178 protein-coding genes and 1 tRNA gene (1 of these 179 cut by a window edge) are annotated in these 214,238 nt (G+C 65.0%); 72 read left to right on the top strand and 107 right to left on the bottom strand.

Annotation, left to right across the window (positions count from 1 at the left end):
• Positions 1 to 721 precede the first annotated feature (721 nt).
• The 5 genes from F2P44_RS36325 to F2P44_RS05310 all read left to right on the top strand — a co-directional run bounded on the left by F2P44_RS36325 (position 722) and on the right by F2P44_RS05310 (position 8,527).
• On the top strand, positions 722 to 2,128 hold the full coding sequence (locus tag F2P44_RS36325; protein WP_167085672.1) for a M4 family metallopeptidase: 1,407 nt from the start codon (positions 722 to 724) through the stop codon (positions 2,126 to 2,128).
• Between the two features lie 388 nt (positions 2,129 to 2,516).
• Positions 2,517 to 3,293 (top strand): alpha/beta hydrolase family protein, encoded by a 777-nt coding sequence (locus F2P44_RS05325; protein WP_167085671.1) that lies wholly within the window; start codon positions 2,517 to 2,519, stop codon positions 3,291 to 3,293.
• A gap of 527 nt (positions 3,294 to 3,820) precedes the next feature.
• A complete protein-coding gene (locus tag F2P44_RS05320) occupies positions 3,821 to 5,842 on the top strand; it encodes a TonB-dependent receptor plug domain-containing protein (RefSeq protein ID WP_167085670.1) in 2,022 nt (673 codons plus the stop codon).
• Between the two features lies 1 nt (position 5,843).
• Positions 5,844 to 6,410 (top strand): YfiR family protein, encoded by a 567-nt coding sequence (locus tag F2P44_RS05315; protein ID WP_167085669.1) that lies wholly within the window; start codon positions 5,844 to 5,846, stop codon positions 6,408 to 6,410.
• A 20-nt stretch (positions 6,411 to 6,430) separates the two neighbouring features.
• Positions 6,431 to 8,527, top strand: a complete 2,097-nt coding sequence (locus F2P44_RS05310) for a putative bifunctional diguanylate cyclase/phosphodiesterase (RefSeq protein ID WP_167085668.1) — start codon at positions 6,431 to 6,433, stop codon at positions 8,525 to 8,527.
• 43 nt (positions 8,528 to 8,570) lie between these two features.
• Here the strand turns inward: F2P44_RS05310 and F2P44_RS05305 are convergent, their stop codons facing one another.
• The gene (locus F2P44_RS05305; RefSeq protein WP_167085667.1) at positions 8,571 to 9,086 is read right to left on the bottom strand and encodes a hypothetical protein; all 516 of its coding nucleotides are present in this window, start codon (positions 9,084 to 9,086) and stop codon (positions 8,571 to 8,573) included.
• A gap of 155 nt (positions 9,087 to 9,241) precedes the next feature.
• On the opposite strand from F2P44_RS05305, the gene F2P44_RS05300 reads away from it, so the two are divergent.
• From F2P44_RS05300 to F2P44_RS05290, 3 genes are all read left to right on the top strand, one after another.
• A complete protein-coding gene (locus tag F2P44_RS05300) occupies positions 9,242 to 10,855 on the top strand; it encodes an RICIN domain-containing protein (RefSeq protein WP_223164998.1) in 1,614 nt (537 codons plus the stop codon).
• Between the two features lie 81 nt (positions 10,856 to 10,936).
• Positions 10,937 to 11,320: a DUF5071 domain-containing protein gene (locus tag F2P44_RS05295; RefSeq protein WP_167085666.1), complete on the top strand. Its 384-nt coding sequence runs from the start codon at positions 10,937 to 10,939 to the stop codon at positions 11,318 to 11,320.
• A gap of 187 nt (positions 11,321 to 11,507) precedes the next feature.
• Positions 11,508 to 12,260, top strand: coding sequence for a DUF4303 domain-containing protein (locus F2P44_RS05290; protein WP_167085665.1), 753 nt, complete (start codon positions 11,508 to 11,510; stop codon positions 12,258 to 12,260).
• 7 nt (positions 12,261 to 12,267) lie between these two features.
• On the opposite strand, the gene F2P44_RS05285 is transcribed toward F2P44_RS05290, so the two are convergent.
• Entirely contained in the window at positions 12,268 to 13,086 is an 819-nt protein-coding gene (locus F2P44_RS05285) for an ATP-grasp domain-containing protein (RefSeq protein ID WP_167085664.1), read from the bottom strand.
• Positions 13,087 to 13,106: 20 nt separating this feature from the next.
• Positions 13,107 to 13,775 (bottom strand): energy transducer TonB, encoded by a 669-nt coding sequence (locus F2P44_RS05280; protein ID WP_167085663.1) that lies wholly within the window; start codon positions 13,773 to 13,775, stop codon positions 13,107 to 13,109.
• Between the two features lie 301 nt (positions 13,776 to 14,076).
• Between F2P44_RS05280 and F2P44_RS05275 the strand changes: the two genes are divergently transcribed.
• From F2P44_RS05275 to F2P44_RS35360, 6 genes are read left to right on the top strand one after another with little or no spacing between them, the layout of a single operon-like run.
• The gene (locus F2P44_RS05275; protein ID WP_167085662.1) at positions 14,077 to 14,748 is read left to right on the top strand and encodes an RDD family protein; all 672 of its coding nucleotides are present in this window, start codon (positions 14,077 to 14,079) and stop codon (positions 14,746 to 14,748) included.
• Positions 14,745 to 15,692: a stage II sporulation protein M gene (locus F2P44_RS05270; RefSeq protein ID WP_167085661.1), complete on the top strand. Its 948-nt coding sequence runs from the start codon at positions 14,745 to 14,747 to the stop codon at positions 15,690 to 15,692. Before F2P44_RS05275 ends, F2P44_RS05270 begins: the two co-directional genes overlap by 4 nt.
• An 8-nt stretch (positions 15,693 to 15,700) precedes the next feature.
• The gene (locus tag F2P44_RS05265) at positions 15,701 to 17,299 is read left to right on the top strand and encodes a hypothetical protein (RefSeq protein WP_167085660.1); all 1,599 of its coding nucleotides are present in this window, start codon (positions 15,701 to 15,703) and stop codon (positions 17,297 to 17,299) included.
• A complete protein-coding gene (locus tag F2P44_RS05260; RefSeq protein ID WP_167085659.1) occupies positions 17,296 to 18,723 on the top strand; it encodes a DUF4350 domain-containing protein in 1,428 nt (475 codons plus the stop codon). The genes F2P44_RS05265 and F2P44_RS05260 overlap by 4 nt, the downstream gene beginning before the upstream one ends.
• Entirely contained in the window at positions 18,713 to 19,717 is a 1,005-nt protein-coding gene (locus F2P44_RS05255; RefSeq protein WP_167085657.1) for an AAA family ATPase, read from the top strand. The genes F2P44_RS05260 and F2P44_RS05255 overlap by 11 nt, the downstream gene beginning before the upstream one ends.
• A complete protein-coding gene (locus tag F2P44_RS35360; RefSeq protein ID WP_167085655.1) occupies positions 19,710 to 21,026 on the top strand; it encodes a DUF58 domain-containing protein in 1,317 nt (438 codons plus the stop codon). The genes F2P44_RS05255 and F2P44_RS35360 overlap by 8 nt, the downstream gene beginning before the upstream one ends.
• Positions 21,027 to 21,058: 32 nt before the next feature.
• Here the strand turns inward: F2P44_RS35360 and F2P44_RS05245 are convergent, their stop codons facing one another.
• Positions 21,059 to 21,727, bottom strand: a complete 669-nt coding sequence (locus F2P44_RS05245) for a DUF805 domain-containing protein (RefSeq protein WP_167085653.1) — start codon at positions 21,725 to 21,727, stop codon at positions 21,059 to 21,061.
• A 104-nt stretch (positions 21,728 to 21,831) separates the two neighbouring features.
• Between F2P44_RS05245 and F2P44_RS05240 the strand changes: the two genes are divergently transcribed.
• The gene (locus F2P44_RS05240; protein ID WP_167085651.1) at positions 21,832 to 22,224 is read left to right on the top strand and encodes a VOC family protein; all 393 of its coding nucleotides are present in this window, start codon (positions 21,832 to 21,834) and stop codon (positions 22,222 to 22,224) included.
• A gap of 23 nt (positions 22,225 to 22,247) precedes the next feature.
• Here F2P44_RS05240 and F2P44_RS05235 read toward each other — a convergent pair whose 3' ends face one another.
• The 10 genes from F2P44_RS05235 to F2P44_RS05190 all read right to left on the bottom strand — a co-directional run bounded on the left by F2P44_RS05235 (position 22,248) and on the right by F2P44_RS05190 (position 39,562).
• Positions 22,248 to 22,739, bottom strand: a complete 492-nt coding sequence (locus F2P44_RS05235) for a DUF805 domain-containing protein (RefSeq protein WP_167085649.1) — start codon at positions 22,737 to 22,739, stop codon at positions 22,248 to 22,250.
• A 46-nt stretch (positions 22,740 to 22,785) separates the two neighbouring features.
• Complete coding sequence (locus F2P44_RS05230; protein WP_167085646.1) at positions 22,786 to 23,370, bottom strand: DUF805 domain-containing protein; 585 nt, start codon at positions 23,368 to 23,370, stop codon at positions 22,786 to 22,788.
• 58 nt (positions 23,371 to 23,428) lie between these two features.
• The gene (locus F2P44_RS05225) at positions 23,429 to 23,926 is read right to left on the bottom strand and encodes a DUF805 domain-containing protein (RefSeq protein ID WP_167085644.1); all 498 of its coding nucleotides are present in this window, start codon (positions 23,924 to 23,926) and stop codon (positions 23,429 to 23,431) included.
• A gap of 20 nt (positions 23,927 to 23,946) precedes the next feature.
• Positions 23,947 to 26,607, bottom strand: coding sequence for a bpX6 domain-containing protein (locus F2P44_RS05220; protein WP_167085642.1), 2,661 nt, complete (start codon positions 26,605 to 26,607; stop codon positions 23,947 to 23,949).
• On the bottom strand, positions 26,597 to 28,381 hold the full coding sequence (locus F2P44_RS05215) for a hypothetical protein (RefSeq protein ID WP_167085640.1): 1,785 nt from the start codon (positions 28,379 to 28,381) through the stop codon (positions 26,597 to 26,599). Before F2P44_RS05215 ends, F2P44_RS05220 begins: the two co-directional genes overlap by 11 nt.
• Positions 28,378 to 30,183: a hypothetical protein gene (locus F2P44_RS05210; RefSeq protein ID WP_167085638.1), complete on the bottom strand. Its 1,806-nt coding sequence runs from the start codon at positions 30,181 to 30,183 to the stop codon at positions 28,378 to 28,380. Before F2P44_RS05210 ends, F2P44_RS05215 begins: the two co-directional genes overlap by 4 nt.
• Positions 30,183 to 30,602, bottom strand: a complete 420-nt coding sequence (locus tag F2P44_RS05205; RefSeq protein ID WP_167085636.1) for a bpX5 domain-containing protein — start codon at positions 30,600 to 30,602, stop codon at positions 30,183 to 30,185. The genes F2P44_RS05210 and F2P44_RS05205 overlap by 1 nt, the downstream gene beginning before the upstream one ends.
• A complete protein-coding gene (locus F2P44_RS05200) occupies positions 30,602 to 31,723 on the bottom strand; it encodes an AAA family ATPase (RefSeq protein WP_167085634.1) in 1,122 nt (373 codons plus the stop codon). Before F2P44_RS05200 ends, F2P44_RS05205 begins: the two co-directional genes overlap by 1 nt.
• Before the next feature lie 115 nt (positions 31,724 to 31,838).
• On the bottom strand, positions 31,839 to 33,923 hold the full coding sequence (gene pbpC, locus F2P44_RS05195; RefSeq protein WP_167085632.1) for a penicillin-binding protein 1C: 2,085 nt from the start codon (positions 33,921 to 33,923) through the stop codon (positions 31,839 to 31,841).
• Positions 33,923 to 39,562: an alpha-2-macroglobulin family protein gene (locus F2P44_RS05190; RefSeq protein WP_167085631.1), complete on the bottom strand. Its 5,640-nt coding sequence runs from the start codon at positions 39,560 to 39,562 to the stop codon at positions 33,923 to 33,925. Before F2P44_RS05190 ends, pbpC begins: the two co-directional genes overlap by 1 nt.
• A 794-nt stretch (positions 39,563 to 40,356) precedes the next feature.
• Between F2P44_RS05190 and F2P44_RS05185 the strand changes: the two genes are divergently transcribed.
• The gene (locus F2P44_RS05185) at positions 40,357 to 40,548 is read left to right on the top strand and encodes a hypothetical protein (protein ID WP_167085229.1); all 192 of its coding nucleotides are present in this window, start codon (positions 40,357 to 40,359) and stop codon (positions 40,546 to 40,548) included.
• Between the two features lie 329 nt (positions 40,549 to 40,877).
• On the top strand, positions 40,878 to 41,429 hold the full coding sequence (locus F2P44_RS35045; protein WP_223164997.1) for a TfoX/Sxy family protein: 552 nt from the start codon (positions 40,878 to 40,880) through the stop codon (positions 41,427 to 41,429).
• A gap of 117 nt (positions 41,430 to 41,546) precedes the next feature.
• On the opposite strand, the gene F2P44_RS05170 is transcribed toward F2P44_RS35045, so the two are convergent.
• The gene (locus tag F2P44_RS05170) at positions 41,547 to 42,314 is read right to left on the bottom strand and encodes a YdhR family protein (RefSeq protein WP_223164996.1); all 768 of its coding nucleotides are present in this window, start codon (positions 42,312 to 42,314) and stop codon (positions 41,547 to 41,549) included.
• 164 nt (positions 42,315 to 42,478) lie between these two features.
• Here F2P44_RS05170 and F2P44_RS05165 point away from each other — a divergent pair, with 164 nt between their 5' ends.
• Positions 42,479 to 43,081, top strand: coding sequence for a TetR/AcrR family transcriptional regulator (locus F2P44_RS05165; protein ID WP_223164995.1), 603 nt, complete (start codon positions 42,479 to 42,481; stop codon positions 43,079 to 43,081).
• 207 nt (positions 43,082 to 43,288) lie between these two features.
• On the opposite strand, the gene F2P44_RS05160 is transcribed toward F2P44_RS05165, so the two are convergent.
• The 3 genes from F2P44_RS05160 to F2P44_RS05150 are packed head-to-tail and all read right to left on the bottom strand — an operon-like array spanning position 43,289 to position 44,477.
• Positions 43,289 to 43,744, bottom strand: coding sequence for an RES family NAD+ phosphorylase (locus F2P44_RS05160; protein ID WP_167085627.1), 456 nt, complete (start codon positions 43,742 to 43,744; stop codon positions 43,289 to 43,291).
• Between the two features lie 2 nt (positions 43,745 to 43,746).
• Positions 43,747 to 44,031 (bottom strand): hypothetical protein, encoded by a 285-nt coding sequence (locus tag F2P44_RS05155; RefSeq protein ID WP_167085625.1) that lies wholly within the window; start codon positions 44,029 to 44,031, stop codon positions 43,747 to 43,749.
• A complete protein-coding gene (locus tag F2P44_RS05150) occupies positions 44,028 to 44,477 on the bottom strand; it encodes a hypothetical protein (protein ID WP_167085623.1) in 450 nt (149 codons plus the stop codon). The genes F2P44_RS05155 and F2P44_RS05150 overlap by 4 nt, the downstream gene beginning before the upstream one ends.
• A gap of 631 nt (positions 44,478 to 45,108) precedes the next feature.
• Between F2P44_RS05150 and F2P44_RS05145 the strand changes: the two genes are divergently transcribed.
• The 4 genes from F2P44_RS05145 (at position 45,109) to F2P44_RS05130 (ending at position 49,041) form a co-directional block, all read left to right on the top strand.
• Positions 45,109 to 46,515, top strand: a complete 1,407-nt coding sequence (locus F2P44_RS05145) for an L-cystine transporter (RefSeq protein ID WP_167085621.1) — start codon at positions 45,109 to 45,111, stop codon at positions 46,513 to 46,515.
• 93 nt (positions 46,516 to 46,608) lie between these two features.
• Positions 46,609 to 47,373 carry a histidine phosphatase family protein gene (locus F2P44_RS05140; RefSeq protein ID WP_167085619.1) on the top strand — a complete coding sequence of 255 codons (765 nt, stop codon included), beginning with the start codon at positions 46,609 to 46,611 and terminating at the stop codon, positions 47,371 to 47,373.
• Between the two features lie 13 nt (positions 47,374 to 47,386).
• Positions 47,387 to 48,307 (top strand): NAD(P)H-hydrate dehydratase, encoded by a 921-nt coding sequence (locus F2P44_RS05135; RefSeq protein WP_229423386.1) that lies wholly within the window; start codon positions 47,387 to 47,389, stop codon positions 48,305 to 48,307.
• 296 nt (positions 48,308 to 48,603) lie between these two features.
• Positions 48,604 to 49,041 carry a hypothetical protein gene (locus F2P44_RS05130; RefSeq protein WP_187363238.1) on the top strand — a complete coding sequence of 146 codons (438 nt, stop codon included), beginning with the start codon at positions 48,604 to 48,606 and terminating at the stop codon, positions 49,039 to 49,041.
• A gap of 118 nt (positions 49,042 to 49,159) precedes the next feature.
• Here F2P44_RS05130 and F2P44_RS05125 read toward each other — a convergent pair whose 3' ends face one another.
• The 3 genes from F2P44_RS05125 to F2P44_RS05115 form a co-directional block, all read right to left on the bottom strand.
• Complete coding sequence (locus tag F2P44_RS05125) at positions 49,160 to 52,384, bottom strand: efflux RND transporter permease subunit (RefSeq protein ID WP_167085617.1); 3,225 nt, start codon at positions 52,382 to 52,384, stop codon at positions 49,160 to 49,162.
• Positions 52,385 to 52,387: 3 nt separating this feature from the next.
• Positions 52,388 to 53,524, bottom strand: coding sequence for an efflux RND transporter periplasmic adaptor subunit (locus tag F2P44_RS05120; RefSeq protein WP_167085615.1), 1,137 nt, complete (start codon positions 53,522 to 53,524; stop codon positions 52,388 to 52,390).
• 262 nt (positions 53,525 to 53,786) lie between these two features.
• Positions 53,787 to 54,209, bottom strand: a complete 423-nt coding sequence (locus F2P44_RS05115; protein WP_167085613.1) for a divergent PAP2 family protein — start codon at positions 54,207 to 54,209, stop codon at positions 53,787 to 53,789.
• A 306-nt stretch (positions 54,210 to 54,515) separates the two neighbouring features.
• Between F2P44_RS05115 and F2P44_RS05110 the strand changes: the two genes are divergently transcribed.
• Positions 54,516 to 55,556: a DUF475 domain-containing protein gene (locus F2P44_RS05110; protein ID WP_167085611.1), complete on the top strand. Its 1,041-nt coding sequence runs from the start codon at positions 54,516 to 54,518 to the stop codon at positions 55,554 to 55,556.
• 229 nt (positions 55,557 to 55,785) lie between these two features.
• Here the strand turns inward: F2P44_RS05110 and F2P44_RS05105 are convergent, their stop codons facing one another.
• The 4 genes from F2P44_RS05105 to F2P44_RS05090 form a co-directional block, all read right to left on the bottom strand.
• Positions 55,786 to 58,512 carry a polysaccharide deacetylase family protein gene (locus tag F2P44_RS05105; RefSeq protein ID WP_370662635.1) on the bottom strand — a complete coding sequence of 909 codons (2,727 nt, stop codon included), beginning with the start codon at positions 58,510 to 58,512 and terminating at the stop codon, positions 55,786 to 55,788.
• A 365-nt stretch (positions 58,513 to 58,877) separates the two neighbouring features.
• On the bottom strand, positions 58,878 to 59,597 hold the full coding sequence (locus F2P44_RS05100) for a substrate-binding periplasmic protein (protein ID WP_167085609.1): 720 nt from the start codon (positions 59,595 to 59,597) through the stop codon (positions 58,878 to 58,880).
• A gap of 70 nt (positions 59,598 to 59,667) precedes the next feature.
• The gene (locus F2P44_RS05095; protein ID WP_187363237.1) at positions 59,668 to 62,895 is read right to left on the bottom strand and encodes a coiled-coil domain-containing protein; all 3,228 of its coding nucleotides are present in this window, start codon (positions 62,893 to 62,895) and stop codon (positions 59,668 to 59,670) included.
• Between the two features lie 132 nt (positions 62,896 to 63,027).
• Positions 63,028 to 64,032, bottom strand: a complete 1,005-nt coding sequence (locus F2P44_RS05090; protein ID WP_167085607.1) for a serine/threonine protein kinase — start codon at positions 64,030 to 64,032, stop codon at positions 63,028 to 63,030.
• Positions 64,033 to 64,124: 92 nt separating this feature from the next.
• Between F2P44_RS05090 and F2P44_RS05085 the strand changes: the two genes are divergently transcribed.
• Positions 64,125 to 64,823 carry a UPF0149 family protein gene (locus F2P44_RS05085; RefSeq protein WP_099881410.1) on the top strand — a complete coding sequence of 233 codons (699 nt, stop codon included), beginning with the start codon at positions 64,125 to 64,127 and terminating at the stop codon, positions 64,821 to 64,823.
• On the opposite strand, the gene F2P44_RS36530 is transcribed toward F2P44_RS05085, so the two are convergent.
• Positions 64,824 to 65,300, bottom strand: a complete 477-nt coding sequence (locus tag F2P44_RS36530) for a CBS domain-containing protein (RefSeq protein ID WP_370662634.1) — start codon at positions 65,298 to 65,300, stop codon at positions 64,824 to 64,826.
• A 295-nt stretch (positions 65,301 to 65,595) separates the two neighbouring features.
• Between F2P44_RS36530 and F2P44_RS05075 the strand changes: the two genes are divergently transcribed.
• Together F2P44_RS05075 and F2P44_RS05070 are read left to right on the top strand one after the other, a co-directional pair.
• Entirely contained in the window at positions 65,596 to 66,147 is a 552-nt protein-coding gene (locus F2P44_RS05075) for a DUF3592 domain-containing protein (protein ID WP_167085605.1), read from the top strand.
• On the top strand, positions 66,144 to 66,380 hold the full coding sequence (locus tag F2P44_RS05070) for a hypothetical protein (protein WP_167085603.1): 237 nt from the start codon (positions 66,144 to 66,146) through the stop codon (positions 66,378 to 66,380). The genes F2P44_RS05075 and F2P44_RS05070 overlap by 4 nt, the downstream gene beginning before the upstream one ends.
• Before the next feature lie 2 nt (positions 66,381 to 66,382).
• On the opposite strand, the gene F2P44_RS05065 is transcribed toward F2P44_RS05070, so the two are convergent.
• From F2P44_RS05065 to orn, 4 genes are all read right to left on the bottom strand, one after another.
• Positions 66,383 to 66,556, bottom strand: coding sequence for a hypothetical protein (locus tag F2P44_RS05065; protein WP_167085601.1), 174 nt, complete (start codon positions 66,554 to 66,556; stop codon positions 66,383 to 66,385).
• A 99-nt stretch (positions 66,557 to 66,655) separates the two neighbouring features.
• Positions 66,656 to 68,737 carry a hypothetical protein gene (locus F2P44_RS05060; protein ID WP_167085600.1) on the bottom strand — a complete coding sequence of 694 codons (2,082 nt, stop codon included), beginning with the start codon at positions 68,735 to 68,737 and terminating at the stop codon, positions 66,656 to 66,658.
• Between the two features lie 243 nt (positions 68,738 to 68,980).
• Positions 68,981 to 69,829 carry an aldo/keto reductase gene (locus F2P44_RS05055; protein ID WP_187363236.1) on the bottom strand — a complete coding sequence of 283 codons (849 nt, stop codon included), beginning with the start codon at positions 69,827 to 69,829 and terminating at the stop codon, positions 68,981 to 68,983.
• A 157-nt stretch (positions 69,830 to 69,986) separates the two neighbouring features.
• Positions 69,987 to 70,571: an oligoribonuclease gene (gene orn, locus F2P44_RS05050; protein ID WP_167085596.1), complete on the bottom strand. Its 585-nt coding sequence runs from the start codon at positions 70,569 to 70,571 to the stop codon at positions 69,987 to 69,989.
• A 47-nt stretch (positions 70,572 to 70,618) separates the two neighbouring features.
• Here orn and F2P44_RS05045 point away from each other — a divergent pair, with 47 nt between their 5' ends.
• The 4 genes from F2P44_RS05045 (at position 70,619) to F2P44_RS05030 (ending at position 76,155) form a co-directional block, all read left to right on the top strand.
• On the top strand, positions 70,619 to 71,881 hold the full coding sequence (locus F2P44_RS05045; RefSeq protein ID WP_167085594.1) for a M48 family metallopeptidase: 1,263 nt from the start codon (positions 70,619 to 70,621) through the stop codon (positions 71,879 to 71,881).
• A complete protein-coding gene (locus F2P44_RS05040; protein WP_167085593.1) occupies positions 71,878 to 72,210 on the top strand; it encodes a 4a-hydroxytetrahydrobiopterin dehydratase in 333 nt (110 codons plus the stop codon). Before F2P44_RS05045 ends, F2P44_RS05040 begins: the two co-directional genes overlap by 4 nt.
• Entirely contained in the window at positions 72,207 to 73,121 is a 915-nt protein-coding gene (gene rsgA / locus F2P44_RS05035; protein ID WP_167085591.1) for a ribosome small subunit-dependent GTPase A, read from the top strand. Before F2P44_RS05040 ends, rsgA begins: the two co-directional genes overlap by 4 nt.
• Positions 73,122 to 73,317: 196 nt before the next feature.
• The gene (locus F2P44_RS05030) at positions 73,318 to 76,155 is read left to right on the top strand and encodes an ATP-binding protein (RefSeq protein WP_167085589.1); all 2,838 of its coding nucleotides are present in this window, start codon (positions 73,318 to 73,320) and stop codon (positions 76,153 to 76,155) included.
• Position 76,156: 1 nt separating this feature from the next.
• On the opposite strand, the gene F2P44_RS05025 is transcribed toward F2P44_RS05030, so the two are convergent.
• Entirely contained in the window at positions 76,157 to 76,843 is a 687-nt protein-coding gene (locus F2P44_RS05025) for a GNAT family N-acetyltransferase (protein ID WP_167085587.1), read from the bottom strand.
• Between the two features lie 200 nt (positions 76,844 to 77,043).
• On the opposite strand from F2P44_RS05025, the gene argF reads away from it, so the two are divergent.
• The 10 genes from argF to ppnP all read left to right on the top strand — a co-directional run bounded on the left by argF (position 77,044) and on the right by ppnP (position 88,346).
• The gene (argF, locus tag F2P44_RS05020; RefSeq protein WP_167085585.1) at positions 77,044 to 77,988 is read left to right on the top strand and encodes an ornithine carbamoyltransferase; all 945 of its coding nucleotides are present in this window, start codon (positions 77,044 to 77,046) and stop codon (positions 77,986 to 77,988) included.
• Positions 77,989 to 78,024: 36 nt separating this feature from the next.
• Positions 78,025 to 79,257: an argininosuccinate synthase gene (locus F2P44_RS05015; RefSeq protein ID WP_167085583.1), complete on the top strand. Its 1,233-nt coding sequence runs from the start codon at positions 78,025 to 78,027 to the stop codon at positions 79,255 to 79,257.
• A gap of 178 nt (positions 79,258 to 79,435) precedes the next feature.
• Positions 79,436 to 81,250: a methyl-accepting chemotaxis protein gene (locus tag F2P44_RS05010; RefSeq protein WP_167085581.1), complete on the top strand. Its 1,815-nt coding sequence runs from the start codon at positions 79,436 to 79,438 to the stop codon at positions 81,248 to 81,250.
• A gap of 10 nt (positions 81,251 to 81,260) precedes the next feature.
• Positions 81,261 to 81,731, top strand: coding sequence for a chemotaxis protein CheW (locus tag F2P44_RS05005; protein ID WP_167085579.1), 471 nt, complete (start codon positions 81,261 to 81,263; stop codon positions 81,729 to 81,731).
• Complete coding sequence (locus F2P44_RS05000) at positions 81,728 to 82,993, top strand: CheR family methyltransferase (protein ID WP_167085577.1); 1,266 nt, start codon at positions 81,728 to 81,730, stop codon at positions 82,991 to 82,993. The genes F2P44_RS05005 and F2P44_RS05000 overlap by 4 nt, the downstream gene beginning before the upstream one ends.
• Positions 82,990 to 83,676: a chemotaxis protein CheW gene (locus tag F2P44_RS04995; RefSeq protein ID WP_167085575.1), complete on the top strand. Its 687-nt coding sequence runs from the start codon at positions 82,990 to 82,992 to the stop codon at positions 83,674 to 83,676. Before F2P44_RS05000 ends, F2P44_RS04995 begins: the two co-directional genes overlap by 4 nt.
• Positions 83,673 to 85,940 carry a hybrid sensor histidine kinase/response regulator gene (locus F2P44_RS04990; RefSeq protein WP_167085573.1) on the top strand — a complete coding sequence of 756 codons (2,268 nt, stop codon included), beginning with the start codon at positions 83,673 to 83,675 and terminating at the stop codon, positions 85,938 to 85,940. The genes F2P44_RS04995 and F2P44_RS04990 overlap by 4 nt, the downstream gene beginning before the upstream one ends.
• A complete protein-coding gene (gene cheB, locus F2P44_RS04985) occupies positions 85,937 to 86,956 on the top strand; it encodes a chemotaxis-specific protein-glutamate methyltransferase CheB (protein ID WP_167085571.1) in 1,020 nt (339 codons plus the stop codon). The genes F2P44_RS04990 and cheB overlap by 4 nt, the downstream gene beginning before the upstream one ends.
• A 31-nt stretch (positions 86,957 to 86,987) precedes the next feature.
• Positions 86,988 to 88,022: a diguanylate cyclase gene (locus F2P44_RS04980; protein ID WP_167085569.1), complete on the top strand. Its 1,035-nt coding sequence runs from the start codon at positions 86,988 to 86,990 to the stop codon at positions 88,020 to 88,022.
• Between the two features lie 12 nt (positions 88,023 to 88,034).
• Positions 88,035 to 88,346 (top strand): pyrimidine/purine nucleoside phosphorylase, encoded by a 312-nt coding sequence (gene ppnP, locus F2P44_RS04975; protein ID WP_167085567.1) that lies wholly within the window; start codon positions 88,035 to 88,037, stop codon positions 88,344 to 88,346.
• Positions 88,347 to 88,483: 137 nt separating this feature from the next.
• Here ppnP and F2P44_RS04970 read toward each other — a convergent pair whose 3' ends face one another.
• Together F2P44_RS04970 and murB are read right to left on the bottom strand one after the other, a co-directional pair.
• Complete coding sequence (locus tag F2P44_RS04970) at positions 88,484 to 91,600, bottom strand: glycoside hydrolase family 3 protein (protein ID WP_229423384.1); 3,117 nt, start codon at positions 91,598 to 91,600, stop codon at positions 88,484 to 88,486.
• Positions 91,601 to 91,908: 308 nt separating this feature from the next.
• Positions 91,909 to 92,937: a UDP-N-acetylmuramate dehydrogenase gene (murB, locus tag F2P44_RS04965; RefSeq protein WP_167085565.1), complete on the bottom strand. Its 1,029-nt coding sequence runs from the start codon at positions 92,935 to 92,937 to the stop codon at positions 91,909 to 91,911.
• Positions 92,938 to 93,062: 125 nt separating this feature from the next.
• Here murB and F2P44_RS04960 point away from each other — a divergent pair, with 125 nt between their 5' ends.
• From F2P44_RS04960 to F2P44_RS04950, 3 genes are all read left to right on the top strand, one after another.
• Positions 93,063 to 93,548: a YajQ family cyclic di-GMP-binding protein gene (locus F2P44_RS04960; RefSeq protein ID WP_099881460.1), complete on the top strand. Its 486-nt coding sequence runs from the start codon at positions 93,063 to 93,065 to the stop codon at positions 93,546 to 93,548.
• 204 nt (positions 93,549 to 93,752) lie between these two features.
• Positions 93,753 to 95,018 carry a nitronate monooxygenase gene (locus F2P44_RS04955; RefSeq protein WP_167085563.1) on the top strand — a complete coding sequence of 422 codons (1,266 nt, stop codon included), beginning with the start codon at positions 93,753 to 93,755 and terminating at the stop codon, positions 95,016 to 95,018.
• A 124-nt stretch (positions 95,019 to 95,142) separates the two neighbouring features.
• Positions 95,143 to 97,542 carry a sensor domain-containing protein gene (locus tag F2P44_RS04950; protein WP_267877579.1) on the top strand — a complete coding sequence of 800 codons (2,400 nt, stop codon included), beginning with the start codon at positions 95,143 to 95,145 and terminating at the stop codon, positions 97,540 to 97,542.
• A 41-nt stretch (positions 97,543 to 97,583) separates the two neighbouring features.
• Here F2P44_RS04950 and F2P44_RS04945 read toward each other — a convergent pair whose 3' ends face one another.
• Positions 97,584 to 98,522 (bottom strand): exopolyphosphatase, encoded by a 939-nt coding sequence (locus F2P44_RS04945; protein WP_167085559.1) that lies wholly within the window; start codon positions 98,520 to 98,522, stop codon positions 97,584 to 97,586.
• A gap of 337 nt (positions 98,523 to 98,859) precedes the next feature.
• Between F2P44_RS04945 and F2P44_RS04940 the strand changes: the two genes are divergently transcribed.
• From F2P44_RS04940 to F2P44_RS04915, 6 genes are all read left to right on the top strand, one after another.
• Complete coding sequence (locus F2P44_RS04940) at positions 98,860 to 100,152, top strand: sensor histidine kinase (protein WP_167085558.1); 1,293 nt, start codon at positions 98,860 to 98,862, stop codon at positions 100,150 to 100,152.
• 90 nt (positions 100,153 to 100,242) lie between these two features.
• Positions 100,243 to 101,004: a LytR/AlgR family response regulator transcription factor gene (locus tag F2P44_RS04935; RefSeq protein ID WP_167085557.1), complete on the top strand. Its 762-nt coding sequence runs from the start codon at positions 100,243 to 100,245 to the stop codon at positions 101,002 to 101,004.
• A gap of 239 nt (positions 101,005 to 101,243) precedes the next feature.
• On the top strand, positions 101,244 to 102,491 hold the full coding sequence (locus F2P44_RS04930) for a PAS domain-containing sensor histidine kinase (protein ID WP_229423383.1): 1,248 nt from the start codon (positions 101,244 to 101,246) through the stop codon (positions 102,489 to 102,491).
• A 250-nt stretch (positions 102,492 to 102,741) separates the two neighbouring features.
• Positions 102,742 to 103,755: a porin gene (locus F2P44_RS04925; RefSeq protein WP_167085556.1), complete on the top strand. Its 1,014-nt coding sequence runs from the start codon at positions 102,742 to 102,744 to the stop codon at positions 103,753 to 103,755.
• Between the two features lie 145 nt (positions 103,756 to 103,900).
• Positions 103,901 to 104,686: a DeoR/GlpR family DNA-binding transcription regulator gene (locus F2P44_RS04920; protein ID WP_167085555.1), complete on the top strand. Its 786-nt coding sequence runs from the start codon at positions 103,901 to 103,903 to the stop codon at positions 104,684 to 104,686.
• Between the two features lie 25 nt (positions 104,687 to 104,711).
• Positions 104,712 to 105,875, top strand: coding sequence for an MFS transporter (locus F2P44_RS04915; RefSeq protein ID WP_167085554.1), 1,164 nt, complete (start codon positions 104,712 to 104,714; stop codon positions 105,873 to 105,875).
• A 1-nt stretch (position 105,876) separates the two neighbouring features.
• Here the strand turns inward: F2P44_RS04915 and F2P44_RS04910 are convergent, their stop codons facing one another.
• Both F2P44_RS04910 and F2P44_RS04905 read right to left on the bottom strand, forming a co-directional pair.
• Positions 105,877 to 106,527 (bottom strand): class I SAM-dependent methyltransferase, encoded by a 651-nt coding sequence (locus tag F2P44_RS04910; RefSeq protein WP_167085553.1) that lies wholly within the window; start codon positions 106,525 to 106,527, stop codon positions 105,877 to 105,879.
• A gap of 34 nt (positions 106,528 to 106,561) precedes the next feature.
• Positions 106,562 to 107,503 carry a CysB family HTH-type transcriptional regulator gene (locus F2P44_RS04905; RefSeq protein WP_054267074.1) on the bottom strand — a complete coding sequence of 314 codons (942 nt, stop codon included), beginning with the start codon at positions 107,501 to 107,503 and terminating at the stop codon, positions 106,562 to 106,564.
• Positions 107,504 to 107,833: 330 nt separating this feature from the next.
• Between F2P44_RS04905 and F2P44_RS04900 the strand changes: the two genes are divergently transcribed.
• The 6 genes from F2P44_RS04900 to cobA are packed head-to-tail and all read left to right on the top strand — an operon-like array spanning position 107,834 to position 113,942.
• The gene (locus F2P44_RS04900) at positions 107,834 to 109,522 is read left to right on the top strand and encodes a nitrite/sulfite reductase (RefSeq protein ID WP_167085552.1); all 1,689 of its coding nucleotides are present in this window, start codon (positions 107,834 to 107,836) and stop codon (positions 109,520 to 109,522) included.
• Positions 109,515 to 110,096, top strand: coding sequence for a DUF934 domain-containing protein (locus F2P44_RS04895; RefSeq protein WP_167085551.1), 582 nt, complete (start codon positions 109,515 to 109,517; stop codon positions 110,094 to 110,096). The genes F2P44_RS04900 and F2P44_RS04895 overlap by 8 nt, the downstream gene beginning before the upstream one ends.
• A gap of 7 nt (positions 110,097 to 110,103) precedes the next feature.
• The gene (locus F2P44_RS04890; RefSeq protein ID WP_229423382.1) at positions 110,104 to 110,820 is read left to right on the top strand and encodes a phosphoadenylyl-sulfate reductase; all 717 of its coding nucleotides are present in this window, start codon (positions 110,104 to 110,106) and stop codon (positions 110,818 to 110,820) included.
• Between the two features lie 46 nt (positions 110,821 to 110,866).
• Positions 110,867 to 111,805: a sulfate adenylyltransferase subunit CysD gene (cysD, locus tag F2P44_RS04885; RefSeq protein WP_167085547.1), complete on the top strand. Its 939-nt coding sequence runs from the start codon at positions 110,867 to 110,869 to the stop codon at positions 111,803 to 111,805.
• Positions 111,805 to 113,142: a sulfate adenylyltransferase subunit 1 gene (locus tag F2P44_RS04880; RefSeq protein WP_229423381.1), complete on the top strand. Its 1,338-nt coding sequence runs from the start codon at positions 111,805 to 111,807 to the stop codon at positions 113,140 to 113,142. The genes cysD and F2P44_RS04880 overlap by 1 nt, the downstream gene beginning before the upstream one ends.
• 29 nt (positions 113,143 to 113,171) lie before the next feature.
• Positions 113,172 to 113,942: a uroporphyrinogen-III C-methyltransferase gene (gene cobA / locus F2P44_RS04875; RefSeq protein WP_167085545.1), complete on the top strand. Its 771-nt coding sequence runs from the start codon at positions 113,172 to 113,174 to the stop codon at positions 113,940 to 113,942.
• On the opposite strand, the gene F2P44_RS04870 is transcribed toward cobA, so the two are convergent.
• The 3 genes from F2P44_RS04870 to F2P44_RS04860 form a co-directional block, all read right to left on the bottom strand.
• Complete coding sequence (locus F2P44_RS04870) at positions 113,931 to 114,377, bottom strand: hypothetical protein (RefSeq protein WP_167085543.1); 447 nt, start codon at positions 114,375 to 114,377, stop codon at positions 113,931 to 113,933. The genes cobA and F2P44_RS04870 overlap by 12 nt on opposite strands.
• Before the next feature lie 217 nt (positions 114,378 to 114,594).
• Positions 114,595 to 116,166 (bottom strand): phytase, encoded by a 1,572-nt coding sequence (locus F2P44_RS04865; protein ID WP_229423380.1) that lies wholly within the window; start codon positions 116,164 to 116,166, stop codon positions 114,595 to 114,597.
• Positions 116,167 to 116,173: 7 nt separating this feature from the next.
• A complete protein-coding gene (locus F2P44_RS04860; RefSeq protein WP_167085539.1) occupies positions 116,174 to 118,750 on the bottom strand; it encodes a TonB-dependent receptor in 2,577 nt (858 codons plus the stop codon).
• 283 nt (positions 118,751 to 119,033) lie between these two features.
• On the opposite strand from F2P44_RS04860, the gene F2P44_RS04855 reads away from it, so the two are divergent.
• The 5 genes from F2P44_RS04855 to F2P44_RS04835 all read left to right on the top strand — a co-directional run bounded on the left by F2P44_RS04855 (position 119,034) and on the right by F2P44_RS04835 (position 122,948).
• A complete protein-coding gene (locus F2P44_RS04855) occupies positions 119,034 to 119,960 on the top strand; it encodes a GGDEF domain-containing protein (protein ID WP_167085537.1) in 927 nt (308 codons plus the stop codon).
• Positions 119,957 to 121,015 carry an AraC family transcriptional regulator gene (locus tag F2P44_RS04850; RefSeq protein WP_167085535.1) on the top strand — a complete coding sequence of 353 codons (1,059 nt, stop codon included), beginning with the start codon at positions 119,957 to 119,959 and terminating at the stop codon, positions 121,013 to 121,015. The genes F2P44_RS04855 and F2P44_RS04850 overlap by 4 nt, the downstream gene beginning before the upstream one ends.
• A 33-nt stretch (positions 121,016 to 121,048) precedes the next feature.
• Positions 121,049 to 121,225, top strand: a complete 177-nt coding sequence (gene hemP / locus F2P44_RS04845; protein WP_099881501.1) for a hemin uptake protein HemP — start codon at positions 121,049 to 121,051, stop codon at positions 121,223 to 121,225.
• A gap of 68 nt (positions 121,226 to 121,293) precedes the next feature.
• Positions 121,294 to 121,611, top strand: coding sequence for a hypothetical protein (locus tag F2P44_RS04840; protein ID WP_167085534.1), 318 nt, complete (start codon positions 121,294 to 121,296; stop codon positions 121,609 to 121,611).
• Positions 121,612 to 121,928: 317 nt separating this feature from the next.
• The gene (locus F2P44_RS04835; protein WP_229423379.1) at positions 121,929 to 122,948 is read left to right on the top strand and encodes a LacI family DNA-binding transcriptional regulator; all 1,020 of its coding nucleotides are present in this window, start codon (positions 121,929 to 121,931) and stop codon (positions 122,946 to 122,948) included.
• Between the two features lie 14 nt (positions 122,949 to 122,962).
• Here the strand turns inward: F2P44_RS04835 and F2P44_RS04830 are convergent, their stop codons facing one another.
• The 3 genes from F2P44_RS04830 to lptF are packed head-to-tail and all read right to left on the bottom strand — an operon-like array spanning position 122,963 to position 125,651.
• Positions 122,963 to 123,328, bottom strand: a complete 366-nt coding sequence (locus F2P44_RS04830) for a sirohydrochlorin chelatase (RefSeq protein ID WP_167085530.1) — start codon at positions 123,326 to 123,328, stop codon at positions 122,963 to 122,965.
• Entirely contained in the window at positions 123,328 to 124,512 is a 1,185-nt protein-coding gene (gene lptG / locus F2P44_RS04825; RefSeq protein ID WP_167085528.1) for an LPS export ABC transporter permease LptG, read from the bottom strand. The genes F2P44_RS04830 and lptG overlap by 1 nt, the downstream gene beginning before the upstream one ends.
• On the bottom strand, positions 124,509 to 125,651 hold the full coding sequence (lptF, locus tag F2P44_RS04820) for an LPS export ABC transporter permease LptF (protein ID WP_167085526.1): 1,143 nt from the start codon (positions 125,649 to 125,651) through the stop codon (positions 124,509 to 124,511). The genes lptG and lptF overlap by 4 nt, the downstream gene beginning before the upstream one ends.
• A 59-nt stretch (positions 125,652 to 125,710) precedes the next feature.
• Between lptF and F2P44_RS04815 the strand changes: the two genes are divergently transcribed.
• The gene (locus F2P44_RS04815) at positions 125,711 to 127,204 is read left to right on the top strand and encodes a leucyl aminopeptidase (protein WP_167085525.1); all 1,494 of its coding nucleotides are present in this window, start codon (positions 125,711 to 125,713) and stop codon (positions 127,202 to 127,204) included.
• A gap of 71 nt (positions 127,205 to 127,275) precedes the next feature.
• Here F2P44_RS04815 and F2P44_RS04810 read toward each other — a convergent pair whose 3' ends face one another.
• From F2P44_RS04810 to F2P44_RS04795, 4 genes are all read right to left on the bottom strand, one after another.
• Positions 127,276 to 127,728 carry a hypothetical protein gene (locus F2P44_RS04810; RefSeq protein ID WP_167085523.1) on the bottom strand — a complete coding sequence of 151 codons (453 nt, stop codon included), beginning with the start codon at positions 127,726 to 127,728 and terminating at the stop codon, positions 127,276 to 127,278.
• A gap of 86 nt (positions 127,729 to 127,814) precedes the next feature.
• A complete protein-coding gene (locus F2P44_RS04805; protein WP_370662636.1) occupies positions 127,815 to 128,282 on the bottom strand; it encodes a CreA family protein in 468 nt (155 codons plus the stop codon).
• 60 nt (positions 128,283 to 128,342) lie between these two features.
• Positions 128,343 to 128,531: a DUF1653 domain-containing protein gene (locus F2P44_RS04800; RefSeq protein WP_167085519.1), complete on the bottom strand. Its 189-nt coding sequence runs from the start codon at positions 128,529 to 128,531 to the stop codon at positions 128,343 to 128,345.
• Entirely contained in the window at positions 128,531 to 128,908 is a 378-nt protein-coding gene (locus tag F2P44_RS04795) for a phiTE_015 family protein (RefSeq protein ID WP_054267055.1), read from the bottom strand. The genes F2P44_RS04800 and F2P44_RS04795 overlap by 1 nt, the downstream gene beginning before the upstream one ends.
• Positions 128,909 to 129,383: 475 nt before the next feature.
• On the opposite strand from F2P44_RS04795, the gene xth reads away from it, so the two are divergent.
• Positions 129,384 to 130,154: an exodeoxyribonuclease III gene (gene xth / locus F2P44_RS04790; RefSeq protein ID WP_167085518.1), complete on the top strand. Its 771-nt coding sequence runs from the start codon at positions 129,384 to 129,386 to the stop codon at positions 130,152 to 130,154.
• Between the two features lie 309 nt (positions 130,155 to 130,463).
• Here xth and F2P44_RS04785 read toward each other — a convergent pair whose 3' ends face one another.
• The 5 genes from F2P44_RS04785 to prpB all read right to left on the bottom strand — a co-directional run bounded on the left by F2P44_RS04785 (position 130,464) and on the right by prpB (position 140,149).
• Entirely contained in the window at positions 130,464 to 134,078 is a 3,615-nt protein-coding gene (locus tag F2P44_RS04785) for a bifunctional diguanylate cyclase/phosphodiesterase (protein ID WP_167085516.1), read from the bottom strand.
• A 177-nt stretch (positions 134,079 to 134,255) separates the two neighbouring features.
• Entirely contained in the window at positions 134,256 to 135,446 is a 1,191-nt protein-coding gene (prpF, locus tag F2P44_RS04780) for a 2-methylaconitate cis-trans isomerase PrpF (protein ID WP_167085514.1), read from the bottom strand.
• The gene (gene acnD / locus F2P44_RS04775; RefSeq protein ID WP_167085512.1) at positions 135,446 to 138,043 is read right to left on the bottom strand and encodes a Fe/S-dependent 2-methylisocitrate dehydratase AcnD; all 2,598 of its coding nucleotides are present in this window, start codon (positions 138,041 to 138,043) and stop codon (positions 135,446 to 135,448) included. Before acnD ends, prpF begins: the two co-directional genes overlap by 1 nt.
• A gap of 22 nt (positions 138,044 to 138,065) precedes the next feature.
• Positions 138,066 to 139,232, bottom strand: a complete 1,167-nt coding sequence (prpC, locus tag F2P44_RS04770) for a bifunctional 2-methylcitrate synthase/citrate synthase (RefSeq protein ID WP_054267050.1) — start codon at positions 139,230 to 139,232, stop codon at positions 138,066 to 138,068.
• A gap of 32 nt (positions 139,233 to 139,264) precedes the next feature.
• Positions 139,265 to 140,149 carry a methylisocitrate lyase gene (gene prpB / locus F2P44_RS04765; protein ID WP_167085510.1) on the bottom strand — a complete coding sequence of 295 codons (885 nt, stop codon included), beginning with the start codon at positions 140,147 to 140,149 and terminating at the stop codon, positions 139,265 to 139,267.
• A 207-nt stretch (positions 140,150 to 140,356) separates the two neighbouring features.
• Between prpB and prpR the strand changes: the two genes are divergently transcribed.
• The 3 genes from prpR to F2P44_RS04750 all read left to right on the top strand — a co-directional run bounded on the left by prpR (position 140,357) and on the right by F2P44_RS04750 (position 144,681).
• Positions 140,357 to 141,961 (top strand): propionate catabolism operon regulatory protein PrpR, encoded by a 1,605-nt coding sequence (gene prpR, locus F2P44_RS04760; protein WP_167085508.1) that lies wholly within the window; start codon positions 140,357 to 140,359, stop codon positions 141,959 to 141,961.
• A gap of 156 nt (positions 141,962 to 142,117) precedes the next feature.
• Positions 142,118 to 143,494 (top strand): pyridoxal-phosphate dependent enzyme, encoded by a 1,377-nt coding sequence (locus tag F2P44_RS04755; RefSeq protein ID WP_167085507.1) that lies wholly within the window; start codon positions 142,118 to 142,120, stop codon positions 143,492 to 143,494.
• The gene (locus tag F2P44_RS04750) at positions 143,491 to 144,681 is read left to right on the top strand and encodes a trans-sulfuration enzyme family protein (protein ID WP_370662633.1); all 1,191 of its coding nucleotides are present in this window, start codon (positions 143,491 to 143,493) and stop codon (positions 144,679 to 144,681) included. Before F2P44_RS04755 ends, F2P44_RS04750 begins: the two co-directional genes overlap by 4 nt.
• 38 nt (positions 144,682 to 144,719) lie before the next feature.
• Here F2P44_RS04750 and F2P44_RS04745 read toward each other — a convergent pair whose 3' ends face one another.
• Positions 144,720 to 146,312: a phage tail sheath family protein gene (locus F2P44_RS04745; protein WP_167085505.1), complete on the bottom strand. Its 1,593-nt coding sequence runs from the start codon at positions 146,310 to 146,312 to the stop codon at positions 144,720 to 144,722.
• 360 nt (positions 146,313 to 146,672) lie between these two features.
• On the opposite strand from F2P44_RS04745, the gene F2P44_RS04740 reads away from it, so the two are divergent.
• A complete protein-coding gene (locus F2P44_RS04740) occupies positions 146,673 to 147,062 on the top strand; it encodes a hypothetical protein (protein WP_167085503.1) in 390 nt (129 codons plus the stop codon).
• A 67-nt stretch (positions 147,063 to 147,129) separates the two neighbouring features.
• Here the strand turns inward: F2P44_RS04740 and clpA are convergent, their stop codons facing one another.
• Positions 147,130 to 149,430 (bottom strand): ATP-dependent Clp protease ATP-binding subunit ClpA, encoded by a 2,301-nt coding sequence (clpA, locus tag F2P44_RS04735; protein ID WP_167085502.1) that lies wholly within the window; start codon positions 149,428 to 149,430, stop codon positions 147,130 to 147,132.
• Entirely contained in the window at positions 149,427 to 149,729 is a 303-nt protein-coding gene (gene clpS / locus F2P44_RS04730) for an ATP-dependent Clp protease adapter ClpS (RefSeq protein ID WP_099881541.1), read from the bottom strand. Before clpS ends, clpA begins: the two co-directional genes overlap by 4 nt.
• Before the next feature lie 320 nt (positions 149,730 to 150,049).
• On the opposite strand from clpS, the gene cspE reads away from it, so the two are divergent.
• Together cspE and F2P44_RS04720 are read left to right on the top strand one after the other, a co-directional pair.
• A complete protein-coding gene (gene cspE / locus F2P44_RS04725) occupies positions 150,050 to 150,253 on the top strand; it encodes a transcription antiterminator/RNA stability regulator CspE (protein WP_010395943.1) in 204 nt (67 codons plus the stop codon).
• A 62-nt stretch (positions 150,254 to 150,315) separates the two neighbouring features.
• On the top strand, positions 150,316 to 150,807 hold the full coding sequence (locus tag F2P44_RS04720) for a GNAT family N-acetyltransferase (protein ID WP_167085500.1): 492 nt from the start codon (positions 150,316 to 150,318) through the stop codon (positions 150,805 to 150,807).
• On the opposite strand, the gene F2P44_RS04715 is transcribed toward F2P44_RS04720, so the two are convergent.
• Together F2P44_RS04715 and F2P44_RS04710 are read right to left on the bottom strand one after the other, a co-directional pair.
• Positions 150,808 to 151,446 (bottom strand): glutathione S-transferase family protein, encoded by a 639-nt coding sequence (locus F2P44_RS04715; protein ID WP_167085498.1) that lies wholly within the window; start codon positions 151,444 to 151,446, stop codon positions 150,808 to 150,810. It abuts the gene before it with no gap.
• Between the two features lie 133 nt (positions 151,447 to 151,579).
• A complete protein-coding gene (locus F2P44_RS04710) occupies positions 151,580 to 153,646 on the bottom strand; it encodes a S8 family serine peptidase (protein ID WP_167085496.1) in 2,067 nt (688 codons plus the stop codon).
• A gap of 268 nt (positions 153,647 to 153,914) precedes the next feature.
• Here F2P44_RS04710 and F2P44_RS04705 point away from each other — a divergent pair, with 268 nt between their 5' ends.
• Positions 153,915 to 154,640 carry a sterol desaturase family protein gene (locus F2P44_RS04705; protein WP_167085494.1) on the top strand — a complete coding sequence of 242 codons (726 nt, stop codon included), beginning with the start codon at positions 153,915 to 153,917 and terminating at the stop codon, positions 154,638 to 154,640.
• Positions 154,641 to 154,767: 127 nt separating this feature from the next.
• On the opposite strand, the gene icd is transcribed toward F2P44_RS04705, so the two are convergent.
• Positions 154,768 to 156,021, bottom strand: a complete 1,254-nt coding sequence (icd, locus tag F2P44_RS04700) for an NADP-dependent isocitrate dehydrogenase (RefSeq protein ID WP_167085492.1) — start codon at positions 156,019 to 156,021, stop codon at positions 154,768 to 154,770.
• A gap of 233 nt (positions 156,022 to 156,254) precedes the next feature.
• Between icd and F2P44_RS04695 the strand changes: the two genes are divergently transcribed.
• Complete coding sequence (locus F2P44_RS04695) at positions 156,255 to 156,818, top strand: pseudouridine synthase (protein WP_167085490.1); 564 nt, start codon at positions 156,255 to 156,257, stop codon at positions 156,816 to 156,818.
• A gap of 225 nt (positions 156,819 to 157,043) precedes the next feature.
• Here F2P44_RS04695 and rpsT read toward each other — a convergent pair whose 3' ends face one another.
• Positions 157,044 to 157,307 (bottom strand): 30S ribosomal protein S20, encoded by a 264-nt coding sequence (gene rpsT / locus F2P44_RS04690; RefSeq protein ID WP_054267030.1) that lies wholly within the window; start codon positions 157,305 to 157,307, stop codon positions 157,044 to 157,046.
• A gap of 233 nt (positions 157,308 to 157,540) precedes the next feature.
• Between rpsT and murJ the strand changes: the two genes are divergently transcribed.
• On the top strand, positions 157,541 to 159,094 hold the full coding sequence (gene murJ / locus F2P44_RS04685; RefSeq protein ID WP_167085488.1) for a murein biosynthesis integral membrane protein MurJ: 1,554 nt from the start codon (positions 157,541 to 157,543) through the stop codon (positions 159,092 to 159,094).
• Position 159,095: 1 nt separating this feature from the next.
• Here murJ and F2P44_RS35355 read toward each other — a convergent pair whose 3' ends face one another.
• From F2P44_RS35355 to F2P44_RS04480, 41 genes are all read right to left on the bottom strand, one after another.
• Complete coding sequence (locus tag F2P44_RS35355) at positions 159,096 to 159,941, bottom strand: type II secretion system protein (protein WP_229423378.1); 846 nt, start codon at positions 159,939 to 159,941, stop codon at positions 159,096 to 159,098.
• On the bottom strand, positions 159,907 to 160,296 hold the full coding sequence (locus F2P44_RS04675) for a type II secretion system protein (protein ID WP_229423377.1): 390 nt from the start codon (positions 160,294 to 160,296) through the stop codon (positions 159,907 to 159,909). Before F2P44_RS04675 ends, F2P44_RS35355 begins: the two co-directional genes overlap by 35 nt.
• A 5-nt stretch (positions 160,297 to 160,301) precedes the next feature.
• Positions 160,302 to 160,781, bottom strand: coding sequence for a type II secretion system protein (locus tag F2P44_RS04670; protein WP_229423376.1), 480 nt, complete (start codon positions 160,779 to 160,781; stop codon positions 160,302 to 160,304).
• Positions 160,781 to 162,694: a secretin GspD/PilQ domain-containing protein gene (locus tag F2P44_RS04665; RefSeq protein ID WP_370662632.1), complete on the bottom strand. Its 1,914-nt coding sequence runs from the start codon at positions 162,692 to 162,694 to the stop codon at positions 160,781 to 160,783. The genes F2P44_RS04670 and F2P44_RS04665 overlap by 1 nt, the downstream gene beginning before the upstream one ends.
• A 56-nt stretch (positions 162,695 to 162,750) precedes the next feature.
• Complete coding sequence (locus F2P44_RS04660) at positions 162,751 to 163,296, bottom strand: hypothetical protein (protein ID WP_167085481.1); 546 nt, start codon at positions 163,294 to 163,296, stop codon at positions 162,751 to 162,753.
• Positions 163,293 to 163,859 (bottom strand): hypothetical protein, encoded by a 567-nt coding sequence (locus tag F2P44_RS04655; RefSeq protein ID WP_167085479.1) that lies wholly within the window; start codon positions 163,857 to 163,859, stop codon positions 163,293 to 163,295. The genes F2P44_RS04660 and F2P44_RS04655 overlap by 4 nt, the downstream gene beginning before the upstream one ends.
• Positions 163,856 to 164,401 carry a hypothetical protein gene (locus F2P44_RS04650; RefSeq protein WP_167085477.1) on the bottom strand — a complete coding sequence of 182 codons (546 nt, stop codon included), beginning with the start codon at positions 164,399 to 164,401 and terminating at the stop codon, positions 163,856 to 163,858. The genes F2P44_RS04655 and F2P44_RS04650 overlap by 4 nt, the downstream gene beginning before the upstream one ends.
• Entirely contained in the window at positions 164,398 to 165,222 is an 825-nt protein-coding gene (locus F2P44_RS04645) for a hypothetical protein (protein WP_167085476.1), read from the bottom strand. The genes F2P44_RS04650 and F2P44_RS04645 overlap by 4 nt, the downstream gene beginning before the upstream one ends.
• Positions 165,215 to 166,888 carry a GspE/PulE family protein gene (locus F2P44_RS04640; protein ID WP_167085683.1) on the bottom strand — a complete coding sequence of 558 codons (1,674 nt, stop codon included), beginning with the start codon at positions 166,886 to 166,888 and terminating at the stop codon, positions 165,215 to 165,217. The genes F2P44_RS04645 and F2P44_RS04640 overlap by 8 nt, the downstream gene beginning before the upstream one ends.
• A 20-nt stretch (positions 166,889 to 166,908) precedes the next feature.
• A complete protein-coding gene (locus tag F2P44_RS04635) occupies positions 166,909 to 168,096 on the bottom strand; it encodes a type II secretion system F family protein (RefSeq protein ID WP_167085474.1) in 1,188 nt (395 codons plus the stop codon).
• A gap of 29 nt (positions 168,097 to 168,125) precedes the next feature.
• Positions 168,126 to 168,569: a type II secretion system major pseudopilin GspG gene (gene gspG / locus F2P44_RS04630; RefSeq protein ID WP_167085472.1), complete on the bottom strand. Its 444-nt coding sequence runs from the start codon at positions 168,567 to 168,569 to the stop codon at positions 168,126 to 168,128.
• A 238-nt stretch (positions 168,570 to 168,807) separates the two neighbouring features.
• Positions 168,808 to 169,416, bottom strand: coding sequence for an NF038129 family PEP-CTERM protein (locus F2P44_RS04625; RefSeq protein ID WP_167085470.1), 609 nt, complete (start codon positions 169,414 to 169,416; stop codon positions 168,808 to 168,810).
• A 9-nt stretch (positions 169,417 to 169,425) separates the two neighbouring features.
• The gene (locus F2P44_RS04620) at positions 169,426 to 172,473 is read right to left on the bottom strand and encodes an ExeM/NucH family extracellular endonuclease (protein ID WP_167085468.1); all 3,048 of its coding nucleotides are present in this window, start codon (positions 172,471 to 172,473) and stop codon (positions 169,426 to 169,428) included.
• A 224-nt stretch (positions 172,474 to 172,697) separates the two neighbouring features.
• On the bottom strand, positions 172,698 to 173,720 hold the full coding sequence (locus F2P44_RS04615) for a TIGR03790 family protein (RefSeq protein ID WP_167085466.1): 1,023 nt from the start codon (positions 173,718 to 173,720) through the stop codon (positions 172,698 to 172,700).
• A gap of 49 nt (positions 173,721 to 173,769) precedes the next feature.
• On the bottom strand, positions 173,770 to 174,195 hold the full coding sequence (locus F2P44_RS04610) for a hypothetical protein (RefSeq protein ID WP_167085464.1): 426 nt from the start codon (positions 174,193 to 174,195) through the stop codon (positions 173,770 to 173,772).
• 397 nt (positions 174,196 to 174,592) lie between these two features.
• A complete protein-coding gene (locus F2P44_RS04605) occupies positions 174,593 to 176,011 on the bottom strand; it encodes a mannose-1-phosphate guanylyltransferase/mannose-6-phosphate isomerase (protein WP_167085462.1) in 1,419 nt (472 codons plus the stop codon).
• Positions 176,012 to 176,079: 68 nt separating this feature from the next.
• On the bottom strand, positions 176,080 to 177,225 hold the full coding sequence (locus F2P44_RS04600) for a nucleotidyltransferase family protein (RefSeq protein ID WP_167085460.1): 1,146 nt from the start codon (positions 177,223 to 177,225) through the stop codon (positions 176,080 to 176,082).
• Positions 177,226 to 177,258: 33 nt separating this feature from the next.
• Entirely contained in the window at positions 177,259 to 178,257 is a 999-nt protein-coding gene (galE, locus tag F2P44_RS04595) for a UDP-glucose 4-epimerase GalE (protein ID WP_167085458.1), read from the bottom strand.
• Positions 178,258 to 178,303: 46 nt separating this feature from the next.
• On the bottom strand, positions 178,304 to 179,023 hold the full coding sequence (locus tag F2P44_RS04590) for a hypothetical protein (RefSeq protein ID WP_229423375.1): 720 nt from the start codon (positions 179,021 to 179,023) through the stop codon (positions 178,304 to 178,306).
• 8 nt (positions 179,024 to 179,031) lie between these two features.
• A complete protein-coding gene (locus F2P44_RS04585) occupies positions 179,032 to 180,312 on the bottom strand; it encodes a nucleotide sugar dehydrogenase (protein WP_167085455.1) in 1,281 nt (426 codons plus the stop codon).
• Positions 180,313 to 180,361: 49 nt separating this feature from the next.
• Positions 180,362 to 181,099, bottom strand: a complete 738-nt coding sequence (locus F2P44_RS04580; protein WP_370662631.1) for a WecB/TagA/CpsF family glycosyltransferase — start codon at positions 181,097 to 181,099, stop codon at positions 180,362 to 180,364.
• Entirely contained in the window at positions 181,096 to 182,220 is a 1,125-nt protein-coding gene (gene wecB, locus F2P44_RS04575) for a non-hydrolyzing UDP-N-acetylglucosamine 2-epimerase (protein ID WP_167085681.1), read from the bottom strand. The genes F2P44_RS04580 and wecB (F2P44_RS04575) overlap by 4 nt, the downstream gene beginning before the upstream one ends.
• An 82-nt stretch (positions 182,221 to 182,302) precedes the next feature.
• Positions 182,303 to 183,565: a phenylacetate--CoA ligase family protein gene (locus F2P44_RS04570; protein WP_167085453.1), complete on the bottom strand. Its 1,263-nt coding sequence runs from the start codon at positions 183,563 to 183,565 to the stop codon at positions 182,303 to 182,305.
• Positions 183,566 to 183,626: 61 nt separating this feature from the next.
• Entirely contained in the window at positions 183,627 to 185,621 is a 1,995-nt protein-coding gene (locus F2P44_RS04565; RefSeq protein ID WP_167085451.1) for a heparinase II/III domain-containing protein, read from the bottom strand.
• A complete protein-coding gene (locus F2P44_RS04560) occupies positions 185,618 to 186,670 on the bottom strand; it encodes a glycosyltransferase family 4 protein (RefSeq protein ID WP_167085449.1) in 1,053 nt (350 codons plus the stop codon). The genes F2P44_RS04565 and F2P44_RS04560 overlap by 4 nt, the downstream gene beginning before the upstream one ends.
• Positions 186,670 to 188,151, bottom strand: a complete 1,482-nt coding sequence (locus F2P44_RS04555; RefSeq protein ID WP_167085447.1) for a phenylacetate--CoA ligase family protein — start codon at positions 188,149 to 188,151, stop codon at positions 186,670 to 186,672. The genes F2P44_RS04560 and F2P44_RS04555 overlap by 1 nt, the downstream gene beginning before the upstream one ends.
• Positions 188,141 to 189,334, bottom strand: a complete 1,194-nt coding sequence (locus F2P44_RS04550) for a glycosyltransferase (RefSeq protein WP_167085445.1) — start codon at positions 189,332 to 189,334, stop codon at positions 188,141 to 188,143. Before F2P44_RS04550 ends, F2P44_RS04555 begins: the two co-directional genes overlap by 11 nt.
• 174 nt (positions 189,335 to 189,508) lie before the next feature.
• Positions 189,509 to 190,777 (bottom strand): glycosyltransferase, encoded by a 1,269-nt coding sequence (locus F2P44_RS04545; protein ID WP_167085443.1) that lies wholly within the window; start codon positions 190,775 to 190,777, stop codon positions 189,509 to 189,511.
• Positions 190,774 to 191,931 (bottom strand): non-hydrolyzing UDP-N-acetylglucosamine 2-epimerase, encoded by a 1,158-nt coding sequence (gene wecB / locus F2P44_RS04540; protein ID WP_167085441.1) that lies wholly within the window; start codon positions 191,929 to 191,931, stop codon positions 190,774 to 190,776. The genes F2P44_RS04545 and wecB (F2P44_RS04540) overlap by 4 nt, the downstream gene beginning before the upstream one ends.
• Positions 191,932 to 191,947: 16 nt before the next feature.
• Positions 191,948 to 193,432: a lipopolysaccharide biosynthesis protein gene (locus F2P44_RS04535; RefSeq protein WP_167085439.1), complete on the bottom strand. Its 1,485-nt coding sequence runs from the start codon at positions 193,430 to 193,432 to the stop codon at positions 191,948 to 191,950.
• Between the two features lie 97 nt (positions 193,433 to 193,529).
• On the bottom strand, positions 193,530 to 194,666 hold the full coding sequence (locus tag F2P44_RS04530) for a glycosyltransferase family 4 protein (RefSeq protein ID WP_167085437.1): 1,137 nt from the start codon (positions 194,664 to 194,666) through the stop codon (positions 193,530 to 193,532).
• A gap of 14 nt (positions 194,667 to 194,680) precedes the next feature.
• Positions 194,681 to 196,198, bottom strand: coding sequence for an O-antigen ligase family protein (locus tag F2P44_RS04525; protein ID WP_167085435.1), 1,518 nt, complete (start codon positions 196,196 to 196,198; stop codon positions 194,681 to 194,683).
• A 31-nt stretch (positions 196,199 to 196,229) separates the two neighbouring features.
• The gene (gene xrtB / locus F2P44_RS04520) at positions 196,230 to 197,837 is read right to left on the bottom strand and encodes an exosortase B (RefSeq protein ID WP_167085433.1); all 1,608 of its coding nucleotides are present in this window, start codon (positions 197,835 to 197,837) and stop codon (positions 196,230 to 196,232) included.
• On the bottom strand, positions 197,834 to 198,712 hold the full coding sequence (epsG, locus tag F2P44_RS04515) for a chain length determinant protein tyrosine kinase EpsG (protein ID WP_167085432.1): 879 nt from the start codon (positions 198,710 to 198,712) through the stop codon (positions 197,834 to 197,836). The genes xrtB and epsG overlap by 4 nt, the downstream gene beginning before the upstream one ends.
• Before the next feature lie 34 nt (positions 198,713 to 198,746).
• Positions 198,747 to 200,156 (bottom strand): chain length determinant protein EpsF, encoded by a 1,410-nt coding sequence (epsF, locus tag F2P44_RS04510; RefSeq protein ID WP_167085430.1) that lies wholly within the window; start codon positions 200,154 to 200,156, stop codon positions 198,747 to 198,749.
• A 74-nt stretch (positions 200,157 to 200,230) separates the two neighbouring features.
• Positions 200,231 to 201,019, bottom strand: coding sequence for a polysaccharide export protein EpsE (epsE, locus tag F2P44_RS04505; protein ID WP_167085428.1), 789 nt, complete (start codon positions 201,017 to 201,019; stop codon positions 200,231 to 200,233).
• Positions 201,020 to 201,068: 49 nt separating this feature from the next.
• Positions 201,069 to 202,073, bottom strand: coding sequence for an EpsD family peptidyl-prolyl cis-trans isomerase (locus tag F2P44_RS04500; protein WP_308609954.1), 1,005 nt, complete (start codon positions 202,071 to 202,073; stop codon positions 201,069 to 201,071).
• 239 nt (positions 202,074 to 202,312) lie between these two features.
• A complete protein-coding gene (locus tag F2P44_RS04495; protein WP_167085426.1) occupies positions 202,313 to 203,695 on the bottom strand; it encodes an undecaprenyl-phosphate glucose phosphotransferase in 1,383 nt (460 codons plus the stop codon).
• An 8-nt stretch (positions 203,696 to 203,703) separates the two neighbouring features.
• The gene (gene epsL / locus F2P44_RS04490) at positions 203,704 to 204,948 is read right to left on the bottom strand and encodes an XrtB/PEP-CTERM-associated polysaccharide biosynthesis outer membrane protein EpsL (protein ID WP_167085424.1); all 1,245 of its coding nucleotides are present in this window, start codon (positions 204,946 to 204,948) and stop codon (positions 203,704 to 203,706) included.
• Between the two features lie 40 nt (positions 204,949 to 204,988).
• Positions 204,989 to 205,708 (bottom strand): CAAX prenyl protease-related protein, encoded by a 720-nt coding sequence (locus F2P44_RS04485; protein WP_229423374.1) that lies wholly within the window; start codon positions 205,706 to 205,708, stop codon positions 204,989 to 204,991.
• Positions 205,709 to 205,757: 49 nt separating this feature from the next.
• A complete protein-coding gene (locus tag F2P44_RS04480) occupies positions 205,758 to 207,665 on the bottom strand; it encodes an ATP-binding cassette domain-containing protein (RefSeq protein ID WP_167085422.1) in 1,908 nt (635 codons plus the stop codon).
• A 181-nt stretch (positions 207,666 to 207,846) separates the two neighbouring features.
• On the opposite strand from F2P44_RS04480, the gene F2P44_RS04475 reads away from it, so the two are divergent.
• Positions 207,847 to 207,921: transfer RNA gene (locus F2P44_RS04475), tRNA-Arg, on the top strand.
• Between the two features lie 66 nt (positions 207,922 to 207,987).
• Here F2P44_RS04475 and F2P44_RS04470 read toward each other — a convergent pair.
• The 8 genes from F2P44_RS04470 to F2P44_RS04435 all read right to left on the bottom strand — a co-directional run.
• Positions 207,988 to 208,323: a hypothetical protein gene (locus F2P44_RS04470; RefSeq protein WP_167085420.1), complete on the bottom strand. Its 336-nt coding sequence runs from the start codon at positions 208,321 to 208,323 to the stop codon at positions 207,988 to 207,990.
• Positions 208,324 to 208,448: 125 nt separating this feature from the next.
• Positions 208,449 to 209,384, bottom strand: a complete 936-nt coding sequence (locus F2P44_RS04465) for a CHAD domain-containing protein (RefSeq protein ID WP_167085418.1) — start codon at positions 209,382 to 209,384, stop codon at positions 208,449 to 208,451.
• A 78-nt stretch (positions 209,385 to 209,462) separates the two neighbouring features.
• Positions 209,463 to 210,614 (bottom strand): mechanosensitive ion channel family protein, encoded by a 1,152-nt coding sequence (locus tag F2P44_RS04460; protein ID WP_167085417.1) that lies wholly within the window; start codon positions 210,612 to 210,614, stop codon positions 209,463 to 209,465.
• A 326-nt stretch (positions 210,615 to 210,940) separates the two neighbouring features.
• Positions 210,941 to 211,498, bottom strand: coding sequence for a hypothetical protein (locus tag F2P44_RS04455; protein ID WP_167085415.1), 558 nt, complete (start codon positions 211,496 to 211,498; stop codon positions 210,941 to 210,943).
• Between the two features lie 133 nt (positions 211,499 to 211,631).
• Positions 211,632 to 212,192, bottom strand: coding sequence for a hypothetical protein (locus F2P44_RS04450; RefSeq protein WP_167085413.1), 561 nt, complete (start codon positions 212,190 to 212,192; stop codon positions 211,632 to 211,634).
• A gap of 132 nt (positions 212,193 to 212,324) precedes the next feature.
• A complete protein-coding gene (locus F2P44_RS04445; RefSeq protein WP_167085411.1) occupies positions 212,325 to 212,810 on the bottom strand; it encodes a CCDC90 family protein in 486 nt (161 codons plus the stop codon).
• A gap of 216 nt (positions 212,811 to 213,026) precedes the next feature.
• A complete protein-coding gene (locus tag F2P44_RS04440; RefSeq protein WP_167085409.1) occupies positions 213,027 to 213,419 on the bottom strand; it encodes a RidA family protein in 393 nt (130 codons plus the stop codon).
• A gap of 1 nt (position 213,420) precedes the next feature.
• Positions 213,421 to 214,238: the 3' portion of an acyl-CoA dehydrogenase family protein gene (locus tag F2P44_RS04435; RefSeq protein WP_167085407.1), read on the bottom strand. 340 nt of this gene lie beyond the right edge of the window; only the last 818 of its 1,158 coding nucleotides appear in the window; its start codon lies beyond the right edge, outside the window; its stop codon occupies positions 213,421 to 213,423.

Raw genomic sequence — 214,238 nt, 5'->3', positions numbered from 1 at the left:
TCCGAATTCGCTGTCAAGCACGGCAAATCGGCTCACGTTTGAGCCTGAAATCGGAGACGGCCTCGCGGCTCGCCGCGTCCGCCTCGGTTTCGCGAGGTCAAATTCCGTCTGCCGCGCAGACTCCTAGGACAGTCCTGCCATCTGCGCCAAGCCCTTCGACGGCTCGCCCTGGTATGTTCCGCTGGCGGTGGACGTCAAGCCGGCACCAAGCTGAGCGCCTTGAGCGACGTAGCGCAACTGGGCGACTGGTCTGGGCTGCGCGGCAACGCGGCCCACACCGCCAAGGTCCAGATTGTCGGCCGCGCGTGCATATGCCGGCCACGCCGTCAATATGCATGCTGCTCGTGAATATTGGAGAGAATTTTCCGGCATAGCCGGCGTAGAGTAGCTGGGTCTGGGACATTTTCAACTGACGCAACACATTGGAAAGAATTGCTTTCTACACCCTTGGAGGAAGACGATGAGTACGAACGGCATGAACACCTTTTCCCTGCACAGCGCGGATACCGCCGCGCTGTCCACCATTGCTACGCTGAAAAGTGAAGTCCAGGGCGCGGCCACTCACGCCTTCGCCGGTGCGCCGGGAATCCATGCGCTCGATCCCGAAACGGCGGCGCGCCGTTACCTGAACAGCGCATTGGCTAGTCCCGCGATCCCGTCATTCACCGCCCCCAAGGCCAGCCAGGTGGGTAGCGAATTCAAGAGCATTGGCGCGGAAACGGTGCCGCTCACCGACACCGTCACCGTCAAGTTCCGGCAGAACCTGAACAAGATTCCCGTCTACGGTTCGCTGGTGACTGTGGAGTTGGACGGCCAAAATGAATTGATCGGGATTGACTCGGCGTTGGGCACGCCGCAGGGTGTCGACCCATTGGCCAAACTGGCGCCGGCCGATGCCGCGGCAATCGTGCAGAACCATAGTGGCTATCAAAAAGAGTTGGCCGGGATCGTGCCGCGCCTGAACTATTATTTTGACCAGAATCAGGAAAAATGGCGCCTGGTGTTCATGTTCGAAGATGTGCCGGTGGTTCCCACGACCAAGGTGGCAGGGCAAAAAGCGCCGGTGTTGATGGATTACTTTGTCGATGCCCACGACGGCGACGTCGTGGCAGAGTTCCCCCGCACGCCGACTGCCGGCGCCTCGGTCAGTGCAGTCGATGATTTTGGCGTACAACGCCAGTTCCGCGTGGAGGCGCATGACGGCGTCAAGACCCTGTTCGACGCCGAGCTGAACGTGCAAACCTACGATTTCGAATTCCGCGACCCGGTGCTGGCGTCGGAGCAGTTGCCAGGCGACGCCATCCACGCTGGCGCCAGCGATTTTTCCGGCAGTGCGGTCAGCGCCCACGCCAATGCGTGCGAGGTATCGCGCTACATGCGCGAAGTACTGAAGCGCGCCAATATCGACAACCAAAGCGGTCGCATGACCTCCAGCATCAATTGCGTTGACGGCAGCGACTCTCCGGACGGCAAGCAGTGGTTGAATGCATTCTGGAACGGCAGTCAGATGGTCTACGGACAGCGGATCGATGGTGCCGCCGACATGTTGTCCATGTCAGCGGCACTCGACGTGGTGGCGCACGAAATGTTCCATGGCGTAACGGACAAGACATCCCGCCTGGTGTACGCGCAGCAGTCCGGCGCGCTGAACGAATCCTATTCGGATATTTTCGGCATTATTATCAACAACCAGCAGGAACCGGATGCGCGCCTGTGGAACTGGGCGCTAGGCAGCGGGCTGTTGCCAGGCGGCGATCCGTTCCGGGATCTCAGCAATCCAGGCAAATTTGGCCAGCCCGACCATATGACAAACTATAAGAAATTGCCCAACACGCGCGCCGGCGATTATGAAGGCGTCCACACCAACAGCGGCATCCACAACAAGGCTGCGTACAATATGCTCACTGGCACCGGAAGCGGCGCCAAACCGGTACTCAAGCCCCGTGAAGTGGCGGCAGTGTTCTACCTGGCACTGACGCAACACCTGGCGCCCACGTCGCAATTTCGTGACAGCCGCAACGGTGTGTTGAGCAGCGCACGCAGCCTGTTCCGCAAGGACCCGCCTGCGGAGCGTGAACTGAAACTGAAGGTGATCGGCGACGCATTCTCGCAAGTGGGCGTCGGCTGAACCTCTGCGGCACTGCGCGGCCCGGTTGCTCCACCTGGCAGGATAAGCCAGGCAAACGCCGCGCAGACCGCTTCAATAGCGTGTCTCGTTTTGACATGCGTTGACGGGACAACGCAATTTTCGGCCCCATTATCACGACGGGACCTCGTCACATACCAGATGTTTCCAACCAAGAAATCATCGAATAAGCTCACTACAGGATCCGAACCGATGGCGAAAAACGATCCCCGGCCACACTTGTCTTAACCGGGTGCATGAGGCAAGCTGGCGCAATGAACAATCAGTCAACTCAATACTCGTTGGAAAATCCGAACCGCATGCGCGCCAGCCAGAAAAAAACGGCTTGTCATGCAGCCCCCTTGGCCAGCAAGAATGCCAGGTCGTCGCCATGATGCGAACATTCCGCTACGGCACTTCTGAAAGCCAGGTCGGCGATCTCTACCTCCCCGCACTGGACATGCGGGCAGTCGTCTGTCTCCTGCACGGTGGTTTCTGGCGCATGCCGTATGGGCGCGAAGAGATGGCAGCCATCGCGGCCGATCTTGCTTCGCGCGGCTTTGCCGTGTGGAATATAGAATACCGCCGAGTCGGCAGCCCGGGCGGCGGTTGGCCCGCTACGCTGGAAGACATTGCGGCAGCCATCGATCACCTGGCCGCACTCGCCGCCGGCGCGGCCGGCCTGGATCTGCGCCGCGTTGCCGTCGTCGGGCATTCGGCTGGCGGCCATCTGGCGCTGTGCGCCGCCGCACCCAGAGCGCAGGCCGATGCAAGGTTTGCGCCACGCAAAGTATTTCCCTCGGCAGTTGCCGGGTTGGCAGCCGTGGTTGACCTGCATGCAACGTTCACCCTCAATTCTGGAAACAATGCGGTCAGCGCGCTGCTCGGGGGATCCCCAAGCCAGCACCCTATCCCTTACGCGCAAGCATCGCCACTCGGCCTGGTGCCTCTGCATGTGCGACAGTTGATTCTCCATGGAACGGAAGACGAGGCATTGCCAGTCGAACACTCTCGTGCGTATGTGAAAGCCGCTCGCGACGCGGGTGACAGCGTCGACTATGTCGAACTACCCGGCATGGGCCACTTGGAATACCTCGATCCCGCAAGCGAAGCGCACGATGCGCTATGCAAGTGGCTCGATATCGTGCTCGCTACTCAAGACGCCTGAAGCAGACCTGACCCAGCCGCTCCTTGCGGCGCAAGGCCGCATCCACGGCTGCGGCTTTAACAACGCCAGTATTCCCTTCTCGTCTGCCTGCGACTAGGTCGACAAGAAACTGTTCTGAGCGCCAACGGCGAGCTCAGCGACGCCGTGGCCCTGTCCGGCACCACACGGCATGCGCTCGATGCAAGCAGCCTGGCGGCGCGCACCATGAGCGACGCCGAGGTGGAATGTTTTGCAACGCCCGCCCCTCGCAGGCGCGCGCGGACATCACTCTGTCGAACCGGTCGACATCCCTGGCACTGCCCGAAGAATCGCCCGACAGAAGCGGCTATGTGCCCGCCAGCTCGCCTCGCGAGAAAGTCCTCTGTTGTAAGAAAGCCCCTGCTTGCGCTTGCTTAACCTGAATCAACAGGCCGCGTGTCGGGCAATCTTACACTGGGCTACTAAGTTGACCATTGGAAACACATTCCCGCCGACCCCGCGGGCTTTCCGTCCAGCATCGCCTGGCGGCCATTGCGCAGGACCAGGACATGTATCCGACAACCAGGCATCCCCTTCTCCGCGTGCTCGCCGCCGCACTGACCAGCATGGCCAACTTCGCCGTGGCCGGCGCCGACCAGCCGCAAGACCTGAACGCTTTGCCGATCGAGCAATTGCTCAACCTGGAAATCATCACCGCCTCCAAGTTCGCGCAAAAGATCAGCGAAGCGCCTTCGTCGGTGTCGGTCATCACGGCGGAGGATATCCGCCGCTTCGGCTACCGCTCGCTGGCCGACATCCTGCGCAGCGTGCGCGGCGTCTACGTGACGGACGACCGCAACTACAGCTACGTCGGCACGCGCGGCTCCGGCCGCCCCGGCGACTTCAACACGCGCCTGCTGATCCTGGTCGACGGCCGCCGCCTCAACGACATGGTGTACGACCAGGGCGCCGCCGGCAACGAATTCCCCATCGACATCAGCCTGGTCGAGCGGGTCGAATTCGTCCCCGGTCCAGGTTCGGCCATATATGGCAGCAGCGCATTTTTCGGCGTGATCAACGTCATCACCAAGACCGGTGCCGCGTTCCAGGGCAGCACCGCCAGCGCCAGCGCCGCCAGCAGCGCCACGCGCCAGGCGCGCCTGGCCAGCGGTTTTGCGCGCGCCAGCGGCGTCGACCTGCTGCTGGGCGCGTCCTGGCTGGAGCGCAAGGGCAGCGACCAGTATTTCCCCGAATACGACGATGCCGCCCATAATTTCGGCCTCGCCCGCAACCTCGACCATGACAGCTACAAGCGCGCATTCGCCAAGCTGTCATGGGGAAGCTTCGCCGCCAGCGCCTACTTTGGCCGGCGCACCAGGGGCATCCCAACCGCTTCCTACGGCCAGCAATTCAACGATCCGCGCAGCCGCACCACCGACGAGTACGCCTCCGCCAGCGCCTCCTGGCAGGCGGCGCTGAGCCCGACCCTGGAAGTGCATGCCGGCGTCAACCTGCGCAGCTACCGCTACCAGGGCACCTATATCTACGTGCCCGACAGCGCAACGGTGAATATCGACGCCGCCGAGAGCCGCACCAGCGCCACCGAATTGCGCCTGCTGAGCACGGCATTCCGGCACCACAAGATCATTGCCGGCGCCGAATACGCCAGCGACACCAAACGCATGATGAGCAACTACGACCTGGCGCCGTATGCCTTCAACCTGTTCAGCGACCGCCCGAAAAAACGCGCCGGCGTGTACCTGCAGGACGAGTTGCGGCTGGGCGAACGCGTGATCCTCAATGCCGGGCTGCGCCACGACCACGATGCCGAAGGCGGCGGCGCCAGCAATCCGCGCGTGGCCCTGATCGTCAAGGCGGCCGCGCACAGCACGCTCAAGGCGCTGTACGGCACCGCCTTCCGCTCGCCCAACTCCTACGAGCGCTACTACGCCACCAGCACCGGCTTCAAACTCAATCCCGGCCTCAAGCCCGAGCACATCAAAACCTATGAATTGATCGGGGAATATTTTCCATCTGAAAATTTCAGGGCCAGCGCCTCGGTCTTCCATTACCGCTTCACCGACCTGATTGCCTTGAGCACCGACCCGCTCGACTGCCGGCTGGTGCAGTCGAACATCGATTCGGCCCGTTCCAAGGGCGCCGAGTTCGAGGCGGAATGGCTGCGCGATGACGGCGCTTCGCTGAAAACCAGCGTCAGCCTGCAATACGCGCACAACGGCGCCAGCGGCGAATGGCTGAGCAACTCGCCGCGCCAGTTGTTCAAGCTAAACTATGCCAAGGCGCTCTGGCGCGATACCCTGCACAGCGCGCTCGAATACCAGTTCACCAGCCGCCGCCGCACGGCGGCGGGCGGCCACGTCGGCGGATTCGGCCTGGTCAACGTCACCTTCCTTGGGCACGCCATGGGCAAACGGCTGGAACTGTCCGCCAGCGTCTACAACCTGCTCGACAAGCACTACGCCGATTCCGCCAGCGAAGAGCACTACGATAGCAGCAGCCCGGCGCGCTATCTGAACGCCATCGGCCAGGATGGACGCGCCTGGCGCCTCCAGGCCAGCTACACCTTCTGATATGCGCCTGCGCCCCGCTTCCATGCATGCCGCGTGGCTGGCCGCCAGCGCGCAGCGACGGCGTTGCTGCGCCCTCGCGCTGGCCTTGCTGCTGCCCGCCGCCACCCGCGCCCAGGCCCCGGCGGCGGAGTACGCGGCGAAAGCGGCATTCATCTACAACATCGCCTTGTTCAGCACGTTTCCAAATGCGCAATCCGGCCTGGTCAGGCTATGCATCCTCGGACGCGACCCGTTCGGCAAACTGCTCGCCGGCCTGGAGGGCAAGCCGCTCGGCGAAGCGAAGATGACGATCGCCTACCCGCACTCCGGCCGCGACGCGCTCAAGCAATGCCAGATCGTGTTCATCAGCGCCTCCGAAAGCGACACCGTGGCCCTGCTGGCGCAGTCGGCGCGCCAGGAAGGCGTGCTGACGGTGTCCGATGCGAAAGGCGCGGCGCGCAGCGGGATCATGGTCGAACTGGACGTCGAGGACAAGCGCATCGCCTTCGAGTTCAACGCCGAGGCGGCGCGCGCCGCCAATATCGCGCTCAGTTCCAAAGTGCTGCGCCTCGCGCGCATGGTGTATTGAACCCACGAAACGGACCCATCATGAAACGCCCCTGGCCTCGCCGCCGCAGCCGCAAACAAACCCTGAGCACCAAGCTCAAGTGGGCAAACCTGGTCACCAGCGGGACCGTCATCCTGCTCTCGACCCTGTTCCTGCTCGGGATCCAGACCTATTTTTTCACCTCGGGACTGGTGCGCCAGACCCAGGCCCAAGCGGCCATGGGCAGCGAAAACATGTCGGCCGCCATGCTCTTCGGCGACCAGCACGCCGCCAACGATATCCTGGCCGCCCTGCGCGTGGTATCCGACGTGAAGTCGGCCGTGGTCTACGACAATGCCAACGTCCGCTTCGCCAGCTACCTGCGCGACGCCGGGGCGGCCCCGGTCGCGCTGCGCCACGCCAGCGGCCCCGGCTACGCCCTGTCATACCGCCATGTCACCGTGGTCGAGCCGCTGATCGTCAAGCGCCAGCGCCTGGGCACCCTGATCGTCCAAAGTTCGCTGGACAATGTGTACCGCCAGCTCGCGCTCTACCTGGCGCTGACCATTCCGGTCATGCTCGCGGTGCTGGCCATTGCCCATCTGGTGCTGTCGCGCCTGCAGCGTTTCATTACCAGTCCCCTGCTCGCGCTGTCGGACGCGAGCGCGCAAATCTCGCGCCTGGGCGACTACTCGATCCGGGCCGAGGTCAGCACCCTGGCCGATATCGGCATGCTCTCGACCGCCTTCAACACCATGCTCGACCGCATCCAGAAGCGCGAAAGCGAACTGGAAGCCGAGATTGCCGAGCGCAAGCGGGTCGAGGTCAAGCTCGACCGCCTGGCCCACTTCGACAACGTGACCCAGCTGCACAACCGCCACTTCTTCAACGACCGGCTCGAAGCGGTGATCGCGCGCGCGCAGCGCTGCCAGGAGCGGGCCGTGGTGATGTTCATCGACCTCGACAATTTCAAGGCCGTCAACGATACGCTGGGGCACGACATCGGCGATGAACTGCTGCGCCTGGTCTCGCGCAGCCTGAGCGACACGCTGCGCCCCGGCGACGCCATTGCCCGCATTGGCGGCGACGAATTCGCCATCATCCTGGAGAACGTGCACCAGATCGGCGACGCCGCGATGGTCGCCGAGAAGTGCCTGCTGCGCATTGCCCAGCCAGTCGCCATCGCGGGCCACGAGATCCACATCAGCGCCAGCATCGGCCTGAGCGTGTTTCCGGACCATGCATCGAGCATGCACGAGTTGCTCAAATACGCCGACAGCGCCATGTACTACGCGAAAAACAGCGGCAAGAATGCCTACCGCCTGTTCACGCACAGCATGCAGGAAGATGCACGCAAGCGCTTCACGCTCGACAACAACCTGCGGCGCGCGCTTGAACGCAAGGAATTCGTGCTGCACTACCAGCCCCAGATCGACTTGCGCAGCGGCGCCGTCTGCGGCGCCGAGGCCCTGATCCGCTGGATCCATCCGGAACTTGGCCTGATCAGCCCGGCGGATTTCATTCCCGTGGCCGAAGAGACCGGCATGATCGTGGCAATCGGCGAATGGGTGCTGCGCGAAGCCTGCCACGAACTGCGCAAATGGCATGACGATGGCCACCGGGTACGGATGTCGATCAACCTGTCGGGACGCCAGCTGAGCGAGGAAGGGCTGGTCGCCTCGGTGCTGGCGATCGTCGACGACAGCGGGATTGATGCGCGCTGGCTGGAACTGGAACTGACCGAAAGCATGCTGATGGATGCCTCGGCCAGCGTCATCGACAAACTGCATACGCTCAAGCGCGCCGGCATCGCGCTGGCCATCGACGATTTCGGGACCGGCTACTCCTCCATGAGCTACCTCAAGACGTTTCCGGTGAGCGCGCTGAAGATCGACCGCAGCTTCGTGCGCGACCTGCCGCACAGCACCGAAGACGCCGCCATCACCAAGGCCATCATCGCCATTGCCCGCAGCTTGAAAATGGAAACGGTGGCCGAGGGCATCGAAACGCCGGAGCAAGGCGAGTTCTTGCGCGCAAACGGGTGCGACAAGGCGCAGGGCTATTACTACGGCAAGCCGCTGGCGGCGGCGCAGATGCGCGCCTTGCTCGCGTGCCGCGAGTCGGCGGCGGCCGAGCCGGCCCTGCCGTGCGACGCATGACGACAGGTGGCCGCCCTCGCCTGCGCTGTGGCGGCCATCATCGTCAGCGCGCGGGAATCGGCATCAGTGCGTTGTTGAACATCGATAAGCCTGCGCGCATGGTGGTCCTTAATATAGCCAGTTCCTCCTCAGACCATGCCGGGCGATAGACCGCTTCGTCCTCTGGCCTGCACACGTTGTTGGCCGTGTCGCCACCGTAGAACAGTTTCATGTAGAGGAGCTGCGTAGCGGCCTTGTCGGCATCGTAACTGCCCCCGACCGAGCGTGATACGTCGTCAAACAGATTCCACGCGACGAGCAGGTTGTCGCAATCGACTGTCGTGCTTTCAGTGTCGTCGATCCACGCCAGGGTACGATCGAGTTGGTGTAACGTTGGCGTCTCGTCGACCAGCTCCAAGCCGAGATCGTCCACATGGCGGCGCAGATCGGCCTCGCTCGCAAAAACGGGAACGCGGCCGGCCGAATCGAGCAGCACCCCGTCCTCCTCTCCCGAATACCAGACCAGATAAGCGTCGGCAGCGCTTAGTTTGTACCGAAGCACGAAATAACTCACATCCATAGCCCCACCGCCCCCTTAAAAATGGCATACATCTTTATCAAATGCATATATCCGTATGTACAAATTAGCTGATAGCATCCTTTTCTTTCTATTTCGCCAACACAAGCAAAGCCTTGTCGTGGCCTGCTTGCCAACCATCTGGAGCTTCACCAGCCATGACCGAATTCCCCGTTTCCGACGCGTCGATCCGCCTGTTTCCCGCACGGCGCATGGCCGCCCTGGTCGCCTCGCTTGCCCTTCCCTTGTCCCTGATGGCCAATCCCGCCAGCGCCGCCAATTGCAGCGCCGCCGTGTACAACGGCGGTTTGTATAACGTCGTCAACGCCGCGTCCGGCAAAGTGCTCGACGTCGTCGCCGGCTCGACCCAGGGCGCGGCCGAAGTCCAGCAGTGGGGTTCCGCCAACAGCGCCAACCAGCAATTCTATCTGCGCGACGCCGGCAACGGTTACTGGACCATGCAAGCCAAGCACAGCGGCCTGCTGCTCGACGTGCTGAACCTGTCCGCCAACGACGGTGCCCGCATCATCCAATGGAACGCCACCGGCGCCCAGAACCAGCAATGGCTGCTGAAAAAATCGACCGGCGGCGGCTACAACGTCGTCGCCCGTCATTCGGGCAAGTCGCTCACCGTGGCCGACAACAACAGCGGCTCGCGGGTCTACCAGGCGCTTGATACCGCCGGCGGCCTGCAGCGCTGGTTCTTCAACCCGACCAACGGTGCCTGCGGCGGCCCGGCACCGGACGGCTTCGCGGCCCAGTCCGGCGCTGACGGCTTGAGCACCACCACCGGCGGCGGCAACACCGCGCCCGTCACCGTGACTTCGTGCGGCGCCCTGTCCAGCGCCCTGACCTCGACATCGCCCGCAGTGATCCAGATTCCGGCCGGCACCACCATCGATTGCCGCACCGCCGTGCGTTCGGAAAGCACCTGCGCGGTCGCCTGCCCGACTTACCAGGACCCGGGCAAGAGTACCTACCGCGTTCCGGTCGGCACCCAGACCTGCAAGGAACTCGGCTCGACCAACGAAACGCGCTATATGCGCCCGCGCGATGAAAGCGCTATCTGGGTTGGTTCCAACAAAACCCTGGTCGGCCTGAACAAGGATGCGCGCATCATCGGTGCCTCGCTGATCGTGCGCGACGCCAAGAACGTCATCATCCGCAACCTGTCCATCGAAAACATCAACCCCGGCCTGGTCGAAGCGGGCGACGGCATCACCATCACCAAGTCGAGCCATGTCTGGGTCGACCATGTGCGCTTCAACCTGATCAGCGACGGCCACATCGACATCCAGGACAGCAAGAACGTGACCTTGAGCTGGAACCGCTTTGACGGCACCAACGCGGCCGTCTGCGGCAACCAGCACCACTACACCAACGCCTTGAGCAACTCGCAGGTCAGCTTGCACCATAATTTCTGGAACAAGACCTCCGGCCGCAATCCGAAGCTGCTGGGCGCGGCATCGCGCACTCACCTGTACAACAACTACTGGCTCGACGTGCCCTACTTCGCCATCGGCGCCAGCGACCACGCCCAAGTGAAGGTGGAAGGAAACTTCTTTGCAAACACCGCCAGGCCGCACTGGAACGAAGACAATGCGCTGATCGATGCCAACATTGGCTCGAACCGCTACACCGGCAAGTCGGAAAACGATGTGGAGAAGGATAGCGGCGCCAAGGTGTTTGGCGACACCGTGCTGTTCCCGTACAAGCTGGACAACGTCGACAAGCTGCCGGCCGCACTGAGCAGCGGCAGCGGCGCCCGCTGATCCCCAGCCCGGCTGGCGTGGCCGGGGCGCGCGTGATACCGTTGCCGCTGTTGCCGGCAACGGCGTCCCGAAGGCCCTGACATGCGCCAGCATTCACCGTACGTACCGACCGACAAGCACGACCTGGCGGCCGTGCAAGCCGCCATGGCGGCCGGCTGGCCCGCCATCGCCCCGGTCGTGCCTGATTTGCTGGCCTGGATGCAGGACCCCAACTGGCCGCTGGCGCGCACGCTCGCGCCATTGCTCGCCAGCCTGGGCGCACCGCTCGCGCCCGCCATCAGGCAGATTCTCGATGGCGACGACGCCATCTGGAAACACAACCTGATTTTCCGCGTGGTGGCGCCCTCACCCACCTTGCTGCAAGCGCTGGCCGCCGACCTGCACCGGCTCGCCACCCATCCGAGCGCCTCGGACCGCGCCGAGGAAGTCGACATCGAAGCGCGCGCAGCCCTGCTCCTCCTGTAGCGCCGCCAACGCCGGTGCGCCATGCGCGCGGCCGCCATCCCAGATTGCACGTGACAGGAGCCGCCGCGCCCGTCATACTTCTTTCCGAACCAATCAGATTGCCCGTGCAGCAGCGGTATTTACCGAACAAGACACAAACACTCCTCTGCGCGGGAAGGCATTTTCCCAACATAAAGCAGACGCAACAATGACGACGAACTGGTCACTTTTTCACAAATACGCCGGCACCAAGCCACGACAGTTTGTCGAGGTGCGCGACCTCGGCACGGCGGTCTGGCACGCCACCGGCATGGCCGAAACCTGGGGCACCGACACCCTTGAAGAACTGGCCAGCCCGGCCGCCGCCCAGGCGCGCTACGCGGCCCTGTGCGCCGACGCCGTGGCGGCCGGCTTCACGCTCACGCGCCAGGCCGCTATCGACCTGAACCGGCTCGATGGAGACCTGCTGGCCAGCGAAATCCGCGACGGCGCCCGCAATGCCTTCAACGCCATGCGCGCAGCCCATCCGGACCAGACGCTCAACGCCTTCGCCCTGGTCAGCGACGACAGCGCGATAACCATCATCCCGCTCGCCAACAGTGTGCAGGCGCTGAGCGAGGACGGCGGCGGCGACGATATCGTGTGGAATCCATCGGAGTGGTCGTTCTTCGAGGAAGGCGCCTGGCTGGACATCGCCTACCGCATGATCCTGCCGTATCACCGCGACATCCCCAACGAAGTCGACATCGACGCCCTGCGCGACTGGGTGTTCGGCGCCTGCGCGGCGGCGCTGCGCCAGCTGGCCGACGAGGGCCTGTTCGGCAGCGCCGCCGAGCGCGACGAGGTGGCGCTGCTGTTCCACGTGACCGATGGCGACGGCGACGACGACGTCATCGAAGAACTCAACACGCCGGCATCGTTCAAGCGTTACGCCGCCTGGCGCGCCACCTGGAACCAGTGAAGGCGGTCTAAGCCCTGATACGCGCCAGCACTTGGCGCCACAGCAACTGCGGCGCGATATCGGCATAGCCCGATTCCTGGGCATCGTTGCACTCGATCACGATCCAGCGCCCGTCGGCCGTCCTGGCCACATCCACCACCAGGAATGGCACCCGCACCAGCGCGGCGGCCTGCGCGGCCAGGGCCAGCCCCGCCGCTTGGTCGGCGCAGGCGTATGGTGCCACCTGATGCCAGTAGCGTCCCCAGCCCACGCAGTGCCCGTGCCACCAGAACGAGCGGTACTCGACCGATGGCCGCACTTTGCCGGCCACTTGCCCGCCCACTGGCTGCAACGGGATGAATTCGCGGATCACCGGCTTTTGCCAGTGCAGGATCGGATCGTCCCGGTACAGCCGCGCAGCCTGCTCGTAATGCGCGCGGCTGCGAATCACCGACAGCTCGGGATTGTGCTTGCTGGTCTGGCGCGACCCCTTCATGAACACCGGCCAGCTGAATGCCGCTTCGATCCGGTCGGCCGGCGGCAGGCTGTCGAACACCTCCGTGCGCGGCGTGAGGCCGTCCAGCAAGGGATACCAGGCTTCCAGTTCGCTTGCGCGCGCGTGCTCCTGCGGCGAGTTGACCAGGCGCAGCCCCAACGCCAGCTTGTCCTCGAACTCGGCGTCGTAGTCGGCAATCGGCCCGGTGCGCAGCACGCACGGCTCCTCGGCATCGAAGCGGTAGGGATGCGTACAGTCGAAGTGCAACTCGACATCGAAATCGTAGGCGGCCACGCCCACCGGGTCGCTGACGACCACCAGCTTGTTTTCTAGCCGTGCAATGCTGACCATCCGCTGCCTTGAAAGAGGAATTACCGCACCAGCACCCGGCCGGTCACGCTGGCGCTGCGCGCGCCCGGAACGGCCGGATCGTCGTCGAAGCGGCAGGATTGCACGTAATCGACCGCGTCGGCTACCAGCGCGTCCGGCTCGCTGCCGGCCTCGGCAGCAATGCGCCACGGCACGCCGTCCGCGCCCACCATCAAGCGCAACAGCACCCCGCTGGCGCTGGTCGGCGCCGCATCGAACGGGACAAAGCGCGCAAAGCGCGGCGAGTCCCGGCAACTGCCGGCGCGCAGCAGCGGCGTGACGCCGCCCTCGCCGTCGAGCTTCCAGTTGAACTGCAGCGGATACGGTCCGGTGCGCTGCGCCGCGTCCAGGCCGGGCTTGAAGCGGCAGGCGGCAATTCCGGCCAGCGCGGCATCGTCGAGCATTTTCCAGCCGCTCGTGCGCAGCAGAAGCGGCTGCACCACAGCGCCATCCGGCCCGATCGCAAACGACAGCGTGGTGCTGCCCTGCAAGTCGTACAGCAGCGCCTCGCGCGGCCAGGCTGGTGGCGGGCAGGCACCTGCCCCGGCCAGCAGATGGCTGGGAAACGCCGGCGTGGCCGTGGCGGCCGGCGTGGCGTGCTTGTCCGGCACCTGCGCCACCGACGCCGCCGCTGCGGCGATGCACACGCCGATGACTAATTTTCTGTTCAAATCATTCCACCCGATAAGCTGTGACGGGGCGCTAGCGACCTTGGTACACTTCCAGCGTAAACAACGAGACCGCAACGATGCGCGCATGCGCCGATGGCGCGCACACGGCACCCGGCGGCGTGCCCGCGCCCGGAATACAACGTGGCCGCTCACCAACAAACAGCGCCGCAATTTTCACCTATTTGCCATCGTTGCATCATTTCTTCGGTACAATAAATACATCCCACAGTAAATTTAACACGGCATAACGCATGGCGGTACTAAAATCAGCGGTAACCCGGCAGCGCAAAGAGGCCAGCGCTTGCTAGACGGCCGCCTGTCCCTGACCACGCCCGAGGGCGTGAGCCTGCAATTGACGCCTGCCGGCCCCTACCTGCGCGCGGTCGCCTGGCTGGTCGATTTCCTGCTGTGGGCCGCCGCCTGCTTTCTGCTGCGCCTCGCCATGCCCAGCGGCAAACTCGGCCAGGGCATCTTCCTGTTGCTGCTGTTCGTGACCTACTGGGGCTATCCGATCATCAGCGAAGTCTATTTCAACGGCCGCACGCTGGGCAAGCGCGCCCTCGGCCTGGAAGTGGTGCGCAGCGACGGCCTGCCGGTCGGCTGGCGCGAATCGACCCTGCGCAACCTGATGCTGGTGGCCGACTTCCTGCCGGTCATGTACGCAACCGGGCTGGTGTGCATGATGTTCGACCTGCGCTTTCGCCGCCTGGGCGACATCGTTGCCGGCACCCAGGTCATTTATTACGAAAAAGCCGCGCCGCGCCCCACTCCCTTGCTGGCCCATCCGCTGCCGCTGCCCTTCCCGCTCAGTCCCGACCAGCAGCGCACCCTGGTCGACCTGTTCGAGCGCGAATCGAAGTTGCCGATCGACCGCATGGCCGAACTGGGCAGCATCGCCGAAGCCTTGACCGGCACCCGCGGCATCGAGTCGGTCGAGCGCATGCGCTCTTATGTGGCGGGCCTGACCAAATGAAGCAAATCCAGTTTGAAGCCGACAACGCCGCGCTCTGGACCGAGATCGATGCCATCCTCGACGGTAGCGGCCACGACCAGCGTGCGCTGCCAGCCCTGTACCGGCGCCTGTGCCAGTGCCTGGCGCTGTGCAGCCAGCGCGGCTATTCGCCGGCCCTGACCGACCATCTGCAGAAAATGGTCGGCGCCTGCCACCGCCGCCTGTACGGCACGGTCGTCGAGCGCCCCACCACCCTGATGCGCTGGATGCTGGTCGACTTTCCCTGCCGCGTGCGTGCCGAATGGCGCTTGCTGCTGATCACCTGCCTGGCGTTTTTCGGCGTGGCCCTCGCGGTCGGCCTGCTGGTCTGGTACCAGCCGCAGTGGGCGTACAGCTTCGCCTCGGCCCATCAGCTCCAGGAGTACAGCGACATGTACCAGCCGGGCCGCATCCACGTCGGGCGCGGCGGCAGCCAGGGCGACCTGATGATGTTCGGCTTCTACATCTGGAACAATGTCTCGATCGGCTTTCGCAGCTTTGCCGGCGGCATCTTCGGCGGCATCCCGGCCTTGATCAGCCTGGGCCTGAACGGCATGCACATGGGCGTGATCGGCGCCTGGCTGAGCCGCGACCCGGCCACCGTCCACCAGTTCTGGTCGTTCGTGATCACCCACTCCAGCCTGGAAATTACCGGGCTGCTGCTGTGCTCCATGTCCGGCATCCGGCTCGGCCTGACCCTGATCCACCCGGGCCGGCGCACCCGTGCGCACGCGCTCTTCGCCACCAGCCAGAGCATGTTCCCGGTGATCGTCGGCGGTAGCCTGATGACCATGTTCGCCGCCTTCTTTGAAGCGTTCTGGTCCGGCTCGGGCGCGATTCCGATCCAGGTCAAGTACAGCGTCGGCGGCATCTGCTGGGCGCTGGTGATCGGATTTTTCCTGTTCGCCGGCCGCGGCAAGCAATAAGGGCCGCCATGCAAATCGACAAACTGCAGATCGAACTGCGCCCGCGCACCAATGCCCAGGCGCTCGACCTCGGGTTCAGCCTGCTCCATTCGCACGCCGGCGCCGCCTACATGGCCTTCCTGGCGCTGTGGCTGCCGCTGGTCGCCGTGTGCGCCGCGCTGACCGTGTGGCGGCCCGACCTGGCCTGGGCCTGGCTGATCCTGGCCTGGTGGTTCAAGCCCCTGCTCGAACGCGCGCCCCTGTACGTGCTCTCGCGCCAGGTGTTCGGCACCGCCGTCACCTGGCAGGAAGCGGTACGCGCCTGGCCGGGCCAGCTCGGCGGCGGCTGGTTCCGCCTGATCACCTGGGGCCGCCTGATCAGCGCCGGACGCGGCTTTTGGCAACCGGTCTGGCAGCTGGAAGGCGCCCGCGGCTCGGTCGCCAGTGCGCGCCGCAGCGCGCTCGGCAAGAACGGGGCCGCCTCCTCGGCGGCCTGGTTCGGCGTCGTCTGCGCCCACCTGGAAGTGGTGCTGCAACTGGGCGCCCTGGGCTTCATCGGCATTTTTGCCGCCGACGGCAAGATCGGCAATCCCTTTTTCCTGTTTGCCAGCCTGACCGGCGACGGCGTCAATGTGCTGACGGAGTTGCTCACCCTGGGCGCCTTCGCCCTGTCCACCGCGCTGATGGCGCCGGTCTACACGGCCTGCTGCTTTACCCTGTACCTGAACCGCCGCGCCAGCATGGAAGCCTGGGATCTGGAAATCAAGCTGCGCCAGATCAAGCGCCCGCCAGCGCTGCGCGCGCGCGCCGCCGCGCCCACATCGGTGCTGCTGGCGCTGGCCGGCGCCGGCATGCTGCTGGCGCTGTCCGGCGTGCCCGCCCCGGTCAGTGCGGCACCGGCCGCGCCGGCCCCGGCGCCCGCCAAATGCGAACCGCCCAAGGGCATGGACTTGCCCGAACGCGGTCCGCTGCAAGCGCCCGAACAGGCGCGCATCCGCCAGCAGCTCGACCAGTTATATGCCGAACCCGACCTGCGCGGCTACGAATGCGTGGAAAGCTGGGAGTTCAAGAAGCGCGCCATCAAGGAAAGGAAGAAGGAGGTACGCCCCCGTTCCTCGTTCGACATGAACCTGATCGCCGCCATTCTCAAGGTGCTGTTCATCGCGCTCGCCATCGGCCTGGTGGCCTGGGTGCTGTACCGCTACCGCCACCACTTCCCCTCCTTCGAGCGGGCGGCCAAGGCGCGCGTGGCCACCGAAATAGGCGGCCTGAATATCCGCGCCGAATCGCTGCCGCCCGACGTGACGGCCCAGGTGCGCATCCTGTGGAGCCGCGGCGAGCAGCGCGCCGCCCTGGCCCTGCTGTACCGCGCCACCCTGTCGCGCCTGGTCACCGAAGATGCGCTGGCCCTGCGCCAGGGTGATACCGAAGGCGACTGCCTGCGCCTGGCGCGCCAGGCCGCGCAGCACCAGCAGCTCTCGCCCGGGCGCCTGGAAGTGGCCATCAACGCCACCTCCCTGTGGCTGGGCGGCGCCTACGCCGCGCGCTGGCCCGCCGATGACGCCCTGCTGGCCTGCTGCGCCGCATGGGATACGCAGTTCGGCGCACTGCGGGAGACGGCGGCATGAACGACAACCTGAAAAGCATCCTGTCCGTACTGGCCCTGGTGGCCCTCGGCGCCCTCGGCACCTGGTGCTGGTACGACCTGATGGAACTGCGCTGGGAATCACGTTATTACCGGTCCGAGGCGGCCATGAAAGACCGCATGCTGGCCGCCACGCTCCTGCTGCGCCGCAACGGCCAGGTCGTCAACGGGGTCGGCTCGCTCGGCGAACTGGTGTTACCGAAAGTCGCGGGCGGCACCATGATTCTCAGCGGCGCCTCGGGCACGGCGCTGCCGGGCCAGGCCCAGGAAATACTCGACTGGGTTCGGCGCGGCAATACCCTGATTGCCGAACCGCGCTCGCTGAGCACTGCCGAAGAAGCCGCACTCGCCGCGCTGGAACCGGCCAGCGAAGAAGAAGACGAGGAGGAGGCGGAAGACGAGGCCAAGCCAGCGTCCGCCCCCGCTTCCGCCAGCGCCCAGGACAAGGACGGGAGCAAGGCCAACGAGGATGACGAGGACGAGGACGAGGACGACGAAGACGAAGACGAAGAACCCACGCCGCCCACGCGGGCCGTCCGTTCACCGTTCACCGCCGTGGCCGAAGGCGACCCGCTCACCGACCGCTTCGGCGCGCGCGGGCGGCGCGACGCCAAGGCGTGCAAATGCCGCACCCGGCCGGCCGACGAAGACAAGGACAAGCCGGAAGCGATCGCCGCCGCCCGGCGCGAGCGCGACAAAACCGTCAGCCACCTGGTCCTGCCCGGCAAGACCCATGCGCTCGAACTCGACGGCAGCTCGCGCGAACTGGTCAGCCTGCCCAAGGCCGTCGCCCCGCTCTGGAGCGATGACGATGGCGGCGCCGTGCGCGTCTACCGCGAAGGCAAGGGCCAGGTGGTCTTGCTGGCCACCGATTACTTCGATAACTACAGCCTGGACGAGCGCGACCACGCCGAGCTGCTGCTGGCCCTGGCCGAGCTGGCGCCGGGCCGCCACGTCACCATCGTGCGCAACCTCAACGTGCTGCCCTGGTACAAGGCGCTGTGGCGCAATTACAGCCTGTTCCTGGTCAGCCTGGCGGTCGGCGTGGCACTGATGTTCTGGGCCGCGGTGCGCCGTTTCGGCCCGATCGTGCCCGCGCCCAAGGCTGAACGGCGCTCGCTGATCGAACATATCGACGCCAGCGGGGCCTGGCTGTGGAAGGCCGATGGCGGGCGCCAGCTGCTGCTCGAGGCCGCGCGCGACGATACCCTGGCCCTGATCCGGCGCCGCGCCCCGGCCCTGTTCCGCATGCCGGAAAACCAGCTGTGGGCCACCCTGGCGCGCGACTGCGCACTGCCCGAGGCCGACGTCAGCGAAGCGCTGCAGCAAGACGCCGCCAGCCATGTCACCCGATTCACCCGTCAGATCCGCACTCTTCAAGAACTGAGAAATCACTATGAACGATAACACCGCCACCAGCGCCGCCCCCGCCATCACGGCCGAACGCCTGAGCCAGGCGATCGGCATTGTCCAGCGCATGCGCGAGGAAATCCGCAGCGCCGTGATCGGCCAGCAGGCCGTGGTCGACCAGGTGCTGGCCTGCTGCCTCGCGGGCGGCCACGTGCTGATCGAAGGCGTGCCGGGGCTGGGCAAGACCTTGCTGGTCAAGGCCCTGGCCAAGACCTTCGCCGGCGACTTTTCGCGCATCCAGTTCACGCCCGACCTGATGCCGGCCGACGTCATGGGCCACGCCGTCTACGACATGAAGAGCCAATCGTTCAGCGTGCGCCGCGGTCCCGTGTTCGCGCACCTGCTGCTGGCCGACGAGATCAACCGCGCCCCGGCCAAGACCCAGTCCTCGCTGCTCGAAGTGATGCAGGAGCGCCAGGTCACGATCGAAGGCGAATCGCACCACCTGGCGCCGCCGTTCATGGTGCTGGCCACCCAGAATCCGCTGGAAAACGAAGGCACCTACCCGCTGCCGGAAGCGCAGCTGGACCGCTTCCTGATCAAGGTGCGCATCGATTATCCGAGCGTCGACGAAGAAGAACAGATGCTGCGCATGGTCACCCGCGACCGCGTCGGCGACGGCCTGGAAGTGAGCCAGGTGGCGACCCTGGTCAAGCCCGACACCATCGTCGCGCTGCAACAGCTGGTGGCCCGCATCCGGGTCGACGACGCCGTTGCCGCCTACGCCGTGCGGCTGGTGCGCGCCACGCGCGACTGGCCCGGCATTGCGATCGGCGCCGGGCCGCGCGGCTGCATCGCGCTGGTGCGCATGGCGCGCGCCATGGCCCTCACCTCGGGGCGCGACTACGTGACTCCGGACGACATCAAGGCCGCCGCGCTGCCGGTGCTGCGCCACCGCATCGCCGTCTCTCCCGAAAGCGAACTCGATGGCCTGAGCAGCGACGAACTGCTGCTTGGCCTGATCGAAGAAGTCGCCGCTCCGCGTGGCTGACGTACTGACCCCGTCGCGCACCCTGCTGCTGGTTGCCGGCGGCTGGACCTTGCTTGGCCTGGCGGCCAGCCACGTCGAGGCGCTGCTGCCGCTGTGGCAGGGAGCGGGCCTGGCCGCGCTGGCGCTGGCCTGCGTCGACGCCTGGATTTCGCGCAAGGCGCCGCTGCTGCGCGTCGAGCGCGAACTGGCCGGCGTGTGGCCGGTCGGTACCTGGAACAAGGTCACGCTCAAGCTGCACAACGAGGGCGGCCGCCATGTCGCGCTCGACCTGTACGACGACTACCCCGCCACCTGGGCGATGGAAGGCCTGAGCCACCGCAGCCGGATCGCGCCGGGCGAGTACGCCGCCGTCAGCTATAGCCTGTGCGCCGACCAGCGCGGCCCGGCCAGTTTCGGGCCGGCCCACCTGCGCGTGCGCTCGCCGCTGCGCCTGTGGCAGCGCGTGCACCGCATCGGCGCGCCGAGCAGCATCAAGGTGTTCCCCGATTTCTCCAAGCTGCTCGGGCACACCCTGAGCGCGACCGACCGCCGCGCACCGGCGGCCGGCGCCATCCGCAAGCGGCGCCGCGGCGAAGGCACCGACTTCCGCCAGCTGCGCGAATACCGCGACGGCGACAGCATGCGTTCGATCGACTGGAAAGCCACCGCGCGGCGCCAGAAGCCGATCACCCGCGAGTACCAGGAAGAGCGCGACCAGCAAGTCGTATTCCTGCTCGATACCGGACGCCGCATGCTGGCGCGCGACGACACCACCACCCACTTCGACCACGCGCTCAACGCCGTGCTCACGCTCGGCTTCCTGGCGCAGAAACAGGGTGACGCGGTCGGCCTGATGACCTTCGGCGGCGATACCCGCTGGGTGGCGCCGCTCAAGGGCCGCAACGGGCTCGATCGCCTGCTCGGCGCGGTGTACGACGTGCAGCCGTCCGAAATGGCGCCGGACTATCTTCAGGCGGCCACCAACCTGCTCAACCGCCTGAGCAAGCGCGCTTTTGTCGTCATCATCACCAACCTGCGCGACGAGGACGACACCGCGCTGCGCTCGGCCTGCGAGCTGATGTCGAGCAAGCACCTGGTGATCTGCGCCAGCCTGCGCGAAAAAGTCATGGACGGCGCGCGCAGCAAGGCGGTCGACAGCTTCCCCGGCGCGCTGCGCTACAGCGCCACGGTGCACTACCTGCAACAGCGGCGCGAGGCCATCCGGCGCCTGGGCATCCGCGCCGAGCGCCTGATCGACATCACGCCCGACCAGCTCAGCACGGCGCTGGTGAACCGCTACCTCGACATCAAGGAGAGCGGGCAGCTGTAAGCCCGCTCGTGATGTAGGACCGTCGCGCCCGCTCAGTTGGCCGACGCCGGCGCCGCCGCGGCTGGGGCCTCGGCGGGAGCCCCGCTATCGGCGCTGGCGTCTCCCGACGCCGTTGCGCCATCATCCTCGGCCGGCGCGTTGCGAGCCGAAAAGGGATCCCGGGTCTTCCCGGACCCGGCGGCCTCGCCATAGAAGATCATGTAAATCCACTTTTCTTCCAACGTCATCAGACTCGGCATCGATGCGGCAAAGGCGATCGGGAGTACCCAGGCGGCGATCACCATCACGCGCGTGTTCGGCGCTGGCGGCAAGCCGTACTTGTTCGCCCCCTCGGCGCCGGGCCCGAAGAACATCCACAGGTTAAAAAAGAGGTTCACGAGCGGGACCAGGTGCAGCAGTCCAAACCAGCCGGACAGCTCCATATCGTGCAGGCGGCGGCGCGTGAGGATGAACGTGGCGGCCAGCGCGGGGAGCAGTATCACCAGTCCGAACAAGCCCATCATGGGGCTGAACGTCCTCACGAGCACGACAACCATGGCGGTGATCAAGAGCAAGACCGCGGTCCACAGAAACGTGGAATAGACCAGATAACGCACGCGGCCGATGCGGCCATTCATGGCAAACATGCGCGGCACATAGGTTTCGCCAGTGCCGGCACGGGCCGTCATGTCGGCGGTGGGTGCGGCATACAGATTATTCAATTGGAACTCCCATGAATGGATTGGCGGAAAAATTTCTTGTGTGCCTATTTACATTATCATAAGGTCCAGCCCCGAAATTCTTCAGGGCATAACACGGAGAAAATATGTTCAGCCATATCATGCTCGGTTCAAACGATATCGAACGGTCAAAACGGTTTTACGACGCTGTGCTCGGCACGCTCGGGGCGGGCGAACCGCTGCACAACAAGGCGCATTCCGGCCACGTGCGCCTGTTCTACCGCCACGACGGACAAGTCTTTTGCGTCACCGAGCCGATCAACGGCGAAGAAGCGACCTATGCGAACGGCGGCACCATTGCCTTCAAATGCAACTCGCCCGAGCACGTGCAGCAATTTTACGAATCGGCGCTGGCGCATGGCGGCGATGCCTGTGAAGACCCGCCAGGCAAGCGCGAGACCAGCCTGGGACCGATGCACCTGGCCTATGTGCGTGATCCGGACGGCAATAAGATCTGCGCAATTCACCGCACCGAGTAAGCTGACGCGCCGGGTGCTACGGCTCAACCGATATCGAACAGCGCTGCGAGCCCGGTGACCGCGATCAGCAGCACCATCCACGTCCCGGCCGCCACCAGCGTCGTGTTGTCCGATGGTGGCGGCCCGTAGCGGTTGCGGCTCGCGTCGCCGGGGCGGACCAGCAGAAAGCCGATCAGCAGCAGGTTGATCGGCGGCAGCAGCAAGATCAGCGTCCACCACCCCGGCTGCCCCAGGTCGCGCAGGCGCCGCCGCGTCATCAGCGCCAGCACGGCCGCCACGGCAATCGCCAACACAAGGAGCAGCAGCTGCACCGCGACAGGCCGTTCGGCCAGGCCGAGCCAGTCAATCAATAAGCACACCGGGGCCACCACAAGGGTCGACGGTACTGTTGCATACACCAGGTAACGCAAGCGGCCGATGCGCCCGCGCGCGTCGCACCAGGCCGGCGTGCCCATGTCGCCGTGTTCCTGCACCAGCGTGCTGTCCGATCCCGGCGGCGCGTAAGGATTATCCACTCTCGACTCCTGTCTGTTCATCCGCGCATTATCCCGCACGCCGCCCTCATCGCCAGGTCGGCGTGAGGTGGGGCGGCGCCGGGATCTCTGGCACGCCGGGCATTGGCACATGGAAGTAGGCGGCGGCGACGAGCGTGCTCCACCGGTACTGCATTCTCAGATAGGTCGGCAAGCACAGCAACATGGCAAGCGGAATCACACAGGCGGCCAGCACCAGTTGCCAGCCGTTGGACGGCGCGGGCAAGCCGTAGGCATTTTCACCGGGATTGCCGGCCTCCAGCAGCGGCCACAAGCCCACGACCAGATTGACGAAGGGTACCAAACCCAGCACGCACCACCAGCCGGAATGCCCCATGTCATGCAGGCGCCGGCGCGTCATCACGACCAGCATGCCCAGCAAGGGGATCAGCATCAGCAGCGCCAGCGTGCTCGCCAGTGGGCCGATCGGCAACAGTGCGGCCACCATCAGCACGGCGCCAGCCATCATCACGCTTGTCAACAGCGACACATACACCAGATAGCGCACGCGCCCGATGCGGCCTGACGTGGCCAGCATGCGCGGCACGCCAGTGGGTTGGACTGGCATGGCCGGAGGCATGGCGGTGGCGGGGGCGGCGTACGGATTCGTCATCGGTGGTTCCTGGAAAAAGAGTTGGTGCGGCAGGGTAAACGCTACCCATCGCGGCCTGTCAGTCGCGCGTCAGGAACGTGTACATGATATACCCCGCCCATACGCCCCCCAGCAGCAGCGGTATCACCAACCCCGCCCCCAGCTTGACCAGCAACGTATTCGGCGCAGGTGCCGGCCCACGGTCGTTGGCCGCCGCGTTGCCGCTGACGAACAACAGGTAGCACCAGAAAAAGATATTCGCCATCGGTACCAGCAACAGCAGTCCCCACCAGCGCGAGTGGTCCAGGTCGTCCATGCGCCGCAGCGCCGTCACAACCGCCAGCGCTATCCACAAGAACGCCACCAGCCTCGCCGTCATGATCCCCCCAACCGGGTCCTTGGAGCTCAAGTAGGACGACAAGCTCAGAAGCGCCAGGACGGCGAACATCGGCATGAATGTATACACGAGGAAACGCAAGCGCCCCACGCGGCCGTGAAAGGCAAGCAGGGTTGGCTCATACGGCGCGTCAGTGGCGGCGTTCATGTCCACCGTCGGCGCTGCATAAAGATGATTCATCGTTTTCTCCACCCGGCGTCTTAACTCAGGCACAGGCTGGTCGCCTGCCCGCTGGCGCAATCCACATCGACCAGGCGCCCGGCCTGGTCGAATACCAGCAGGCGCCCATCGTGGAAGCTGAAGCCCGCCGAACTGTGCTGCGGCAGCACGATGCGCGCGCGCACCACGCAGTCCTTCAGGCTGATGATGCGGCAGCACATCGATCTGTTCTCCTCGCCGATCAGGACCAGCCATTGACCGTCGATCAGTACCTTGCGCGGCGCGTTCGGCCCCAGCGCGACCGGCGGCAGCGCCGGCAAGCCGTGCTGCCTCACCTGAATCTGCCCCAGGCCCCAGTCAATACTCACCAGGAATGGCGCCGCCCCCGAGGGGCCGGGAAGCAGGTGCATGCCCTCGGCCCAGCCGATATCGTTCCACCAGTCGCGCTGGCGCAGTTGCCGGCCGGGCTGCTGGTACGACCATTGCTCGAACCCGTCCGCCACGCGCAGCAAAATCGTCAGGGCCCCTGCCCGGTCGGCATAGCCGTCGATCACCCCGGGCAGGTCCGCCACCTGCCACACGATGCTCTGGTGCTGCGCGGTGGTGTCGAGCACCGCCAGGCGCCGCTCCATGGCCACGTTCCAGGATACGCCATCGTACTGGCCCGACCAGTGCTGCAACTCCAGCGTCAGCCAGTCCGACACGCTGCCACTGATCAGGTCGAGCCGGCTGACGCGGTACTTACGGTCGCGCTTGACCAGCGCCAGCGCACGCTTGCCGTTGTGCGAGATCACGAGATGCCCGGCCGGCACCGGATAATGGGCCAACTGGCGGCCATCGCGCCCGATCCGCACCACGCCGCTTTCGCCCAGCGCCAGCAGGTACTGGCCATCTGGCAGGGCGCGCGCGTGCTGGACCGGCATCAGGCCGCGTTCGTCCATGCTCAGGACCAGCGGCTCGCGGCGCGCGTCGAGCGGCGTCACGTCGATGTCCGACTTGGTCGAAAACAGCGGCAGGTCGGCGCTGAGCACCGCGCTGCCGGCCAGCTCGGCCAGCTGGACCAGCGCCTTCTTGTCGAGCCGGCTCAAGCCTTCCATCCGTTCCGGCAGCACCTTGCGCAGGAGCGCAGCGGCGACCCGTTTGGAGGACGCCGACGCCGGCGCGGTGTCCAGCAGCGCCACCGCCAGGCGCGCGCGCAGTTGCACGCCGTCGTCGCCGGGCGCGGTCAGCACCGTGTTGATGGCCGCCGCGCTGCTGCGCAGCGTGCCCGGCATCAGTGCCAGTTTGCGCGCCAGCGCCTGCATGCCCAGGGTGCCGCCGCTGCGTTCGGCCTGCACCAGGCAGGCCAGTGCCAGCGAGTGATGCTGCGGCAAGGGCCAGATGGCGTCGATCGCCTCGGCCAGGTCGCCGCGCGCGGCCAGGTACTCGGCCCAGTGGCGCCGCAGCGGCGCCGCGTGCTCGCTGTTGCGGCTCTCCAGCAGGCGCACGGCGGCGTCGAAGTCGTTGTGCAGGCGCGCCACCTGGACCGCGCGTTCGATGTCGCCGGCCAGCACCCACAGGCGCACCGCCACCGCCGGCGCCAGTTCCACGGTGGCCGCCAGTTGCGCCGCCTGCAAATAGCGCTCCTTCTTTTCCAGGTAGGTCACCGCTTCCAGGCCGCATTGCAGCAGCTCGGCCAGCACATACACGGCTTCGTCGATGCGGCCCTCGCGGTCGAGCTGCTCGAAGCTGCGCCGGTAGGTTGCGCGCAGTTGCGCCGACAGGTCGCTATCCAGGCCGATCGCGGGCGCAGCCGGGCTGGGACCGCTGATGGTCAGGCTGGTGCGCGGACGCGGCGTGCCCAGCGCCGGGCGCGCCGACCCGCCGCCGATGGCGTCGATCGGCACCGCGTGACGCAGTGCTTGCGCCAGGTCGCCGTTGGCGAACATGTCGAGCATGTTTTGCAGATAATCGGCCTGGCGCCTGCCCAGCAGCTTGGACAGGCGGGTCGCCGACGCCAGCCGCAACGCCCAGTCGGACAGCAGACGCGCCAGCGGTCCGGCCGGGGCCGGGGTCGCGCGCCCTGCTTCGCCGCCACCGCCCTCCGCCGGCTTGGGGCCGAACCAGCGTGCCAGCAAGCCGATCACACCAGCGGCGATGGCGACGCCGAGCGGAGCGCTACGCTCACGCCGGGCACCGTGCATCGGGTGTGCGGCCTCGCGCTCGAAAGCGATGCTCTCGGCGCTGCGCTCCGGCATGGCCGCGCCCAGCACTTCGTGTAGCGACATCGGCTGCGCCATGGCCTGCGGGGCCGGCGCGCGCGGCAGCGCCAGCGGCACCCGTAGCGCAACTGATCCCAGCGCCAGCCACGGCGCCGGATCGACGCGCGCGTCCGGCACGGCCGCCTGCGCCACGCCGGCGCGCACCAGCCAGTAAGCGCCGGCCGGCAGCGCGGCCAGTTCGGCCTCGGTCAGGGGCGCGCTGCTGAGCACGTCGCCGACCTGGCACAAGGCCAGCGCGTCGAGTGCGTCCACGTTCTGCCAGCGCGGCGCCGGCCACGCCAGCAGGAAGCCACCGCATGCCTGGAACAGTTGCGAGCCGGCCTGCCAGTGCGCCAGCACGCGCCGGCGCGCCTCGATTTCGCCCAGCAGGGCCAGGTCGAACCATAGCGCGCGCACTTCGCGGCGGCCGCTGAACAGGGGTTGGCGAATTTCAATGTGCATCGGGAACTCCATCGGGTATGACGTGCAGCAGCGCTTGTTCTTCGTGCAGACTACGCACGAACAGCTCGTGCGTGCCGCTCAATATCCAGCACAAGCGGTCGCTGGCCGGGTCCAGCGTGATTTGGGCAATCGGCGCCGTGGTCGTCAGCACCACCCGGCGCTGCGTTTCGCCACGCAGCTCCACGCAACGCCGGCTCGGATCGAGCACCAGCAGCGCCAGTTCCGCCCAATCGGCCGGCTCGCTGCGGGTGACGCCGATCACCGTGGCGCCATCATCGATCTCGACATTGCATTGCTCTTTCCCTTGCCCCAGCAGCCACGATGTGTCTTTGATCGAAGCAGCGATCCGCCACGACCGGGGCTCCGTGCCGGCGCTGGTATCACCGAACAGCACGCGCGTCGACAGCCCTGAAAAAATGAATGCCTCGCGCGGGTTCACAGCGCCGTCGCGATAGCACTCCAACCTCGTACAACTGTCTTCAATGCGTGCCCATACCAGCTTGTCGCGGGTCTGGACAACCCCAACCACGCCAGTGGCAATCACCTCGAAGACGGTATTGGCATCGGCCGTACTGACCGCGCTCCAGCACACCAGCCGGCCCCCCGCATCGAGGACAAAAATCCGCCCGCCAGTGTCGTGCGTGTTGATATGGAACGTCGGCAGCCGCTGCCCCGTTCCACGCGGCGCCGTAAATTGTTCAGGTGGCGGAAGCGGGCATTCGCGCGCGTGAAAAGCACCGTAAAACTGGTTGAACCACACCCTATTTTTAGAGCAAGAAACAGTTCCACCCAAGGCGGTCAGGCCGATCACGGTTCCCTTTTTTGGGGCACGTTGCCGACGTGAAGCGACTAGCCCCTCGCGCGCGGCATCGGGCACCTGAAAATACAGACAGCCGCCATCGGCGCGGGCCGTGACGACGCTGTGAGCGCCCAGCGAAAAAATAGGCGCATGCTTGAGCGAGGGCGTATCGCGTCCGCCCATGCGGTCGCGAACTTTATCGATCCGCGCGCTGGCCGGATGGCGCAGCAGGCGCACCGCGCTGGCCGGATCGGGCAAGTCCAGCATCAGCCGGCGCGCCGTGCCCTGCTGCGTGATGGTCACCTGAAGACGCTCGTCGAGCAGCGGCTGTTCGATGCTGGCGCGCGCCGTCATCCGGTGCAGCAGCCCCGCATCCGGCCCGTCCACCTGCCACACGTCGGCCAGCAAGTCGACCTGGGCCAGGTAGCGATTCCAGCCATCGCGCTCGGCGCTGCCGACCCGCGTCACCGTGCGCGCCTTCATCAAGCGCTCCAGCGCGTGCAGGTCGCAATCGGCATGCAGCGGCCCGGGTGTTTGCAAGATGCCCCACTCGAAGCTGGCGCCGTCGAGCTGCGCGCGCCGCGCCAGCAGGATGAACAGCGCTATCTGCACCAGGCGCGGTTCGCCCAGCTGCTCCGGGCCGGCGTCGAACAGCGCCACGCACACGCGCGCGCGGCGCTGCACCTGCGGCTCGGGCGCCGAAAACAGCAGCTCGTTGGCGGCCGCGCGGCGGATGAATTCGTCCGGCGCGGCGTCGAACACCGCCCATTCGCTCAATAGCAGGCGCTCGTAGGGGCCGCGCCGCGCAATGCTGCCCACGCCCACGGCGATATCGTCGTCGCTGGCTGCCACGCCCGCCATGCGGCCCACCAAAGGCTGGAGGCGCAGCAGCATCTCCCCGAGCGGCGCGACCAGGTCGAACGGCAGCAATGCCAGCCACGCGCTCCACGGTGCCAGTTGCGGCGGCAGCATCATGCGGCACCCCGCTGCGGCACGGATGCCACGTGCAGCAGGAGAGCGCTGCCGTGCAGTGCGCGCACGCTCAATTCGCGGCTGTCGGTCAGCCAGCACAGGCGCTCGCCCGTGGGATCGAGCACCAGTTGGGCGATCGGCTGTGCGGATTGCAGGACCACGCGGTTTTCGGTTGCGCTACGCAGTTCCACCGTGTGGCGGTCGGCGCTGAGGACCAGCAGGGCCGGCGCGCTGCCAGCCTGCGGGGCGATGCGCGCCACGCCCATGACCGTGGCCCCGTCGTTGATCGCGAGCGGAATCGTCACCTTGAAGTTATCGTCAACCAGCAGCCAGTGCTGGTCACCGCACTGCAAGGCACACAGCCAGCGCGCACACTCCCGTTTTGGCGCCGGCCCGCCGAACAGCACCCGCTTGGAATCCATCGGGAACTCGGCCATCTCAATCGCTTCTTTGTCCTCGGCACCGATGACATACATCGTGGTGCAGTTCGCCGCGCTGCTGGCGTACAGCAGCGTGCCCTCAAACTGGACGATGCCTACCACCTTGCGATCCACGAACTGGAAGTGGGGGACGCTGATGTGCTTGTGCTTCTGGCCGTAAACTGCCCAGCACCCCAGCGTTCCTGCGAGATCGAGCATGAACACGCGCGCGCCGGCGCCAGCGGGAGAGTGATCGATCAGGAAAAACGTCGGCATCCAGCTCCCCGCCTCGGTCGGCATCTGGAACTGCTCCGGGGGCGGGCGCTTGACGGTGCACGGCGGACCGAAGGCCTTGCCGGGAAAGCGGGCCAACGTCAGAAAATCGCCCCCGCTGTCGACATAGGCCAGCATTTTGCCGACCACGACAACGCCCAGTGGCGTGTCGTGGTGACGGCGTGGTTTGCTAGGCTGCGCCGCAGCGGAAGCCTGCACATGATGCAGCACGACGCCGCCCTTTTCCCTGGCCGCGGCGAGCCAGTTGCCGGACAGCCCGAACACCGGCGCCTGCGCCAGCGACAAGGTATCGTACGCGCCGGCGCGCGCCGGATTTTTTTCGGCCGGAGCAAGATCGAACGGATGGCGCAGCAGGCGCGCGCCGACATCCGGCGCGGGCAGCTCCAGCAGCAGTTCGCGGGTTGCGCGCCGCTGCGTGATGCTCACCTTCAGGCCCGCATCGAGCAGCGATGCTTCGATGTTCACGCACGCGCCGGTGCGCGCCAGCGCGCCGCAGCCGGATGATCCGATCTGCCACACTTCGTCCGTCTCGTCGAGCGAATCGAGGGCCACGTTCCAGCCATTCAGGTGAGCCGCGTCCACGCGCGTGACCGTGCGCGCATCGAGCCATGGGCGCAGTTTGCGCGGATCGGCATGCAGCGTGACCGGATCTTGCAGTACGCCCCATTGGAAACCTGCGCCGCCCTCCCCGGCGCGGCGTGCCAGCAGGATGAACAGCGCCATCTGCACCAGGCGTGGCTCGCCCAGCTGTTCCGGGCCGGCGTCGAACAGCGCCACGCACAGGCGCGCGCGGCGCTGCACCCGCGGCTCGGGCGCCGAAAACAGCAGTTCGTTGCCCGCCGCGCGGCGGATGAATTCGTCCGGCGCGGCATCACGCACGGCCCACTCGCTCAGAAGCAGGCGCTCGTACGGCCCGCGCCGCGCGATGCCGCCCGCCCCCACCGGCAAGGTGTCCGGGCTCGGGGCCACGCCCGTCATGCGCCCGACCAGGGGTTGCAGGCGCAGCAGCATCTGGCCGAGCGGCTCGGCCATTTCAAGCGGAACCAGCGCCAGCCATTCGCTCCACGGCGCCAGTTGCGGCGGCAGATTCATTATTCGAGTTCCTGGCCGAGCCAAGCCAGGCTGGCGCGGTTGACAGGAATCGGCTGGCCGATGGGCAGCACCTGTTCAGGATCGTTCCACAGCAGGAAAGGCAGGCTGGCGCCGCGCGCCGACAGGTTGGACAGCACCAGGTCGAGCGGCAATTGCGGCACCACGTCGGTGGGCAGCCACAGCATGCGCTGGAGCGGGTCCGGGGCGCAGTAGCGCGCGCCGTCAACCCACGGCAGCGCCGCGCCGCGTCCGAGCAGCACCAGCATGTCGCGTGTGGCGACCGCCGTCAGCGCGTCCAGCTGGGCGTCGCTACACAGGGCCAGGCGCGCCAGTACCTGGCGCATCACGGCCCCTTGCGACACCTGCCCGGCCGGCTCCGGCGCGGCACCGGGCCGCGCGATCCATCCCAGCGCGTTCATCAGGCCGACTGCACGGCCACCACCAGCTGGGCGCGGCGCGCCGACAGTTCCGGCGGCAGGCTGTCCTTGCCGAAGTTGGCGTCGATTTCGCGCAGCAGCGCTTCGGCCTCGCCGCGAAAGGTCTCGCCGCGCGCGGCGCCGAGCAGCCGGTCGGCTGTTTCGGCCAAGCGCGCAATGCGGGCCAGCGGCTGCTGCACGGCCGTTTCCACCACCGCCTGCAAGAGCGGATGGCGCGCCTCGGCGAGCAGCTCGCGCAGGGTTTCGCGCGCGCTTTGCTGGCCGGCGGCGCTGGGCACCACGTACACCAGCGGCCACAGGTCGGCGCGGGTGGCGACATGGCGCCCGGCCAGCACGGCGGCCGCCGCGATCAGTTGCTGGGCCTTGACGATGCGCCGGTCGGACAAAGTGACATGCGCCTTGCGCAACTGGCGGATTGCCTGCGCCAGGTCGGCGCGCACGGCGCTCATGTCCACCTTCGGCACCAATGCGTTCAGCTCGTCCAGGGTAGCCATGTCGGCGCGCACGCCAACCTTGTGCTGGCCGACCGCCCAGCCGCCGGCCAGCAAGTCTTCCAGGCGCGCGTCGGGCACGGCGTCGACGAATACGTGCAGCAAAAAGCGGTCGGCGAAGGCGGCCAGGCTGTCGTCGTCCGGCAGCGCATTGGAAGCGCCCACGCACAGGCGCAGCGGACAGGCGATGTCGGTGTGGCCCCGGCGGAACTGGCGCTCGTTGAGCACCCCCAGCAGCGTGTTCAGGATCGCGGTCGAACCTAAAAAAACTTCGTCGAGAAAGGCGATGTCGGCCTCGGGCAGCATGCCGCTGACGTCGGTCTCGACCAGGCCCTCGCGCAGCTTGCCCAGGTTGACCGCGCCGAACAGTTCGGACGGCTCGGTGAAGCGCCCCAGCAGGTATTCGAAATAGCGTCCGCCCAGGCTCTGGGCCACGCGGCGCACCACGGCGCTCTTGGCGGTGCCCGGCGGGCCGATCACCAGCAAGTGTTCCTGCGCCACGGCGGCCAGGATCATCAGTTCGGCCAGGTGTTCGCGGTTGATCAGGCCATCGGCGGCTTCGCGGATGGCGTCGCGCAGGCTGGCTGCGGCGTGCTTGACTGGGGTGCTCATGGACGTGTGGATGGGCGGCTCGTGCACGCGTGGCTGCTGCAGGAACTTTTATTGCCTAGGTTTAAGAGTTGCAATTATACCAAACGGCCCAGGACAAGTTTGTTGTTTTACGGCATTAATTTGCCCGACTGCCGCGCACGCTGAAGCGGCTTACCGCCACCACCGTGTCGTGCTCGTCCACCAGCGCCAGTTCATGTTCGCCGGCCACCGGCTGCCAGGCGTGGCCCGCGCTGGCCGCGCCCAGCGCCACCCCATCGAGACGCCACGCCAGCCCGGCCGCACCCTGGGCGCGGAACACCACCCGCTCCAGCCCCGCCGGGATATCCGGATCGATGGCGATCACGCTGGCCGGGCCGGGGTACAGGATCGCGGCGCGGCGCTGCTGCGCTCCCAGCAGGGTCACCTGCGCGCTCTCGGTGCCGCGCACAAACCATTCCCTGCGCGGCGCTTCGAACGCCGGCTGGTAGCCGACCACCTGCTGCACCAGCCCTGCTGGCGCGGCCGGGGCGCGGCTTGGCGTTTGCCGGTGCAGGAAGTCCATCACGTCGCGCCACACCGGCGCCGCGCCGGTCACGCCGGACACGTCCCACATCGGGCTGCCGTCGAAATTGCCGACCCAGACCGCCACCGTGTATTTTTCCGAATAGCCCACGCACCAGTTGTCGCGCATATCCTTGCTGGTGCCGGTCTTGACCGCGCTCCAGAACGCGGTGGCCAGTTCATTACGCAGGCCGAAGGTGAGGCTGCGCGCCGCCCGGTCCGACAAGATATCGCCGACGATGAATGCTGAACGCGCATCGAGCACCCGTGTTTTCGCTTGCGGCGCGCGCGCCTGCAAGGTGACGCTGCCATGCAGGCCGCCGTTGGCCAGGGTGCGGTAGGCGTTGGCCAGTTCGAGCAGCGAGACGTCGCCCGACCCCAGCGCCAGCGAATAGCCGTAAAACTCGGCCGGCTCGGAAAGGCTGTCCATGCCGAGCGCGCGCAGGCGGGCGTGGAAGCGCTCCAGCCCAGTAAGCTGGAGCATGCGCACCGCCGGCACGTTGAGCGAACTGGCCAGGCTGGTGCGGGTGCTGACCCAGCCCTTGAACTGGCGATCGTAATTCTGCGGCACGTACGGCCCGGCGGCGGTGGCGATTTCGAGCGGCGAATCGTCTTGCAGCGAGGCGGCGGTGATCCAGCCGCGTTCCATCGCCAGCTGGTACAGGAAGGGTTTGAGGGTGGAGCCGGCCTGGCGCAGGGCCAGCACGCCGTCGACTTCACTGGCGCCGCCGTTGGCGACATAGGCGACGATCTCGCCGCTGGCGTTATCGAGCACCACCAGCGCGCCTTGCGTCACGTTGCGCTCGCGCAGGGCCGCCAGATGCTGGCGCAGGCTGTCCTGGGCCTGGCGCTGCAAGCTGGCGTCGAGCGTGCTGCGCACCTGGCGCGCGGCGCCCTTGAGCAGGCGCTGGGCCACCTGCGGTGCCTGCGCCTGGCCCGCACTGGCGGCAGGACGGGAAAACGCCGCCGCCACATCCCACTCGATGCCGGCGCAACTGGCGGCCGGGTTGATTTCTTTCGCCAGCACGCAGGCGCGCTGCGCCACCACGCGCGGCGGCGCCGACGGCGCGCGCAACAGGCTCGCCAGGATCGCCGACTCGGCCTGGTTCAGCCCCGACGGCACTTTGCCGAACAGCCCGCGCGAGGCCGCGCCGATGCCTTGCAGCTCGCCCCGAAACGGCACCAGGTTCAGATAGGCTTCCATGATCTGGGCCTTGCTCCAGCCGGCTTCCAGCTCGCGCGCGGCGCTGGCCTGGTCCCATTTCTGGCCCCAGCTGCGTCCTCCCGCACTGGCGCGCAGGCGCTCATCGAGCAGCGCCGCCAGTTGCATCGTGATGGTCGAGGCGCCGCGCGCGCGGGTGCGCAGCAGGTTGTCCCAGGCGGCCTTGCCGAGCGCGCCCACGTCCACCCCGTCGTGCTGCATGAAGCGCCGGTCTTCGGCGTGCACCAGCGCCAGGCGCATGGCCGGTGAAATATCGGCCAGGCCCACCCACGGTGCGCGCCGCAGCGTCATGTCGGTGCGCAGCGACTGGATCGGCACGCCGTGGCGGTCGAGCAGCTCGGCGTCGGACGAGCGGTAAGCCGCCCTCACCTGCTCCGGCGTGGGCACGGCCAGCGCGTTGGCGCACGCCAGCAACAGCAGCGCGGCGATGCACCGCATCAGCGCCCCACCTCGATAGGCGCGTTGGGCAATTCGCCCGCCAGCTCGGGGCTGTACAGCGCTTCGACCCGGGTCGGCGGCAGGTTGAAGCGGCCCTGGTTATTCAGGCGCACCGTGTACCCGATGCTCAATTTGCCTTTCGGGACAAAATCGTAATAGGCGCGGAAGGCGTCGAAGCCGCGTTCCTCGAACACCGGTTGCAGCGACAGCTCCTGGCGCTCGGCGCCGGGCAGGGTCTGGGCATCGCGTCCCAGGCCGTTGCCGAGAATGGTGGCGCTGGCCGGAATCGGGTCGTCCAGCGCCACCCAGGTCATGTCGGCCTGCGCTTCGATGTCGAGCCGCACGCGGTAGCTGTCGCCGCGCGACCAGGCGCCCTTGACCTTCTGTTCAAGCGGGGTGATGGTCTTGACGATGCGGTAGCCGTTCGCCAGCGGCGCCTTGAGTTCCACCGCCGCCAGGCTTTGCACGATGGCCCATGGCTTGCCGCCGCCGTTGTGGGTCAGGACCAGATCCTGCTGGCCGGCGCCCCACGGGTGGTTGACCACGGAGACGCCGCGCGCGTTCCAGTTGGCTTCCTTGACGGTGCTGCCGAGGCGCGCGCTGCTGCTGCCGCTGACCGCATCCGGCTCGAACTTGCGCGAGAATTTGTCCAGCGCCAGCACGCCCCAGGCGTTGGCCAGGGTCGAACCCCAGCGCCCTTTCTGCTGGCGTCCCAGGGTCCCGCGCGCGAGGCGCCCCATGTCGCCCTGCCAGGCCGGATCGTCGATCACGGCCAGCAGCAGGCGGTTGGCGTTGATGTCGGGCGAGGCCATGATCCACCACCAGCTGTCATTCTTTTCGGTCGAAAACGCCAGGCTCGCCCCTTGCAGGTTGACGCGCGCGCGCAGCACTTGCTGCAACTGCGCCAGCTTGGCGTCGCGCTGCGCCAGCGCGGGACTGCGCTGAAGGATCAGGTACCAGTCGATGACGGCCGAGGTGGGCCACAGGTTCGGTTCGATGGTGAACGATTCGAGCAACTCGGGCGCCACCGGGCGCGTGCGCGACAGCGCCTCCAGCGCCGCCAGTTTGCGCACCGCCGTATCGACGCGGGCGGTGCGCGCGCTGCGCACCACGCGTCCCTGGACGAACTGGCGCAAGCCCTCTTCCATGCGTTCCCTGAGCGCTGGTGCAAGCGGCAGGCCGGCTTCGGCGCTGACCGACAGCAGGTAGGCGGTCAGGCTGTCGCTGCCCTTGGTCTGGGTTGGGTAGTACTTGGCCAGGCCGTCGGCATCGAGCTGCGACGGCAAGGCCGCCGCCAGCGTATTCCACAGGGCCGGGTCGCGCAGGGCCACCGCGCGCGAGGCATCCTGCTCGACGCCGCGATACTGGTAGGCTGACATGAAATCGCGCACGGCGGGCAGGCTGTCGCCCAGGCGCGCCACGAAGGTTGCGCGCACGCCGCCCTGGCCGGGCAAGGCGTCCGCCGGCGACTGTACTTTGAGCGTTTGCGGCTGGTCCAGGCGCACCAGGGTGGACTGGAGGGTGCGCACCGGTACCGCCGGCAGCACCTTCTGGCTCACGCGCAGCTGGTCGGCGCTGCCGGCGCCACGGGCGTCGATGGTCCATGCGAGCGCGCTGGTGCCGGCCGGCACCTGGACATCCCAGCCGGCTTCCTGCGCCTGGCCGGGTGCCAGGGTCAGGCCCTGGCGCGCCAGCGCTTTGGCGGCGCCACCGTCGGCGGCCACGCTGGCGCCAAAATCGACCTTCAACGCGGCGTCGGTGGTGTTACGCAAGGTGAAGCCGGCACGCAGGCGGTCGCCGGCGCGCACCACCGAGGGCAGGCCCGGCACCACGATCAGATCCTGGCTGCTGCGGATCTCGGTCGATCCGGTGCCGAACAAGCCGCTGCCGCCGCTGGCCACGGCCACGATGCGGAACGTCGTCAGCGTGTCGTTCAGGGTCAGCGGCACGCGCGCCTCGCCTTTGGCGTCGAGGACGACGCGCGGCTTCCACAGCAGCAGCGTGTCGAACAGCTCGCGGCTTCCTTTGCCGCCGCCACCGCCGGTGGGCACCGCCTTGCGTCCGAAGTGGCGCTTGCCGACCACCTGCATCTGCGCGGTCGAGGTTTCCACCTGGAGTACGCGTTCCTGCATCATCGCGTTCAACAGGCGCCAGCTATTGTTGGGCATCAGTTCGAGCAGGCCCGTATCGACCGCCGCCAGCGCCACTTCGGTGCCGGCAGGTAGCGGCGTGCCATCGGCTCGGGTGACTTTCAGGGTCACGCTGGCGTTCTCGCGCACCTTGTAATCCTGCTTGTCGGTCGACACCTGCACCTTCAGTTCATGCGCGCTCCAGCCCACCCGCACCGGCGCGATTCCCAGCTTGTAGGATGGCTTGCCCAGGTCGACCATGGCGGTCGGCTGCACCCCGGCCACACGGCCGCGCACGACCATCGCCGAGACGAACACGTTGGGCGCGTACTTGCCCAGCATGGGAATGGTGAAGGCCGGCTCCTTGCCGTCCAGGCGCCGCACGTAGGTGTCGAGGATGCCTTCGCGTTCGACCGTGATCAGCACGGTGGCGTCGCGGAACGGGCTGCGCACCTGGAAGGTGGCGTCCTGGCCCGGTTCATAGCGCTTGGCCGATGGCAGCAAGTCGATGCGGTCGTTGTCGCCGGCCCGGTACCACCATTCGCCGCCGCCGGCCACCCACACGTCGCGCTGGCTGACGGCGACGCGCTGCTGGCTGTCGACGACGCGCGCGCGCAGCACCAGGTTGCCGTCGTCCGATGCCTTGACGGTGCAACGCAACAGGCCTTTGGCATTGGTGCGGCCCTCGCAGGCCGGCCCGATGCGCGTGATTTCGCTGCTGTTCTCATAGGCGTAAAAACCGCCGATCAGGCGCCGCCGGTGGGAATAGTTCATGCGCTTGAACAGGTCGACATCGACCGCCACATTCGGCGCAGGCTTGCCGCCCACGCCCAGCACCACCACCTCGAAGCTGACGCTGTCCTTGCTGTCAGTCCAGTCGTCCGGCTTGATGCCCACCACGTAGGACGAGGGCCACAACGCGATCCGGGTCGATGTCGACAGGGTCTCGCCGTTGGCGTCCTGGTACGACACTTCGGCCACCAGGTCGCGCGCGCGCTCGCCCACGGGGAGTTTGTCAATCGTGACGCGCGCGCCGCCGGCCTTGTCGAGCACCAGCGCGCGGGTGCGGATGTCGGCGCCTTTGGCCGCGCCTTCGCCCTCGTCGTCGGCGCCATCCTCGTCGTAGCCGGCTTCGTCCTGCACGCCTTCGCGCACGTCGCCGGCATCCAGGTTGTAGTCGTCGTAGCCTTCGAACCAGACCACCTTTTCCTCGGTCAGGGTGCGCAGCTTGACCGGTGCCTTGCCGGCCACGCCGCCGGCCAGGTAACCGACCTGCAAATCGAGATCGAACGAGGTGGCGCCGATCAGCGGCGTGGCCGGGCCGTTCAGCAGCGCCTTCATGGTCGGCACGCGGAACTGCTCGACGCGGAAGGTGCCGGCCAGCTGGCCCGCGATCTTGACCTCGTACACGCCCAGCTTGGCGCCGGCGGGAATGACCCATTCGTTGTCGGCGCTGCCGGTGGCGTTCCAGCGCAGCGGCAGCTCGTAGCTGCCGTCGCCACCCTGGTGCGCGACGGTCACGGTGCTGGCGCGCGCCTCGGGGCCGGTCGTTTCAAACTCGATGCCGCGCGAGGCATGGCGGCGCAGGAAGTGCTTCATGTGGACCGTTTCGCCGGCGCGCAGCAAGGTGCGGTCGAACACGGTGGCGACGATGGTGGTGCTCTGCGAGGGATTGAACGGCAGGTTGAAGCGCCACGATTCGATTCCGTTCTGCCAGCTCGACAAGGTGAAGGTGTAATCGGCGCCGCTGCGGGCACTGATGAACAGGTTGTTGCTGCCTTTGCAGACGCCGCGCGCCAGCGGTTTGTCGATGCGCGCCACGCCGCTGGCGTCGGCCACGCCCTGCCACAGCAATTTCCCGTTACAGTCGCGCACCGCGACGGCCGCCTTGGGCACCGGACGGCCCTTGTCGAGCGAGGTGACCCACACCAGCGACGAGTCGGCGCCGTGCTTGAAGTGGGCCGCCATATTGGTCACCAGGGCTGCCGCGCTGACGTAGGCCTTGGTGTTTTTTGCATCGAACAGGGCCACGCCCAGCTTGGGGCTTTCCAGTTCGACGACGTAAAAGCCCGGCTTGGGCAGCGGGATGCCGATCACTTCGAACGCGCGTCCGCCACCCGGCGCCGGCAAGGAAAATGGCTCCGGCTTGCCGCTTTTCAGGCCGGCGAAGACCGACTTCTTGAGCTCATCGCCAGACAGTTCGCCGACTTGCCAGCCGTTGCCGGCCAGGCGCTTCATCCAGGCCATCACGTCGAGGTCCTGGCGCTCGCCCTGCACGTCGACGCGCAGCATGGCGCCGGCGCTGCGCAGCTTCCCGGTCAGCTTCGCTTCGATGTTGCGCACCGTGACCGGCAGCAGGCGCTCGGTGCGCGCTTCGATGATGCCGAAACGGGCCGGGAACTTGAGCAGCGGCGGCAGCGCATCGATCGCGATCGTCATCGGGAACTGGCCCTGGTTGACCAGCGCGCGGCCGGCATCGTCCTTGATCCCGGGCGGCAGCGCCAGTTTCAGGCTGCTTTTCTCGGCGAAGGGGCCGCGGAAGGACAGGTAGCTGACCGGGGCGCTGGGCGCCGTGCCGCCATCCCAGGTGGGACGATACTGTTTGCCGTCGGCGCCGGTAAGTGTGATTTTGTCGGCGTCGGCGCGCGTGATCGGTGCGCTGAAGGAGAGGCGCAGCGGGGTAAGCGGAATGCAGGGACCGTTGGTGGTCAGGTAGTCGCAGATAAACTGCGCGCTGAAGTCGCGCCGGGTGGTAAAGGCGAGCGCCTGGTCGGCACCGGAGGCGACGCCGCCCATGCCTTCGATGCCGGCGGCCCAGACCAGCGATACGGCGGCGTTGGCCGGCAAGCTGCGCTTGCACTGCACCAGCGCCAGCGGCAAGTCATCCTTGCCCTTGGGCGCCGTGCCGCCGCGCTGCACGTACTCCTTGATGTAGCGGTCGACATAGCTTTTGCGCGCGGCCAGTACCTGGTCGCGTTCGAGCCCGGCGAGCACCCGCACGCCGATCCGTTCGTTGATGCCTTCCACCCCGCAGTAAGCCTTGGCGGCGATGCTGGCCGGGCGCGCCGGGGCGTCGAGCGCCAGCATGAACACCTGCTGCTCGTCGACCGGGTAGCCCTGGCGCGGGCTGCTTTCGCGCACGCCTGGACCGCCGGTATCGAAAGCGAAGCGCGTGGTGCCGGCCAGCGGCTGGGCAGCGAGGTCGCGCGCATCGGGCTTGAGGGTGAAGCTGCAGCGCACGCCGGGCGGCACATCGCGCGCGAAATCGTAGCTCCAGATGCGCGCGTCGATCCAGCGCCCGCTGCCCGGTTCCAGGCAATCGATGGCGAACGGTTCGGCCAGGCGCTGGTCGCCGAAGGCCACCATGGGGGCGGAAAAGCGCGCCGTCACCTGGCGCACGGCTTTCATCGGGCCGGACGGCGTGAACGCCTCGACCGTAGTCTGCGCCTGCGCGGCCAGCGCCAGCAAGGCCAGGGGCAGCAGGGTCAATCGTTTGGACGGGGCGCGCATGGGTTCTCCAGGAAAGACGGTAGCCAAGCTTGCGGCCGCACGGCGCGGGCAGGCTTGGCGGGAATCAAGACAGGCGGCGAGTGTTGCAAACATCCCCGGGGCTGTCAACAATATTAATGTTTTGATACGCGCCGTAACGGATGCCGGGAAAGATCGGGTATCGTCACGCCGCTATCACCCATCTCTCCTCTCGGTCGCGTCGATGCGGGCCTGTCAGGATGCCATGGCTCAGGGCAGATGCAACGCAGGCCACAGCAGGTAAGCGAACGGCGCGCTTGAGGGGCGCCGCAGACCTTACCGCGTCCTGGAAATTGAGCCGCGCGAATGACGTAGCGACTGGAGTGAGCCCGTGGCCGGACTCATTGGCCAAAATCCGATGCGCGCGAAGGTCATACCAGCCCGTCACCAGCCTTGGCCGCCATTCGTAGGACAATTTCCGAGGCGCCACCTCCTGCTGAAGAACGCCGGGCGCCGGCCCATCGACGATCACAACGCAGGATCTTCCGTGGCACCCCGGACCGGCTCTTTGATGAGCACTTGCCCTTGCCTCAGCCATAGCCTTGCAGAAAACTGTCGCGCTGCTGTCGTTTTCAGAAGGCGACTGCGCGAATGTCAGGAGTCGGCTGCATCGACTGAATTGTGCCTTGCGCGTACTCGCATGATGGACTGGCGAGTCGAACCGTAATCACGGGCAACCTTAGCCACTGACTCGCCAGCTATGAGGCGTACCATGGCATCGGCTTGCTGCGCTGTCGTCAACGCTGGCCGCCGTGCGCGGCGTCATCGGCAACCTGATGTCCGACGAAATCAAGTGCCGCGAGCGGCCCTACGACATCCATTCGTTGTCGCGCCTGCTCCCAGGCAGCATCCGGCAGTGTCAAGACCCCTTGCTCGGCTATGCGCTGTATTTCTGTTGCCACGCCCGCACCTCACTTCTGTGCATAGGAGTATTCAGCATAGTTGATGATGGTGAAGGCCACTACTGACAAAAGTAAGTCAGGATTCCTGTGCACAGTCGCCGTCTGGGCCAGCAAAATGGTGCAGTCGCCTTCTGAAAATGACAGCCGGCCCGCGAGCCCGTCCGGCAGCAAGGACTTCCCCGCCCTCGGGGACGGGGCTAGGGGCGGGGGAATCCACGCGGTTTGGCAGCATCACGCATCTGCCGCCGTGTCAAATTCCACTAGAAACGGCATAGAGCCTATTTTTCTGGAGCAACCAACCGTCGTCTTGATTCTCGGTATAATTATCGTCCGTTCCCGCTGGTGGCGTATTGCAGACGTGGACCCAGCTAGCCGTTATAGGATGGATCCCTTCGATGCCGTTTTCTGTAAATGATCGAGAAATACTTCGTGCAGTCAAAGGGGTCGGGCCGATGGTCATCGCTCGACTTGAGCAAATGGGATATTCGGATCTGGAGCAACTGGCTGCCGCAGACGTCCAAGACATTGTAGAAAGAGCCGCCGCGCTTGTTGGCTCATCATGCTGGAAGAATAGTCCTCAGGCGAAGGCGGCGATTCAAGCCGCCATCAACGCCGCTACCCGCGCCAACAAGACAATGGTTGAGTCTGGACCGGTCCAAAAGTCGCCACTGTCCGACGATGCCGGCCGCGAACTCGGGAGCATAGCAAACCTCGGCCCCAAGTCCGCGGCCATCCTCGCGGCAGCGGGAATCCACTCCTTGGAGCACCTTACAATGCTTGGCTCAGTTGCGGCCTTTGCGATGGCCAAGCGCTCGGGAGCACGTGTCAGCCTCAATCTCTTGTGGGCAATAGAAGGGGCTCTCACTGGCGAATCTTGGCAAACAGTAGCGCGCGAGCACAGGGTCAGCCTATTGCTGGCGTTGGACTCCTATGGAACTGGCGGATAACGATGACGACAGTAGCACAGTAGCAGTAGCAGCGGCTCCGGCCTTCGTCCCCACAGCGGTGGTATGTGAAAAGGTGGAGGAAGCCCCGTGCAAAGGGGCAGCTTCCATTGCAGTTGGCTAGCGATAGTACGGCGAGCGCATGTCCCTGCTCGCGGCCTCGGTCACGTTCGCATCAAATACACGGGTGTAGAAAGCGGCGTTCAGCGCAGCGGCCTCCGTCGGGAAGTAGTCCACTGCAAACTTGCGGGCATTTTCGACCGTGTCGAACGCATAGAGCCCGCCTGGAGTTCCGCTATGCAGACCGGACAGCCAGGTTTTCGACAACAGGCCTGGCTGGCGCTTCAGAATCGGATTGAGCTTGCGCCAAGGCACGGCTTGGTCGAAGGGCAAGGCATGCAGCTGCACTTCCGTATAGACGTAGGCACCGGGCTTGACGTCGGACTTGCCATCATAGTGAACCGAGTTCAGCTCCCGGCTTGCCACTTCGGTCGCTGCAGCGTCGAATACGCGTGTCGTTTGTGCGACGCCAAAGCTGCGTGCCTCTTCCGGGAAGTAGCCTGTCACGAACTTCTGCGCGTTTTCGATCGTGTCAAAGGCATACAGCCCCCCTGCGGAATTGTTGCCGACGCCAGCAAGCCAAGTCTTGTTGATGAAGCCCGGCTGCTTCTTGATGCTGTCGTTGATTCGCTTCCACGGTACGATCTCGAACGGGACGGATATTTGTAGTTCAGTATAGACATACGCTTTGTGGGTCATGTTTTTCTCCTTTTGGATGGGGGTAGTTTGGGCGGCGACATTGAACGCGCCGAAAGCCGTTGCAAGGACGGTGACGGCGGCGAGCTTGAACGTGTTGTTTGCGGACACCATGCTGAATTTCATAGTCATGCGGGCTCTCTGTTAAGTTAAAATAACGATCACTACATAAAGATCGTTGATGCGGATATTAAATAACGATCACTACTTTGTCAATCACTAAATAGCGATCGATATATTAATTGAGGGATACAATGCGACATAAAGGTGTAAACAAGGACGAAACTCGGCTCAGAGTGACCGACGCGATCAGTCGCGGTTTCCGAAAGCACGGCTTCGCCGGCGTCGGTGTGGATGCGCTGGCAAAGGGGGCGGGCGTTACATCGGGAGCCTTCTACTCGCACTTCGGCTCGAAGAGCGGCGCCTTCGAGGTCGCGCTCGGTGTTGGGCTTGACGAAGTAATCAGCGGTATTCCGCACTATCAGCGCGAATTTGGCGCCAATTGGGTGAAGGCGTTTGTCGATTACTACCTGGGCAAGGCCCACCGTGAAGACCTCGAATGCGGTTGCGCGATGGCCTCCCTGACGCCAGAAGTTGTCCGTGCGGGAACGGACATGCAGGCCGTGTTCGAAGAAAAGATGAATGTGATTGTAGACATCGTCGCCCGGGGCTTGGAGGCCGAGAACCACGCTGCTGCACGCGCGAGGGCATGGGCGATGCTCGCTGTCCTGATCGGCGGCCTGAACCTTGCCCGTGCCGTGCAATGCCGCACGACCATCGGCGAACTTGCCAATGCCATCGCGGCAGCGGCCGTCGCGGCGGCCGGACCTTCATGCATCGTGAAGGACTTGACGCAATCTGCGCCGCGCGCAGTTCCCGGCCCGTCCAGCCGCGCCTAAGCACTAGGCGTGCTGGCAGAAATAGAGGCCGATACCAAGGCGGTGCTGAACATCTTGGTCAGTTGCAGATAGTGCTGGTTCACGGCGATGGAATGCAGGTCGGCGCGGATAAATGCAGGTTCATTTGCAGCTAATGCTGGTTTGAGAGGGCCGTCAGTTGCAGTTATTCCTGGCCGAGAATCGGGTGGAATGCTGGTCGGGCCGGTTTCAAATGCAGGTCACTACCGCTAGTGCCCAGCGCTGCGTCTGGTCATACCGAGGGTCGTGACCCGCCAGGTCCGCGTTACCGTCGAGCCGTTTGAGAGCAACGCCAGTGAGGTCGGCGAGCACCAAAGGCTCGCCCTTAAAGCGCAGCAAGTAGAAGGCATCCAGACTGGCCGTTGATATTTTAAACGTCCCGTTCATCGGCGACAGGTCATGCAGCATGGTTTCGGCCATTGCCACGTCCAAAGACGATCCGAAGTAGCACGAGTCATACTCGGGCGCAGGCGGCCCCAGCTTGGCGCTAGGTGCGTCAAAGCGACTTGCTCCAGAGTGTTGAAAATACGGCTCACCGGTGTTGTGGGTGCCGATGCGATAGAGCTTTGATGGGTCCAGGCATAGCGCGGTCAATGCGCCCGTACTCAGCATTGCGGGCGGCGCGGACAGCACCTTTGTGCCCAAGGTTAGCGTTCCTGAAAGGCAGCGGCCGCGCGCAGGACTTGGTCGAGCTCACCCCGCACCAACGCCTCGATTGGAGTCAAGCCGTTGAGCGACTCCCTGGGAGAAGTGAAAAATTCCCACTTGCTCGGGCCAGGCCAGTCCCCCAGCGCCTGGCATACGCGTTCAATGTGTTCGCGATTGCAGCGCGGATCGGCAAAAAATGCCGGATACACCTTGCGCCCCGAGGGCCCGTCCAGAGTAAACATGCGCTTGCTCTGAACGGCCTTTCCCAGCGCTTGCGTGGTCATTTGCAGCCGTACGGCCAGCACCGTGGCAGGCCTTCGTCAAAGTCGCGCGTTCTGTTAGCAACTTCCTGCGCTCGCAGGTCGTACATGAATTGATCGTTCTCGCCGGGAGTCCGATTCCCTTTCGGTGCCGGGGGTGATGCGCGCACTACGCCCACCGTTGGCGCAATGCCCAGATCGGCCGAAAAGGATTTGATCAGTTTCTCGAGTTGTCCTGGCGTAAATCGTTTGACGCTCGGCGGCATCGTCGTGGCCGCGCCCGTTTCTGCGAGGGCATGTGGTCCGGAGCTATATGTCGCGCCCTTGCGAGGGGTAGTGAGCTTCAGCAGCATGTAGCCTTTGCCCAGATCACCCACCTGCTCGATCTTGTCGATCCAGTTGCCGCCCAGCCCGGGTCCGCCCGATTCCGTTGCAGAACCGGATGCTTGCTTCTTCGTTGCGATCGCCATGATCGCACCTTTCATTGTCGATGAGGGGATTATACGCCGGCTTTCGCACGGGCGAAACCAATGAAACCAATGAAACCAGCGAATGTGCTATCGGACGGATACGGCAAAAATCCAACAACTGGGCCGGTTCCCGGTGATGCGCGCCGCGTCGGGAATGCCGCCTCTGGTTCCGCCCCCCAGGTTTCTGCCGGCCGATCTTGCGCCGGCACCGACATACTTTCTATCTACGAAGAGTGCGAGTAGCGCCGGATTTCCCGGCTGGAATCTGTGTATTGAAGAAAAGATCACTGTCCCGATCCCGCAATGGCGCCGCCGAGACTTCGCGTGTGATCTCCGCAGAGGCCAACATCAGATTGTGGGCTGGTAGTAGATGGTGCCAGGCGCCGTCAGCGCACGGCAGAACTAAGCGCGTAAGACTTGGTTCCAGCTGGCGTTGATTTCGCCAGTCCTTATCTCCTGCATCCACGTGGTCGACGACGCTTAGAAAATGACGGGGTAAGGGTAGCGGACCGTCGGAAGTCATTCAAACGACGGACGGGCTAGGGTGCAGTGCAGCAGGATTATGGTTAGAATGGTCCGTTATATTGCCGCCGCGAAGCGTCCGCGCGCAGCGCCCACTCAAGAGGCCCGCATGACCCTGAATTTTCCCTTGATCCTGAACCTGTCCACCGCTCTGGGCGTGTGCTTTCTCCTTTATAAGATGCAGGAGGCGCATGCCTCATTCACCAAGCGCGTGTTTACGGGCCTGGGCGTGGGCGTGCTGCTGGGAGCGGCTTTCCAGCTGATCTATGGCGCGGCTTCGCCCGTCATCGCCGACACCACTGCCTACCTCGACATCGTCGGCACCGGCTACGTCAGGCTGCTGCAAATGATTGTGATGCCGCTGATCATGGTGTCGATCATCGCCGCCATCCTCAAGCTGCGCGACGCCTCGTCGCTGGGCAAGATCAGCGCGCTGACCATCGGCATGTTGATGCTCACCACCATGGTGGCGGCAGGTATCGGCATCTTGATGGCCAAGCTGTTCGGCCTGTCCGCCGTGGGCCTGACCGCCAGCGCCGCCGAAGTTGCGCGCGGCGATTATCTGAAGGGGCACCTGAACACGGCCCAGGCGATCTCGCTGCCGAGCATGATCATCAGCTTCATTCCCGCCAATCCCTTCCTCGACATGACCGGCGCGCGCAAGACCTCGACCATCGCGGTGGTGCTGTTTTCAATTTTCGTGGGGATCTCGGCGACCGGCATCGCGGCCAAGCAGCCCGACATCTTCGACGCCTTCGACCGTTTCATCAAGGTCGCGCACGCGATCATCATGCGCATGGTGACCCTGGTGCTGCGCCTGACCCCGTTCGGCGTGTTCGCGCTCATGACCCAGGTGGTGGCGGGGTCGAGCCTGGACAGCATCGTCAAGCTGATCAGTTTTGTCACGGCCTCGTACAGCGCCCTGCTGCTGATGTTCTGCGTGCATTTGCTTCTGATCAGCGCCTCCGGCCTGAACGCGATGCGCTACGTGAAGAAAATCTTTCCGGTGCTCGCCTTTGCGTTCACCTCGCGCACCAGCGCCGGCTCGATCCCGATGTCGGTGCAAACCCAGACCAGCCGCCTCGGCACGCCGGAAGGCATCGCCAACTTCGCCGCCTCGTTCGGCTCGACCATCGGCCAGAATGGCTGCGCCGGCATCTATCCGGCCATGCTGGCGGTGATGATCGCGCCCACGGTCGGCATCGACCCGATGACGCTCGGCTTCATCGTGCCGCTGATCGCCATCATCACGGTCGGCTCGGTCGGCGTGGCCGGCGTGGGCGGGGGCGCCACCTTCGCGGCCCTGATCGTGCTGTCGGCGATGGACTTGCCGGTGGCCCTGGCGGGTTTGCTCATTTCCATCGAGCCATTGATCGACATGGGCCGCACCGCGCTCAACGTCAGCGGCTCGATCACGGCCGGCACGGTCACCAGCCGCGTGCTGGGCCAGACCGACACGGCGGTTTTCAACAGCGACGCCCCGCTCAATCTCGATGCCGACGAGAAAGCGGCGTAAACATGACGCCACAACGGCTTGTATCGTGCGCTGATCCGCCGCCGAATCCGTCTATGATGACGTCGTGTCAACATGTCAAGGGCAGGCGAATCGATGGAACAAAAGTGGCCCCAACAGATCTGGCTGGTCAGGCACGGACAAAGCGCCGGTAACGTGGCCCGCGATGCGGCCGAAGCAGCGGCCGGCTTGCATATCGATATCGCCGAGCGCGATGTCGACGTGCCGCTCTCGGCGCTCGGCGCCGAACAGGCGCGCGCGCTGGCCACCTGGTTCGCGGCCATGGCGGAAGACCAGCGGCCGAATGTGGTGCTGCATTCCCCCTACGTGCGCGCGGCCGAGACCGCCCGTATCATCATGGAGCAGCTCGGACCAGGCAGCCTGATGGCCGTGCACGTGGACGAGCGCCTGCGCGAAAAGGAATTCGGCATTCTCGACCGCCTGACCGTGCTCGGCATCCAGCATCAATATCCGGAGCTGTACGAGCAGCGCCAGCACGTGGGCAAGTTCTACTTCCGCCCGCCCGGCGGCGAAAGCTGGTGCGACGTCATTTTGCGCCTGCGCAGCATCATCGACACCATCACCCGCGAATTCTGCAAGGAACGCGTGCTCATCGTCGGCCACCAGGTCACGGTCAACTGCTTCCGCTACCTGTTCGAGCGGCTCGACGAAGCGGCTATCCTGGCTTTCGACCGGGCCGGCGACGTGCCGAACTGCTCGGTCACCTCCTACAGTTTCGACCCCACCCAGGGCAAGCACGGCAAGCTGGGCTTGCAACTGACTAACTTTGTCGCTCCCCTGGAAGCGGCAGGCACGCCGGTCACGGCTCAAAAAGATGTGCCCGCTGCTCCGAAAGCGTAGGCGCGCCGGTCCCATGGACATGCCGCTCGCCAGCACCCACATGGTCACCATCGACAGTGCCGCCCTGCGCGCCTGGCCGCTGCCCATGCCGCCCGCCGAGGGCGACAAGGAACGGCGCGGCCATGTGCTGGTGCTGGGCGGCTCGTGCGAAATGCCGGGCGCCGTGATTTTGGCGGCCACCGCCGCCCTGCGCGCCGGCGCCGGCAAGCTGACCATCGCCACCGGCGCCAGCGTGGCGCAACTGGTGGCCCTGGCCATGCCGGAAGCGCGCGTGATCGGCTTGCGCGAGACGGCCGACGGCGGCTTCGAGCGCGATGCGCTGGCAGAACTCGATCCGCTGGCCGACAAGATCGATGCGGTGCTGATCGGCCCCGGCATGCAGGATGAGGCGGCCACGGCGGCGCTGGTGCGCGCCCTGCTGCCGCGCCTGGAAGGCGTCAGCGTAGTGCTCGACGCCAACGCGATGGGGATTGTGCTCAATCCCGACCTCGATGGCGAGAATGCACCGTTCCGCTTTGCCCAGCCCGTCATCCTCACCCAGCACGCGGGCGAGATGGCGCACCTGAGCGGCAGCGCGAAAGAAGAGATCCTGGCCGACCCGGACGGCGCCGCCAGGGACGCGGCGCAGGCATGGAACGCGGTGGTGGCCCTGAAGGGCGCACGCACCGTGATCAGCGCGCCGCAAGGCGGCCCCTGGCAGCACGAAGGCGGCAACGTGGGGCTGGCCATTTCCGGTTCCGGCGACACCCTGGCCGGCATCATCGCCGGACTGGCGGCGCGCGGCGCGACCCTGGCCCAGGCTACCTGCTGGGGCGTGGCCCTGCATGCGCAGGCGGGCGAACAGCTGGCCTTGCGCTTTGGCGTGCTGGGCTACCTGGCACGCGAGATTCCGGCCGAAATTCCAGCCCTGATGGAGCAAGCCGCCCGTTCCTGAAGTCGACGGAATGGCCGCGGCCAAGCAAAACGTTTGATCAGTATCAAATTGCGCGGACATGGAGGTAAATCTACGTCAGATACGCAAATTAATATGAACTGGCGCAGATGCTGAAAGTCTAATTGTTACAGTCGAATTCGCGCATCAGCTAACGGGACCGCGTTATCCACGACGCCGGTTCCCTGATGGTCCTCGCCGGCGCATGTATGACCGGCAGGATCGACCTGGCGCCGTTGCCTGCGGCAAGTTGGAAGGACAGGCAGCGGTACTCAATTGACGTGACCGAGGAGTAAACAATGAAACCATTCACCACCGCACCAAAAATCCTGCTGACCGCGGCGCTGCTGGCGTCGATGCTCGTTGCCTGCAAGCGCAATGACACCCCTGCCACCGGCACCGGCACCAGCGACACCACCACGTCGGGTACGACCTCCGGCACCACCTCCGGTACCAGTGGAACCAGCGGTACCAGCGGAACGGGCACGACCGGAACAGGCGATACCGCTACCAGCGGCACAGGGACCAGCGGTACGGGTACCAGCGGCACCGGCGGCACCAGCGGTACGGGTACCAGCGGTACGGGTACCAGCGGTACGGGTACCAGCGGCACCAGTGGCACGACGGGCGATACCGGGACCGGCACCTCCGGTACGGGCACGAGCGGTACCTCGGGCACCAGCGGCACGTCAGGCACCACGGACACGACTCCGCCACCCGACAAGAGCAAGCGCTAACCGATAGTGGATAGCCGCAAATGAAAAGCCGCCGTTTCTGCCAGTTGCAGAAACGGCGGCCTTGGTACTGACGGCATCTCGTTCCCGATGCGCCGTCAGTGCAGCCTTACACCTGTGGCTACTTGAGCGGCAACGCGCCGCGCACAGCCGCACTGCGCTTGTCACCCGTGGCCAGGCGCACCACCCGCATGATCAGGCGATAGACCAGGCGAACAAAGGTGAGGAACAAGATCACCTCGATGAAAGTCGCCAGGAAGGCCAGCAGCGGACCGAAGCGCACTGAACGGCGACGGAACTTGGCGCCCATGCTGTCGGTCTTGATTTCGATGCTGTCGTAGAAGGTTGGCACCACCAGCAAGGTCAAAATGGTCGAGGTGATGGTGCCGCCGATGATCGCGATCGCCAGTGGACGGTAGAACTCGCCGCCCTCGCCCAAGCCCAGCGCCACCGGGAACATGCCGGCGATCAGGGCGAAGGTGGTCATCAGGATCGGACGCAGGCGCGCGCGCCCCGCCTCCATCAGCGAATCTTCGCGGCTGTGGCCTTCCCGTTCGCGCGAACGGGCCGCGTCGAGCAGCAGGATGGCATTCTTCGCCACCAGGCCCATCAGCATGATGATGCCGATGAAGCTCATCAGGTTGAGGGTGTTGCCGGTCACCAGGAGCGCCACCACCACGCCGATCAGGGACAGCGGCAGCGACAGCATCACCGCCAGCGGCGCCGTGAACGAACCGAACTGCATCACCAGGATCAGGTACATCAGGCCGATCCCCGAAATCAGGGCGATGCCCATTTCGGCAAACAGTTCCTGCTGATCCTGGCCGGCGCCGCCCAGTTCACGGCCGTAGCCGGGCGGGTAATCGAAGGTATCGGCCAGTTTCATGGCGTCGTCCGTGACTTCGCCGTTCGAGCGTCCCTGCGCATTGGCCGAGACCGAAATGGTGCGCTTGCCGTTCTTGTGCGAAATGCCGGACGGTCCCTTGCCCATGGTAATGGTAGCGATCTGGTCGAGCGGCACCATCTGGTTGGTGCCGGTCACGGCGATCGGCAAGCGTTCGATGTTGTCGGCGCTGATGCGGTCGTCCGGATGCAGGCGCACCGCCACGTCGCGCGTTTCGCCGGTCGGGTCGACCCAGTCGCCCACTTCGACGCCGGCAAACGCCACCCGCAGCGACTGCGCCGCATCGTTGACGGAAATGCCCATCGAATTGGCCAGGCCGCGGTTCAGCTCGATCTGCAATTCGTTTTTCGGATCTTGTTCGGACAGGCCGACATCGACCGCGCCCGGCACCGCGCGCAGCTTTTCCATGTAGGCGGTGGCAATGTCGAGCAGCTTGCGCGAATCCGGCCCGGTGAACTGGATCTGGATCGGCTTGTTGGCGCCGTTATTCATATCGTCCAGCACCACGTATTCGGCACCGACCAGCTGGGAAATCTTGGCGCGCAGTTCGACCGCGATTTCCTTGGCGCTGCGCGAGCGGGTGGCGCGCTTGCCGATGTCGACATACACCTTGCCGCCGCCCGTGTTAATGAAGGCGTTGGTATCCTTGGTTTCCTTGATCGTGCGGGCCAGTTCGGCCGCCTTTTCCAGCTTGGCGCGCGAATACTCCACGCTCGACGAGGCCGGCGTGCGTATATCGATCAGCAACTGGCCATAATCGGCCTCCGGCAGGAAGCTGGTGCCGCCCTTGGCGCCCTGCAGATAAATCGCGCCGGCGAAGGTGGCCACGGCGATCAGGGTCATCCAGATGCGGTGATGCAAGGCCCAGGCGATCACATTGCCGTAGCGGTCGGCCTGGCGGTCGAACCATTCGTTAAAGTGATGCAGCAGCAGCGACAAGCCCTTTTTTGGCGCAGTGTGATGGTCCGGCGGGTCGCCCCAGTAAGCCGACAGCATCGGGTCGAGCGTGAAGGAAATGACCAGGCTGACCAGCACCGAGCAGGTCACCGTCAGCGCGAACGGACGGAACCATTCACCGGACACGCCCGGCATGAAGGCCACCGGAATGAACACCGCGATGATGGAGAAGGTGGTCGAGGCCACCGCCATGCCGATTTCGGCGGTGCCTTCGAGGGCGGCCTTGCGGCGGTCGGAGCCGCGCTGCATGTGGCGCACGATGTTTTCGCGCACCACGATCGCATCGTCGATCAGCACACCGATGGCCAGCGACAGCCCGAGCAGGGTCATGAAGTTGAGCGTGAAGCCGCACAGCCAGACCGCGATGAAGGAGGCGATCACCGAGGTCGGCAAGGAGAGCGCCGTGATCAGGGTCGAGCGCCAGGAATTGAGGAAGGCGTACACCACGAAAATGGTCAGCACGGCGCCGAAGATCAGCGATTCGATCACATTGTTCAGGCTACGCTGGGCTTCATCGCCGCCATCGCGCGTGATTTCCAGCACGGTGCCTTTCGGCAGTTCTTTTTCCAGTTCCTTGATCAGTTTCTTGGCCCTTAGCGCCACGCTGACGGTACTGGCATCGCGCGAACGGGTCAGGGTGATGCCCACGTTCGGCTTGCCGCTGCGGATACTCAGGTTGTTGACTTCGGCAAAGCCGTCGCGGATTTCGGCCACTTGCGCCAGGCGCACGATTTCATCGCCACGGCGCTTGACCACGATTTGCTGGAATTCCTCGGGCGACTCGATGCGGCCGACCAGGCGGATGCTTTTTTCGTCGTATTCGCCGCGAATCTTGCCCACCGGCGCATTGGTATTTTGCGTGCGCAAGGCATTGACCACGTCGGACACGGCCACATTGTATTCACGCAGCTTTTCGGCGCGCAGCAGCACCGACAGTTCGCGCCGCAGGGCACCGTTGACGTTGACCGTGGCCACGCCATCGATACCGCGGAAGCGGTCGGCCAGCACATCCTCGGCCAGGCGCGAGATTTCCGCATGGCTCTGGCTGGTGGAGGACAGCGCCAGGTTCAGGATGGGCTGGGTGGCCGGGTCGAGACGCTGCAGGATCGGTTCGCGCATCTCGGTCGGCAGCTTGTAGCGCACCGTGGCGATGGCGTTGCGCACCTCGTCGGACGCTTCGATCAGGTTCTTGTCGAAGTTAAACTCCAGCCAGAACTGGGCATTGCCCTCGACCGCATTGGCATGCACATCGGTCACGCCGGAAATGCTGAGCAGCGACTTTTCGATGCGGTTGATCACTTCGCGCTCGACCGTGTCCGGCGACGCGCCCGGATACGGAATGTTGATCTGCAATACCGGCACTTCGACGTCGGGATTCTGGTTGACGCGCAGCTTGGTCAGGGCTAGCAGGCCCATGCACATCAAGGTGATGATCAGCACAATCGTGGCGATTGGCCGCTTGATACTGAAATCGGAAAGGAACATGGCTTATTTCCCCTGCACGACAGGCGCGGCGGCGGCAACCTTGGCCGGCGCCAGTTCCACCTTCTGGCCCTCCTTGAAAGCCGAACTTGGATTGCGCATGACCGTATCGCCGGCGGCCAGGCCTTGCTTGATCTCATAGTTGCCGGTGCGCGTGTCGCGCGGCCCGACCGCCAGGTCGACCTTTTTCAGCGTTTTATCCTTGAGGCGCCAGGCGTAGGCCTTGTCGCCGGCCTTGACCAGCGCGCCTTCGGGCAGCATCAGCGCAGCCTTGGTTTCCGCCTCGATCCGCCCTTCCCCGTACAGGCCGGACACCTTCGGCACCGCCGAGCCGGGCGCAAAGCCGACCAGCACCTCGACCTGGCGCGTGACTTCGTTGGCGGCCGGATCGACCCGCTTCACCACGCCGCGAAATTCTTCGCCGGCATAGCCATTGATACGGAAGCTGACCGCCTGGCCGACCTTGACCGTGCTGATACGGTCGGCCGAGACGCGTCCTTCGAAGCGCATGCTGGATGGGTCTATGACTTTCAGCAATTCCTTGCCGACGGATGCGGTATCGCCGGCCGATACCTTGCGTTCGCTGACCACGCCGTCGAAGGGGGCGCGCACCACGGTGCGGCCGAGTTGCTGACGGGCCAGGGCGGCGCGCGATTTGGCGGCCGATACTTCGCTCAGGGCATTGTTGCGGCGCACTTCGGCATCATCCATCGCCTGGGCCGAGGTCATGCCCGAGGCGCGCAGGGTTTTCATGCGTTCCAGCTGGCGTTCAGCCTGGTCGAGCGCCTGGGAAGCGGCGCGGGCGGACTGCTCGGCCGAGCTGAGGCTGTCGCGGATGGCGGTTTCGTCGAGCTTGACGAGGATGTCGCCACGCTTGACGGGGTCGCCGTTTTCCTTGAGCACCTGCAACACCACGGCCGACACTTCGGCGCGCAGGTCGGCCTTGCGTTCGGGCTGGACCGAGCCGGTCACGACCGGGCCGGACGCGAGCGCGTTCGATTGGATGGTGAGCAGATCTTCCGGAGAAACCAGCAACTGGACGGGCGCGGCGGCCTTGGCATCCTTGCCCGGATCTTTAGCGTCCTTACTGCAGGCGGCGAGCGCCGTAGCGATGGCGAGGACGAGCATTGTTTTGCGCAGCATGGGATTCTCCGGGATCAAATCGGTCAGACGTATGTATCAAATTGAAAACTTCCAGCGCCAAAGTATCCTTGAGACGGATATCGACGTCAATTAGCGATCTTGCAACCTGCCAGTTTCGATGGCTGAACTGCGGATTTGCGGGATTGAACTGCATTCTTGTCATGCTGAGTTGCAACAATCGGGGTGATTTATCCTGTCTGGCAGCGCCAGCAACGACTCCCCGCGCCAGCCCGGGGACGACGGCGCGAGGGTCGACGCTGCATCAGAAGCGCTGGAACAAGTGAAATACCGCAAAGCCCATGCCGATGCCGGTGCAAATGCCGCCCGTGATTTCGACCAGGGTATGCCCCATGCGTTCCCGCAGATGGGTATGGTCGGCGGCGCTGCCGGCCAGGCGGTTGATGGCGGCAGCCTGGCGGCCGACGTGCTGGCGCAGGCTGTTGGCATCGATCATCACGATGAATGCCAGGGTCACGGCGACGCCGAAGGCCGGGCTGCCCATGCCCTCGCGCAGGGCGATCAGGGTCGCCATGCTGGTGACTACCGAGCTGTGATTGCTGGGAAAGCCGCCGTTGCCGACCAAATTGAATGCCCAGCGCCGCTGGCGCGCACTATTAATCAGGAACTTGATTGGTCCCACCACCAGCCAGGTCAAGACAGGCGTGATGAGGTAGCTGATATCCATGGGTAAATCCTTGTTGTGGTTATACGGCACAATTGCTGCGTAACTAACAATTATCGCAGATCACACCCATGCCAAGGCAGCATAAAAGTTCGCCGGCATGCATTTTCACCACTGTCTTCCACGCCAGCACGGGCCGGCCGCCGCGGACCCTGGCACACGGCTGGTCCCGGCCGCAAGCGGCATCGGGATGGGGTCGCGTGCGCGCGTTTGACTGCTCATGGGGCAGGAAAACCTATTAGAATGACATCAGACCACCGCCCGCCGGCGTCCACCCTTCTTATCGAACTTTTCCCCGGGAATTAGCCCATGCGCCATTTCAGACTCTCTTTCATTGTCACCTTCGTTCTCCTTGCCGTTGCCGGCTGGTGGGGCTACTCGCGCAGCGGCGTCCCCGGCCTGCTCAATGCCCTGTGGATCGCCGCCGTGCTGGGCGTGCTGGAAGTGTCGCTCTCGTTCGACAACGCCGTCGTCAACGCGTCCGTGCTGCGCCACTGGAACGACTTCTGGCGCAAGCTGTTCCTGACGGTCGGGATCGTCGTCGCCGTGTTCGGCATGCGCTTGCTGTTTCCCTTGGTCATAGTCTCGGTCGCGACCGGGCTCGGCTTGCTGGACGTGTGGACCATGGCGATCAACACGCCGGACGAATACTCGCGCCACCTGACCGACAACCATGCGGAAGTGGCGGCGTTCGGCGGTGCCTTCCTGCTGCTGGTCTTCCTCAACTTTTTATTCGACGAAGAGAAGGAACTTCACTGGCTCGGATGGGTCGAAGAGAAGGTAGGCACCTACGGCAGCGAGAGCCTGGCGGTACTGCTGACCCTGTGCGCCTCGTTCGTGGCCATGTACCTGGTCCCGGAAGCGCGCAAGCTGAGCGTGCTGATGGCTGGCGTGATGGGCGTGGTGATTTACGTGGGTGTCAACTGGATCAGTTCCCTGCTGGAGGAAGAAGAAGCCGACCCGAGCATCGGGCAAATCGTGTCGCGCGGCAGTATCGGGGGGTTTCTGTATCTGGAAGTGCTCGACGCCTCGTTCAGTTTCGATGGCGTGATCGGCGCGTTTGCGATCACCAACGACGTGGTCATCATCATGCTGGGCCTGGCGATCGGCGCCATGTTCGTGCGCTCGATGACCGTGTTCCTGGTCGAAAAAGGTACCTTGCAGGAGTTTGTCTATCTGGAGCACGGCGCGCATTACGCGATCGGGATCCTGGCGCTGATCATGTTCGCCAGCGTGCGCTACCACATTCCGGAATGGTTCACGGGGCTGTCGGGCGTGGCGTTCATCCTGGTGTCGGTGTGGTCGTCGCTGCGCTACAAGAAACAGCAAGAGGCGCTGGGCGTGGCTTGACGGGGCAAGGTTCGCGCTGTGATGCCAGGTGGTCTGTGCAGCCCCGTGGCCTCGTCCCTGGCGCTGCCGGGGACGACTTCCCGCACCGACGGGAACGCATGCACCTTCCCAGCTTGCTGGCGCAGCTAGTGGCTGAGAAACAACTTGCGGGGAACGCATGCGTTCCCGGCGCGCGCCGCCCTGGCGCGGGAAGTCCTTGCTGGCGGTGCCGGCAAGGACCCAGGACGAACTAGAGCTTTTCCAGCTGCTGCTTCACATACGCCGCCCCCGCGCTGGCCGGCGCCAGCTCCATGAAGGTCTTGTAGGCCTGCTTCGCCTTCACCACATCGCCCGCCTGGGCATGCGCGTCGCCCAGGTTGCGGTATGCCACCGCGCGCGACGGGTCCATCTTCACGGTATTGTCGAACCAGCGCGCCGCCTCGGCGAATTTCCCCTGCTTGTAGTACACAAAGCCCAGATTATTCGCCGCCAGGGCAAAATCGGCGCGCAGTTTCAGCGCCTCGGTGAATTCGGCCTCGGCCGCCCCATACTGCTTTTCCTTAAACAGCTGCAAACCGCGGTCATTCGCACGCTGCGCCAGCTGGCGCGCCGACGACGGCACCGCCAGCGGCGTCACCAGCTTCTGCTCCTTGCCCTGCAAATCCTTGACCGCGACCGGTGCCGCCGGCGCCACCACGCCCGGCTTGTCATCCGCCTTGGGCGTGTCCGGACGCACCGCGTCGAGCTTGGCGTTGAGTGCGATCGCCTCGGTCGACAGCTGCGCCGTCTGCGGATTCAAGAATTCCGTCTCGATCGGCAACTCGAACACGAAGTCGCCCCCTTCCGAGCCCGGCAGGCTGCCAAAGGCCGGCGTCTGGTTCGACACGCCCGCCACCGCCGGCGCCACGTACGCCGCCAGCTCGGTGGCCGTGATCAAGCCATCCCCGTTCAGGTCGCCCTTCCCCGCCAGGCCCTGCAGCAAGGTCCAGGTGAACACCGAATGCCCGTTCGGCCCGCCGTCCGACACCAGCTGGTCGGCCCCGCCGGCGGTCAGCATCTGGCGTCCGATGCGGCGCGCATTATCGCGCAGGAAAGCGCCGGCGCCGCCGCCGCGCGTCAGGCCCAGCCCGCTGTAGCAGGCATCCATCACGAACAGCGCATGCTTGGCGGTGAGGCTCTCGGCGATGTTCTGGATCTCGCTCATCGGAATCGCATCGGTGGCGAACTGGGTCGGGTCGGAATCGTAAGGCACGATGTAGCCGAGGTCGCGGCCCGAACTGAGCTGGCGGGTGGCGCCGTGGCCGGCGAAAAACACGAAGATCCGGTCGTTTTTTTGCACCCCGCCGTGTGCCAGGCGGTCATGGAAGGCGCCCAGGATGCCGGCCCGGGTGGCATCGGCATTGTTGAGCGAGACCACGCGCTCGGCCGCGAAACCGAACTTGCCGATCAGCACTTCACGCATACCCTGGGCATCGCGCACCGCGTATTGCAGCTTGGGCCACTTGGGATAGCTGTCGATGCCGATCACGATGGCCCAGGAATTGGCATAGCCGGTGCTGACCGCCACCTTCTCGGCCGGCGCGGCGGCCGTGTTGGCGCTGGTGAAATTGCTGCCGTCCCAGCCGGCGAACTGGTAGCCCTCCGCGATCAGGCGGTCCAGCACGGCAGGCAGCGCCTTGACCGTGCGCGCGTGGATGTCGTGGAACAGGATGATGCCGCGGCCCTCCTTGTCGACCGTACGCAAGACCCGCTCCGCGATCGAGGCCGGGACCGGATCGGCCCAGTCGAGCGAATCGATATTCCACATCACCGAGCGCAGGTGCGCGCCTTCCAGCGCATGCATGCCCTCGCTGTTGCGCGCGCCGTAGGGAAAGCGGAACAGCGGCGCGCGGCTGGCGTCGATGGCCTTGAGCAGCACATCGGTGTTGAGGATCTCGGCCATGAGCTTGTCGCCGGTTTCTTTCGATAACTGGGCGTGCGTGTAGCTGTGGTTGGCCAGCGTGTAGCCGCCCGCCTTGAGCTTGCGGCTGACGGCGGCGCCATCGGACAGGGTGGCCTTGCCGGCGGCATCGACGCTGCCCAGGTTGCGGCCCACGCTGAAAAACACGGCCGGCACCCCGTACTGCTTGAGGATGGCGGCGATTTCTTCGCTGTAGCGCTTGTGCGGTCCATCGTCGAAGGTCAGCACCACGGTTTTCTTGGGCAGGGAATTGCCGAAGATCTCGTTGGGGTCGGGCTCGGCCTTGGTTTTGGTCTCGCGCGGCAAGGCTGACGCCGGGTAAGGCATCACCACGCCCTGCTCCTTGAGGATGGTATCGCGCGCGAACAGGGTCTTGAGATAGGCCAGGTAACTGTCCCAGCGCTCGCGTTTAAGCTCGATCGCGCGCGACTCGTAGCGGCCGAAGACCTGGCGGATTTCCTTCTCATAATTGCGCTCGATCTCGGCCAGCGCATCGAGATCCTCCGACAAGCGCTTGTGGATCTTAATGGCCGGCAAGCTCGAATCCTTGGCCACTTCCGCCAGCAAGCCCTGCAGCAACTCGCGGAAAGCGAGGCGGTCGGCATCGAACAGGGATTTATCGGACTCGATGAAGCTGAGCAGTTCGCTGACGGCATCGAAGCGGTTCGGCTGGCTCGATGCGAGCAGCGCGGCCAGATCGCGTTCGAGCGACGCGGCGTGCGACTGATTCTCGTGGAACAGGTTCTGGCCGACGCGCTGCGCCTGTTCGCGCTCGTTGGGCGGCATCGACTTCTCATCGGCGAGCAGCACGATGATTTTGCGGTAATTGGCCAGCAAGGTCTGCATACCGGCCATCAACGGCGCCGTCGTGGAACGCGGCGCAGGCATGGGCGCGGCGGCGGCCTTAACGGATGGCGGCGGCGGCGGCGGCAGCTTACGTCCGGCAAACAGAACAGCCGCACCGGCCGCGCCCGCGATGGCAAGCGCAGCGGCGATTTTAATGGCAGTGGAAGTCACGATGACACGCCTGTTGGAAGAAATGCATCGATTGTATTGCAAAACTAAACACCCCGAAAATTCCTACACCCCCACTCAACACTCCCACAACCGGGGTCAGAGCTCTAACTCGCAACATTTTCGTTTCCTCACCGGGGTCTGACCTCTGATTCGAAATTTTGTAAAATTGGAAAAGCGGAAATTGTCGCAATCGCCCCTGTTCTGCTGCGAATTTCGCGTAAATGAGAAAAAGATCGCGCCCGACAGCATCAGCCCGGTTAACAAAATTGCGAATCAGAGGTCAGACCCCGGTTGGGAAACGAAAAAATATTGCAATTTGGAGCTCTGACCCCGGTTGGGGGATTGTGGCGGCGTGGTAAGGGGCGCTACTGGTAGCGGGCGAAGATGGTGGCGATGGCGCCGTCGGCAATCAGGCGCTCGATGGCTTTGTCGACCTCGGCCAGCGTGACCTTGCCTTTGGGGGAGACGGCGCACTGGCCCATGTAGCTCTTGACCACCAGCGGCGGGTGCAGCGCCAGCGCTGGGTCGCCCAGCTTTTGGCGGTAGTCGAGAAAAAGTTTGGCCGTGACCACATGCTGCAAGCGCCCCGCCGCCAGCTTGCGCAGGTTGGCCAGCGAGCTGACACCGTCGTCGCGGATGAATCCTTTCCCCAGCGCTTCGTCAAGCTCGGGATGGGAGTAGCCAAGCACCGTACCGATCACTTGCCCGGATATGTCGACCACGCTGCGCGGACGCTCCGCACTGCGCGCCGTCACCAGCACTTCGGTGATCGGAATAAACGCCCGGCTCCAGCGGAACGATCCGGTGAGCCATTCGGGAACGTAGCTGCACAGCACGTCCGCGCCGCCATCTTCCAGCGCCCGTACGATCCGCTTGCGCGGCAGCGCGACAAACACCACCGTGCGCCCCATGGCGCCAGCCAGCGCCTGGCCGATGTCTTTGTGGATGCCCTCGGCCAGTCGGCCATGCTCGAAGCGCGCCATCGGCATTTCGGTACTGGTGTCGACCAACACCGACAGCTCCGCCGCCTGTAATCCCGGCGGGATCGACAGCAGCAGGGTCAACAGCAACTTGGGATTCGTCATGCCGCCGATCTTACCCCATCAGCATGAAAACTGCGATGCCAGCCTCCGCGCGCCGCATGCACCGCCCGTCTCAGCCCTTGGCCGGCGCGGTCAGGCGGCCCAGCACCTGGTGCGTCATCGTGGCCGAGGTCGAACGCTGCGCCGCATCGGTGGCGCTGTTGCGTTTTTCGTCGTCGATGGCGTGCTTGGTGATCATCAGGGTGTGCGTATCGGCTTCCAGCCGGCGCATTTCGAGCGCCACCAGTTCGCGCTTGGCGTCGGCCATTTCCTTGGTGGTGATCGCGCTCTTGCGCTGCATGTCGGCCTGCGCCTGCGCGCTGTCGAGCAGCACGCGCTGGGCGTCGCGCTTGTCTTGCGCGGCCAGGGCGGCAATTTCTTGCGCGACCTGGAACTGGCGCGCCATGCTGGCCGCTTCGTGCTCGGCTTCGGCCCGCGTGCGCGCAGACAGGCAGGCCGCCTGTTCGGATGCCAGCCGCGCCGCGATCGCCTGCTCGGCGCGCTGGTCGGCCGCCAGTTGCTGACGCTGGGTGGCCAGCTTTTGCTCGATCAGCGCCAGCGAGGCGCGTTCGGTCTCGACGCTGGCCCGCTCGGCCTCGGCGCTGGCGCGCTCGAGCAGCAGCGCTTCTTGGGCCAGCTTGAGTTTCTGTTGTTCGGCCTCGGCCCGCACTTGCTGGACCTGGGCGCGTTCGGTCGCCACGCGTGCCTGGCCAGCGACAGCGTCGGCAGCGCGTGCCGCCTGTTCGGTTTCGACCTGGGCCTGCTGCGCCAGCACGCGCGCGGCATCGGCTTCGGTGCGACCGGCCTGCTCGGCTCCAGCGCCGGCCAGCGCCAGCTGGCGCTTGGCGGCCAGGGTTTGCTCGGCCAGCATGACGGCGGCACGCTCGCTGTCGGCGCTGGCGCGTTCCTGCGCCAGCGTTTCCTCGGCCAGCGCCAGTTTTTGCTGTTCCGAACGGGCGCGTTCGCGCTGCGCCTCGGCCAGCCCGGTGGCGGCGCGCGCCTGCGCGGCGATGGCATCGGCGGCATTCTGCGCCTGCACGCTTTCGATTTCAGCCTGTTGCACCAGTTCGCGCGTGGCGTCGGCTTCACGCCGCTTGGCCTGCTCGGCGCAGGCGGCGGCCGCCGCCATCTGGCGCTGGCCGGTGGCGGTCTGTTCGGCCAGGGCGAACGCGGCAGCTTCGCTGTCGGCACGCGCGCGTTCGTCGGCCAATGCCTGTTCGGCCAGGGCCAGTTTTTGCTGTTCGGCGACGGCGCGCGCGCTCTGGGCCTGGGCCAGGTCGATGGCAGCGCGGGCCTGGGCGGCGATGGCGTCGGCGGCGGCCTGGGCCTGCACGCTTTCGGTCTCGGCCTGCTGCACCAGCTTGCGCGTGGCTTGGGCTTCGGTCCGTTTGGCTTGCTCGGTGCTCGCCGCCAGTTCGGCCAGCTGGCGCTGTTCGGCGGCGTGCTGTTCGGCCAGCGCCAGGGCGTTGCGCTCGCTTTCGGCGCGCGCGCGTTGGTTCGCCAGGGTTTCTTCGGCCAGCGCCAGCGCCTGCTCGGCCATGGCCAGGGTTTGCCCCTCGGCCTCGGCACGCGCGCTTTGCGCCAGCGCCAGGGCCGAGGCCACGCGCGCCTGGGCGGCGATGGCGTCGGCGGCGGCGCTGGCCTGCGCGCTGTCGATCTCGACCTGCTCGGCGAGCAGGCGAGTCGCTTCGACTTCGATTTGCCGGGACTCGGCCAGGCGCTGTTCGGCGTCAGCTTTCTGGCGCAACAGCACCGCTTCGGTCTGTTCGGCGTCGGCGCGCGCCTGGGCCGCTCCGGCGGCGCGGGTTTCGGCCTCCAAGCGTTCTTGCAGCTGTGCCAGCGCGGCTTGTTCGGCTTCGGCGCGGGCTTGTTCGGCCTGCGCCAGCGCAGCCGCTTGCGCCGCCTTGTCGGCGGCCAGCGCGCTGGCGCGCCGCTGCAACTCGACCTGTTCGGCAATCGACGCCACGGCGGCTTGTTCGGAAGCGTTTTGGGCGGCGGCGAGATCGGCCGCGGCCTGGGCCAGGCTGGCGCGTTCTTCGGCCAGCGCACGAGCACGTTGCTGTTCTTCGGCTTCGGCCAGGGCGGCGGCGGTAGCGGCCTGGTCGGCCAGGGCGCGTTCGTTCGCATGCGCCGTGGCCAGCGTTTCGGCGTCCACCTTCGCTTGCACGACGGCGCTGGCGTCGTCTTCGGCCTTGGCGCGCGCCACGGCGACTTCGCGCAGGCGCTTGTCGACTTCGATGCGTTCTGCGGTCGCGGTCAGGATGCGCGCTTCGGCATCGCGCCGGGCGGCGGCGCCGGCGGCGGCCATCTTTTCCAGGCGTTCGCGGTGCAGCGCGGCGTCGCGCAATTCTTTTTCGGATTGCAGGCGCAGGTGGATCGACTGGGCGGCCACGCGCTCGGACTCGGCCTGGGCGATGGCGATCGCTTCGCGCTCCTGTTCGATGTGGGCCAGGGCGCGTGCCTCTTCCAGCGCGCGCGCTTCGGCCACGGCGCGGGCAAAGGCCGATGCCAGGGCAATCTGGTCGGCTTTTTCACGCTGGACGGTCAGTTCGAGCGCTTCGGATTCGGCGTCGGCCAGCAGTTCGGCGGTGTGACGCGCGCCCTTGGCCTGGCGCTCGCGTTCGCGCGCCAGGGTGGTCATGCGAGCGTCGGCGTTGGCGATGTGCAGTACTTCTTCCTGGGCGGCGTGCACCGCGGCGACCCGTTCGACCGCTTGCAGGCGCGCCTGCTCGGTCTGCACCAGCAGCGCTTCAGTGGCGCGCGCGGCCTGTTCGGCCAGCTCGGCTTCGGCGGCGATGTGTTCGGCGCTGCGGCGGCGTGATTCTTCGTCGGCTTTCAGGCGCGTTTCGGCAGCCAGTTTAATCTGGGTATCGGCTTCGACCCGGGCGCGCAGTTCGGCGGTTTCCTGGCGCACCGCTTCGAGGCGTTCCAGGCTGGCCTGGGCGGCGGCGCGCAGGGTTTCGAGGCGGTCGCGGTTCGCTTCGATGGCTTCTTCGGAGGCTTGTGCATTTTGCAGGGCGGCGGCGGCAGCGGCGGCGTCCATGGCGGCGCGTTCCTCGGCCAGGCCACGGGCGCGCGCTTCGGCGTGGGCCCGGCTCTCGGCGGCGCAGGACGCCTTGGCTTCGGCTTCGACCCGGGCGATGGCTTCGTGGATGGCGCGCATTTCGGATTGGGCGCGGTCGGGACCCGGTTCGGCGGCGGCGGCAGCCGCAGGCACAGCGGCAGCCTGGGGCGCGGCGCCGTCGGGCGGCAGTGCGATGGTCAGGTTGGCATCGTCGTGCGGGGCTGGTGTCGGTTCCATCGTCGTTCTCGCTTGGGCTACCGTCCCGGCATGGGAAGGCCTGACGTTGATTATCTGTCAGGACGGCCCGCCCCGGCGCACGGATCAGACGCGGAATAACCAGCCAATTCGGCCCTTTGCTCTACAGGAGCCTTACCACAGTGCTGGCTCATCCATCAGCGCGATCTGTTCGCGCAGTTCGAGGATGCGGTCTTGCCAATAACGTTGTGTATTAAACCACGGGAAGGCGACCGGAAAGGCCGGGTCGTCCCAGCGCCGCGCCAGCCAGGCCGAGTAATGGATCAGGCGCAGGGTGCGCAGCGCTTCGATCAGGTTGAGCTGGCGTTCGTCGAAGTCGGCAAAGTCTTCGTAGCCGGCCAGGATGTCGCTCATCTGGCGCACCATGTCGCTGCGCTCGCCCGAGAGCAGCATCCACAGGTCCTGGATGGCGGGGCCGGTGCGGCTGTCGTCGAAGTCGACGAAGTGCGGGCCGTCCGGGGTCCACAGCACGTTGCCGACGTGGCAGTCGCCGTGCAGGCGCAGCTGGGCCGATTCGCCCGCCCGCGCGTAGCAGTGGCGTACGCCGTCCAAGGCCTGCTCGACCACGCTGGTGTAGGCGGCCAGCAGTTCGGGCGGGATGAAGTCGTTGGCCAGCAGGAAGTCGCGCGGTTCGCGTCCGAAGGTGTCGATGGTCAGGGCCGGGCGCTGGCTGTAGGTGTTCAAGGCGCCGACCGCGTGGATGCGGCCGATGAAGCGTCCGGTCCACTCCAGCACAGCGGGGTCGTCGAGTTCGGGCGCGCGGCCGCCCCGGCGCGGGAAGACGGCAAAACTGAAGCCGCCGAAGCTGTGCAGGGTGCGCCCGTCCAGCGTGAGCGCGGGGACCACGGGAATTTCGCGTTCGGCCAGCTCCTGCACGAAGGCGTGCTCTTCCAGGATGGCGGCGTCGCTCCAGCGCTCGGGGCGGTAAAACTTGGCCACCACCGGGTCGGCGTCTTCCATGCCGACCTGGTAGACCCGGTTTTCGTAGCTGTTGAGCGCGAGCAGGCGGCCGTCGGCACGCAGGCCGACACTGTCGAGCGCGTCGAGCACGCACTCGGGGCTCAGGTTCGAGAACGGGTGGATGGCGGGTGTGTCGGGGTCGGAAAATGGCGTCGTCATGCCCGCTATTGTACGGCGCGCCGCATTTAACAGTACGTCCCGGTGCGCGAACGCGTTAAACTAGCAGCTTCAACGATCAACAAGAGCACGCCATGCAACTCGACCAGCCCCTTTCAGAAAAAGAATTCGACGAACTCGACCAGTTCCTCCTGTCCGACCGCAGTGCGGAAGACGCCATGACCATGGACACCCTGCACGGCTACCTGACCGCCGTGGCGATGGGTCCGGAAACCATCATGCCGGCCGAGTGGCTGCCAAAAGTGTGGGGCGAGGATGAGAAGAGCGTCCCCAAGTTCAAGAATGCCAAGGAAGAAGAACGCATCATCGAACTGATCATGCGCTTCATGAATGAAGTGCTGGTCACCTTTGAAGTCGCGCCCAAGGAATTCGAGCCGCTGTTCTGCGAAGCCGAGCACGAAGGCACGATGCTGCTCGACGGCGAAGCCTGGTGCTGGGGCTTCTGGGAAGGCATGGAACTGCGCCCCGGTTCGTGGGACCCGATCTGGGAATCGGACCTGGAACCGCTGATGCGCCCGATCTACCTGCTCGGCGCCGACGAGATCGAGGAAGAAGAGCTGAAAGAAGTCGATACGCCGATGAAAGGCCACAAGCTGGCCCTGGATATCCAGGCCAACCTGCCGGCCATTCACCGCTTCTGGGTGCCGCTGCGCAAGGCCGCCGTGACCACCATGAAGCGCGACGAGCCGAAAATCGGCCGCAATGACGAGTGCCCTTGCGGCAGCGGCAAGAAGTACAAGAAGTGCTGCGGCGCCGATCCGGTGGCCGAATAATTAAGTACCAGCCCGCTGCGCGTGGGGCGCAATGCCCTGCGCCGCCGGCGCCAGTTCCGCCAGTTCCGACAGCCGCCCCTGATACAGCGCGGCCACCAGGTGGGACTGGGTGACGATGCCGGCAAACCGGTCTTCGTCGTCGACCACGGGAAGGTGGTGCAAGCCGCTGCTGGTCATCAGCGGCACCAGTTCCACGATCGGCGTGCGCACATGCGCCGTGGCCACCCTGGCCGTCATGATCTGCCCCACCACTTCCGGCTTGTCCGAATGCGTCAGTGGGCTGCGTTGCAGCAGTGCGCGCACGCGTCCTCCCAGTCCGCTGTACATGTCCAGGTCGCTATGACGCAGGAAATCGGTCTGGGTGACGATGCCGATCACGCGCCGCGCCCGGTTCAGCACCGGCAGCGCATGCACCTGGTGATGCCGCATCAAGCCCCAGGCGTCGGCCAGCGCCGTGCCGAATTCGAGCGTGACCACGTCACGCCGGTGAGGATCAGGGCCAGGAAGGCGGCCACGCTGGCGCGCCACTGTTCAGGGCGGGCGGCACTGTTGGGCGGGGGTAATAAAGCGGTGAGCCAGGCGGCACGGGGGGCGGACATGAGGGGTAAACCAGGACGGTGAAGCTGCAATTACACCACAGATGAGCCAAAAAGGTGCATAGATGCACTATTTTCGTGCGTTTGCGGCATGCCGGCCCGGCTGTATTGATGTGGTGGACAATGAACGATAAGATTGCATTGTTTCCTAGATGCACATTATAAAAAGGACATCCATGTGGCGCGAAGTGGTGTACGGCATCGTACTGCTGGGAATGCTGGCGACGCTAGGCCTGTCGGTGCGTGGCGCAGGGCTGCTGCTGAGCGCCTGGCGCAGCACGCGCTGGCCGACCGCCATCGCGCGCATCACCCGTGCTGGCATCCTGGAGCGGCATGACGAGGATGGACCACGCGGCTATTGCCCTCAGGTGGAGTACACCTTTTCGGTCGACGCGACCCAGTATGGCTGCACGCGGATTGCATTCGGGATCGAGAATCTGTACGGCTCGCCAGCGTTTGCCCATGCGTACGACGCCATGCTGCGCGTGGGGATGAATGTGCCGGTGCACTATCATCCGGCAAAACCCGGGTATTCGGTCCTGCGGCCGGGAATTGTCAGAAACAGCTTCCTGCCTTTGTTGCGCGGCATCGCGTGTTTCGCCTTGCTGGCGTTGGTCCTGACGGTACTTCCTCCCGCGATGGGGGTGCCGCCGCTGCTGGTGCCGGCGTTTCAGGCCATGTCCAATGCGGGGGGCAGCGGCGCCTGGCTGCCGGGAGGATCGCGATGATCGCGATCGTGATGTATGGCGTGATCCTGTTGATGAATGTTGCCAGCATCGCGGTCATGTATGTCGCGGCCATCTATGTTGCAGTCTTCGCTTTTGCGCTGAGGGTGGCGCTACAGAACGTGGCAATACCGTTCACCTGGATCGCCAGCACCCGCCAAAGCACAGCGGCCCGGCTTGCGCTCCTGATAGGGAAGCAAGCCGGGCCGCTGAACGGCGTCACGCGGGCGCTTTAGGTTTATTGACCGCGCGGGCCTTTGTCGGCGCCCTGGTGATCCTTGATGCCGTCATTCTTGTGGTTGCCGGCGACCTCTTCCTCTTCGGCACGCTGGCGGTTCTTGGTGGCTTCCTGCTGCGCCTGTTCGTCTGCGCGCTGCTGTTGCTCACTTGGGTCGTTGGTGTGCTTGGTCATAGAGCCTCCTGTTTGTTTGAGACATAACAATACGCCCTCCCCCCTTCCCGTTCCGTTCGCCAACCCACGTAAGCGGAAATTTATTTCCTGCGGCACAGCTTATGGCGGCGGCAAGCGTTCCAGCACGGCATCGAACGGGAGCTTGGCGTTATGCGGCGGTTCGAGCAGCGTGTCGATGCCTCTGAAGGTCTTGCCGGCCAGCGCCCAGCCCAGCGGGGTGTGGGTTTCCGATGGCATGCCGAACCACAGGAAGCGCACCGGGCCGGGTGGCAGGATCGCGGCCATGTCGCGCCGCTCCGCCGTGACGGCGAAGGTGGCGCGCGCCGTGCGGGTATTGAACAAGCCCAGTGGCGGGGCCAGCAGTTCCGACAGGAAGGTCGTGTCCATGCGCGCGCCGGCCGGGTCTTGCTTCTCCCGGGGCGCCAGCGCCTCGGGAGAATTGCTGATGACGATCACGACCGGGTCGATGTCGTAGTGGCGCTCGCGCCACTCGTCCAGCGTCGGGCGCATCGCGAACAGCAGGTCGCGCACCGATTCGACGCCGGAGTTTTCAAAGTAGCCGCCATCGATGACTCTTCCCCACGGCGCCCGTTCCACTCCCGGCGCGCACGCCACCAGTTGCTTGCCCGCGCGGCAGGCCGACACCGTCCCGGCCGGGCTGACATAGCTGAAGCGCGCGCTATTGTGCACCGCCGTGCCCAGGCTCATCTGGTGCAGGTCGAGCACCGGGTCGAGCGCATCGTAGGCATCCGGAAAGCTGCCGTCGATGACCAGGTCGCTGGCGATGATGCGGTTGCCGCCATCGACCAGGGTGGCGTTGAGCAGCAGCGAGGGCACGTTCATGGCGCCGTCGGCGGCCCACAGCTGGTCGAAGCGGCGCCCGAAGCGCTCGTTGCCGGTCGCGCTGTGCCAGCCCTGCTCCCAGCCCGCTTCCATCGCGCGGGCCCGGTCCGCCGCCGGCATCGCGAACGGCAAAAAGCGTTGCAGCATGTCCGGATAGAGCATGTAGCCGAGCGTGGGCGACAGGAAGTCGCGCTGCAATATCTGGCGCATGCATTCCTGGTAGGGCGTGCCGCGCCCGCCGCGCGCGCAATAGGCGTTGGCCAGGCCGTTGCCGCCGTCGTCGGCCACCAGTGCGGCGAAGGCGCTGCCGCCCAGGCTGCCGCCGGAGACGCCGCTCAGCGCGAACAGGTGGCGCCCGAAGCGCGCCTCGCTGTCATCCTGCAGCTTGGCCAGCACCATGCCGGTCCAGTAGGCGGCGCGGATGCCGCCGCCTTCGGCCGCCACCACGTACAGGGGAAACGGCCGCCGCGGCAGCAGCGCGCCGCTGTCGACGCGCGTTTGCAGCCATTGATTGAGCTTGTCCTTGACGGTGCGCCGGATCAGCGGTGGATCATTCGCTTCGATGGGCAGCAGCCTGACCTGGTGATTGTCATTCCACAGGCTGAACACGATGAACAGCAGCAGCGGCAGCGCCGCCATCGACGGTAGCCTGGCCTGCTTGAAGGAATAGGTCAGCACCAGGTCGCCGAACAGGATCCAGCTGGCGAAGGCGAAGCACAGCAGCGCCGGCGCGGTGACATAGCGCGTGACTTCGACCGGCCAGATCCACACGGCGAACAGCAGCACGAACGTGAGCGCGATGGCGAGCGACACCGTCAGCACCGTGCGCTGTTGCAGCGACTCGAAGCGGATCGAGGTGGTCTGCCCCTCGAAGCCGTGGAAACGCGAGGCGAACCAGGCGCGCCGCTTGAGCACGAATACGCCCATGGCGAAGGCGGTGATAAAGCAGGCCAGCGCCAGCGCCGGCTGGCCGAGGCGCTGGAACTGGATCGACAGCACGCTGGCCGGCACGATGCCGAGAAAGCGCGGCAGCCACATGCGGATGCCATTGACGAAGGGCGTGTCGGTGCGGTCCAGCAGGGAAGTGCCGTCGAACACGCGGCCGAGGGTCAGGCGCGCGCTATACCAGGCGGCGGTGGACCAGCTGGCCACGGAAAAGATGAAGATTGGAAAGGTCCAGCCCGGATCGCTGACCAGGAGCAGCGATTCGGCCCCCTGGGGAATGAAGGCCAGGCCGGCGGAACAGAGCAAGGTGAGGCTGACGCTGTAGACGCAGCGCCACAGGATCGACCCGATTTCCTTGCCGCGCTCGCCGACCACGCGCACGATGCTGACCATGTGTTCTCCTTGTGGATGGAAGCGCCGTTGTGCCGCGTGCCGCCGGGTTTTGCTCAATTTGTTGTAGCCGCTAAACGATGCTCCGTCGTCCCCGCGCCAAGGCGGCACTCGGCGGGGACCCAAGTTCGCACCGTAGCCGACCATTGATCGACAAACTTGGGGGCCCGCCCAGTACCGCCGTGGCGCGGCGACGAGAGTATCGGTAGATCCGGATCGAAGCCGACTCAAACTCAGCTCGTTCCCCTAGCGCATCGCCAGCGCCTGTCGCTTCTTCGGTGGCGGAAATGCCCGGTCCAGGTCTTCCAGGTCGAACGCGGTGAGCACCACCTCCGCCGCCGCCCGGTTCTGGCGCACGTGGGCCGGATCGGCCGCCTTTGGAATGGCCACCACCCCGTCCTGCCGCAGCAGCCACGCCAGCGCGATCTGCCCCGCCGTGCAGCCATGCCGCCCGGCCACCGCCACCAGGCTCGGATTGCCCAGCAGCGCCTCGCGCTCCGGGCCCGCCGATTCCAGCGGCGAATACGCCATCAGCGGCATGCCCTGCTTGCGCGACCACGGCAGCAAATCCCACTCGATCCCGCGCTTGGCCAGATTGAATAGCACCTGGTTCACGGCAATCCCGCGTCCGCCGGGCAAGGCGTCGGCTTCCAGCATGTCGCCCAGGTCGACATTGCTCACGCCGAAATCGAGGATCTTTCCTTCCTGTTGCAGCGCCTGGAAGGCGTCCAGCGTTTCCGACAGCGGCACCGCCCCGCGCCAGTGCAGCAGGTACAAATCGATGCGGTCGGTCGCGAGACGGCGCAGGCTGCGCTCGCAGGCCGCGCGCACCCCGCGCTGGTCGGCGTTGTGCGGATACACTTTGCTGACGATGAACGCCTGCTCGCGCCGCCCGGCAATCGCCGCGCCCACCACTTCCTCGGCCCCGCCCTCGCCATACATCTCGGCCGTGTCGATCAAGCCCATGCCAAGATCCATGCCCAGCCGCAGCGCGCCAATCTCGTCCTGGCGCCGCGCCGGGTCTTCTCCCATGTTCCACGTACCTTGTCCGAGCGCGGGAATGAGGCGTCCGGACCGCATCGTTACAGTTTTCATGTCGCACGATCCCATTGCTGTTGCGTAAAGATCATTCTAGAGGAAAAAGCCATTCCCGGCGCAAGGTGCAGCGGCCCGCCAGCGGCGGCGCGGCACGCAATACAACAGGGGGAAAGGCGTGCCCCGGCCAGGACGGCCGGGGGCGAAGACAAGGCACTTACAGCTTGATGAAATGCTCGCGGTAGTAGCGCAGCTCTTCGATCGATTCGATGATGTCGGCCAGCGCCGTGTGCTTCTGGTGCTTCTTGAAGCCGCTGACAATTTCCGGCTTCCAGCGCTTGCACAGTTCTTTCAGCGTCGACACATCCAGGTTGCGGTAGTGGAAGAACGCTTCCAGCTTCGGCATGCCGCGCACCATGAAGCGGCGGTCCTGGCAAATGGTGTTGCCGCACATTGGCGACTTGCCGGCGGGAACGTAGTTCTTCAGCCAGGCGATCAGTTGCGCTTCGGCTTCGGCTTCGGTCACGGTCGATGCCTTGACCTTCTCGATCAGCCCGGAGCGTCCGTGGGTACCCTTGTTCCACGCATCCATCTTGTCGAGCGTCTCGTCCGACTGGTGGATGGCGAACACCGGGCCTTCGCCCAGGATGTTCAGGTGCATGTCGGTCACGACCACCGCCACTTCGATGATGCGGTCGGTATCGGGCTCCAGGCCCGTCATTTCCATGTCCACCCAAACCAGGTTGAACTCATTTGGGCGCGCTAACGCGGCCGGTGCTGCTAAATCAGTGGCATGTGACATAATTCTCTCTTGGCCTAAACAATCCTGCATTTTCTCACAGGCACAGAATGTCTTCACTCGCGTTTTCGATATTGTTCGTTTCTTTCTTGATTTTGACCCTGGTACTGCGCTTTTGGCTGTCCAGCCGCCAGTTGCGCCACGTGAAGGCCCACCGCGGTGCCGTCCCGGCCGATTTTGCCGAAAAAATTCCCCTTGCAGCACACCAGAAAGCGGCGGACTACACCGCCGCCAAGATCCATTTTGGCCTGCTCAGCTTGCTGTTCAGCAGCGCCGTCCTGATCGCTTTCACCCTGCTCGGCGGCCTCCAATGGCTGGCTATCGCCTTGCTGCCGCACACCGGCACCGGCATCGCCTTCCAGATCGCCCTGTTTGTCGCCTTTGCCGCCGTGAGCGGCGTGCTCGACCTGCCGTTCGACTACTACCGCCAGTTCGTGCTCGAAGAGCGCTTCGGCTTTAACAAGATGAGCCTGGGCCTGTGGATCGCCGACGCCCTCAAGGGTACGGCCCTCGGTCTCGTGCTCGGCCTGCCGCTGATCTGGGTGGTGCTGCAATTGATGGAAAAAAGTGGCGACCTGTGGTGGTTGTACACCTGGCTGGTCTGGATCGGTTTCCAGCTGGTGATGATGGTCATCGCCCCGACGCTGATCATGCCGCTGTTCAATAAATTCGAGCCGCTCAAGGACGACAGCCTGCGCCAGCGCATCGAAGGCTTGATGGCCCGCGTCAACTTCGCCGCCAAGGGCCTGTTCGTGATGGACGGCTCCAAGCGCAGCGCGCACAGCAACGCCTTTTTCTACGGTTTTGGCGCCAACAAGCGCGTGGTCTTCTTCGATACCCTCATCGCCAGCCTGACCCAGCCCGAAATCGAAGCGGTGCTGGCGCACGAACTGGGCCACTTCAAGCTGCGCCACAACCTCAAGCGCATGGTGATCGGTTCGGTCGTCTCGCTGGCCTTCCTGGCCCTGCTGGGCTACCTGAAAAACCAGACCTGGTTCTACAGCGGCCTGGGTTTCGATCCGATGCCGGGGGTGCCGATGGACGCCGTGGCCCTGCTGCTGTTCATGCTGGTGCTGCCGGTATTTACCTTCCTGTTCTCGCCGCTGACCTCGATCAGCTCGCGCAAGCACGAATTCGAAGCCGACGCCTTCGCCGCCACCCACACCGACGCGCGCGACCTGATCTCGGCGCTGGTCAAGATGTACGAAGAAAACGCCTCCACGCTCACGCCCGACCGGCTGCACTCGACCTTTTACGACTCGCACCCGCCGGCCAGCATCCGCATCCATCAACTCAACCTGGCGGTCCGATGAGCCTTCCTACCCTATCCTGCCGCGCCAACGCGGCCGCCCTCGACGCCGGCGCCATCGCCGCCCTGCTGCCGCAGGTGCCCGGCTGGGCCGTCATCGACGGCAAGCTGGAGCGCAGCTTCACCTTTAAAAACTATTACGACACCATGGCCTTCGTTAACGCGCTGGCCTGGATCAGCCACCATCAGGACCACCATCCGGAACTGACGGTCACCTACAAGGAGTGCGCAGTGCGCTACAACACCCATTCGGCCGGCGGCGCGCTGTCTGACAACGACTTTATCTGCGCGGCCAAGGCCACTGCGCTGTACGACCAGCGGAGCGGCGCATGAGCGGCCCGGGCGTGCCGGCAGTAGCCGGCCTGACCGGCACCATCATCGCCGCCCACGGGCGCCATTACCTGGCCGACGTGGCCGGACGCAAGCTGCAATGCGTCACACGCGGCAAAAAGACCAATATCGCCGTGGGCGACGTGGTCAACCTCAAGATGACCTCGGACGACCAGGCCGTGATCGAATCGATCACCGAGCGCAAGACCTTGCTGTACCGTTCCGACCAGTACAAGTCGAAGCTGCTGGCGGCCAACCTGAGCCGCCTGTTCATCGTGGTGGCGACCGAGCCGGGCTTTGCCGATGACTTGATTTCGCGCTCGCTGGTGGCGGCCGAAGCGGCCGGCATCGAGGCCCACCTGATCCTCAACAAGACCGACGTGGCCGAGCTGCTGCCCAAGGCGCGCGAGCGCCTGCTGGCCTACACTTCGCTCGGCTACCCGCTGCACGAAGTGTCGGCGCGCGCCAATCCGGAGCACGCGGTGGCCACCCTGATGCCGCTGCTCGAAGGGGAATCGTCGATTTTCATCGGCCAGTCGGGCATGGGCAAGTCGTCGCTGATCAATCTGCTGGTGCCGGACGCCGATATCGCGGTGCGCGAGATTTCAGCGGCGCTCGACACCGGCAAGCACACCACCACCTTCACGCGCCTGTATGCGCTGGGCGAGCAGGCCTCGATCATCGACTCGCCGGGCTTCCAGGAGTTCGGCCTGTATCACCTGAGCGAAGGGATGCTGGAACGCGCGTTCGTGGAGTTCGGGCCGTATCTGGGCGGTTGCAAGTTCTACAACTGCCGCCACCTGATCGAACCGCAGTGCGCGATCCTGACAGCGGTCGCGGAAGGCAAAATCGCCAAATTCCGCCACACGCTGTACGGACAGCTGCTGCACGAGTCGGCGCAGACGCTGTACTGATCCGCCTGTCGTTCCCTAACTCCTCGTTCCCGCTAGCCCGTCGTTCCCGCGCAGGCGGGAACGCATGCGTTCCCCCCCAAGTTCATGCCGAAGCCACAGGTATCGCAACATACTTGGGTTCCCGCCTGCGCGGGAACGACGAGTTGGCCCCCTTTTCAGCATACAATGGCAACACCATCGTAAAGGGATCCCGGCAATGGAGATGTTCACCGTCGATGTCAACGTTGCACAATGGGAGTCCGCCCTGCCCTCCCTGCGCGGCATGGAACGCTTGCCTGTGCTGCTGCCGCTGGCCTGGCACCTGCGCCAGCGCGACCCGGCCCGCGCCCTGATGCTGGCCGGCGAAGCGCTCTCCCAGCTACCCCTGTCCGACCTCCCGCCCGACCGCTGCGCCAGCCTCGAAGCGCGCATGCACCTGCTGCACGCCGAATGCGAATGGCTCGACGGCGCCCTCGACCTGGCCTGCGCCCACGCCTGCGAACTGCTATCGCGCTTCACGCTCCTGAACGACCATGCCGGCTGCGCCGACGCCCACTGGCTGCTGGCCTGGATCTCGATCGACCGCGGCGACCATGATGGCAGCGACGCCGCCTTCGCCAACGCCGCCGCCAGCGCGCGCCAGGCCGGCGATACCTTGCGCACCGACCTGGCCGAAGCGGCCCTCGCGCGCTGGGCGGTGCTGCGCGACCCGGTCGCCGCCGTCGGCCGCTGGGGCCAGCGCTTCGACGCCGACAGCAGCCGCCTGCACCCATCCCTGGCCACCTGGGTCAACGACTTCCTCGGTCTTGCCGCCAGCCAGGCGGCCGACTTCGGGGCCGCCGCCGGCCACTACATGCGCTGCTACGAATCGGCCCTCGACACCGGCCAGGTGCGCGCCGCCATCACCGCCGCCACCAACATCGGCGAAGACTTCACCATCCTCAACGACCACCACTCGGCGCTCGAATGGGTCCAGTGCGCGCTCGAACTGGCGCGTCCCACCGGCTGGCCGCGCAGCGTCGGCGCCTGCCTGATGCACAGCGCCGACACCCTGCGCCGCCTGGGCCAGCTCGACGCCGCGCACGACATGCTGCAAGAAGCGCTGACCATCATGAAACCGCTGGAAAACGCGCGCAGCTACGCCATCGCCCTGCAATACCTGGGCGACCTGTCGCTCGACAAAGGCGACTACGAATGCGCGCTGGACGCCTTTACGCGCCTGGCTGCGCGCGCCGAAGCGCTCGACCAGGCCGATTTCCGCAGCATCGCGCGGCGCGGCCAGGCGCACGCGCTGTCGCACCTGGGCCGCGCCAGCGACGCCATCGCGGTGGCCGCCGACGCCGCCGCCATGGCCGCCGCCCCCGGCTACGCCTACAACCAGATCGCCGCGCTGCGCGTGATGGCGCTGATCCACGCCCAGCACGCGCTGCCGCCGCCGCCCGGCATGGTCGAACCGAATCCGGTGCTGCATTACCTGCAGCAGGCGCTGTCGGTGGCCTCCACCATCGAAGGCTACACCGTGCCGGGCGACCTGTACGACGCCATGGCGCGCGAATACGCGGCCGCCGGCGACTACGCGCGCGCCTATGAGGTGGCGCTGGCGGCGTCAAGCTCGCGCGAAAAGACCCACAGCCAGGAAGCGACCAACCGCGCCATCGCCATGCAGGTACATCACCAGACCGAACACGCGCGCAGCGAGGGTTACCACCACCGCGAGCTGGCCGAATCGGAAGCGCGGCGCGCCGAAATCCTGCAGCGCACCAGCGCCACGCTCGAACGCCTGTCGGCCATCGGCCAGGAGATCACGGCCCACCTGGACGCCGCCGCCGTGTTCCAGGCACTCGACCGCCACATCCACGGCCTGCTCACCGCCAGTACCTTCGCCATCTACCTGATCGATGCCGCCGGCACCACGCTAAACCGCGCCTTTGGCGTGGAACTGGGGCGCGAACTGCCCAACCACGTCATTGCCCTGTCCAAGGGCGACGCCTATTCGGTGCGCTGCCTCGACGAGCGCCGCGAAATCTACATCGAGCACTGGCCCGACGCCGAGCACCGCAAGGTGGTGCCGGGCACGATGGTCAATATGAGCGCGCTGTTCGTGCCGCTGACGGTGGGCGAGCGCGCCATCGGCGTGATGACGGTGCAGGCGCCGCAATCGCACGCCTATGGCGAAAACGAGCGCATGATTTTCCGCACCCTGTGCGCGTACGGGGCGATCGCGCTCGATAACGCCGAGGCTTACCGCCAGTTGCAGGATGCGCAGACGCAGCTGGTGTCGCAGGAAAAGCTGGCCGCCCTCGGTTCCCTCATGGCGGGCGTGGCGCACGAACTCAATACCCCGATCGGCAACAGCCTGCTGATCGCCAGCACCATGCAGGAAAAGACCGCCGAAATCGAAGCGCTGATGAACGGGCCGGGCTTGCGCCGCTCCGAGCTGGCCGCCTTCATCACCGATTCGCAAAAGGCGGCGGCGCTGGTGCTGCGCGGACTGACCAGCGCGGCGGACCTGGTCAACAGCTTCAAGCAGGTGGCGGTCGACCGCACCACCGAGCAGCGCCGCTTCTTCAACCTGCAGCAGGTCTGCCACGAAATCATCGCCACCATGATGAACCGCATCCGCGCGGCCAACCACAATATCGACATGAGCGTGTCGGACGCGATCGGGATGGACAGCTATCCGGGGCCGTTCGGGCAGGTCATCACCAACTTCATCAACAACGCCCTGCTGCACGCGTTCGCGCCGGGCCACAGCGGCAGCATGACGCTGACGGCCTCGATGCCGGCCGAGGGACGGGTGCTGGTCGAGTTCCACGACAACGGCGGCGGCATCCGGCCCGAGCACCTGGGCCGGATTTTCGATCCGTTCTTCACCACCAAGCTGGGCCAGGGCGGCAGCGGGCTGGGACTGTCGATCAGCTACAACATCGTCACCTCGCTGCTGGGCGGGCAGATCACGGTGGTCAGCAGCGCGCAGGACGGCACCAGCTTCGTGCTCGACCTGCCGCTGACGGCGCCGCAGCATACGGACGCGGACGTGACCGCGATCTACTGATCTACTGTACCAGCACCAGTTCCTGGTCGGTCGCCAGGCGCGCGTGCAGCCAGCAGTCGCGGTGCGCGCCGCCGTCGACATAGCTGCCGCGCATCAGGCCTTCGCGCTGGAACCCGCAGCGTTCCAGCACGGCGGCGGCGGCCGGGTCGGCGGCCGGGGTGGCGCCCGCCAGCCGGTGCAGGCCCATGTGCGTAAAGGCATGCCTGACCACGGCGCCGACGGCCTCGCGCCCGTAGCCCTGGCCGCGCTCGGAGCGCAGGACCAGGAAGCCGATCTCGCCGATGGTGTCGGCCACGAGCATGACCGCCACCGCCCCCAGCGCGCGGCCATCGCGGTAGACGATCCAGGCGCTGGTCATGTCGGGACGCTCGGCCAGCGCCTGGCACAAATGCACCCATGCTTCGCGTTCGTCGTCGCCTTCCAGGCGTGCGCGCAGCGCCCGGGCACAGATGCTGTCGAACGGTTCGAGCACCAGGCGCGCTGTGCTGATCAGCGCCACCATGGACAGCACGCTGCGGGCCTTGCCCGCCGTGGCGCTCAATCCCGCCTCGCGCCGCTTCGGGCGCGCGCCGCGCCGCGCGCGGCAACAATACTGGTGGCCACCAGCGGCCAGGCAGGTCTGAACATGCACGACTCCCGAATCGACAACACCGGCAAACTGCGCCTCACCCGCCGCGCTGTGCTTCATGCGGGCGATCGATCCCAGGCTAACGGCGCCGCCCGCGCCCGGCAAAGATAATTAGCATTATTTACACGCGCAGCCGTATTGACAATCCGGAGGCGTCTTTATGGCACCGCCGGCGGCCAGATGCTTTCGCACCACTCTTGCACCCCGAACATACAAAACCCTTATAATTGAATCGATAACACCCGCCACCGGCCGTCCCCATGTCCCCAAAAAAACCCATCAAGCACTTCCTGCAATTTGCCGACTTCACCCTGGCCGAGTTCGAATACGTGATCGAACGGGCCAAGATCATCAAGCGAAAATTCAAGAATTACGAGGTCTATCATCCCCTGATCGACCGCACCCTGGTCATGGTATTCGAGAAAAACTCGACCCGCACCCGGCTCTCCTTCGAGGCCGGCATGCACCAGCTGGGCGGCGCCGCCATCTACCTGAACACGCGCGACAGCCAGCTCGGTCGCGGCGAGCCGGTCGAAGACGCCGGCCAGGTGATGAGCCGCATGTGCGACATCATCATGGTGCGCACCTTCGGCCAGGACATCATCGAGCGCTTCGCCGCCCATTCGCGGGTGCCGGTGATTAACGGCCTGACCAACGAACACCATCCCTGCCAGGTGCTGGCCGATATCTTCACCTACGTCGAACAGCGCGGCTCGATCGCCGGCAAGATCGTCACCTGGGTGGGCGACGCCAACAACATGCTGTACTCCTGGCTGCAAGCGGCCGAAGTATTTGGCTTCCACCTGAACGTATCGACTCCCAAAGGCTACGACATCGACCATTCGCTGGTGTCGACCTCCCGCTTCACCGTCTTCGACAACCCGTCGGACGCGTGCCAGGGCGCCCATCTGGTCAACACCGACGTCTGGACCAGCATGGGCTACGAGAAGGAAAACGCGGCCCGCCTGGCGGCCTTCGACGGCTACATCGTCGATGGCGCCAAGATGGCGCGCGCCGCACCCGACGCGCTCTTCATGCACTGCCTGCCGGCCCACCGCGGCGAGGAAGTCGCGGCCGAGGTCATCGACGGACCGCAGTCGGTGGTCTGGGACGAGGCCGAAAACCGCCTGCACGTGCAGAAGGCGCTGATCGAGTACCTGCTGCTCGGCCAGTTGGCTGGCACGACGAGCGGCGGCGCGCAATAACAACACCAGATTGTTCAACCCAAGATTGGAAACTCCATGAGCGACATTAAAAAAGTAGTCCTCGCCTATTCGGGCGGCCTGGACACCTCGGTCATCCTCAAATGGCTGCAAGATAACTACAAGTGCGAGATCGTCACCTTCACCGCCGACCTGGGCCAGGGCGAAGAGCTGGAACCGGCGCGCGCGAAAGCCATCAAGTTCGGCATCAAGCCGGAAAATATCTACATCGACGACGTGCGCGAAGAATTCGTGCGCGACTTCGTGTTCCCGATGTTCCGCGCCAACACCGTGTACGAAGGCGAATACCTGCTGGGCACCTCGATCGCGCGTCCGCTGATCGCCAAGCGCCTGATCGAGATCACGCGCGCCACCGGCGCCGACGCCATTTCGCACGGCGCCACCGGCAAGGGCAACGACCAGGTGCGCTTCGAACTGGGCGCGTATGCGCTCAAACCGGACGTCAAGATCATCGCCCCGTGGCGCGAATGGGACTTGCTGTCGCGCGAAAAACTGCTGAAATACGCGGAAGACGCGGGCATCGCGGTCGACATGAAGCACAAGAATGGCGGCGCGCCCTACTCGATGGACGCCAACCTGCTGCACATTTCCTTCGAAGGCCGGCATCTGGAAAACCCGAGCGCCGAAGCCGAGGAAAGCATGTGGCGCTGGACCGTCAGCCCGGAAGCGGCGCCCGACCAGGCCGAGTACCTCGACCTCGAATACGAACAAGGCGACATCGTCGCGATCAACGGCGTGCGCATGTCGCCAGCCACCGTGCTGACGGAACTGAACCGCCTCGGCGGCAAGCATGGCATCGGCCGCCTGGACCTGGTCGAAAACCGCTACGTCGGCATGAAGTCGCGCGGCTGCTACGAAACCCCGGGCGGCACCATCATGCTGCGCGGCCACCGCGCCATCGAATCGATCACCCTGGACCGCGAAGTGGCCCACCTCAAGGATGACCTGATGCCGCGCTACGCGTCGATGATTTACAACGGTTACTGGTGGGCGCCGGAGCGCGTCGCGCTGCAAACCCTGATCGACCATACCCAGCAAACCGTGAACGGCAGGGTTCGCATGAAGCTGTACAAGGGCAATGTGATCGTGGTCTCGCGCGATTCCAAGACCGATTCGCTGTTCGACATGAACATCGCGACCTTTGACGAAGATGGCGGCGCCTACAACCAGGCCGACGCCGGCGGCTTCATCAAGCTCAACGCGTTGCGCATGCGCATCGCCGCCGTGGCGCGCGAAAAGCGCGGCCAGTAAGCAGCAAACAGCAAGCTCGTCCCCGGTGGGCCGCGTGCCCGCCGGCCGGCGCGGCCCGCATGCGGCCGCGCCCTCCCCTCCCCCGCAAAAAATTTCCCGTTCTCCGCGGCGAATTGTCCCGTGCTCTGCCTCAACGATGTTACATTTATAGCGAACAACATCGTTCCCGGAGAGACCCATGTTTACTGACCTGAGCATCAAGAACAAGCTGTTTCTCGGCTTCGGCGGCATCGTCGCCATCATCCTGTTCCTGCTGATCCTGGCCTACAACAATTTCTCCAAGATGTCCGATGCAAACCGCTGGGATCGCCACACCCTGGAAGTGCTGCTTGAAACCAACAAAATCGCCACCAACGTGCTGGAAATCCAGGCCGAGGTGCGCGGCTACCTGCTGACCGGCGAGGAACGTTTCCTGTCGCCCCAGATCGACGAGGAAAAATCGCTGCTGGAAAACGTCCAGCGCGCGCTTCGCCTGACCGCCGACAACCCGGCCCAGAATGCGCGCATCCGCAAGCTCGACGCCATGACCGGCACCTGGCTCAAGACCGTGATCCGGCCCATGATCGCCAAACGGCGCGCCTTGGGCAAGGTGGCCGACTCCGCCGAGCAGATCGGGCGCTGGCCCGAGCTCAGCAACGGCTTCCAGATCGTCAGCGAAGTACGCGGCCTGATCGCCCAGATCGCCGACGAGGAAAATGCCTTGCTGACGGCGCGCTCGACCGAATCGGCGCAACTGCAAAAAACCATGTCCCTGCTGCTGAGCCTGGGCGGCGCAGTGTGCGTGGCGCTGGCCTCGATCGTGGCCTGGATGCTGGCGCGCGCGCTGCTCACCCCGCTCAACAACCTGACCGAGGCGGTCGGCAAGATCGCCGCCGGCCAGCAGTCGGCGCGCGCAGCCGTGATCTCGCGCGATGAACTGGGCAAGGTCACCGAGGAATTCAACCGCATGGCGCAATCGATCCAGGATGGCCAGGCCAACGAGGCGGCCGCCACCAACCTGCTGCGCGCCAATGTCGACGCCCTGCTCGACGTGGTCTCCAAGGCCGCCATCGGCGACCTGACCGGCACCGTGGCCATCACCGGCAGCGACGCCATCGGACGCATGGGCGAGGGCTTGAAAACCATGGTCGGCAACCTGCGCATCTTGCTCAACAATGTGCAAAAGGCCGGCATCCAGGTCACCACCTCGGCCACCGAAATCGCCGCCTCGGCCAAGCAGCAGGAAGCGACCGGCATCGAACAAGCCCAGACCAGCATCGAAATCCTCTCGACCACCAAGGAAATCTCGGCCAACACCACCCAGCTGCTCAAGACCATGGAAGACGCCACCGCGGTGGCCGACTACACCACCAGCGCCACCGCCGAGGCCCAGCAAAACCTGAAACGCATGGACAGCACCATGCAGCACATGGTCTCGGCCACCGATTCGATCAATGCCAAGCTGGCCGCGCTGTCGGAAAAAGCCAGCAACATCAACAGTGTGCTGATCACGATCACCAAGGTGGCCGACCAGACCAACATCCTCTCGCTCAACGCCGCCATCGAAGCCGAAAAAGCCGGCGACGCCGGGCGCGGCTTCTCGGTGGTGGCCACCGAAATCCGCCGCCTGGCCGACCAGACCTCGGTGTCGACCTGGGACATCGAGCAAATGCTCAAGGAAATGCAGTCGGCGGTATCGGCCAGCGTGATGGGCATGGACAAATTCTCCGAAGAGATCCGGCGCAGCGTCGGCGAAGTGCGCCAGGTGGGCGAACAGCTCTCCACCGTGATGGACCAGGTGCAAAAGCTGGCGCCCCAGTTCGACCTGGTGCTGCAGGGGATGCAGTCGCAGGCGGTGGGCGCCTCGCAGATTTCCGACACCATGATGCAGCTCAACGACGCCACCCAGCAGACCGTCGAATCGCTCAAGGCCACCAGCGAAGCGGTGCACCAGCTGCAGTACGCGGCCAGCGACCTGCAATCGTCGGTGGCGACCTTCTCGGTCAACACCTGAGGCTGCGGCGATGAAAGTCATGGTCTTTCATATCGGCGCCGACCGCTACGCCCTGCCCCTGCGGGCGGTGGCGCGCGTGCTGCCGGCCGCCGCCCTGAAGGCCATCCCGCTCGCGCCAGGCTACGTGGCCGGCTTGCTCGACCTGCACGGCGCGCCGGTGCCGGTGATCGACCTCTCGGCCCTGGCCGGCGTGCCGCCCGGGCAGCTGTGGTACGACTCGCGCATCATCCTGGTCGACTATCCGCTCGCTGACGGCGATGCCGACGGCGCCACCCGCCCGCTCGGCCTGCTGGCCGAACACGTGATCGGGGTCGACACCATCGACATTGCCGCGCTGGCCGATGCCGGCGTCGCCGGCGCCCCCTTCCTGGGCCAGGTGGCCGCCGACGGCGCCGGCATGCTGCAACTGGTCAGCCTCGCGCAGCTGCTCAGCGCCGACGTGCGCGCGCAACTGTTCCCCGCCACCGGAGCGCCCGCATGAAAGCGCGCGACCTGCTGCAGCAGGTAACGGGGCTGAACCTGACCGAGGCCGTGGTCGGCCGCGCCGTCGAACGGCGCATGCAGGCGCTCGCGCTGGACGACACGCGCGCCTACCAACGCCTGCTCGCGGACGGCGCGGCGGAACTGGGCGCGCTGACCGAACTGGTGGTGGTGCCCGAATCGTGGATGTTCCGCGACGCCGAAGCGTTCGTCGCGGCCACCGCGTTTGTCGCACGGCGCCTGGCGGCCAGGCCGGCGCGCCCGCTGCGCATCCTGTCGGTGCCGTGCGCCGGCGGCGAAGAACCGTACTCGATGGCCATGTCGCTGCAAAGCGCGGGCGTGGCTGCCAGCGACTATGCGATCGACGCGGTCGACCTGTCCGAGGTGGCGCTGGCGCGCGCCCGCGCCGGCCTGTACACCCGCAACGCCTTCCGCGGCCGCCACCTCGATTTCCGCGAACGCTACTTTACAGCGGCCGGCGCCGAGTACCAGATCTGCGACGACATACGCGCCCAGGTGAGCTTCAACCAGGCCAACCTGCTCGATCCCGCCTTTTCCAGCCGGCCGGGCTACTACGACGTCATCTTTTGCCGCAATCTGCTGATCTACTTCGACGACCCCACCGTGGCCGCCGCCATCGCCAGCCTGGCGCGCCTGCTGGCCGACGACGGCATCCTGTTGGCCGGCTATGCCGAGGTGCCGGCCTTCTGCCGCAACGGTTTTGCCACGCTGCGCGCGCCCGGCGCCTTCGCCCTCGAAAAGGCCGGCGCCCACGCTTCCTGGCCGCCGCGCATCCCGGCCCGCCAGCACGCGCGCCCGCCCGCGCCGGAGCGGCCCGCCGCAAGCGCAGCGGCGCCAGCGCGCGCCGCGCGGCCGCTGGCTGCCGCAGCGCCGGCTGCCGCGCCGGCTGCCGCGCCGCCGCCAGCCGCGGACATGCTGGCGCGCGCGCGCCGCCAGGCCGACCTGGGCGACTACAGCGGCGCCGCGGCAGCCTGTCGCGAACTGCTCGAGCAGAACCCCGATTCGGCCGACGCCTACTTCATCCTCGGCATGGTCAGCGAATGCGAACAGCGCATCGCCGAAGCGGGCGACCACTGGCGCCGCTGCGTCTACCTGCAGCCGGACCACTACGAAGCGCTGTGCCACCTGGCGCTGCTGGCCGAGCAAAGTGGCGAGCCGGCCCAGGCGGCCGCCCTCAAGCAGCGCGCCGCGCGCATCTACCAGCGCCGCAATGACGGCGACCAACGCAAAGGCGCCCCATGACGACCGCGCCCGACCAGCCGCACGCGCTGGACCTCGACGATTGCTGGAACAGGATCGGCGTGGCCGGCGACCTCAGTTGCCCCAAGCTCGCGCAGCATGTCCATTGCCGCAACTGCGATGTGTACGAGGGCGCGGCGCGCCACAGCATGCGGCGCCCGGTCGGACCGGGCTACCGCGACGACTGGGCCGCCCTGCTGCGCCAGCCGCAGGCCGAGCGCGCGCGCCACGACCACTCCGGGCTGGTGTTCCGCCTGGGGCGCGAATGGCTGATGCTGCCGACCCGGATGGTGTCCGCGGTCGCACCGCTCGCCGCCAGCCACTCGCTGCCGCACCGCAGCGGCGGCGCCCTGACCGGCATCGTCAACGTCGGCGGCACCCTGGCGCCAGCGATCGCGCTGGCCAGCATGCTCGGGATCGATGAAAACGACGCCCCGGTCCAGGGCGGACGCCACGTGTTCGCGCGCCTGCTCGTCATCGTCTGGGAAGAGCAGCGCTTCGCCCTGCCGGTGGCCGACCTGCACGGCATCCTGCGCTACGGCGCGGCCAGCGTGGGCGCGCCGGCGGCCACCCTCAACAAGGGCTTGCAGCGCTTCATCACCGGCGTGCTGACCCAGGGCGAGATGCGCATCGGCGTGCTCGATGCGCCGCTGGTCGGCCACCAGCTGACAAGGTTGCTGCGATGAGCACCGGCGGCGGCGACCTCAGTCAATTCTCGATGCTGGACCTGTTCCGCATGGAGGCGGACGGCCAGACCCAGGTCCTCACCGATGGCCTGTTGAGCATGGAGCGCGGCGGCGGCGACGCTTCCACCCTTGAGGCGATGATGCGCGCCGCCCATTCGATCAAGGGCGCGGCCGCCATCGTCGGCCTGGACGTGGTGGTGCAGCTGGCGCACGGGATGGAAGACGCCTTCATCGCCGCCCAGAACGGCCAGCTCCAGCTCACGCCCGCGCGCATCGACGCACTGCTGGCCGGGGTCGACCTGATACTGCAGTTCTCGACCCTGGACGAAGCCGCTCTGCCGGCCTGGCTGGAACAGCACGGCGCGCGCATCGCCGCGACGCTGAACAGCATCGCCGGCATCGCGCTGATCGAGTCGGCGCCCGCACTCGACCCGATTGCGGCGCCGCCGCAGCTGGCCGTGCCGGTGCTGGAAGCGGCCACGCTGCCGCTGGCGAGCGCCCCCGACGACCTGGCGCCGCAGCGCGCCCATGGCGCGCCCAAGGCGGCCCAGAACTTCGAGCGCCTGCTGGCCCTGGCCAGCGAGTCGCGCATCAACGCGCACCAGATGCACCCCTTCATCGCCCAGCTGCAGCGCTTCAAGCGCAACCAGGCCAGCCTGTTCCAGGCGCTCGAACAGCTGCACGATGCCGTGGTGCGCGGCGGCGACCAGGCCCTGATCGAACAATCGGCCCTGGCCGGCCAGAAGGCCCACCCGCTCAAGCAGTTCATGCTCGAACACATGGCTGACATCGAAAGCTACGAGCGGCGCCTGCTGGGCGTATCGAAAAACCTGGTCGATGAAGTGCTGACCCTGCGCATGCGCCCTTTCCGCGATGGCGTGCAAGCGTTCCCGCGCATGGTGCGCGACCTGGCGCGCAGCCTGGGCAAGGAAGCGCAGCTCCTGATCGAAGGCGAAGACACCCTGGTCGACCGCGACATCCTGGCGCGCATCGAAAGCCCGCTCAACCACATGCTGCGCAATGCCGTCGACCACGGCATGGAAACCCAGGCCGAACGGATCGCCGCCGGCAAGCCGGCGCTGGGTACCATCGTGCTGGAGGCGCGCCACCGCGCCGGCATGCTCAGTATCGAGATTGCCGACGACGGGCGCGGAGTCGACATCGAACGCATCCGGCGCCAGGTGGTCGAGCGCAAGATGGCCAGCGCCACGATGGCGCAAGCCATGTCGCAGCCGGAACTGATCGAATTCCTGTTCCTGCCCGCCTTCAGCCTGAAGGAAACCACCAGCGCCATTTCCGGGCGCGGCGTGGGGCTCGACATCGTGCACCAGACCATCCGCGAACAGAATGGCACGGTGCGCATCGAGTCCGCGCCCGGCGAGGGCTTGCGCACCTTCATCACCCTGCCGCTGACCCAATCGATCGTGCGCGCACTGGTGATCGACGTCCAGGGCGAAGCCTACGCGATCCCCATCGTCAAGGTCGAGCGGGTGCTCAAGGTGCCGCAAAGCGAGATCCACACGCTGGAGCACAAGCAGTTCTTCGACTTCGGCGGCGAGCACCTCGGGCTGGTCTCGGCCGCCCAGGTACTGGAACTGGGCCAGATCGGCAGCGGCGCCGGCGAACTGCCGGTGGTGGTGATCGGCGCCGCCCAGCGCCGCTACGCGCTGGTGGTCGACGCCATCCGCGGCGAACAAAGCCTGGCGGTGCAGGCGCTCGACCCGATCTTCGGCAAGATGCGCGACATCAGCGCCGGCGCCCTGCTCGACGACGGCGCCCCGGTCCTGATCCTCGACGTGCCCGACCTGCTGCTCTCGATCGACAAGCTGCTGCACGAAGGCGGCCTGCACCAGCTGGGCGCGCGCGGCGGCCCCGAAAAACGCAAGGTCAAGCGCATCCTGGTGGTGGACGACTCGCTCACCGTGCGCGAGATGGAACGCAAGCTGCTGCAGGGGCGCGGCTTCCAGGTCGACATCGCCATCGACGGCATCGACGGCTGGAACGTGGTGCGCAGCGGCGACTACGACCTCCTGATCACCGACGTCGACATGCCGCGCATGGACGGCATCGAACTGGTTGGCCTGGTCAAGAAGGATATCCACTTGTACAAACTGCCCGTCATGATCGTCTCCTACAAGGACCGGCCGGAAGACCGCGCGCGCGGCATGAGCGCCGGCGCCGACTACTACCTGACCAAGGGCAGCTTCCATGACGAAACCCTGCTCAACGCCGTGTTCGACCTGATCGGAGAAGCCGGCCTATGAAAATCGGCATCGCCAACGACGTCGCCATGGCGGCCGAAGCGCTGCGCCGCGTGGTGGCCAGCACCAGCGAACACCAGGTGGTGTGGATCGCCCGCACCGGCCTGGAAGCGGTGCGCATGTGCGCCGACAACCGTCCCGACCTGGTGTTGATGGACCTGAACATGCCGGAGCTGGACGGGGTCGAAGCAACCCGCCAGATCATGCAAAAGACCCCGTGCGCGATCCTGGTCGTCACCGGCCAGCCGCAGGACAATGTCAGCCAGGTGTTCCGCGCGCTCGGTGCCGGTGCGCTCGACGTCACCGCCACGCCGCTGCTGGCGCGCGGCGGCGGCGGCGACGCGGCGCTGCTGCACAAGATCAAGACCATCGGCAAACTGATACGCGTCAGCGGCGCCGACACCCTTCCCGCGCAGGCGCCCGAACGCTTCAACGGCAAGATCAAGCACCTGCTGGCGATCGGCTCCTCGACCGGCGGCCCGATCGCGGTGGCCAAGGTGCTGGCCGGCTGGACCCCGGCGCCGGGCACCGCCATCGTGGTGGTCCAGCACATCGATGAAAACTTCGCCGCCCATTTTTCCAAGTGGCTGGGCGAGCAGCTGGTGATGCCGGTGCGCGTGATCGACGACGGCGACCCGCTCGAAGCGGGCTGCGTGCAGATCGCCCGCACCAACAACCACCTGGTCCTGAGCGCGCGCCACCGCCTGCACTACGACGAAGCGCCGCGCGACTACGCTTACCGGCCCTCGGTCGACGTGTTTTTCAACTGCGTGGCGCAGCACTGGGAGAACGACGCCACCGGCCTGCTGCTGACCGGGATGGGGCGCGACGGCGCCAACGGCTTGCTCGCCATGCGCCAGGCCGGCAAGGCCACCATCGCCCAGGACCAGGCCAGCAGCGCTGTGTACGGCATGCCACGCGCCGCCGCCGAGATTGATGCCGCGCAGCAAATTTTATCCTTGGAAAACATCGGACGGGCATTGCGCAGTAGAATTGGGACCAAGCCGGCCGGTAACTAGCGCCGCCATTTTCACCGACAAGCCTACACCGATGTCTGACGTTTACAAAACCTACATGCCGGAACCGGCCGTTTTCAAGGTGCGGGTCCTGATGGTGGACGACCAGCCGATCATCGCCGAGGCGGTGCGGCGCATGCTGGCCGACCAGCCGGACATCGAATACCACTACGTGCTCGACTCGGCGCTGGCGGCCGACAGCGCCGAGCAGCTGCAACCGACCGTCATCCTGCAAGACCTGGTCATGCCCGGCATCGACGGCTTCGGGCTGATCGCCCTGTACCGCGAGCGCGACAGCCTGCGCCACGTGCCCGTGATCGTGCTCTCGTCCAAGGAAGATCCCACGCTCAAGGCGCACAGTTTCGCGGTGGGTGCCAACGACTACCTGGTCAAGCTGCCGGACCGGCTCGAACTGCTGGCGCGGGTGCGCTACCACTCGGCGGCGCACATCAGCCGGCTGCAGCGCGACGAAGCGTTTCGCTTCCTGCGCGAAAGCCAGCACCAGCTGGCCCAAGCCAATATCGAACTGCAAAAGTTCGCCGCGCTGGACGGCCTGACCGGGATTGCCAACCGGCGCCGTTTCGACGACGTCATCGACCTCGAATGGCAGCGCGGGCAGCGCGAACAGAGCGCGCTGTCGGTGCTGATGTGCGACATCGACTGCTTCAAGGCCTACAACGACAGCTTCGGCCACCTGCCGGGCGACCTGTGCCTGAAGACGACCGCGGCGGTGCTCACCGAACACCTCAAGCGGCCGGCCGACCTGGCGGCGCGCTACGGCGGCGAAGAGTTCGCCGTCATCCTGCCCGAGACCGACCTGGCCGGCGCCCGGGTGGTGGCCGACGCCGTGCGCACGCACCTGGAAAAGCTGGCGATGGACAATCCGCAAGCGCCGGGCGGCATCGTCACCATGTCGATCGGCGTGGCCAGCGTGGTCCCGTCGCGCACCGACACCGCCGAACAACTGATCGCACGCGCCGACAAGGCCCTGTACGCCGCCAAGACGGCCGGGCGCAACCGCGTGTGCGTGGCCGAGGCCGAAGCCGAAGCCGCCCCTCTCCCCACCTGAAGAAGGAAGTCCATGAGCACGATTCAAAACGTCACCGTCAGCAAGAAATCGACTATTTTCTTTGACGGCAAATGCGTGTCGCACACGCTGTTGCTGGCCGATGGCAGCAAGAAAACGGTGGGCGTGATTTTCCCGTCGCAGCTGACGTTCAACACGGCGGCACCGGAAGTGATGGAAATCGTCGCCGGCAAGTGCCGGGTTCGGCTGGCCGGCAGCGACGCCTGGCAAGACTACCAGGCTGGCGAGCGCTTCAGCGTCGGCGCCGACACCGCCTTCGACATCGAAACGACCGAGACGCTCGACTACGTCTGCCACTTCGGCTGAACTGCGGTGAGTAGCGCGTGAACGGGGAATCGACGCATCCCGATCGCGCGCTCAAGACGCGCCGCGCCATCAGCGGTGCGCGCATTCCCAACGAAAAACGCACGCCCCCGGCGTGCGTCCTCGACTGCTACCAGCGATTACTGCACAAAGCGGATCTGGCGCAGCTTGTACTTCACCCCCTGCTGATCGCCCCACTTAGGCAAGGTGCCGAACGGCATGCCGATGTTGCGCAGGTCAAAGCACGGATCGGCCGCCGCAATCAGCGCGCTGACCTTGACCGTGACCGGCGTCCAGCTACCCGCGGCCGGACGGCCGAACAGATGATCGCCCGACTTGCAATTGCTGCCCGGGCTTTCCATCTTGACCGCCAGGCCGCCGCTGTTGGCCCCGTAGCTGCCGACATTGATCTCGAACTGCAGGGTGCCACTGGCGAAGTTGCTCAGATTCACAGGCGTGCCGGTGATCATCACCAAGCCGTCGCCACCGTCGGCGGCGAAGTGCAAGTCCAGCCCATCAGCGGGCGTCATGCTGGCCTTGGTGTGGCTGCCATTGGACGAGTAGGTGCTGAGCACCAGGTCGCCCGTCAGCGCGCCCGCATTGAACACGCCGTAAGTCGGCCCCGGCAGCGGCGGCCCGACGACCACCGGTGGCGGCACCAGGCTGGCGCAGGTGGCGGCATCGGCATCCCTGGCCGCGCCCGGCACCCAGCGGATGTTGGCAAACGAGGCGACAAAAGCTTGCTCGGTATAGACCAGGAATGGCGTATCGATCAGGGTGAAGTCGGCGCCCTTGGCGCCAAAGCAGGACAGCGGCAATTTCACGGTACGCTTCACCTCCAGCGGCAAGCCCTTGAACAAGGTCGTGCCATCCACCTCGCCCGCGCAAGGGTGCTTGCAGTCCACCCGCATTTTCACCGCGCCGGCCGGCGCCTTGTGCACGATGGTGTCGAACACCAGGGCCGCGTCGGCGTTGAGGTAGTTTTCACGGTCGGCCGTGGTGGCCGCTTGCGAATAGAACTGGCCGGCGCCGCTCCAGGTGATTTTCTTGCCGTCCTGCTGGATAGTGATCTGGGTGGTCTCGGCCTTGACGTTGGGCAGCGTGGTGACCGCGTTCAAGTCGGCGCCCAGCGCCAGCGACCAGGCGCTCGGGTCGCCGATACGGGCCGTGTAGGGCGCCTGGTCGGCCGAACGGAACACCTCCAGATCGCTACTCGCCTGGCTGCCGTTGGCGGCGGACTGGGCGCAACCCAAGGTCGGCGCCGTTTCGTCGAGCTTGGCCAGCCGGGTATCGTCCGCGTAGCGCATGCCGAAGCCATAGGCAAACAGCGGATCGTAGTTGGGGTCGCCTTTATTGGCCATCTGGCAAGCCGTTTTCGGCCAGGAGAACGACAGCTTGCCGTTCATGTCCAGATTGACGTCGCCATTGTCCTTGCGGAACAGGACATCGGTGACACCCTTGCCTTCGGTGCCGGGCAACCAGGCCACCACGAACGCGCTTGAGCGGTTCAGTTCCTTGTTGACCCAGACTGGACGGCCGGTGATCAGTACGCTGACCACCGGCACGCCCTTGCCGCTGACGGCATCGAGCACGGCCAGGTCTTCCGGATGGCGCCGCGCGTGCTCCAGGGTGCCGCTCCTGCCGATGTCGCCCACGCCTTCGGCGTACGGGGTTTCGCCGATGACGGCGATGACTGCCTTGAAGTCGGCCACGTTGACGTCCGCGGCGTTCTGGCGGTAGACCACGTTGGCGTCGCCAGCCACCGATTTGATCGCCGCCAGGATGCTGTCGGCGTTCGGGAAGTCGGCATTGGTATTGGCCGTTCCCTGCCAGGTAAGCGACCAGCCGCCGGTTTGATTGGACAGGCTGTCGGCGCTTTTTCCGACCACCAGAATCTTTTCACCGCGCTTCAGTGGCAACACCTTGTTATCGTTTTTCAGCAGCACCAGCGATTTTTGCACCGCTTCGCGCGCCAGGGCACGATGCTGCAGACGGCCGGCATCGGTGTAGGGGCGTTCGAGCGGCGCCTTGGCGGTCATGATGCCGGCGCGAAATTTCACGCGCAGGATGCGGGTGACGGCATCATTGATGCGCGCCAGTGGAATGTCGCCCTTGTTGACCGAGGCGATGGTGTTGTCGATAAACTCCTTCCACTTTTCCGGGACCATGATCATGTCGACGCCGGCATTGATCGCTTGTGGGCAACTGCCGTCGCTGCAGCCCGCCACCTGGGCGTGGCCGTTCCAGTCACCGATGACGAAGCCGTCGAAGCCCATCTTGGTCTTGAGCACATCGGTCAGCATCTCTTTGCTGCCGTGCATCTTACCGACCTTGATCTGCAAGCTGTCATTGTCCCAGCTGTTAAACGAGGCCATCACGGTCTGGGCACCGGCGCCCAGGGCGTGGTAATACCCTTGGCCATGGATGTTGATCATGTCGTTGCGGCTGGACAGGTTGACGCCTTGATCCCTGCCCAGGTCGGTGCCACCGTCGCCCATGAAGTGCTTGGCCGTGGCGATGACGTTGCCGCTGCCGGCAAAATCGTTCTGCAAGCCCTTGACCATTTCGCGCGCGTATTTGGTGACGATCAAGGGATCTTCGGAATAACTTTCATAGGTGCGGCCCCAACGGTCATCGCGCACCACCGCGAGGGTCGGGGCGAAGGTCCAGTCGATACCGGTGGAAACCACTTGAGCGGCCACGGCCGCGCCGATGCGGCGCATCATGGCCGGATCGTTGGCAGCGCCCAGGCCGATGTTATGCGGGAACATGGTAGCGCCGAACACATTATTGTGGCCGTGCACCGCGTCGGTGCCCCAGATCACCGGGATCTTGACCTTGGAATCGGTGGCCATCGACGCTTTCCAGTACGCGTCGGCCAGCTTGACCCACTCTGCCGGGGCGGCCAACTTGTTGTTACCCGGGAAAGAACCACCGCCGTTCAGCACCGAACCGATGTAGTACTGGCGCACCTGGTCCGGGGTGATACTCTTGATTTCCGGCTGGGTCATCTGTCCGACTTTCTCCGCCACGCTCATCCCGGCAACGATGGCGGCGATGGCCGATTCGGTCGCCGGATCTTTCTTGATATCGCTGGCCACGTTCGGGAAGTCGCTGTACTGCGTCAGCGCGTCGACGGGCGGCTTGGGGGTGTCCGGCTTGGCCGGGTCGCTGTCGCCATCGCAGGCGGCCAGCATCGCGCCACAGACGGCCGCTGCCAGGCCGGTCCGGATCAAGGTAGCTAACTTGTCTCGCATATTATTTGTCTCCTGATTGAATGGCTGGGGCCCGGCAGTGCTGCCGCACGTTGCCGGGCACCCAGGCGAGGACGCGCCAGCACCTGTGCAAACCGAAATTGGAAGCGCTTCCCATCGCGTTTTCATTATTTATCAAAATTGACTAAAAAGATAATATTTTCTGATCAATTTTCGCACTGGACGCAGTCGCCCCGGAAACGCCAGGCGCAGCCCTGCCCGAATGCCATGCCATGTTTCAAGCAATAACGATGGATGCGACGGGGAGGGAAACAGGCAGGGGCAGCGCAGCCAGGGCGTGCCCGGTCAGGCTAGACGAAGACAGGCTCGGTTTCGAGCGCGACGCCGAAACGCGCCAGCACATCGGCCTGGATCGCACGCGCCAGCGCGCGCACCTCGGCACCGGTCGCGCCGCCGCGGTTGACCAGCACCAGCGCCTGCTTTTCGTACACGCCGGCCGCGCCCAGGCTGCGGCCTTTCCAGCCGCATTGGTCGATCAGCCACCCGGCCGCCAGCTTTTCGCTGCCGTCGCCCTGGGCGTGGTGCACCAGCGCCGGATGCGCCGCCAGCATGGCGGCGCACTGCGCTGCGCTGACCACGGGATTCTTGAAGAAGCTGCCGGCATTGCCGATCTGCACAGGGTCGGGCAGCTTGCGCCGCCTGATCGCCACCACCGCGTCGCTCACCTGCTGCGCCGTCGGCACCGCCAACCCCGCTGCGGCCACTTCCTGCGCCAGTTCGGCATACTTGAGATTGGCCACCCACGCGCGCGGCAGCGCGAAGGTGACGTCGACAATCACCAGCCCCGCTCCGCCGGCATGCTTGAACACGCTGTCGCGGTAGCCGAAGCGGCAAGCCGCCGCATCCATCACCCGCAAACGCCCGCTGGAGAGCTCGAACACGGTCAGCGCGTGGAACAGGTCCTTCACTTCGGCCCCATAGGCGCCAATATTCTGGATCGGCGACGCTCCCACCGTGCCGGGAATGAGGGCCATGTTTTCCAGCCCGCCCAGCCCCTGCGCCAGGGTCCATTGCACGAAGCCGTGCCAGTTTTCGCCGGCGCCGGCGCGCACCAGCATGCTGCCGCCCTCCTCGCCCAGTACCTCGCGCCCTTCGATCGCCATGTGCAGCACCACACCGTCGAAGTCGCCCGTGAGGACGATGTTGCTGCCGCCGCCAAGCAGCAGGCGCGGCAGCGCGGCGAGGACGGGATCGGCCATCACCTGCGCCAGCTGTTCGACCCGGGTGAGCTTGAGATAGGCGCGCGCGCGCGCGTCGATGCCGAAGGTATTGACAGCGCGCAGGGAAAAATCGGGCGAAATGACTAGGTCTGGTTGCATGAATGAGCGTCGTTTAAGCATTTAGGGGGCCAATCCGGTAAAAAACCGGGTCAGCACAGGGGCGCCGCCCCGGTTGTCCGTTAAAATATCGGCATTCTACATTTTGCAAGTAAAAGGATCCCATTATGCCGTCGTTTGATGTCGTCTCCGAAGCAGACATGATCGAAGTGAAAAACGCAGTCGAACAATCGAACAAGGAAATCACCACCCGTTTCGATTTCAAGGGCAGTTCCGCCAAGGTCGAGCAGAAGGATACCGAACTGACCGCCTTCGCCGATTCCGATTTCCAGCTCTCGCAAGTGCGCGATGTGCTGACCAACAAGCTGGCCAAGCGCAAGGTCGATGTGCGTTTCCTCGACGAAGGCAAGATCGAGAAAATCGGCGGCGACAAGGTCAAGCAGGTGATCAAGGTAAAGAACGGCATCGAAACCGACGATGCCAAGAAGATCGTCAAGGTCATCAAGGATAGCAAGATGAAGGTCCAGGCCAGCATCCAGGGCGAGTCGGTGCGCGTCACCGGCGCCAAGCGCGACGATCTGCAAGCGGCCATGGCCATGCTGCGCAAGGATGTGCCGGATATGCCGCTGGAATTTAATAACTTCCGCGATTGATCGTCCAGCACGATCAATCGGCGCTTTTCGGGTCGCCAGATCCGGAAATCACCGACAAAATGGCGGTATTTGCCGCCGTTTTGCTCGCTGGATAGTCGATCACCCGGTCAGTCCCCGGCGTGCTTGGGGTAGAATTGTAGGTGCGCAAGCTGGCTGCGGCAGCCGCGCCAGCGCACCAGTAAACTTGGCAGTCTAAGGATAGCAATGAAACGTGTTGATGATTTCCGCCTGCGTCTGGGCAACAAGGAATATGTGCCCATCATGATCGGTGGCATGGGCGTCGATATTTCGACCTCCGAACTGGCACTGGAAGCGGCGCGCCTGGGCGGGATCGGGCATATTTCGGATGCCATGGTCGAGGATGTCTCCGACCGCAAGTTCGACACCAGCTATGTGAAAGACAAGACCAAGACCTATAAGTTCAACATCAATAATATGGACAAGGCGGTGGTGCAGTTCGACCTGGCCCGCCTGGCCGATGCCACCCGCCGCCACGTGGGCGCGACCATGGAAGCGAAACGCGGCGATGGCCTCATTTTCGTGAACTGCATGGAAAAGCTGACCATGAATTCGCCGCGCGAAACCTTGCGCACGCGCCTGTCGGCCGCGCTCGACGCCGGCATCGACGGCATCACCATGTCGGCCGGCCTGCACCTGGGCTCGTTCGCCCTGATCGCCGACCATCCGCGCTTCCGCGACGCCAAGCTGGGCATCATCGTCTCCTCGGTGCGCGCGCTGCAGATTTTCCTGCGCAAGGTAGCCAAGCTGGACCGCCTGCCCGATTACATCATCGTCGAAGGCCCGCTGGCCGGCGGCCACCTGGGCTTCGGCATGGATTGGGCCGAGTACGACCTGCATACCATCATGGATGAAATCCATGCCTACATGCGCGCCGAACAGCTCGATATCCCGCTGATCGCCGCCGGCGGCGTGTTCACCGGCACCGACGCGGTCGGCTTCCTCGAAAAAGGCGCGGGCGGGGTGCAGGTGGCAACCCGTTTCACCATCACCAACGAGTGCGGCCTGCCCGACAAGGTCAAGCAGCAGTACGTGCGCGCGACCGAAGACGACATCATCGTCAACGGCATTTCGCCAACCGGCTATCCGATGCGCATGCTCAAGAGCACGCCGGCCATCGGCGCCGGCATCCGTCCCGGCTGCGAGTCCTACGGCTATCTGCTCGATGCCACCGGCAACTGTTCCTACATCAATGCGTACAACCGCGAAGTGCTGGCCAATCCGGACAGTAAAACCGTGGTGGTGATGGACAAGACTTGCCTGTGCACGCACATGCGCAATTTCAATTGCTGGACTTGCGGCCACTACACGTACCGCCTCAAGGACACCACCCACAAGCTGGCCGACGGCAGCTACCAGATGCTGTCGGCCGAGCACGTGTTCCAGGATTACCAGTTCAGCGTCGATAACCAGATCGCCTTGCCTGAGCGCCAGGACATCGTCCTGGCCTGATCCCTGCCTGATCCACGCCGGCGGCCACGCGCCCGCCGGCGTCACCACCGGCCATCTTTTCATGTAATTTGCCGGCTGCGGCGAACCACCGCCCGTTTGGCCTGTCCAACCTCCTTCATCACGAATGGAGAGGCGCATGCCCGCCAGCGAGAACGCCACGTTTGCCGCCTTGCTGATCGATGCAAGCGGCCAGATCATTACCTGGAACAGTGCTTGCGAAACAGTGCTCGGCATTGCCGCCGCCGATGCATTGCGCCAGCCCCTGACTGCCCTGCTCAGCGACGACAGCCGCCGCCACTATCAGCTGCGCTGGACTGCCTTTCCCAACGAATGCGATGCCGCCGAGCTGGAGTTCGTACGCGCCGATGGCAGCCATCACAAGGCCGCCCTCACCCTGCTGCCCCAGTTCGGCACGGACGGCCAACTGAGCCACTGCATTGCCATCATCGACGCCGCCAGCGACGAATCGGACACGGCGGCGGTCGGCCGCATCCCGCTCTCGAGCATCATCGATGTCTTGCCGGGCACCTTTTACGTGCTGCGCGAGGATGGCAGCTTTGCGTTGTGGAACAAGATGCTGGAACAGGTCACGGCCATGAGTTCCGACGAGGTCAGCCGCGCGAATGCGCTCGATACGTACGACCTGGCCGAAAAGCGCATCATCGCCGCGAACATCCGCAATGTCTTCGAGCATGGCATCCAGATCATGGTGGAAGCGAATTATCTCGACAAGTACGGCCACGCCACGCCCTACCTGCTGTGCGGGGCGCGCATCAGTTGCCGCAACCGCCACTACCTGTGCGGCATGGGCCTCGATATTTCCGAACGGCGTACGCAGGAAGAGCGCTTGCGCCTGCGCGAGCGCGCCCTGCATGCCACCAGCAGCGGCCTGGTGATCACCCGCTGCGCCGGCGCCGACAATCCGATCGAGTACGCCAACCCGGCCTTCGAGCGCATCACCGGCTACGGCGCCGACGAAGTGATGGGGCGCGATGCGCGTTTCATGGGCGTGCCCGGCATGGATGAAGACGAACGCGCCCAGCTGCGCGCGGCCGTGCGCGAGCGGCGCGAGGTCAACGTGGCATTCCGCAACCGGCGCAAGAATGGCGATATTTTCTGGAACGACCTGACCATCACGCCCGTGAGCGATGGGCGCGGCAAGGTCACCCACTTTATCGGCGTCATCAACGACGTGACGGCCGTCAAGCAGCGCACCGCCCACCTCGAACACGAGGTCAACCACGATGCGCTGACCGGACTGGCCAACCGCACCTTGCTGTGGGACCGGCTGGAACAGGCGCTGCACATGGCCCAGCGCAACAAATCACTGGTGGCCACGGTTCTGATCGACCTCAACGGCTTCAAGCAGATCAACGACAGCTACGGCCACGAAGCGGGCGACGAAGTGCTCAAGATGGTGGCGCGGCGCCTGCAATCGTCGGTGCGCGAGAGCGATACGGTGGCGCGCCTGTCGGGCGACGAATTCGTGCTGGTGCTGGTCAACCAGCCCTCGCTGCGCTACACCCTGCGCATGATCGAGCGCCTGCGCGTGAGCATGTCGCAGCCGGTCAGCTTCAATGCGACCGACATCGCGGTCGGCGGCAGCATCGGCGTGAGCGTGTTCCCGCACGATGGCAGCGGCGCGCTCGACCTGGTGCGCGCGGCCGACGTGGCCATGTACCACGCCAAGGCGGCCAAGACGGGCGAGGTGCATTTCTTTTCCGCCGACATGAAGTCGACCACCCAGGCCAAGCAAAAACTCGAAGACGCCATGCGCGGCGCGCTCGAACATCACGAGTTTTTCCTGCTCTACCAGCCCCGCATTTGCCTGTGCCGCGGCCGCATCCTGGGGCTGGAAGCGCTGCTGCGCTGGCGCCATCCCGAACTGGGCGTGCTGGCGCCGGCCTCGTTCCTGCCGGAAGCCGAGGAAAACGGCATGATCGCCGCCATTGGCGACTATGTGCTCGACGAAGCGTGCGCCTTCATGCAGCGCATGAACAGCGCCGGTCTTGCGCCGCTGCCGGTGGCGGTCAACGTCTCGCAGCGCGAATTTTGCCGCCCTGGCTATGTCGGGCACGTCGCCGCCACCCTGGAAAAATACCGCATCGCCCCGGCCCAGCTGGAACTCGAATTGCGCGAAGACTGCCTGCATGCCAACCAGCACCTGGCCGTGGAAGTGGTGTCGCAGCTGAGCGAGCTGGGGGTGCTGCGCGCGGTCGATGCCTTCGGCGGCGGCTTGTCGAACCTGAATTTCCTGCAAAAGCTGCCGCTGACCCACGTCAAGCTGGCCAAGCTGGCGACGCACCAGATCACGGCCGATGCGCGCAGCGGCGCCCTGGCCAAGGCGCTGATCGACGTCGGCCACGATCTTGGCGCCCGGGTCATTGCCAAGGGGGTCGAAACGCGCGTGCAGATGGAGTTTTTACGGAACAACCTGTGCGATGAACTGCAGGGCACGTATTTCAGCGCCCCGCTGGCCGAGCATGCCTTGCACGACCTGCTGGTCGCCGCGCCGGCGGCCTGAGGCGGCCGGCTCGCGCTGCGCGGCCGCCGCCCACGCCACGCTCAGCCTTCGCTGGTGATGCGCTGGATCAGCGCGCCCAGCACTTCGCCGGCCAGCTCGTTCGAGACTTGGCAGGTGCCGGCGTTTTCATGCCCGCCGCCGCCGTATTCGAGCATCAGCGCGCCGATATTGGTGCGCGCGCTGCGGTTCAGGATCGATTTGCCGGTGGCGAACACGGTGTTCTGGTTTTTCAGCCCCCACAGCACGTGGATCGAGATATTCGTTTCCGGGAACAGGGCATAGATGATGAAGCGGTTGCCGGCGTAAATCGTTTCTTCTTCGCGCAGGTCGAGCACGACCAGGTTGCGGTGCACGGTGGCACAGCGCCGGATTTGCTCCTTGCACATGGCGTTATGCTCGAAGTACAGGTCCATGCGCTCCCTGACGTCGGCCAGGGCCATGATGTCATCGATCGTATGGTTTTTGCAATAATCGATCAAGTCCATCATCAGGGCGTAGTTCGAGATGCGAAAGTCGCGGAAGCGTCCCAGCCCGGTGCGCGCATCCATCAGGAAGTTGAGCAAGTCCCAGCCGTGCGGGTCGAGCACTTCCTGCTGGTTGAAGCGGGCCGCGTCGCCCTTGTCGACGGCGGCCATCATGTCGAACCAGGCGGCCGGAAAGACCGAGGCGCCGCCGTAGTAGTCGTACACCACCCGCGCCGCCGAGGGCGCTTCGGGATGGATGATGTGGTTGCCGCGCTCGCCGGTGTTGCGGATGGTTTCGGACAGGTGGTGGTCGAAGGCCAGGTGCACCCCGGCCGCGTACGGCAGGTTGGTGGTGATATCGCCATCGCTGACCACGATTTTGCCGTCCTGCATATCCTTGGGATGGACGAACAGGATATCGTCGATCAAGTCCAGGTGCTTGAGCAGGACGGCGCAGACCAGGCCATCGAAGTCGCTACGCGTGATCAAACGGTATTTTTTTGCATCGGCAGACATGACATCCCCTTAATCAGGTGCAACAGCAGGCCGGCCGCGACCGGTTCTATCCTTTATCATACCGCGCAAAGCGGCCGCTGCGGGGCGATCGCGGGCGGCGCGCGAGCGACGGACCACAAAGCGCGTGTCGTGGGCGCCACGGCGCGCGCCGCGCAGCCCACTCCCCGGATCATGCAGCCTGTCGCAAACGCCGCGCGCTGTCCAGGCGAGCGTCCTAAAGTTACAACATCTCATCAGTATTCGTCGCCACGCGGCGCTTTTTGCGGCGATGGGAGAGCGGAGCAGTTACACTCGCCGCTTGCACAAATCTCTCAAAATCTCACGGAAATCTCTCACCATGGAAGCACGCCGCCCTCCCGAGCCAACCATCGCGACCGTCCTGGCATGGCTGCACCGCGCCTTCGACGGCACCGCCACGTGGGTAACCCAGCTATCGTGGTGGAAGTTTTTCCTGTTCGCGGCGCTGGCCCTGATTGCCGCCTCAATCCTGCAAGACGAATTGTTTTCGGGCACGGACGTGGTCGAGGTGCGTCCCGAACGCAAGCGCGACAAGCACGAAGGCAACATCATCTTCGACGACAGCGGGATCAGCTACAGCCCGCCCAAGAAGCGCAGCCTGCCGGCCGAGCCGCCCGAGCCGCCGGAAGCGCCCGAGCCAGCCGAGCCGCCCCAACCGGGCGCGAAGCCGGCCGAGCCGTCCTATCCGGGCGCAAAACCGGCCGAGCCGACCGTGCCGGAGCCACCGCCGGTGGCGGTGCTGCCGGGCGCGGCCGATGGCGAAGTGCGCGTCGCGCTGCCGCCGCAGATCGTGGAAGGCTTGTCGAGCGCAATCGAGGCGGCCGTCGAGAATGCAGCCGAAGAAAAAGTGAAGGTGTATCACGGCCAGGCCTCGACCTGGTTCAAGAGTTTCATTTCGCTGCTGGTACTGGCCCTGTTCGCCACCAAGGCGCTGGTGGGGAGCAAGAAGCGCGCCGAAGCCGAAACCCAGACCGCCAACGCGGCCGCCGAGCGCGAATCGATGCAGCGCCAGCTATCCGAGGCGCGCATGCAGATGATGCAAGCCCAGGTGGAGCCGCACTTCCTGTTCAATACCCTGGCCTCGGTCGAGTACCTGATCGAAACGGACCCGCCGCGCGCTTCGGCCATGCAGCGCAGCCTGATCCAGTACCTGCGCGCGGTGCTGCCGCAGATGCGCGACAACGCCGTCGTCACCAATCTCGGACGCGAGGCGGACATGGTCAAGGCGTACCTGAGCCTGCTGAAGATGCGGATGGAGGAGCGCCTGCGGGTCGACATGCAGATTCCCGAGGGTTTGCGCAGCGCCGCCTTTCCGCCGATGATGCTGCAGTCGATGGTCGAGAACGCCATCAAGCACGGCCTCGAATGCAAGCCGGAAGGCGGTTCGCTGCGCATCGTCGCCGAGGTGGCGCACACCAAGCTGCGCGTGATCGTCAGCGACGACGGGGTCGGCTTCGGCGTGTTTCCCAGCGACGGCACCGGCCTGGGCCTGATGACGATCCGCGAACGCCTGAAACTCTTGCACGGCGACGCAGGCCAGCTGCACATCGCGGCCAACGTGCCCAGCGGCGTGATCGCCACCATCGAAGTGCCCTACCATGTGTCGAAGTGAGCGGCCAACAAAGACACACCAAGGAATCGATTGATTAAAGCCGGGTTTCATTGAATAATTGGCACTCTTGCCTTTCACCAGAACCGGACCATGCCTACCGCTATTATTGCTGACGACGAAAGATTGATGCGCGACCAGTTGCGCCTGCGCCTGAACCAGGCGTGGCCCGAGCTGGAAATCGTCGGCGAGGCGAAGAATGGCGACGAGGCGATCGAGCTGGTCGGCCAGCTCAAGCCCGACCTGACCTTCCTCGATATCCGCATGCCGGGCAAAACCGGCATGGAAGCGGCGCGCGCCATCGGCGCCGGCAGCAACATCGTGTTCGTCACCGCCTATGACCAGTACGCGGTCGAAGCCTTCGAGCGCGGCGCCGTCGATTACGTGCTCAAGCCGCCCGAGGCCGAGCGCCTGCAAGTGACGGTGGACCGCCTCAAGGCGCGCCTGGCCAAGCCGAAGGAAGCGGTCAACGACAGCGTCACGGCCATGCTCTCGCAGCTGGCCGAGAAAATGGCGGCGCCCAAGCCCACCTACCTGCAATGGATCCAGGCCAGCATCGGCCAGGACTTGCGCATGATTCCGGTCGAGGACATCCTGTTTTTCCGCTCCGACGAAAAATACACCTGCGTGCAGACCGAGCGCTTCGAGGCGCTGATCCGCAAGCCGGTGCGCGACCTGGCCGAGGAACTCGATCCGGCCCTGTTCTGGCAAATCCACCGCGCCACCCTGGTCAACGTCAACGCCATCGAAGGGGTGACGCGCGATATCCGCGGGCGCCACCTGGTACTGATCAAGGGCAAGCCCGACAAACTGGAAGTGAGCCGCAGCTTCCTGCACCTGTTCAAGCAGATGTGAGGGTGTCCCCTGCCGCGCCGGCGCGGCGCGGCGCCCTTTCCCCGTTCCATGCACCAGCGACCGACACGCCATGAGACCCTGTATCCTGCCGCGCAGTGCGCTGCGCCCGCCACGCCGTTTGTCGCGCCGTTTGTCGCGCCGTTTGTCGCGCCCTTTGTCGCGCCTCAAGGCGTGTTCTTACCCCGCTTTTACAATCAGCCTACGGTCCGCGTCCCGCGGGCCATCGACGGCAGGCGCGCATGGCACATCAGCGTTCTTCCCGCTTCCTGAGCTGGGGTCTGGTCATGTTCGTCCTCGGTTTGCTGGGCGGTCACTCCCTCGCGCGCTTGTTCGCGTATAACCGCTGGCCGCGCTTTGCGCGCAGCCACAGCCGCGAGATCATCCAGAACGCGAGCGAAGCGATCATCTCCACCGACGATACCCAGACCATCGTGCTGGCCAATCCGTCGGCTGCGGCGATGTTCTCGACCACCGTGGAACAGATGCAGGGCAGTCCGCTGCAGCAATTCATCGCCCCGCTGCCGACCGTCACCGGCGACGCCGCGCCCGCCTATTTCGGCGACGTGGCCGGGCGCGCGGGCCGCCGCGCCACCGATTACGCCGTCACCGGCGTGCGCGCCAGCGGCGAAACCTTCCCGCTCGAAGGCTCGATTTCCAGCATGATCGAAGCCGACCGCACCATCTACACCATCATCCTGCGCGACGTGACCGAGCGCCAGCAGGTCCAGGAAAAGCTGTCGCGCTCGCATGCGCAGCTGCGCCAGCTCTCGTCGGCCCTGCAAACCGTGCGCGAGGAAGAGCGCGCCCACATCGCGCGCGAGCTGCACGACGACCTCGGCCAGCTGCTGGCGTCGCTGCGCATGGACCTGAACCTGCTGCAAAAGGAACCCGGCGCCGGCAGCAACGGCCAGCGCCTGATGAAAGGCATGGAAGAGAACCTCCTGACCGCCATCACCTCGCTGCGCCGCATCGCCACCAACCTGCGCCCGCGCGCGCTCGACGAAGGCGGCCTGTATTTCGCGCTGCAAGGCTTGCGCGACGAATTCGTCGAACGGCACGGCATCGCCTGCGCCCTGTTCGCCGACGAAGCCGAACTGCGCCTCGACGACGCCGCCAGCACCGCCATTTTCCGCATCGTCCAGGAAGCGCTGACCAATATCGCGCGTCACGCCGGGGCCAGCAATGTGACCATGTATGTCTACCGCATCGATGGCCAGCTGCTGGTGTCGATCCGCGACGACGGACGCGGAATCCAGGCCTCCGACATGGAAAAAGCGCAATCGCTCGGCCTGATCGGCATGCGCGAACGGGTGTGGGGAATGAAGGGCGAGATCAGCGTCAGCAGCGACGATCCGCCCGGAACCCGCATCGATATCGTGCTGCCGTTGCCCGAAAGCACGCATGACGACGCTGCCGGCGAGCGCGGCGCCGAGCACGCCACCGGCGCACCAGAACGGCCCCGCCCGCTGCCGCCCCCGGCCCCCTGAGATTTCCCAGACCGCCCGTAACGACGGGCGCTATGCGGCGCCGCACCATTTATCCGAAGTCACATTTAGTGCACCCGAAGCGTGCAATTGAACGGTATTGACGCCCTGTTCCGGGGCAAACCAAGTCTGTCTCTTTTTCACCACATTTCACTTTGTCATGGATTTGACATACGTGGAAGTTATAATTACGTCCGATTAAGAGCAACCCTGGTTAATCGACACTTATCTGTGCAACTTTTTGGAGATTCATATGCAATGCAAACTGATGGCCGCTGTCCTGGCCGCTGCAATTCCTCTGTGCGCTTCCGCTCAATCGAGCGTCACGATCTACGGCGTGGCAGATGCCTCCCTGGCGAAAGAAGACACGGACGTTAAGGGCGGCAGCCGTACGGTCGTCAATTCCGGCAACCAGTCGACCAGCCGTGTCGGATTCCGTGGCGTTGAAGATCTGAGCAATGGCCTGAGCGCTGTATTCAACCTCGAAGCTGGCGTCGCACTCGACTCCGGCGCGGGCGACAGCGTCCTGTTCGGCCGCCGCGCGGTGGTTGGCCTGAAAGGTGGCTTCGGCACCGTGATGATCGGCCGCGAATACACCCCAATCGCTGACGTCGCTAACGCAAGCGATATCAACGGCCAGGGCTTCTACGGCAGCAACTTGAGCTCGTTCGGCGGCGCAACCCGTCTGACCCGTCGCATCAGCAACTCGGTCAACTACAAATCGAACTCGATGGGCGGCGTGATCGTCAGCGCCGGCTACGGTCTGGGCGAACAGGCAACCGGTCCTTCGCAGGATCTGATGGGTCTGGCAGTTGAATACAAAGCCAACAACATCTACGTTGGCGGCGGTTACCACGTTGTTGAGCGCCTGGCTTCCGGCGACGACAAGGAAATGATCGTCGGTGCAGGCTTCACCATCGGCCCAGTCGAAATTCGCGGCAACTACATGGCTGCCGACCCAACCGGCAAGGGCAACAAGTACGAGCAGATCAACGCCGGCTTGTCGTACACCTTCGGCAACAACAAGATCTACGGTAACGTCCAGCAAAACAAACTGGAAGGTGGCGCCAAGGGTAACGGCGCTTCGCTTGCTTACTCGTACGCCCTGTCCAAGCGCACCAACGTGTACGCTTCGTACGCAATGCTGCGTAACAACGACAAAGCAACCTTCGGCATCAACTCGGCTGGCTCAAACGTCACTCCACCAGCAACCGCGTTCGGTGCTGATCCAAGCGCGCTGGCAGTTGGCGTTCGTCACTCGTTCTAAATTCACTGGCGCGTTCAGGCGCGCTTAGCTGAAACAAAAACCCCGCAAGTTGCCTCGCAGCTTGCGGGGTTTTTTTCATGCTTGCTTGCACGTTTGTGCGCATTCATGTATATTTGTGCGCACTTTATCCCGTTTGAAGATGCGCATGCCGACCGATCCCCTCCTCTTGCAGGAACGCCACGCCCTCATCCTGCAACGCCTGCAAACCGATGGACGGGTGCTGGCGCCCGACCTGGCGCAATGGCTGCAAGTGTCGGAAGACACCATACGGCGCGATCTGCGCGACCTGGCCGCGGCCGGCCTGTGCCAGAAAGTCTATGGCGGCGCCTTGCGCATGGAGCTCCCCGCCGCCCCGGGCGGAACGCCGGCGCAGCGCCGCAGTGCCCAGGCAGGCCGCAAAGCGCGCCTCGCCGCCGCTGCCGTGCCCTGCGTGGCGCCCGGCAGCGTGGTCTTCATCGATGCCGGCTCGACCAATCTGGCGATCGCGTCCGCGCTGGGCGAACAGCGGCTGACCGTCATCACCAACGCCCCGGCGATTGCCGCCGCGCTGATCGACAAGCCGCTCGTCGAACTGATCGTGATTGGCGGGCGCATCCACGCCGAGACGGGGGCCAGCATTGGCGCGACCGCCATGCGCGAACTGGAATTGATCTGCCCCGACCTGTACATCCTGGGCGCCTGCGGCATCGATGCCCAGGCCGGCATCAGCGCCATCCATTTCGAGGAAGCCGAATTCAAGCGCCGCGTCGCCGCTCTCAGCAAGACGGTGCTGGTCGCCACCACCAACGACAAGGTCGGCACAGCCGCGCCGTACGCGGTGCTGGCGGCGGCCAGCCTGACCGAACTGGTCGCCGAGCACGATATCGATGCGCGCCAGGCCGACGCCTTCGCGGCGCGCGGCGTGCGCGTGCTGCGCGCCGCGCAGCCCTGAGTTCCCTCCGTTTCCGAAAGACGCCATGCTTGACACCGGACCACGACAGCGCCTGTCCACCCGCCTCGCTTTTCTGGCCGCCGGGCTGGCCATGTCGGCCTGGGCGCCGCTGGTGCCGCTGGCCAAGCTGCGCCTCGGCCTGGGGGAAGCGCAGCTTGGCTTGCTGTTGCTGTGCCTGGGTGCCGGATCGCTGCTGGCGATGCCGTCCACCAGTTTCCTGACGGCGCGTTTCAGTTGCCGTCCGGTGGTGCTGTGCTCCGGCCTGATCGTCTGCCTGGTGCTGCCCGGGCTGGCTTTCGCGCCCAGCCCGCTGCTACTCGGCTGCGTGCTGTTCGCGTTCGGCGCCGCTATCGGCACCTTGGACGTGGCGATGAATATCCAGGCGGTGGTGGTGGAAAAGAAGAGCGGCGCAGCGCTCATGTCCGGCTTTCACGGTTTGTTCAGCGTGGGCGGCTTCCTGGGCGCCGGCACGATGGCGCTGCTGCTGTGGCTGGGCCTGGGCGCGACCGCGTCCGCCATCGTGCTGGCATTGCTGGTCGCCGCTGTCCTGGCCGGTGCGGCGTCGGGCCTGCTGCGCGAGACCGATGCGCAGGTGCGCGACGCGCCCATCTTCGTGATGCCGCACGGCGCGGTGATCCTGATCGGCGCGCTGTGCTTCCTGTGCTTCCTGGCCGAAGGCGCCATCCTCGACTGGAGCGCCCTGCTGCTGACCGAAGGACGCGGCCCCGCTGCGGGCGCCGGCCAGGGCGGACTCGGCTACGCGGCGTTTGCGATTGCGATGACGCTCGGACGCCTGACGGGCGACAAGGTGGTGGGCAGGCTGGGTGGCCAGCGGGTACTGCTGCTGGGCGGCCTGTGCGCGGCGGCCGGCTTCTTCTGCACGGTGCTGGCGTCGTCGGTAGCGGGCATGCTGGCTGGATTCGTGCTGATCGGCCTGGGCGCGTCGAACATCGTGCCCATTTTGTTCACCGCGGCCGGCAGCCAGCGCGCGATGCCGGCCAGCCTGGCAGTCGGAGCGATCACCACGCTCGGCTATGCCGGCATCCTGGCGGGCCCGGCGGCGATCGGGTTTGTGGCGCACGCCAGCAGCCTGCCCATGGCGTTCGCCGGACTCGGCTGCGCGATGCTGCTGATCGCGGCCAGCGCGAAACTGGGCGCGTCGAGCGCGCCCAAGGCGGTATCGACATGACTTACTTCAGGCGGCAGGTCAGCAGCCAGTAGTATTCCAGGCGTACGATCTTGATCTCGCGCACAGACGAAGCGAGCTTCTTGCGCAGCGCGCTGTCGGATGGATAGGTCTTGGGAATCTCGTAGCGCTCGCCATCGGGCGCGATGCGGATCTGGTAGGTGTTGCCTTCCATATCGGTGCGGGCCACGGTTTCGCTGCTGCCTTCAACGTAGACGTCGTCCAGCAGGACGATGAACATGTCGTCGCCGACCTTGCTGCGCAGTTGCGCCAGGAAGCGTTCCTGCTCTTCGCGCTTGACGTGCGACCACCAGAAGCCGATGAACACGGCCGTGTAGCTGCCGATGTCATCCGGCAGGTTCCAGGCGTCCGCCACCGTGAATTCCACTTTGTCGGCAGGCAGCGCGCGCAGCTTGCCCAGCGCGATCATTTCGGGATTGATATCGGTGGCCACGACCTTGTCGGCCGTGCCGGCGATGACGGCGGTCCAGTAACCGGTGCCGCAGGCCAGTTCCAGCACGGTGTGGCCGCGCAGGGTCTCGGCCACGTGGCCGCGCATGGCGGCCAGGTCGTCCTTGCGTTCCGGCCGGTCGTAGATGCGGTCGTGGTTGGAGGCGCTCTTGGCGTAAAACTGTGCGGATTGTTCGGTGATCATATTTTTCTTGACGTGAGTGCTTGCTGCAAATGCTTTACAGCTCGTAGGTTTCTTTGGTGCCGCTCATGGCCGACTCGACCAGCTTGCGGTTCAGGGTCGGCGCCAGCAATTCGATGAAGGTATAGATATAGCTGCGCAGATAGGCGCCTTGCTTGACGGCCACGCGCGAAATATTCATGCCGAACAGGTGCCCCACCGGAATGGCGCGCAGGTTCTTGTCGCGCTCGGCGTCGAAGGCCATGCCCGCTATGATACCAATTCCCATGCCAAGTTCCACATAGGTTTTGATGACATCGGCGTCGATGGCTTCGAGCAGCACGTCCGGCTTCAGTCCGCGCAGGCCGAAAGCGTGGTCGATCTTGCTGCGCCCGGCAAAGGCGCCATCGTAGGTGATCAGCGGGTAGGTGGCGATTTCTTCCAGCGACACCGCCTTGGATTTGAGCAGCGGATGGTCGGGCGGCACCACCACCATGTGCTCCCATTGGTAACAAGGCAATGTGATCAGTCCGTCAATGCCGGCAATCGATTCGGTGGCGATGGCCAGGTCGGCCTGGTCGCGCTGGACCATCTCGGCGATCTGGCGCGGGTTCCCCTGAAGCAACGACAAGCGTACCTTGGGGTACTTGAGCATGAAGGCTTGCACCACTCTGGGCAAGGTATAGCGCGCCTGGGTATGCGTGGTGGCAATGGTGAAGCTGCCGCTATCCTGCGCCGCGTACTCCTTGCCGATGCGTTTCAGGCTGTCGATCTCTTGCATGATCAGCTCGACGGACTCCAGCACCAGCCGGCCGGGCTCGGTCAAGCCGCGGATGCGCTTGCCATGACGGGTGAAAATGTCAACACCAAGCTCTTCTTCAAGCTCGATAATCGCTTTCGACACCCCGGGCTGGGACGTAAACAAGGCCTTGGCCGCATCGGTCAGGTTGTAATTCTGCCGCACGGCTTCGCGCACGAAGCGTAATTGATGGAGGTTCATTGCTTTTTTGCTCTCGCAGGCCGGAAAAATACTCAAAATAAATATCAACCAGCATTTTATAAGAATGCTTATGCCGGATACGCATATAAGCAAATAAATTCTTAGTCCTTTGGAATAAAGGACGAGTTTATTACTATTGAGGCTAGTTTGGGGACAGTCTCATGCAGTTGCCCCCGAAGAAGCCCAAAAAGAGGGGACCTCGAAAACCGTAGCGAGCGGTGCAAGTTTCGTCAGAGAAGCGCAGCCGTACGAAGGTACGGTGAGCATCGCAGGGCGAAAATTGCGCCGCGCAGCAGGTTTTGCGAGGTCTCCTAAAAATCAGGATGACATATGTACCGTTACGACAAATACGACCACCTCATCGTCAGGGAACGCATCGCGCAATACCGCAGCCAGGTGGAGCGCCGTCTCAACGATGAACTGACCGAAGCCGAATTCCTGCCGCTGCGCCTGCAAAATGGCCTTTACATGCAGCGCCACGCCTACATGCTGCGCATCGCCGTGCCGTACGGCCTGCTGTCCTCGGCACAGATGCGCATGTTCGGCCACATCGCCCGCAAGTACGACCGCGGCTATGGCCACTTCACGACCCGCCAGAACATCCAGTTCAACTGGATCGAGCTCGAACAGACGCCCGAGATCCTCAGCGACCTGGCCTCGGTCGAGATGCACGCCATCCAGACCTCGGGCAACTGCATCCGCAACATCACCTCCGACGAATACGCCGGCGTGGCGGCGGACGAAATCATCGATCCGCGCCCCTACGCCGAAGTGCTGCGCCAGTGGAGCACCTTCCACCCCGAATTCGCCGCCCTGCCGCGCAAGTTCAAGGTCGCCATCAACGGCGCCGTGGAAGACCGCGCCGCGATTGCGGTGCACGACATCGGCCTGACCGTGGTGCACAACGACGATGGCGAGATCGGCTTCAAGGTCATGGTCGGCGGCGGCATGGGCCGCACCCCGATCCTGGGCAGCGTGGTGCGCGAATTCCTGCCGTGGCGTCACATGCTGACCTATATCGAAGCGGTCATGCGCGTGTATAACAGCTACGGCCGGCGCGACAACAAGTACAAGGCGCGCATCAAGATCCTGGTCAAGGCCATGGGCGTCGAGGAATTCACACGCCAGGTCGAGGAAGAATGGGTCGACCTGAAAGACAGTGCCTCCACCCTCACCGACGAAGAGATGGCGCGCGTGGCGGCCTACTTCACGCCGCCAGCCTACGAAACGCTGCCGAACATCGACCTGCGTGCGGAACATGCCGACAACAAGGCCTTCGGCAATTGGCTCACGCGTAACGTCAAGGCGCACAAGGTGCCGGGCTACAGCGTGGTGCTGCTGTCGCTGAAAAAAACCGGCGTGCCGCCGGGCGACGCCACCGCGACCCAGATCGACTTCGTGGCCGACCTGGCGGACCGCTACAGCTTCGGCGAACTGCGCGTCACGCACGAGCAGAACCTGGTGCTGGCGGACGTCAAGCAATCGGCCCTGTTCGCGCTGTGGCAGGAAGCCAAGGCGCACGGCCTGGCCACGCCGAATATTGGCCTCTTGACCGATATCATCTGCTGCCCGGGTGGCGATTTCTGCTCGCTGGCCAACGCCAAGTCGATCCCGATTGCCGCCGCGATTGCCGAACGCTTCGATGACATCGACTACCAGCACGACATCGGCGAGATCGAACTGAATATCTCGGGCTGCATCAACGCCTGCGGCCACCACCACGTCGGCTCGATCGGCGTGCTTGGAGTCGACAAGGATGGCAGCGAGTGGTACCAGGTCTCGATCGGCGGCGCGCAAGGGAACAACGCGGCCATCGGCAAGATCATCGGCCCGTCGTTCTCGGCGCTGCAAATGCCGGAAGTGGTCGACCGCCTGCTGCAGGTGTACGTGCGCGAACGCCACGAAGACGAACGGTTTGTCGACACCGCCCAGCGCCTGGGCGTGGCGCCGTTCAAGGAACATGTCTATGCCACGCCGATCAAGGCGGGCGAACTGGTTGGAGAAGACCACTATGCTTGAGTCACACAAGGAAATCATCAAACAGCGCGCGGTCGTCGCCGACGACTGGAGCGTGCTGCGCCTGGCCGTGCTTGACGCTGAGGCGGGCAGCGCCGCCGACGCGCCCGACACGGTCGTGGTCCCGCAAGGCAAAGTCATCGTCCCGCTGACGGTGTGGCAGGCGCAGCGCGCCTCGCTGGCCGCGCGCAGCGACATCGGCGTGTGGCTCGCGCCGGACGAACGCGCCGAAGCGCTCAAGGACGATCTGGACAAATTCGCGGTGGTCGCCATCGACTTCCCCAAATTTACCGATGGCCGTGGCTACTCGACCGCCTTCAACCTGCGCATGCGCCTGAACTACCAGGGCGAACTGCGCGCCATCGGCGACGTGCTGCGCGACCAGCTGTTCCAGATGCAGCGCTGCGGCTTCGACGCCTTTGCCACGCGCCAGGACCGCAACATCCATGACGCGCTCAAGGGCCTGACCGACTTCTCCGAGGTGTACCAGGCCTCGGTCGACATCAAGGCGCCGCTGTTCCGCCGCCATGAGCGCGACGTGCGCATCGACAGCGCCGACGTCGGCTACGGCATCTGAGGCACACATGAACGATATCTCCGCCCTCGTCGCCAGCACCCGCGCCACCTTGGAGCGCATCGCCGCCGAATACTCGCCGGCGGTGTTCGCCTCCAGCCTGGCCGCCGAAGACATGGTCCTGACCGATCTGATTCTCAAGGCGAACCTGCCGATCGGGATCTTCTCGCTCGAAACCGGCCGCCTGCACCCGGAAACGCTGGCGGTGCTGGCCCAGGTCAAGGACACCTACGGCTACGACATCGCGCTGTACAAACCGCAGCCGGATGCGGTGGACGCCTACGTGTCGCAGCACGGCCTGAACGCCTTTTACGAGAGCGTGGACATGCGGCGCGAGTGCTGCCGCATCCGCAAGGTCGAACCCTTGGGACGCGCCCTGGCCGGCAACAAGGCCTGGGTCACGGGCCAGCGCCGCGCGCAATCGAGCACGCGCGCGCAGCTCGACATCCAGGAAGACGACGCCGCGCACGGCATGGTCAAGTTCAATCCCCTGGCCGACTGGTCGGAGACCGATGTGTGGAACTACATCCGCGACAACGGCGTGCCGTACAACGCGCTGCACGACCAGGGCTTTCCCTCGATCGGCTGCGCACCGTGCACGCGCGCCGTGGAGCCGGGTGAAGACGTACGCGCCGGACGCTGGTGGTGGGAAAACCCGGACTCCAAGGAATGCGGCCTGCACCTGGTCGATGGTAAACTGATCCGCATTAAATCCGTGGCTGCGTAAAGCGCCTGCTTGCGCGCCACCATAAGAAAACATAGGCCTCGCCACCATGACTACACTGACCGATACCCCGCGCGTGCTGACCGACGTCAACGCGCGCCACCTGGATGCGCTCGAATCGGAAGCGATCCACATCCTGCGCGAAGTCGCCGCCGAATGCGCCAACCCCGCCCTGCTGTTCTCGGGCGGAAAAGACTCGGTCGTGCTGCTGCGCCTCGCCGAAAAAGCCTTCCGGCCGGGTAAATTCCCGTTCCCGCTGGTGCACATCGACACCGGCCACAATTTCGCCGAAGTGATCACCTTCCGCGACGCCCGCGTGGCGGAACTGGGTGAACGCCTGATCGTCGGTTCGGTCGAAGACTCGATCAAGCGCGGCACCGTGCGCCTGCGTAATCCACAGACCGACTCGCGCAACGCGGCCCAGGCGGTGACCTTGCTGGAGACGATCGCCGAACACAAATTCGACGCCTGCATCGGTGGCGCCCGCCGCGACGAAGAAAAGGCGCGCGCCAAGGAACGCATCTTCTCCTTCCGCGACGAATTCGGGCAGTGGGACCCCAAGGCGCAGCGCCCGGAATTGTGGGACCTGTATAACACCCGCGTGCACCCGGGCGAAAACATGCGCGTGTTCCCGATCTCGAACTGGACCGAACTCGATGTATGGCTCTACATCCAGCGCGAAAAACTGGCGCTGCCGCCGATCTACTTCGCGCACGAGCGCCAGGTCATTCCGCGCAACGGCTTGCTGGTGCCGCTGACCGACCTGACGCCGGCGCGCGAAGGCGAGACCGTCGAAACCCAGGTGGTGCGTTTCCGCACCGTGGGCGACATTTCGTGCACCTGCCCTGTTTCGTCGGACGCATCGACGGTCGAAGCGATCATCGCCGAAACCGCCATTACCCAGATCACCGAACGCGGCGCCACCCGGATGGACGACCAGACCTCCGAAGCCTCGATGGAAAAACGCAAGAAAGCAGGATACTTCTGATGAACGCCCGTATTGACACCACTACTAAAAGCCAAAATGGCGAACGCCCGGACGCGGTATCGGGTCTGCTGCGTTTCATCACCGCCGGCTCGGTCGACGATGGCAAAAGCACCCTGATCGGGCGCCTGCTGTTCGACAGCAAAGGCATCTTCGCCGACCAGCTGGATGCCATGTCGCGCTCGAAGCACAAGCGCACCGTGGGCGACGCCGTCGACCTGTCGCTGCTGACCGACGGCCTGGAAGCCGAACGCGAACAGGGCATCACCATCGACGTGGCTTACCGCTACTTCGCCACGCCCAAGCGCAAATTCATCATCGCCGACACCCCGGGCCACGAGCAGTACACCCGCAACATGGTCACCGGCGCTTCGACTGCCGACGCGGTGATCATTTTGATCGACGTTTCCAAGGTCAAGCTGCGCGAAGATGGCGGCGTGGATCTGCTGATCCAGACCAAGCGCCATTCGACCATCGCCCACCTGCTGCAGATCGAGCACGTGGTCGTCGCCGTCAACAAGATGGACCTGGTGAACTACGACCAGTCCGTGTACGACCGCATCGTCAAGGCGTACAAGGAGTTCGCAGCGACACTGGGGCTGAAGGACATCACGCCGATTCCGCTGTCGGCCCTGACCGGCGACAACGTGGTCGAACCGAGCGAAAAAATGGGCTGGTACCAGGGTCCGACCCTCATTTCGCTGCTCGAATCGCTGTCAGTCTACGACGAATCGCACGCGGCGCCGTTCCGCTTCCCGGTCCAGCTGGTGGCGCGCCACAACGGCCACGAAGCGAATGACTTCCGTGGATACATGGGTCGCATCGAAGCGGGCAAGGTCAGCGTGGGCGACAAGCTGGTGGTGCAGCCATCGGGCCAGAGCGCCACCGTCAAGGATATCCTCACCCTGGAAGGCTCGCACCAGTCGGCCGTCGTGGGCCAGTCGATCACCCTGCTGCTCAATGAATATCTCGACATCTCGCGCGGCGACCTGCTGGCCGGCGCCGACCAGCCAGCGACGCTGCTCAAGACGCTCAAGGCGGACGTGTGCTGGATGTCGGACGAACCGCTCGACATGCGCCGCAGGTACTGGATCAAGCATGGCACCAAGCAGACCTCGGCCAAGATCACCGGCATCGACACCCTGCTCGACATCAATACCCAGCAGCGCCATGCGGCCGACGGGCTGAAACTGAACGACATCGCCCGCATCGGCGTGACCGTGCAGCAGCCACTGGCCGCCGACGCCTATGCCGACATCCGCGCAACGGGCGCCTTCATTTTGATCGATGAAGTGACGCACCAGACGGTTGCCGCTGGTATGATCCGGCTGGACGCGTAAGTCATCAACGCCAGCAAAAGGAACACAGTATGTCAGCACTCGGAAAAGTCTATCTGATCGGCGCCGGCCCCGGCGCCCAGGATCTCATCACCCTGCGCGGCGCGCGCCTGTTGGCGCAGGCCGACGTGGTGCTGCACGATGCCTTGGTAACCGACGAGATGCTGGCACTGTGTCCGCAGGCGGTGAAGATCGCGGTCGGCAAACGCTGCGGCCAATTGTCGACGGCGCAAGCCTTCATCAACAAGCAGCTGGTCGACAGCGCGCACAAATACGCGCTGGTGGTGCGCCTGAAAGGCGGCGATCCGATGCTGTTCGGACGCGCCGATGAAGAACTGCGCGCGCTGGAAGAAGCCGGCATCGAGGTCGACGTGGTGCCTGGCATTACCACTGCGGTGGCGGCAGCAGCGGCGACCAAACAGCCACTGACCAAGCGTGGCGTGGCGCGCAGCGTGGCGTTTTTCACGTCCAGCACCGCGCCCGAGCATGGCGACATGACGGTGGTTCCCGATTCCGACACACTGGTGCAGTACATGGGTGGGCGCGAGGCGATCGTGACGGCCCGGCGCCTGCTGGACCAGGGCCGCCGGCCGGAGACGCCGGTGGTAGTGATCGAGAATTGCAGTCGTCCGGAGCAGCGCATCATGCGCCTGACCCTGGCGACCCTGGCGCACGGCCTCGGACCGGCGCATGGCCCGGTGCTGGTGATGCTGGGCGAGGCCATGAGGCTGCGCGACAGCCAGCCCATCGATACCGGGCAAGGCAGCGAGGCGCTGCCAGACGGCGCGCAGTTAAGCGCTTAAGCGCGTACCGGCCGACGCCTGTTGCGCGTTGCCCATCTGGTCATGCGCTTCGATTTCCCATTGAAGTTTATCGGCGGCCGCGTAGGTTTTTTCCGCGATGGCCGCCAGGCGCGCGAACGCGCGCTGCAAGCGTGGTGAGCTGCGCGGCCCGCTCAGGGCGGACAGCTGGCAGCGCACCGTGCGGATATCTTCCTTGAGTCCCCGCAGCGCTTCGCGCAGGCTGGCGTCGGCGTCGAGCGGTTCGTCGAGCCGGCCCTCGTTCATGCGCTTGCGCAGGATGTCGATTTTGACTCCCATTCCCGCGAGGCGGTCGGCCAGGCGGTCCAGACGCAGCGCTGTGCGGCGTTCCTGGGCCAGGGAGAGTAGCGAATTGCGGCCGCGCCTGGCGATCTGGGAAACTTCGCGGAGCAGCAGTTTCAGTGTGGCACTGAGCATGATAGGCACCTGAGAAAGAAGAGAGAATCAAGAAATTTTGAGCGCAAATGCCGCCTCAGTCAAACCCCTGCACACGCCAGGAACTGATCCAGAACAAACCAACGGTAGATTTGTCAGCCACCAGCTCCAAGCTCGTCGTTCCCGCCAGCTACCCCGTCGTTTCCGCCAGCTACCCCGTCGTTCCCGCCTGCGCGGGAACGACGGACTTCGGCGAAATCTAGAGTTTCAACGCCTTCGCCACATCCTCCCAACTCACGTACTTGAAGTTTTGCGGCCCATCCGGCATGCGCTTATACCCATCCTGAATCACCAGCATGCCCTGCGCATAAGGACCACCCAGGTTCTTCGACGTCACATCCAGCCCGTCGGTGTCGGAGGTGCCATCGATCCCTTCTGCCACGTTGAAGCCCACCTTGAAGCGCCCGCGCACCTTGTACGGCGCCGCCGCGTCGAGCACGACATAACTGCTGTCGCCCTGGCTCGACACGATCAGATAAGCGCCCTTTGCGCCTTCGTAGAGCGCCATGCCCTCCACATCGGCGTGCAGGTCACGCCCCACGGCGAGCACCATCTTGCGCGCCGCCGGCTGATCGGCGCGCGCCGCCAGGGTCCACACGCCACGCTTTTCCTCGCCGATGAACAGGCGCTCGTTGCGGTCGTCGGCAACGCAGCCTTCCGGCTGGCTGTCCACCTTGAACTCGCGCGCCAGCTTGCCGCTCCACCGGCCGCCACTGCTCGCAATGCGGAACTGGCGGAACGCCCCGCCCTTGTCGTTGACGATCACGTCCAGCCCACCACTGCGCGGCTGGAACAGGCAGATGCCATACACCTCGGAAAAGCCGGTCGCAAAGCGCGCCAGCTCGGCCACCTTGCCGTCGGCGTCGACACCGAACAGCACCACGCTGTTGTCGTCGCGCTGGCTGGCCACGGCCAGGTCGAGCACCTTGCCGTCCATGTTCACGCCCTGGCGCAGGTCGACGTTGTTCAGGCGGCCCACGTCGAGAAACTGCTGCTGCCTTCCCTGCAAGTCGTACACCATCAAGCCCTGCTTCTTGTTCGTGCCCAGCACGCGCGAGCGCGTCGCATCCCCCGGATGGACCCAGATCGCCGGATCGTCCGCCACGTCGCCCAGGCGCGCCACCGGCATCGTCTGGGCGCGCGGCTCGACCACCACCGCCGGAGAAGCCGCCGCCCCCGCAGGCAGGCGCGCACCGGCCTTGAGCAGCCGGCGCGCCGGCATCGCCTCGCTGTTGGCTTCATAGGCCCAGGTGCCGATGCCCTCCTCGTTCGCATACAGCGTGTGCCGGGCGTCGTCGACCCTGCACTGGCCGGCGTCGAACGGCATGCTCAGTTTGCCCACCAGTTGCGGGGTGGCGCCGTGCATCAGCCATTGCTCGGCCTGACCATCCCTGGCGGCGACGAACAGGAAGTCGAGTCCCTGCTGGTCGCGGAACAGGCACAGTCCTTCGACCCCGAACGGTTGTTGCGGCAGGGGCGCAAGGCGCGTCAGTTCAGCGCGTTGGATATCGACGCGGATCGGCAGAGCGTGCTGGGTGTCCGCGTCGAGCACCACGGCGATGCCGCTGCCGCTGGTGGTGCGGGCGTCGAGCTGCCTGGCGCGCATGGGCAGGCGCGCCAGCTCCTTGCCGGCGGCGTCGGTCAGCTGCAAGGCGTGCTTGTCGAGCGCAAGCCAGCCGCCACCATCAAGCGCGATGCGGTCCGCCGACTGGGCCGCCGTGCTGGCGAGGATGCATAGCCAGGCGGCTGCGCGGGTAAGGTGTTTTTGCATGGTCATATCAGAAAAAATTCGCTTTCAGGCTCAATTTGAACGTGCGTCCGTACTGTTCATACTGGACGTTATACGGCTTCGTGCCCTGGTACACATAATAAGTTTCATTATTCAGGTTGATGCCCTCGAAGACCAGCTGCACACGCTTGTTGATCTGGTAGCCGAGCGAAAAATCCACCTGGTGCTGGGCGTCGACATAGCGGTCCTGCGACGCATCGAGCAGGTCGGCGCCGACTTCGAGCAGATAAGCCGACTTGTGATTAAGCGCCAGGCGCGTGCTCACAGGGCCGCTTTCGTAACCGAGCATCAGATTGACGATCTGCTTCGACTGCCCCGGCAGGCGGATCTGGCGCGTCAGCTGGCCGCCGCTGGCCTTGTCGAAGCGGCCGATGGTGGCCTTGGCATCGTTAACACTGGCATTGGCGCCGACCAGCAAGCCATTCCACGGCGCCGGCAGCATGCGCAGCGACTGCGAGTACGACAGTTCGATCCCGTTCACCCGCGCCTTGTCGCCGTTGGCGTAGCTGGTGGCGGTGGTATAGCCGGCCCAGGCCCCGCTGCCGGCGAGGTCGGTGGTGTAGGTGAAGTTCTTGATGTCCTTCGAGTACAGATAGGCCGACAGCGCACCGTCGGCGCCCAGCATGCGTTCGATGCCAAGATCGACATTCGCCGCTTTCAGGGGTTTGAGGTCCGGGTTGCCGCTCACCGCTTCGGTATTGCTGGCCAGGCTGATGCCGGGCGCCAGCTGGCTGAAGTTCGCACGCACGACGGCGTTGGTCCAGGCGGCGCGCACGCTGGTATCTTTGTCGATATCGAAGCGCGCCTGCAGGTTGGGCAGCCAGTTCGCGTAAGCGTTGGTGCGCGAGACTGCCTGCAAACCCGTGCCCGACACCTGCTGGCCGCGCGCCGCGAAGCTGGTGCGCTCGTGGCGCACGCCGGCCAGCAGGCGCCAGTTGCCGACGTCGGCGCCGGCCTGCACGTAGGCGCTGTCGATGTCTTCGTCCATCGAAAAGTCGTTCAGGCTCGATTCCGCCACCAGCCGCGCGCCGGCCCGGTCCAGCCCCGCCACGCGCGAGCGGATCAGCGCCGGATCGAGGCCCGGCCCGAGATTGGCGAACGGGTAGTCCAGCGCACCTTGCGTGAAGCCGCTCATCGACACGCTGCCCGCGCCCCAGTAATTGCCGCTGCCCGCCTGGTTGCTGGTGTAGCCCCACTGCTCGGTGTCGTTCTCCTTGGTGCGGCGGCTGGCCTTGAGGCCGCCCTTGATGTCGGCCGCAAATTCGCCCAGCGCCAGGCGGCGGCCCAGGTCCAGCTTGAGGTGGCGCTCGGCGTCCGTGCTGTCGCGCGCCTGCAGGGTGATGCCCTGCAGGTTGTAGCTGGCCGGGTCGGCCAGGCTGGCGGGTCCTGCCAGGCGTGGCACCCCGCTGCCGGCAAAGCGCAGGCCGGCCACGTTGGCGCTGGCGCGAAAGCGGCCATCGTTGATGCTTTCCGGCGTGTCTTCGGTGGCGCGGCTGGCGCCGCCCGATGCGGCCAGCTTCCAGTCGCCGACGCGAAGTTCGCCGCCGACGACGGCGGAACTGATCTGCTGCGTGTATTTGCGCTGGCGCAGGCGGCGTTCGGCGCGCGCGGTGAATGCGCTGTCGGGGGACGCGGCGCCGCCGGCGATGTTACTGACCGACAGGCGGTCACGCACTTCCTCGTCCGAAAAGCGGCTGAGAAACGTGTGCAGATAGAGCGACTGGCCGGCCTGCGGGCGGTAATCGACGTTCAGCGCCAGCGCATTGCGTTCGCGCTCGGGCAAGTAGTCGCGCAGTTCGAGGCCGGACAGCTTGCCCTTGTTCCAGGCACCACCCGTTTCCACGTTATCGGAACCGAACTTGCGGCGCTCGCCGCTGATGCCGGCGGCCACGCCCAGCTTCCCGTCCAGGAAACGGTCGGCCCACAAGGCGCCGGCGTTCGGGCTGGTCTTGCCGGTGTTCTGGTCGCGGCTCGCTCCTGCCTGGAACGACAGTGCCGTGCCGGGCAAGTCGAAGGCCGACAGCGACTTGACGTCGACCGAGCCGCCCAGCGAGTTGGCATCCTGCTCCGGCATCAGGGTTTTGCTCACCTCCAGCGAGCGAATCAGGCCGGCCGGCAGCACGTCGAGTGCGACCGCGCGGCGGCCCGCTTCCGGCGATGGCACCGAGGCGCCGTTGATGGTGACGGCGTTGTAATCGGGCCCCATGCCGCGCACCACGATGTAGCGCCCTTCGCCCTGGTCGCGCTGCACCGCCACGCCGGGCAGGCGGGCCAGCGCCTCGGCCGCGTTCTTGTCGGGTAGGCCGCCGATATCATCGCTGCTGACGATGCTGACGATATTGTCGGCCTTCTGCTGGGCCGCCAGCGCGCGCTTCATGCTGGAACGCTGGCCGGCGATGACGACGGTGTCAAACGCGATGGCGCTGGCCTCGCTGCTGCCGGCGGCGCTGTCGGCGCCGTGCGCGATGCCGCCGCACAGTTGCAGGATGCCGAAGGCAATCAGTGACCGCCGCGCAAGCCTGCCCGCTACCCCGCGCTGACGCCGTTGTTGTATGTCGCTATTCATAGTGTGGCCGTTGGATGGGTGAGAAACAGGGCGAAGTCTAGAGGCCGAATATGTCCATCTCGTGACACGGCGCCCGCCGCCACCGGCGCTACGGCCTTTTAGCACCGCATATGCGCTGAAATGACCCGGGCGTTTGCGGGCCGCCGCCCGGCGTGGTGCGCCCGGTGAGCCGATCGGACTGGCGCCGCTGCGCTGTTTGCACCCCCGCCTGTCATCGTCCTGTCACGCGCGCGGGCTAGTATCGGAACGTATCACCCTCATGCAAGGCGTTGGCCTTTCACCCATGCTCCACTCACACCGCTCTCCGCTCATCCTGGCCCTGCTGGCCCTTGTCGCCTGCTGCTTCCTGTATGCGTTCGCCGGGGTGCCCAAACCGCCCGCCGACTGGAAGTGGATCGATATCGCCAGCGAGGCGAGCATCGCCCTCATGGCCGGCGTGTGGTTCGTGCTGGTCCTGAGCAGCCGCCCGCCCGGACGCGTGACGGCGCTGCTGGCAGCCGGCCTGGCGGGCCTGATGCTGGGCGCCTGCGCCGACTGCCTCGACGAGTTTTTCAGCGTGCCCAAAGGCCAGCTGTGGAACCACGTGATCGAGAGCGGCCTGACCCTGGCCGGCATGGCCGCCCTCACCTGCGGCCTGCTCGACTGGCGCCGCGAACAGTTCATGCTCAACGAGCACCTGCACAAGCGCGAGCGCCTGTTCCGCGATCACCGCTCGTTCGACCCCCTTACTCAAGTGGGCGATGCCGACTACCTGCGCGCCCAGCTGCGCATCGAGCACGAACGCGGCACCGGCCCCGATTGCTGCCTGCTGATGGTCGATATCGACAGCTTCCACCTGATTAACCGCGCCCACGGCCAGCGCGAAGGCGACCGCCTGCTGCAAGCCGTCACCCACACCCTTCTGCTGAACCTGCGCCGCACCGACCTGCTGTGCCGCTATGCGGGCGACCGCTTCGCGATCCTGCTGCCGGCAACCGATGCCGATACCGCGCGCACGCTGGCCGAGCAGTTGCGGCGCGCCGTGGCGACGCTGCGCCATCACACCCACGGCGGCGGCGAGGCGCTGCAAGTGACGGTGCGCTACGCGCTGCGCCATGTCGACATCGAGCCGCGCCAGCTGCTCAAGGAAATCAACCGCGCGCTGGAACGGCGCATGCCTCAGCCGGCGTCCGCCGCGGAGGATGCCAGCAGCTTCGCCGCGCCCGCGTGAGCCGCTTCCTGCAAGCGGGCGACGCCTGCATCGTGGCGCAGCACCAGCCCGCGCTGGTGCTCGACTACGCGCGCAGCCGCGAGCTGGCGCCGCGCGCGATCCTGGCCGGCACCGGCATGGACGACGTGCAGGCACCCGATGCGCAGCACGCCATCAGCCCCACCGAATACCTGCAATTGCTGGCCAACGTCGCCACCAGTCTGAAAAGCCCGGAAACGAGCTTCATGCTGGGCCAGCAGATGCTGCCCGGGCACTTCGGCGCGCTCAGCCACGCGCTGACGCACGCGCACAGCCTGCGCGAAGCGATCGCGCTGCTGGTGCGCTTCCAGATGCAGCTATGCCCCTTGCTGGCGCCGCGCTTTCGCGAGGAAGGCGGGCTCGGTGTGCTGTACTGGAGCGACAGTTTCGGCGCCGGCCAGCAGCGCGCATTTTTGGTCGAGCTGCACATGACGGCCATGTCGGCGATGTGCCGCTGGCTGGGCGGCGCGCGCCTGCCGTGGCGCTACTGCTTCAACCGCACGCCGCCGCGCTATACCGAGCAGCACGAGGTGCACCTGGGCGGGCAGCTGCGCTTTCACTGCCATCTCGACGCCATGCTGATCGACGCGGCCTGGCTCGACCGCCCCTGGCCGCGCGCGAATGCGATGGCGGCGGCGGTGGCGCTACGCAGCGTCGATGCGGCGCACGCCGGCGCCAGCCAGCGCAGCCTGCTGTGCGCCCTCTACGATTACCTGCTGGAGCACATCCGCAGCGCGCCCACGCTGGAACAGTGCGCGCTCCAGTTCGGCGTCAGTCCGGCCACCCTGAAACGCCACCTGGCGCGCCACGGCAGCCACTTCCAGGCCGAACTCGACCAGGTGCGCGCGCACGTCGCCCTGCACCTGTTCCACGGCGGGCGGCACGACAACGATGCGGTCGCGCGCCACTTGGGTTTTCACGACGCCAACAACTTCCGCCGCTCCTTCAAACGCTGGACCGGCATGACGCCCATGCTGTTGCGGCAAAGCCTGGACGCTTACCGCTTGCAATCGGGAGATACATCGGCCATAATCTAAATGAGAATTGTTCTCATTCACTGAAAGGCAGCGATGAATACCACCCAACAACCCGTGCGCGCGATCCCGGCGCCTGTCGCACCTGCGCTTCCGCTGCGCGTCAACAGCCAGGAACTACTGCGCCAGGGCAAGTCGATCCAGATTGAACACGACGGCAAGATCTATGAATTGCGGGTCACCCGGCTCAACAAGCTGATCCTGACCGCCTGAACCACCAACCCCCAGCCAGCCAGCGTTGCACGCGCAAGCCAGCCCCCCCTTTTGACAGGAGCAACGCAATGGCTATCGACATGGCAGGTCCCGCATTTACCGCATCGGCCAGCGCGCCGCCCCAGCCCGAACTGCTCGTGTCCGCCGCGCTGCACCTGATGTCCCACTACAGCGCCAATGCGTCCCAGGCCGGGCCGTGCCTGAAGCTGGCGTCCGTGATCGAGCGCCATCTCAAGGCGCTGGCCAGCCATGGCGACCTCAATCCGGTGCTGCGCGCGACCTGCCAGCAATTGTCGGAGCAGTGGGCCGCCGTGGTCGACCAGGCGCTCCCGCGCCCGTCGCGCCCGACCCTGTTCAAGCGCTTCGTGGGCGGCACGCGCCAATAGTCCCACGCGGCGACCAGGCCGGCAAAGCCGCGGATGCGCGCGGCATCGGCCAGGGTCGCCGTCCGGTCGGACCGGTACGTTCGCGCGAGCGTCCCCCGACTACGAAAGGTGGCGGGCAGCGCCACCGGCGCGCCGCAATGTAGCGAATTTCCTGGCGCGCCGCATGGCCATCGCCGCCAATTCAGCCACCATGCATGAAAACGTTTTCAAAGCCGCCCAAGCTGTGTACACTCTGGGCGGCTGTTTATTTCGTGGGTCGTTCCAGTTATGGTAATCTCGCGGTGACAGCCGTCCCGCCCCCTACCAGGACCCATCCCTTGACAGACCACGACAACGCTGCCCCCCCTTCCACCCTGATCGACGTCGCGCGTCACGCCGGCGTCTCGCCCAGTACCGTATCGCGCATCCTCAACGGCACCGCCAAAGTTTCGGACGACAAGCGCGCCGCTGTCATGGCCGCGATCGAAAAGATGCACTTTGCGCCGAACCAGATGGCACAGGGCCTCAAGAAGGGGCGCTCAATGACCATCGGGATCGTGGTGCAGGATATTTCGAGCCCGTTTTTCGACGAGACCCTGCGTGGCGTCGACGATGGCTTGAAGGGCACCGGCTACGCATCGGTGATCGTGAGCGGCCACTGGAACGCGGTCGAAGAAACGGAACGTATCCGCCTTCTGCTCGCGCGCAAGGTCGACGGCATCATCCTGCTGTCCGGCCACCTGGGCGACGACACCATTTTGCAGTTTGCGAACCAGCGCCCGATCGTCTCCACCGGGCGCGAACTGCGCACCAAAAGCGCGCTCGGGTTCAAGCTCGATAATGAAAACGGCGCCTTCATGGCGGTGCGCCACCTGGTCGAACTGGGACACCGGCGCATCGCCTTCGTCACCGGGCCGTCGCACCACCGCGATGCCGACGAACGCCTGATCGGCTACAAGCGCGCGCTGAAGGAATCCGATATCGAGTACGACGCCAACCTGGTGGTCGGCGGCGACTTCCACGAATCCGGCGGCCTGCTGGCGGTGAACCATCTGTTCGAGACCAACCAGCAGTTCACGGCGGTGTTTGCGGCCAATGACCTGAGTGCGTATGGGGTGAGATTGTGCCTGTACCGCAAGGGGATCCGGGTACCGGACGACATTTCGCTGGTCGGCTTCGATGATTTGCCGGGGTCCTCGTACACCACGCCGCCGCTGACCACGATCCGCCAGCCTTTGTACGACATGGGCCGCATCGCCACCAATGCCCTGCTGGCACTGATCAACGGCGAACCGGTCATGGCGCAGATTCCGCCGCTCGAACTGGTGGTGCGCGAAACCACGCGCCGGGTGCGCTGACGCCGGGTTAAAGCTTACAGCTGCGCCACGCAGAAATCGGTCATCGCAGCCAGCACGCTCGCATCTTCCCCGACCGCGCCCGACACCGTGATGTCCAGGCCCGGATGATCGAGGCGCAACTGCGCGACGATCAGCGGCAGGTCGCGCAGCAAATGCCCGCCCTGCCCCAGGAATACCGGCACCACCGTCACCGCCGTGACGCCCTGCGCGGCCAGTTCGGCCACGCGCTCGGGCAGGCGCGGCTCCATCAGTTCGAGGAAGGCCAGCGACACCGCTACGCTTGGTACGCGCGCCTGGGTCAGTTCGCGCAAGCGCTCGAAGGGCGCCGCCCAGGTGGCGGCGCGGGCGCCGTGGGCAAACAGGATCAGGGCGCGGGTCATCAGTGTCTTTCCACCCACCATAGCGCCGCAAGGGCCAATAGCAGGAACAGCAAGCTCGGGGCGATCGCCACCAGGATGGCCGGCATGGCACTGAGCCGGCCGACGCTGGCGAACAGGTTATTGATCAAAATGAAGCCGACCCCGATCATGATGCCAACGAAAATCTTGAGACTCACGCCGCCGCTGCGGGTGTGCAGGTAGGCGAACGGCAGCGCCAGCGCCATCAGCACGAAAATGGCCAGCGGATCGAACAGCTTTTTCCAGAACGCGATCTTGAAACGCTCGGTCTCCTGCTTGTTTTCGGACAGGTGGCGCGTGTAGATGGCCAGTTCGGTGGCCGACATGCGCACCGGGTCCGAGGCCGAGACCGAAATGATCTTCGGCGTGATCTCGGACACCAGGTCCAAGCTGGGCAGCTTGCGGGTGGTGACCACGCTGGTCTCCTGGCCGAACATGCTTTGCGCGCTGGCGCCGGCGGCGGGTTTGCCGCCCGGCGGGGGCAACTCGCGCGTATTGGCGAAGCGCGTTTCCGTCACGTCTTCCAGGCGCCAGGTGCTGTTGCCGGTGAAGACGGCGCGCGCGGCGGTGATCAGGGAGCGCATGCGGAAGTTGGTATCGAACTCGTACAGCCGCACATCGAGCATCTGGCCGTCGGTGCGGAACTGGCGCACGTTGAAAAAGCGCGAGCCGGTGACGCTGCCCTTGGTGCCCTCGGTGCGCACGATATCCTTGGTCCACATCCCGGAACGGAATTCCTGCGACACGGTGGCGCCGCGCGCGCTGAGCTTGAGCTTTTCCGCCAGCGGCGCGGTGCGCGGCGCAATCAGTTCGCCGAACACAAAGGTGATGAGGACGAACACGATGCCGATCTTGAACAGCATCCACGCCGCCATCTGGGTCGACATGCTCGACGCCCGCATGATGGTGAACTCGGAGCTCGACGCGAACTGCGCCATCGTGTAGATGGTGCCGATCAGGGTCGCCACCGGCATCACCTCGTACACGTGGAAGGGCACGCGCAGCAGCACGTATAAAAAGGCGTGCTGGATCGCATAGCCTTCCTTACCCACCGACGGCAGTTCGCCGGTCAGGTCCATGAAGGCGCTCAGCGCCAGGAAGGCGACCAGCACGAAGGCGACGGCCTGCGCGATCGAGACCGCGAAATAGCGTTGAAGGATTTTCATTTTGCGCCTCCCTTCGGCGCGCAGCGCCCGATGCCGCCGCGCTTGAGCGCAGCCCACAGCACCAGCGGGTGATAGCGATGGTTGACGTTCAGGCGCCAGGCGAACATGCCGACGGTGAGAACCGCCACCACCAGGTGCAGCGGCCACCAGGCCATGTAGAAATCGGACTTGCCCTGGCGGACATTGGCTTCGGCCAGCTTGGTCAGGTTAATGTAGGTGAAGAAGATCAGCAGCGCGATGATCAGGTTGGCCGCGCTGCCGGCGCGCGGATTGACGAAGCCGAGCGGAATGGCCAGCAGGATCAGGAGCAGGCAGGTGATCGGCGCGGCGATGCGGTACAGCAGTTCGGACTGGGTAAAGCGGTTGGGCGTGGCCAGCAGCTCGCTGGTGGACATGGCGTCGGACGAGACATCGCCCCCCATCGCCGCGCTCTTGGCCGCCACGCGCATGCTGTAGCGGCCGAACTCCATCGATTGAAAATCGGCCTGTCCCGGCACCCCCTGGTAGCGCCGTCCGTTCTTGAGCACCAGGAACTGGCCGCCCTTGCCGTCGGACTCGATCACGCCTTCCTTGGCGACGATGACGGAGTTGATGTTCTTCTCGATGGTGTTGACGAACACATTCTGCACCACGGTCGATTCGCCGGTGACGCCTTCGACGAAAAACACGCGGTTGCTGGACGCCGATTCCTTGAACTGGCCGGGCGAGACTTTTTTCAGGTCTTCGCGCTTTTCGAAACGCTGGACGAATTCGGTGCTTTTCATCTTGGCCCAGGGTGTCACGAACAGGCTCAGGGCGCCGGTCAGGATCATCATGGGAATGCCGAAGGTGAGGATGGGACGGATCCAGCGCGTGAGCGACAGGCCCGATGCGAACCAGACCACCATTTCGGAATCGCGGTAGCTGCGCGTGACCACCGCCAGTACCGAAATAAAGCTGGTGAGAGTCAGGATAGTTGGCAGATAATTCAGTGTTGCGAAGGCGATCAATGCCAGCACGTCGCTCGACGCCACCTTTCCGCCTGCGGCCTTGCCGAGGATGGCGATCAGGGTCCACGTGGCGACGATGGAAAACAGCACCGTGAAAGTCGTCCCGGCCGAACTGGCTAATTCACGTTGCAGGGCGCGTTGAAAGATCATTCGAAAGTTATAATCACAGGTTAGGCAGTGCGCGTCACAAACACGAAACGGAGATTCAAATGGACTTTAGCATAAAAGCATTCGACACAAAGAACACCATCACGTCGGCCAAAACCGGATGCGTCGCGGTTGCGGTATTCGAAAACAAAAAACTGTCGCAGGCTGCAAAAGCCCTCGACCAGGGTGGTGAAATCACGGCTGCGCTCAAGTCCGGCGACATTACCGGCAAGGCTGGTTCGACCCTGCTGTTGCGTGGCATTTCCGGCACCGGCGCGGCGCGCGTACTGCTGGTCGGACTGGGCAACGACGAGACGGTCAGCGAAAAAAGCTTCACTTCCGCAGTGAACGCGACGCTCAAGGCTTTCGCCTCGCTCGGCGCCGCGGACGCCATTATCGCACTACCCATGACGGATGTGAAAGAGCGCGACGTTTCCTGGGCCGTGCGCACCATCGTCTGCGCCGCCCACGAGAGCGTTTTCCGCACCGACGGCCAGAAAAGCAAGAAGGACCCCGCCCCAGCCGGCGTGCGCAAGATCACCCTGGCCGCCGACGCCACGTCCGACGTCAAGACCGCACTGGCGCAGGCGATTGCCATCGCCAACGGCATGGACCTGACCAAGCAACTGGGCAACCTGTCGGCCAACGTCTGCACCCCGACCTACCTGGCCAACACGGCGCGCAAGCTGGCCAAGGACTACAAGTTCGACGTCGAAGTCCTGGACCGCAAGCAGCTCGAAGCGCTGAAAATGGGCAGCTTCCTGTCGGTCACCAACGGCAGCGAAGAAGCCCCCAAGTTCATCGTCCTCAAGCACATGGGCGGCAAGGCCAAGGATGCGCCGGTGGTATTGGTCGGCAAGGGCATCACCTTCGACACGGGCGGCATTTCGATCAAGGCCGGTCCCGGCATGGATGAAATGAAGTACGACATGTGCGGCGCCGCGTCGGTGCTGGGTACCTTCCGCGCGATCGGCGAAATGGGCCTGAAACTGAACGTGATCGGCGTGATCGCCGCGTGCGAGAACATGCCGTCGGGCCGTGCCACCAAGCCGGGCGATATCGTCACGTCGATGAACGGCCTGACCATCGAAGTGCTCAATACCGACGCCGAAGGCCGCCTGGTGCTGTGCGATGCGCTGACCTACTGCGAGCGTTTCAACCCGGCCGCCGTGATCGACATCGCGACCCTGACCGGTGCCTGCGTGGTGGCACTGGGCCATCACAATACGGGCCTGTTCACGCGCTCCGACGACGCGCACGAGAAGCTGGCGGGCGAACTGCTGGCCGCCGGCAAGGCAGCGAGCGACACCGCATGGCGCCTGCCGATCGAAGACATCTACAACGAGCAGCTCAAGTCCAACTTCGCGGACCTGGCCAACATCGGCACGCCGGGCGGCGCCAGCGTGACGGCGGCCTGCTTCCTGGAGAACTTCACGCGCAAATACACCTGGGCCCACCTGGACATCGCCGGCACGGCATGGAAATCGGGCGGCGCAAAGGGCGCCACCGGCCGTCCGGTACCGCTGCTGTCGACCTTCCTGATTAATCGGGTTTAAGCGCGCGTGTAAGCGCAACATCGAAGGATGAAAAAAGCGGCCTCGCGGGCCGCATTTTTTTTGATCGCGCTCTAGTGCAGCGCGCTGCCGGCTGTCTCCGGCGGGTCGTTCTGATAATCGCGCGCGCCGGTGCGGCGCATCAGCACCGTCAGCGTCTCGGGATAATCGAAACCGGCGCCGGTGCGTTTGTCGAGCAGATAACCGAGGCCCGCGGTCAGCACCGCATTGCCCACGGTGGCGCTGGCATTGGCCCTGGACGCGACCACATCCTGGCCGGCGCTCGCGCCATCCTTTTTACAATCGACGAACAGGTTACCCGCGCTCTTTTGCACGGTCACGTGGCCGGGCGAGGTGACGAACCAGCGGCCCTTGTCGTTGGTCAGCACGCAGCCGGCACCGCCGATTTCGCGGTTGTCGGCGATGGTGCGCACCATCAGTGTCTGCTGGTTCGATTCGCTGATCGTCGCGCAGCCGCCAAGGGCGGCCAGCAGCGCCAGCGCGCCTGTCCGTAAAAAAGTCGCCATCATCTCCATCCAAAATAGGTCTTCACCCTGTTTACGGCAGCTGCCCAGGGTTCCTGAATACTAAATTGAATACTACCCGATGAATGCTATTTGACCGGAATCGGCTGGTTGGCCGGCACCGGGACAGCGGTCACGCTGTTTTTCGGGCTGCCATCGATCAGGCGGTCCGAATACACAAGATAGACCAGCGCATTACGCTTGGCGTCGACCATGCGCACCACGCGCACGTGCTTGAAAAAGATCGAAGCGCGCTCGCTGAAAACTTCATCCTGGCGCGGGATCTTGCCGTTGAACGTGATGGGGCCGACCTGGCGGCACGCCACCGACGATTCGGCCTTGTCTTCGGCCAGGCCCACGGCACCCTTGATGCCGCCGGTCTTGGCGCGCGACAGGTAGCAGCTCACGCCGCCGACTGCCGGGTCGTCGAACACTTCGACCACGACCTTGTGGTCAGGGCCAATCAGCTTGAAAGCGGTATCGACCGAGCCCACGGTTTCCGCAGCGGCGCCGGCGGCGACAGCGGACAGCGCGAGACTGAGTGCGAGTCGGATCATTCGCATAGTTTTATTCCTGGAGGTGGGTGCTGGGGGTAGCTGCCGCGGTGTCGGGCAAGACTAGGAAACCGGCGCAAAGCGCGGCACAAGGATGCCGTCGACATCGACCAGCTGGAAAAACACGTCTTTCGGCCGCGTCCATATAGAACCGTCCGCTGCGCGATACACGATCATCTCGGAGAGATCCGATTCAAGAGTGGCCACGCACACTAAGTCGTACAGGCCACCCTTGTAGTGCCGGAATTGCATCAACTCTCTGTCTTGTCTTCAGCCAGAGCTTTCTGCTTCTTCTTCAAGCCCTGGATCACCTTGAGGACACCTTCGATACCAGCGGTATCGTCGAGGTCGCTAAAAGCGTCGAGGACTTCATTCAGAACCCGGTTGCGCACTGCGGTTTCATCCGACGCTGGTGCGCTTGCGCGTACCGGTTCGGCCGACTCTTTCGAGGCGGCTTTTTGCGCCGAATATTTCGCTGTCGCCGCGGCAGTTTTGCCGTGCGCCAGCGCCGCTTGCCAGATTACCCAGCGACGTTGTGTTTCAAACACGAGATACTCATCGGGCTTATCTTCGCGGCGTCGAACGATATGACCATCGCGCTGCGCCCATGCTTCAAATGCACTTCGCATTTTAATCCTTTACAAATGCTGTCTTCGCATTTCTCCACTAATCAAAACACAATTGTTTTAACTAGTACCACCTTGCCGTTTGTGTCATTGAAACCGCCACAAACATTAAGGGCGTGTAACTCTTCACGTAACGGATTCGGACCGTTGGTTCTCACCACCACCGCCCCGATAAACTACATATTACTCCGTGCGTTATAAGAATGCAATTTTTTATTCCCCGTGAGTAACAATAGACCAAAATCGTTGTTTTGTCTTCCTGTTGTTACATCTAATTACATCTTGCGAGTGGTTAAATCTCGGGGACAACAAAGTTTAACATCTCCACGGTATTTTTTCGATAAAAGTGTTGATAACACAAGCGTATGCTAGCTGCATGAACGGCCGTTTTGGGCAACTGAGCGCATGTTCTTGCATGAACGGCACATTTACCGCGATACTGCGTGTTTTTAGCGTCAACGGCCTTGCGAGAACTCCCATGAAAATAGCTACCTGGAATGTTAATTCCCTCAAAGTACGACTTGCTCACCTACTGCAATGGCTTGAAGCAAATCCAGTCGACGTACTTTGCCTACAAGAGACAAAACTGACGGACGATAAGTTCCCAATTTCCGAAATTAATGCAGCCGGGTACGAAGTAGCCTTCAGCGGGCAGAAAACCTATAACGGCGTGGCGATCTTGTCGAAACTACCGTTGACTGATGTCGTACGCAACAACCCTCTGTTTCCCGACGAGCAGCAGCGGATACTGGCGGCGACAATCGGCGGGGTCCGCTTTATCTGCGCCTACGTGCCCAATGGGCAGGCGGTCGATACCGACAAATATGCGTACAAGCTGGCATGGCTGGCCTCGCTGCGCGATTGGCTGGCCGATGAAATGCGCGCGCACGCCGGCGGCGGCCTGGCCATCCTGGGCGACTACAACATCGCGCCGGAAGACCGCGACGTGCACGACCCGGCCGCCTGGGCGGGCCAGGTGCTGTGTTCGGACAAGGAGCGGGCGGCGCTGACGGCGCTGGTGGACTTGGGACTGACCGACGCGTTCCGTTTGTTCGAGCAAGCCGACAAATCGTTCAGCTGGTGGGATTACCGGCAGCTCGGTTACCAAAAAAACAAAGGTCTGCGGATCGACCACATCTTGCTGTCTGACGCCTTGGCCAAGCGCTGCACCGCGTGCGCGATCGACCGCGTGCCCCGCAAATGGGAACAGCCATCCGACCACGCCCCCGTCATCGCCACGCTCGGCTGATCGGCAAGGCAAGCGCACAACCGGGGTCTGACCTCTGACTCGCAACTTTTTTCACAACCGGGGTCTGACCTCTCACAACCGGGGTCTGACCTCTGACTCGCAACTTTTTTGTTGCAAAAAAACCCAAACAGCAGGTCCTGCAAGTTTTCCCTGGCGCTCAGCGATGTTTCGCCCGGGGAGCGCCAGCCGTATTGTTCGCCGCCCCGGCTTTCCCTTGGTGAAACGAAAATATTTCTAATCAGAGGTCAGACCCCGGTTGTAGGAGTCGACGAGGGCAGTTGCATCCAAAGTCCGAACCGTGTCGTAGGACTAGTTACGGGTGAGGTGGGTGCGGGCTTGTTCGGCGGCGCTGGGTTGGGCGAACAGGTAGCCCTGGGCGTACTGGCAGCCATGGGCGCTCAGCAGGGCGTACTGGGCTTCCGTTTCGACACCTTCCGCTACCACCGATAGCTGCAGGCTGTTCGACAGCGCCATGATGGCCGCGACAATCGCGCGGTCTTCAGCACTTTCCTCCAGATCCTTGATGAAGGCACGGTCGATCTTGATCTTCTTGACCGGAAAGCGCTTCAGGTAGGCCAGGCTCGAATAGCCGGTGCCGAAATCGTCGATCGACAGGCGGATACCCATGGCGTTGATCTGCCCCAGAATCTCCAGCGTCTGTTCGCCATGCTGCATCAGCGCCGTTTCGGTGATTTCGAATTCGATCAGCGCCGGATCGATCCCGGTTTCGTCGAGCACGCGCCGGATCGACTCGATCAGCCCCCGGTGCATGAACTGGCGCGGCGACAAATTGACCGCCAGCGGCACCGCCGCCATCCCCTGCCGCTGCCACGCCATGCTTTGCTGGCACGCGCGCCGCATCACCCATTCGCCAATCGGTACGATCAGGCCATTTTCTTCGATGATGGGGATGAAGTGGTCCGGCAGCACCAGGCCGTGCCCCGGACGGCGCCAGCGCAGCAGCACTTCCATGGTGTGCACGCGGCGCGTGCCGATATCGATAATCGGCTGGTAGAACAACTCGAATTCTTCCTGCGCCAGCGCGCCGCGCAGCGCACTTTCAAGCTCGAAGTGCTGCGCCGCCGCGAGGTTCATGCGCTCGGTGAAGTACTGGTAGTTGTTGCGGCCATTGGCCTTGGCGTGATACATGGCCGCATCGGCATGCCGCATCAGGGTTGCGACGTCGTCGCCATCGTCGGGATACATGCAGATGCCGATCGATGGCGTGATGTGCAGCAGGCGTCCGTCGAACGGAAACGGCAGCGCCAGCACGGCGATGATCTTCTCGGCCACCTGGGTGCTTTCGGCCTGGCTGTCGATGCCCGGCACCAGCACCACGAATTCGTCGCCGCCGAGGCGCGCCACGGTGTCGCTGCCGCGCACCGCATTGCACAGGCGCCCGGCCACTTCCTTGAGCAGGCGGTCGCCCATCAGGTGGCCCAGCGAATCGTTGATGGTCTTGAAGCGGTCCAGGTCGATGAACATGACGGCCAGCTTGCCGCCGGAGCGGTTCACGCCCAGCATCGCATGGTCCAGCCGGTCCGACAGCAAGGCGCGGTTGGGCAGGCCGGTCAGGCTGTCGTGATAGGCCATGTGGTTGACCCTCGCCTCGGCCTGGCGCCGTTCGACGATCTCGCCCTGCAGCAGGGCATTGGCGCCAGCCAGTTCGGCGGTACGCTCCAGCACCCGCACTTCCAGTTCGTCGCGCGCGCGCAGCACCGCTTCGCCGGCCTCGCGCCGCGCGGTCACGTCGTCGACCAGCCACACCGAGCGTCCGCTCGCATGCGCCAGGTCGAACGGACGCCCCGACAGGCGCGCCCAGAACGTGCTGCCATCCTTGCGCACCAGCCGGTACTCGGCCATGTGGACCCGCCCCTCGCGAAAGTCGCGCGCGGTCTCGCCACGGGCCAGCTCCCAACTGGCGCAGTCGGGGTACAGCTCGCGCACCGAGAGCCCCGCCACTTCGCCCGGACTATAGCCGAACAGTTCTTCCATTTTGGCGTTGCAGCGCAGGTTCATGCCGTGTTCGACCACCGCGATGCCGAGCACCGCGCTGTCGAGAATGGCCTGGTTTTCCAGCAGCGCGTTGCGCAACGATTCCTCGGCGCGCTTGGCGTCGGTGCGGTCTTCGATGATCCAGATCGTGCCCTGCCCCGGTTCGGCCGGATTGACGACATAGGCGATCAGCTGCGCCCACAGGATGCTGCCGTCCTTGCGCGCCATCTCGACTTCGGTATGAAACGGCTTGCCCACCGAGAGCAGCGGCCCGGCCGCCGCGCCGATGGCGGCATACGCTTCGTCGCTGGGGTACAGCGCGCGGCCAGGCAGGCCGAGGCCCTCGTTGCCGGTGTAGCCGAACATGTCGGCAAAGCCGCGGTTGTAGCGTGTGATGATGCGGTTCTTGGTGAACAGGATGCTGACCGAGGCGTTGGTCATGATGGCCTGCACCTCGACCAGGGTCTGGCGCGCTTCGGTCACGTCTTCGAGAATCCAGATGGTCCCTTCTTCGCGCCGTTCGGCGTCGACCGTCTGCGCGCGCACGCGGCACCAGAACAGGGTGCCGTCGCGCTGGCGGAACTGGTATTCGGTCTTCTCGAACGGCAGCCCGTTGCCGAGCAGCGGCCCGGCTTCGCGCCCGAACTGTGCGTACGCTTCGGGCGACGGGAACACGTCCACCGCCGGGCGCCCGATCATTTCGTCGCGCGCGTAGCCGAACATGTCGGCCATGCGCGGGTTACAGGACAACATGATGCCGTTGCGGCTGAACAGGATGCCGACCGAGGCATTGTCCAGAATCGCCTTCTGCTCCAGCAGCACCTGGCGGGTCGCTTCCTCGGCCGCCTTTTGCGCGCTGCGGTCGTCCACGATCCAGATGGTGTCCTGCTTGCCGCGCCCGGCGTTGATGGCGTAGATGTAGGCGTGCGCCCAGAAGGTGCTGCCGTCCTGGCGCAGCATCTCGATGTCGGACTGGTAGGGGCGGCCGGCGCGCAGCAGCGGCTGCGCCTCGCGCTGCATGGCCTCGTGGCCGGCCGCGGAGACGAACAGTTCGGCGGCACCGTGGCCGAGCCCCGTCTCGCCGGCAAAGCCGAAGTAGCGGCCGAACTGCTGGTTGTAGCGCAGGATGCGGTTGTCGCGCTGGAAGGCGATGCCCAGCGGGGCGTTGTCCATGATCGCCTGCATTTCGAGCAGGGCGCGGCGCAGGCGCGTTTCGTTCTGGTGCAGTTCGTCGATGTCTTCGACGATCCAGATGGTGCCGTGCGACTCGTCGCGCGGGTCGACCGCGCGCCCGTACAGGCGGCACCAGAGCAGCACGCCGTCCTTGCGGCGCAGGCGCACTTCGCCGGCGTAGGAGCCGCCGGCGGCGAGCCGGGGACCGGCCTCGCTGCTCATTTGCTCGTAGCTGCGCGCGCTGGGGAAAACGGTGACGCTGGCCGCGCCGATCAGGTCATCGGCGGTGTAGCCGAAGATTTCGGCGGCGCGGATATTGCATTCGCAGATCACCCGGTTCTTGCTGAGGATGATGCCGACGGCGGCGTTCTCGAGAATCGCCTTCTGTTCGAGCAGCGTGGTGCGCAGCGCGGCCTGGTCGCGGTCGAAGCGGCGGATATCGGTGAACACGAAGGTGGCGCCGCCGGCCGCCAGCGCCTTGGCCAGCACCTGGACCGCGATATCGTTGCCGCCGGCGTGCAGCGCGCTTTCCCACAGCTGGTCGGCAGCGCCGCGCATGCGCAGCGCGGCGTCCTCGCGCATGGCGGGGGCGAAAAGACCGACCAGGGACTGGCCCGACGGATCGATGCCGAGCAGGCCGCACAAGGCGGCGTTGCAGGCGGAGACGATGCCATGCGCGTCGCAGGCACAGGCGGGCGACGCGATCAGCTGCAGCGCTTCAGCGACGAAATCAGGTTTGGTGAATACGCGATCCATGTCCCCCACTACGGCATCAATCCGGCGCCTCCGTGGCGGGCAGCGGACAGCCGATCATAAACCACAATTGGGCCGGATACAGGCGCAAACGCCAAAAAACGGACAGGCCCGCCACGCAGCATGCATGGCGGGCCTTGACAGATCGTCATCGCGGGCCGTGGAAGGCCCTGGAAGGCGTCAGAAGGCGTCGCCGGGCACGCGCACCCAGCCTTCCATCAGCACGCGCGCGCTGCGGCTCATGATGGCCCTGGCGACGCGCCAGTCGCCGTCGACCTGGGTCGCTTCGGCACCCACGCGCAGGGTGCCGGACGGATGGCCGAAGCGCACCGCCGTGCGCTCGCCGCCGCCGGCCGCCAGGCTGACCAGGGTGCCGGGAATGGCCGCTGCGGTGCCGATGGCCACGGCGGCGGTGCCCATCATCGCGTGGTGCAGCTTCCCCATCGACATGGCGCGCACCAGCAGGTCGATATCGGCCGCCGCGACCTGCTTGCCGCTCGAGGAGACGTAGTCCGCAGGTGCCGCCACGAAGGCCACCTTGGGCGTGTGCTGGCGCGTGGCCGCTTCGTCCACATGCTTGATGAGGCCCATACGCACGGCGCCATGCGCGCGGATCGCTTCGAACATGGCCAGCGCTTGCGGGTCGCCGTTGACCACGTCCTGCAGCTCGGTGCCGGTGTAGCCGATCGCCTTGGCATTGACAAAGATGGTCGGGATGCCGGCATTGATCATGGTGACCTGGAGCGTGCCGAGACCCGGCACGTCGAGATCGTCGACCACCTGCCCGGTCGGGAACATGGCGCCGCCGGCGCCCTCTTCGTCCGCCGCCGGGTTCATGAATTCGAGCTGCACTTCGGCCGCCGGAAAGGTCACGCCATCGAGTTCGAAGGCGCCGGTTTCCTGCACCGCGCCGCCGCTGACCGGCACGTGCGCGATGATGGTCTTGCCGATGTTGGCTTGCCAGATACGCACCACGGCCACGCCATCGTGCGGAACGCGGGCGGCGCCCACCAGCCCCGCACTGATGGCGAACGAGCCCACCGCGGCCGACAGGTTGCCGCAGTTGCCGCTCCAGTCGACAAAGGCCTTGTCGATGGCGACCTGGCCGAACAGGTAGTCGACGTCGTGATCGGGTTTGCCGCTTTTCGACAGGATCACCGTCTTGCTGGTGCTCGAGGTGGCGCCGCCCATGCCGTCGATCTGCTTGCCGTAGGGGTCGGGGCTGCCGATCACGCGCAGCAGCAGCGCGTCGCGCGCGGCGCCCGCCACCTGCGCCGATTCGGGCAGGTCTTGCAGGCGGAAGAACACGCCCTTGCTGGTGCCGCCGCGCATATACGTGGCGGGAATCCGGATTTGAGGTAGGTGCGCCATCATGCCGCCTTTACGGTCGATTCGAGGAAGTCCTGGGCGAAGCGCTGCAGCACGCCGCCGGCTTCGTAGATCGCCACTTCTTCGGCGGTGTCCAGACGGCAGATGACCGGCACTTCGACCGTGTCGCCGGACACGTGCGTGATCACCAGCGTAAGCCTGGCGCGCGGGGTGCGTTCGCCCACCACGCTGAAGGTTTCGCTGCCGTCGATCGCCAGGGTGATGCGGTTCACGCCAGGTTCGAACTCCAGCGGCAGCACGCCCATGCCCACCAGGTTGGTGCGGTGGATGCGCTCGAAGCCTTCGGCCACGATGGCTTCCACGCCGGCCAGGCGCACGCCCTTGGCGGCCCAGTCGCGCGAGGAGCCCTGGCCGTAGTCGGCGCCAGCGATGATGATCAGCGGCTGCTTGCGCTCCATGTAGGTCTGGATCGCTTCCCACATGCGGGTGACCGTGCCCTCCGGTTCGATGCGCGCCAGCGAGCCCGCCTTGACCTTGCCGTCGACCACGACCATCTCGTTTTTCAGGGTCGGATTGGCGAAGGTGGCGCGCTGCGCGGTCAGGTGGTCGCCGCGGTGGGTGGCGTAGGAATTGAAGTCTTCCTCCGGCAGGCCCATTTTCGCCAGGTATTCGCCGGCTGCCGAATCGAGCATGATCGCGTTCGACGGCGACAGGTGGTCGGTGGTGATGTTGTCGCCCAGGACCGCGAGCGGACGCATGCCCGCCAGCGTGCGTGCACCGGCCAGCGCGCCTTCCCAGTACGGCGGACGGCGGATGTAGGTGGTATTCGGACGCCAGTCGTACAGCGGGCTGACCTTGACGCCGTCGTCTTCCTGCTTGGCGAACATCGGAATGTAGACCTTGTGGAAGTGCGCCGGCTTGACGCTCGACGCCACCAGTGCGTCGATCTCCTCGTCGCTCGGCCAGATATCCTTGAGCGTGACCGGCTTGCCGTCGGCGCCGATGCCCAGCACGTCCTTCTCGATGTCGAAGCGGATCGTGCCGGCGATCGCGTAGGCCACCACCAGCGGCGGCGACGCCAGGAATGCCTGTTTCGCGTACGGGTGGATGCGGCCGTCGAAGTTGCGGTTGCCCGACAGGACGGCGGTCGCGTACAGGTCGCGCTCCACCACTTCCTTCTGAATCACGGGATCGAGCGCGCCGGACATGCCGTTGCAGGTGGTGCAGGCGTAGGCGACGACACCGAAGCCGAGCGCTTCCAGTTCCGGCATCAGGCCGGCGTCTTCCAGGTACAAGGTGACGGCTTTGGAGCCTGGCGCCAGCGAGCTTTTGACCCAGGGCTTGCGCGTCAGGCCAAGCTGGTTGGCGTTACGCGCCAGCAGGCCGGCGGCGATCATGTTGCGCGGGTTGTTGGTGTTGGTGCAGCTGGTAATGGCCGCGATGATGACGGCGCCGTCGGGCATCAGGCCGGGCTCGTTTTCGACCACGCCGCTGATGCCGCGCGCGGCCAGTTCCGAGGTCGGCACGCGGTTGTGCGGATTGGACGGGCCGGCGATGGTGCGCACCACCGATGACAGGTCGAAGCGCAGCACGCGCTCGTACTCGGCGTTCTTGAGCGTATCGCCCCACAAGCCGGTGTGCTTCGCATACAGCTCGACCAGCTTGACCAGTTCGTCGTCGCGGCCGGTCAGCTTGAGGTACTTGATGGTCTGCTCGTCGATATAGAACATCGCGGCGGTGGAGCCGTATTCCGGCGCCATGTTGGAGATCGTCGCGCGGTCGCCCAGGGTCAGGTGGGCGGCGCCTTCGCCGTAAAACTCCAGATAGGACGACACGACCTTCTGCTTGCGCAGGAATTCGGTCAGCGCCAGCACGGTGTCGGTGGCGGTGATGCCCGGCTGCGGTTTGCCGGTCAGTTCGACGCCGATGATGTCGGGAAGGCGCATCCACGAGGCGCGGCCCAGCATCACGCTTTCGGCTTCCAGGCCGCCGACACCGATCGCGATCACGCCGAGCGCGTCGACCATCGGGGTGTGCGAGTCGGTGCCGACCAGGGTGTCCGGAAAGGCCACGCCGCCCTGCACCTGGATCACCGGCGACATGCGCTCCAGATTGATCTGGTGCAGGATGCCGTTACCCGGCGGGATCACGTCGACGTTCTTGAACGCCTTCTTGGTCCAGTTGATGAAGTCGAAACGGTCTTCGTTGCGGCGATCCTCGATGGCGCGGTTCTTGTTGAAGGCGTCGGGATCGAAACCACCGCATTCGACTGCCAGCGAATGGTCGACCACGAGCTGGGTCGGCACCACCGGGTTGACCAGCGCCGGGTCGCCGCCCTGCAGGGCAATGGCGTCGCGCAGGCCGGCCAGGTCGACCAGCGCGGTCTGGCCGAGGATGTCGTGGCAGACCACGCGCGCCGGAAACCATGGGAAGTCGAGGTCGCGCTTGCGGCCGATCAGTTGGCCCAGCGAGGCATCCAGCGTAGCAGGGTCGCAACGGCGCACCAGGTTTTCAGCCAGCACGCGCGAGGTGTACGGCAGCTTGTCGTAGGCGCCAGGCTCGATGGCGTCGACTGCGGCGCGCGCGTCGAAGTGATCGAGTGCGGTCCCCGGCAGGTTCTTGCGGTGATTCGTGTTCATGTCGGCTCCTTACTTCTTATATTTATTTGCGCTCGGCCAGCGGCACGAAGGTCAGGTCGTCCGGGCCGACGTAGTTGGCGCTCGGGCGGATGATCTTGTTGTCGATGCGCTGCTCGATGACGTGGGCGGCCCAGCCGGAGGTGCGCGAGATGACGAACAGCGGCGTGAACATCGCGGTCGGCACGCCCATCATGTGGTACGACACGGCGGAGAACCAGTCCAGGTTCGGGAACATCTTTTTCACTTCCCACATGACCGTTTCGAGACGCTCGGCGATGTCGAACATCTTGGTCGAGCCGGCGCCTTCGGACAGCGAACGCGCCACTTCCTTGATCACTTTATTGCGCGGGTCGGACACGGTGTAGACCGGGTGGCCGAAGCCGATCACGACTTCCTTGTTGGCGACGCGGTTGCGGATGTCGGCTTCGGCTTCGTCCGGGTTTTCGTAGCGCTTCTGGATGTCGAGCGCGACTTCGTTGGCGCCGCCGTGTTTCGGGCCGCGCAACGCGCCAATCGCGCCGGTGATGGCCGAGTGGATGTCGGAACCGGTGCCGGCGATCACGCGTGCGGTGAAGGTCGAAGCATTGAATTCGTGTTCCGCGTACAGGATCAACGAGGTGTGCATCGCCTTGACCCAGGCCTCTGGCGGCTTGACGCCGTGCAGCAGGTGCAGGAAGTGGCCGCCGATCGAGTCGTCGTCGGTTTCGGTTTCGATGCGGCGGCCGTTGTGGCTGAAGTGGTACCAGTACAGCAGCATCGAGCCGAATGACGCCATCAGGCGGTCGGCGATGGCGCGCGCGCCTGGCACGTTGTGGTCATCTTTTTCGGGCAGCACGCAGCCGAGGGTCGACACGCCGGTGCGCATCACGTCCATCGGGTGGCTCGATGCCGGCAGCGCTTCGAGCGCGCTCTTGACCGCCTGCGGCAGGCCGCGCATCGATTTCAGGTGCGCCTTGTAGCCGCGCAGTTCGCCGTCGTTCGGCAGTTTGCCGTGCACCAGCAGGTAGGCGATTTCTTCGAACTCGCAGCTGTCGGCGACGTCGAGGATGTCGTAGCCGCGGTAGTGCAGGTCGTTGCCGGTTTTGCCGACCGAGCACAGTGCGGTGTTACCGGCGGTGACGCCGGACAGCGCGACCGATTTTTTCGGCTTGAATGGGACGGCTTCGGCCGGGGTGGTGATGTCAGTCATGTGAACTCCGCGATTCTTGTCAATTAGTCTGATTACTTTTCTTTACCCTGGGCGAACAGCGAGTCGAGCTTTTGCTCGTACTCGTGGTAGCCAAGGTAGTCGTACAGCTCCATGCGGCTTTGCATGGTCGAGACGACGTTTTTCTGGGTGCCTTCGGCGCGCAGCGTCTTGTAGAAATTGAGGGCGGCCGCGTTCATGGCGCGGTAGGCGCCGCAGCAGTACAGGGCGATATCGACCTTGGCCGAGCGCAGTTCGTCGAGCGTGAACAGCGGGGTCGCGCCGAATTCGGTCAGGTTGGCGAGAATCGGCACCTTGACCGCGTCGCGCACCTGGCTGTACATCTCCAGCTTGGTAATCGCTTCCGGGAAGATCATGTCGGCGCCCGCTTCGACGTAGGCGCAGGCGCGGTCGATGGCAGCGTTCAAGCCTTCGACGGCCAGCGAATCGGTGCGCGCCATGATGACGAAGCTTTCGTCATGGCGGGCGTCCACGGCGGCCTTGATGCGGTCGACCATCTCTTCCTTGCTGACGATTTCCTTGCCCGGACGGTGGCCGCAGCGCTTGGCCGAGACCTGGTCTTCCATGTGCACCGCCGCCACGTCGGCGCGGATCATGTGGCGGATCGTGCGCGCGATGTTGAAGGCGCCGCCCCAGCCGGTATCGATGTCGACCATCAGCGGCAGGCCGCAGGTGTCGGTGATGCGCTGGGCATCGGTGATCACATCGTCCATGGTGCTGATGCCGAGGTCCGGCATGCCGAGCGAGTTGGCGGCCACGCCGCCACCGGACAGGTACACGGCCTTGTAGCCGGTTTGTTCGGCCATGCGCGCGGTGTAGGCGGTGATGGTGCCGACCACCTGCAAAGGGGACTCTTCCTGGACTGCGCGGCGGAACATCGCGCCTCGTGATTCTCTCATTGCGTTTTCTCCTCGGTTGATGCGTTGGAATGCCATGCGGTGTGCATTGCAAGGGGCGTGCCACACGCATCGCTGCGTTAGCAATGCAAGAAACATCTTTAAATTCAATGTGTTGCGTGCGACTGAAACACGCCCTGCCGTAGGCGAAACGTTTCACGCATGTTGCAACATGAAACGCGTGAAACGCAACTGCGGTAAAATTGAAACATGCCCTACTCCTCCCGCACCGCTGGCGACGCTCCCGACAAGCCGGTCATCTGGACCGTTTCCGTGTCGCGCCTGTCCGACCTGTTCCGCGATATCACGCTCGAATACGACCACCTGGCGTCGATCGAGCCGGTCAATCTCGGCTTCGACGAGGCGGCGCGCCATATCCGCGAGCGCATGGCCACCGAACGCTGCGACGTGGTGATTGCGGCCGGCTCGAACGCGGCCTACCTCAAGGGGCGCGTGTCGGTGCCGGTGGTGATCGCCAAGGCCAGCGGCTTCGATGTGATGCAGGCGCTGGCGCGCGCGCGCCGCGTGGCCGAGCGGATTGGCGTCATCACCTATCAGCAGCAGCTGCCCGAACTGGCCGAATTTGCCAGCACCTTCGGCTTTCATATCGCGCAGCGCACCTACGTGACGGAAGAAGACGCACGCGCGCAGATCAACGACCTGAAAGCGGCCGGGATCGAGGCCATCGTCGGCGCGGGACTGATCACCGACCTGGCCGAGGAAGCGGGATTGACCGGCGTGTTCGTGTATTCGGCGGCGTCGATCCGCCAGGCGTTCGACGATGCGCTCGAACTGGCGCGCCTGACCCAGCTCGAATCGAACAGCGGGCGGCGTCCGGTCGTCACCGACACGCTACGCACCAGGCATGGCCTGAACGACTTGCGCGGCGAGTCGCTAGCGATGGAGACCTTGCGCCAGGCTGTGGTGCTGTATGCGCGCTCGCCCGCCACGGTGCTGATCCAGGGCGAAACCGGGACCGGCAAGGAACTGGTGGCGCAGGCAATTCATCGCGAGAGCCCGCGCAGCCTGGGTGCGAACCGGCCGTTCGTGGCCGTCAATTGCGGCGCCGTGGCCGAGTCGCTGCTGGAATCGGAACTGTTCGGGCACGAGGAAGGTGCGTTTACCGGCGCGCGGCGCGGCGGCCACGCGGGCCTGTTCGAGGCGGCCAACCGAGGCACGCTGTTCCTCGACGAGATCGGCGAAATGCCGCTGCCGCTGCAAACGCGCCTGCTGCGCGTGCTGGAAGAGCGCGAGGTGGTGCGGGTCGGCGGCACGCGTCCGGTTGCGATCAATGTGCGGGTGGTCAGCGCCACCCACTGCGACCTGGAACAGCGGGTGCGCGAGGGACGCTTTCGGGCCGATCTGTTTTACCGGCTGGCGGTGCTGCGCCTGGCCTTGCCACCGCTGCGCGAACGCAGCGGGGATGTGGTGGCGCTGGCCGAATGGTCGCTCAAGAATGCGCTGGCGGCGCTGGGGGCAAGGCCGCATCCGAACCTGCATGCCGAGATGGCGGGCTGCGCGCCGCTGCTGGAACGCTACGGCTGGCCGGGCAATGTACGCGAGCTGCGCAACCTGATGCAGCGGGTCGCGCTGTTCCTGGCGGCCGAGCCTTTGCAGGCGCTGACGCCGGCGTTTGTGCTGTCGGTTGCGCCGGAATTGGGCCGCGATGTGCAGGCGCCGCCGGCCGCCACGGCAGCGGCGGCAGAAACGGTGGAGCAGGTTTTAGCGCGCTTTGGTGGACGGCGCGACGAGGCGGCCGCGCATCTGGGCATCAGCCGCACCACCTTGTGGCGCAAACTGAAATCGCGCGGCTGACAACAACGCTGGACGTTTGCGCAAATCGGATCGGAATTCATATATCGAAGCATAAAATCATTCGTTCCATTGCCGTAGACTCTTGCCTATGATCCGCCCTTTTTCCGCCGGAGCGGCTGCCCACAAGGCCGCCAAGCCCGGCTTTCGGAGGTATTCATGTCATCCGCACCGCAGCCCGCCCTGTTTTCCCTGATCGGCAATACCCCGCTGATCGAAGTAACCCGTATCGACACCGGTCCGTGCCGCCTGTTCCTCAAACTCGAATCGCAAAATCCCGGCGGCTCCATCAAGGACCGCATCGGCCGCGCCATGATCGAAGCGGCTGAAGCCGACGGCAGCCTGAAACCCGGCGGCGTCGTGGTCGAAGCCACCGCCGGCAATACGGGCCTCGGCCTGGCCCTGGTCGCGCGCCTGAAAGGCTACCGCGTGGTGCTGGTCGTGCCCGACAAAATGGCGATCGAAAAAATCCTGCACCTCAAGGCCCTGGGCGCCGAAATCCACCTGACCCGCTCCGACGTCGGCAAAGGCCATCCGGAGTACTACCAGGATTATGCGGCGCGCCTGGCGCGCGAGATTCCCGGCTCGTGGTTCGCCGACCAGTTCAACAACCCGGCCAACCCGCTGGCGCACCAGACCACGACCGGCCCGGAGCTGTGGGAACAGTCCGGCCACGATCTCGACGCCATTGTGGTCGGCGTCGGCTCGTCCGGCACCCTGAGCGGCCTGTCGCGCTATTTTGAAACGGTGCAGCCAAACCTGGAATTCGTGCTGGCCGACCCCGAGGGCTCGATCCTGGCCGACTACATCAACACCGGCGTGCTGCGCGACGATGCCGGCTCGTGGGCGGTGGAAGGCATCGGCGAAGACTTCATTCCCGCCATCGCCGACCTGTCGCGCGTGAAAAGCGCCTACACCATCAGCGACGAAGACAGTTTCGGCGGCGCGCGCATGCTGCTGCGCGAAGAAGGCATCCTGGCCGGTTCGTCGAGCGGCACCCTGCTGGCCGCCGCGCTGCGCTACTGCCGCGCGCAGGCCACGCCGAAAAACGTGGTCACCTTCGTGTGCGACACCGGCACGCGCTACCTCACCAAGGTGTACAGCGACGGCTGGATGGTCGACCAGGGCTTGCTCCAGCGCCCTGCCCTGGGCGACCTGCGCGACCTGATCGGCCGCCGCTTCGACGATGGCGACGTGGTCACCGTGGCGCCGTCGGACACGCTGCTCACGGCGTTCAACCGCATGCGCAGCGCCGACCTGGCGCAGCTGCCGGTGATCGACCATGGCCGCCTGGCCGGCATCCTCGACGAGTCGGACCTGCTGCTGCGCGTGACGGGCGACGCCACCCGCTTTCGCGACGCGGTCGGCGGCACCATGACGTCGGAACTGCAAACATTGCGGCCCTCCGCCAGCATGGCCGAACTGCGCGATATACTCGACCGCGGCCTGACCGCCGTGATCAGCGACGAAGGCCACTTTTACGGCCTGATTACCCGCTTCGACCTTCTTAACCACTTGCGCAGGACCCTATCGTGAATAAACCCGTGACCGACTCCACCAGCAAAAAACACCTTTCCACGCGCGTGATCCACGGCGCACAGTCGCCCGACCCGTCGACCGGCGCGGTCATGCCGCCGATTTACGCCACCTCCACCTACGTGCAGGAAAGCCCGGGCGTGCACAAGGGCCTCGATTACGGCCGTTCGCACAACCCGACCCGCTGGGCGCTGGAGCGCTGCGTGGCCGACCTGGAAGGCGGCGCGCAGGCGTTCGCCTTCGCCTCCGGGCTGGCCGCCATTTCGACCGTGCTGGAACTGGCCGACGCCGGCTCGCACATCATCGCTGGCGACGATATGTACGGCGGTACCTACCGCCTGTTCGAACGCGTGCGCCGGCGTAGCGCGGGCCACGATTTCACCTATGTCGACCTGACCGATCCGGCCGCCCTGCTGGCCGCGCTGCGTCCGGAAACGCGCATGGTGTGGGTCGAAACGCCGACCAACCCGATGCTCAAGCTGGCCGACCTGAAAGCCATCGGCGACATCTGCCGCGAACGCGGCATCATTTCGGTGTGCGACAACACCTTCGCCAGTCCGATCGTCCAGCGCCCGCTGGAACTGGGCATGGACATCGTGGTGCACTCGACCACCAAGTACATGAACGGCCATTCGGACGTCATCGGTGGCATCGCCGTGGTGGGCGCGGGCGAGCACCAGGCGGCATGGGCCGAGCAGCTGGGCTTCTTGCAAAATTCGGTGGGGGCGATCCAGGGGCCGTTCGACAGCTTCCTGGTCCTGCGCGGCATCAAGACGCTGGCGCTGCGCCTGGAGCGCCACTGCGCCAGCGCGCTGGACCTGGCCGCATGGCTGGAAAAAGAGCCCAAGGTCACCCGCGTTTTCTACCCGGGCCTGGCATCGCATCCGCAGCACGAACTGGCCAAGCGCCAGATGAACGGCTTCGGCGGCATCATCTCGCTGCAGCTCAATACCGACCTGGCCGGCGCGCGCCGCTTCCTGGAACGCTGCGACGTGTTCACCCTGGCCGAGAGCCTGGGCGGCGTCGAAAGCCTGATCGAGCACCCTGCCCTGATGACGCATGCGACCATTCCACCGGCGCAGCGCGCGCTGCTCGGCATCAGCGATGGTCTGGTGCGCCTGTCGGTCGGCGTGGAGCACGTGGAAGACCTGCGCGACGACTTGCGCGCCGCGCTCGCGGAAATCTGAGGCGGCTCAGCCGGCTGGATCGGCTGGCGCGCAGCCGCTCAGTGGCTGCGCACCTGGCCGGCGGCCTGCTGGACATGTACCAGCACGAACTGGCTAGCCTTGAGCGGCGCAAAGCCGACGGTGATATTGACCACCCCGTGTTCGACATCGTCCTGGGTGGTCGTCTCCGGCCCGCAGCTGACAAAAAACGCTTCGTGCGGCGCCTTGCCCTGGAAGGCGCCCTGGCGGAACAGGCCGACCATGAAGGCGTGGATGTTCAGGCGGACCTGGGCCCACAGCTGGTCGTCGTTCGGCTCGAACGCGGCCCAGCGCGTTCCGCGCACCACGCTCTCTTCGATAAACAAGGCAGTGCGCCGCACCGGCATGCCTTTGCACTGGGCGCCATCGGGGTCGTCGTCGTGCAGGGTGCGCGCGCCCCAGACAATGCGTCCTGCCCCGGGCATGGTGCGCAGGCAGTTGATGCCGAGCGAGTTGAGCATGGTGCCGTCGCCGTCGTTCACCGGCACGCTCAGTCCCGGCACCCCGACCAGGGTGGTATCCATGCCCACCGGTGCTTTCCACACGCCGCGCTGGTGATCGGTGCGGGCGATGATGCCGGCCACCGCGCCGCATGGCACCAGGCGCGTGAGGGCGCCGCTGCGCTGCTCGACCGCTTGCAGCAGCCGTGGGAAGAACAGCGCCGCATTGCGGCTGCTGGTGCCGAGCGCGGCGACGCCTTCGACAGCGTTATCGACGCTGTTCCATGCGGGCGGCGGGTCGACCAGCAGCATGGCGCGCCGCAGTTCACAATACGCGCCCGCTTCGGCCACCAGGGCGTCGTCGACGCCGCCGTCGAGCAGGTCGCCGCCGTTGTCCAGGTAGGGCGGGATGCACAGCAAGTTAAACAGGTCGGTGCGCGCCAGCGCGTACAACCCGGCCCTGGCGGCCAGTTTGCCGCTGCCGATGAAGTCCGCCAGCGTGAGCGGCAGTTCGGTGCCGGCGCGGTCGGCCGCGGCCACGCGCGTATTGCTGGCCGCGCCGCTATCCCAGGCGTCGCCATGTTCGTCCGCCGGGCGCGGATTGCCGGCCGGGCGTTCGGCGGGCAGCTCGCCGCTGACCGTCACCAGGCGCGACACGCTGCACAAGACCAGGTCGATCCGGCGCGGGTGGGAGGCGCCCAGCGACACGTTGCGAAATACTTCCACATGGCCGGTGACGCTGTCGCGCACCGACAGATTGAAGCTGTGCGGGTCGCCCGAGAGCAGCTCGTGGTCGACGCGCGCCTGCAGGGCATTGCCCCAGGTGCCGGGATCGCGCGCCCGCAGCGTCAGGGCGCCGGCGCGCAGGATGGCATGGCTGCGCAGCGTGGCGTCGACCGGCGCCGGGGCGCGGTACAGGCGCACGATGACGGCCTTGGCGCCGCCATTCAAAAAGAAGTCGCGCACGGCGTAGCCCAGGGCGCTGTCGGCCCACAGGCCGCCGAACTGGCGCTCGAATTCGGCGAAGCTGGCGACGCCGACCGGTTCGTCGACCGGGCCGCGCAAGGCGCGTCCGACAAACGCGGCCACCGATGTGGCCACGGCGGCGATCGGATGCAGTGCGGCGGATAGCTGCTCGGGAGCGGTGCTGGCATAGCTCAGTGCGGCATGCATGGAGATCTCCTGTTTCATATTTTGATAAACGACGGCAATAATTTGCTGTGACCTAGCTATTAGATGCTTTTTGAAAACGATACCTTTGACATATATCAATGGAGGTGGCGGACTCGGCAATAGCTTTGCGCAACAGGCTTGACAGCGCTGCAACCGGAAACAAAACAGGAGCTATTAATGAAACTTATGCAAGGTTTTGGTGCCACAAGGCGGGCGCGCGCGTACCGCGATGGTGCGCAATGTATGCGTAGCGGGTTAATCCGGCGTGCTTGGTGCGCACAGCCTGGCATGCAATATGCAAAGAAGTTGTTTATCCGGCAAATGATCCGGCCATGTATTGCACCATAAAGGATTCGATTGATGACCACGACCGGGCAAATCACCCTCGCCAAGCTGGAAAACCAGGCTTTTGCATTGATGTCACGTATGCATGTGATATTGCGCCGCGGGCAAGGCCGCGTGACCGATATCGACTATATGCGCATCGATCCCGCTTATTGCCGCCATGTGCTGGGAGTGGCCGACGCCAGCGGCGACGAGGACCTGCGCAAGATCGGCGCGCGGCTGCGGGAAATCTACTTCGGCGAGGGTGGCTTGTTCGTGGCGCGGCCCACAACGCCGCTGCTGGCGCGCGCGCCGTCGGCCCAGGTGACGCCGCCGGCGGCGGCCGCCGAGGCGCCCAGGACCGCTCCCGCCGCCCTGAGCGCGCGCGCCGCCAGCGTGCAAAGCTATGTGGGCCGCCTGCGCTGAGGCCTGTTTTGCCGCCGCCATAAAAAAAGCCCGCGTCGTCCGCGGGCTTTTTGCTTGCTGCCGGTGCTTATTCGATTTCGACCGTTTCCGGTGCCGCCGGTGGAGGCGAGGCGTCGGACTCGGGGAATTCGAGCGTGACCGCATCTTTCTCGTCCATGTCGACCGTGACCCGGCCGCCGCTGACCAGGCGGCCGAACAGCAGTTCGTCGGCCAGCGCCTTGCGGATCATGTCCTGGATCAGGCGTGCCATCGGCCGCGCGCCCATCTGCGGATCGAACCCTTTCTTCGCGAGGAACTTGCGCAGTTTCTCGGTGAAGATGGCTTCGACCTTCTTCTCGTGCAGCTGTTCTTCCAGCTGCATCAGGAACTTGTCGACCACGCGCAGGATGATTTCTTCGTCCAGTGCGCGGAAGCTGATGGTGGCGTCGATCCGGTTGCGGAACTCCGGCGTGAACATGCGCTTGATGTCGGCCATCTCGTCGCCCGCCGCCTTGGAGTCGGTAAAGCCCATCGACCGTTTGGTCAGGCTCTCGGCGCCGGCATTGGTGGTCATGATGATGATCACGTTGCGGAAGTCCGCCTTGCGCCCGTTGTTATCGGTCAGGGTGCCATGGTCCATCACCTGCAGCAGGATATTGAAGATATCCGGATGCGCTTTTTCGATCTCGTCGAGCAGCAGCACCGCGTGCGGCTTCTTGGTGATGGCTTCGGTCAGCAAGCCACCCTGGTCGAAACCGACGTAGCCCGGCGGCGCGCCGATCAGGCGGCTGACGGCGTGGCGCTCCATGTATTCCGACATGTCGAAGCGAATCAGCTCGATGCCGAGGATGAAGGCCAGTTGCTTGGCCACCTCGGTCTTGCCCACGCCCGTGGGGCCGGAAAACAGGAAGGAACCGATCGGCTTGTCGGTCTTGCCCAGGCCGGCGCGCGCCATCTTGATCGCCGAGGACAGCGCATCGATGGCAGGCTCCTGGCCGAACACGACGTTGCGCAGGTCGCGGTCGATGGTCTGCAGCTTGCTGCGGTCGTCCTGGTTGACCGTTTGCGGCGGGATGCGCGCGATCTTGGCGATGATGTCCTCGATCTCGGCCTTGCCGATGGTTTTTTTCTGCTTCGACTTGGGCAGGATGCGCTGCGCCGCACCGGCTTCGTCGATGACGTCGATCGCCTTGTCGGGCAGATGACGGTCGTTGATGAAGCGCGCCGCCAGTTCGGCCGCGGTGGAGAGCGCCGACGAGGAATACTTCACTCCGTGGTGCTCTTCGAAGCGCGACTTGAGGCCGCGCAGGATCTGCACGGTCTGTTCGACGGTCGGCTCGTTGACGTCGACCTTCTGGAAGCGGCGCGACAGCGCGTGGTCTTTTTCGAACACGCCGCGAAATTCCGTGTACGTGGTTGCGCCGATGCACTTGAGCTGGCCATTGGCGAGCGCCGGTTTGAGCAGGTTGGACGCGTCGAGCGTGCCGCCGGACGCGGAACCGGCGCCGATGATCGTATGGATCTCGTCGATGAACAGGATGCCGTGCGGGGTTTCCTTGAGCTGCTTGAGCACCGCTTTCAGGCGTTGCTCGAAGTCGCCGCGGTACTTGGTGCCGGCCAGCAGCGCGCCCATGTCGAGCGAATACACGATGGCATTCTGCAAGATCTCGGGCACTTCTTCCTGCGTGATGCGCCAGGCCAGGCCTTCGGCGATCGCGGTCTTGCCGACCCCGGCTTCACCGACGAGCAGCGGATTGTTCTTGCGGCGGCGGCAAAGAATCTGGATGACGCGGTCGACTTCGTCCTCGCGGCCGATCAGCGGATCGATCTTGCCCTCGGCAGCGGCCTTGTTCAGGTTCAGGGTGAACTGGTCGAGCGGACTTTCCTTGGCCTGGCCTTCGACTTGCGCCTCTTCCACGCCTTCCGACGTTTTTTGCGAGTCGACCTGCTGGTCCTTGCGCACGCCGTGCGAAATGAAATTGACCACGTCGAGGCGGGTCACGCCCTGCTGGTGCAGGTAGTAGACCGCGTGCGAGTCCTTTTCGCCGAAGATCGCCACCAGCACATTGGCGCCGGTGACTTCCTTCTTGCCGTTCGAGGCTGACTGAACGTGCATGATGGCGCGTTGAATCACCCGCTGGAAGCCCAGCGTCGGCTGCGTGTCCACCTCGCCCGTGCCGGGCACGGTCGGGGTGTTGTCGCCGATGAAGTTGGTCAGCGTCTTGCGCAGGTCTTCTATGTTGACAGCACAGGCGCGCAGCACTTCCGCGGCCGATGGGTTGTCCAGAAGCGCCAGCAGCAAATGCTCAACGGTGATGAACTCATGCCGTGCTTGCCGGGCTTCGACAAAGGCCATGTGTAAAGAGACTTCCAATTCCTGCGCAATCATACTTCCTCCATCACGCACTGCAGGGGGTGCCCCGCCTTGCGCGCATGCGTTAATACAAACTCCACTTTGGTACAGGCTATATCTTTGGAAAACACGCCACACACTCCCTTGCCATGACGATGGACGGACAGCATGATCTGCGTGGCCGTCTCTCGGTCTTTGTTGAAGTATTCCTGGATGACGGCGACCACAAACTCCATGGGCGTGTAGTCATCGTTCAGTAGGGCTACCTGGTACAGCGGCGGCGGCTTGACCGTCTGCCGCTCCAGCAGTTGTTCGGTATCTTGCTTAGTGGCCATACGCTTATTCTAATGCTTTCAACGATGATGCTATGGGTAAATATCAGGGCATTTACATTTGTTTTCCATCTTACGCGTTTTCCGATCTATGCGCAGATGGCGACCCGATTCGGTAAATCAAGAGTTGCTTTTTCGCAGAGTGTGAAGAATTTGGCAATTCCGACGCAAAAGCGCTTGACTTGGATATTTTTTCAACCAACAATGCGGTTATCGACTTGTACTTATGTACTTGTTGATAAGAAGTGAGCAGGCTGAGGAGGGGGCAGAAGCTTCTTGCTTTTATGGCTCGTGTGATTGGTTATAATTTTGAAAGTTCTTTTATGGCAACAGGTACAGTTAAGTGGTTCAATGATTCCAAAGGTTTTGGCTTCATCACTCCAGATGACGGCGGCGAAGATTTGTTCGCGCACTTCTCCGCAATCAACATGAACGGTTTCAAGACCCTCAAAGAAGGTCAAAAAGTTCAATTCGAAGTCACGCAAGGCCCTAAAGGCAAGCAAGCTTCCAACATCCAGGCTGCATAAGCAAACCCCGATGTAAAAAACCCCGCTTCCGAGCGGGGTTTTTTTATCCCCGCATCCCATCCATGACGATCATCTTACAGCTTCTCGGCGTTGCCGACCTGCGCACGCTTGCCGCATCGCGCATTCCCGACCAGATGGCGGGCCGCGCCGCCGCCGGCGCCCTGCCGCCCGCCTTTGTCGCGCAGCGCGCGCTCGGCCTGCTGGAAGCGGGCAAAAGCGCCGCCTGGTGCGCCAGCTTCCTCATGCTGCGTGCCAGCGACCACATGGTGGTCGGTGCCTGCAGATTCAAGGATATTCCCGTCGACGGCCAGGTCGAGATCGGCTATGGCGTCGCGCCCGCGTGCCGCGGCCAGGGCATCGCCACGGCCGCCGTGCGCGAACTGGCGCGCATCGCCTTTGCCGACGCGGCGGTGGAACGGGTGCTGGCGCAGATCGATCAGGACAATACGGCGTCGGCGCGCATTGCCGCCCGGCTCGGCTTCGCCGCTGGCGCCACGCTGACCGATGCCGACGGCGACCGACTGGTGCAGTGGGTGCTCGGCAAACCTGCCTGATCAGGTTTTGTCAAACGCCGCCATCTGGTCGCGCAAGGCTTTCTGGAAGGCCGGACGCGCCTCGCAGCGCAGCTGGTAGGCCTTGAGCGTGGGATAGTCATCGACCATCGTGGTGTGGCGCAGGATGCGCAGCACCGTGGTCATCATCAGGTCGCCCGCGCTAAACGCGCCGTCCAGGTACTCGCGCTCGCCCAGCCACACGGCCAGCTGCTTCAGACGCAGGTGGACCTCCTCCACCGCGCCCGCGCGGCGCAGCCTGGCCCACTCTTCATCGGCGAAGAACAGGTCGATCGCGGCCAGTTGCTGGATCGGCACCTCGACGGTATTGAGCGCCGCGAACATCCAGGTGGCCGCGCGCGCCCTGCCCGCTTCCTCCCTGGGAAACAGGGCGCCGCTGCGCTGCGCGATGTGCAGCACGATGGCGCCCGACTCGAACAGCGTCAGTTCGCCATCCTGCATCATCGGCACCTGCCCGAAGGGCTGCAGCGCGAGGTAGTCGGGCGATTGCTGGTCCGCTGGACCGATCAGGCGGGTTTCATACAGCAGGCCGGCCTCTTCCAGCGCCCAGCGCACGCGCAAATCGCGCACCACGCCCTGGGCAAAGGGCGGAACGTATTGAAAAGCACTGATCGTCAACATGGCGGCATTCTCCGAAAATAGGATCCAGTTCAAGATCATAAACCGTTGCGCGCCGCCATGCGCCACCGTTGCCCGGCAGCGCCCGTAGCCAGAGGCGCGCCGCCACCCGCAAGCGGCGCGCCCCCTCTACTCCTTATTCGCCGTAGAGGAACTGGAACGCGCGCGACTCGGGTGCGCCAGGCGCATTGCGATTAACGCAAACGGCAGTCCAGTTGTACTGGGCGCCGCTCACCGGTTTCAGCGGCGCCCAGCGCAGGGAGGTGGGCGCGTTCTTGTTCGCGTACCACGTTTCCCAGAACTCCACCGGCAGCCGGCGCGTAGCCTCGACCGTGCACGAGGTCGCATTCGTGGCCTGGTACGACACGGTGACGGGGACATTGGCCGGCATGATCAGACTGCCTTCGGGAGGCATGGCCACGCCATCCACGCTGAAGGTGATGACCGGCTCCAATCCGCGTGGCACGCGGGCCGAGGCGCTGGCGCTATTGGTCTCGCCGTTGGCGCCACGGCATTCCAGATCCCAGCGGTGCAGGCCAGGACCGCGCGTCACGCTGCCCCAGTTGAAGGTGGTCGGGCCAGCCAGCTTCTGCTCGACCAGATTGTTGTCGACGTAAGCGCGCAGGTCGCAGCTTTGGGCACCGACCGCATCGTAGCGCAGCTCGAAGGCGCTGGTGGCGCTGAGCACCGGGTTGGGCGCCACGCCGAGCATGGGTGGATTGGGCGACGAGGCCTGGCCGCCGATCTTGAATTCAACCGTCGGCTTGGCCTTGTAGGCGGCGCCGGAGATGCTCGCCACCCGCAGCGGCGTGCCCTGGGTCAGCGCACCGCCGCTGGCCAGGCGCGCGCGAATCGCGTTTTCCACCTCGCCCGGGGTGCGCAGGGTAGGCGTGGTTTCCATCAGGCGCGCCGCCAGCGCGCTGACGTGGGGCGCCGCCCACGAGGTGCCGGAACTGACCACATAGGTGGAAGCGTAGCTGTTCATCCAGGTCGACCTGACCGACTTGCCAGGGGCCCAGGCATCGACGCAATTGCCGAAATTCGAACCCATCTCGACCTGCCCCTTGGGATCGAGCGGCAGGAAGGCGCCGCTGCCATTCAAGGGCTGGGCCGGCTGGCCATTGCTATCGATCGCGCCGACCACCAGCGCGCCGTCGGACGGCAGACGGTCGTTGAAGCTGTAAGCGCAGGCGTCGCGGTAGTTGTTGCCGGCCGACTGCACGAACACCGCGCCGCGATAGCCGGTGGCGCTGTTTGGTGCGATCAGGGAGCGCACGCTGGCCAGGAACGCGGCGGCAATAGGCGCGCGCGCGGGCGGAAGATTAACCAGCTGCGAGTTACTCGACAGATTGACCACGCCCATGCGGCCCTCGGCCTGGATGCGGCGCTTGGCTTCGTCCAGGGCGGCGATCACATTGGCCAGGCTGCCGCTGCCCACCGCGCATGTCGGGTCACCGTAAGCGAGCGAGACCAGCTTGGCGCCGGCATTGACCCCGGTCACGCCAAGCTGATCGTTCCTGGCCGCGATGATGCCGGCGACGAAGGTTGCATGCGGATACTTGCCGATCGAGCATGCACCAGGCGCATTCCAGCGCGCGCTGACCGGCACGTCCACGTGGTTGCCGATGCCGCTGTCGATCACATACACGCTGGTGGCGCCGTTGCTGTTCGCGCTGCCGCCAACGGCTTGCACGCCCCACGGCAAGGTGCTGGCGCCGACCTGCACGTCCTGCCACACGGCGCTCGCGCTGGCATCGGCCTTCATGTTGGGCGCCACCGCCTTGATGCGCGGATCGCGCCGCAGCGCCGCTACTTGCTGCTCGGTCAGATAGGCGGCGAAGCCTTGCAGGGTGTGGCTGTAGGCATGGGTGGCGGCGACCCGGTGCGCCGCTTCGACCTCGTGCAGCAGGCGCATCACCTTGCCATCGTGCTCGGCGCCAAAGCGCGGATCGCTGACCGCCTTGGCGGAATAGCTCTGCGCGGCCGTGTCGGCGAACAGCACGATGTAATGGATGGTGCCGGCTTCATTGCGGATCGGCGCCTGCAGGGCCGCTTCCGCTTTCTGCAGCGCCGCCATGTTGCTTGCCGGCGTGCCTGGCGCAGCGCCGCCATTCTGGGCGCCGGCGAGGCCCGGTAGCGCAGCCGCGCCGAGCACACCGCTCACGACCATTGCACACACACGTTTGCTCATCATTTTTGTCATTTTTTTCCTTGTAGTGGTCAGCAGATTCCATCAGGTGAATATGCAGGTTGAGTTGTTTAAATATCAACAACAAGGAAAGTATAAACCGATTGCCATTAAAGCATTCTTACATTTTAGGAAATATATTATCAACGCGCGGGCAAGTCCTGCCCCGCGGCACCGCCAGCCGCTACCAAAGGTACTGCGGGGCGCCACCCGGCCAGCGCCACCTTTACTCCTTGCGCGGGCGTGCCAGACTGATTTTCCGACACCGCCAAGGAGCGTTACCGTGCTACCCACCATCTTCGCCGTCTTCGCGGCCTGCTTTGTGCTCGAACGCGTCATACCGGGCTGGACATTGCCCAAGATTCGCAGCTGGCCCCTGCGCGTACTCCTGATCAACGCCGCCCAGCTGGGCATCGTCGTGCTGGCCGGATTCAGCTGGGAGCGCTGGCTATCGTCCGTCTCGCTATTCCATCTGTCGCACTACCTGGACCCGGTCGCGGGCGCTCTGCTGGCCTACTTCATCGCCACCTTCGTGTTCTACTGGTGGCACCGGTGGCGCCATGAAGTCGACTGGCTGTGGCTGCATTTTCACCAGATTCACCACAGCCCGCGCCGCATCGAAGTGATCACCTCGTTCTACAAGCATCCCGGCGAGATGCTGGTCAACTCGATCATCGGCAGCCTGCTGGTGTACACCACGCTGGGGCTATCGCCGGAAGCGGGCGCGTATTACACGCTGTGCACGGCGCTGGGGGAGTTCTTTTATCACACCAGCGTGCGCACGCCGCGCTGGATCGGCTACGTCTTCCAGCGCCCGGAAATGCACCGCATTCACCATCAGTACGGACGGCACAAGAACAACTACGGCGATATCGTGTGGTGGGACATGCTGTTTGGAACCTACGAGAACCCGGCGCGCTTCGAGGCGAGCTGCGGTTTTGATGCGGAAAAAGAGGAACGCCTGCTCGACATGCTGGCTTACCGCGACGTGCACCGGGACCCACCGTAGCGACCGGGCCCGGTACGTTGGGCACGGCGCACCATGCAATGCCCATGCAAGCGCGCCAGACATTAAAAAAGCCCCGCCCTCTTGCGAGAACGGGGCCATCGCGCCGCGCCTGAGCGCAGCGGCAATCTTACATCTGCTCGATCATCACATCGCCGAAACCGGAGCACGACACTTGGGTCGCGCCTTCCATCAGGCGCGCGAAGTCGTAGGTGACTTTTTTCGAGGCGATCGATTTCTGCATCGACGAGATGATCAGGTCAGCCGCTTCCAGCCAGCCCATGTGGCGCAGCATCATTTCAGCCGACAGGATCAGCGAACCCGGGTTCACGTAGTCCTTGCCTGCGTACTTGGGCGCGGTGCCGTGGGTCGCTTCGAACATGGCCACCGAATCGGACAGGTTGGCGCCCGGAGCGATACCGATACCGCCCACTTGTGCGGCCAGCGCGTCGGAAATGTAGTCGCCGTTCAGGTTCAGGGTCGCGATGACGCTGTACTCTGCCGGACGCAACAGGATCTGCTGCAGGAATGCATCGGCGATCGAATCCTTGACGATGATGTCGCGGCCGGTCTTCGGATTCTTGAACTTGCACCATGGGCCGCCATCGATCAGCTCAGCGCCGAACTCTTTCTGTGCCAGTGCGTACGCCCAGTCGCGGAAGCCGCCTTCGGTGTACTTCATGATGTTACCTTTGTGAACGATCGTCACGGAAGGCTTGTCATTGTCGACCGCGTACTGGATCGCCTTGCGCACCAGGCGCTCGGTGCCTTCGATCGACACTGGCTTGATGCCCAGGCCGGACGTCTCAGGGAAGCGGATCTTGGTGACGCCCATTTCCTTGATCAGGAAATCCATCAGTTTCTTGGCGCCTTCGGAACCTTGCTGGTATTCGATACCGGCGTAGATGTCTTCCGAGTTCTCGCGGAAGATGACCATGTCGGTCTTCTCTGGCTCACGCACTGGCGAAGGCACGCCGGTGAAGTAGCGCACTGGACGCAGGCAGACATACAGGTCGAGCTGCTGGCGCAGGGCGACGTTGAGCGAACGGATGCCGCCGCCGACCGGAGTCGTCAACGGACCCTTGATCGACACAACGTAGTCCTTCAGCACTTCCAGGGTTTCTTCCGGCAGCCACACGTCCGGGCCGTACACGGTGGTCGATTTCTCGCCGGCATAGATTTCCATCCAGCTGATCTTGCGCTTGCCGCCGTAGGCCTTGGCCACGGCTGCGTCGATGACCTTGATCATGACCGGGCTGATATCGACGCCGGTGCCATCGCCTTCGATGTAGGGAATGACTGGATTATCTGGTACATTCAGCGAAAAATCGGCATTGACCGAGATTTTTTGGCCGTCAGCAGGTACTTTGATATGTTGATACATCGTGATCTCCGAAGTGGACGCATAGCAGGCAGCAACATCGTTGCGTCTGTCAGGCATGGTCTGCAATCTGAATTGGTTACTATAAAAACGACGAGAGTTGTAGTCTTCTATAAGACATAAGACGCGCGTTTCACATTATGCACCAGTATTTTACTAGGCGCTACGATTTTGCGACACTAACAATTGGCACGCCAGCCGAACGGCGGGCCCAACTTCTTCCCAACCACGCAATTATGCCCCTCATTCTATTTAACAAGCCGTTCCAGGTGTTATGCCAGTTTTCGCCCCAGCCGGGACGCGCATCGCTGGCCGACTACCTGCGCACGCCCAACATCTACCCGGCCGGCCGGCTCGACGCCGACAGCGAGGGGCTGATGCTGCTCACCGACGATGGCCGCCTGCAGCACAGCATCGCCCATCCCGATCACAAGCAAGCCAAGACCTACCTGGTGCAGGTCGACGGCGCCCTCGATGCGGACGCGCTGGCGCGGTTGCAGGCGCCGCTCGACCTGGGCGACTTCGTGACCAAGCCCTGCCGCGCGGTACAGATTGCCGAACCGGGCTGGCTGTGGCCGCGCACGCCCCCGATCCGGGTGCGCGCCGACAAGCCGACCAGCTGGATCGCGATCACTTTACAGGAAGGGAAGAATCGCCAGGTGCGGCGCATGACGGCCGCGGTGGGATTGCCGACCCTGCGGCTGGTACGCAGCAGCATCGGGCCGTTTTCGCTGGCGACGCACCCCTTGATGCCCGGGGAATGGGTGGAAGTGGCAGCCGGCGACATGAAGAAAATCTGAAGATTTTCTAACCGGGGTCAGAGTGAGCTGCACCGTGTTGACCACTGACCTCATAGTCGTCGCCCCGCGCCAAGGCGCGGGGGCGACAGTTTTCATGCAAGCGCACACGCGCCTTTCAGGCCGAAACACACGAGAAAAACCCGCCGTGGCCGAAGCCAGGCGGGTTTTTTTGACATGCTCACAAGCTCAGCCGGCAGACCGAAGTCCGCGCGGCGGCACGGGCTATTAAGCCAGCGCTTTCAGAGCAGCAGCCAGACGGCTCTTGTGACGCGCTGCTTTGTTCTTGTGGATGATTTTCTTGTCGGCGATGCTGTCGATGGTCGACACGGATGCCTGGAAGATCGATGCTGCAGCCGCTTTGTCGCCAGCCTGGATAGCCTTGCGCACTGCTTTGATAGCGGTACGCAGGGTCGAACGCTGCGACGAATTGTGAGCGTTTTGCTTAACTGCTTGACGAGCGCGCTTGCGTGCTTGTGCGGTATTTGCCATGGAATTTCCTAAATCGGGGTCAAGTTGCGTTTGCAAACAATAGCGTCTGTCAAACCAGTGTTTTTTCTACACCTTGTGTGTCAAACCAGTGCCTGCCAAACATTAGTGTCTGCGTAACAGAATTCTGTACAGCCTTCGATTATAGCGAAAACTTTCGGCAAGGGCAATTCAAAAATCAACATTTGTCCGGCGCCCCCCTCCGCGCCACTCTTGCCGGGCTATAATCCCGGCCCATGAACTTGCTCAAAACCCTGGCTGCCATCTCCAGCATGACCATGCTGTCCCGCGTCACCGGCCTGCTGCGCGAAAGCCTTTTCGCGCGCGCCTTCGGCGCTTCGGAATATACCGATGCCTTCAACGTCGCCTTCCGCATTCCCAACCTGTTGCGCCGCATGTTCGCCGAGGGCGCCTTCGCCCAGGCCTTCGTGCCGATCCTGGCCGACGTCAAGACCCAGCATGGCGACCAAGGCACGCGCCCGCTGATCGACAGCGTGGCCACGGTGCTGATCTGGTCGACCCTGCTGATCACCATCGCCGGCATCATTTCCACGCCGCTACTGATCAAGTGGGTCATGGACACCTCCAAGCAGACGCCCCAGGCCGGGCAGGCGGCGATCTTCATGACGCGCGTGATGTTCCCCTACATTATCTGCATGGCCTTCGTCTCGCTGGCCAGCGGCATCCTCAATACCTGGCGCCAGTTCAAGATTCCCGCCTTCACCCCGGTGCTGCTGAATATTTCCTTCATCCTGGCCTCGCTGTTCCTGGCCCAGCGCCTCGAACAGCCGATCTACGCGATGGCGTTCGCGGTGGTGGTCGGCGGCCTGCTGCAGGTGGGCATCCAGATTCCCTCGCTGATGAAAATCGGCATGCTGCCGCGCATCTCGCTCAATCCCATCGCCGCCCTGCGCGACCCGGGCGTGCACCGCATGCTCAAGAAGATGGGGCCGGCCGTGTTCGCCGTCTCCGCCGCCCAGATCAGCCTGCTTGTAAATACCGGCATCGCCTCGCGCCTGGGCGCCGGCAGCGTGTCGGCCCTGACCTATGCCGACCGCCTGATGGAATTTCCCACGGCGATGCTGGGCGTGGCGCTGGGCACCATTTTGCTGCCCAGCCTGGCCAAGGCGAATACCGAGGGCGACGCCGCCGAATACTCGGCCCTGCTCAACTGGGGCCTGCGCCTGACCTTCCTGCTGGCCCTGCCCGCCTCGGTCGGCCTGGCCGCGCTGGCCGAGCCGATGATCGCCACCCTGTTCCATTACGGCGCCTTCAACGCCAAGGCCATCCACGCGGCGGCCATGCCGCTGATGGCCTACAGCGCGGGCCTGGTCGGGATCATCCTGGTCAAGACGCTCACGCCCGCCTTTTACGCGCGCCAGGACGTGCGCACGCCGGTGCGCATCGCCATCGGGGTGCTGGTCGCGGTGCAGCTGATGAACCTGGTATTCGTGCCGCTGCTGGAAGGCGTGGCCGGACTGGCGCTGTCGATCGGCATGGGCGCCTGCCTGAACGCGGCCGTGCTGTACAGCATGCTGCGCAAGCGCGGCATTTACGTGCCGCAGCCCGGCTGGCTGATGTTCTTCGCCAAGCTCGTGATTGCCGTGGCCGTGATGGGCTTGATCGCCTGGTACGGCAAGAGCCAGTTCAACTGGGCCGCGCTGCAAGCGCAGCCATGGCTGCGCGCCGGCGCCCTGTTCGCCATCGTGGCTGGCAGTGCCATGGCGTATTTCGTGGTGCTGTTCGGCCTGGGCTTCCGCTTCAAGGATTTCAAGCGCAGCGGGCGCTGAACTAGCGCTCGCGCCGGGGCTCGTTGCGGCGGCCCTCGTCGCGCTGGCGTTCATCGCGGCGGCGCTCCTCTTCCTCCGCCTTGTCCCTTTCCTGCTTGTTGGTGCCCGAGGGATCGTCCTCTTCCACCGGTTCCGCCGGCTTGGCGTCCGTGGCGGGTGGCTCGGCCGGAGGCTCGGCCGGCGCCTCCCCGGGCGGCGCCGGCGCGTCGGCTTCCTGGGGTTCGGCCGGCGGCATCGGCGCTGGCGGCTCCCCGGGCGGCTTCATGGCGCCGTCCGGCGCCGGCGCGCCCGGCGCAAACAGCGGCGGCTGAGTTGGCGCGGGCGAGGCCGGCGCCTCCTGCGGCGGCATGGTCTGCGACGACAGCGTGAACTTCCAGTCAGAAAACCGGGTCTTGTTTTCCATGTTCAAGAAGCGCGCATCGAAATTGCCGACCTTGAGCGGCTGCGCGTTCGACAGGCTGTACACGCCCAGCACGCCTTGCTTGTCGGTCAAATACATGATGCCCCACTCGGCCTTGCCGGTGATCGGGTCGACGAAAATCTTGCGCAGGTGGCGGCGCGGGTTGGGAAAGCGCGGGTCCTTGAGCAATTCCTGCAAGCTGGGCGGCTGCTGCGGCTGGCCGGGCGGGGTCGCGGCGGCGTAGCTGCGCAGCGCATCGCTGAAGGCGGCACCGATATCGAGCAATTCTTCCTCGGCGGCGGCGCGCTGCATGAGCGAGCCGACCTTGAGGCTGGCCGCGCCGACCAGCCCGACGATGGTGACCAGGATGATCAGGCCCAGATAGGTAAAGCCGCCGGCGCGCGGCGGCCGCCTACCAGTCGAGATACGGTTTGCCGTTGCGGTCATTGCCGGGCGCCCCACTCTTGATGCTGTACAGATTGCCCCGGGTGGTGTCTTCGGGCGGCACCAGGATCCAGCTGGTGCTGCTGTCGGCCACCGGGTCGACCGGAATCGCGCGCAGGTATTTTTTCTCGACCAGCTGTTCCAGCGAATCGGGATAGCGCCCGGTGTCGGCGTAATACTGGTCGATCACGGCGCGGATATTGCGCAGGTTGTCGGCCAAAATGGTGTCCTTGGTACTGTCGATGCTGGGAAAAAAGCGCGGCACCGCGAGCGTCAATAGCAGCGCGATAATGCCCAGCACCACCAGCAATTCGATCAGGGTGAAGCCGCGCGCTGTGCGGCCAGGTTTCGCTTGCATCTTGTTCACCATTTGCGGTACGGCACATCATTGAGGCCAACCCGGTCCGAGGTCGAATACACATCGTACACGTCCTCGCCTTCGCGCGGGTCGCTAGCCTCGCTGGCGTAGCTGCGCTTGCCCCAGGTCTGAGCCCCGCTCAGGTCGCTGTTGGGATTGAAGGGATCGCGCGGCACGCGGCGCAGGAAAAAAATCTTGGCGCGCTTGGGGCTGCGCATGTCGGGCGCGCCTTCGACCAGCTGTTCGAGCGACTTGGGGTAGCCGTTGCTGTTGAGGGAGCGCGCGATGCGTCCTTCGTCGTAGGCACGCTTGTAGGCGTCGATGCCCTGGCGGATTTCGCGCAGCGAGCGGCGCAGTTCCTGCTCTTGCTGGCGTTGCATGGTCACTTGCGTCACCGGCACCACCAAGGTGCCGAGCAGGGCCAGAATCGCCAGTGTCACCAGCAATTCGATCAGCGTGAAGCCGCGGCCCCGCCCTTGCGCCATCATTGCTGCGGCACGGGCGTGGTTTCCGGGACCGGGATCGGGGTCACGGCGGCGCCGGGCGCCTCGGGGGCGGCCGGAACCGGAGCCGGGGCAGGAGCAGGGACCGCAGCCGGCACCGGTGGACGCGCACCCGGCGACGGCGGCATCAGCACCGGCGCCCGCGCCGCGCTGTCGGGACGGCGCCGGAAGCTGGTTTCGGTGCCGGCGCTGAACTCGGACGCGCCGGCGGGCGGACGCTGGATATTGCGGATCAGGTGAGGCGTAATCGACAGCACGATCTCGGTGCGGTCGGCGCCATCGGCAACACGCCCGAACAGGCGGCCCACGATCGGCAGGCTGCCCAGGCCGGGAATCTTGGTGCCGTTGCTGCGGTCTTCGTTGTTGATCAGGCCCGCCAACACCTGGTTCTCGCCATCCTTCAACTGCAGCATGGTGGTCGCTTCGCGGTTGCCGATGCGGTAGGCGATATTGCCCGAGGCGGTAGTGATCGCCTCGCCCAGGGAGCTGACGGTGAGGCCGACGCGGATACCGATTTCATTATTCAGGTAAATCGTCGGCTCCACGTTGAGCGTCAGGCCGACGTCGAGATAGGTGATCGATTCCTGCGAAAAGCCGCTGGCCACGCCGCCGCCCGACAAGGTGGTGGTGATGTTCGGGATCTTGTCGCCGATGACGATCTTGGCTTTTTCCTTGTTGCGCACGCGGATGCGCGGGTTGGCCAGGGTGTTCGAGTCGCCATCGGTCTTTTTCGCGGTGATGGTGGTCGACAGCGACGACAGGCCGATGTCGGCGCGTCCCAGGCCGCGCACCGTATCGAGGGTGAGCTGGCCGCCATTGCTGCCGACCAGCGGCGCCAGGGTCAGCGAGGTGGGCCAGGCCACGCCCAGTTCCAGCAGGCGGCTGCGCTTGATCTCCAAAATCTCCACTTCGAGCATGACTTCCGGCTCGGCCACGTCTTGCAGCGCCACCAGCTTGGCGGCCAGCTTGATCGCTTCCGGGTTGTCGCGCACGATCACGAGATTGAGCTTTTCATCGATCACCACGTCGCGCGACTTGAGGATGGTCTTGAGCGTGTTGGCCACCACCTTCGCATCGGCGTTCGCCAGGAAGAAGGTCTTGACCGTCATCTCCTGGTATTCCTTGAGCTTGGCGGCGACGTTCTGGTACACCAGCAGGGTATTGCCATCCATGACCTGGTAGTCCAGCTGGTTGGACACCATCAGGTAGTAGATGGCCGCTTCGACCGTGCTGTTTTTCAGGAAGATCGAGGTCTTCTGGTCGGTCTTGACGTCCTTGTCGAAGATGAAGTTCAGGTTCGAGCGGCGCGCGATCACGTCGAGCACCTGCTTGAGCGGAGCATCGCGGAACTCGATGCTGATCGGCGTCTTGTAGGCGGCGGCCAGGCCGGTTTCGGCGGCCGGGCCGGCCGTCTTCTCGGTCACTTGCAGCAGCAGCTGGCGCGCCGGCTCGTACTGCGGGCGCTCGACCAGGATCGCGGCGGCGCGCGCGCGCGCCACATCGTAGTCCTTGCGCTCGAAGGCGGCACTGGCTTCTTCCATCACCTTGGTGTGGCGCTCATCCATCTCGATCAGGCGCAGGCCGGCGCGGGCGCGTTCGTTGGCCGGGTCGATCGCCAGCACGCGCTGGTAATCCTGCAGCGCGGGCGCGGCCTTGCCTGCCCCCAGCGCACGTTCGGCCTGCTCGACCAGGCGCGTGGTGGCGCGGTCGCGCGCGCGCAGGTAAGCCGCGCGGTAGACCGGGTTTTCGGGCTGGGCATCGATCGCCTGGCGGTACTTGAGCAGGCTGGCCTCGACCTGGTCCTTCTCGATCAGCGAATTGCCTTCGAGGTAGGCGGCCTGTCCGGCGCAGCCGGCCAGCGCCAGCGCCATCAGCGGCAGCGCCGCGCCGCGCACAAGACGGCTCCAAAGTGGCAAATACAGGCAGCGTGTGCCAATCCGGTGACTAGCCATCAGTCGAAGACTCCAATGTTGAGCTGTTGAACCTGGTTCAAGGGCAGATAGGTAAGGGTCAGCGTGGGCGGCGCGATTGCGTCCACCCGGTAAGTGCCGTCGATTACCATCTTGTGACGTACGATATAGGTCTTGTCGCCGCGCGCGAGGAATACTTCCCATGCGCCCTCGCCCACCGCCTTGCCGATAAAGACAAACGGCAGCGGCGGCGCGCTGGGCGGCGGCGGTGGCGGCGGCGGCGTGTTGTCGACCGGCGGCGGGGGCGGCGGGGGATTGAGGTTCTGGCTGCCGAAGACGGTGTTGGCGCCGAAGGCGTCGTCATCGTCGCCGATCAGCGTGTCGCGCGCGACCAGGCGCAGGATGGCCGGTTCGGCCGCTACGGCCGGCATGGTGCTGGTGGCGGCACTGGTGCGGGCGGCAGCCGCTTTCGGCGCGCTGCGTTCGACCGCTTCGCTCACGCCGGAATCGGGCGTCTTGTCGCCGAACACCAGCAGGCCGGCGGCGAGCAGCACGGCCGCGCCCATCACGAGGTGGCGCGGCGTCATTGCGCCACTCCCGGCTGGTCGGCCAGGTAGAAGGTCATGCGCACGCGCGCCTCCAGCGCAGGCTCGCCGATGTTGTCGCGCTTGAAGCTGATTTCGTCGAGCGAGGCAAAGGGAATGGCGCGCAGCGACAGCATGGTGAACTTCCAGATGGCGTTGTAGCTGCCCTTGACCGGCAAGGTCACCTGGTAGGTATGCAGGCGCGCATTGCGGTCGAAAGCCCCCTTGTAGTCGCCCTGCGAGAGCGACAGGCCGCTCTTGGCGGCGATCCCGAACAGGGTCTTGACCTGCTGCTCGGCGTAGCGCTTCTCGCCCAGGGTGGCGTAGAACAGGGCCAGGTTTTCGTTGGCAATCACGGGAGCCGGCTTGTCGACGTGCGCCGGCGTGCGCGCCATCTGCAGCGCGACGGCGTGGTTCTTCGAGCGCAGCGCGGCCTGCGGCAGCAGCCAGGCCACGGCGGCGGCGGCGCCGGCCAGCAGCACGCAGGCGCCGCACAACAGCGGCCCGCGCGCGACCACGGCCAGGCGCGCGCGCAGCAGCAGCACGGAGAAGGCGGGCGCGTTCATGGCGCCACCCATTCGGCTTCGAGCTGGAAGCGGATCGGCTTGGCCGGGTCTTGTTCGTTGATTTCGTGACGGATCAGGGTTACTCCGGAAAACAGTTCCTCGTGCTTGAGCAGCTCGACGTATTCGATCATGGCGTCGCTGCTTTTCGCTTCGGCGGTGATTTTCATGGTGCGCTTGCGCGCGTCCGGTTCCAGCGCCAGCATGCCGATGGTCGGCGGCGTGGCGGCGCCGATGGCGTCGTACAGCGCGCGCCACGGCAGGTTCAGTTGCAGCACGCCGGCGTTGACGGCGGCGGCCTGCGCTTCCGAAATGCGCGGCCCCACGGCGACCGGCGCCACCGCCACGGGCACCCGTGCGCGCAGTTGCGCGGCATGCAGTTCGGCGGCCTGGGCGCGCTGCTGCGCCATCAGGCGCCAGCCCAGGGTGGCCGCAGTGGCGCACAGCGCAAGCGCCAGCAGGGCCACGATCCAGGTGGCGGGACCGGCGCGATGCAGGGTGCGCTGCAGGCTTGGCGGCGCAAAATCGATGCGGACCGGCTTCATGACAGGCTCCCGGTGGCGGCCAGGCGCGCGCAGTCGGACCAGCCGGCGCCCTGTCCCTGCCCCTGCCCTTGCCCCAAAAGATGGCAGGCCAGGGTCGCATGGGAGGCTCCCTTGTTCCAGGTGGCCGGTGCATGGCCCGACACGGCCAAGCGCGCCGGCGCGGCCAGGTTCAGGCGCAGCGCTTCGCGCGCCACGTGCGCGGCCAGCCAGTCCAGGTCGGCCCCGTCGGGCAGCGCGCTGGCGCGCACGGCGCGGATGGCGCCGCCGTCGATCATGCCCAGGGTGAGCACGCGCTGCTGCACCAGGCCATACCAGGCGCCGGCCTTGAGGGCGCCGCGCCACTGGTTGAAGCCGGCCACGAATTGCGGCACCAGTTCGACGATGGGCGCGCGCTGGGCGGCGCATACCTGTTCGATCAGCGCCAGCAAGTGGCGCGGCAGCGCGGCTGCCAAAAACGCTTGCGCCGGGTCCCAGCCGGCAGACAGCGTCCAGGCGCCGGTCGGTTCGCCGAACAGGGTCTGGAAGCGCAGCGCGGCGGCCGCTTCCAGGTCGGCCAGGCGCGCGCTGCCCGCAGGCGGCGCGACCTGCCAGATGCGTACCAGTTCGTCCGCCAGCACGATGGTCACGGGCCAGCTGGTGCAGCCGGCGCCCTGCAGCAGCTGGCGCAGGGCCACGCCGATCGCCTCGGGATGGCTGCCGCCGTCGAACGCGAGTTCGCCCACGAGTTCGGGCGCGCGGCCGCCCCAGCGGCTGGTCTTGAGGAGCGCGACCGCGCCTGGTGCCACGCCGACGCGCAGCGATTGTCCGAAACGTCTACGCATGCAGGGTCACCCGCTTGATTTCGCTGAGGGTGGTGGCGCCGCGCTTGACCAGGTCGAGCGCGGCCAGGCGCAGGCTGCGGGTGCCGTTGGCGTGGGCCGCGGCCTTGATCTGGCGGATCGGACGCTTGTCGACGATCAGTTCGCGGATTTCGTCGTTCAGGGTGAGGATTTCGGCGATCGAGCGCCGCCCCTTGTAGCCGGTGCCGCGGCAGTCGCCGCAGCCCTTGCCCTGCATGAAAAGATAGTCTTGCACGTCCTTGCGTTCCAGGTTGACGCCATCGAGTTCGGCGTCGCTCGGGGTGAACTGCTCGGCGCAATGCGGGCAGTTCATGCGCACCAGGCGCTGGGCCCAGATGCCGTTGAGCGCCGAGACGAAGGCGTAGGGGTCGATGCCCATGTGGGTAAAGCGGCCGAACACGTCGAACACATTGTTGGCGTGGACGGTGGTGAGCACCAGGTGGCCGGTGAGGGCCGACTGCACCGCGATTTCGGCGGTTTCGCGGTCGCGGATCTCGCCGACCATGATCTTGTCGGGGTCGTGGCGCAGGATCGAGCGCAAGCCCTTGGCGAAGGTCAGGCCCTTCTTCTCGTTGACCGGGATTTGCAAGATGCCGGGCAGCTGGTACTCGACCGGGTCTTCGATGGTGATGATCTTTTCGCGCCCGTTGTGGATTTCGGTCAGGGCCGCGTACAGGGTGGTGGTCTTGCCCGAGCCGGTCGGCCCGGTCACCAGCAGCATGCCGTAGGCTTCCTGCGCCAGCATGCGCAGCGACACCAGCGAGGGCGCGTCGAAACCGAGCGCTTCGAGCGTGAGCGCGCCGTAGGCTTCGATCATGGCGCGCTTGTCCAGGATCCGGATGACCGCGTCCTCGCCGTGGATGCTGGGCATGATGGAGACGCGCAAATCGATTTCGCGTCCGCCCGATTCGACCCGGAAGCTGCCGTCCTGCGGCACGCGGCGCTCGGCGATATCGAGTTCGGCCAGCACCTTGAGGCGCGAGATGATGTGCTCCGCCACTTCGATGCCATTGACCGAGGTGGCGTGATCGAGCACGCCGTCGACCCGGTACTTGACGGCCAGGCCGCTGGCGGTGCTCTCCAGGTGGATGTCGGAGGCGCCGGCCTTGAGCGCGTCGTACAGGGTCGAGTTGACCAGCTTGACGGCCGGACTGGCCGCTTCCGACACCGAGGCGAACGACAGCACGGCGGCGGTCTTGCCGTCGCGCCGGGCGTCGCCCACGTTGGCCACCAGGGTATCGACCGCGCGCGCGGATTCCTCCTGCTTGGACAGGTAAGCCTGGATATCCGATTGCAGCGCCAGGCGCAGGTGCAGCGGCGCGCTGGGCGTGGCCCGGGCGCAGGTGGTGAGCCAGGTTTGCAGGTCGACGTCGAACGGGTCGGCGATCACGCCCGTGACCCGCCCGCCCGGCTCGCGCAGCAGCACGCAGTGGCGCGCCAGCGCCTGGGCCAGCGGCAGCAGGTCGAAGGCGGTGGCGCAGCTGAGCATTTCAGCCGTTTCCATCACCGTCAGGCCGAACGGGTCGGCCAGGGCTTGCACGATCTGGCGCGCATCGAGCCCGCTGACCGCTTCCAGTTCGGCCACCAGCGGGCGCTGCGACTGCAGGCTCTGGGCGCGGGCGCGCGCCAGCAGGGACGGGTCGAGCATGGGCGGGTTCGGCACGGCGTTCAAGACATGTCTCCCGCCAGATCGAAAATCGGCATATACAGCAGCACCACAATGGCGCCGACGACCAGCCCGATGGCGGCCATCAGCAGGGGTTCAAAAGTGCGCGTGAAGCGGTCGATCCAGCGGCTGATTTCGCCGTCGTAGAACGCGGCCGACTGGGTCAGCATCGGCCCCATGTCGCCGGTACGCTCGCCCACGCGCAGCATGCGCAGCGAAATCGGGGTGGTCAGGCTGTTCGCTTCGAATGCGCTCGACAGCGGCAAGCCCGATTCGATGCTGGTGCGCGCCGCCGCCAGCGAGGCGCGCATCGACACCGACACCATGGCTTGCACGGTATCGATGGCGTTGACGATGGTGATGCCGCCTTCGCTGAGCATGCCGAGCGTCAGGTACAGGCGCGACAGTTCATAGATGCGCACCCGCTCGCCGATGCCGGGCAGGCGCGTGATCAGGCGCGTCAGGCCGCCGTTGCGGGTCAGGTGGCGCCACAGCAGCACCAGCGCACTGGCGAGCACGGCGGCGCCGCCCAGCAGCAGGCTGGTGTGGCCGCTGGCGAACTGGCCCCAGCCGAGCAGCATTTGCGACATCCATGGCAGGTTGCGTCCGGCGCCCTGGTAGACCTCGGCAAAGCGCGGCACCACGTAGGTAATCAGGAACATGCTCACGCCGCCGCCGACTGCCAGCAGGATCACCGGATAGATGGCGGCGCTGACGATCTTGCTGCGCACCACGTCGATACGCTGCTGGTAATCGATGTAGCGCGCCAGCGAACGCGGCAAGTCGCTGGTGCCTTCGGCGGCACGCACGATGCCGATGTAGAGCGGCGAAAACAGGTCGGGCTGGTCGGCCAGCACGCTGGAAAAGCGCTTGCCTTCGCGCAAGCCGCCAAGCAGGCGTTCCAGCACGCTGCGGGTGGAGAGATTGGTTTCTTTTTCGAGCAGGGCTTCGAGCGCTTCGACGATGCCCAGGCCGGCCGTCAGCAGGGCCAGCAATTCCTGGCTGAACAGCACCAGCGACAGGCTGGCGCCACGGCTGCGGCGCAGGCCGGCCGCGCGCACCGGTTCGACCGCGCTGACGAACAGCCCGCGCGCTTCGCACTGGCGGCGGGCATCGGCCTCATCCTGGGCGTCGACCACCTGGCTGCTAATGCTCAGGTCAGGCGCGAGGGTACGGACAGCAAACTGCATGAGGCCTTTACGGGGGGTGGGTCAGGAAACTATTGGGACGTGATGTCGGCGTTTTCGCCGGTGCCGCCGGGCTGGCCGTCCTTGCCGGTCGACAGGATTTCATACTCGCCCTTGCTGCCTGGCGCGCGGTACTGGTACGGGCGGCCCCATGGGTCCAGCGGCACCGCCTTTTTCAGGTAGGGACCATTCCACTTGACGCCGGCGGTGGCGGGCGCGACCAGCAGCGCGGCCATGCCTTCTTCGGTGGTCGGGTAGCGGCCGACGTCGAGGCGGTAGGTGTCGAGCGATTTTTCGAACGCTTCGATCTGGGCCTTGGCAACTGTCACTTCCGACTTGCCGAGCTGGGCGAAATACTTCGGTCCCACGTAGGCCGCCAGCAAGCCAATGATGACGATAACGACCAGCAATTCGAGCAAGGTAAAGCCGGCGTGGCGATCACGTCGGACACTGTTGAATTTGGTTGCTGCAAACATCCGTTCGACTCCTCAATGCGCAATTTGGCGTGCAAGGCTACCATGCCGCCGACGGTTGCGACAACTATTCTTTCATAGAGGACGCGGGGAGATTCGGCATGCTTTAGGGCAAGGTTTTTCGGGGTGCTTACGGATCGATTACGGCTATGCGGCGCGGGCAAAAAAAAAGCACATTTGCCGTCGCCGGACAAATGTGCAATGCATGCTGGCGGGCCGTGACGGCCCGCCAGGACACTGCTTAGCGCGGCGCCTTGGCGGCGCGGCGGCGTACGAAGCCGACCAGGCCCAGGCCGGTCATGACGAGCAGCATGTCCGATGGCTCAGGCACCGACACGCGCACGTTACGGGCAGCCGTGTAGCTCACGCTGGCGGCATCGTCGATCGTCGGCGGATTGAGGCTGAACTCGAGCAGAAAGTTTGGCTGTACCAGGTAGTTGCCGAGCGCATCGTACATGGCAATGCTGAAGGTCGATGCAAAGCCCGGCACGGTCAGGAAGTCGCCGCTGAAGTTCACGTCGAAACCGAATTTTTCGCCCAGGGTGACACCATGCGTTACCGAGCTGAAGTCTTCGCTGTTATCGAATTTTGCCGAGGCAGGCAAGGCACCGCCAACGCTACCGAAACGGAAGGTTTCCGCGCCCAGATTGCCGGTGAAATTGCTCACCGTGGCCATGGCACCGCTGGCGCCGGTGAAGCTGGACAGCCAGAAATCCATCGAACCGGCACCGGAATAATTGGTGGTGTCGATATCGACGTGGTAGGTCGGTCCTGCCGTTGCGTTACCGATGCCGAAAGCAAGGGTGGCCGCGAGTAACGCTTGTTTGACGAACGTCTTAAAATTGAACATGTTGCTCCCTTAGAGTGAACCACTTAAAATTTTACTGACGAAACCAATGCCTCGTCGAGCCGGGTTGCTGAAGACAACTCTCAGTGTGATTTTTTCCCCGGCTTGAATTGTAGCATTGTTAACACTCACATAAGGTTCATTTCCGACAACACCTGATTTATTCTCCAGGATGACGCCCTCGGTCAGGCCGCTCAGCACCAGGTGAACCGGGCCGGTGATGGCCGCGCCGGAGGTGTTGGTCAGGGTGATGGTGGCGCTGAACTTGTTGGCCAGGCGGTCCACGCTCAGGCCGGAGCGCTGTTCGCGGAAGGCGGTCGTCACGTCGAGATAGGTCGGGGCCAGGTTCAGGGCCACCACCACCGGATCGTGGTCCGAGGAGCGGAAGGCATCGTTCCTGTACAGGGCTGCCGCGGCGGCGCTCTTGGCGTCGGTGTTGTAGTCGATCACGGTCGGTTCATCCGCATTGGTATGCCATTCGGTGGCGCCGGCGACCTGGGCGTCGAGCGAGGCGCTCGCCAGTGCATGGTCGAGGTAGCCGCTTTCGCCGTCGAAGACGTAAGAGTAAGGAATGCCCGACGGACGCACGAAGCGCTCCAGCTCATTGACCAGGCCAGCCTGGTTGAGCACGTGGATCGGATCTTCAAAGCCGTGCGCATTCATGTCGCCGATGACCAGCACGTCCGGGTCGCCGGCGCTGCTGATCACGTGCGGAATGAAATACGTGGCCAGGCGGGTCGCCTGCAGCACGCGGGTGGCATTGTTGCAGCTCTGGCCATCGCCCAGGTCGGCATTGGCGCCGCTACCGCAGCCGCCCTTCGACTTGAGGTGGTTGACGATCAGCGAGAATGTGGCGCCATTGCCGGCCTTGAAGGTTTGCGCCATCGGCGGACGGTTGTTGACCGCGTCGCCATCGGACAGCGCGCCACCGAGCATGGCCAGCTTGGCCGGCTTGTAGATCATCGCCACGCGGATCGCGTCGGTGCCGGTGGTGGCCGGCTTGGGTACGTAGGCATAGGCCGGATAACCGATGGCCGCGTTGAGCTGCTTGACCAGGTAATCGACCGCAATGTCATCGTTATTCTGGATTTCCATCAAGCCCACCACGTCGGCGTCGATGCCCTTGAGTTCACGCACGATCTTGTCGCGCTGGCGCACGAATTCGGCGCTGTTGTCGGCGCCACGGCAATTCGAGGCGCGCGTGGTCGAGCCGACCGTGCAGCCCTGCCCCGTGCGGCCCCAGGCGTCGGTGCCGTCGAGGAAGGTGGTGAAGAAGTTGAGCACATTGGCGCTGGCCACCTTGATGTTGCCAACTGGCAGTTCCGGCGCCAGCAGGCGCGGATTGCTGCGGGTGAACGATGGCGCGGCGGTCGGCTGGATCTTGAAGGCCGTGCCGCCGCCGCCGATGGCGCCGAAGTCGACCACGCCGACCAGGTTGCCCACCGTGTCGCCGGCGCGCACCGTGCCATCCTGGCCGAGGTAGGGAATGCCGGAGCAGGCCACCACGTCGGCGCACGGCGGGGTGGCTGCGGGCGGCGCCACGAACCAGCTGTCGTCGAGCACCAGTTGATTGCCGGCATTGGCCTTGGCCAGTGCCAGCGCTTCCGGCGTGCCCGGACGGTAGCGGTTGGTCGCGGTTTCGCGGCGCCCGACCGACAAGGTCAATTCACCACGGTCGCCCAGGTAGCTGGTCTGGTTGACGGTCAGCGCGTTGGTGATATTGACCAGCATCGCTTCATGGCGCGCCAGGTCCATGCCCGGCTCGAACACGATATTGGCCGGGGTGACGCTGTGGCCGGCGCCGAGCACGCTGGTGGCCGTCACGTCTTTCATTTCGGTGTAGGTGCGTGCGGCGCCGGTCGGCTTGTACTCGACGATGGTGCCTTTCACGCGCACCAGGTCGCCCACGGCGACCAGCGGGGCGGTACCGGTGAAGACGAACAGGCCGTCCGAGGTGGCCGGATCGCCATCGCCGTTGGCATCCTGGATGAAGTAGCCGTTCGACACCTTGTGGGTGACCACGCCTTCGGTGCTCACGCTGGCATTGACGAAGGGGCTGGCCGCACCGGCGCCCTGGATCTGTGGAATGGTGGCGGCGCCGGCGACGCTGACGCTGACCGGGCAAGTCGCTTCCTGGCCGGCATTGTTGGTGAAGCGGATGACGACTGGATAGCTGCCGGACGCCAGGGCCGCGCTGGCCTGCAGGTTGACGCTGGCGCTGCCGCCATTGGCGCTGGCGGGGCTCAAGCTGCCGAGGCTGATGCCGGGCACGTTGCCGCTGGCGATGACGGCACCGTTGACGATGCTGTCTTCATCCGAGGCGCTCAGCGGCACCGCACCCGGCTTGCCCTGTTCGATGGCCATGCTGGCCGGGCAGACCGGGATGATCGGCTTGGCTTGCGGAATGGTGTTGCCGCAGCTGTTGCGGGGCGAGGCGCTGGTGCGCGGGGCCGGGGCGCCGGTGGCGAAGTCCATGCTGTTGTCATCGGTGTCGCCGCAGCCGCCGTTGGCGCGGAACAGTGCCAGCGCGGCCGACATGGCCGGCGCGCGCGTGCCTTCGGCGCCGTTGGCGGTGCCGAATCCGATCAGGTCGGCGACGTTGTCGCCCGCCGGGGTGGCGCCGCTGAGGGTGACGCTATCGCGCACCAGGGCCACTTTGCCGTTCGATGCCGACATATTGAAGCCGCTTGCCGGCACGATCAGCGGGTTTGGCAGCGATGGCTGGCCTGCGCCGCCGCTCTGCTCCTGGATCAGTACATACTGGCCAGGCTCGACGGTGAAGGTCGGCAAGGCCGATTTGCCGCTCCAGGCGCCGGTACTGGTAGCCGAGCCGTACTGCACGCTCCAGCCTTCGGCGGTGACCGCGGTCGTGCCGCGGTTGAAGATTTCGATGTAGTCGTGGGTAAAGAAAGTGGTACCGGCGTTACCGCCCGCACCATACACCTGGCTGATCACGAGGTCAGGCGACACGGCCATGGCGGGAGCGGATAAACCAGCCATCAACGCGGCGAGCACGGTAAGCCGGCCGGGGACAGGCATGGTTGCTACGAGCTTTTTCATCGAAACTTCCTGAAGGGAGGAGATTGGAATCGTCATGATCATATTGACTATGGACGTTGGAGTTCTATGTTAGCAAAAAGTATTCTTCCATAGTAAATTTCATCATAATTGTGATAAATGACAACATGATGACGCGGCAGGGGGCTTGCCGGTTTAGTCGGGACGGGCGCGCAGCGATGCACTACCAGCATGAGGATGGGCGCGCTGTCACCGCCCCGGCGCGCTTAGCGGCCGTAAGGTGCGGCCAGCGGTTCGCCGATGAACAAGCCCTGGGTCGGCCAGGCCACGCTGCGCCAGTAAGCTTCGATGGCGCTGCTGCCGCCCAGGTAATGCTTGAGCAGGATGGCGGGATGGGGGAATTTCTGCCAGTGGTTGCAGGGCTCGCTGACGCTGCCATAGCTGGCGGTGGCGCCCGCTTCCAGCCAGCGCAGGCTGCTCATCTGGCTGGTGCCGAGCAGGTCGCCGCCGAAGGACGTCAGGTGGTCGGCCAGGGCGCCGGGCAGGAAACCCAAGCCGTCGAGCTTGTCCACGCGCGCCATGCCGGTCTGGTAGATCATGATGTCCTTCACCCCCTCAAGGGCGTCGGCATGCACGGTCCTGGTGCGGATTTTTTTGGCGGCCAGATAGCCGTCGCGCGGGAACAGCTCGGCCCGCGAATTGCGCGCCGCCTGCGAGGTCACCAGGTAGTACGCCGTCGCGTTCGGCACCCGGAAGCCGCTGGCCACGCCACGGTCGATTACGGCCTTGGCCTGCGCCACCGATTCGGTCGGCAGCAGCATCGACAGGCGCATGCGGAAATCGGCCACCGGATGGGCCGAGCTGGCGTTGAAGTAGGCGCTCGGACGGCTGGCGGCGCAGGTGTTGCGGCACTGGCCGGCGTCGAAGCCCATGGTGTAGGCGGCCGTGATGGCATTGCATTCGACGGCGTAGGGCGCGGTCCAGACCATCAGCACGGCTTCGATGCCGGCCGGCAACTGGCTGTCGATGCTCTCCCTGAGCTCGCTGAAACGCGCGGCGTCGAGCCGCTGCGGCTTGCCGGGAATGCTCACGTGGATGATGTTGGCGGCCGGAATCGACCGCGCCTTGCGGTAATACTCGGCGATGGTGACGCTGTTCGGTTCGGCATCGTTGACGACCAGCGCCAGCTGGCGCGGCAACAGGCGCGTGGCCGGCGCGGCTTGGGCGGCGGCCAGGCTGGTGGCGCCCAGCAGGGCAAGGGACACGAACAGGGCAGCGCGCAGGGTCATGGAATCAGCCGGTTGTCGGTTGGGCGCGGCGTTTGCCGCGCGCCGACGATTATAGCGCCTGGCCGCCAGCCTGGACCGGGGCGCCCGGCTGGCTGGGGATGCAGTCGGCGGGCCGGCCCTGGGCGGCGGCGTCGCACGCCTGCCCCATCGCTTTCACCGGCTCGGCCGGCTCGCGCAAGTGTTCGGGACGCTCTCGGGCGCGGCGATGGATTTCGAAGGAGAACGATTGCTCGTATGGCACCATGCGCAATTGCTCGGCTTCACGCTCGGCCGCGGTGGCAAACCGGGGCGCGCCCCCCAGGGCGGCGGGCGGCGCGTCCGGGGTGGTGGAAGCGGGATTGGCTTGCTGCACAGGCGCTGCCGGACTCTGGCGGACAGCGGGCAGCGGGTCGTTGGCCAGATCTCCACCGCCGCAAGCGCTCAGTGCAAAGATCCCGGCGCACAGCAGCCCCCGGTTGAATACGTTAAAAAACATACTTCCTCACATCAGATGAAATCGGATAACGGTCCGAATTCTATGCGTGGGGAAACAATTCTGCTGTGGAAATTTATTTCAAAATTTCACAAATTGCCTATGTTCATCATCTTTATCTGATGATGCGCGAGGAAAGGAGCGCAAAGCGCGAACATGTCTAGCAGGAAACGTAAAAAATTTTCGAGAAACGTCAATTCCACGACACGAAAAAAGCACTAAGTTGTAATAAAATGTATTTGGCAACATTTTCGACGACCAGCGCTGTAGAAATCGACAAAACTGTTTTATTGCACCGCCGCATTTGACTTGGCAGCTCACCAATGTCCATTTGATATAGCCTGCTGGCAGTCCGAAAAAAAGGGGAGCCGCGGCTCCCCTTCCCTGCCCAGCCGTGCGCTTACGCGCGCTGGTAAATATCTTCGAAGCGCACGATATCATCCTCGCCCAGATAGCTGCCCGACTGCACTTCAATGATGTGCAGCGGCACCTTGCCCGGGTTTTCCAGACGGTGATTCATGCCGATCGGGATGTAGGTCGACTCATTTTCCGACAGCAAGCTGACTTTTTCACCGCACGTTACGCGCGCCGTGCCGCTCACCACCACCCAGTGTTCGGCCCGGTGATGGTGCATTTGCAGCGAGAGTTTTTCGCCCGGCTTGACGGTAATGCGCTTGACCTGGAAACGGTCGCCCGCATCGATGCCCTCGTAATAACCCCAGGGGCGGTACACCTTGGTATGGTGCAAGTGCTCGGTGCGTTCCTTGGACTTGAGATGGTCGACGATCTGCTTGACGCGCTGCACCTGGTCCTTGTGCGCGACCAGCACCGCGTCCGGGGTTTCCACCACCACCAGGTCGTTCACGCCGATCACGGCCACGATGCGGCTTTCGGCGCGCACCAGTGAATTGGTGACGCCGTCCAGATACACATCGCCGCGCTGCACATTGCCCTGGGCATCGCCCTGCTGCACTTGCCACAGTGCCGACCATGAGCCGACATCGCTCCAGCCGATGTCGGCCGGCACCACCACCGCGTGGCGGGTGCGCTCCATCACGGCGTAATCGATGGAGTCCGACGGGCAGCTGGAAAACGCCGCTTCGTCCAGGCGGCAGAAATCGAGGTCGCGGTAGCCGAGCCGCACGGCCGCTTCAGCCGCCTGCGCGATGGCGGGCGCGAATTCGCCCAGCTCGCGCAGATAGCCTTCGGCGCGGAACAGGAACATGCCGCTGTTCCAGTAATAGCCGCCATCGGCCACGAACAGCTCGGCGGTGGCGCGGTCGGGCTTCTCGACGAAACGGTCGACCTGGTAGGCGCTGTCCGACCCGCCGGCGCGTGCGCCGCGGTGGATATAGCCATAGCCGGTTTCCGGTGCCTGCGGCACGATGCCGAAGGTGGCCAGGGCGCCGTCGGCCACCAGCGCGCTGGCCTGGGCCACGGCTTGGGCGAACGGGACATTCTTGTCGATCACATGGTCGGCCGGCAGCACCAGCATGACGGCGTCCGGATCGATCGCGCGCAGGTAGTTGGCGGCGGCCGCGACCGCCGGGGCCGTATTGCGCCCCACCGGTTCGAGCAGGATGCCGAGCGGCGTGACGCCGATTTCGCGCATCTGCTCGGCCACCAGGAAACGGTGCTCATTGCCGCACACCACCAACGGCGCCATCAGCTCGGGCCAGCCCGACACGCGCAGGACGGTATCTTGCAGCATGGTTTTGTCGGTGACCAGCGGCAGCAGCTGCTTGGGCAAGACTGCGCGCGACAAGGGCCACAGGCGCGTTCCCGCGCCACCGGACAGGATCACTGGGTAGATTTTCATGGCGTCTCTTTCAGGTATTTTTGTACAACTGTTTTTATAGGCGTCGTCGTGTTCCAGCGTATGTCAGCTTATTTGGCCGCTTCCAGCGCCACGTCGGTGCGCCGGGTGAAGCGGCGGTCGCGCGCGTTGACCCATTCGTCCGACGCGTATTCGGACACGTGCTTCATTTCGCCGGCCCGATCCACACTGTAATCCTTAAACACGATCATTTCATCTAAAGTTACATCGCGCAAGACCCGTGTGTACTCGAACAACACGCTGCGCACCACCTTCGCGCCCGCGCAAATATGGCTGCCGTGGCCGATCCAGCTGGGGCCGATGATGGTCGCCCCGGCCTCGACGCAGGCGCCGGAACCGATGTAGACGGGACCTTCGATGGTCGTGCCTTCCCACTCGATGCGGGTATTCAAGCCCACCCACAAGCCATCTTCGACCTGGATGCCGGGCACGTCCATGTGGGCGACTTCGCCCAGCAGCACGTTTTGCAGGGTCTGCCAATAGTCGGAGACGCTGCCGATATCGATCCAGTTGAAGCCGCGCGTCTGCGCGTAGAACGGCAAGCCTTCCTTGGCCAGCAGCGGAAATAATTCCGAACCGATATCGAACGGCACGCCGCTGGGAATCATGTCGATCACGCGCGGCTCGAAAATATAGATGCCGGTGCTGATGAAGTTCGACTTCGCTTCCGCTTCGGACGGCTTTTCCTGGAATTCGGTGATGCGGCCATCCTTGTCGGTGACCACCACGCCATAGCTGGACACCTTATCCCACGGCACTTCCTTGGTGATGACCGAGGCCAGCGCCCCCTTGCGGCGGTGCTCGAACAGCGCCGATTTGAGGTCGAGGTCGATCAGCGCGTCGCCGCACAGCACAATGGTGGTGTCGTCGAAAAAGCCGCCGAATTCCTGGATCTTCTTCATGCCGCCGGCCGAGCCGATCGGCTGCGGCACCACCTCGCCATCGTCGTTGGTGTAACCCTCGAAGGAATAACCGATCTGGACCCCGAACTGGTGTCCTTCGCCGAAATACTCTTCGATCTTTTCGTGCAGATAGCTGACGTTGACCATGATTTCCGTCACCCCGTACTTGGCCAGGTGCTCGACCAGGTAAGCCATCACGGGTTTGCCCAGGATCGGGATCATCGGCTTGGGCAGATCATAGGTCAGGGGACGCACACGGGTGCCTTTACCAGCGGCCAGGATCATCGCTTTCATGGGAATTCTTCCTTAGTATTGACGGTTCAAGCGTTACTTGGGCAGGGATTGCCAGCGCCATGCATCGACGCACATCTGGGCCACGTCACGCTCCGCTTTCCAGCCCAGCTCGCTTTCGGCGAGGGCCGGATCGGCGTAGCAGGCGGCGATATCGCCGGGGCGGCGCGCCACGATCTGGTAGGGCACATTCTTGCCGCTGGCCTGCTCGAACGCGCGCACCATTTCCAGCACACTGTTGCCGCGCCCGGTGCCGAGATTGTACGTAACAATGCCGGGAGCTGTCGCCAGCTTGCTTAAGGTTTTGACATGTCCGATGGCAAGATCGACCACGTGGATGTAATCGCGCATGCCGGTGCCGTCGGGGGTCGGATAATCGCCGCCATACACCGACAGGAATGCGCGCCGTCCCTCGGCCACCTGGGCGATGTAGGGCAACAGATTGTTGGGGATGCCATTCGGTTCTTCGCCGATCAAGCCGCTTTCGTGGGCGCCGACCGGATTGAAGTAGCGCAACAGCGCGATGCGCCAGCTCGGTTCGGCCTTGGCGATATCGCGCAGCATGTCTTCGATGATCAGCTTGCTGCGGCCGTAGGGATTGGTGGCCGACAGCGCGAAATCTTCCCGGATCGGCACCGAGAGCGGGTCGCCGTAGACGGTGGCCGAGGAACTGAACACCAGCGAGGTGACGCCGTGGCGCTGCATGGCCTCGAACAGCGCCAGCGAGCCGGCCACGTTGTTGTCGTAGTAGCGCAGCGGCTGCGACACCGATTCGCCCACCGCTTTCAGGCCGGCGAAGTGGATCACGGCGCCGATCTGGTGCGCGCTGAAGGCGGCGTCGAGGGCGGCCGCGTCGCGGATGTCGCCTTCGATAAAGGTCAGCGGCTGGCCGCTGATGCGCGCGACGCGATCGAGCACGCTGCGCTGGCTGTTGGACAGGTTATCAAAAGCGATCGGCTCATGGCCAGCCGCGATCAGTTCGACGCAGGTGTGCGAGCCGATGTAGCCCAGACCGCCGGTAACGAGAATTTTCATGGGTGTGACTCTTTCGGAAACAGATGGGGGGTGGCCAGAGGCCGCCCTACTTGCCCTGCAGCAAGCTGCGCGCAAGGCTCATGCGGTTAAACAGGATGCCGACCGGGACCAGCACCAGCTGGTCGTCGAATTCTCCGCCGGCCAGGCTGGCGTCGCGCTCGCGCGCGCGCTGGACAAACGTGGTGCTGGCGCCGGCATTGACGCGCTCGTCGACATTGCTGTCCGAGGTGTCCGGCTGGGGCACGCCATGCACGCTGATGCCGCCATGCTCGCGCCCGTGCGACAGCACCACGGCGGCGGCGCACTGGGTGGCCATTGAACACTCGGCGGCGCCGGCCAGGTAAGCCAGGCGGCCGTCGCGGCGCGTGAGCACCGACTTGGTGCCGAACGCCACGGTGGGCTGGATCGGTGCCGCGCTCATTGCGGGCGAGACGCTGTAGCGCAGCAGCTTGCCCCAGCCATCGCCCGGCACCAGTCCCAGGGTGACCCAGGGCAGCAGGCCGGTGCAGTGCGCTTCGCTATCGCAGCGGCCCTCGAATTCGCGGCCGCCGCCCTGCTCCAGCGCCGGACGCGGCAGGCGGCCATTGGCCAGCGCAAAGCCGATCAGCGCTTCGCGGGCCTGGGCCAGCGCGGCCGCACTGCGCCGCTCGGGAGCGGCATACATATCGGTGTTCGCCATGCCGGACATCAGCAGCGAGGCGGCGCCCATGCCGGCCACGGCCAGCAACAGCAGCAAGGCGGCGCCCTCCTGGCGCGGCCTTGCCATGGCCCCCTTTACAGGCGCCATACCTTGATGCCGGCCTCGACCAGGGCAGCCTGGTCGAAGCACGCCTTGACATCGATGAACACGCCGCCCTTGATCAGCTTCTTCTGGAAGTCCTCGATCGAGGTGGCCATCAGCTGGCGGTGCGAGACGGCGGCCACGAGCGCATCGGCGCGCGGCAATTCATCCCAGCTGACCAGCTTGACGCCATACTCGTGCATCGCTTCGTCGGCATCGGCGTACGGGTCGTGCACGAACACTTCCACGCCGTAGGTTTTCAGTTCGGTGATCACGTCGGCCACCTTGGAGTTGCGCAGGTCGGCGCAGTTTTCCTTGAACGTCAGGCCCAGCACGTTGACCTTGGCGCCCTTGATGTAGCTGCCGGCGGCGATCATGTTCTTGATGGTCTGTTCGGCGATGAACTTGGCCATGCCATCGTTGATGCGCCGTCCCGCCAGAATGACTTGCGGGTGGTAGCCCAGCATGTCGGCCTTGTGGGTCAGGTAGTAGGGGTCGACGCCGATGCAGTGGCCGCCCACCAGGCCCGGGGAAAACTTCAGGAAGTTCCACTTGGTGCCGGCCGCTTTCAGCACTTCCGAGGTGTCGATGCCGATCTTGTCGAAGATGATGGCCAGTTCGTTCATCAGCGCGATGTTCAGGTCGCGCTGGGTGTTTTCGATGACCTTGCACGCTTCGGCCGCCTTGATGCTCGAGCAGCGGTGCACGCCCGGCTTGACGATCGATTCATACATTTTCGCGACCTTTTCCAGCGTCTCCGGGGTGTCGCCGGCGACCACTTTCAGGATCGTGGTGAGGGTGTGCTCCTTGTCGCCCGGGTTGATGCGCTCAGGGGAATAGCCGACAAAGAAGTCTTTCATCCAGGTCAGGCCCGAGGCTTTTTCGAGCACGGGGATGCACACTTCCTCGGTCGCGCCCGGATACACGGTGGACTCGTAGATGACGGTGGCGCCCTTCTTCATGTGCTTGCCGACGACCTGGCTGGCGCCGATCAGGGGGCCGAAATCCGGATTGTGGGCGATGTCGACCGGGGTCGGCACGGCCACGATGATCAGGTCGGCGTCGCCCAGGCGGGCCGGATCGTTGGTGTACTCGGCGTGCACGGCCGCGGCCATCTGCTCGTCCGACAACTCACGCGACGGGTCGACCCCGCGCCGGCAGGCTTCGACCTTGGAGACCGAAATATCAAGGCCGATGGTCGGGCCCAGTTTCGCGAACTCGACAACGAGGGGGAGGCCGACGTAGCCGAGACCGATGACGCCAATTGTGCTCATAAAAACTGCCTTTGAATGAATAGTGTAAATAGGGTTCAGCAACCAGGGTTCAGCGCCGGGTCGCTTCTTTGAGGAAGAGCCAGATGAAGCCCATGTCGTCGATAAAGTAGCGGCGGAACATGCGGCGCGGTTCCTGCAGGAAGCGGTAGAACCACTCCAGGCCGCTTTTCTGCATCCACAGCGGAGCGCGCTTGACCCTGCCGACGGCAACGTCGAAGGTGCCGCCCACGCCCATGGCGAATGGAATTTTCATCTGCGCCTGGTACTGGCCCAGGAAATGTTCCTTTTTGGGCGAACTGATCGCCACGAACAGCAGGTCGGCCTTGGCGGCGGCGATCTGCTCGACCACGCCCGCTTCTTCTTCGGGTTTCCAGTAGCCGTTGCGGTAGCCGGCCAGGGTCATGCCGGCGTATTTTTTCTCGTAGATGCGCTTGACGTCGGAGACGACTTCCTCGCGCGCGCCCAGCAGGTAGACGCGCCAGCCTTTTTCGGCGGAACGCTTCATGAGCGCTTCGAACAGGTCGACCCCGGCCACACGCTCCTTGAGCGGTTTTCCGAGCAGGCGCGCGGCCCACACCACCGGCATGCCGTCGACGTTGATCAGCGCGCATTCGTTGATGATGCGGCGCAGTTCGGGGTCGCGGTTGGCCTTGACCAGCTTGTCGACGTTGACCACCACGTGCTGGTGGGGCGTGCCGGCGCTGATGAAGCCTTCCACTTTTTGCAAGGTTTCTTCCATCGTCAGGTTGTCCATCAGACAACCCATCATCTCGATACGTTCGCTCACGCCAATTCCTTCGTCGCCAGTTCCTTGGTTAAAACGGCGACGATGCGCTCGGCCGCCTTGCCATCCCACAGGTGCGGACGGCGGCCCTGCTTGCCTTCGCCGCGCAAGACCTTGCGCGCCTCGGCCACGATGCGTGCCGGATCGGTGCCGACCAGCACGTTCGAACCTTCGTCGACGGTGACCGGGCGCTCGGTGTTTTCACGGATCGTGATGCAGGGCACGCCCAGCGCGGTGGTTTCTTCCTGCAAGCCGCCGCTGTCGGTCAGCACCACCGCCGCGTCTTTCCACAGGTTGAGAAAGGCCATGTAGGCTTGCGGGCCGACCAGGGTCACGTTCGGTCCCAGGTCGATGCCGAAGCTGTCGAGGTTGGCGCGGGTGCGCGGATGCACCGGGAAGATCAGCGGCAGCTCCTGCGCGATCTCGCGCAGGGCGCCGGCCAGGGTGCTCATCATGGCGGCGTCGTCCACATTGCTGGGACGGTGCAGGGTGACCACGCCGTAGCGCGCGCCATTGGCGCTACGCGCAGCCTTGATGGCACTGGTCTCGTAGGAGGACGTATCGGCCGTGCCCAGCTTGTCTGCCTGGAACAACACATTATCGACCATCACATGGCCGACATAATGGATCGCCGACTCGGCCTTGCCTTCGCGCCGCAGATGGGTCACGGCGCTCGGCTCGGTAACAAAGAACCAGTCGCTGATGCTGTCCGTGACCAGGCGGTTGATTTCTTCCGGCATGGTCATGTCGCCGCTGCGCAAGCCCGCTTCGACGTGGGCCACCGGAATGTTGAGCTTCTTGGCGGCGATCGAGCAAGCCAGGGTGGAATTGACGTCGCCCACCACCAGCACGGCGGCCGGGCGCTCGGCCTGGCACAGCTCTTCGAACGCGACCATGATCTTGGCGGTCTGCTGGGCATGGCTACCGCCGCCCGCGCCCATGAAGATATCGGGCTGGGGAATGCCCAGTTCTTCGAAGAACACATCGTTCATCTCGCGGTCGTAGTGCTGGCCGGTGTGGATGATCTTGAACGTGAGTGCGTCCTGCTGTTGCAAGGCGCGCACGATCGGTGCGATTTTCATGAAGTTGGGTCGAGCACCGGCAACCAGATAGATCAGTGGCATAGTCATCCAGATTTATAAAAAAGGCAATTATAATCGGAAAGGCAAATCCGTTGTCCGCACATTATCGAATGTGCGCGCGTGCTCAGCAAGCGAGCGTCTCGCCCAAGGCCTGTTCGACGTTGTCGACACGCATCACGAAGCGGTGTTTGCCGTTCTTGATGGCAACAAATGGCTGGTTGACGGCGAAACGGATGGTGTCGAACGCCAGCGCCGCGGCAATCCGTTCCAGATACGGCGGATGGGCAAAGGCGGCATCGGCGCAATGGACGATGATCACCAGTTCGCGCGCGTCGTAGACCACCTGGAATTCGCTGATGCGCCTGTCCTCGCGGAACAGATGGGTGAAGAACTCGGAATGGACGGTATTGCCGGCACTGTCTTCGACCAGGTCGTTGGCCCGTCCCACCACGTTCTTAATCAGTGGAAAGCCGCGGCCGCAGGGGCATGGCGCCGCCGCCATCTCGACCAGGTCGCCGGTGTCGTAGCGCGGCAGGAAGAACGCGTCGTTCGCCATGTCGGTCGAGACCAGGCGCCCGCCGGGCAGCACCTCGAAATACGAGCGCTGGGTAATCAGGTGAAAGCCGCTGCGCCGTTCGCACTCGTAGGCGGACACGCCGGCGTCGTTGCAGCCGTACTGGCTGAAGCACGGCACCCCGAACGCCTGTTCGATGGTCTCGCGCATGGCCGGGGTCAGCACTTCGGCGGTGCAGACCACGCCGCGCAGGCGGAATTGGGGGCGCCGGCCCGACTTGTTGATGTGCAGCGCCAGCTGGTGGATGGCCGAGGCGTAGCCGTACACCAGGCGGCAGCGCTGGCGCGCGATGTCGGCCGCATAGGCCTCGAGCCGGGCGGCGCTCATGTCGAAGGCCGAATACATGTGCACGTTCATCAGCGCGTAATAGATTCTTTGCTTGTAGCCGGTGCCGAACAGCGCGGTGCCGGCGATGAAGGCGACCGGTTCGCCCAGCCGGTAGCCGGCCACCCGCCAGCTCAGCAGGATGGCGGCCCACAGGTAGGACTGGGCCTTGACGCCGGTGGCGTAGACGAAGGGTTCGCCGGTCGAGCCGCCGGTTTTCTTGCTGACCACCTTGCCGCGGTAGCCAGGGTTGACCAGCCCCGCGCGGTTGGCGTTGGCAAACGCCTTGTCGATCACGGGGAACTGGGCGAACCCGGTCAAACGCGCGTACAGCGGACTGGCCTTGCGCACCAGGTCGACATAGCCTTGCAGCAGCGCCTGCTGGCGCTCCTGCAATTGAGGGGGAGACTCGAATTGAATGGCTTCAAGTTCGTGCAGGATGGACACCGTGCTGGTGCGCCTGATCAAGTCGATCAAGCCGAAACGCACACGCCCCACCACGCTTTGTACTACCGATCCTACACCCCCCATTGTCCATCCCTATGCATGATTAGTTGACCGTCACATCCAGGTCGGTCACCGAGATGACACGTCCGCCAACCGTAATCTTAGCACTTGTACCACTAAAAGTGATGTCCGGCTTAACAATCAAGCAATTCGAGCGCAGGACCGAGACGAAAAAGCCGCGGTTCTTGGCCGTCGAATAGTTAAATTTATTCCAGAAATGCGGTCCCGCCGGCACGGTCGGCGCCGGCATGTAGCCGACCGAGGTGCTCATCGTAAACGGGTCGGGCGAGGCGACCGTGCCGCACAGCTCGGCCGGGGCCAGGTCGGCGCGGAAGGCGGCCGCCGTGCCGCTCAAGGCCGCCACGGTGTGCAGGTTGTACTCGTATTTGCGCGGCGTAGCGCTGTTGAGCTGGTCGATCGTCACCAGGGTCGACGGACGGATGAAGACCACGGTGCGTTTCGCCTGGCTCAGCTTGCCCGCATAGGCGGCGGTGGCGTCGCCGGTGGTGATGTCGTAGGCCGCCGCCTGCAGGAACTTGGTCAGCTTGCCGGACGCGGAGCGATCGCCCAGGCCGCTGGCGCCCAGGTACTGGCCCTGGCCGCCGTCGAAGGTGATCGCATTGTGCGCCTTGGTCTGCTTGTAGTAGTCGCGCCAGTGCGGCGAATTGTAGTAGTCGTAGTAGCCGCTGTCCATGGCCAGCACCTTGCCCTTGGAGTACATGACAAAGCTGTTCTGGTCGGCGTGCGAGTGGTTCACCGAGCCGAACGGGCTGCTCTTGAAGAACACCGAGGTGCGGGCGCGGTCGGCCAGCGAGCTGTGCATGGCGGCCCAGCCGATCGCCGGGAAGTAGGCGCCGTTCGGCTGGGTGCTGGGCAAGGTGACGCTGCCGATATACTCGCGCGGGCTGAGCAGGATGTGCAGGCGCGCATAATCTTCGCCGGTCTGCTGCTTGACGTACCAGCGCGACAGGGTGGTGTCGGAGCGGTTCATGATGGCCTTGCCGAAGCGGGCCCAGTCTTCGATCCGGTTCACTTCGGCGCCGTCGCCGAACACGCCGACCGGCACGCCGGGCGGCAGCGCGTACACCATGAAGCGGGCGAATTCGGCCAGCCAGGGCTTGCGGTAGAACGGCACCCCGAGCACACGCTCGATCAAGTCCCACATCACCAGCGATTCGCCGGCATCCCAGCCGGCATAGCTTGAGCCGTTGGCAAAGCCGCCGTCGTCGCCGCCCCACGGGCTGGTGCCGCTGACATACACCGGCAGCGCGCTGCGCAGCCAGGCATTCATTTCGGGCATGTCGCCGCGCACGATCAGCATGGCGCCGATGAATTTGCCCAGGGCATTAAAGGCAATCCCGTTTTCCGGATACAGCTTGACCGTGTCGGCCACCTTGTTCAGGCCCGAGTTGCCGCAGGCGAGCAGGATATCCTTGACCATCTGCTTGTCGGCGCTGGTCAGGGCGGGATAGGCAAAATCGTAGGCCAGGGCATAGAACCAGGCGTAATCGCGCGTTTCGGAGACGTCCCCGGCGCATTTGCGTGCCAGGATGCCGGGCGCAAACAGCTGCATGCGGGCCCGCATTTCGGTCAGGAACCAGGTATTCTTGGTCATATGATAGGCCACGGCCGCCTCGGCCATGCCTTCCAGCAAGCGGTCCTGCTGCCACCAGCTTTCCATGCGCGTTGCCGTATTGGTCGAATTGATCTGCGTCTTCAGGGTGCTGGTGACATTGGCCACCGAATTGCGCTGCAAATAGCCGGTTAGGGCCACGATGGACGAGGTCCGCTCGGCCTTGGTGGCCGCCACGATGCCCAGATAATCGGCCTGGCCCTTGAACAGGCGCGGGTGGCCCATCGGCGCGGCGGCGTCGAATTTATCGATAGCGCTGGTCAAGGACGATGCGGTCAGGGCGGTGGCCGTGGCCGTCACTTCGGCGGCCGTAAACCGCGGCGTGGTGGCGGTGAAATTCTGCGCCGAGGCGGGCAGGCACAAGGCCGCCGTCGCCAGGGAAAAAACGCTTATTAATCTTATCATGCTGCCAACTCCTCATAACGGTGTCGAAGACGTCGCAAGACGGTCCCGACAATGTATTCGGACTTGACACGCGCAAGTCCGCGCTCGGAGATCGTATCCGCCAAGATATTATCGTCCAAAATGCGCAAAATTGAGGCAGTCAATTGGGGTATATTGCTCACTTGGACCAGAAAACCACACTTTCCTTGGTCCAACATGTGTGGCACTGCGCCAACATCGGTGGCGACCACCGGAACACTTGCCATCATGGCTTCCAGAATTGACATCGGCATCTGTTCCTTGTGCGATGGCAGCACGAAAACAGCCGCTTCGGCCATCAGGGCCGCGCGCGCCTCGGCATCGACCCAGCCCGGCAGGCGCAGGCAGTCGGCCACGCCGAGTTCGGCCGCCAGCGCGCGCGCGCCGTCGGCGTCGCCGTCGCCGGCCAGCACCAGGCGCGCGTCGGGCGCCTGGTGCTGCACGGCGGCGAAGGCGCGGATCAAGTCGAACACGCCCTTCTTCTCTTCCAGCCGTCCCAGGAACAGCACGCTGCGCCCGGGCCGGCGCGCCAGCGGCGCGGCGCCGGCGATCGGGTTGGGAAACAGCTCGACCGCCTTGAGCCCGGCGCGGGTGCGCAGCCAGGCCGCCGACACCTCGGTCAGGGCGAAGGCGGCGGCGGCGCTGCCCAGCAGGTCGAGCGCCAGGCGCTGGCGCCAGCCGGACAGGCGCACATCGATGAAGTCGATGAACTCGCCGCCATGCAGGTGCAGCAGCACCGGGCGCCGGAACAGGCGCGCCGCCGCGATGAAGGGCGCCTTGCGCCAGAAGCTGACCCCGGAGGCCAGGTGCACATGCAGCAGCGAAACGCGTCCGCACACCAGCAGCGCCAGGAACTGCAGCAGCGCGGCCAGCGCGCGCCGCGCCTTGCGCAGCGCGCCGCCGTCGACGTGGGTGGCGATGAAGCGGCAGCGCCCGCCCTCCTCGTAGCCGTGCGCCAGATAGGTCTGGACCACGCTGCCCATGCCACCGCGCGAAGCCGGCGACGGTCCGATCATGATGACCGACTTCATCAGTCGGACCCGGCGCTGTCGCTGTCGCTATCGCTATCAATATGGGCCGCGCCCAGGTAGCCGGACAGGTCGAGGCGCTGCAGCAGCAGCTTGTGCTTGCCCGAGACCGAGCGCGGGATGGTGTCGACCCGCACGATTTCCACATCCAGCCCGCCCTGGGTCTTGGCCAGGATGCCGGCCGCCAGCGCGGCGCGCGCGCGCGGGGTCAGTTCGGTGTCGGACATGACCTTGAGGATGGCTTTTCCGGGCGCGTTCTGCTCGAACTGCATCATGTCAGCGCTGGCGAGCTGCTCGAAGTGGGCCGCGCCGATGGTGCAGATCGACACCAGGCGGTGATCGCGGCACACCAGGAATTCCTGCAGGCGCCCTTCGATCCGTTCGACCACCGCAAAGCCCGGCCGCAGCGGATTGGGGGCCGCGCTCCACATGGCCAGGTCGCCGGTGCGGTAGCGGATCAGCGGCATGACCCGGTTGTCGAAACCGGTGGCGACGATTTCGCCGAGCACGCCCGGCTCCTCGATGGCGCGCCCGGCGCTGTCGACCAGCTCCACCTTGCCGTACAGGGGCCAGAAAAAATAACGCCCGTCTTCGGGCAGCGAGATGGCCTTGACGGCGCGCTCGGAGTGACCATAGTCGAGCAGCACCGGGCAGCCGAACACTTCGCGGATCAGCTCGACCTGGTAATCGTAGACATTCTCGGAAAACAGTTGCACCGCCTTGATGCGGGCGCAGATCTCGGGCGCCGGATTGGCCTTGAGCCAGTGCGCCAGCGGCACCAGCGCCGACGAAAAGGCGTGGATGAAGGTCGGCTTCCACTTGGCGATGGCGGCCACGTAGCCGGGCATGTACTGCGCCTCCAGGTGGTCCGAGGACAGATGCAGGTAGCGCTTGATCGGCTCGTACATCCACAGCGCGCCGCCCGGCTTGCCGGCACCCGGCACGCTGCGCCCGCGCAGCGCCAGGATGATGTCGCCCTGGCCGACCCCGGCGACCGTGTCGAACATGCTGTTATAGGCAAAATCCTTGGAGCGCGACACGTATTTTTCCAGGTACAGCTTCATCGGCACCGAGGTCGAGCCGCCGGTAAACGCCATCAGGTGGGTTTCCGGCCCCATCCGGGTGGACAGGTAGCGCGTGCTGTCGGCCTTGATCGATTCCTTGTCGAGCAGCGGAAAGGCGGCCAGCAGGCGCGCCGCGTCGGAAGGATCGCGCACCTGGTCCAGGGCGCCTTTCAGGCCGGCGTAGGCCGGCACCGTCTCGATCGCCCAGCGCAGGGTGGCCAGCAGTTTTTCGTCGGCGCGGCGGGCGGTCCATACCGGATCGCCGCAGCGGGCAATCTCGGTGGAAAACTCGTCGTACTTGGCGCCGTAGCGCAGGCGCGTCGGCGCCAGCGAATACAGGTGGCCGACCGAGCTCTTGACCCATTGCGGGGCCGCCGTATAAAACTTCAGGAAAGGATGGACAATGTCTTCAATCGGCATGCTGCTGGGCTTTCTGTGCTGTCGTGGTCGTAGTCCCGGTGGTGCTGGCGCTCGCGCCGGCCAGCCCCCGGAAGATGGTCTCATAGCGCGCGATCATGTGCTGCACGTCGAAGCGCGCGCGCACCGACGCCAGCGCGCCCTGCCCCAGGCGCGCGCGCAGCGCCGGGTCGCCGACGCGGGCCAGCGCGGCGCTCAGCGCGCCGACGTCGCCGGCCGGATACAGCAGGCCGTTGACGCCGTCATCGACCTGCTCGCGCATGCCGCCGACATCGCTCGCCACCAGCGGCTTGCCGAGCGCCATATATTCCAGGGTGGCGATCGGAAAATTCTCGTCGTGCGAGGTCAGGGTCATCACATCGCACATGCCGATGAAGGGACGCACATCCTGCTGGAAACCGGCCAGCAGTACCGCCTCGCGCAGGCCGAGCGCATCGATGCGCGCTTCGATCTGGGGCCGCATCACGCCGTCGCCGACCAGCACCGCACGCGCCGCCACCCCGTCGCTGCGCAAGCGCGCCAGCGCCTCGAGCAAATCGCCGTGCCGTTTTTCCTCGCGGAAAATCGCGCACAGGCCGATCACCAGCTCGTGCGCGCCGATGCCGTGCTGGGCGCGCAGCGCGGCGGCCGGCTGCGCCACCAGCGCCGCCGAAAAATGCCCCAGGTCGACCCCGTTGTGGACCACTTCGCTGCGGCGCAGCCCGACCCCCAGCTTGGCAAAAAACCCGCGCTGCAGCTCGCTGATGAAGATGACACAGCTGGCCATCCGATAGAATTGACGATACACAATAAAACGCAGGCGCGCGCTGCCGCCGCGCCGCACCACCCCCATGCTGTGGCATATAAACGCCTGCGGCGGGCGGCGCCGCGCGCGCAAGCCGGCCAGGGTGGCGCACATCTGCGAATACTGGGAGGTGGCGATCACCAGGTCGGGCGCCAGCTGGTCGGCCAGGGCGGCCAGGCGCTTCAGGGCGCCCAGGTCGACCCCGCCGCGCGAATGGCAGCAGACGATGGGTGCGACCCCGCCCCGTTCCAGCTCGGCGGCCAGTTCGTCGGAATCCTTCAGGTAGGCCACGGCCACCCGGTGGCCGCGCTGCGCCAGGCCGGTCGCCAGCGCCACCAGGTGGCGTTCGGCGCCGCCGAACTTGAGCTGGTCGGCGACGAACAGGAGGGTCATTGGCGTCATCTGGGCTTTCAAGCAATCATAGTCAAGGTTGAGGCGCCCGCCGCGGCGGGGCCGACAGCGGGTTCAGGTCGGGCCGCGCCGCGCAGGCCGGGCCGCGCAGGCCGCGCCGCGCAGGCCGGGCCGCGCCGCGCAGGCCGGGCCGCGCTAGGCCGGGCCGCGCTCGGCCAAGCAGGGCTAGGCCGTGCCGCGCCCGAGCGCCAGCGCGATCTGGGCCTTCAGGGCGGCGGCCACGCGCGGCGCGGCGAAGCGCTCGGCCACCGCTTCCGGACCGCCCCGCTCTGCCGCGCCGTCCAACGCGTCCAGGCCGGCGCGCAGCATGCGGGTGACCGCTTCGATATCGTCCGGCGCGGCGCAGGCGTCGGCGCTGCCGGCCCATTCGGCAATCAGGTCGGCCGAGGTGCCCGGCGGCGTGATGCCCCAGACCGGGCGGCGCGCGCCGATGTATTCCACCAGTTTACTCGGCAGGAACACGCTGGGCAACTGGCTGGGCGCATCGATCACCAGCAGCGCGTCCGAGTCGCGCGCCAGCTGCAGCGATTCGCGGTAGCCGACCTGGCCGCGCATGCGCACCAGGCCCGCCGGCAGCGCCTTGTAGGCTTCCGATGCGAGCAGGTTGGGCGAGACGTGGCCGACGAATTCGAAGGCGACCGTGTCGAGCGCGGCCGGCTGGCGTTCGAGGATGCGCGCCAGCGCCGCAAACAGCGGCTCGGGCGAGCGGGCGCCGTAGCAGGCGCCGATGTGGCGCACCACGTGACGCACGCCGGGACGCGCCGCCACGTCCACGGCCGCAGCCAGGGCCGGCGCCGGGCCGGCGAAATTATCCATGTCCCAGGCGTGCGGCAGCACGGCGGCGCGCGCGCGCCAGGCCGGCGGATACTTGGCCATCACCAGGTCCAGGGTGCGCTGCGAGGTAAACAGCACGCGGTCGGCGGCGCCGATCACGCGCCGCTCGAGCGCCGCGTTGACCCGGTGTTCCAGCCAGGTGTTCGGATGGAAGGGATTGTCCGACCAGGGGTCGCTGAAATGCGCCAGCCACGGCAGTCCGGTGCGGCGTTTCAGTTCCAGCGCCAGCAGGTGGTCCGACATCGGCATGCCGAAGCTGACCAGCGCCTCGCTGCCGCTGGCCGCGATCCGTTCCAGCGCCGGCCCGAGCGCGCGGCGGCGCCACGGACCCAGGCCGTCGGGAATGGTGTTATACAGCGGCAGCAGGCGGCGCGCGACCTTGTGCAGGAAGCCTTGGAAAAAAGTGCCGGGGCTGGGCACGCACAGCGAGCCGATGCGCTCGAAAAAATCCGGATACTGGTCGTAGGCGTCGGAAAATTGCGGATCGCTGCCGTGCAGCAGTTGCACTTGGGCATCGAGGTGATACAGCTGGCGCCCGATCTGGATCGCCTGCGGGGTCAGCTTGGGCGGCGCGTAGTAGCAGATTGCAAAAATCTTCAAGCGCGCTCTCCGAAGCCAGCCAGGGAATCGAGGATGCGCAGCGAAGCGTGGCCATCGCCATAGAAATTGCCGCCGCTGCCGGCGCGCAGTTCGCTGTCGAGCAGGCCGGCCACGGCCGCCACGATGCGTTCGCGGTTGGGGCCGACCAGGTGCACCATGCCGGAGGCGGCGCCTTCCATGCGCTCGGTAACGTCGCGCATGACGACCACCGGTTTGCCCAGGCTGGGCGCTTCTTCCTGGACGCCGCCGGAGTCGGTCAGCACCACGCTGGCATTGATCATCATCGCCACGAACGGCAGGTAGTCGAGCGGCTGGCACAGCACCAGGTTGGCGAAGCCGGCCGGCACCAAAAAGCGCTCGACGGCGCCGCGCACGGCCGGGTTCGGATGCACGGGGAACACAAAATCGATCGCGGGATAGCGCGTGCACAGCTCGGCGATGGCGGTGCAGATCGCCTCGAAGCCGGCGCCGAAGCTTTCGCGCCGGTGCGCGGTGACCAGCACGAAGGGGCGGGCCGGCCCGATGAAGCGGTTCAAGCCCTGCGGCTCGAGCGCGGCGGCGACCTGGGCGCGGCAAGCCGGGTCGGCCTGCAGGCGCTCGCGCACCAGGTACAGGGCATCGATGCCGGTGTTGCCGGTGACCAGGATACGCGTCTCGGAAATGCCTTCGCGCAGCAGGTTGGCCTGGGCCGGCGCGGTCGGCGGGAAGTGCATCTCGGCGATGGCGCCGACCAGCTTGCGGTTCATCTCTTCGGGGAAGGGTTCATAGATATTCCCGGTGCGCAGGCCGGCTTCGACGTGGGCCACCTTGGCCTTGGCGTAGAAGGCGGCCAGCGCGCCGGCAAAGGCGGTGGTGGTGTCGCCCTGCACCAGCACCCAGTCCGGGCGCACTTGTTCCAGTACCGGCGCCAGGCCTTCGAGCACTCCAGTGGTCAGACCGGTCAGGGTCTGGCCCGGTTTCATCAGGTTCAGGTCATACTCGGGATTGACGCCAAAAAAGGCCAGCACGCTGTCGAGCATTTCGCGGTGCTGGGCGGTGACGCAGACCACCACCTCGAAGCCGCCGTGGGCGCGCGCGGCCAGCACCACCGGCGCCAGTTTGATGGCCTCGGGGCGGGTGCCGAAGACGAAGAGCAGTTTTTGAAGTGCGGGCATGGTAATCCTGGGATGGTTAGTCGTGTTTGGTAGGAGATGCGGGAGATACGCTGGGCGCCTGGGGCAGGAACAGGGCGCGCGCCTCGGGCAGCGCGCCGGCCAGCTTGAGCATGGCGACATACGCGATGGCGAAGGCGGCGCCGATCAGCAGCGCTTCGGGCAGCGGCGCGCGCACCAGGTCGGCCAGATCGAGCAGTGCGGCCAGCGCGCCGGCCCCGGCGCAGGCGGCCAGGATGCGCAGCAGCGCGCCCCACTGCTGCAGGCGGCGCAGCGGCACCCCGGTCACGCGCGAGACGCGCCAGAAGCTGAAGGCATTGCCGGCGGCCAGGGTCAGCACATTGCCGAGCGCGGCGCCGGGCACGCCGAACAGCAGCGCGCCAGTGACGCCGGCGGCCAGGCTGACCAGCAGCAGGCAGGCGTCGGCGGCCAGCAGGAAGCGGCCCTGGTTGAGCACCACCGTGAGCGTGCTGACCTCGACCGCCACGCCCAGCAGGGCCAGGCAATTGATGCGCATGACGTCGGCGGCGAGCAGGTATTTGTCGGTGTAGACCACGGTCACGATGTGCACGGCCAGCACGGCCGTGAGCATCAGGGTCGGCAGCAGCACGAAGGCGCTGGCCAGGTTGGCGCGCTGGTTCAGGCGCAGCATGCCAGCCTGGTCCTTGTTCGATTCGAGCGCGGACAGGCGCGGCGCGATGGCGTTGCTGACGCTGTTGCGCACCAGGGCGACCACCGGCATGATGACGGCGCCGATCGAGAAGGCGGCAAAGGCGGCGGCCGGGAACATGGCGGCCGCGACCCACTGGTCGGCCTGGCCGCGCAGCAGGTACAGGGCGGAAGCGAAGCCGAACGGCAAGGCGTAGGCCAGCTGGGTGCGCAGCACCGGCATCTGCAGCGGAAAGACGCGCCAGCCGTAGTGGCGTCCGATGTGCAGCAGCAGCAGCGCCACCTTGATGGCGGCGTAGGCCACCAGGGCCCCGAACACCACGTCGGCGCGCCCGGACCAGGCGGCGGCGCCCACCATCAGCACACGCAGCACGGACAGCGCAACGATGGTCCTGGCCTGGCCGGCCACGTCGCCGCGCGCATTGGGCAGGAATTCGATCAGGTTGGCCGCCACCCACAGGGTCAGGAAGGCCGGCATGAACCAGGCCGCGCTGTGCATGGCGCGCAGGCTGGCCGGCAGCAGCGGATTCCACGGCCCCAGCGCCAGGCCGGCGCAGGCGCCGCTGAGCAGCAGCAACAGCAGGGTCTGGTGCACATACGGCGCGCGCGCCGCGCCTTCGTTGCGCGGCAGGAAATAGAACAGGCTGCGCGGCAGCGCGAAGGGGGCGATCGCCATGGCCGTGCCGATCGCCAGCCAGGCCAGGCGGTAGTCGGCAAAGGCGCTGGTCGGCAACAGGCGCACCAGCGCGACCGGCATCAAAAATTGCAGGGCGAAGTCGAGCATGTTGGCGGCGGTCAGGGTGATCGCGCCGCGTTTCAGGCTGGCGCCGCTCATCGCGCGCCCCGGCTGCGCATGGCGATCAGCGCCCTGGGCGACGCCAGCGTCGCCCCCCCTGGCCGCGATGGCCTTGGCGGAAATGCCGGCCGCGCCTTCATGCGAGCAGCGCCGACAGGTAGGGAGCGGAGACGGTCTCGGGCGCCAGGCGCGTGCTGGCGTAGGCGCGGCAACGCGCGCTGCAGGCGGCCAGCTGGGCCGGATCGGCCAGCAGCGCGCGCACCGCCGCGACGGCGCCGGCGACATCGCTCACCGCCACGCCCAGACCCAGGCGGGCGATGATGCCGTCCGGATCGAAGGTGGCCACCACCGGCACGCCGTTGGCCCAGGCTTGCAGATAGGTATTGGGAAAGCCCTCGAAGGACGAAGTGTTGACAAAGATGCGGGCGCGCGCGAACAGGCTGCGCGTGGCGCCGAACTTGACCTGGCCGTGAAAGCGCAGATTCGGCAAGGCGCGACTGCCCTGCTCGGCGCGCGTGTACAGCTCGCGCTCGGGCGGATGGGCGCCGCCAGCCATCTCGCAGACCAGCTCGGGCAGCTCGCGCACCATCTCGATGAACCACTCGGGACGCTTCATCGAGCGCATATTGGCCAGCCACAGCAGGTCGGTGGCGCGCTCGGCGGGGGCGACGATGGTCTCGGGCAGGTCGGAAAACATGCCGGCCACTTCGGCATGCAAGCCATAGTTTTTCAGCAGCAGCTCGGCTTGCTTGTCGGTTTGGGCCAGGATCGCGTCGGCGTGGCGCAGTCCGTAGTGATACAGCATGCGGTCGCGTGCGTTGGTCAGCATCAGCGTATCGGGCGCGCAATCGGCGTCGGAGGCGATGCGGAACACCAGGCGGCGCCGGTGGCGCCGGCAAAAGGCGGCGAGGATGCCGACGCTGGCGCCGGCGCAGCTGACGTAGTAGACCTCGGCGTCGGCCGCCTTCAGGCCGGCCCAGGTGGAGGTCAGGCGCGGCGCGAAAAAGCGCAGGCCGGGCAAGCCGGCGCCGAGGGCGAAGGTCTTGCGCACGGTCACGCCGCCGACCTGCTCGACCGGCTTCTGGCCGAAGTCGCCCACCAGGGAAGTGACCTGGTGGCCACTGCGCGCCAGGTAGCGCGACATCAGCGCGTGCTGCACTTCTTCACCGCCGATGTGGACGTTTTTTCCATCCAGGTCGGCGATGACGCCCCAGGCGTTATAGTTCAGCATGCAGATGCGCGCCGATGTGCGCTGCTTTGCATCGCGCTGCATTGAATCAATATCCGTCACGTTGCCAACTCGTCTTTCCGTAGGTCAAAGGGCTTGTCATGCCAGGGTGCCGGTTCCCGATGCCGGTGCCTGTCCTTGCTGCGGTATACGCCGCCGCAACCGATCAGGACGCCAAGCAGGATCCAGAAATACGATTGCGAAAAAGTGGGGGTGAACATATCGTCGGTGAAGCCCTGGATGAACCACACGGGTATCAGCACGGCGCCGCCAGCGAACATGCCTTGCAGGCTGACGCTGGGATGCTCGCGCGACAGGCGCAGGAATTCGCGCCGCACGAACAGCAGGAAGGCGAGCATGAAGCCGAAACCGATCAGGCCCATGTCCATCAGGCCGCCCAGCCAGGCGCTGTGGGTCTGCGCCACCGGCAGCATCTTGTTCAGGCGCACGGGCGGGCTCCACAAGAGCGAGCGCACGCCGTGCGGCAAGAACGGTTCCTCCAGCACATACGGAAGCAGCGGCAGCCAGATGCCATCCAGGCGGCCGGCCGTGACCGCGCCGCGGTCGCCGTTGCCGACCCCGGTCAGGGCGCGGTCGAGGATCGGTTCGATCACCAGCGGGCCGATGCAGCCGGCCACGATCACGCCGATGATGACGGTCTTGACACTGATGCGCTTCCAGAAGTAAATCAGGTTGACCAGGACGAAGCCGACGAAGCCGCCGCGCGAGAAGGTCATCAGCACGCACACGGCGAACACCACGGAAGAGACGAACAGCAGGCGGCGCTGGGCGTTGCCGGCCCCGCGCAGCGAGAACAGGGTCACCGCGTAGAGCATGTTCAACAACAAGCTCATCTCGTTGGCGTGCATGCCGAGGCTACCCAGGAAGTCGCGCGCCAGGGGCGAGGCCAGCTGGCGCAGCGACATCCCCGAGGATAACAGCCGCCAGCCCACCAGGGTGCAGAACACCCAGCCGGAAGCGAGCATCAGGTAGAGGAATTTTTCCGGTTTTTTACTGTGGCGCACGGACAGCCCCACCAGCAGCGTCAGCAGCACCAGGAATTGCGGCTTGAGGAACATGTCGCGCAGATAGCCGATGCCATCCTTGTACTGGATCAGGCGTTCAGCCTCGAAGCGCGGCGGAATCAGGCTGACGTTGGACATGCCGACCAGGCAGGCGATGGCGATCGGCAGCACATACCAGACGAGCAGGCGCATCGGCGCGATCGGATCGCGCCAGCGCCGCAGTCCGGCATGGACGACATACGAGACCATGGTCAGGAACAAGATCAGGTTGAGCGGATTGAGACCGCGGATGCCCAGCATTTCATGCGGAAAGAAGGCCAGCGCCGAGAGCGGCATGATGACGATGGCGGCGGCCACCCCGACCCGGAAATCGAGCATGACCCACAAGCCGAGGGCGGCCAGGATCACGACCGCCGGCACCAGCACGCCCAGGGTCGGCACCACGGCCCCGAACACGGCCGCGAGCAACAGCAGCGCGGCGATGCCGGCTGCCGCGCCCGCCTTGCCGCGGCCCTGGTAGCGGCGCGAGTGGGGAACCGGGTGCTCGATCATGCCGGCCCCTGTACGTTCAATCCGCCGCACATCACGCAGGAGCGCCGATCAGCTTGGCGCGCACGGGGGGCGCAACGTGCTTCATCAGGTCGTTGACAAACGCATCCTGGGCGGCAAACGCGGCCTTGTCATCGGTTTCGATGGCCGAGACCCGCACCAGGTAGCCGTCGGGAATGAAGTCCGACAGCGCGTACTTGAGCTGCACCACCTGGCGGTCGAGGTAGCTGCGCACCACGCTGCTGCCCATGGTGAACCAGTAGGTGACCGGCTCGACCCGCGGGCCATTGCTGGCGACCATGCGCGTGACCGGCACCGGCAAGCCGTCGATGACGATATTTTCACTGTGCAGTTCGCGGATCTGGAAGCCCTGGGCCGCGTAGCAGACTTCCTGGCGGTGCGCGCGCATCGACTGGGTCTGGTTGGAACCGTAGGCGATGGTCAGCATCACGCGCTGGCCGCGGCTGTTGATATAGGTGCGCGACAGGGTCTGGCTGTAGATGGCGGCCACCTTTTCCTGCTGCACCGACGAGGGCACCATGGCCACCGCATCGGGATCGACCTTCCAGTCGCCGAAAGCGGCCGGCACGCTGGCTTCCAGGTTAATCGCGGGCATGCTGTCGGCCAGCATTTTCTGCGGCTTGATGGCGATCGTCCCCAGCAAGGCCGCACCCATCAGCAGCGCGGCCGGAATCGCCATGCGCAGCGGGCCGTAGTCGGCCGCCAGGGCCGGCGGGCCGCCTTCGCTGGCGAACAGGGGCAGCGCTTCCTTGTCGGACGCGCCGAAGCGCAGCAGCGAATCGGTCGCGATGATCAGGAGCAGCGCCGAGACGAACAGCACCATGCCGGCGAAACCGTGCAGGAAGCCCTGCCCGGCCGCGTCGCCCAGGTGGTAGGTGATCAGGGTGAGCACCATCACGCGGATCACGTTGGAGATGAACGAGATCGGCACGATCAGGATGGCCAGGGTGACATTGCGGAACAGCGAGTTGTGGCGCACCACGTTCAGGTACAGCAAGCCCAGCGCTTCGAGGGTGAACAGGGTGTGCAGGCCGGCGCAGGCGTCGGCCACGAGCAGCTTGTACTGGCCGATCTGGAGAATGACGCCGCTGCGCGAAATCGGATAGCCGACCCAGTACAGCACGTTGCCGACCACCCAGGAGACCGCGGTCTTCATGGGCATGGTCAGCATGTCGACCAGGGAACCCGGCAGCGGCAGCATGAACAGCATGAAGAAAAACGGGAACCACAGCACGCGCAGCGCACGCGTGCCGCGCATGAGCAGGATCAGGGCCATCAGGGTGCCGAGGTAAGACCCGATCTCGAAGATGGCGATGCCTTGCGAACGGCCGAGAAAGTAGACGAACACGGACAGCACCAGCAGCGGCCAGCCGAGCCAGCTACCGCGCTGGCCTTCGCTGGCGGCCAGCATCTGGCCCCAGTTGCGAAATAGCAGCCAGTGCGCGATACCGAGGATGATCGGGCCGTGGGCCTGCTCTTCGGTCGCCCACAAACCGGTGAACATATCGTAAAAGCTCGGCACATACATCAGCAGCACGCCGAGCGCGAGCGGCGCCCAGGACGGCAGCGGGCCGTTGCCGGACAGGCCGGCCGGCAGGGTCGACTTGGCCTGCATCGTCATTTGAAATCCACGAGCACGGAACCGACCACCACGGCGCCGTTCTGGGCAACCTGTTCGGCCAGGGCATTGACGTCGCCCATATGGGTTTTATTCTTGCGCGCGACAATCAGCACGCCGCCGGTGCGGGCGGCCAGCACCAGGGCGTCAAGCCCGGTCTGGCTGGCGGCCACGTCGTACAGGGTGACGTCGTAGCGCGATTCGAGCTGGGCGTTCAACCCGGCAAAATTGCTGCGGCTGAGCAGTTCCTGTGGATTCGGCGGCAAGGTGCCGGCGCCCAGCACCGACAGGTCGACGAAGGAACCGACATGGGCAGTGACGTCGAGGTCGGCGCGGCCGGCCAGCACGTCGGACAAACCTTGCTTGCCGGAAATATTGAAAATGGTGTGCTGGGCCGGCGTGCGCAGGTTGGCGTCGACCAGCAGGGTGTGTTCGCCGAGCTGGGAAAACACCACCGCCAGGTTGGCCGCGAACAGGCTGGCGCCATCGCCGCGGTCGATGCCGACCACGGTGAGCGATTTGCGTCCGCGCGCGAACCAGCGCAGCATCAGCTGGCTGCGCACGGCGCGCAGGGTTTCGACCTGCGGGCTGAACGGATCGTAGGCGGCCACCAGGTGCGGCGAATAACTGCCCTCGCCCGGCTGCAGGTAGGGATAGTCGAACTGGCGCGCCAGCACTTGCTGGATGTCGGCTTCGTTGATCAGGCCCAGGCGCTGGGCGGCCTCGCCGAAGCGGATCCCCAGTTCCTTCTGCATGCGCAGCACGCGCTCGGCGTTTTCGGGGGTGATCTTGCCCGATTCCAGCAACATATGGCCGATGCTCGAATCGGCGCGTTTTATTTTCTCGGAAGCGGCGAGGGAAAGCTCGGTCTGCGTCATGGTGTTTCCTCTTGTTGGTTCGGGCGCGGGCTTGCTAGCCCAGGCGCAGGCGGCGCGGCAGCAGCGAATTGATCGCGCTGTAGCGGCGCCGCTTCGGCGCGGTCCAGTCGATCATGCCGAGTACCGGCATCTGCAGCACTTCGGCCATATCGGTTTCGGAACGCACGCGGCGGTCGATCATTTCGGTCAGCAGGGCAAAGCCCAGGCCCAGCATGACGCCCAGGAAGGCCGACAGCATGGTGTTGAGCATCACGCGCGGGCCGCTGGCGCCCAGTGGCGCGGTGGCCGGATTGAGCACGGCGATGTCGGACTGCTCGGACGCGCCTTCGATGCGGGTTTGCGAAAAGCGCTGCGAGGTGGCATCGAAGGCGCGCTGGGCGCTCTCGACATCCTTGACCAGCACGCCCAGTTCATCGCGGCTGCGGTTCAGTTCCAGTACCTTGGCCTTCTGGGCCGCCAGCGCGGCGCGCACGGCGGCTTCGCGCTGCTGCAGGATGGCGGCGTTGTTGCCGACACTGCTGGACGCGGAACGCTGCTGGGACGCCAGGTTGGCATGGATCTTGTCGACTTCCGCCTTGATGCTCAGGTATTGCGGATGGTTCACGCCCAGGCGCTGGCCCGCTTCGGCCAGGCGCGATTCGGCACCGGCCAGTTGCACCTTGATGTTCTGCACCAGCGGATTGGCGGCCACGTCGGGCGAATCGGCGCCGCGCGAACCCTGCGCCATGCCCTGGCGCGAATTGGCTTCCATGGCCTGGCCCTGGGCCGCGACCAGTTGCGCCGACAAGTCGTTGAGGCGGTTCGATTCGACGTCGAGACGGTTGTCGACGCTGACGATGCCATTGTCCTGCTGGTACTTGGAGAGACGGCTCTGGGCCGCTTCCACGTTACCGCGCAGCATTTTGGTCTGCTCATTGAAATAGGCCGCGGCCTTTTTCATCGGCTCGACCTTCAATTCGATGCTCAGCCTCTGGTATTCCTCGGCGAAGGCATTCGCCACGCCCGCCACGAATTGCGGATCGGCGCCCTTGAAATTGATTTCGACCACGCTGCTTTCGCGCGATGGCACCACGTCGAGCTTGTGCAGCAAGAGGTCGGCCAGCCAGTCGCGCACGGTGCCGCGCCCGCCGGTGGCTTTCTTGAACTGCTCGACCACGGTGGGGTTTTCAGCCATCTTGAGCTGGTCGACCACGCGTCCGGCCACGTTTTTGCTGCTGATGATATCGATCTGGGTTGCCATATAGCCCGGCAGCAGCTGGCTCGGCATCGCCATGCCGGTCAGCGGATCGACGCCCTTGTAGTTGAGCAGCACGGACGCCGTGGCCTGGTACGTCTTGGGCATCGACAGGCTGACCATCAGGGTCAGGGTGACGGTGACCAGCAGGGTCGCGAGGATGATGTACTTGCGCGCATACAAAATCAGCAAAAACTGGGATAAATTCATTTAGCAACTCTCGATATGGTGCGGCGGCCTGGGGCCGCGGGCCAGGGCCGCAGGCCACGGCCCCGGCCAAAAAATTAGAACCAGCTTTCCTTGACGAAGACGACATCGTCGACTTGCAGCAGGTCATCCTGCTTGGCGTCGATCAGGCGGATCTTGCCGTCCGCATCGCGGCGCTTGATCACCAGGCCGCGCTCGGTGCCGCGCATGGACAAGCCACCGCCGGCCGACAGGGCTTGCACCACGGTCATCGCACGTTCGAGGCGGAACGCGCCCGGACGCTGGACTTCGCCGTAGATATAGAACTTCGGCGCGCGCTCGACATACAGCACGTCGTTGCCCGACAAGGCGTAATCCTTGGACAGCTGGCCGGCGCGGACCATTTCGATGACATCGATTTCCTCGCGCGTGGTCTTGCCGTCGCGGGTGCGGATCAGGCTGACGCGGTCGCCGCCTTCGCCGTTGATGCCGCCGGCCATGGCCAGCAAGTCGATCAGGCTGCGCTTGCCTTCGATCGGATAGCGGCCCGGACGGTTAACCTGGCCCAGCACCGATACCTGCTGGCTCTGCACGGCGGTGACGATCACGTTCACTTGCGGCTTCTTGACGAAGTTGCCCGCTTCCAGCATGGAGGCGATTTTCTTTTCCGCCGCCGCCGCCGACAGGCCGGCCACCGGCACCTGGCCGATCAGGGGGAAGCTGATATTGCCGCCTTCGCTGACCCGGGTTTCCAGGGTCAGGTCGGGACTGCCGTAGACCGAGACCTTGAGCACGTCGCCCGGTCCGAGCTGCAGGTCGGCGGCCATGGCCGCACCCATCGTCATGGTCATCAGGAAAGCCATCAGGCCGTGTACCAGTTGTTTCATTATTTCACCTCTAATCAGTTTCAGTTGTCGGGATGGCGGCCGGGGCCGCTTATTTCAAGCCTGCCACGCCGCGCGCGGTAGCCGCATCGTCGGTGGCCGGGGCCGCTTCTGGCTGGGCCGCCGCGGGGGTGGCCGCGACCGGCGCCGGGGCCGGCGCTGGCGCTGGCGCTGCGGCCGGGGCGTCGGCCGGGGCCGCGGCCAGGGTCGGGGTTTTCAGGTAATCGATCTTGGCGGCGGCGCGCAGACGCTTGAGTTCGGCATCGGCGGCATCCTTGGTACGCTTGTTGAACAGGAATTTCTCGATCTGGGGCGACGCCACTTCGAGCGTGGCCGGGTTGTCGCGCACGTCGACGATCGACACCAGCATGCTGCGCTCGCCTTCCTTGACGATGAACAGCTGGTTCTTCGGCATGCTCTTGAGCTTGGCGGACATTTCCGGCGCCAGGTCGGAAGTGGTGCGCGAGGCCTGGGCGCGCATGAACTTGATCTTGTTGGCGTCGAACCAGACGGCCACGTCGTCCAGCGACTTGGCGTTCTCGGCCACCTTCTTGACTTCGTCGCTCAGGTCTTTCGACTGGATCACCAGCTGCTTCATGTCGAACTGCTTGCGGGCGGCGAAGAAGTCGGGATTCTTGGTGTAGTAATCGCTGATTTCGACGGCGCTCGGGCGGGCCACGGCGCCGACCTTCTTCTGCATATAGTATTGGGCGATGATCAGGGCCTTGGCCCGTTCGATCGCCTGCACCACCTTGGGATCGCGGTCGGCCTTTTCCTTGGCCGCTTCATTTTGCAGCAGCTGGCGGTCGATCAGGGCTTCGACCAGCTTCTTGCTGGCCTCGGCCTGCTGGGCCGGTGGCACGTTGGCCAGCATCAGCTCTTCGCTCAGCTGCAACTCGGTGATTTCTTCTCCATTGACGCTGACCAGCGCCTGGCCCACCTTGGGTTTGCTGCCTTTGTTGCCGCAGCCGCCAAGTGCGGCGAGCGCGACCATGAGCGCGGCGCACAGCAAACGTTTGTGGGATGGCGCCGACATGGCCAGGGTGGAGTTGTTCAATTTATTCCTCAATTTTGTTAATAAAGCTTGATTAATACACAACGAGATTGCCGGGATTATTACACACATCGGCAAATCGATGCGTTTAAATGGTACTGCTATTCCGCCCTGCATGATGGCCGGCGGGCAGCCCGGGGCGCCCGCGCCGGTCTTCATTTTAGCGCGTTGTTGATGACGACGAAACAACTTTTGCTGCACTGCGGTAGAGGATTAAGGCCGGCTTAATACGGCGTGTTGCATTAGTGCGCATTCTCGCGGCTGAACACCACCTTGACCGTCTTGACGATGATCCACAGGTCGAGCCAGAGTGACCAGCTGCGCAGGTAATCGAGATCGTACTGGATCCGCGCTTCCATCTTGTCGAGCGTTTCGGTTTCGCCGCGCATGCCGTTGACCTGGGCCCAGCCGGTGATGCCGGGCTTGACCTTGTGGCGCAGCATATAGCCCTTGATCAGCTTGCGGTATTGCTCGTTGTGCGCCACCGCGTGCGGGCGCGGACCGACGATGCTCATGCGTCCCTGCAGCACATTGAAGAACTGGGGCAGTTCGTCGAGCGAACTCTTGCGCAAAAACGCCCCGACCCGGGTGATGCGCTGGTCGCCCTTGCGCGCCTGCACCACGGTGTCGCCATTTTCGGTCACCGTCATCGAGCGGAACTTGTAGACGATGATTTCCTCGCCGTACAGGCCGTAGCGGCGCTGGCGGAAAATCACCGGCCCCGGCGAGGTGAACTTCACGGCGCAAGCGATGACCAGCATGATCGGCAGCAGCATCAGCTGGATGATCAGGCCGAGCACGATGTCGCTGGTGCGCTTGACCATGCTGTTCAAGCCCATGAACGGGGTTTCGCAGATGGCGATCACGGGCATGCCGCCGACATTGTCGAAGCGCGCCTGCATCAGGTCGAACACATAGATATCGGGCAGGAAGTAGACCGAGGCCGTGGTGTCCTGCAGCTCGTCGAGCAGCTTGCGGATGCGCGGCTGGGCCGAGATCGGCTGGCTGATGAAAATCATCTTGATGTTATGTTCGCGCACATAGGCGGCGATATCGGCCATCTTGCCCAGCATCGGATGGCGCAGGTTGGCCGGATGGCGGTCTTCGGTGCGGTCGTCGAAAAAGCCGTGCATCTGCATGAACAGGTTCTTGTGGCGCTCGCAGATGCCGGCGAACTTGATGCCGACATCGTTGGCGCCGATCACCACCACCGAGCGCATTTCGGTATTGTTGCCGGGGCCGACGGAGACGCGGCGCACCGCCAGGTGGCTCACCAGCATCACGATCGGGGTGGCGATGAACCAGGCCAGCACCACTTTATTGTCGTAATAATACGACAGTCCGCTGGCCGAACCGAGGAACAGCAGCACGCACACGGTCAGGATCCAGCCGAACACGGTGTCGCGCATGTAGGCGAGCATGCGCCCGCTGCGCCAGGTCCGGTACGGATCGACGTGCTGGTAGACGGCGGACGAGACGAAGAAAGCGAGAATCATCAAGACCAGCGAATACCCCGTGAACGGTTCATGGAAGAACATCGACGAGACGTACAGGGTCCCCATGATGATCAGGGGATCGAGCACGCGCTGGAAGAACGAAATTAAGGGGATGTCATTGACCGTCATGGGCACCTTTAGAACTGCGCATTGGCGTTTACCGAAACTGTGTTCGCCTTGAAGCTTCCATTACCGAGGAATTGCGCGCCGCTGCGCTCCTGGTGGATGAAAGAGGTGGAAAATTGCACTGTCTGCAACGGAACCCAGGTGGCGCCGAAGGTGGCCGTGCGCAGCGTGTCGCTCAGGTCGCCCGGCGAATTGGGCAGCAGGCGGCCTTCATAGGAGCGCTGTTCCACGCTCAGCGTGCCGTCGAAGCGCACCTTGGCCATGGCATCCCAAGCGCTGCCGAGACTGGCGCCGCGGTTCAGGCTGAAGGTATAGTAATAGTTATCGATGGCGGCAAACTCGCGCCACAGCGCGGTATTGAAGCGCAGCTTCTGGCGCGGGCTGAAGTCCGCCGTGACGCGGCCGTTAAAGCCGCTCACGTCGTGCGGACCCGATTCGGCATTCTTGCGCTTGGCGTAGCCTGCCAGTCCCTGCACGGTAAGGATGGGCGTGGCGCGCCAGACCACGCGCGCCTTCAGTTCATCTTGCTCGTAATCGTTGTTGCGCACCTGGCCGCCGATAATGCGCCGGTTCAGGTACTTGCCGCTCAGGCGGCGCGCCACCAGGCCGGCGCTGCTGCCGCTGCGCGGCAGGTAGTCGAAGCCGGCTTCGACCGTGTCCTGGGTGCGGTCGTTATAACGCTGCGTCGACAGCTCATAGGTAAATTTGTCGCGCGCGACGGCGCTGCGCACGCGCCAGCTCGGATGCATGCGCCAGGCGCCATCGGCGAACTGGCGGCGCTGCACGCGCAGGTTGCGTTCGCGGCTCTGGAAATCGGTGTACGGCGCCAGGCTCTGGGCATAGGTGGCGCCGAGGCTGCCTTCCAGGTGGTTGCCGAGCTGCCAGTTCCAGGTGCCCTGGAAATCCTTGCCGTCGTAATCGAGCTGCTGGAAGTGCGAATACGCCACTTTCGACAGCTTGCCCTGCAGCTCGATGCGCTGGCGGCCATAGGTTTTGTCGAAAATGACCCCGGCCACGCTCTGGCGCGCGGAATCGCTGCGCTGCTTGTCGTAACCGGGCGCGGCGTCTTCCAGGCGAAACAGGTTGTCGTCGTAGAAATAGCCGAGGCCGCCGTAAACGTGCAGCGCATCGGACGGCCCGGCCCAGGCCGGCGTCGCGGCCGCGCCCATGGCCAGGGCCAGCGCTACGGCGCCCGGCACGATGGCGCCAGGCGCCAGGCGCGGACGGTGTGGATGTGTTGGCAAGGTGGAAGGCATTTGTTAGTCTTTGTTCAAGTCATTTCGAATTGGCGAGATATTACCAGTATGTCCAATTTCCCGTTCGCACAATCCACAGCCCGAGAAGGCCGTTGGTGACGGCGTGCGCGAGGATGGATGACCACAGGCTGCGTTGTTTCATGTACAACAGGGAATAGGCGGCGCCGGCGACGATCCCGGCCAGCCACAGGTTATGCTCAAATCCAAACAGGACCACGCCGATCACAAAACTTTTGACGCTTATTTGTGCTGGATCAAGCGAATCGAAGTGGTCCGAATCGATCCAGCGCATCAAAAACGAGCGCCAGAACAATTCTTCCATGACGGGCACGACCAGTGCGGCGCCGGCAATACGCACCGCCACCATCAGCCAGTCGATCCGTCCGCCCGCGGTGGGATTGAAGCCATCGGGCGCGCCGATCACCATCCAGTCCGCATTCAGGCTGACCCACAGCACCAGCACCACCACCCCGGTCGCGGCGGCGATGGCGGTCGCCAGCGCGCCGGCGCGCCAGGCATGCAGTTCGGTGTAATCGCGCCAGAACCAGGCCAGCGTGGCCAGGACGGCGCCGATCTTGAGGGCGTACATCCAGCGCAGCGCCTGGGCATCGACACCCAGGCGGGTCAGGACATCGACCGCGATGATAAACAAGATATACACCAGGAATGGCAGGATGCGGGCCCAGGCCGAGCGACTGAACATCGGAACGTTGGCAGCGGCAGGCGCCGTCAGGTCGGGTTGTTCATTGCGTTCGGACATGGTTCTTCATCTGCCAGGCAAACGCCTGCTCCTGTTTAATCTATGGTGATCATCCCTTTGAACGGGCTTCGATCAGTTCCCACTTTTCCAGCGCATCGCTCAGTAGCTGATCGATGTCGGCAAAGCGCGTATTGAGGCGCTTGGCATCGGCCGGGTTGGTCCTGTAAAAGTCCGGTGCGTTGAGTTGCTGCGTGATGGCCGATTGCTCGTCCTCCAGGCTGGCTATCAATAATGGCAGCTCTTCGAGCTCCCGCTGTTCCTTGTTACTTAATTTTACCTTTTTAGCAACAGGAACACCAGAGGATGTTGTAGTAGTTTTAACAGCCGCTTTCGGTGCTGCGGCGGCGCCCTGGGCCTGGATCTGGCCTTTGACGCGTTCCCAGTCGGTATATCCGCCCACGAATTCGCGCCAGTTGCCCTCGCCTTCGGCCACGATCACCTGGGTCACGACATTGTCGAGGAAGGTGCGGTCGTGGCTGACCAGGAACACGGTGCCGGTGTAGTCTTCCAACAACTCTTCCAGCAATTCGAGGGTATCGATGTCCAGATCGTTGGTCGGCTCATCGAGCACCAGGCAGTTGGCCGGCTTGGCGAACAGGCGCGCCAGCAGCAGGCGGTTGCGCTCGCCGCCGGAGAGCGACTTGACCGGCGAACGGGCCCGTTCCGGCGCGAACAGGAAGTCGTTCAGGTAGGTCATGACGTGCTTGCGCGCGCCATTGACCTCGACCCAGTCGCTGCCCGGGGCGATGGTTTCCATCAGGTTGGCTTCTTCATTGAGCTGGGCGCGCATCTGGTCGAAGTACGCGACCTGCAATTTGGTGCCGAGACGCACGGAGCCGCTGTCGGCCTGCTCTTCGCCCAGGATCATTTTCAGCAGGGTGGTCTTGCCGGCGCCGTTGGCGCCGATCAGGCCGACCTTGTCGCCGCGCAGGATGGTGCCGCTGAAATTGCTGACGATGACCTTGTCGCCATACGCCTTGTTGACGTTTTCCAGCTCCGCCACGATCTTGCCCGAGCGTTCGCCCGAGGACACTTCGAGCTTGACCTGGCCTTGCTGGTCGCGGCGCGCGGCGCGCAACAGGCGCAGCGCTTCCAGGCGGCGCACGCGGCCTTCGTCGCGCACGCGGCGTGCCTTGACGCCCTTGCGGATCCAGACTTCTTCCTGGGCCAGGAACTTATCGAACTTGGCCGCCTCGACTTCTTCGATTTCCAGCTGTTCGGCCTTGCGCGTCTGGTAGGCGCTGAAATTGCCAGGATAAGACAGCAGCTTGCCGCGGTCGAGTTCGATGATGCGGGTGGCGACGTTGTCGAGGAAGCTACGATCGTGGGTGATGAACAGGACCGAGCCCTTGAAGTCGCGCAACAGGCTTTCCAGCCACAGGATGGAGCGGAAGTCGAGGTGGTTGGTCGGCTCATCGAGCAGCAGCACGTCCGGCGCGGACACCAGGGCCACGGCCAGCGCGACGCGCTTTTGCATCCCGCCCGACAGCGTGCCCATCAGCGACTCGCCGGCGAGGCTCAGGCGGTCGAGGGTGGTGTCGACCTTGTTTTGCATGCTCCAGCCATCGGTAGCGTCGAGCTGGACTTGCAGGTCGTGCATGCGCTCCATCAGCGCATCGTCGTCGCCCTGGCCGAACTGGCCGGTCAATGCTTCGTATTCGGCCAGCATGGCAGCCTGGCCCCCCATGCCGGCGGCGACCGCGTCGAACACCGACATGGCCGGGTCGAAGGTCGGTTCCTGCTCGACATAGGCGATTTTGATGCATTGTTGCATCACCAGCAGACCATCGTCGAGCTTGAATTTGCCCGAGATGGTTTTCAGCAGCGAAGACTTGCCGGTGCCGTTACGCCCGATCAGACCGACGCGCTCCGTGGTTTCAAGGGAAAATTCCGCGTGATCGAGCAACGCGACGTGGCCGAACGCAAGTTGCGCCGACGAGAGTGAAATGACAGCCATAGAGGGTAAGTGCGCAGGCGGGAAAACCCGCCAGATGAATGAATGAAGCACGCATTGTACCGACTTGGGACAGGTGGCACCCAATTTGCCGCCATTTAGGGGTCGAACCTCGGCTATAATTGCGGTCGATTCACGACACCGGGCCGCCTCAGGCGGAGGCCGATCGCCGAATCACAGCGTCCTCTCCGTAGCACAATGGATAGTGCACATGCCTCCTAAGCGTGGGATACAAGTTCGATTCTTGTCGGAGGGACCAGTCTGTTCGGGGCGATGAGCATCGCCCGCACACGTGGCGCGGCCAGCCTGCCTGCGCGCCGCACGGCTACAGCATCCGCAGCACGCTTGCGGCCAGCGAAACGATGGCGCCCGCCAGCGCCGCACTGACAAACCAGACCAGCGCCCTCTTCGTGACGACCCAGTACGCCGCGCTTTCGTGCGGGTCGAGGAACCAGGTGCGGCTGAATGCGCCGGTATCCCGTCCGATCACGAGGAAAAGCACCGGCACAAAGAAGAACACGGCGAAGGCAAGCAGCGTTGCCAGGTTGCCGCTGAGGAGAGAATCCGCGTTCGCGTCTTGCATAGCCTCGATGCCGCCAAGGCCCACAGATGACCATGCTCCGGCAAATGCAGCAGTGCGGTAAGTCGGTGTCATCGCCATATCGTCCCCTTCGACGCATGCCAACGATGGGCATTCATGCAAAAGTTTATCCGATTAAGTGGCCGAGTGGCGAGCCTGGCGGCACCGGCAGGCAGATATTGGCCGCAGCGTAGCCGCCCACTATCCTAGCCGGGTGCGCGCAAGGGCACAAAGCGCTTCCACAGCTTGCGCAATGTGCCGCCGCCCAGGCGGGCATGGGAAGCCAGGTAGCCGCGCAGGAAGCCGGTGCCGTCCTTCAATTCCTCCTTGCCATCGCTTAACTGCCTGAGCAGGCGGTCCGCCACGCTGGCGTCATTCATCAGGCCGAGTTCATCCTGCAAGCTGGCCAGGGCTTTGACGTAGGGCCGCACGGTTTTTTGCGGATACAGCGCGGCGAAAAACTCGGCGGCATAGCGCGTTTTCTTGGCGGCGATGCGCAGCCGGTGGCGCGCCTCGGGATCGGCGCCTTTCAGCTTGCGGCCGCGCTTGAGAAGACGTTGCTGGTCCTTTTCCAGAATGCCGCTGGCGAAGTCGCCGATGCGCATCTTGAGCCGCACCTTATCGGCAGGCAACTGCATCGCACGCCAGCCGCGCTCGTCAAGCCAGCGCTCCAGGCGCCCGATCAGGCTCTGGTAGCGCTCCGACGCGACAGCCGCGCCGGCCACCGCATGCAGGGCCACGGCCTGGTCGGCGGCGGCGTGCTGCACGCGCACCAGCGCGGCGTCCGCATCGAGGGCGGTGGTGATGCGCGGCAAGGTCGAGCCGGCCAGCACATCCCAGTCGCGCGCCGGTCCCAGCCGGGAAACAAGCCAGTCCAGCTCCTGGCGCAGCGCCATGGGCAGGCTGAGCACCTCATCGAACATGCCGAGGGCCGAGCGCAGGCGGCGCAGGCCGACCCGCATCTGGTGCAGGCTCTCGACGTCATGGTACTTGATCACCCCGTTTTCGTTGGCCTCGATCTGGTCGAGGCAATTGCGCATGATCGTCTGGAAGGCTTTCTCGACGTTCATGCGGGCCGACAGCTTGAGTGCACGCGCCCTGATGGCCTTGGGCGTGGTGGGAAATCTGACCGCAGTATCCATAGTGCGCTTTCCTCCTCGGTGACATTGTGCGCGGAAACGCCGGCACAGGCCATTTCGTTACCGCTGCAACATGCCGATTCAGGCCGGCTGCTTGCGCGTCGACACGATATGGTGCAGCGCCGCGGCCGGCTTGACGGGCGCCGCCGGCGTGGCGCCGGCGGTCCGCGCCACCCGCTCGATCAGCACATGGCGCGCGGCGCCCACCGTCGACACGCCCAGTTGCTCGAACGCTTCCATCGCGGCCAGCAGGATGGTTTGCTGGATATCCATGTAGCGCCCGTAGGAAGGATCGAGCACATGGAACACGACATCGAATTCGAGCGCTTCCTGGGTCACGCTTTTCAGGTGCACGCGGTCGTAGCGCACGCCCTCCTGCGCTTCGATGATGGCGCGCAGCGCGGCCGGCACCTGGGCCGCCTGCGCGGTGGTGGTCGACGGATTGGCGCGCAGCGACAACTGCACGCGCCGGGTCGACATGCGCTTGAAGTTGCGCAGCGTATTTTTCAGCAGTTCCGCGTTGGCGATGACGATCTGCTCGCCGCTGTCGGAGCGGATGCGGGTCGTCTTCAGGCCCACGTGTTCGACATTGCCCGAAAAGCCGGCGACGCTGATTGCGTCGCCCACTTCAAACGGCTTGTCGACAGCGATCGAGAGCGAGGCGAACAGGTCGCCGAGAATGTTTTGCACCGCCAGCGCGACGGCAATCCCGCCGATGCCCAGACTGGCCACCAGGGTCGACACATCGATCCCGAGATTGGATAGCACGGCCAGCAAAAACACCACCCACAGCACGGTTTTCAGTACCCAGACCATGAGGGTGTTGGCGACGGCGGCAGGCGCGTCCGGCGCACTGGCGCGGCTGCGGAAGTAGCGCTGCGCGCCGACGCTGAGCGCGCGGTCCAGATACAGCGCCAGCTGGGCGCCAAGGGCGATGAACCAGAGATGGCGCACCCGTTCGTCCCACGGCGCGCCGAGGTCGAGCACGGTCAGCCCGAACAGCAGCGCGGTGACCATCAGCGCCAGCTTGCTGGTGCGCGCCAGGGTGGCCTTGAGCAATTCGGCGGCCGGGCGGTCGGCCCGTCCCTGCTCGCTCAGCGTGGCGAGGTGGCGGCGGAACAGCATGACGGCGCCGTGCAGGATGACGTAGCTGCCGACCGCCACGGCGGACGCGAGCAGCCAGTTGGACGGGGCGATCCCGGCCAGTGGGGAGGTGATGTCATGGATAGTCAAATGTGGTCTCCTTCAAGTGCGGCGGACGGCTGGCGACGCTCCGTCCGAAAGCCGCAGCCTACAAGCTCGGCCTGAATGCTGTCGCACATTTCCCTCAAGAAAGGCACGCGCCCATGCTACTTCCGTGTCCCGCCGCTCAAGCCTGACAGCTCTCCCCCGCCCTGATTCCCCCCTTGAAAATCCAGGACACCGGCACTGTGTAAGCCGGCATCAGCGGCAACAGGATGGCCGCTCCGATCAGGCAAGAGAGCGCTGCGAACCGGGATGGGACGCAGCCTGTTCCCGGCTAGCGCCGGCGCCGCGCGTGGCAATGCAATCGGCGTTGTTTAACGGGGATCCGGTGCGGGCCCCGGCTGGGGAGGCGCGTGAGGTAAGGTTCGCGCGGGTGATGCCGCCAGCCGGTCCGGCCCTGGTGGCACAGGAGATACCGGGGGCAGGCGCGCAGCGAGCTTATTGATCTGGGTTCCCAGATACAGGCCTTGGCCGGCCATGCCGACGAACAGCGTGATGGCAATACCAGCGCACCATTTCACCTTGTTCATCACCGCAGCGTCGAAATCCGAACGCAACTTGTCCATTTTTTCGTTCAGGTCCAGACGCAAGCCGCTCATTTCTCCGCGCAATTCGGAACGCAGCTTGTCTACTTTTTCGTTGATATCGAGGCGCAGCCCGCTCATTTCTCCGGTCATATCGCGGCGCAAGTCGGCCAGGTCCGCCTTGGTAGCCAAGGTAGCCAAGGTCGGCAAGATAGTGTCAAAACGCGTTTCGAGCACGATGAGGCGGCGGTCCATGCCGCCATCATACGGCGGTCCCCCACCGCCGGCAACGGGCGCACCTATGTTGTCAGGTTCCGGCGGCCCGCTCGGCACGGCATTCATACTCATCGACACTCCCCGGTTGGCACGGCACGCGCCGCGCCATCAAGTGTAGGCTTGTACGATTGCCGTCATCGGGTGTTCCACGCGCGTCTTGACGTGAGTCAGACAACGTAAGGACGAGGGGAAGAAATTGAAAATCTCAGCGCCGGGCGGGCGGCAAAGCACCAGGCACTTGCCTGTCCGGAGGAGTTGCCGACGGCGCGCTGGGGACCTGCAGACGTGTGGCAAGATTGCTGATCTGGTTAGTGATCTGAGCCGTGACCTGATTGCTCAAGTAGATGCCCATACCGGCGATGCTGAAGATCACGGTAATCGCAAGCGCGCCGAACCACATCATCGCTTTCATCAAGGTGCCATGTACCTCATTGCGCAGCTTCACCATTTCTGCACGAAGACTCGACCCCAATTCACTCATTTCCCCGCGTAATTCGGAACCCACGGCGTCTATTTTCCCGCGCAATTCGGAACCCAGGGCGTCTGTTTTTCCAAGTAACTCGGAGCGCATCTTCTCCATATCCAGGCGCAAGTCGACCAGGTCCGCCTTGGTAGCCAGGGTCGGCAAGATAGTGTCAAAACGCGTTTCGAGCACGGTGAGGCGGCGGTCCATGCCGCCATCATACGGCGGCCCCCCGCCACCGGCAACGGGCGCACGTTTGTTGTCAGGTTCCGGCGGCCCGCTCGGCACGGCATTCATACTCATCGACATCCCCGGTTGGCACGGCACGCGCCGTGCCATCAAGTGTAGGCTCGTACGATTGCCGTCATCGGGTGTTCCACGCGCGCCTTGACGTGGGTCAGCCAAGCTAAGGAAGAGGGGAACAAATTGAAAAGCTCAGCGCTGGGCGGGCGGCAAAGCACCAGGCACTTGTCTATCCGGAGGAGTTGCCGACGGCGCGCTGGGAACCTGCAGACGAATGGCAAGATTGCTGATCTGGTTAGTGATCTGAGCCGTGACCTGATTGCTCCAATAGATGCCCATACCGGCGATGCTGAAGATCACGGTCATCGCAAGCGCGCCGAACCACATCATTGCCTTCATCAAGGTGCCATGTACCTCATTGCGCAGCTCGGATCGCATCTTTTCCATCTCAAGCCGCAATTCATTATTTGAACGCATGCACAAATCGACAAGTCCAACACGCAACTCGGCCAAGTCCGCCTTGGTCGCCAAGGTCGCCAAGATGGTGTCAAAGCGCGTTTCGAGCACGGTGAGGCGGCGGTCCATGCCGCCATCATACGGCGGGCCCCCGCCACCGGCAACGGGCGCACGTTTGTTGTCAGGTTCCGGCGGCCCGCTCGGCACGGCATTCATACTCATCGTCATCCCCTGCCTGGCACGGCACGCACCGCGCCATCAAGTGTAGGCGTATACGGCTGCCGTCATCGGGTGTTCCACGCGCGCCTTGACGCGAGTCAGACTACGTAAGGGCGAGGGGAACAAATTGAGAAAATTGAGAAGCTCAGCGCTTTGCTGCCGGCGAAGCACGAAGCATTCTTCGACCCGGCAGCCCTCCCGCCCGCCGCCCCAGGCAAGCTACGCCGGCACGATTGCCGTCACTTCGATTTCCACGCGCGCCTTATCCTCGATCAGACCAGCCACCTGCACCGCCGTCATCGCCGGAAAGTGCCTGCCGATGACGTCGCGATATGCCGCGCCGACTTCCTTGTGCGCCCGCAGATACTCGTGCTTGTCGAGCACGTACCACGTCATGCGCACGATGTGCTCGGGCCGCGCTCCGCCCTCGGCCAGCACATCGACCACATTTTGCAGCGCCTGGCGCACCTGCCCGGCGAAGTCATCCGTGTGAAACACGCCCTGGCCGTCCCAGCCGATCATGCCGCTCACGCACACCGTGCGTCCGCTGGCCGCCACGCCATTTGAATAGCCGCGTGCCCGTACCCAGCCCGGCGGTTGTAGAAATTCCATGCTATGCCTTCCCTTCCAGCGCCGGCGCGGCTTCGCGCAGCAGCTCGCGCGCGATGATCAATTGCTGCACCTCGGTAGCGCCTTCGTAAATGCGCAGCGCGCGGATCTCGCGGTACAGCCGCTCCACCGGATGCTCGCTGACCACGCCCATCGCGCCGAACATCTGCAGCGCCGCGTCGATGACCTTCTGCGCCGTTTCGGTTGCCGTCATCTTGGCCATGGCCGCTTCCTTGGTGACCTTGCGGCCCTGGTCGCGCTGCCACGCCGCCCGGTACGTCAGCAGCGCCGCCGCATCGATCCCGCTCGCCATCTCGGCCAGCTTCGCTTGCGTGAGCTGGAAGTCGGCCAGGGTCTGGCCGAACATCTTGCGCGTGCTCGCATGCGCGATCGCCTCGTCGAAGGCGCGCCGCGCAAAGCCCAGCGCCGCCGCCGCAACCGACGTACGGAACACGTCCAGCGTCGCCATCGCCACCTTGAAGCCCTGCCCTGCCTCGCCCAGGCGCTGCGAGCTTGGGACGCGGCAGCCATCGAAACGCAGGCGCGCCAGCGGATGCGGGGCGATCACCTCGATCCGTTCGGCCACCGACAACCCGGGCGTATCGGCATCGACGATGAACGCGCTGATGCCGCGCGCGCCAGGCGCCTCGCCGGTACGCGCGAACAGCACGTAAAAGTCGGCGATACCGCCGTTGGAAATCCAGGTCTTCTCGCCATCGAGCACATAATCGTCGCCGTCGCGTACAGCCGCGCACTGCATCGCCGCCACGTCCGACCCGGCCTGCGGCTCGGACAGCGCGAACGCCGCAATCGCCTCGCCGC

Origin of the sequence: Massilia frigida (assembly GCF_011682175.1) — a bacterium.
Taxonomy (GTDB): domain Bacteria; phylum Pseudomonadota; class Gammaproteobacteria; order Burkholderiales; family Burkholderiaceae_D; genus Telluria_A; species Telluria_A frigida.
This window is presented reverse-complemented; position numbering and strand designations above follow the sequence as displayed.

Bases quoted from the DNA above. Each gene is read 5' to 3' on its own strand.
- clpA (WP_167085502.1), bottom strand. From the start codon at position 149,430: ATGATTGCGCAGGAATTGGAAGTCTCTTTACACATGGCCTTTGTCGAA.
- F2P44_RS05005 (WP_167085579.1), top strand. From the start codon at position 81,261: ATGAAAGTCATGGTCTTTCATATCGGCGCCGACCGCTACGCCCTGCCC.
- F2P44_RS05170 (WP_223164996.1), bottom strand. From the start codon at position 42,314: ATGACTATGAAATTCAGCATGGTGTCCGCAAACAACACGTTCAAGCTC.
- F2P44_RS04855 (WP_167085537.1), top strand. From the start codon at position 119,034: ATGCTCCACTCACACCGCTCTCCGCTCATCCTGGCCCTGCTGGCCCTT.
- F2P44_RS05055 (WP_187363236.1), bottom strand. From the start codon at position 69,829: ATGAAAACTGTAACGATGCGGTCCGGACGCCTCATTCCCGCGCTCGGA.
- F2P44_RS05065 (WP_167085601.1), bottom strand. From the start codon at position 66,556: ATGACCAAGCACACCAACGACCCAAGTGAGCAACAGCAGCGCGCAGAC.
- F2P44_RS05315 (WP_167085669.1), top strand. From the start codon at position 5,844: ATGCGCCTGCGCCCCGCTTCCATGCATGCCGCGTGGCTGGCCGCCAGC.
- F2P44_RS04590 (WP_229423375.1), bottom strand. From the start codon at position 179,023: ATGGCAAGGCCGCGCCAGGAGGGCGCCGCCTTGCTGCTGTTGCTGGCC.
- F2P44_RS35045 (WP_223164997.1), top strand. From the start codon at position 40,878: ATGCCGTTTTCTGTAAATGATCGAGAAATACTTCGTGCAGTCAAAGGG.
- F2P44_RS05030 (WP_167085589.1), top strand. From the start codon at position 73,318: ATGGAGATGTTCACCGTCGATGTCAACGTTGCACAATGGGAGTCCGCC.
- F2P44_RS04890 (WP_229423382.1), top strand. From the start codon at position 110,104: ATGAACGATATCTCCGCCCTCGTCGCCAGCACCCGCGCCACCTTGGAG.
- prpR (WP_167085508.1), top strand. From the start codon at position 140,357: ATGCCCTACTCCTCCCGCACCGCTGGCGACGCTCCCGACAAGCCGGTC.
- F2P44_RS04480 (WP_167085422.1), bottom strand. From the start codon at position 207,665: ATGGCTGTCATTTCACTCTCGTCGGCGCAACTTGCGTTCGGCCACGTC.
- F2P44_RS05060 (WP_167085600.1), bottom strand. From the start codon at position 68,737: ATGGTCAGCATCGTGCGCGTGGTCGGCGAGCGCGGCAAGGAAATCGGG.
- xrtB (WP_167085433.1), bottom strand. From the start codon at position 197,837: ATGACGATGCAGGCCAAGTCGACCCTGCCGGCCGGCCTGTCCGGCAAC.
- F2P44_RS05135 (WP_229423386.1), top strand. From the start codon at position 47,387: ATGGACATGCCGCTCGCCAGCACCCACATGGTCACCATCGACAGTGCC.
- F2P44_RS05320 (WP_167085670.1), top strand. From the start codon at position 3,821: ATGTATCCGACAACCAGGCATCCCCTTCTCCGCGTGCTCGCCGCCGCA.
- F2P44_RS04830 (WP_167085530.1), bottom strand. From the start codon at position 123,328: ATGACCCGCGCCCTGATCCTGTTTGCCCACGGCGCCCGCGCCGCCACC.
- F2P44_RS04585 (WP_167085455.1), bottom strand. From the start codon at position 180,312: ATGAGCACAATTGGCGTCATCGGTCTCGGCTACGTCGGCCTCCCCCTC.
- F2P44_RS05265 (WP_167085660.1), top strand. From the start codon at position 15,701: ATGCAAATCGACAAACTGCAGATCGAACTGCGCCCGCGCACCAATGCC.
- F2P44_RS04930 (WP_229423383.1), top strand. From the start codon at position 101,244: ATGGCACATCAGCGTTCTTCCCGCTTCCTGAGCTGGGGTCTGGTCATG.
- F2P44_RS04495 (WP_167085426.1), bottom strand. From the start codon at position 203,695: ATGACGGTCAATGACATCCCCTTAATTTCGTTCTTCCAGCGCGTGCTC.
- hemP (WP_099881501.1), top strand. From the start codon at position 121,049: ATGAATACCACCCAACAACCCGTGCGCGCGATCCCGGCGCCTGTCGCA.
- F2P44_RS05285 (WP_167085664.1), bottom strand. From the start codon at position 13,086: ATGGTCAGCATTGCACGGCTAGAAAACAAGCTGGTGGTCGTCAGCGAC.
- prpC (WP_054267050.1), bottom strand. From the start codon at position 139,232: ATGACTGACATCACCACCCCGGCCGAAGCCGTCCCATTCAAGCCGAAA.
- F2P44_RS05215 (WP_167085640.1), bottom strand. From the start codon at position 28,381: ATGATGCTGCCGCCGCAACTGGCACCGTGGAGCGCGTGGCTGGCATTG.
- F2P44_RS04655 (WP_167085479.1), bottom strand. From the start codon at position 163,859: ATGAACGCGCCCGCCTTCTCCGTGCTGCTGCTGCGCGCGCGCCTGGCC.
- F2P44_RS04795 (WP_054267055.1), bottom strand. From the start codon at position 128,908: ATGCGAAGTGCATTTGAAGCATGGGCGCAGCGCGATGGTCATATCGTT.
- F2P44_RS04785 (WP_167085516.1), bottom strand. From the start codon at position 134,078: ATGGATCGCGTATTCACCAAACCTGATTTCGTCGCTGAAGCGCTGCAG.
- F2P44_RS04600 (WP_167085460.1), bottom strand. From the start codon at position 177,225: ATGAAAGCGATGATCCTGGCCGCTGGTAAAGGCACCCGTGTGCGTCCC.
- wecB (WP_167085681.1), bottom strand. From the start codon at position 182,220: ATGCCACTGATCTATCTGGTTGCCGGTGCTCGACCCAACTTCATGAAA.
- F2P44_RS04920 (WP_167085555.1), top strand. From the start codon at position 103,901: ATGCCGACCGATCCCCTCCTCTTGCAGGAACGCCACGCCCTCATCCTG.
- ppnP (WP_167085567.1), top strand. From the start codon at position 88,035: ATGAGCACGATTCAAAACGTCACCGTCAGCAAGAAATCGACTATTTTC.
- F2P44_RS04470 (WP_167085420.1), bottom strand. From the start codon at position 208,323: ATGGCGATGACACCGACTTACCGCACTGCTGCATTTGCCGGAGCATGG.
- F2P44_RS05070 (WP_167085603.1), top strand. From the start codon at position 66,144: ATGATCGCGATCGTGATGTATGGCGTGATCCTGTTGATGAATGTTGCC.
- murJ (WP_167085488.1), top strand. From the start codon at position 157,541: ATGAACTTGCTCAAAACCCTGGCTGCCATCTCCAGCATGACCATGCTG.
- F2P44_RS05190 (WP_167085631.1), bottom strand. From the start codon at position 39,562: ATGCGCGCCCCGTCCAAACGATTGACCCTGCTGCCCCTGGCCTTGCTG.
- F2P44_RS04710 (WP_167085496.1), bottom strand. From the start codon at position 153,646: ATGACAAAAATGATGAGCAAACGTGTGTGTGCAATGGTCGTGAGCGGT.
- F2P44_RS05185 (WP_167085229.1), top strand. From the start codon at position 40,357: ATGTCCGACGAAATCAAGTGCCGCGAGCGGCCCTACGACATCCATTCG.
- F2P44_RS05090 (WP_167085607.1), bottom strand. From the start codon at position 64,032: ATGACGACGCCATTTTCCGACCCCGACACACCCGCCATCCACCCGTTC.
- F2P44_RS04905 (WP_054267074.1), bottom strand. From the start codon at position 107,503: ATGAACCTCCATCAATTACGCTTCGTGCGCGAAGCCGTGCGGCAGAAT.
- F2P44_RS04440 (WP_167085409.1), bottom strand. From the start codon at position 213,419: ATGGAATTTCTACAACCGCCGGGCTGGGTACGGGCACGCGGCTATTCA.
- F2P44_RS05230 (WP_167085646.1), bottom strand. From the start codon at position 23,370: ATGACGAATCCGTACGCCGCCCCCGCCACCGCCATGCCTCCGGCCATG.
- F2P44_RS04935 (WP_167085557.1), top strand. From the start codon at position 100,243: ATGCCTACCGCTATTATTGCTGACGACGAAAGATTGATGCGCGACCAG.
- F2P44_RS04925 (WP_167085556.1), top strand. From the start codon at position 102,742: ATGCAATGCAAACTGATGGCCGCTGTCCTGGCCGCTGCAATTCCTCTG.
- F2P44_RS04755 (WP_167085507.1), top strand. From the start codon at position 142,118: ATGTCATCCGCACCGCAGCCCGCCCTGTTTTCCCTGATCGGCAATACC.
- F2P44_RS05240 (WP_167085651.1), top strand. From the start codon at position 21,832: ATGTTCAGCCATATCATGCTCGGTTCAAACGATATCGAACGGTCAAAA.
- F2P44_RS04605 (WP_167085462.1), bottom strand. From the start codon at position 176,011: ATGAAAATCTACCCAGTGATCCTGTCCGGTGGCGCGGGAACGCGCCTG.
- F2P44_RS04565 (WP_167085451.1), bottom strand. From the start codon at position 185,621: ATGATAAGATTAATAAGCGTTTTTTCCCTGGCGACGGCGGCCTTGTGC.
- F2P44_RS04895 (WP_167085551.1), top strand. From the start codon at position 109,515: ATGCTTGAGTCACACAAGGAAATCATCAAACAGCGCGCGGTCGTCGCC.
- F2P44_RS04695 (WP_167085490.1), top strand. From the start codon at position 156,255: ATGCCCCTCATTCTATTTAACAAGCCGTTCCAGGTGTTATGCCAGTTT.
- argF (WP_167085585.1), top strand. From the start codon at position 77,044: ATGTCCCCAAAAAAACCCATCAAGCACTTCCTGCAATTTGCCGACTTC.
- F2P44_RS05010 (WP_167085581.1), top strand. From the start codon at position 79,436: ATGTTTACTGACCTGAGCATCAAGAACAAGCTGTTTCTCGGCTTCGGC.
- F2P44_RS05255 (WP_167085657.1), top strand. From the start codon at position 18,713: ATGAACGATAACACCGCCACCAGCGCCGCCCCCGCCATCACGGCCGAA.
- F2P44_RS04615 (WP_167085466.1), bottom strand. From the start codon at position 173,720: ATGACCCTGCGCGCTGCCCTGTTCGTGTCCCTTGCCCTGCTGGGCGCC.
- F2P44_RS05155 (WP_167085625.1), bottom strand. From the start codon at position 44,031: ATGACCACGCAAGCGCTGGGAAAGGCCGTTCAGAGCAAGCGCATGTTT.
- F2P44_RS04620 (WP_167085468.1), bottom strand. From the start codon at position 172,473: ATGAAAAAGCTCGTAGCAACCATGCCTGTCCCCGGCCGGCTTACCGTG.
- F2P44_RS04805 (WP_370662636.1), bottom strand. From the start codon at position 128,282: ATGATCCGACTCGCACTCAGTCTCGCGCTGTCCGCTGTCGCCGCCGGC.
- F2P44_RS05200 (WP_167085634.1), bottom strand. From the start codon at position 31,723: ATGAGCACCCCAGTCAAGCACGCCGCAGCCAGCCTGCGCGACGCCATC.
- F2P44_RS04970 (WP_229423384.1), bottom strand. From the start codon at position 91,600: ATGCGAGACAAGTTAGCTACCTTGATCCGGACCGGCCTGGCAGCGGCC.
- F2P44_RS04880 (WP_229423381.1), top strand. From the start codon at position 111,805: ATGAACGCCCGTATTGACACCACTACTAAAAGCCAAAATGGCGAACGC.
- F2P44_RS04740 (WP_167085503.1), top strand. From the start codon at position 146,673: ATGACCACGACCGGGCAAATCACCCTCGCCAAGCTGGAAAACCAGGCT.
- F2P44_RS05120 (WP_167085615.1), bottom strand. From the start codon at position 53,524: ATGCTGCGCAAAACAATGCTCGTCCTCGCCATCGCTACGGCGCTCGCC.
- F2P44_RS05140 (WP_167085619.1), top strand. From the start codon at position 46,609: ATGGAACAAAAGTGGCCCCAACAGATCTGGCTGGTCAGGCACGGACAA.
- F2P44_RS05325 (WP_167085671.1), top strand. From the start codon at position 2,517: ATGATGCGAACATTCCGCTACGGCACTTCTGAAAGCCAGGTCGGCGAT.
- F2P44_RS05130 (WP_187363238.1), top strand. From the start codon at position 48,604: ATGAAACCATTCACCACCGCACCAAAAATCCTGCTGACCGCGGCGCTG.
- cheB (WP_167085571.1), top strand. From the start codon at position 85,937: ATGAAAATCGGCATCGCCAACGACGTCGCCATGGCGGCCGAAGCGCTG.
- F2P44_RS05205 (WP_167085636.1), bottom strand. From the start codon at position 30,602: ATGAACGCGCTGGGATGGATCGCGCGGCCCGGTGCCGCGCCGGAGCCG.
- F2P44_RS05085 (WP_099881410.1), top strand. From the start codon at position 64,125: ATGCAACTCGACCAGCCCCTTTCAGAAAAAGAATTCGACGAACTCGAC.
- F2P44_RS05110 (WP_167085611.1), top strand. From the start codon at position 54,516: ATGCGCCATTTCAGACTCTCTTTCATTGTCACCTTCGTTCTCCTTGCC.
- F2P44_RS04465 (WP_167085418.1), bottom strand. From the start codon at position 209,384: ATGGATACTGCGGTCAGATTTCCCACCACGCCCAAGGCCATCAGGGCG.
- wecB (WP_167085441.1), bottom strand. From the start codon at position 191,931: ATGCCCGCACTTCAAAAACTGCTCTTCGTCTTCGGCACCCGCCCCGAG.
- rsgA (WP_167085591.1), top strand. From the start codon at position 72,207: ATGAGCGGCCCGGGCGTGCCGGCAGTAGCCGGCCTGACCGGCACCATC.
- F2P44_RS04645 (WP_167085476.1), bottom strand. From the start codon at position 165,222: ATGCGTAGACGTTTCGGACAATCGCTGCGCGTCGGCGTGGCACCAGGC.
- cysD (WP_167085547.1), top strand. From the start codon at position 110,867: ATGACTACACTGACCGATACCCCGCGCGTGCTGACCGACGTCAACGCG.
- F2P44_RS04940 (WP_167085558.1), top strand. From the start codon at position 98,860: ATGGAAGCACGCCGCCCTCCCGAGCCAACCATCGCGACCGTCCTGGCA.
- epsG (WP_167085432.1), bottom strand. From the start codon at position 198,712: ATGACGCAGACCGAGCTTTCCCTCGCCGCTTCCGAGAAAATAAAACGC.
- F2P44_RS35355 (WP_229423378.1), bottom strand. From the start codon at position 159,941: ATGACCGCAACGGCAAACCGTATCTCGACTGGTAGGCGGCCGCCGCGC.
- gspG (WP_167085472.1), bottom strand. From the start codon at position 168,569: ATGTTTGCAGCAACCAAATTCAACAGTGTCCGACGTGATCGCCACGCC.
- F2P44_RS05260 (WP_167085659.1), top strand. From the start codon at position 17,296: ATGAACGACAACCTGAAAAGCATCCTGTCCGTACTGGCCCTGGTGGCC.
- cobA (WP_167085545.1), top strand. From the start codon at position 113,172: ATGTCAGCACTCGGAAAAGTCTATCTGATCGGCGCCGGCCCCGGCGCC.
- epsL (WP_167085424.1), bottom strand. From the start codon at position 204,948: ATGCCTTCCACCTTGCCAACACATCCACACCGTCCGCGCCTGGCGCCT.
- F2P44_RS05295 (WP_167085666.1), top strand. From the start codon at position 10,937: ATGCGCCAGCATTCACCGTACGTACCGACCGACAAGCACGACCTGGCG.
- F2P44_RS04720 (WP_167085500.1), top strand. From the start codon at position 150,316: ATGACGATCATCTTACAGCTTCTCGGCGTTGCCGACCTGCGCACGCTT.
- F2P44_RS05040 (WP_167085593.1), top strand. From the start codon at position 71,878: ATGAGCCTTCCTACCCTATCCTGCCGCGCCAACGCGGCCGCCCTCGAC.
- F2P44_RS04660 (WP_167085481.1), bottom strand. From the start codon at position 163,296: ATGACGCCGCGCCACCTCGTGATGGGCGCGGCCGTGCTGCTCGCCGCC.
- F2P44_RS04815 (WP_167085525.1), top strand. From the start codon at position 125,711: ATGGACTTTAGCATAAAAGCATTCGACACAAAGAACACCATCACGTCG.
- epsF (WP_167085430.1), bottom strand. From the start codon at position 200,156: ATGAATTTATCCCAGTTTTTGCTGATTTTGTATGCGCGCAAGTACATC.
- F2P44_RS05075 (WP_167085605.1), top strand. From the start codon at position 65,596: ATGTGGCGCGAAGTGGTGTACGGCATCGTACTGCTGGGAATGCTGGCG.
- F2P44_RS04455 (WP_167085415.1), bottom strand. From the start codon at position 211,498: ATGAGTATGAATGCCGTGCCGAGCGGGCCGCCGGAACCTGACAACATA.
- F2P44_RS04485 (WP_229423374.1), bottom strand. From the start codon at position 205,708: ATGTCCGAACGCAATGAACAACCCGACCTGACGGCGCCTGCCGCTGCC.
- F2P44_RS04715 (WP_167085498.1), bottom strand. From the start codon at position 151,446: ATGTTGACGATCAGTGCTTTTCAATACGTTCCGCCCTTTGCCCAGGGC.
- F2P44_RS04675 (WP_229423377.1), bottom strand. From the start codon at position 160,296: ATGCAAGCGAAACCTGGCCGCACAGCGCGCGGCTTCACCCTGATCGAA.
- F2P44_RS04910 (WP_167085553.1), bottom strand. From the start codon at position 106,527: ATGATCACCGAACAATCCGCACAGTTTTACGCCAAGAGCGCCTCCAAC.
- F2P44_RS04840 (WP_167085534.1), top strand. From the start codon at position 121,294: ATGGCTATCGACATGGCAGGTCCCGCATTTACCGCATCGGCCAGCGCG.
- F2P44_RS04915 (WP_167085554.1), top strand. From the start codon at position 104,712: ATGCTTGACACCGGACCACGACAGCGCCTGTCCACCCGCCTCGCTTTT.
- F2P44_RS05015 (WP_167085583.1), top strand. From the start codon at position 78,025: ATGAGCGACATTAAAAAAGTAGTCCTCGCCTATTCGGGCGGCCTGGAC.
- F2P44_RS05300 (WP_223164998.1), top strand. From the start codon at position 9,242: ATGACCGAATTCCCCGTTTCCGACGCGTCGATCCGCCTGTTTCCCGCA.
- F2P44_RS05210 (WP_167085638.1), bottom strand. From the start codon at position 30,183: ATGAATCTGCCGCCGCAACTGGCGCCGTGGAGCGAATGGCTGGCGCTG.
- rpsT (WP_054267030.1), bottom strand. From the start codon at position 157,307: ATGGCAAATACCGCACAAGCACGCAAGCGCGCTCGTCAAGCAGTTAAG.
- F2P44_RS05145 (WP_167085621.1), top strand. From the start codon at position 45,109: ATGACCCTGAATTTTCCCTTGATCCTGAACCTGTCCACCGCTCTGGGC.
- F2P44_RS04560 (WP_167085449.1), bottom strand. From the start codon at position 186,670: ATGAAGTCGGTCATCATGATCGGACCGTCGCCGGCTTCGCGCGGTGGC.
- F2P44_RS04745 (WP_167085505.1), bottom strand. From the start codon at position 146,312: ATGCATGCCGCACTGAGCTATGCCAGCACCGCTCCCGAGCAGCTATCC.
- F2P44_RS04670 (WP_229423376.1), bottom strand. From the start codon at position 160,781: ATGGCGCAAGGGCGGGGCCGCGGCTTCACGCTGATCGAATTGCTGGTG.
- F2P44_RS04530 (WP_167085437.1), bottom strand. From the start codon at position 194,666: ATGCAGCGCGATGCAAAGCAGCGCACATCGGCGCGCATCTGCATGCTG.
- xth (WP_167085518.1), top strand. From the start codon at position 129,384: ATGAAAATAGCTACCTGGAATGTTAATTCCCTCAAAGTACGACTTGCT.
- prpF (WP_167085514.1), bottom strand. From the start codon at position 135,446: ATGGCGCACCTACCTCAAATCCGGATTCCCGCCACGTATATGCGCGGC.
- epsE (WP_167085428.1), bottom strand. From the start codon at position 201,019: ATGAAACAACTGGTACACGGCCTGATGGCTTTCCTGATGACCATGACG.
- F2P44_RS04610 (WP_167085464.1), bottom strand. From the start codon at position 174,195: ATGTTTTTTAACGTATTCAACCGGGGGCTGCTGTGCGCCGGGATCTTT.
- F2P44_RS04945 (WP_167085559.1), bottom strand. From the start codon at position 98,522: ATGTCTGCCGATGCAAAAAAATACCGTTTGATCACGCGTAGCGACTTC.
- F2P44_RS04860 (WP_167085539.1), bottom strand. From the start codon at position 118,750: ATGAATAGCGACATACAACAACGGCGTCAGCGCGGGGTAGCGGGCAGG.
- F2P44_RS05045 (WP_167085594.1), top strand. From the start codon at position 70,619: ATGTCTTCACTCGCGTTTTCGATATTGTTCGTTTCTTTCTTGATTTTG.
- galE (WP_167085458.1), bottom strand. From the start codon at position 178,257: ATGAAAATTCTCGTTACCGGCGGTCTGGGCTACATCGGCTCGCACACC.
- cspE (WP_010395943.1), top strand. From the start codon at position 150,050: ATGGCAACAGGTACAGTTAAGTGGTTCAATGATTCCAAAGGTTTTGGC.
- F2P44_RS04870 (WP_167085543.1), bottom strand. From the start codon at position 114,377: ATGCTCAGTGCCACACTGAAACTGCTGCTCCGCGAAGTTTCCCAGATC.
- icd (WP_167085492.1), bottom strand. From the start codon at position 156,021: ATGTATCAACATATCAAAGTACCTGCTGACGGCCAAAAAATCTCGGTC.
- pbpC (WP_167085632.1), bottom strand. From the start codon at position 33,923: ATGCGGTGCATCGCCGCGCTGCTGTTGCTGGCGTGCGCCAACGCGCTG.
- F2P44_RS04555 (WP_167085447.1), bottom strand. From the start codon at position 188,151: ATGCCGATTGAAGACATTGTCCATCCTTTCCTGAAGTTTTATACGGCG.
- F2P44_RS04635 (WP_167085474.1), bottom strand. From the start codon at position 168,096: ATGCAGTTTGCTGTCCGTACCCTCGCGCCTGACCTGAGCATTAGCAGC.
- lptF (WP_167085526.1), bottom strand. From the start codon at position 125,651: ATGATCTTTCAACGCGCCCTGCAACGTGAATTAGCCAGTTCGGCCGGG.
- F2P44_RS04955 (WP_167085563.1), top strand. From the start codon at position 93,753: ATGAAACGTGTTGATGATTTCCGCCTGCGTCTGGGCAACAAGGAATAT.
- acnD (WP_167085512.1), bottom strand. From the start codon at position 138,043: ATGAACACGAATCACCGCAAGAACCTGCCGGGGACCGCACTCGATCAC.
- F2P44_RS04640 (WP_167085683.1), bottom strand. From the start codon at position 166,888: ATGCTCGACCCGTCCCTGCTGGCGCGCGCCCGCGCCCAGAGCCTGCAG.
- F2P44_RS05095 (WP_187363237.1), bottom strand. From the start codon at position 62,895: ATGGAACCGACACCAGCCCCGCACGACGATGCCAACCTGACCATCGCA.
- F2P44_RS04810 (WP_167085523.1), bottom strand. From the start codon at position 127,728: ATGGCGACTTTTTTACGGACAGGCGCGCTGGCGCTGCTGGCCGCCCTT.
- clpS (WP_099881541.1), bottom strand. From the start codon at position 149,729: ATGGCCACTAAGCAAGATACCGAACAACTGCTGGAGCGGCAGACGGTC.
- F2P44_RS04550 (WP_167085445.1), bottom strand. From the start codon at position 189,334: ATGACGCCAATGACCCTCCTGTTCGTCGCCGACCAGCTCAAGTTCGGC.
- orn (WP_167085596.1), bottom strand. From the start codon at position 70,571: ATGTCACATGCCACTGATTTAGCAGCACCGGCCGCGTTAGCGCGCCCA.
- F2P44_RS05150 (WP_167085623.1), bottom strand. From the start codon at position 44,477: ATGGCGATCGCAACGAAGAAGCAAGCATCCGGTTCTGCAACGGAATCG.
- F2P44_RS04535 (WP_167085439.1), bottom strand. From the start codon at position 193,432: ATGAGCGGCGCCAGCCTGAAACGCGGCGCGATCACCCTGACCGCCGCC.
- F2P44_RS04450 (WP_167085413.1), bottom strand. From the start codon at position 212,192: ATGAGTATGAATGCCGTGCCGAGCGGGCCGCCGGAACCTGACAACAAA.
- F2P44_RS05025 (WP_167085587.1), bottom strand. From the start codon at position 76,843: ATGAAGCACAGCGCGGCGGGTGAGGCGCAGTTTGCCGGTGTTGTCGAT.
- F2P44_RS04995 (WP_167085575.1), top strand. From the start codon at position 82,990: ATGACGACCGCGCCCGACCAGCCGCACGCGCTGGACCTCGACGATTGC.
- F2P44_RS05310 (WP_167085668.1), top strand. From the start codon at position 6,431: ATGAAACGCCCCTGGCCTCGCCGCCGCAGCCGCAAACAAACCCTGAGC.
- F2P44_RS05125 (WP_167085617.1), bottom strand. From the start codon at position 52,384: ATGTTCCTTTCCGATTTCAGTATCAAGCGGCCAATCGCCACGATTGTG.
- F2P44_RS04980 (WP_167085569.1), top strand. From the start codon at position 86,988: ATGTCTGACGTTTACAAAACCTACATGCCGGAACCGGCCGTTTTCAAG.
- prpB (WP_167085510.1), bottom strand. From the start codon at position 140,149: ATGAGAGAATCACGAGGCGCGATGTTCCGCCGCGCAGTCCAGGAAGAG.
- F2P44_RS04650 (WP_167085477.1), bottom strand. From the start codon at position 164,401: ATGAAGCCGGTCCGCATCGATTTTGCGCCGCCAAGCCTGCAGCGCACC.
- F2P44_RS04525 (WP_167085435.1), bottom strand. From the start codon at position 196,198: ATGATCGAGCACCCGGTTCCCCACTCGCGCCGCTACCAGGGCCGCGGC.
- F2P44_RS04800 (WP_167085519.1), bottom strand. From the start codon at position 128,531: ATGCAATTCCGGCACTACAAGGGTGGCCTGTACGACTTAGTGTGCGTG.
- F2P44_RS05220 (WP_167085642.1), bottom strand. From the start codon at position 26,607: ATGCACATTGAAATTCGCCAACCCCTGTTCAGCGGCCGCCGCGAAGTG.
- murB (WP_167085565.1), bottom strand. From the start codon at position 92,937: ATGCAACCAGACCTAGTCATTTCGCCCGATTTTTCCCTGCGCGCTGTC.
- F2P44_RS04950 (WP_267877579.1), top strand. From the start codon at position 95,143: ATGGAGAGGCGCATGCCCGCCAGCGAGAACGCCACGTTTGCCGCCTTG.
- F2P44_RS04865 (WP_229423380.1), bottom strand. From the start codon at position 116,166: ATGCAAAAACACCTTACCCGCGCAGCCGCCTGGCTATGCATCCTCGCC.
- F2P44_RS05225 (WP_167085644.1), bottom strand. From the start codon at position 23,926: ATGAATCATCTTTATGCAGCGCCGACGGTGGACATGAACGCCGCCACT.
- lptG (WP_167085528.1), bottom strand. From the start codon at position 124,512: ATGAAAATCCTTCAACGCTATTTCGCGGTCTCGATCGCGCAGGCCGTC.
- F2P44_RS05115 (WP_167085613.1), bottom strand. From the start codon at position 54,209: ATGGATATCAGCTACCTCATCACGCCTGTCTTGACCTGGCTGGTGGTG.
- F2P44_RS04900 (WP_167085552.1), top strand. From the start codon at position 107,834: ATGTACCGTTACGACAAATACGACCACCTCATCGTCAGGGAACGCATC.
- F2P44_RS05270 (WP_167085661.1), top strand. From the start codon at position 14,745: ATGAAGCAAATCCAGTTTGAAGCCGACAACGCCGCGCTCTGGACCGAG.
- F2P44_RS04960 (WP_099881460.1), top strand. From the start codon at position 93,063: ATGCCGTCGTTTGATGTCGTCTCCGAAGCAGACATGATCGAAGTGAAA.
- F2P44_RS05290 (WP_167085665.1), top strand. From the start codon at position 11,508: ATGACGACGAACTGGTCACTTTTTCACAAATACGCCGGCACCAAGCCA.
- F2P44_RS05000 (WP_167085577.1), top strand. From the start codon at position 81,728: ATGAAAGCGCGCGACCTGCTGCAGCAGGTAACGGGGCTGAACCTGACC.
- F2P44_RS04625 (WP_167085470.1), bottom strand. From the start codon at position 169,416: ATGTTCAATTTTAAGACGTTCGTCAAACAAGCGTTACTCGCGGCCACC.
- F2P44_RS05100 (WP_167085609.1), bottom strand. From the start codon at position 59,597: ATGACGAATCCCAAGTTGCTGTTGACCCTGCTGCTGTCGATCCCGCCG.
- F2P44_RS05305 (WP_167085667.1), bottom strand. From the start codon at position 9,086: ATGGATGTGAGTTATTTCGTGCTTCGGTACAAACTAAGCGCTGCCGAC.
- F2P44_RS04445 (WP_167085411.1), bottom strand. From the start codon at position 212,810: ATGAGTATGAATGCCGTGCCGAGCGGGCCGCCGGAACCTGACAACAAA.
- F2P44_RS04990 (WP_167085573.1), top strand. From the start codon at position 83,673: ATGAGCACCGGCGGCGGCGACCTCAGTCAATTCTCGATGCTGGACCTG.